The organism is Pectinatus frisingensis, from assembly GCF_015732285.1.
Classification (GTDB): domain Bacteria; phylum Bacillota; class Negativicutes; order Selenomonadales; family Selenomonadaceae; genus Pectinatus; species Pectinatus frisingensis.
Window position 1 is genome coordinate 57,672 of record NZ_WIQU01000022.1, and the last position, 230,686, is coordinate 288,357.

Consider the following 230,686-nt stretch of genomic DNA (forward strand, 5'->3'; position numbering starts at 1 on the left):
TGCCTGCAGCCCCCATCAATAATGCTGCGGCTAATCCCCGGCCATCGGCAAAGCCGCCGGCCATGATGACAGGAATATTTACGGCTGGTATGACCTGTTCCATCAAAGCCATAGTTGATAATACCCCGATATGACCGCCGGCTTCCATCCCTTCAGCAACCATGGCATCAGCACCTGCGTCTGCTACACGTTTTGCCAACTTAACATTGGGAATGACGGGAATTACTTTTATGCCGGCTGAATGCAGAGCTTTGAAATAAGGCACAGGATTACCCGCACCTAAAGTTACAAATGCCGGTTTTTCTTCGCAGAGTACTTTAAGAATTTCGTCTTTATTTGGCGCCATAAGCATCATGTTTACACCGAATGGTTTATCGGTTAATGTTTTGGTGAGCCTTATTTGATCACGGACGAAGTCGGTCGTTCTGCCGCCGCTGGAAATAATACCGGCCCCACCGGCATTTGATACGGCCGCTGTTAATTTTGCTTCAGATACCCAGGCCATGCCGCCTTGTACTATCGGATATTGCACACCAAGGACTTCCGTTATCATTTTTGGCATTAATAATGCCTCCTTTTTTATTATCTGATGAACTGCAATTAATTTCATGGTATCATTTTTTATCGTTTTTGTCATTACTATTAGCTAATAAAGTCATTTTTGCGGCATGTGTCAATTGTTTTATTTCATATTCTCGCTTCATAGCTTCCGATTTAGTGGCAAAAATTTCATAATAAGCAATTGTAACCGGCAGACGTGCCCGTGTATATTTACTGCCAGCCCCGCTGTTATGCGCTGCCAGACGCATAGTAAGGTTATTGGTCCAGCCGGTGTAAAGGCTGCCGTCACTGCAGCGAAGAATGTAAGTGTAAGCGGTCATTTGTTAATTTTCACTGATGGATATTTGCTCAATGATGACATCTTCACAAGGACGATCTTGAAAATCGGTTTTTACCCGACCAATATTTTTGACGATATCCATACCGTCGGTTACTTTGCCAAAAACAGTATGATGTCCATCAAGCCAAGGTGTAGCCGCTAAGGTAATAAAAAATTGAGAACCACCGGTATTCGGTCCGGCATTGGCCATCGATAAAATTCCTTCTGTGTCATGTTTCAAATTATCATCGAACTCATCAGGAATTGTATAACCGGGGCCGCCTGTGCCGTTACCGTCGGGATCACCGCCTTGAATCATAAATCCGTCGATTACCCGATGAAAAATTAAACCGTTATAAAACTTTTTATTGATAAGGTCTAAAAAATTTTTTGTCGTTTTAGGTACTTTATCTTCAAATAGTTCTATTGCAAAATCACCTAATGTAGTTTTAAATTGTATTGTATGATTTATCATTTTATCGCGCTCCAGTTTAGTTTTTTTATATAAAATGCGTCAGTCGGTTTCGGTTATTGTCGTGTTTTGTCCCGGTTGAGCTGGTGACCATATATTTATCGGTCTGTTGTTCCCGGCAAAATTATTTGGAAGCGGCCAGGGACTGCGGCCAGCGTTATGCATAGCAATCAGATTTTTTACATCGGTATTGCGGCAGAATTCTTTGACACCCCAGTCACAGCAGTCTTCAAGCCGGGTATCAATTGGGAAAAAGGTAATATCCGTTTGTAAACCGATCAATTTTTTCATTTGTTTAGCAAATCCGTTTCTGGCGAAAGCATTGTTTTGGGCGGTATCGGCTTTCCAGTGCCACCAGTTAAAATCACCGGCATGAAATATTTTCCAACCGTTTGTTTCAACGAAAAAAGATATTCCGGCATCGGTTGAGCTGTAAGAAATCACTTTGATTTGATTATCGGTGTAATTGTCATATTCATTTAATACCACAGTTTTGTCAATTGGCAGTGTTTTTCTGTCGTGAATATCATAGCTGATAAAGTATTTTGTAACTTTTGCAGAAAATTCTCCTATATCCGGATTCCAGTGATCAAAGTGACTGTGCGAAACAAAAAAATAAATTTTTTGATATTTTGCCAAAATACTTGGCAAACAATTTTTTTTGTCTATATAGTAATCAAAAATCAGCGCACAATCTTTCAATTCAACGATAAAGCCGCTATTATATAAATATGTTATTTTAGCTGTTCTGACCATAATTGTAATGCCTCTTTTCATATCCTGATATAGTAATATTTTATTAATAATGATATGCTGATGTCAACTATAATATTATATATTTATTTTGTTTATTGACGTTTCACATTATGTTACTATAAGATAATATAGAGAATTTAACAGGTTGCTATTGCGGTAATATTATCCGTGAACAACCAGATTTTAGATATAGAATTGTTGGTTTTGCCAATTAATTTTCGCTAAATTATAGGATATACAAGGATTTTTATTATAAAAATAGAATAAATTTATTATACCTTTTTACTAAGGAGAATTCTAATGTTACTAGAAATAAAAGGATTATTATCAACTATCGACATACTTGATATCTGCGATATCATTATTGTCGCCGTCATTTTATATAAATTATATGAACTGCTTAACAATACCAGGGCTATCACATTGGTCAAGGGTATTATGGTATTGCTTGTATTGACTATGGTGAGTGATTGGCTCGGACTGCATGTTATATATTGGCTGCTGCAAAAAACGGTTACACTTTTATTTGTAGCGTTGCCGATAGTATTTCAGCCTGAGCTGCGTCGTGCGCTTGAACATATTGGGCAGGGGCGGTTGTTTGTACGGACATCATTGCTTAATATCCAGGAAGCCCGCAGTTTGGTGAGCGAAATTGAATCAGCGGTTACCCGTATGTCACAAAAAAAGATTGGCGCATTAATTGTTATTGAACGTGAAATGGGATTGGATGATATATCTTCTAATGGTATTTTTATTGACGGCATTGTTTCATCCGAACTGTTAATGAATATTTTTATACCCAATACACCACTGCACGATGGGGCTACAATAATCCGTGGCAAAAAGATTATTGCTTCAGCCTGCCTTCTTCCTTTAACAGATGATCGTACGCTGAGTACTGAGCTTGGTACACGTCATCGTGCTGCCATTGGCTTGTCAGAGCAATGCGACGCCGTTGTTGTGGTGGTCAGCGAGGAAACGGGTACTATATCTGTAGCTGAACATGGTCGCATATACCGCCATCTTGACTCGGAGCAGCTTAAGCAGTATTTAATTCCGTTATTTGCGCAAAAATCATCGGCAGTCAGAGATTTTATCAGGAACTGGAGGCAGGGAACAAAATGATGAAAATGCTTAGGCAGAATTTGATTTTAAAATGTCTTTGTCTGTTGCTTGCCCTGGGGTTATGGTTATATGTGATGAATGAACAAAATCCCTCAATAACTAATACTGTGACGGTATCATTGAGTGTTATAAATGCTCCGGACGGATATCAGATTCATCATGATGAGGATACTGTTAAATTGAAGGTTAAGGCACCAAGGACTTTGTTTGCATCTATTGATAATTCGGATTTTAAAGCTTATGTCGATTTGAAGAATGTTGAAGAAGGTACACAGACATTGCCGGTTCATATTCAGATGCCGTCAGGGTTTGAACTTTTGTCTACTACACCGGAAAAAATAAATTTTACTATTGACAAAATCATTCAAAAGCAGATTCCTGTTGATTTATTGCTATCGGGTAAACCGGCTGATGATATGGTTGTATCAAATGTAAAGCAGTCAGCTGATACAATAGTTGTAAGGGGGCCGCGTTCTCAGGTTGATACCGTTCGCCGCGCTGTTGGTTATATTGGGCTGGATGGCAATAAGGAAGACTTTACCGTAATTGTTCCTTTGCGTGCTGTAAATGATAATAATAAGGAAGTGGCCGATGTGACACTTCTAAGTCCCACGGTGAACGCCAATATTGCTTTAGCACGCGGTTTAACTAAAAAAGTGGTTTCAATAAAGCCAATTACTGATTCTGATCTGCCTGCCGATTATGTACTTGACTCAGTGAAAACAACTCCTGATAAGATACTGATAACAGGTGATCCGCAGGTTATCAGTACAGTTAATTTCCTTGACACGGAAAAAATAGCTTTAGCTAAAATGACTTCTTCAGGGCAAAAGACGGTTAAATTAGTTATTCCTGATGGAATTACAGTCTCGAAGGATACAGTTGATGTTACTATTACTGTTTCTGCTAAAAAACTTGATAAAAATTGAGAGGTTTGTGTAATTGATTTGCCTGACAAATTTAAATGTAGCCATTGGTGACGTTTTATCGCTGGAAAGTGCAGCGGCTAAGCGGTTGAAAATTTCTTCCGACAGCATAAAGAAAATTAGTATTGCCAGAAAAACATTGGATGCCCGGCGTTATAAAAATGCACCGATTCGTTATGTATATACGTTAAATATCACTTTGGAAAACAGCCTGGAAAAAAAATTATTGCATCGTTTTTTTAAAGATAAGAATGTCAATCAGGTTGTTGAAGTTCCCATGAAAGTATCACGGCCTATTGTCGATAAGGCAGCAGTTCAACCATTAGTGGTCGGTTTTGGACCGGCGGGAATGTTTTGTGCACTTACCTTGTGCCGTTTTGGTTACAGACCAATTATTTTAGAGCGTGGCCGTGATGTCGACCAGCGGCATCGTGATATTGAAAAATTTTGGAAATCAGGTATACTTGACACAGTCTCAAATGTTCAATTTGGCGAGGGTGGTGCAGGAACTTTTTCTGATGGTAAATTAACGACCAGGATTCATGATACAAAAATAAACCAGGTACTGGAAGATTTTATCAGCGCCGGTGCTCCTGCTGAAATACGTTATTTGCATAAACCGCATATAGGTACGGATATTTTGCGTGTTGTCGTGAAAAATATCCGCAAAAAAATTATCAGCATGGGAGGGACGGTTAAGTTTTCCCATCAATTGACAAATTTAGAGGTTATTGATAAAAGGGTGCAGTCTGTTATCGTCAATGGTAAGGATCGTGTGCTGTGCAGTGCATTATTTTTAGGTATAGGTCACAGTGCCCGGGATACATACGAAATGTTGTATAAAAATGGCATAAGTATGGCAGTAAAGTCCTTTGCAATAGGTGTGCGTATTGAACATCCGCAGACGTTGATCGATATGGCACAATATGGGGAGGATGCTGGAAATCCTCAGTTGCCTGTGGCAGATTATGTACTTACGTTTCATGATAAAGCCAGACAATTAACTTGTTATTCATTTTGTATGTGTCCGGGTGGCAGTGTAATTGCCGCGGCTTCGGAAGAAAATCGCCTGACAACTAATGGCATGAGTAATTATGCCAGAAATTCCGGCATTGCCAATAGTGCATTATTGACACCGGTGACACCGGCAGATTTTGGTAATGATGTTTTGTCCGGCATCGAATTTCAACGCCATTATGAAAATCTGGCATTTATGGTTGGTGGTGGAAATTATTCAGCACCGGTTCAAACGGTAGGAGATTTTTTGGAACATAATAGTGGTGACGATAAATTTTTGACTGTTCCAACATATAAGCCGGGAGTTTGCCCAGCAGATCTGCATAATTGTCTACCAGGCAAAGTGGCGGCAGCATTGGAAGCGGCATTGCCGTATTTTGATAAAAAAATACATGGCTTTGCCAACAGGAGAGTTGTAATGACCGGATTAGAAATGCGTTCATCAGCTCCCTGCAAGATTAACCGGTTTAAGGATTCATATCTTTCACTTAATACTAAAGGGTTATATCCGATCGGTGAGGGGGCCGGTTATGCCGGTGGTATAATGAGCGCCGCTGTTGACGGTATTAACGCAGCTCTCAGCTATATAACGGTTGATAAAAATATGACTCAATCTGCTAAAATATAAATTTCAAGGAGAGATTTTTTTAATGACTAGACTTTTTGGAACAGATGGTGTCCGTGGTGAGGCTAATAAGGGATTAACTGCTGAATTGGCTTATAAATTGGGTCGGGCAGCGGCAATTTATTTTGGTAAAAAGGCTGACACTTTTAGGATCCTTATTGGCCGGGATACACGAATATCGGGAGCCATGTTTGAATCGGCGCTGGCAGCAGGTATCTGTTCGGCCGGTGGGGACGTTATAATAACTGGGATTATTCCAACACCGGCAGTAGCTTACCTGAGTAAAAAGTATCAGGCTAAAGCCGGGATAGTTATTTCGGCCTCGCATAATCCGTTTCATGATAATGGTATAAAATTTTTTGGCGGTGACGGCTATAAGTTACCGGATGAAGTGGAAGACGAACTGGAAGATATCGTCCGCAAAATTACTGAGCAGGATACTTATACCAGAGCAGTCGGGGCTGATATTGGAACGATAGCTTATCGTCATGATTTGATACATGACTATATTGATTATGTGACGGCAACGTGCAAGGTAAGGTTAGACGGATTGAAAATAGTGCTTGATTGTGCTAACGGTGCCGCCTATGAGGCGATGCCTGCTGTTTTGCGAAATCTTGGTGCTGAGCTGATTGTCATAAATGATAGCCCGGATGGTGTAAATATAAATGCTGATTGTGGTTCTACGCATTTGGCTGATTTACAACAGGAGGTTTTGTCACATAATGCTGCCATTGGCATAGCTCATGATGGTGATGCGGACCGCTGCCTTTGTGTTGATGAAAAAGGGCGGATTATTGATGGTGATCATATAATTGTAGCTTGTGCTCTGGCAATGCAAAAAGCAGGAACATTAAAAAATGATACTGTTGTTTCTACGGTTATGGCTAATATTGGTTTTCATAAAGCATTGGAAGGACATGGCTGTAAAGTTGAAATAACAGCTGTCGGTGATCGGTATGTGTTGGAAAATATGTTGAAAAATGGCTACAATCTTGGTGGTGAACAATCAGGACATGTTATATTCAGTAATTTTGCCACTACAGGTGATGGTTTGATAACAGCTCTGCAGGTACTATCTTATATAGTTGATAATAAATTTAAGGCGTCGTCTATTGTGGATGGGATGATAAGTTATCCGCAACTTTTGGTTAATGTAAGAGTTGCAAGTAAGGATGGCTGGCAGGATAATGCGGCTATAAAGGCTGCCATTGATAAAGGTGAATGGCAGCTTGGCTGCGATGGGCGTATATTGGTGCGGCCATCGGGAACTGAACCGCTTATTCGTGTGATGGCTGAAGGGCCTGATCAAAATCAGCTTGAGATAATTTGTCAGGCGATTGCTGCAGTAATAAAAGAACAACAAGGATAAAAAATAAAAAGATAAAAAAATAAAAAAAGTATCAAAGCTAAAATGCCTTGATACTTTTTTTATTACTGTTAATTCCTGCCACGAGCTGGTTCTACGTTTATTTTATAGCCTTTTAAAGTATTCCTATGCATTACTGATATAACTCTTTCAGCAACACTGCCGGGAACTTCAACGAAGGTAAATTTATCATATATGTTTATGACACCGATTATATTACCGGGGATATCAGCTTCTGTGGCAATGAAACGAACAATGTCTTCTGGTCTGATTTTTTGATTCCGGCCAATATTTACAAAAAGCCTGACCATACCGGGAGCACCGCCGCTGTTGCTGAACTTTTCTTGAGTACTATTGTCATTGTTAGATTGCTCATGTTCTTTTAAGCCTTCTACCGACAATTTAACAGCAGCCGCTGCAATATCTAATGAATCATATTTGTCTGCAACCAGATCAGCGACAATCATATGATAATCGGAATAATTGTTGGCTTGTAATACTTTTATCAATTTTTTCTTTATAGATTCTTTTTGCAGTTCCAGTACATCAGCTGAAGTGGGAAGTTGTCCGCGAATCATACGGTGTTTTATGAGTTTTTCAATAAGTCGGAGCTGGCTGTATTCCCGTGGTTCTATAAAGGTTATGGCAATGCCGCTTCTGCCGGCACGACCAGTTCTGCCGATACGGTGTACATAAGATTCAGGATCCTGCGGTATATCATAGTTTATGACATGTGTTATATCATCGATATCAATACCTCTGGCAGCTACATCAGTGGCAATAAGAATATCAAGTTTGCCGTCACGGAATTTTTTCATTACACGCTGCCGCTGAGCCTGATTCATATCGCCATGTAAGCCACCGGCCATGTATCCTCTTGCTTCTAATGAAGCGATAAGATCATCTACGCCACGTTTGGTTCGGCAAAAAATAATGAATTTGCCTGTGCCTTCTACATCCAGAATACGGCTAAGTCCGTCAAATTTATCACGGGTTTCGTAATATATTTGATCAATAAGCGGTACAGTAAGATGTCCTTTGCTGATCAATACTTTTTTGGGGCTGTTCATATATCCCTGAGCCAGTTTTTCAATTGGTGCAGGCATTGTAGCTGAAAATAGCAGAGTTTGCCTGTTTTCTTTAGGGATATGTGACATAATTGATTGAATATCATCAATAAATCCCATGTCGAGCATTTCATCAGCTTCATCAAGTATAAGGGTTTTGATGTGGTCCAGTTTAATTGTTTTGCGATTGATATGATCAAGAAGCCGCCCTGGTGTGCCCACAATTATCTTTATACCATTTTTTAAAGCGCGGATTTGTCGTTCAATCATCTGTCCGCCGTAAATTGGCAGAGTCTTTATACGTTTGTATTTGCCTATCTTGTTTAATTCTTCTGCGACTTGTATTGCTAATTCCCGTGTGGGAGCTATGACCAATGCCTGAATATGGCGGTTGGTTTCATCTATTTTTTCCACTGTCGGAATACCAAAGGCGGCGGTTTTACCAGTACCTGTCTGTGCCTGGCCCAGCACATCGTCACCTTCCATAACTAGTGGAATAGTTTTACTTTGAATGGGAGACGGTTCTTCAAAGCCCATATCGTTTAAAGCATCAATAACTTTTTTGCTTAAGGTGATATCACCAAAGGTCATTGTTTCATTTTTCAAAAATATATCCTCCTGCTTTCTAATTTTCACTTTAAAAAAATAAATCGAGTTATAATAGTTTATCTGACAGATTTATTTTCTAAGTATAATCGTACCATATTTAATGCTTTTTGCGTAGCACGATATTTGATTTCATTTCTTTTACCGGACAGTAAATTTTTGGTGGTGAAAGTGCCCCTTTTTCCTGTGACACTGATATACACAAGTCCGACCGGCTTCTTGTCGGTGCCGCCGCCGGGACCGGCTATTCCGGTAATGCCCACACCAATATCAGCAGATAAAACTTTAGCAGCACCTTCTGCCATATATTGTGCCGTTTCTTCGCTGACAGCGCCCTTAGCGGCTAATACAGCAGAAGGTACGCCTAAATGGTTAATTTTAACGGCATTGGAATAAGAGACAATGCTTCCTAATAAATATTCAGAGCTGCCGGCAATATCAGTTAGACGACTTGTTAAAAGACCACCAGTGCATGATTCCGCACAACTGATAGTTTGATGACTTGTTTGCAGAAGCTTGCCGACCACATGTTCCATGTTGTCGTCATTTTCAGCATAAATATATTCACCGATGCGGGAATATATTGCCTGACGAAGTGGCGTAATCAAAGCCTCAGCATCTGATAAATTATCTGACTTGGCTGTAATGCGGATTATTACACCGCTTGGACGAACTAAAAGTGCTAATGTAGGATTTTTTTGTTTTAGAATTAAGTCCCGGATTTTTGTTTCTAAAAGTGATTCACCAATATCAAAGGTGTTTAAAACTAATGAATGGATTACATTTTTTAAGCCAAATTTTTCTTTTAGAAAAGGACGCAAAGAGCGATCAAACATATCCTTCATTTCACGAGGCGGGCCGGGCAAATTTATAATGTATTTTCCCTGATATACTTGCACTATTCCTGGTGCAATACCATTGTAATTAAGAAAGACGCGAGAGTTTTCCGGAACTAAAACCTGACGAAGATTATTTTGTGTCATTTTGATATTTTTGAGTGTAAAATGACTGTTCATCCGGTTTAGACTTTCTTCATCAGTGATCATAGGACTGCCGGTTATTTCTGCACAAACATATTTTGTTATATCGCCCTGGGTAGGACCCAGTCCGCCGGTTGTTATTATTATGTCGGCCCTTGTTAGAGCAGTTTCTATGACTGCCTTCATCCGGTCGTGATTATCACCTACGGTAGTTTGATAAAATACATCAAATCCTATATCGTTGAGATGGGCTGCCATATAAGCACTATTTGTATTTACTATCTGACCCAGTAAAAGCTCACTGCCGGTAGTAATAAGTTCAACACGCATTTGTATACCCCTTTTAGATTTTTTGACCTACTAAATCGTAGGCAAAACCCTGCATTATTTTGACCTTGATAATGTCACCAGGTTCACTGGTTTCATCGTTTTCTACATATATTTGTCCGTCTACTTCAGGGGCTTCACGATATGAACGACCGTAAACAACAGATCTTTGCTCTTCATCACGTCCCTCCACCAGAACGTCCATCACCCTGTTTTCTAAGTTTTTATTTAGCTCTTCTGAAATTTTACTTTGGACACTCATCAGATCATGATACCTTTCCTGCATTATATCTTCTGATATTTGATTGGGCAAATTGTAAGCCGGGGTGTCTTCTTCTCTGGAATAAGTGAATACTCCTACCTTATCAAACCGATATTTTTCTACAAAATTTCGCAAAGTTTGATATTGAGCATCTGTCTCACCGGGAAAACCAACAATAAATGTCGTGCGTAATGAAACATTGGGAATACGCTGCCGTATTTTTCCAATTATTTCTTCGATATATTCAGTAGTATCGCTGCGGCGCATATTTTTCAGAACAGCATTATGTGCATGTTGCAGGGGGATGTCAACATAGTTGCAAATTTTTTCTTCTGAAGCAATGGTTTCAATGAGTTCATCGGTAAAAGAGTGAGGATAAGTATACTGTATCCTAAGCCAATTTAAATCTTTTATTTTTACCAATTCATGTAATAGTCCTGCCAGGTTGGTACCCTTGGATAAATCAGCACCATAGTTAGTTGTATCCTGAGCGATGAGATTTATTTCCTTTACACCATTTTTTACCATTTGTAAGGCTTCTTGTTTTATATCATCGACACTGCGGCTTCGGTAATTGCCGCGAACTAACGGTATCGAACAAAATGCACAGCGATGATTGCAGCCATCGGCTATTTTTATATAGGTGCTGAAAGAAGGCGTTGTTATGATACGAGGCATATCTTTATTGTAAATTGTCTGCATATCATCGATAAATAAAACCCTTTTGCCGTTTAAAACGGCTGTAACAGCGTCCATTATGCGATTCCAGGCACCTGTCCCGATGACGGCATCAGCCTCCGGTATTTCATCAAGTAAAGTTTGTCCATATCGCTGTCCCAGACAGCCGGCGATAATCAGAGCCTTGCATTTGCCATTGTTTTTGTACTCAACCATATCTAATATGGTTGTTACAGATTCTTCCCGTGCCGATTCAATAAAACTGCAAGTATTAACAATCAATATATCTGCTTTTGTGGGATCGGATGTTATTTCAACATTATTTTTATTTAAAATACCCAGCATAATTTCTGTGTCAACACGATTCTTAGAACATCCAAGACTTACAAATCCGGCTTTTAGCATTTAATTCCTCCAAGTGATGTTAATTTTGATTTAATTCATGTTATTGCAAACGAATATTTTTTACCCATTCATCTAATAAAGATTTCTTTTGGGCATCTGTGAGCGTTGTTGCAAAAGTGTCAAATAATTTTATGTTTTTTCCGGCATATGTTTTATATGCTAAAGTAGAATAATTAGTCGGTATAAAAAAGAAGCCATTACGTTGTAAACATAGTTGAAGATCGTCACCTAAAAGCCATTGGATAAAATAATCGGCCTGCAGTTTATTAGGGGCATTTTTTAATAGAGCAGTTCCGGTAATTTCAGCATATGTACCATCTTCAGGATAAATTATTGTCAGCGGATAATTATTATTCAGGTATTTGAGGGCCTCACTTTGCACAGCTATTGATATATTAACTTCTCCCATTCCTGCCATTCTAACTGGAGTTGATAAGTATTTTGAGTATTGAAGTACTTTGGGATGTATTTTTTGCAAAAAAGAGAAAGTGTTTTCAGAGCCATAATGTTCAACGAGCGCGTAGAATAATCCAGATGAGACATCAGATGCCAAAAAATCTGTCAAACCTATGGTTAAATCTTTATCAGCAGTTAAATCTTCCCAAGTCCGGGGAATAAAAGCTGCCGACTGCAGATAATCTTTGTTGGCACAAAAAATAATCGGATCATACCATACTCCTACCCATAAATTGTTGGTGTCTTTGAATGATTTTGTTACAACATCTTCTTGTTCTGAAGTAGAAGCTGCCAATATACCAGCCGCAGCTGCCTGACGTAAGATGTCATCACTGGCCAGTATAATATCCCCTTGTCCGTTTAGAGGCATTGTTTTATTTTTTATTTTATCTAATAGTTCCTGTTTGGAAAGCGGAACAAAATTTACTTTTACTTTGTTGAGTTTTTCATAATCGGCAGCAATTGGCGCCGCCATTTGTGTTGGTAAAGTAGTGTAAATTGTTAATTTATTTTTGTTTCCAGTGTTTTGTGAGCCGGTTGACGTTTGATAAATCCAATATACGTTTATCGATAGTAAAATCAACAAAATACTGCACGCAATAAAAACTAACGGTATATAGCGCCGCATAAACAGACCCCTTAATAAATAGTCTTTTTAGGTATTTGCAATAATGTAATGATTAATTGATTGAACTTCATATTAGAAGTATAACATTTTATAAAAAATAAGCAACCGTTGGGATTTCAGCGGTTGCTTATTTTTATTTGCTGTTTTTTCTCATCCAAATAGGAATATCCGGTATCTCTTTATCCATTTTAAAATCACTTATTTTATGTGTGACTGTATTTACGTCCATTTTTTTACCATCAAGCTCCACTGTTACAGTGCTGTCATCAAAACCGGTAGCGATAACCGTAACACGCACACTGTCACCAATATTTTCATCTATTGCTGCCCCAAAAATAATGTTGGCATCTTCATGAGCTGCCTCTGAGATAATTGCTGATGCCTCATTGACCTGGAACAGACTCAAATCTGAGCCACCGGTTATATTAAGAAGGACACCTCGTGCACCTTGAATAGATGTTTCTAATAAAGGACTATTGACTGCTGCTCTTGCAGCATCGACAGCTGCATTTTCACCGGATGACTCACCGATTCCCATGAGGGCAGACCCGGCGTTGTTCATTACTGATTTTACATCGGCAAAATCTAAATTGATAAGTCCCGGAATGGCAATTAAATCCGATATTCCCTGAACACCTTGCCGCAAAACATCATCAGCAATGCGAAAAGCATCCATCATAGAAGTTTTTTTGTCCACTACATCAAGCAGCCGGTCATTAGGAATTGTGATTAAAGTATCAACATTTGTCTTTAAATTGACAATGCCTGATTCTGCTTGTTTAAAACGTTTGCGTCCTTCAAAAGTAAATGGCTTGGTTACGACACCTACGGTCAAAGCACCAATCTCCCGGGCACATTCGGCAACTATCGGAGCCGCTCCAGTACCAGTACCGCCGCCCATACCGGCAGTCACGAATATCATATCGGCACCACGCAGTGCCCCAAGTAATTCTTCGCGGCTCTCTTCTGCTGCTTTTTCGCCTATTTCGGGTTTAGCACCTGCCCCTAAGCCTCGTGTAAGCTTTTCACCTATTTGGATGCGATTTTGTGCTTTGGCGTTTAGTAATGCCTGTGCGTCAGTGTTAACAGCTATAAAGTCGACGCCCTTAAGTCCCGATTCAATCATACGATTTACAGCATTATTGCCGCCACCGCCAACACCGATAACTTTTATTTTGGCAAATTGATCAACGTCCATATCTAATTCAAACACTAGAAGCCCTCCATATATCCCGTATAGAATGTCCCTTAAGACATACAACTCGTCAAATTAATAGTTATATTATATAACATCTGCATTAAATAATCCATCTTAATTTTTATATCAGCATACTATTTTTTTATTAAACAGTGTCGCAGATAAGATAAGTTTTTAAAGATTCTGAGACCGAAAACAAACAGTGCTACATAGTATAAGTCAATGGATAAGTTATCACCGAGATAAACTAAAAGTGCTGCCAGTAATGTATTAGAAAAAAAACCGGTCAAAAAATTCAGGTTGTCAAATGTTTTGAGAAAAATGGCTTTTAGGGCACCGAATACAGCATCAAAACCAGCTAATAAAGCAACTGAAAATAATTTGCTGTATTCTACAGGAATAGTTATATTGCAAAAATAACCCACTAGTGCACCGATAACTAAACTGGCAATAGCATAAATCATTTTTCTTCGCCTTTCTCCACTGATTTTGCATATTTGAAATCATTGGCATGATTGTAAGCCGGAATTGTTAACTGTTCTTTGGTAGAAACATCAATTTTGATTCCCCATACACCCAGGGTTTCAATCACACCGCCGCGCATCTTTAATGAGTTTTCCAATGCCTTGGGGTCACCGATAGCTTTGATTTCAAACGGCGGTGCCGAACGTTCATTATTGACCGATACTGTCGGTCCGGCGCATCTTATTTCAGTGGTAGCTACTACCCGCTGACCATTTATAGAGATAGCCTCCGCACCGGCAGCACGTAGTTCATTGATGATGCGCAGCATATCCTCATCATGGACGACATATAAATTGACATTATCATCACCCATTGTTTTTTTACTGCTGTCAGCGACTGTCACTATTATGCCGGGGCCTTCCACAGCTGATATGCCCGCTTCAACAATTGCTGAGTCAGTCAGATTAGTTGTCTGAACAGCTGTGCCGTTTTTTATCTGTTCTTTTAATGCGTCACGTTCCCTCTCTGTTTGCAGCAGACGTTGTGACAACTCTTCGGTACGTTGATACTGAGTCAAATATTTTAAACTATTTTGTGTGGAGTGAAACTGAACGGCGATCATGAAACCTAGTATAAAACAAGCTAAAACAATGGATAGGCGGGTGTGTTTTAATGACAACATAATATTCTCCTAATATCAAGGCTTGAATTTTAACACAGGAGCTCCATAACTAAAATCGACATAGTCAACAGGTCTGTTCATTCCATTTAAATCATGCAGGAATACGGTTGTTTCTTTAATTTCCTGTTCCAGGAGAGACAAATCTCCCAATTTTATTTTTACACCACCGGAAGTGTAGGCTATGATGTTTTGCGGGTCTGCTATATTGAGTTCGGCTATCTGTGCTAAAGTATCATTATCCAAGCCTGATAAATAATGTACGGTTTTGGTGATGGTTTCATCAGTAACAATATCACCAATGTAAACATCGGGCAGGACTGTACCGGTCAGCAGCGGAATCTTTACAGTGTGTAGATTTTTATAAGCATGTATTATAATATCATTTTGGGCTATATCTACATAGCCATAACTGCATTGTAGTGTAGCCACCGGGTGACGTTCTCGAATTTCTATGGATAAGGCAATATTGGGGAAATTTCTTCGCACAGTGGCTTTTTCAATGCGTAGATCATTTTCCAGACGGTTTTGCAGATTATCCGTACTGATTGCAAATATGTTTACCGGATCTTTTATCCCGGCGATAGAGCAGATTTCGTCTTTATTCAAAGTTTCGTTGCCGCTGACGGATATATGTCCCACGGTTAACAATGGTGAACGAAGCAATATAATGATAACAGTAATGCATAAAAGTAATAAAATACTTTTTCCAATATAACGTTTAAAAATATTTTTCTTCATGCTCGACTTAAAGGCATCTGCCAGCTCCTTCCGCCCTAAATTAATGATTTATTCAATCATATCCAGCATCATTTCACATAAATCAGGAAATTCTATTCCGGCATGACGGGCTGTATCAGGGACAAGCGAAGTCTCCGTCAATCCCGGTACTGTGTTTATTTCTAATACATATGGTATGTTATCTTCGCTTAGAATCAAATCTACCCTGGCTACACCGCTGCAGTCGGTTATATTGCAGGCCTCAATGGAAATGTCGTTAATTTTTTCTGTCAGTTCTTTTGAAATAGGGGCCGGTATGATATGTTTTGAGCAGCCTTTGGTATATTTATTATGATAATCATAAATGCCATTTTGTGCAACTATTTCGATTATCGGCATGGCTTTTTTTTGTTTGTTGCCGTATACGGCTACAGTAAGTTCCCGTCCTCTTATGAATTCTTCAACGATTATTTCATGGCTGTATTTGAACGCTTCATTTAATCCTTTTGTCAGTTCATTTTTATCCTTTACAGTAAAAACACCAATACTGGATCCCTGATCCACGGCTTTTACTACCATAGGAAAATCAAATTCATCCATAATATGGGTTTTTATATCGATATCATCTGCGATGGCATCTTTAAAAAATAAAGTTCGCGGTGTATTTATTCCTGCTGATAAGAAGATTCTTTTACTGGCTGCCTTATTCATTGTCAAAGCGCTTGCTAAGACGCCTGAACCGGTGCAGGGCATGTCAATCATCTGCATGGCTGCATATAGCAGACCATCTTCACCGTACTTGCCATGTACGGCATTAAATACGACATCACAACCACTGGATTTTACATCATTTACCAAGGTATGCGGACATAATTCTAATGCAGTTACCTCATAACCTTTACTGCGCAAAGCTTCTGTAACAGCCTGGCCCGTAAGACGGGATATTTGTGCTTCTGAAGATGGGCCGCCCATGACAACGGCAATTTTATTATATTTCACTTTATATTCTCCTTGCATTCGGCATTATTGTAAATTACGGGCCAAAGTTTCACCGCATTTGAAGATATTTCCTGCACCCATGGTTATTATAAGGTCACCAGACTGCATTATGTTTTGTACATAGGGAGCTATTTTGTCCATATCCGGGATATAAACTGCTTTTTTTCCGGTCTTTTCTACTTCAGTGACTATTGTTTTACCACTGATGCCGGGTATTGGCGATTCACCCGCAGAGTAAATATCAGTAAAGATTAAAATGTCTGCAGGTGAAAAACAATGGCCAAATTCCGCTGCTAAAAGCTTAGTACGGCTGTAACGGTGTGGTTGAAATATACAGATAAGCCGTTTGGGCTGAGTCTGCCTGGCAGCTTCCAATGTAGTTTTTATTTCTGTCGGATGATGGGCGTAGTCATCAACAATCCAATAAGAAGCCGTTCTTTTTTTAGTTTGAAAACGACGCTTGGCACCGTGAAATAATTTGAAGCCATCGGCTATTTTTTCAACTGGTATGTCCAAAAATCTGCACACGGCTATCGCGGCCAAAGCATTTAATATATTGTGGCGTCCTGGAATATTAAGCTCAATATGGCCAATTAAATTTTCTTTGTAAGTTACATCAAATGAAGTTGTCGTTTTGGACATTTTTATATTGGCGGCTCTATAATCGGCGGGGGTATCTATGGCATACGAAATATATGGTTTTGTGGTATCACTAATTATTTTGCGGACATTTTTATGATCCAGGCAAAGAACGGCTGTGCCCTTTTCACTTATATTGCCAATAAATTGTTTGAAGGCATTTATAATGTTTTCCATGTTGCCATAATGGTCCATATGGTCATCTTCAATGTTTGTTACGACTGCAATATAGGGATCAAATTTGAGGAAAGAACCGTCGCTTTCATCGGCTTCGGCAATTACATAGTCACTTTTGCCAAGACGGGCGTTGCCATGAAAATAGTCTACCACACCACCAATTAAAACGGTAGGATCTATTCCAGCATTGTCCAGGATAACACTAAGCATTGATGAAGTGGTAGTTTTACCATGCGAACCGGCCACTGCAATACCTTTTGCTGAATTCAGCAAGGCTGCCAATACATCTGAGCGATGGTACACCGTTATATTTTTTTGCCGCGCCGCCAACAATTCCGGGTTGTCTTTTGCTATTGCCGACGATATAACCACAGCATCACAATCTTTTATATTATCGGCACAATGATTATGGTATATTTGTGCGCCCTTTTGTTTTAAATTAACTATTATATCAGAATTATTTAAATCGGAACCGGTTATTTTATAGCCTTTTTCAAGCAATATTTCTGCAATTGCACTCATTCCTACTCCACCGATACCGATAAAATGAAATTTTTTCATTTTTTTAAGCAACGAAATAGCCCCCTGAAATTCTCATTTTTTATTTTTTATAATTGAAAATATTATGTCCACAATAGTTTTAGCTGCTTCGGGATGTCCCATGGCCTTACTGTTCACCGACATTGCAGTAAGGTGTTTTGGTGATGCCAGAAGTTTTTGCAGTTCATTAAGCAGCCGTTTTCCGGTCAATTCAGAATTAAGTATCATTACGGCAGCATCATGCTTTACCAATGCCCGTGCATTAAATTCCTGATGATTTTCAGCTGCATAAGGATAGGGAATTAATATAGATGGAATGCCACAGGCTGTTATTTCTGACAAGCCGATTGCACCGGCGCGAGAAACTGCTATGTCGGCTGCAGCCAATGCTTTGGGCATATTATATAGATATGGTTTTATAAAAATATTATTTGCCGTTTTTATGTCAATATTATTTTTCTTTAAATTTTGGATGACTCTGTCATATTCAGTTTTACCAGTTATATGAAGAAATTGTACAGACGGATCATTAATAAAGTATTTGTACACAGATACCATGGCCTCGTTGATACGCCGGGCTCCTCTGCTGCCGCCTGTGACTAAAATGGTTTTTTTATTTTCGTCGAGTTGCAGAGCTTTTGCTGCTGCGCAGCGGGAATATTCAAGAACAGAGTGTCTGATAGGATTGCCGGTCAAAACGGTTTTAGCAGTGGGAAAATGCTGGCAGGCCGATTCATAACCACAAGCTATTTTGGTAACAAATTTGGCTAATATTTTGTTGGTAATACCAGGAATAGCATTTTGGTCCTGTACTAATGTAGGAATTTTAAGTAAAGCTGCAGTCAGTAAAATCGGACCGCTGACATAACCGCCGGTGCCAATAACGGCATCCGGGTTAAATTTTTTTATGATGCGGTAAGCTTTGCATAAACTCCATAATGCTTTGGCAGCAACTGCCAAATTTTTGATTGTGGCTCTGCGGGCAAAACCTTCTATGTTTATTGTAACAAAGGGAATGTCTTCTTTGGGAATAATATCTGCTTCCAGTCCATTTTTAGTGCCAACATATAGAATTTGGGCAGACGGATGCCGTTGCTTGATGTTGTCAATCAAAGTTATAGCCGGGTAAATATGTCCGCCGGTACCACCACCGGAAAAAATAAATCTCATAATTATACTACCTGCTTTTAATTATTACAGTGCTTTTACAATTTTTTTAAAATCTTTGCCGCGCGCCTCATAGCCGTCATACATATCAAAACTTGCGCAGGCCGGAGAGAACAATACTGTCTGGGGAATGCGGGCAAGGCTGTGGGCTGTTTTAACCGCCTCAGACATAGAATAACCAACCATTGAGATGTTTTCTGCAGCAAATCCATTGGCTATAGCCGCTGCTTTGAAACGATCGGCGGCATCTCCCAACAGTATTAACTTATCCACACGTTCTGCTACTAATTTCATAAAGTCAGTTAAATCAGTTTGCTTATCACGTCCGCCGGCAATCAATATTATGTGATTGGGAAAAGATTCCAAGGCTTTTACAGCAGCGTCTGTATTAGTCGCTTTGGAATCATTATAATAATGAATCCCATTAAGAATTCTAACAGGTTCGATACGATGCTCAACACCAGGAAAGGTTTTCAGCACTTGTGCAATTTGTTCAATGCCGACACCCGCCAAAAAAGCCATTGCAGTGGCGGCCAACGCATTTTCAATATTATGGCTGCCTTTTATTTTTATTTCATCAAGCTGACATACATCATACACTTTATTTTGCCATTTTACTACTAAGCTGCCATTTATAGCAACAGCTCCTTCGGATAAATTGGTTTTGCGACTGAAAAACATAACAGTGCTGTCAGCTCGTTCAGCCATGTCCCGGGTACGTAAATCATCAAAATTAAGTACGAGAAAATCATTTTTTGTCTGGTCTGCAAAAATTTTTTCCTTGGTTTTTTGATAGGTTTCCATGGAACCATGGCGAACTATGTGATCAGGTGTGACATTGAGGACAGCTGCTATATGTGGATGAAAAACACTTGTACTTTCCAGCTGATAGCTTGATATTTCAGCTATTGTGCAGCCATCGGCGCCAACACGTAATACTTCATCACATAGCGGTACGCCAATATTGCCGCCGACACCGACATTATGGCAATGTTTTTTCATCAGAAGCCCTAATAGAGTAGTTGTCGTGGTTTTACCATTTGTTCCCGTTATTGCATAAATTGGTGCTTTAGCCAAATGCCATGCAAATTCAATCTCACTCATTATTTTTATACCCATATCCATTGCCTGCTTAAATAAAGGTGTATATAACGGTACGGCTGGTGATAAAAGTACATAATCGGCTGATTTTAGCAGATCTATAGTCTGTTTCCCCAGCACGACACGGATATCGAGATTTTTTAGTTCAGATAAATCATATCTTATTTTATCAGCAGTGTTGGTGTCACTTATGATTACAAATGCACCTGACTTTTTTGCTATCTTAGCTGCGGCAATTCCGCTTATACCGGCGCCTATTATAACAATTTTTTTATCTTTTAAGTCCATATAATTATCTTCTTTCTCAACTTAGTAACAATATGATCAAACCTGAAAAACCACACAGTGCGCTGATCAGCCAAAAGTTTCTTACCACTTTGACTTCCGGCCAACCTTTTAATTCAAAGTGGTGATGCAATGGACTCATTAAAAAGACTCTTTTTCCATGACGGCAGTGGAAGGAAACAACCTGGATTATAACTGATAATGCCTCAATGACAAATAAACCGCCAATTAATATTAATAGGATTTCTGTATGTGTCAGGATAGCGACTGATGAGATAACTCCACCGAGGGCGAGTGAACCGGTATCACCCATAAAAATTTGGGCAGGGTGCTTATTAAATTTTAGAAATGCGACTAAGGCTCCGGTACAGGATAAACAAAGTATGGCTAAATCAAATTTTACAAAATATAGACAAATAAGTGCATAGACAAACGAGGTTATTGCTACTGAACCGGCAGCCAGACCATCCAAACCATCGGTCAAATTTACGGCATTAGTGGTTCCGACTAATACAAGCCATATTAGGATATAGTAGAAGAAACCCAGATTTATATTAATATTCAGTAATGGCAGCCATAGTTTCATATCCAGCACACCGTAATGGATGCCAAGATATGTTGCCAATAGAGCAATTATCAGTTGACCAAGAAATTTTTGCCGTGCCGTCAGGCCTAAATTTCGTTTTAATACGACTTTTATATAATCGTCAATAAAACCGATTATAAAATACCCTAAAGTTATCAATAAGGCTAATAAAATTTCCACAGTCAAGTGGGCAAAAGTCAATGTACCAACCAGTATGCCGAGGACAATTATAATTCCGCCCATAGTGGGTGTGCCTGATTTTATCTGATGGCTTTTAGGCCCTTCCTGCCGGATACTTTGACCAAATTTTAATTTATGCAGTTCAGGGATCAATTTTGGTCCGCATAAAAGAACTACTGCAGCTGATAATATTGCTGCCCAAACAGGATAAATCATTACCATCATTTATTACGTCTCCAATAAATTTATTATTTTTTCCATTTGCATGCTGTGTGAACCTTTAAATAAAACTACATCACCGGCAGTTAGTATAGCTTTCAATTTTGTTGCTGCATCGGCATGCGAACTGCAGTTATAGACCGCTTTAAGGCCATAGTGCGCAGCTGTTTCAGCAGTATAGCGGGCTAATGGACCCAAAGTTAATAGGATATTAACTTTCTTTTGGACACATAAAAGTCCGATTTGTTCATGGGCGGTACGTTCAATTTCACCAAGTTCCTTCATATCGCCAAAAACCACTATATGTCTTTGTGCAGTCATTGACATTAAACTATCTAAAGCGGCAGCCATCGATGCCGGACTGGCATTATACGCATCATTGACAACAGTATAACCATGCATGGCTATTATTTCGAAACGCATCCCTGATGGTCGAAATTTTTGCAGACCTGCCTTTATTTCCAGTGGTGTCATTCCCATGGCGCAGCCAGCCGCAATTGCGGCCAATGAATCATAGACATTATGTTCCCCAATAAGCGGTATTGTTAACTGGAGATTTTCATTAAGCAGCTTACAAGTGAAAGTCGTTTTATTATTGGAATGAACGGTTATATTTTCTGCCATAATATCAGCTGAATTTTTTATACCAAATGTTATTATATGCGCGGTTGTCATAGAGGTCATTGCTGCGGTGTATGTATTATCAACATTTAAAATTACGGTACCCTGTGGTTTTATTGCCTCGACTAATTCTCCCTTTGCCCGGGCAATATTTTCCTGTGAACCTAATAGTTCAAGATGGGTATTACCAACGTTAAGTATAATTCCTATATCCGGCTTGGCAGTTTTTGCCAAACGTCTTATTTGACCGAGACCACGCATGCCCATTTCAACCACTGCCATATCATAAGAAGGTGTAATGGAAAGCAGTGTCAAAGCTATGCCTACTTCAGAATTGAAATTTTTAAATGTTTTTAAGACAGAATATTTTTCGGATAAAACAGCCGCTGTCAAATCTTTAGTGGTTGTTTTGCCGTTCGAACCGGTTATGGCGATTACAGGTAGAGAGAACTGGTCGCGCCAGCCTCCGGCTATGTCTAAATAAGCGTCAAGTGTGTTATTAACAAGTAAAATAGTAGACTTTTTGGTAACATTGGCAGGCAATTTGGTTTTATCTGAAATGATAAGACCGATGGCTCCTTTTTCACAAGCCTGGGCAAGAAAATCATGACCGTCAAAATTTTCTCCCTTTAGTGCCAAAAACAGCATACCGGGAGTGATGCTGCGTGTATCAGTACTTATATCGGTAAATTCGGTGCAGGTTTGTTGCAAGATTTTACAGTCAGTGTATTTTTTTAGTTGTGCTAATGTAAATGCCGGCAATTATAATTCCCCCGCAAGCTTTGATTTTATGGCTGTTATGGCGATTTCTTTGTCATCGAAATGAATCGTTTTATCTTTTAAGATTTGGTAGTTTTCATGGCCTTTACCGGCTATCATAACGATGTCACCTGCTTTGGCAAGTTCTATAGCCCGATATATAGCTTTTTTACGATCAGTTATTTTTTCATGAAAATTACCGTGTAAAGCGGGTATAACGCCATTTTCAACTTCTGATAAAATGAATTCCGGATCTTCACTGCGCGGATTGTCGGATGTTGCAATTACAATGTCGGATTTTTCAGCGGCAATCTTTCCCATAATGGGTCTTTTAGTACGGTCACGATCACCACCGCAGCCAAATACTGTTATCAAACGTTTGGTGGTAATTTGTCGGGCTGTATTTAAAACATTTTCCAAACCATCCGGAGTATGTGCATAATCGACAATGACAGAGAAATCTTGTCCTGCCCTAATCAATTCAAACCGTCCCGGAACGCTGTGAAATTCTTCAAGAGCTGCAGTGATGAACCGCAGCTCAATATTTTCAGCTAAAGCGGCACCTATTGCACCCATTACATTGTATACATTGAACATACCGGTTATATTTGAGTGCAAAGTTATATCTGTCAGGCTGCCCCGCAGAGAAAATTCCATTCCATTAGCGTGGATATTAATATTACAAGCTTTTAATGAGGCGTCCTTATGTATGGCATAAGTGAATAAACGGCATTTGGTATGCTCACACATGATGTTGCTGGAGGGGTCATCAATATTTATTATGGCTGTTTTATTTTGTTTTATGTTGCTTTTTGCTGTCAAAGAAGAAAAAAGTTTAGCTTTTGCCAAGGCATAATTTTCAAATGTTTTATGAAAATCCAAGTGATCGCGTGTCAGATTAGTAAATACAGCCGTGTCATATTCGCAGCCAGCCACACGATTTAGAGCCAGCGCATGGGAGGAAACTTCCATAACTACATAATCCATGCCGGCTTTTTGCATGTGATATAAAACATGCTGCAGATCGATGATATCCGGTGTTGTATTGTGTATCGGCAATATTTCATCTTCAACCATTATTTTTATTGTACCGATAAGGCCTGTTTTGTAACCGGCTTTACGCAAAATAGAGCGTATTATATAAGTGATGGTTGTTTTTCCATTTGTTCCGGTCACACCAATCAGACGCATTTTTTTACTGGGATAATCATAAAAGTATGGTACTATTTCTTCCATGGACTTATGTGTGTCAGGAACGATGATTTTTACTATGCTGTCTGGTACAGCAACATCATGTTCAGCTATTATGGCTGATGCGCCGTTTTTTATGGCCTGTCCGACAAAGTCATGACCGTCTACGGTTGCCCCTTTTATACAGAAAAAAAGTGAATCTTTTTGTACCTTACGGGAGTCACATTCCAGTGAGCTTATATCTATGCCTGTTATGTCTGTGGTATTTATAGTTGTAGCGTTGCTGAGTTTTTTTATTAAGTCAGTTACAGCCTTATGCATGGTAATACCTCCTATTTTTACAAAACAAATATATTATAGCAGATTATCAAAGAACTAAAAAGGAGCTGTAAAAAAACAGCTCCACAAATTTATAAATCAGCGCTTTTTGTCGGCAAAATATACCTGCGGCGGCAGGATCATTCCTAACTTGCCAACAGCTATCGACCTTATTCGTTCCGGTGATTTTAAACTGGCAATATCTAAATGCAAACGGGCATTTTCTTTTTCCAATGTGGCAACGGATTGTTTTGCTTTGACAAGGTCATAGCCTTGCCGTGCAGCCAGACCGTTACGGAAAGTGATGAACATGCCCATGGCTGAAATCAAAATGACTAAAAACAAGCAGCGCGCCCGCCATTTTGTGTTCAGTTGAATTTTTTCTTTTTTGCGTCGGCGGCTGTGAAAGGCAGAATCTGTTGGTGAGGAATGTTTTGCCTCAGATGATTTTTCTGCCAAATTGCCGTAAGTATATTTTACCATTGTCCGTGCCCCCAAATAATTTATTGGACAGTGTGAAAGAACATTGTTAGGATGCTGAGTGCCTTATTGATGTTAGTTTTAAGTAATGTTTTATAATTTCTCTGCGATGCGTAGTTTTGCACTTTTGGAGCGTGGATTATCGATCAATTCCGTTTCGGAAGGTGTCAGGGCTTTACCGCATAAACGTATCTGCCTTTTATGTCCACAGATACAAATTGGTAAATCCGGTGGACAGATGCAGCCTGTTGCCATGAGTTTCAGGGTCTGTTTGGTAATGCGGTCTTCCAATGAATGGAAGGTAATTACAGTTAACCGGCCATGCTGAGTTAAATGTTCAACGGCACATTCAAACGATTTTTTCAGTATACCAAGCTCATTATTGACTTCAATGCGAATGGCCTGGAATATTCTTTTTGCCGGGTGACCGGGATTGTTTCTGCGGACTGCTGCCGGAATGGCCCGACAGATTATATCAACTAATTGGGCAGTCGTTTTTATAGGTGTTTCCTGCCGATATAGTATAATAAATTTGGCAATTCTTTTAGACCATCGTTCCTCACCATATTTTTTGAAAATATCAGTAAGATGCAGTTCACTGTAATTGTTTACTACATCGTATGCCGTGAGCGATTCATGCTGATCCATGCGCATATCGAGCGGAGCATCATGCATATAGGAAAATCCCCGTTCAGCATCATCAATTTGTGGAGAGGATACGCCCAGATCAAATAAAAAACCATCGACTCCGGTTATATTTTCCCGAGCTAATATGGCAGTCAGATTTTTGAAATTGTCATGTACTACTATTGTATGACAGATACAGCAGGCTAATTTTTCTTTAGCTGCCGCCACGGCTGTCTCATCTTGGTCAATTCCCAGTAAAGTTCCATTTTTGCCCAGAAGCGATGCAATGCGTGAAGCATGACCAGCACCGCCAAGTGTGCAATCTACGTAAATTCCGTCTGACTTTATATTCAATCCCCTAATGACTTCATCAGCCATGACACTTATATGATGAAATTCCACTAAGTGAATTCCTCCGTTCGTTTGTAATACAATAATGAAATTTGGTGCATCTTGATTTATATTCTATGACAGATAATAATAATCCTGTATGAATAAAAAAAATCCCATAAATAATTGTTTTTTTTATTTATATGACTATAAGATAGCAATACTCAGGATAAATCAGGCAAAATGAGATTATCTCTTATGCTGGATATATCCGGGGAAATATTCAAATTAACCGGAGATTTTAATATGCGGATGTTGTCAAGCTGCTTGTACTGGATATCGCGTGGTTGATTTAAAAATTCGGGCGACTGAAGCAGTTGCACAGATGCGGTTATAGTTTCACTTTGTGCTGCTAAATATGATCTGGTTTTTTCCAAAACATCATAACTGAGTTTATAATTTGTATCGGATAATTCCTGAGGTGGCAGTGCTGTTGCAAGCTTTTTTTGCAAACTGATGATATCAGCCTGATTTTTAATCAAGTTTTCTGTTAAAACCCTCAATGATACATCATCTTGGGAGAATCTGTTGAGGTTGTTGTTGTATCGGCTCCAAACACGGTCAATGTCATCAATATTCTGCTTATATGATTCATACCATGTCACAAAAAAAGGCTGTTCACTTAAAATCTGCATCTTTTGAGAATCGGTTACTTTGCTTTGCTGTGGATATCGGCTGCTGAACCAAATAATGGAAGATACACAAACTAATACAATAGCTGCAAATATACAAAATATGCGCTTTTGTGGTAAATAGCGGTAACCGGCATACAAAAGGACTATAATCAATAAGAAAGTCACTGCAAGTAAAAAAATGTAGTTCATCGATATATCTACCCCTGTTTTTACTGATGATAACACGTTGCAATAAGTTTATTTTTTTATTATACTTTTAACCATATTTTATTTCAAGCCATCGGAGGCTATACTGTGAAAATATATGATAAATATGGTATAAAAAAATCAGCCTGGATTTTTTATTTTTTGTTCAAAGATTATTGGCAGTCAAAGGAAAAATGGAAGGCTCGTGGTTTATTGAGTGCAGTAATCGTAATGAATCTGGTTTCAGTTTATATTTTATTACTGTTGACCAGCTGGTATAATGAATTTTATACTATATTACAAAATTATTCTTACCAAAACTTTTGGCAGTCTATAGGTAAATTTAGCTTTTTAGCATTCCTGTTCATATTATTGGCAGTATATGCACTTTATCTGCAGCAAATGCTTCAGATAAAATGGCGTACATGGATGACTGCGCATTATTTGGATGCGTGGCTGGAGAACCAGACCTATTATCGTTTGCAATCTGCAATAAAGGATACAGATAATCCAGACCAGCGTATACAAGAAGATATTAATCTTTTTGTCAATTTGACACTGAATTTGGGAATAGGATTGTTTAAACAATTAGTGACGTTAATTGCATTTATTGCAATGCTTTGGCAGTTGTCAGGATCATTTTCATTTTCTTTTAATGGACAAACGGTGCAGATATACGGCTTTATGGTATGGGTAACAATTATTTATTCAATAATTGGCACTTTATTGACTCATAAGGTGGGGCATCAATTGATTGGCTTGAATTTTAATCAGCAAAAATATGAAGCCGATTTTCGTTTTTCTTTGATGCGTATCAGGGAAAACAGCGAATGTGTTGCTTTTTATAAGGGGGAACAACCAGAAAAAGTTAATTTTAAAAATCGATTTATTTTTGTGATTAATAATTTTCGGCAGATAATGAATCGGCAAAAAATATTGACCGGTATGACGGTGAGTTATTCACAACTGGCTATTATTTTACCAATATTAATTGCCGCACCGCGCTATTTTGGTGAAATGATGCCAATCGGCTGGCTTATTCAGACGCTGACTGCTTTTGGTAAGGTTCAGGATGCATTGTCCTATTTAGTGAATTCTTATACTGATATTGCACAATGGTCTTCAGTTATTCGTCGGTTGGGTAGCTTTACTGAGCATATGTGTGAAATTAAAAAAATTGAATCACCCGTGGAAAAAAGCATAGCGGCCAATTTGGAGATAAGTGGGTTGACAGTTAATTTGCCGCAAGGGAAATCTCTTATTAGTGATTTGAATATAAGACTGCCGGCAGGAGAAAGCTTGATAATAACCGGAGCTTCCGGCTGCGGTAAGAGTACTTTGCTGCGCACTTTAGCCGGAATCTGGCCGTTTGCTGCCGGTAAGATAGGCCTGCCGCAGCAAAACAAGATATTGTTTTTACCGCAGAAACCTTATTTACCGCTTGGCACACTGCGGCAGGCTCTTTATTATCCGCAAACGCAGTCGGCTGCGTCAGCAGTTTATGAAGAGCATGTGCTAAGTTTGTGTGAACTTGAGAAATTTATCAGTCAGTTAGATAAGTCTGATGATTGGAGTTGTATTTTATCGCTGGGTGAACAGCAGCGCTTGGCTTTTGCCCGGATACTTTTGAAAAAACCGGAGTGGGTATTTTTAGATGAGGCAACATCAGCTTTGGATGAAATTACAGAAGCCCGTCTGTATAAAATGTTGAAAACTGAGTTGCCAAATATTACAATTATAAGTGTTGGGCATCATTCTACACTTTTGCAATATCACAGATACCAGCTTAAACTGACCGGTTCGGGCCGTTATGAATTATTTTGTTTATAAAATGAGGCATGATGATGATTTATAAAAAAATTACACAAAAAGATTTTGATGAAGCAGAAAAAGCATATAATGATTGTGATCGGGCAGAGCGGACGTGTAAAATCAAACAGGTCGGACCTGAGAGAAAACATTTTACCAAGGGACAGTCAACAGCTTCATTGCTGGCGATACTATTGCTTTTATATAGTATCTTATTTACTGATATCCCCGCTTTTTTCCTTAGTGCATCTTTTCTGGTCTGGATAATACAATATTTTATCTGTCCACTGGCAAAAAATAATGCTGAAACTATACGTTCAGCCCTTAAATCATTAAGTTTAACATTGTTTGTCGGTTCAATTATTCTCATATTTCTATAAGAAAGTTTTTAAACATCAGGCTAAAACGTTTTATATATTTACAATAAAGCGATTTAGCCTGATAAATTTTATACAAGGGTGAAGAAAATAATATGAAAAACGCCAAAAAGAATGAGGAAATAGAAATAAAACTGCAAATTCAAGATAAGTATGAAATTGATGAGCTCAATAAATTTACGGCAGGGCTTTACCGACCAGGGAAAATATTTAATTTTCATATGTCAGCGTATTATTATGATACTGATAACCTGATGCTAACCAGAAATAAGATTGTTTACCGAGTGAGAAAAGAAAATAATTTATGTGTTGCTACCATAAAAGGAACAGACACAGGTAGTGAAATGCTGCACCGCCGCTTTGAAATCAATCGGGTGGTGCAAACTATACAACCCAATCTAAATACATTTGCCGATACGGCAATATTTCACAATATTATTCCTGATATAAAAAATATTACACTTTCGCCTATTGTCACCAATAATTTTTTACGGCACCAATCAATTATATTTTATAATACATCAAAAATAGAATTGGTAATAGATCAGGGATTTATTTATGCCGGTGTAAAAAATACACCTATTTGTGAAATGGAATTGGAATTGAAATATGGTCGGGAATCAGATGCTGTTGAATTGGCTGAAAAATTTATTAATAAATTTCGTTTATCATCAAATGTGTCAAGTAAATTTTCCCGTGGGTTGAAATTGATTAAATTTCAATAAAAACATTTTTTATCAGGCAGGATTTATCAGCTTAATCCAGAATTGTATAAATATACTAACAGAAGTGATTGATATAATAATAATGAAGGGAAATGGTCGTTTCTGTTATTGTTGTGAACGGTGCCGATTGACTTATTATGTAATATGCAGCTATAAATATTATTTATGTAAATTTTTGGCTTAAATATTTACATAAATTTTACAATTATAATGTTTTTTCTCATAAATCACAATTACCATACTTAATTAAACAATGCAATTAAAAGAGAATTATTATCTACTGAGGAGGAATTATTATGAAAAGAGTCGAATGTCTAGCAATGATTTTGGCAGGTGGACAAGGCAGCCGTCTGGGAGAATTGACGAAAAAAATTGCCAAACCTGCCGTACCATTTGGTGGGAAATATCGTATTATTGACTTTCCGCTCAGTAACTGTTCCAACTCCGGTATAGAAACAGTGGGAGTATTGACACAATATAAACCACTCGAGCTGCATACATATCTGGGTACAGGCGAAGCTTGGAATTTAGATAGAAAAAATGGCGGAGTATATATATTACCACCGTACACAAGAGAAAAAGGGGCGGATTGGTACAAGGGCACGGCAGATGCCATCTATCAGAATATAAATTTTATTGAAACCTGCGATCCGCAATATGTATTGGTTTTGTCGGGTGATCACATTTATACAATGGATTACTCATGGATGCTGGAAGAACATAAGATGAATAAAGCTGATGCAACAATTGGTGTAATTAAAGTCCCGCTGAAGGAAGCTACGCGTTTTGGCATAATGAGTACGGACAAAACAGGACGAATAACAGCCTTTGAAGAAAAACCTAAAAAACCACAAAGTAATCTGGCATCAATGGGTATATACATTTTTAGCTGGAAAATATTAAAAGAGTACTTGGAAAAGGATTCTGCCGATAATTTGTCGGAGCATGATTTCGGTAAAAATATTATTCCAAAAATGTTGGCAGACAATGCCCGCTTATTCTCTTATGCCTTTGATGGATATTGGAAAGATGTGGGTACTATTGAAAGTTTGTGGCAAGCCAATATGGATCTTTTGAAAGAAAAACCATCTCTTGATTTGGGTGGAACATGGCGCATTTATTCGGCTAATCCGTCGCTGCCGCCGCATTTTGTTGCTCCCGGAGCTAAAATAAAAAATTCACTGATAAGCGGCGGAGCCTTTGTCGAAGGAAATGTTGAAAATTCGGTTATTTTTCCTGGAGTACATGTTGGCAAGGGAACTAAAATAATAAATTCGATAATAATGCCGTTTAGCAGTATAGGTGAAAATTCTGTGGTGGAAAAGGCTATCATCGCTCAGAATTGTGAAATAACCGATAATTGTCATATTTGTTCTGAGGATGGTTCTATTGTAGTTATTGCAGAAGGAAAGCTTGTCATGGCACCGGATGAAGAAAATAAACAAGTTGGTTGATTTACTGGAGGAATTATAAATGAATCATGTTACGGGGTTGATAAATTTGCATGAAGATAATGACCTCATAAAAGAAGTTACTAAAATACGTCCCATAGCCACGATACCTTTTGCCGGCAGGTACAGAATTATTGATTTCATTTTATCCAGTATGGTGAATTCAGGAATAGTATCGGTAGGGATAATTTTACCCAATAAATCAGCATCGGTTCTCGACCATTTACGCTCGGGAAAGGATTGGGACTTGGCTCGTCGACATGAAGGACTTTATTATATGACACCACTCGATACAAATAGCAGGACGCATCCATCTGAACTGCGTACACTTTATCAGAATTTGGATGCTATGCATCGTAATGTTTATGATTATGTACTATTATCAGGCAGCCGGAGTGTATTTAATATGGATTTTAATAATGCGCTGCGTTTTCATCAAAATACCAAGGCTGATATAACAATGCTTTATTATAAAAATTTACAGAAAAAATTTTCCCCATGTACTGTTTTGCAGACACAAGAAACAGGATTGGTGACTGATATAGCTAATCAACCAGTGGCCGATGATAATGCAAGTGTATTTATGGATATATATTTAATGTCACAAAAAATTTTTATGGATATAGTTAAATATACTTATGAACGCGGTGGTTCAGACTTTTTGCTTGATGGCATAATGCGGACTCAAAAAAAATATAATATTTACGGCTATTGTCATAATGGTTATGTGTCTATCGTTAATTCTACGCTCAATTATTATCACACTAGCATGGATTTACTTGATCCGCAGATTTGGCATGAATTATTTCTCAACAAATTTCCTATTTACACACGAATAAAAGATGATGTACCGGCCCGTTACAAGGCAGATGCACATGTGAGCAATTCTTTGATATCAAACGGGTGCGTGTTGAAAGGTCAAGTTGAAAACAGTATTCTTTTTCGTAATGTAAAAGTGGACGCGGGTGCCCGAATAAGGAATAGTATTATCATGCAGGGTTGCCGGATCAAAGAAAATGCGTTTATTGAAAATGTCATCTGTGATAAAAATGTTATGGTAGATGTGAAAAAAGTGCTTAAGGGGGCAGATGACTATCCATTCATAATAGAAAAAAACACAGTGATTTGATCTGGAAATTTATTCTTATACGTTGCAGTGCTGGCGGATAATAATAATAATCCTATACGAGAGGTGTTAATGATATGTTGCCAAATAAGGCATTAGAAGAAAAAAATCAATTTGAGCATTTGTTTTTACAAACGGCCACAATATTGTTCGGACGTGATATAAAAGAGCTGCCTAAGGTTAATTTATATCAGGCATTAGTAAATACTATCCGTCAGTATATAAGTGAAAATTGGATAAAAAGCAATAGATATTATACAGAACATCAGGAAAAACAAGTATACTATTTTTCTATTGAATTTCTTTTAGGACGTTTGCTGAATTGTAATATAATGAATCTTGACATCGGTGATATATGCTATTCAGCGATGAAGGACCTTGGGATTGATCTCAATGAATTGTTTGAAGAAGAACCGGACGCCGGATTAGGCAATGGTGGTCTCGGTCGTTTAGCGGCATGTTTTATTGACTCCATGGCATCTTTGGGAATAGCAGGTCACGGCTGCAGTATCCGTTATCAGTATGGTTTGTTTGAACAACGGATAATCAATAGAAATCAGGTTGAAATTCCTGATAATTGGCTAAAAAACGGTTTTGCCTGGGAATATCGTAAGGCGGAAAAAGAAATAGATATCCATTTTGGCGGCAATGCATATATGAAGAATATGCCGGACGGCAGTTTAAAGCTGGTTCATGAAAAATATACTGTAGTATCAGCAGTACCTTATGATGTTCCGATTGTCGGCTATCATAATGATGTTGTCAATGCGCTGCGTTTATGGAACGCGGAATTCAGTCAAAACTTTTCGGAAAGCGGTGCTCTTACACATGAACAGCTGCAGGAAAAATTAAAATTCCAGTATCAGCTTAAAGCAATAGCCAGCTGTCTGTATCCTGATGACAGTTCTAACGAAGGCAAATTGCTGCGGCTTACTCAAGAGTATTTTTTGGTTTCTGCGGGAGTGCAGAGCATTATTCGTTCCTATAAAAAATTACATTTGCCTATAACCATGTTCTCGCAGAAAGTTGCCATACATATAAATGATACTCATCCGGCTATGGCTATTGCTGAATTGATGCGTATACTGGTTGATGATGAAAATATACCATGGGAAAGTGCCTGGGATATAACGGTCAGGACAATGTCATATACAAATCACACAATTATGCCGGAAGCGTTGGAAACGTGGTCAATTGATATGTTCAGACCATTGCTGCCACGTATTTATATGATTATTGAAGAGATCAACCGACGGTTTTTGCAGGATGTCCGCCAGCGTTATCCTAATATAGATAACATGCTGTTTAAGTACTCTATTTTACAAGATGGATTGGTTCATATGGCCCGATTGGCAATAGTTGGCAGCCATAGTGTGAATGGCGTGGCCAAGATTCATTCTGATATATTAAAAAATTACAGTATGAAACAATTTAGCGATTATTATCCGCATAAATTTAATAATAAGACTAATGGCATTACACATCGCCGTTGGCTTATGGCAGCTAATCCGGAATTGACAGCGTTGATTGATGAATTAATAACACCGGAATGGAAGACTCATCCCAGCCAGTTGATTAAGTTACTCGAGTTTAAAAATGATATGGCAGCACTGGATAAATTACAGCAGATTAAACAGTTGCATAAAAGCAGGCTGGCTGCCTTCATAAAAAATAAGTATGACATTGCTATAGATCCTTTTTCTATATATGACATTCAAATAAAAAGGATTCATTCTTATAAACGGCAGATAATGAATATTTTTCATTTAATGTACATATATAATCAATTATGTGATAATCCGAAGATGGATGTATTTCCTCATACGTTCATTTTTGGCGGGAAGGCAGCTCCCGGTTACCATATAGCTAAGGAGACAATCAGACTTATTAATACCGTTGCTGAAATAGTCAATGCGGATGAACGAACTAACCAAAAGCTGAAAATAATTTTTTTGGAAAACTATGGCATATCTTTAGCTGAAAAATTATTTCCGGCAGCTGATGTAAGCGAACAAATTTCTACAGCCGGTAAGGAGGCATCTGGTACAAGCAATATGAAGTTTATGATGAATGGTGCAATTACCTTAGGAACACTTGATGGAGCTAATGTAGAGATACTCGATGCCGTTGGTGCTGATAATTGTGTTATTTTTGGCCTTAATGCGGATGAAATACTGTCTTATTATAAAAATGGCCGCTATTCGGCTTGGGAGGAATATAACCATACTCCGGCTATACGTACAGTAATTGATCAATTATTGGCGGGAAAATTTACTGATAATGGCAGTTTTCGTGACATTTATAATTATCTATTTAACAGTAATGATGAATATTTTGTGTTTAAGGATTTTCCGGCATATTGCAATGCCCATAAAACAATTGATGAAAAATACCGTGATACGAAAGGGTGGCTTGAGTCCAGTTTAATGAATATCGCCCATTCAGGTATTTTTTCCAGTGATAGAACAATAATGGAATATGCCAGGGACATTTGGGATGTACAGCCTATAAAGTTGCCTGCACAATAAATCTTATTAACAAGGAGGCAGGAATAGAATATGATAATTTCAGAATTAAAACCATATGACATTTATTTATATCATCAAGGGGCAAATTATTATTCATATGGATTATTTGGAGCTCATTTTACGCAGCAAAATAATATTCCCGGTGTCCGATTTGCGGTGTGGGCTCCGCATGCGGCAACAGTTAGTGTCATCGGTGATTTTAATAATTGGGATAAGTCAGCTAATCCCATGGAAAAATTAGAAGACGGTGAAATTTGGTATACGTTTATTCCTGACCTGCCGGATGATAGTATATATAAATATGCTATTGTGCCTGATACCGAAGCCGAAGTATTGTATAAAGCTGATCCCTATGCCTTTTATGCCGAAAAATCACCTCACACGGCTTCACGCTTATATGATATGGACAAATACCAATGGCAGGATGCAAAGTGGGAGAAAGATAAGCCGGTGAACCCTTCTTATGATGCTCCAATGCTTATTTATGAAGTACACCTGGGTTCATGGCGGCGGACGTTGGATGGCAATTACATTTCCTATCGTGATGCAGCGATTAGTTTGATTGATTACGTAAAAAACATGCATTACACACATATTGAATTTTTACCATTATATGAACATCCTTTTGATGGGTCATGGGGATATCAGGCAACTGGTTATTATGCGGCTACCAGCCGCTTCGGAACACCTGATGATCTGAGATTCCTAATAGATACGGCACATCAAAATGGCATTGGCATAATAATGGATTGGGCACCGGGTCATTTTTGCAATGATGCACATGGCCTTAAAAATTTTGATGGACGTAATCTATATGAATCTGATAATACACAGCGCAGTGAAAATCGTCAGTGGGGTACTACTAATTTCGATTATGGACGAACTGAAGTGCAGAGTTTTTTAATTTCTAATGCATTGTTTTGGTTTACTGAATATCATATTGACGGACTTAGGATAGACGCTGTCGCTAATATGCTGTATCTTGATTATGAGCGACAGGATGGGGAATGGTTCCCTAATAAATATGGCAGTAATGGTAACCTTGAGGCAATAGATTTTGTTAAAAAACTTAATCAAACAGTTTTTAAATATTATCCTGATGCTTTAATGATCGCTGAAGAATCTACTTCGTGGCCGCTGGTTAGTAAACCTGTCTATATGGGAGGAATGGGATTTAATTATAAGTGGAATATGGGGTGGATGAATGATATTCTCGCTTATGTCAGTCTCGACCCTTTATATCGAAAGTGGCATCATTCTAAAATTACATTTTCTTTGATGTACGCTTTTTCGGAAAATTTTGTTCTACCGTTGTCGCATGATGAGGTAGTGCATGGAAAATGTTCCTTGATAGAGAAAATGCCGGGAGATTATTGGCAGAAATTTGCCGGATTGCGTGTGTTTTTTGCTTATTGGATTGCCCATCCCGGGAAAAAATTGTTGTTCATGGGCGGTGAATTTGGTCAGTTCATTGAATGGAATTATAATGACAGTCTCGATTGGCATCTGACTGAAAAATATCCAATGCATAAAAAAATGTTGCATTATTCACAGAGTTTGAATAAACTTTACACACAATCACCGGCATTATGGCAGGTCGATTTTGATTGGAATGGTTTTTTATGGCTTAATTGTGATGACAGTAAAAACAGTATTGTTGCATTCATGCGGAAGTCACGGGATTGCAACGATTTTATATTTGTCATTTGTAATTTTACGCCAGAAGTCAGATATAATTATCGTGTCGGTGTGCCTGTCGCAGGAGTCTATGAAGAGATATTCAACAGTGATTGTGTTGATTTCGGCGGATCGGGAATAATGAACAGCCAGAAAATCGTGACTGATAATACAGCATGGAACGGTTTTGATAAATCACTTGTTTTGACAATTCCTCCTTTAGCAGCTGTTTATCTTCATTTGAATGAAATTGACTATGAAGAATTCATAAGCCGGAAAAATCTGACGATGAGATATGAGACAGGTGATAAACCGCAGCGGGAAAAAGTAAAAAAACCGCATGGCGTTCCTAAACGGAAAATAGCTAAATTAAAGGCTCGGTTATATAAAATGCACCAACCTAATATTAAAGGAGGCTCTTTATCATGCTGAAACTTCTTTATGTTGCATCGGAGGCAGCACCGTTTGTAAAAACAGGTGGATTGGGTGACGTGGCTGGTTCGCTTCCGAAAGAATTAAAAAAGCAGAACATTGATGTTCGTGTTATACTGCCTAAATATGATATAATTCCTGATCAATACAGCAGTAAGATGAAACATATATACGATGGCAGTATCAATGTTGCATGGCGGGAAAAATACCTTGGTATAGAAAAGCTAAAGCATAATGGTATTACTTTCTATTTTATTGATAATGAGTATTATTTTAAGCGCGGGCAGTGTTATGGTTATGATGATGATGCTGAACGGTTCACTTTTTTTTGCCGGGCTGTGTTGGCAGTATTGCCCGTTATTGATTTTTGGCCGGATGTAATACATTTGAATGACTGGCAGACAGGCCTCATCAGTGTATTTTTAAAATTAAATTATATAAATGATGAGCTATATAAAAATATAAGGACTGTTTTTACGATTCATAATTTGAAATATCAGGGGATTTTTCCGGCGTATATGCTAGAAGACGTCCTGGGATTAGACTACAAATATTTTTCCAATGGTGATTTGGAATTTTACGATGCTATTAATTTTATGAAGGGAGGATTGATTTATTCTGATGAGTTGACAACAGTGAGCAAATCATATGCAAAGGAGATACAAAATGCCTATTTCGGTGAACAAATGGACGGTATTTTGCGCAGCCGCAGCGATACGCTCACCGGTATTGTCAATGGAATAGATTACGAGGAATATAATCCGGTAACTGATGAATATATATATGCACCGTACAATATCAATAATGTGCTGGAAAGAAAGATGGCCAACAGAGTATTACTGCAAAAAAGGTTAGGTCTGCCGATAAACCGGCGGACACCGATTATCGCTTTTGTTTCCCGTTTGGTTGAGGCAAAGGGAATGGACCTACTAATGCGGATAATGGATGAGTTGCTGCAGTATGAAAATGTTCAGTTTATTTTATTGGGAACCGGTGATTATAAATATGAAGAGTGGTTTCATGGACTGCAATGGAGATTTCCCAAAAAGGTATCTATCACTACTACTTTTGATAATCAACTGGCGCATCAAATATATGCTGCTTCTTCGTTTTTTTTAATGCCGTCACGCTATGAACCCTGCGGCATTGGGCAGATGATTGCCTTGCGGTATGGCAGTATACCAATTGTACATTCAGTGGGGGGGCTGCGTGATACAGTTATCCCTTATAATAGCTATAAAAACACCGGTAATGGATTTGTCTTCAAAAATTATAATGCCCATGAACTTTTGTTTTCTATAAAACGGGCGCTGGAAAAATATGGTGATATCACTTTACGGCGCCGCATAATAGCTAACGGGATGACAGCCGATTTCAGTTGGGCAAATTCTGCTAAGCAGTATGTAAGAATATATCAGGCACTGTCAGTTGAAAATTCTTAACGGTTCCTGTCAGCTGATATAGTATGAAAATCAGTTCATTAAAATCGTTCCGCAACATTGTTGGTCAATAATGTATATAAGATGGTGATTACTTGTCAGAAAAAAATTTAGTATGGCATGATTCGCACAGCCCCTATTATCGCCTGCCTCTGGGAGCCTGTCCGACAGACAAGACTATTTATCTGGCGGTAGATGTTGTAACGGAAGAACCACCCGTCAGCGTTGTTTTAAGATTATGGCGGAATAAAGAGGGGGAACAGCTGATTCCTCTTAAGCAAACACCACGGGACAGTAATCATTATTTTGTGGAAATTACCGCGCCTGACAGGGGATGTCTCATCTGGTATTATTTTGTGATAACGACACAAGATAAAATACTGTATTATGGTAATAATCAAGAAAATATGGGCGGCATTGGGCAGCTTTACAGGCAACAGCCGCCTTCTTTTCAGGTAACTGTATATCAGTGTGATGCAGGAACACCGGCATGGTTTAGGCATTCGATAATTTATCAAATTTTTCCCGACAGATTTTATCGGCACGGCAATACACTTATTGCCAGAAAAAATGCAGTATATCATGCTGACTGGCATGATGTACCATGTTATTATAAAGACGCTGACAATGGGAAAATTATTTCCTATGATTTTTTTGGCGGGAACTTGAAGGGAATAATAGACAAACTCCCTTATTTGCAAAAATTGGGTATTTCAGTAATATATTTGAATCCTGTTTTTGAATCTTCCAGCAATCATCATTATGACACGGGTAATTACCATAAAATTGATCCTACATTGGGAACAAATGAGGATTTTAAGGTTTTATGTGCAGCGGCACAGGATAATAATATAAAAATAATACTTGATGGAGTATTCAGCCATACGGGCAGCGATAGTATTTACTTTAATCGTGAGGGTAATTATCATTCACTTGGTGCTTTTCAATCAAAATACTCACCTTATTATGGGTGGTATAGATTTACTGATTATCCAGATAAATATGATAGTTGGTGGGGTTTTGAAACACTTCCAAATGTCACGGAAACCACACCGTCATATATGGATTTTATATTGAATGAAAAAAACGGCGTAATAAGACATTGGATGGAAAATGGAGCCAGTGGCTGGCGTCTTGATGTAATTGATGAGCTGCCGCAGCAGTTTTCCCGTAGTTTATATGCTACAGTAAAAAAAATTGATGCAGATGCCGTAGTTATTGGCGAGGTCTGGGAAGATGCTTCCAATAAAATCAGTTATGACGTATCCAGAGAATATCTTTGCGGTTATGATATGGATGCAGCAATGAATTATCCATTTCGTACGATTGTTATTGAATTTTTGCTCAACCGTATTTCAGTGCAAAAGACAGAAACACTTTTAAACAGTCAAAAAGAAAATTATCCCATACAAAATTATTATGCTATGATGAATTTGCTTGGCAGCCATGATGTAGAACGTATTATAACTATTTTGGGGGAAGCACCATCAGCAGATAATATGACTGCTATGGCGCAGGCACATTATAGATTGGATGCCGAACATTATAAACTGGGACAGCAAAGAAGTATGCTGGCTGCTTTGTGGCAATTTACTTTTCCTGGTGTACCGTCAATTTATTACGGTGATGAAATAGGCATGCAGGGATTTCGTGATCCGCATAACCGGGCTCCGTATGATTGGGATAACCCGGATCGTATTATGCAAAAATGGTTGGAACAATTGATTAAATTACGCAATAATTACCCTGCGCTGCAGGCCGGTGAACTGCTGTTTTTACATGTTTCAGAGGATATATTGGCCTATGCTCGCCGTATTCGAGATAAGCAGGATGTTTTTGGGCAGCCATGTGCTGATGATATTTTTGTTATTATAATAAACCGCAGTAATGAAATTGTTCCTATACAATTGGATTTAAATGGACTGTGTTACGATAGACTGGAAAATATGCTGGAACCCGAAAATAAAGTTGTGCTGAATAATAATGTTCTTTCAATGGATGTGGGAAAATTGTCAGGAAATGTATTGCGGCAAATACATATCACTGATAAATACCGGCATTCCTGTGGTATCTTATTACATCCTACTTCACTGTACACACCCTATGGTATAGGTGATTTTGGACAGTCGGCATATGAGTTTGTTGACTGGTTGCAGTCTGCCGGGCAAGAATATTGGCAGATTCTGCCGCTTAACCCGACTGGGTATGGTGAATCACCATACCAAACATCTTCTGTTTTTGCCGGCAATCCACTGTTGATCTCACTTGATAAATTGGTTGTTGAGGGGTTATTGACTAATTTTGATATCAATGCGGTATTTACTGTAGAAAACAGGGATATCAGTATCACTAAAATGGCGAAAGAAAAGTTATTGCGGCAGGCTTTTAAAAACTTTTCACCAACTCCTGCATATGAGCAATTTTGTGATGAACAAAAATATTGGCTGGATGATTATGCATTATACAGTGCTTTAAAAAAATATTATAAAAATACCGCATGGATAAAGTGGCCGGATGATATAAAGCAATATAATACAATTGCCGTACAGCAAGCATTTGAAGTACATATCAGTGAGATAAATTACATTAAATTTATTCAATATTTATTTTTTAAGCAATGGCTTCAATTAAAACATTATGCTAATGTACGGGGCATAAAAATAATTGGTGACCTGCCGATATTTCCTTCACATGATTGCGCAGATGTCTGGGCACATCAGGATTTGTTTAATCTTAATATTGATGGAACGGCGGCAACAATTGCTGGTGTACCTCCGGATTACTTCAGCATAAATGGGCAGTTATGGGGTAATCCGCATTATCGTTGGGATATAATGGCAGATGACGGTTATGCATGGTGGGGACAGCGTTTTTATACATTAGAACAACTAGTCGATGCCGTGAGAATAGATCACTTTCGCGGGTTTGCAGCTTATTGGGCAATTGATGGTAAAGCTGTTACAGCAAAGACCGGTAAATGGATAAAGGGGCCTGGCAGGTCGTTTTTTGAGGCGATAAAAAAGCGATTAGGTAATATCCCGATTATTGCCGAAGATCTTGGTATTATAACTACTGATGTAGAAAAATTAAAAAATGAATGTGGCTTTCCTGGCATGAAAGTGCTGCAATTTGAGTTATGTCCTGATGGTCGGAAAAATATAGGCTTTAGCTGCAGTGAAAATACAGTTATCTATACAGGTACGCATGATAATGATACGACACTGGGCTGGCTGAAAAACACTCTTTCACCAGAGCAAAAAGCGGTTTTAGCGGAATATTTAAAACTTTATCGACCAGATGATAAAAAAATATGCTGCAAATTAATGGAATATGCCTATGCAAGTGCGGCCCGGCTTGCTATATTACCACTTCAAGATGTACTTGGTCTTGATTCGTCGGCCAGAATGAATACACCAGGTACATTGAATAAAAATTGGGCATGGCAGCTGGAAAAAAATCAGCTTACAGTTGAAAGAGCTTCATTTTTAGCACAGCTTTGTCATAAATATGATCGCTGAATATGGGAATGTAAAGACAGAGCTGGCAAATATAGTTGCAGCATTGACAAATTTATGTAATGATATATAATATTCATTGATAATTGTTTTCCACATTTATTAAAATTTTATGACAGGAGAGATTTAAATGGAATTAAAAGGATCACAAACAGAAAAAAATTTACTGGCTGCATTTGCAGGTGAATCACAGGCTCGCAATAAATATACTTTCTATGCTTCTAAAGCCCAAAAAGATGGATATCATCAAATATCTCAGATTTTTACAGAAACAGCTGACAATGAAAAAGCACATGCTAAAATCTGGTTCAAACTTGTCCATGGTATTGGTGATACGGCAGAAAATCTGAAGGATGCGGCTGCCGGAGAAAATTATGAATGGACAAGCATGTATCCTGGATTTGCTAAGACAGCCCATGAAGAAGGATTTGAAAAGATTGCCAAATTATTCGAATTCGTTGCCAGTATCGAAAAGACACATGATGAAAGATATCAACTTCTTTTAAGTAATGTAAAGGAAGATAAGGTTTTCAAAAAGAATGAAAAAGTAATTTGGATGTGTGCAAATTGTGGTTATATTTGTGAAGCAAAAAACGCTCCGCAGGTTTGTCCTGTATGTGATCATCCACAGTCTTTTTTTCAGGTTCGTGCTAATAATTATAAATAATTTTCGGACAATCAAAACAAGCCGGTTATACTGAGTCAGCTCAGTATAACCGGCTTGTTTTGATTAGTGCACCGGGCAAGGATACAGCCTAATTTTAAAATCTGAAACTACCAGTATTGAATAAAGACAAAACATGGAAATAAATCAATACAAGATCGAAATATTGGCATATTGACAGATAAATATCTTTAATCTTGTTAGTCATGCAAATACAGCCAGGAAATATGAGACCTTTTATTCATGTTAAATTATTAAACCACCGTATACCCAATGGCACATATGGTGGTTTAATAATTTAAGTTTTATTTTGATATTTGTCCGGCAATAATAGTGTTGTCAACGGTGCTTTTTGCGTCTTTTTTAGCAAAATAATCGGCTAATAAAGTGCCTGATATTGAATGCCATACACAAGCTACAGCGGCGACTAATGCGGCTTCGGGGATAGCAGCAAAATGTGCCATAGCCAGACCGGTGGCAAGACCGGCATTTTGCATTCCCACTTCCAATGTGATTGTACGTTTTTTGGCGGTGTTCATATGTACGGCATGTCCAACAATATATCCCAAGGCATAGCCACCGCAGTTGTGAAGTATAACGGCACCAAGAATTATAAGTCCGGATACGAAAAAATTTGAACCTTGTAGTGCGACTACACCACCTACAATAAATGCAAAACCAATAACAGAAATACCAGGCATCATTTTTTGCACAGCATGAAATTTAGAATTGTGCTGATAAAAATAATTAATTATCAGGCCTAATATAACGGGGAAAATGACGGTTTCAATAATTGTAATGAACATTGCTTGAGCAGGGATATTTACAATGGCTCCGGCCAAATATAGTACAAGTATAGGTGTCAAAAACGGAGAAAATAAGGTGGAAATTGTTGTCGTACCTACAGCAAATGGTACATCACCATGACAAAGAAAGGCCATTATGTCTGAAGCCAGTCCGCTGGGACAGCAGCCAACAAGAATCAATCCTAATGCAATGGGGTCAGGTAAATGAAAAATTTTAGTCACAGAAAATGCCAGCAGCGGCATGATTGTATAGTGAGCAACAGCTCCTATGCATACATCAGTTGGATTTTTGGCCAGTTTTTTAAATTCTTGGATAGTCATTGTCAATCCCATAGTAAACATTATCATGAATAGAATGAATAATTGCGTATTTCCTCTGACCCATTTAAATGTGCTGGGGAAAAAGAAAGTGAAAATAGCAATACATATAATTATAATTGAAGTATTACCTGAGAGAAATAAACTGATTTTTTTACATTTTTCCATAAGAATGCCTCCTAAATATAATAAAAAAAACTCCATCCCTACAAAGGGACGGAGTTTTCCGCGATACCACCCAAAATTATTTATCATTACTGGTAAATACACTCACAACGTACTAACATACGCGTTTCTTATAACGCAGAACTAACGTCTTCACTTACTTAATTCGGTGTCGCTTCTCAGAGATGATTTTCTGTATACCATTATTTACCGAATTTCAGCCCTGCTTCGGTTCTCTGTAAAATAATTCAATACATACTCTTTCTCGTCATCAAATGTATTAACATATATTATATTATAATCGTCTAAAAATTTATTTTAAATCAGCTGATAGTGTTTGTCAAGTTGTAAATAATAAATAGTTTAATTAGAAGTAATAAAAGGAGGAGGAGAAGATTTGGTCAAATTTTTTGCTGCATACATTCTTTTATCAGCTGAACGAAGTATTTCCTCAGCAGTAAGTGATGAATGTGATGTTGTTTGTATGCCATAAGAAATAGCAACGTGATTATTTTGTACAGGAATGTTTAATTCCAGAATATTTTTGCGAATTTTCTCAGCAGTTTGCCGGGCTTTTTTATTATCGGTATTGGTAAGACAAATAACAAATTCATCACCACCATAACGGGCAACCCAATCCAAATCTTCACGAATAGATTTTTTCATTATATCGGCCACACTCTTTAAGGTCATATCTCCTGCTAAATGGCCATATGTATCGTTTATAAGTTTCATATTGTTTATGTCGATAAAAATAATTGATATAAGCTGATGCTGTGCAGCAGCTTTGACAATGTCGACAGGTAAGCGATCATCAACAAAACGACGGTTATATACTTTAGTTAAGTGGTCCATTATTATCATATTTGTCAGATTATGAACAATTAGTCCCATTTTTTGTCCGATATTATAATCGCCATGCCCCAGCAGCATACTGTCAGTGGCATTTTTTAATAGTTCTAAAATTATCGGTCCATCTTCACTGTCAATAGGCAAGGCCGTAACCAACATTATTATACTGGTGCTTTGTTCAAGTTTTATATAGGTGCGGTTTTCATGAAAAGCCCTAACAGAAATGCAGTTATCACAGATTTTTCCATTTTGCCAATAGGCATAACAAATCTTGTTGCTCTCGTTTACTTTGTGACCGCTGTATTCAAGGACGCGTTTTTTTACTGGATCGACCAGGCGTACGATATCATACATTTTATGAAAAAATGGTAAATTCTTTTCCAAAGTATCAAAATTTATTGGCTTAGGCATATTATTCACCTCAAATTGACTGTAAACATAAAGGGTTGAATCATTTTATTAAAAAAAATGCCGAAATTAAAGTTATTTATTAGTTTTATCCAAATGTTTATTTCTGAGCTGACCACAGGCGGCATCAATGTCTGTGCCCATTTCTTTACGTAAAGTAACATTTATATGATGATTTTGCAAAAAGTCAGTAAAAGTCTTAATGCGCTTTGAGGATGGACGTCTAAAGCCGCGTTCCACAACGGAATTTAATGGTATAAGGTTAACGTTAGCCAGCTTATGTGATAATAAATTGACCAATTGTTTGGCTTGTAATAAGTTGTCATTAATATGATCGATCAATATGTATTCATAAGTAATCCGTCGTTTTGTTTTTTCAGCATAAAAATCAGCGGCCTGTATGACTGACTGTAGTGGATATTGATTGTTTATTGGCATTAAGTGCGAACGCAGGACATCATCCGGAGCGTGCAAGGATATTGATAATGTCAGCGGTAAATTTTCTTCAGCTAATTTTTTTATCATGGGAACTATACCTGATGTGGATATAGTAATATTGCGGTAACCGATATTCATGCAATATTTTTCATGTACCAGATGAATGAACTGGATAACATTATTATAGTTAAGAAGTGGTTCACCGCTGCCCATAATTACAATATTATTTATATGCTGCCCTTCTTTGGTAACAATGGCCTGGCTTTTCATAGCTTGTGCCAGCATTTCACCGCTTGTTAAATCACGCTGAAAACCATGCAGCGTCGAGGCGCAAAAACCACAGCCTAATTTACAGCCGGCCTGTGAAGAAATGCAAATGCTATTACCGTAGCTTTGCCGCATTAATACAGTTTCCACTGCTGTTTTATCGGCGAATTCAACTAAAAATTTGCTGGTTTGTTTATCAATAGAATTCTTTTGAATAATTATTTTACCACAATCAATAGAGAATATTTTTGGTAATTCTTCTCGCAGCTTTAATGACAGATTAGTCATCAAAGAAAAATCGTAGATATTTTTCTGATACAGCCATTCTAAGATTTGTCCGGCACGAAAGGCCGGCATACCAAGTTGTTTTACTTCGTCCTGCAAACTTGTTAAATCAAGGCCAAAGATATTTTTTGTCAATTTTATCCTGCTTTCTTTTTATTGTGCAGCTTATCAATAAATAATAAGTAATTATTTTATTCGTTTTAATCTGGCGATAAAAAAGCCATCAGTATCGTCGTATGGTGGAAGTAGCTGTAGCATATTACCGCGTCCGCGCAGCTGCTGTGGTAAAAACGCATCTATTGGATCAATGCTGAAATCATCATGGGCAGTTAAAAAGCGTTCGATAACAGCTGTATTTTCCCGTTTCAGTATGGTACAAGTACTGTATATAAGTATGCCGCCGTGTTTAACTGCCTTAGCGGCACTTTCTAATATTTCATACTGCAATTGCGGTAGTTTTTCTATATCGGCGGCTGTTTTATTCCAACGGGCATCAGCTTTACGGCGCAATACGCCCAGTCCTGAGCAGGGAACATCCGCCAGCACTTTGTCAGCTGTATATTTGTAATCATTGCCCAGCAGCCGGGCGTCGGCAATATTGGTTTTGATATTGTGCAGATTAAGCCGTGAGGCATTGTCTGTAATTAACTTTATTTTGTGTTCATATATATCATTTGCCAGAACTGTGCCGGTATTTTCTAATAATGTTGCTATATGAGTGGTTTTTCCACCCGGTGCACTGCACATATCAATGATAAAATCATCTTTCTGTGGATCGAGAACATGTGCCACCAGCATGGAACTTACATCTTGTATTATAGCCTGGCCTGTTTGAAGTTCCATTAAATTTACCAAAGAAGGATGTTTTGTGCAGATAATCCCTTCCTGACATAACGCAGACTGATGACAAGTAAAACCTTTCTGCGTAAGCTGTTCCAGCAATTCAGCCGGATTATTTTTTAAAGTATTGCATCTGAAAGAAAGCGGTGGATCGGTATTATTAAATTGACAAAAGTTTTCAGTTTGTTCTATACCAAATTCATTTATGAGAAGTTTTACCAGCCAGCGCGGGTGCCAGTATTTTAAAGCCAGATAGGAGATTTTGTCATTGGATACTTTATTAAAATCACATTTATCGCTGTTGCGTGTGATAGCACGTAAAATAGCATTTACAAATTTAACTGTTCCTGGGTGGCCATATTTTTTTGCCAGTTTTACCGATTCATTACAGGCGGCCGATGCAGGAATTTTATCCATGAAAACAAGCTGATAAATTCCCATGCGTAATATTGACCTGATAATTGGATGTATTTTTTTGATGGGTATTTTACTGTATTGCTGCAGTATCCATAAAAGTGTGTCACCAGCCTTGATTGTTCCATATACCAATTCGGTGATAAATCGTCTGTCGGTTTCTTTTAGTTCGTGCCGGACAAGATATTTATTTAGAGCAATATTGGCATATGCACCATCATCATATACGGCACATAAAATTTGCAAGGCTGTTTGTCTGGCATTCATTGTGTGGTATCCTCATTTTTTATTATAAATTTTTTAATCATTGTACGTACTTGTGTAAGATCAACAGTAGTGTTGAAACAAGGTCCGTTAGGTCGTATGTTTAAAACTCCCACTGCCGGCAGCGGATATACATCTTGTATGCCGCTTGTCAGATCTCGCTCACAGGCAATTGCCAAAACAAGCTTGGGATGCATTTCTCTAACTAATTTTCTTGCTAAAGTACCACCAGTCACAACTTCAAAATTAAATCCGATTTCGCGTGCCATTTTCAACATAGCACCTATTGTGCAGCGTCCGCATTGATGACAATTATTGATATCATAGGTTATCTTGTATTGACATGCTGCCAGTTGGAGGCAATGGGGTGATATGACAAGTAGTTCATTAGGATGTACACGTAAGGAACGATATTTCATCAAAGTATTATTGAGGGTTATAAAAGATTTTTCTATATTGCGTCGTGAAATTTTTAAAATACGTCCCCATAAAAGTATAAAAGGAAATAATAAGTTAATAGACTGATAAATATACTTATGTCCAAAACTAAATTTGGCTAAGGGAGATACAATTAAAATAAGATCCAGCAATATGATTATTAATATGGTGAAAATTATTATGCAGATGCCTAAAAAGAATGTCGGCAGTCCGACAGATAGTTCACGTAAACCTAAATAACTTATTTTTCCGATGCCTGCTATGATGATAATCAGGGATAATATACTCAGAAACATCAATAGAGGTAATAAAAAATTTGTATTTTTTTTCATGATGTGCTCCAAGCTGAATAATATTTGTCTAAATGAATTCTACCATATTATAGTCATATAACACAAATTATTATCGGTAAGCAGATAATACAGGTTTATTTCATTTCGTGAAGATTCTTATGAAACTGCATACGATAATATCGTGCATATAGTCCGTTGCGATTCATCAAATCGTTGTGATTACCGCGCTCTGAAATCTGATGATCACGAATGACAAGAATCTCATCGGCGTTTTGAATTGTGCTTAAACGGTGAGCAACAACAATTGTAGTACGGTTTTTGGCTAAAAGATCTAATGATTTTTGAATATAGCGCTCGCTTTCATTATCAAGAGCACTGGTTGCTTCGTCTAATACCAAAATTTGCGGATTCTTTAAAAAGACTCTTGCGATTGATAAGCGTTGTTTTTGTCCACCAGATAATCGTGTACCACGTTCACCGACTAAGCTGTTATAGTTATCCGGCAGACCCATGATGAAATCATGTATATTAGCACGTTTTGCCGCTTCGACTATTTCATCATCGGAAGCCTCGGGTTTTCCGTAAGCAATATTGGTTTTTATTGTGCCATTAAACATATAGACATCTTGCTGGACAATACCAATATTATTGCGCAGAGATGTTAATGATACATCGCGTATGTCATATCCGTCAATATAAATGGCTCCACCTGTTACATCATAAAAGCGAGGCAGAAGTGAGCATATTGTCGTTTTCCCGCCACCGGACGGACCGACAAGAGCAATTGTTTTACCAGCAGTTACCTTAAAATTAATATGCTCTAAAATTTTTTGTTTTTTTTCGTAATAAAACGATACATCATCGTAAACAATATCACCTTTAACACGGCTTAAATCCTTGGCATCAAGTTTATCTTTTATGGTAATCGGGGCATCCATTATTTCAATGAAACGACAAAAACCAGTGTATCCTTTTTGAAATTGTTCTGTAAAATTAATCAGCATGTTTATAGGGGTGAGAAAGATACCGATATACAGGGCAAAAACAGCTAAATCGGCCGGCTGTAAGGATCCAACGGCAATTAAATAACCACCTACAGTGAGAACTGCCATATAACTTAATCCAACAAAAATTCCGCCGCCGGCAACAAAGCGCCCCATTGCCATATAACTGGCTGTTTTAGAGCGTAGAAATTCATTATTGCTATGTTGGAATTTGTCATGTTCAATTTTTTCGTTGCCAAATGATTTTACTACCCGGATTCCAGCTAAACTGTCTTGTAGAGCTGAGTTGACATCAGCAATTTTTTTTCGGTTATCCAAAAAGATAGTTTTCATTTTACGATTTTGTTTTATGCCAAAAAATAGCATCAATATCATTATAATAAATAAGATTCCGGCAAGCTGGAAATTTATTATAGCCATAAGTATAAATGCTCCAGTTATTTCTAATAATGCTAAAAATATATTTTCCGGACCATGATGAGCCAGTTCTGATATATCAAATAGATCGGAAACTAATTTGCTCATCATAACTCCTGTATTATTTTTATCATAGTACGAAAATGATAATTCCTGGTATTTTTTAAATAATAAGCGGCGCATCTCACTTTCCATCCGGGCTCCCATTATATGTCCCCAGGTAGTAATATAATGCTGGCAAAAATATCTGATTATATATAAAATAAGCATTGTAACAGCTATTAATAGACAGCTTTCCAGTATTCTACCCTGATTGTTCACAAATAAAACATGTGTTGATAAATAGAGCAGCTGTGGAAATGATAAATCCACAGCTGCAACTAAAGTGGCACAAATCAAATCATAAAAAAATAACCGCTTATGCGGTTTGTAAAACTCGATAAAGCGTTGAAAAATCTCCATAATTACCTCTGATATAAATTTATTCTACTTTTAAACCTTTGAGCTTATCACCAAATAAATCACCCAATGAGTAGGTCATTGGCTGACTGGGTTGTAGTACATCGAGGACAGGCTTCATAATCTGTTTGAATTTAGTTTCATTGCGTGATAATACAAAGATTCGTGCTGTGTTTTCTGCATCCCATAATGCGTCATGCATTCGCCCAACGAATGCTTCTCCCATGGCACCAACGGCAGCATGCAATGTTATCATGCGTTGTAGTCCAAGCATTGAGCAATATTCTTTTTGCAAGTCATACCATGAACACTGCAGGACAGAATACTTTTCCTTAGGTAATTGTTTGAGCTGCATTTCCTGATCAAGCTGCCGGCGGTCATTTTCACTCCATGCATATACAGCTATGGGTTCGGCCAAGTTACAGCAATTTTCCTGCCAATGGCAGAAATTCTGCATGGCTTCTTTAAAAGCTGGAGCATTTTGAACTAATTTATTAGTTACACCCGTCAGTTCCTCATATCGCCGGCCGATAGCATTATATTCAGGTTTTACGTACTGCTGGTATCGGGCTACTTTATTATATTTTTCATCAATGAGAACAGCGCCTATTTCAACGATTTCATTTTTGCAGATACGACGTTCTTTTTTAAACTTGTTTATTATTGGATTCATTTCTAAATCTATGACAATGTATTTCATAACATGACCCTTTCGGTACATTTGATGTTAGAATAATGAGTTTGTCTGATGCAAATGATTACTTTATATTTTACATCATCTTGTAAAATATGTATATAAATATATGTTTTGCTTGGTTAATTACAGTCATATATGAAAAATAAAAAGCTTCGGTTTGGCTGTATATATATATTATTTGACAGCCGAATCGAAGCTTAGAATAGATATTTTTTATAATTTAATGACCTAATAATGCCAGCATGATACCACCAGAAATGGCTGTACCGAATACACCGGCAAGATTTGGCCCCATCGCATGCATAATCAGGAAATTATTTCTGTTTTCTTCTTGACCAACTTTATGTGATACTCGTGCAGCAATAGGTACGGATGCTATTCCAGCCGAACCTATTAATGGATTTATCTTTCCCCCGCTGATTTTATTCATGATGCGGGCGCAGATGACACCGGAAGCCGTACCAAAGACAAAGGCTACCAACCCTAATACTATTATAATTAATGTTTGGGCTGTAAGAAAGTTGTCAGCCTTCATTGTGGAGCCTATTGCTATGGTTAAAGTTAAGGTTATGACGTTAAGCAAAGAGTTGGATACTGTTTCCGCCATACGATCCAATAATAAACATTCACGTATTAAATTCCCCAGCATTAACATGGTGATAAGCGGTGCAACCGGTGGCAAGAATAAATTAACAATGATAATGATTACTACAGGGAACACTATTTTTTCTAAACGGGAAACATAACGCGGTTGTTTCATGATTATACGGCGTTCTGATTTTGTAGTTAAAAGGCGCATGACTGGTGGTTGAATGAGTGGCATTAAGGCCATATATGAATAAGCCGCCACTGATATCTGCGGCAATAAATGGGGCGCCAGTTGTACGGTGGTATAAATAGCCATTGGCCCATCAGCTCCACCGATTATACCGATAGAACAAGCTTCGGCCAGTGAAAAACCTAATATTTTAGCACCAATTAATGCAACAAAGATACCAAGATGAGCGGCCGCACCCAAGATGACTAGTGATGGATTGGCAATCATCGGACCAAAATCGGTCATTGCACCAATACCCAAGAAAATCAATGGCGGCAGAATTAATAATTCTACACCTTTATAAGCGTAATAAAACAACCCGCCGGGCTCAGCTAATCCCGAACCAGGTATATTTGTTACTATGCAGGCCAGACCGATTCCCACCAGTAAAAACGGTTCATATTTTTTGCCAATGCCAAGATATAGCATAACGGCACCAATGAGTATCATTACTATATTCCCCAGTGATATCGATATCAGTCCTGTCTGGGACAGCAGGGCGTTCATAAGCGCACCAAAATCAATCATAAAATCACTTCCTCATATAAGTCAGTACTTGTTTTCTTTTACTTCACCTAATTTATTTATGTATGGGAACAAGTACAATATCCCACCTATTCCGGCAATGAATACAAAACTTAATATAAAATCTATTATGCTTAGTGATAATGCTCCTGTTATATCATCAGACAACATCATATTAATCACCCCTGTTTAGATTCTTCTATGCGTTGATTTGCCAGAAAACGAGTCCGGCGATCTGCATGGTCATATAAATGTTGTTTACTTACGATGCTTCTTTTATGGGTTCCGTAGCCAATTTCTCCTTGTTCATCCCATACATCTATATGAAGATCAATTTCATGGCCTTCAATAGCCACTATACTGGCTTTGACAGTTACTGTCATACCAAGACTGGTAGCGGCTGTATGAGTAAACTTTATATCGAATCCGATGCTGATAAAATTATCCGGCAGATATTTATCGATCGTCTCCATTGATGCCCGGATTGCCATATCAATTACTGCCGTCGTTGACAAAAATCTGTTAAGATCTTTTGAATAACTGGCAGCTGTGTCGGAACGTTGGACTACTTTTCTCATTATCGAATTTTGTCCAACGGTCAGTAAAGTTTTAGCATCAAACATTTTACTTCCTCCCCTGAAAATACAGTAACATTCCTCTTATACCATGGTTTGTGAGGTTTATTCAGTGCACTTGTTTGGATAATTACCTTTAACTGTAGGTTTATAATAGCATCACTGTCCGATACTGTCGAATACCATAATGTTATGTTGGATATTACTTTTACGCATGACAAAAGCCTGATTTTAAAAGTGTATACAGAACACGTAGATTAATTATTCCTATTATTCTTAAAAATACAATTAATCATAGCAGCTATAACAATTAATCATAATGAATATTTTATATTAGCAGAATGAAAATGCTGCAGTTTTGTAATATAACGAAAACTACAGCATTATGACAGTGAAATATTTGACCAGGTTTACATTTTATGCAGTAATTGTCTTATTGGCAGTACGCGAATAATTAGCAGGCATATGATCAACTCTGGTAATAAATATGAAGCATTAAAAATCAGTGAATACCAGTATGGTGACATACCGGCCGGAGCATAGCTGCCAAAAAAGGCAACTCCAGATATAAAATGACATAAGAAACGGGCAGTGATACCAATCAACACACCTAAGTATATCCTATTTTTAAAATAACCCGCCAGACCAAGTGCCATATAAGGAAGTGGGTAATCAAACAATACTTGTACTGGTTGTAAGATGAAAGGATCTTGTAATAGATTGATCATGCCATAGGCAAAGCCGGCTAAATATCCTCCTCCCGGTCCATAGCGAAATGCTATCAGTAAAAGCGGTATCATACCACCCAAAGTTACACTGCCGCCTTGCGGCATGTGATAAAGACGCAATAGATGTAATATAAAGGCCAAGGCAAGCATTAGTGCAATATTAATCAGCATTTTTAAATCTATTTTAAGTTTTTTGATATACAAGAATGCCAAGATTAACAGCAATAATCCCAATAAGGAGAAGACACTGGATGGTGAGGCTGCAATAACTGTCAATTTTCCCGATATTTCCATCATATAAAAATCTCCATTCATAAAATAAAGCAGCGCTTCCTATTCATGGAAAACGCTGCTTGGATACGCTTCCCTCCGCTGGTATTATCCAGATCAGGTAAAGGGTTGCAATATTGCTCTCAGCCGCTGGGCACCCCTAGCATTACATTTATTTTTTAAGACTATTTTACTGCAAAAAGGAAACTTTTTCCAGTGCCGGATTATTGAGATGATTATATTGAAAATTTATTTATAGTTTCACTTAATGATACGGCCATCTGTGCCAGTGAGTTAGATGCAGTTTTTATTTCCTGCATAGAGTTTGCCTGGGAGGTTCCGGAAGCTGCCAGGCTTTCCAAATTTTTCATATTATCTTCAAAGAAATGTCCCAGTTCCTGTATAGAATCATTGACCTTTTTGCTGCTGTTTTTTTGTTCTTCCGATATAGTCAGTATTTTTTGTAATTGAGTGTTTAATTCTTCAATTACTTCATATATCTTTTTAAATACAGTTACTGTTTTTTGCACTGATTCTACACCGGTCTGGACTGTATGGCGGTTTTTCTCCATGGTGCTGACAGCATTGGCTGTATCGGATTTTACTTCACTGACAATACCGGCTATTTCTTTTGCTGCTTCTTCTGATTGTGAGGCTAATTTAGAAACTTCTTCGGCTACCACGGAAAAACCTCTGCCGTGTTCACCGGCTCTGGCGGCTTCTATGGCAGCATTTAATGCCAGGAGATTGGTTTGTCCTGCAATTCCGGTTATTGTGTCAACAATTTGTTCAATTTGTTGTGATTTTTCACCTAACACGGTTATTACCTCGGTAGTTTTGTCCACATCTGCCTGTATGTCGGTAATTTTTCGCACAACATCATCTGACTGTTTGGAGCCGGTATCAATGATGGTTTTACTATTTTCTACTGATTTAGCTATAGTATCGGCAAATTGAGCTGTTTTTTCAACATTTTCTACCATATTGGTTACCATGTTGATGGAGTTTTTTGACACAGCCATCTTATCTTTTGTACTGTTGACAGTATTATCCACAGTATTTCTGATATTATTGGTTAAAGTTCCCACGGAATCTATTGAAGATGATAATTCTTCTGATGCGGCGGAAACGGTTTCACTGGCAGTAGCCGTTTCGGTGATAACTTGTTTCAGACTGGACAACATTGTATTAAAATGATGGCCTAATTCTTTTATTTCTGAAGTTCCTTCGATCTGTATCTGCTGTCGTAAATCTCCCTGAGCAGTCTTTTGTGCTGCGGTCATCAATTTTTTTAATGGTTTGATGATACTGTCGGCTATTTTGAAAGCTATAATTATACTTATGGCTGTAAAAATCAGAATTAAGATTATCGTAATTATTATATTGTAAAAAAGTGTGTGATAAAAGTCGGATACAGGTTGATAAGTAATGACTCCCCAGTTGTAACCTTTTACAGGAGCATAGGTGATCAGACTGTTTTGCTGATCGGAGGATAAGGCAGTGGTGCTGCCGGAATTTCCTTTGAGTAAATCAGCTACATATGATATTTTAGATAAATTTATTTTTTGTTCTATGGCACTTTTATCAGGATGAGCCAGTATGTTGCCTGTTTCATCAACAATATCTACATATCCGGAGGTACCAAAATGAATATTGTCTGCAATGTCCCATAAAGCTTTCAGGGAAATATCCGATGATACCACGCCTACAATATCGCCGGCTGTATTTTTTATCGGTGTGGAAATAGTTACACAAAGTGATTTTGTTGTTGCTGAGGTGTAGACCGGGGTTATAAAAGTTTTTCCCAACATTGCATTTTTAAAATAGTCACGGTCGGCTCTATTGCCAACTTTGCCGCTGGAACGGGCAATTTGTTGTCCGCTGGTATCTAAAACGGCAATTAATTCTATCTGTGGGTGTTTTTTATTAATATCTATTAAAGCTTGCTGCATATTTGCCGGGTTCATGGACTGCAGCGCTGGTATTACGGCGAAACTTTCGTTAATACCCTTATTTACATCAAGAATACGTTGTATTTCGGAAGCCACTTCGGTATTTAACTGTGTATCTGACAGCAGTGCATTCTTTTTCATGGTATTTATTGCGGTAATGTTGTTTATTATAGATAATACTATTAAAGGTATACACGCAAATAAGGCCATTAAAACAATCAATTTTTTCTTCAAACTACTTTCCATGAAAATGTCTCCCTTATAATTTTTTATCAGATTAAATTTTTAAATTTATCTAATCAACATAAACGATAACAATTAATGAATATATACTGTATACATCATTGATGTTAGATAAATAATTAATATTAATAGTAACGGATTCATTGATTATCATTTTACTACGCAAACCCCTTCTTTACCAGTATGTAAGAGCAATAATAGATGACAATGAAATGTTTGCTCTGCAATAATACATAGTCATTGATATAAATGTATTTTATATTAGAAAATTTATTAAATACTTATGAATTTACGATATATTAAATCTCTTAAGATAAAATTGAATATATTTATGACTTTTAAGAAAAGAAAAGTAATATGAATATATTTTTGTGATATTTTTAATATTTGCAGCCAATTCTTGTTTTATTTAGAATGTTTTCCTAAAAATTGTTGACAAGTCCATTTAAAGTATATATAATAATATACGTTCCAGCGGCGACATAGCCAAGTGGTAAGGCAGAGGTCTGCAAAACCTTTATTCCCCAGTTCAAGTCTGGGTGTCGCCTCCATAAAGAATTCGGAGAGAGAAGTTTTACTTCTCTCTTTTTTTTGAAATATTTTTAGCAGTATGGACAGAAAGTGGTTGTTAATTATGATGTTTATTGCAGATACTGATAAAATTTTTACTGATGAAACATTTAAGCAAAAAATATTAACTGTAAAATTTTTTTATAATGCTTTTTCTATATTAAAAATATTAATTTATTAATATTTTTAATATAGATTAACATGTTGACAAAATTTATTTAATGCTTTATACTTAACTCATTCATAAGCAATGGCGCTGTGACCTTTTGTCGGTCTGGGCGCTTTTTTTATACTTAAAAAGGAGGCGGTAGAATATGATACACCTAAGTGGTGTAAATAAGTACTTTGGTGATAATCATGTGCTCAAGGATATAAATCTGCACGTAAATGCCGGCGAAAAAGTTGTAATTATCGGACCCAGCGGGTCCGGAAAAAGCACGATGATTCGCTGTATAAATCAATTGGAAAAACCGGATAGCGGTGAAGTGGTCGTTGACGGTATCAATTTGACAAAATCTAAAGGACAGCTGAAAAAAATCCGGCAGGAAGCTGCTATGGTTTTTCAACAGTTTAATTTATATCCTCATAAAACTGTCTTGGAAAATTTAACGATAGCTCCCATTCTGGTGCAGGGTAAAAAAAGAACTGAAGCAGAAAAAACCGGATTGGAATTTTTAGAAAGAGTGGGTTTAAAGGATAAGGCTTATGCATATCCGACACAGCTTTCCGGTGGTCAGCAGCAGCGTGTGGCGATAGCCAGGGCGCTGAATATGCATCCTAAAATAATGTTATTTGATGAGCCTACATCGGCATTAGATCCTGAGATGATTAAAGAAGTACTTGATGTAATGGTGGATTTAGCGCACAGTGGCATTACTATGGTATGTGTTACACATGAAATGGGATTCGCCCGTGAAGTGGCCGATCATGTTATTTTTATGGCTGACGGACAGATATTGGAAACGGGAACGCCGAAGGCTTTTTTTGAAAATCCTCAGAATGAACGGACTCAGCAATTTTTGAGCAAAATTCTTTAATTTAATTAGTTTATAATATAAATCAGGAGGTTACAGCTATGTTATTATCAAAGAAAAAATTAACTGTATTGGCATTAACTGCAATGACTACATTCTCCTTATTAGCCGCTGGATGCGGCGGAGAAAGCGCGTCTAATTCGAGTTCTTCTTCCTCAGCTTCAGGCGATATAATGCAGACGATTAAGGATCGCGGTTACATTAAAATTGGGACTAAAGTTGATGTGCCGTTGTTTGGTTATAAAAATCCTGATACTGGTGAATTGGAAGGATTTGAAGTTGACCTGGCTCATGCCGTAGCCAAAAAGATTTTTAACGATCCGTCAAAAGTTGAGTTTACTCCCGTAGTTGCCAAAACCCGTGGCCCATTGCTTGACAGCGGTGAATTGGATGCGGTTATCGCAACATATACGATTAATGATGAACGGAAGAAACAGTATAATTTCAGTGATCCATATTATACTGATCCTGTGGGTTTGTTAGTTAAGCAATCTGACAATATAAATTCTTTAAAGGATTTAAATGGCAAGACTATTGCAGTTCCACAGGGGGCTACAACAAGGAAGGCTGTTGAAGATGCAGCAAAGGCTGCCGGTATTGAAGTGAAATTTGCTGAATTTCCCACTTATCCTGAATGCAAGGCTGCTTTAATGTCGGGCCGGGCAGCAGCATATGCTATGGATACGTCTAATTTGGCAGGTTATGTTGATGATCAAACGAAAATTCTGCCGGATAAGTTTGCTCCGCAGGAATATGGTGCGGCGACTAAAAAAGGTAATGAAGCCTTAGCTAAGATAATAAATGACACTTTTCAAGAAATGAAAGACTCCGGCGAAATGGATAAACTTTTGGCGAAATGGAAGCTTAACAAGTAATGGATGTCAATAATCCGTTTGCAATTTATAAATGGCAGGCGTTGTTTGACGCACGTGATATATTTATTGACGGATTGACTACTACATTGGAAGTAGTAATTGGTGCGCTTATTCTATCAATTATATTAGGAATAATTTTTGGTGTTGCCGGTGTCTTTCCTAATAAGATAGTCAAAGTAATAAATCGCGTATACGTTGAATTTTTTCAAAATACACCACTAGTAATACAAGTAATATTTATTTATAACGCATTGCCGCATATTCATGTGATGATGCCGGTTTTACTTATTGGCATCATCGGTGTGGGACTTTATACCGGTGCCTACATGGCCGAAGCTGTGCGCGGGGCGATCTTGTCGGTTCCCAGAGGGCAGGTTGAGGCAGCTGTGTCACAGGGATTTAATTACTGGCAGGCTATGTGGTATATAGTGTTACCGCAATCAAAAAAAATAATGCTTCCCGCTATGGCGAACCAGGCAATAAATCTTGTAAAAAATACATCTGTACTGGCAATGATCGCTGGTGGAGATTTGATGTATCAGGCTGACTCGTGGTCCGGCAGCAATATGTATTATGGTCCGGCATACGTTGTAACAGGTGCCTGTTATTGGATAATCTGTTTCGCTCTCAGCAAATATATAGGTAAACTTGAAAAGGAAGCTGAGGTGTAACGAATGGCAGATTTATTCGAAATGAACAACTTTCTATTTTTAATGGGCGGATTCAAGGTTACCTTGGAAATAGGTTTTTTCTCAATAATATTCAGTGTTGTTCTGGGAACTCTGATTGGCATAGTACGTTATCTAAAACTGCCATTGCTGGCACAATTAGGCGGCTTGTATGTGGATATAGTGCGTAATATACCGTGTCTGCTGTGCGTATTGATAGCACGGTTTATGACACCTCTGCCGCCAACTATGTCGGGGATACTGGCAATGTCTGTTTTTACCGGAGCTATCATGGCTGAGATTGTTCGTGGCGGAATTAACTCTGTTCCTAAGGGGCAATTTGAAGCTGCACTTTCTCAGGGGATGAATAAGTGGCAAATCGTATACCATATAATTTTGCCGCAGGCATATCGTAATATTATTCCACCTATGGTATCACAATTCACTACTGTAATAAAAGATTCTTCTTTTGTTTGGGCAGTGGGTACTGAAGAACTTACAGGCCGCAGTATGATCTTGATCGGGCGTTATAGTGATACCAGTCATTTGTTTGTTATAATGGGATGTGTGGCTTTGATATATTTCATGTTAAACTATAGCTTATCACTTATCGCCAGATGGGAACACCGCCGGTTGATTGCTAAAAGTTATTAAAAAAGTAATATATTTTTGTTGTATATAAAAATAAGGTTGTTGCATTATGTCACCACCCCCTTATAGGATACTGAAATATAACAGGCCTATAAGGGGGTATTTCTATATCTGAAAAAAGCAGTGTAAATATTCAATAGAAAAATAAATTATCAATATACAAAACCCCAATTTTATACCTGTTAGATTATCATATGAATAAATATATGCCCACTGCATCAACAATGGACTAATGAAATAATTTTTGAAAATTTTGAAGCATGAAATATATCATAACAATCACATTCTACTACTAGAAATAATTTAATGGATATTATAGCTGATTATATAAATTACTACAATAATCGACATCTGCAATGCAGGTCAAATATAATAACACCAATGGTACACCATGATCATTATAGATTGGCATCATAAAAAATATCGCCAACCGATGTCAGGCTGGCGATAGAAAAAATCATTGTTTTTAATTGTTCTCTTAATGGGGAGCATGTCAAAAATTGTAATAATTCTATTTTACATAATATGTCATTAGATGTTAATATTTTTGTCTTTCTCTCAAAGCCCGGTCAATTTCACGTTTAGCTGTTTTTTCGGCAATTACCCGGCGTTTGTCATAGTTCTTTTTACCAGATGCCAGTGCTATTTCTACTTTGGCGCGGCCTTTGGTAAAATATATTTTTAAGGGTACTAAAGTTAATCCTTTTTCTTGTGTTTTGCTGAACAATCTGGTTATTTCAGTTTTGTGCAATAAAAGTTTCCTGGCTCGCAGGGGATCATGATTAAAAATATTACCATGTTCGTAAGGACTGATATGAACATTTTCCAAAATTGCCTCGCCGTTTTTTATTATGACAAAACTATCCTTTAAATTAGCTTTCCCTTCACGCAGTGATTTTACTTCTGTACCGACAAGAGCAATTCCTGCTTCATATTTTTCCAGGATAAAATAATCATGCCATGCTTTTCTATTTTCGCAGACTATTTTCAACTTGCCATTTTTTGTTCCCATTATTCAGTGTCCTCCATTATGTCATTTGCCTGAGACTTTGTCAGATATTTTATTGTATGCAGCCTCAATTGCCAGAAAGAACTGAAATTAATGTTTGCCAACCTGTTTTTTGGCAACGGCCGGATTTTTTCGTTTATCTTTTTTCCGCCTGTTCCTTTTGGCGTGCTGTAACGGTGTATTGTGTGAATGTTTTGATGATGGATTTGCAATCGTTGGCTGCTGTTTTTTATTTTTAGTGGTATTTTTCTTTGGATTTTTTTGATGGTTTTTCTGTTTGATATTAAGTTGATTGTATATGCCGTTATCTTTTAAAATAAAATCTATTATGCGTTCTTTTATATCAGCCCGCATTAGTATTACCGTAACCTGATCACCAATGCGGTAGACTTTGTTAGTGCGCTGTCCAATCAAGGCGTATTGGTTTTCCGCGTATTCATAATAATCATTGGCCATGCTTGATACATGAACGAGTCCTTCTACGCCATTATCGAGCTCGACGAATAAACCGAAAGCAGTGACACCGCTTATGACGCCGGTAAATTCAGCATTAACGAATTGAGCCATATATTCAATTTTTTTCATGTCTACTGTGTCTCGTTCCGCATCAGCAGCGACACGTTCCCGTGTCGATGCGTTTAAGGCAATTTCTGGCAATACCTTTTTTAATTGTTCGGTTCGTGCAGTGCTTATTTTTCCTGTTGGTAAGAGTTCAGATAACAGACGATGCACGATAAGATCAGGATAGCGACGAATCGGTGACGTGAAATGAGTATAGAATTTTGCGGCTAAGCCAAAATGACCGGCATTATCAGCCGAATAGCGGGCTTGCTGCATTGTTCTCAGTGCTATTGCTGAGATTATCCGTTCTTCTGGTTTACCGGCAACTTCATTTAGGACATGCTGGATCGACTTGGGTTCAATCAGTCCCGTTTTGCTGTTTTTGTTTATATAAAGGTTAAAGGTGCTGAGTAACTCATTTAAGGTCTTTATCTTTTCACTATCTGGCTGTTCGTGGATACGGTAAATAAAGGGAGTTTTTTTCATTGTCATGTGTTCGGCAACAGTTTCATTGGCGACAAGCATGCATTCTTCAATTATTGACTCCCCTAATGAGCCGCTGCGTTTTAATAAGGAGATTGGAAGGCCTTTTTTGTTAAGGACTACTTTTATTTCAGGAATATTAAAATCAATTGATCCGCGTTTGACGCGTCGCTGGCGTAAAATACCGCGCAATTCCCGCAAAGTATGCAGCAAAGGCAGAATGTCGCCATTGTCGGCAATGAAATGGTCATCTTTATCGACAAGGATTTTGTTGACAATATTATATGTCAGACGTCTGGCTACATGGATTACAGTGGGAAAAATTTCATATGAGATTACTGTGCCCTCGGTGTTTATTTCCATTTCGGCGGCCATCGATAAGCGATCTTCGCCGGCATTAAGACTGCATATACCATTAGATAGACGTGTCGGCAGCATCGGAATAACACGGTCAACAAGGTAAACACTGGTGCCGCGTCTACGTGCTTCCAGATCCAGCGGAGAATTTTCTTGTACATAATGACTTACATCGGCAATATATACACCCAACAAAAAATTACCGTTTGTTTTTTTTGTTGCATATACGCCGTCATCCAAGTCTTTGGCATCGTCACCATCAATGGTGACGATTGGGAAATTACGACGATCGCGACGGTTTTTGCAGTCACTTTCTTTGATCGTCAGTGGAATTTTTGCCGAAGCTGTTTTGACAGTTTCAGGAAAATCGAGCGGCAGGTCATATTGATAAATCACTGACAATATATCTATGCCGGGATCATCTGTTTTACCTAATACTTTTATTATTTTACCTTCGGGATTATGGCCTTTGTGAGCCCATTTAGTTATTTCCACTATAACTTTTGTACCCACTGCGGCACCATTAAAATTACGTCTGTGGACAAATATGTCTTGTTTTAATTTACTGTCATCAGGAGTGACGAAACCAAATGAAACACTTTTTTCAAAAGTTCCGACGATTTGTCTGTTGGCATGCTCGAGAATGCGGACAATTTCACCTTCACGGGAACGTCCGTCGGCAGCCGTATCGTTTAACCGGGCGATGACCCGGTCGTTATTCATAGCTGAATTTAGTTGTGGTGCGGGAACAAATACATCACCTTGTTCTTGTTCAGCGGCGTCACTTGGGATGATAAAGCCAAATCCCTTGCTGTTCATTGCCAAACGACCAATTACTAAATTCATGAGTCTGGGCAGCCCATATAAATCATTGCGATTGCGCACAATGCAGCCTTCCTGTTCCAATTCATCCAGAATAGTAAATAGCTGGATTAGGTCTTCATTATTAAGCTGTAATCCTTCAGCAATATCTTCTTCACTTACCGGTCGGGAAGCCTTGTTTTCCATATAATCTAAAATGCGTTTGCGTAGTTCCATGTTTACCCCTCATCTTCAGCAATGCTAAAGATTTATTAAATTTATTTTGCCAGAAATTGTTTTATCCGTTCAAAAACAATTTTTCTTTCCGTATCCAATATAACCAAGTGCCCTGATTTGCTTAATTGCAAAAATTGTTTATCCTGACTTTCTATTTTGTTATATATATATCGACCGCTTTTGTTGTCAACAGTGTGATCATTACTGCTTTGAACTACTAAAACGGGTATCTTCACGCGTTTTAGGTTTTTTTTCAGATATTGGATGCAATCAAGCAGTTCGTGTACGCATATCAGCGGCATTTTTTTGTAGCCGACGTTACATATAGCCGGTATATTGTTTGGCAGATGCCGTATCTTGGGGATATAAATATCATTGGATAAATGTCGTGGCGGCAGCATATCAAGACCACGTTGTGCGGCGATGAAAATAGGAGTGCTCAAAGATGCTGCTTTCTTTACAGGAAAATCAATGCTTAAAAGAAGTGACAACGCTCCTCCCATAGATAAACCTATAATATAAATATCTTTACAGTAGTTTTTAAGTAAATGATAACCATCACAGACAGAAGCATACCAATCGCGCCATTTCATGCGAGCCATATCCTCAGGGTTTGTACCGTGTCCGCAAAGTCGGACAGCCATTACAGTGTAACCAATGTAATTGAGATATTTTCCCAATAAAAGCATTTCTGAAGGTGAACCTGTAAAACCGTGCACTAAAAGGATTCCTTTTTTGCTGCCGGCTAAAAAAAACGGCTCCGCTCCATGCAGGATCATTGTCGACACCTCTTCAAAAATATGATAGTTGAATTTGATTACAGCAAATTTTGCTATTTATTATTGATAGTGCATTGCTTAAATGGTAAAAAACTTATCAGGCAGTGATACTATCATATTAAAAAAATATTCTCTATCATATGATAGAGAATATTTTCAGGCAGTCATTTTTGCTATCACTAAAGTAATGACTCCAAATAAAATGGCGAAGAAGACAGTTGCCTTTGCTAATAAGGCATCAAGACCGCGGGCTTTTCTGCTGAATACTGTATCTGTTTCACCGGAAAGTCCACCAAGACCGGCACTTTTGCCTTCCTGCATCAAAACTGAAGCGATCAGACAGACAGCAATAATGGCATCTATTATCATTAAAATAGCTAATTTCAAGCAATAACCCTCCTAATGAACAATATTTAATCTATCATATATATGCTATATTTTAGCATGACACAGCTTATTTGTCTATGAAATGTGCTAAGAATATCTGTTGTTCCGCACACATGAATTTAAATATGTGCTAAAATAAATATCATACTATCGATAATGTGGGGAGAGTTTATGAAAAGGAAATCACAAGCTACAATTGTGTTGATAATTATGGCGATCGGTGCATTGGTTACGATGAATGAAAGCAGTTTTATCCTTAGTCTGCTGCATAACGGTTTTTTAGCGGCAACAATCGGTGGTCTTGCCGATTGGTTTGCAGTCACGGCTATTTTTAAAAAGCCTTTGGGTATTTCATGGCGTACAGCTATTTTACCACGCAACAGGCAGCGGATAATGGATGAAATAATCAGTTTTATCGGGTTGGATCTTTTAAGCATAGATAATATAATGAAGGATATTGTACGCTATAATATGGCAAAAATGGTTATAGAATATTTTGATAAATTAGGCGGTAAAAAACGCTTGGAAGATACAATAAATGCTTTGGTTAATGAGATTATCCAAAATACCGGTTATGATGTATGGACTGATAAGTTTGCCTGTATTTTATCCAAATATAAGAATACTCAATTATTTAAACCGGCGCTTGTGGAATTAATAAAAATTTCCGCCAATGATGGACAAATAAATAGATTTATTGCTGTACTGGATATATTTGCCAGAAAATTGACAAGCGACACGGAAGTTAAAAGTATTTTGCAGCCGATATTGCATGATATTATTGAAAATTATAAACAAGGATCGACATTACGTGAAATGGCCATTGCCATGTTTGATATAAATGATGTTACATTAATGCAAAATATTGATAGAAAATTTCTTTCGAACTGTGCCGAATTGAAAAATGAAAAAAGTCCGCAGCGGCAAAAATTACAGCAGTGGCTGAAAATCACACTGCCTCAAAATATATCATCCGGTAAATATGATAAAATTTTATCTGAAATGGAAAAAAAATTAGTGCAAAAATCGGCTGTAGAAGTTATTTTAAAAAAATTGCAGCATTATTGTCGCCAAAGTGGAAATGTCGGCAAGGACGTTGCCAGGGAAATTACTGAGTATGCTGATGCTGTACTGACGGGTTTTAGTGCAGATTATAAGGCACAAAAACATTTTGATACTTGGCTGAAGGAAAGATTAAGCAATTTTATCAAAGCCCATTCATCTGTTATTTTACAAATGATAAAAGACAAGCTTAATAGTTATTCAACAGAAAGTTTTATTATATTGGTGGAAAACCATGTTGGCAATGACTTGCAGATGATTCGCATAAATGGATCGTTGGTTGGTGGTATTGCCGGGATGGTTTTATATATGGCGGCTTATTTGGCAGAAAGGATTTACAGTTAATGAAGAAATTTAATCGTGCCGATAAGACTTTAATTACAGTTGCCGGTATGTTTATTATTGTCTTAGTGATAAAGACCCATTATGAAAATGTATTTACACGTGGATTGCTTTTTTGCCTGGAAGCGGCTTTAGTCGGTGGCATTGCTGACTGGTTTGCGGTTACGGCACTTTTCAGAAAACCGCTTGGTATTCCCTGGCATACGGCTATATTGCCGAGACGGCGGGAGGCTTTTACCAAGGCAACCATTCAGTTAGCGCAGGAACAGTTTTTTTCCCGCAAAAATATTTTTAATCATTTGAAACAATTTAATGCCTCAGAGCAGCTGATCTTATTTATGAATGATGAACGTTGTAATATGGCGGCTGTGAGGGGAGCAGACTGGTTACAACAAAAATTACTGTTGCTTGATGCAAATCAAACGGCAGAAAAGCTGACTGTTTTTATTCATAAAAATAAGGATTTTGTTAAAATAATAGATATTGACAGTCTGGGTAGAAAATATCTGAGACAGGATATGTGGAAAAATATATTGTTGGAAAAACTTTCCGCATTGGTTTATGATAAGTTGTCCGGAGAGGATGGGCTGGTTTATTTGGAAGCCCAACTGAAAAAACTTGCCGATAAAAAATTTAAATCTGGGATGTCATCGTTTTTGTTTTCGCTGGGAGGCGTATTGGATGTTATTAATAATAGAGAATGCGCTGCTTTAATACAAAACAAAATATTGCCGCTTATTGGGCAGATTCCAGATAACGGCAGCAGCATTCACAAAAGACTGTTGTCAATCATGAATGCTACAGTAGATGACGTTTTAGTGCAGAACATTTGGTCGGATGCAGCTGCCGAAGTGAAAGCAGCTGCATTGTCTCCAATGGTTTTGAATTCTTTAATCACAGCCGGCATAAAAAACATTCAAGGACAGTTCAGTCAGATGGACAGCCCGCTAAAAAAAGACGTAGTAGAGTTGTTGTCACAGGCAGTCAATTTGTTTTTGCGTGACCTGCATGATAATTTTCTGGTAAAAAAACTCATTAATAATTTTATTAATGACATTGTTGGTCGTTCTGCACTTCAGGCTCAAGGAATGATCGGTAATATCGTTCGCCGCGCAATTGCCAATATGAGTGATGCACAGCTCAATGAGTTGGTATATGCCAAAACAAAGACAGACCTTATCTGGATTCGCATGAATGGTTCAATTGTTGGTGGGGGAATAGGATTACTGCTGTTTATTGGGATAACAGTATTTAACAAATAATATAATATCTGTGTGGTAATGTAAATATTATCAGCACATACATACAAGCAAAGTTTTTTTTGTTATACTATATAGCATATGACGAAGTAATAAGAAAAAGGAGGTCCTTTTCGTGGGAAAAGCAATGATTATCGGTTGTGGCGGAGTAGCCAATGTAGCCATTCATAAATGTTGTCAAAATAGTGCTGCTTTTGATGAAATTATGATTGCCAGTCGGACAAAAAGTAAATGTGATGCGTTGCAGCAAAAACTTTCCGGTGGAAAGACTAAGATTTTAACCGCGCAGGTGAATGCTGATTCGACTGAGCAGTTAATAAATTTAATAACTGAATATAAACCTGATGTGGTTTTGAATCTGGCACTTCCATATCAGGATTTAACGATAATGGATGCATGTTTGGCGACAAAGACACATTATGTTGATACGGCAAACTATGAACCGCTGGAAACGGCTAAGTTTGAATATAAATGGCAATGGGCATATCGTGATAAATTTAAAAATGCTGGAATAACGGCTTTACTGGGCAGTGGTTTCGACCCTGGAGTTACCGGCGTATTCAGCGCTTATGCGCTGAAACATCAATTTGATGAAATAAATTATATTGATATATTGGATTGCAATGGTGGTGACCACGGGTATCCGTTTGCGACCAATTTTAATCCGGAAATAAACATCCGTGAAGTAACAGCCAATGGCAGTTATTGGGAAGATGGTAAATGGATTGAAACAAAACCGATGCAGATAAAAAAAGTATATAATTTTACTGAAATCGGTGATAAGGATATGTACTTGCTGCATCATGAAGAACTGGAATCATTAGGACAAAATATTAAGGGAATAAAGCGAATACGTTTTTTTATGACCTTTGGAAAAAGTTATTTGACACACTTGCAATGTTTGCAGGATGTAGGCATGACTTCGATTGAACCCATTGATTTTGAAGGCAGACAGATTGTGCCATTACAATTTTTAAAAGCAGTATTACCTGATCCGGCAAGTCTCGGTCCACGTACAGTGGGAAAAACTAACATAGGTTGTATTTTTACTGGTAAAAAAGCCGGCAAAGAAAAGCATTATTATTTATATAATATTTGTGATCATCAGGAATGTTATAGAGAGGTCGGATCACAGGCAGTATCATATACAACGGGTGTGCCAGCGATGATAGGCACTATGCTGGTAATGAATGGTACTTGGCAGCGTCCCGGTGTCTATAATGTTGAGGAATTTGATCCGGATCCCTTTATGGCGGCACTTAACAAATGGGGACTGCCGTGGAGGGAAGATTTTAATCCGGTTCTTGTAGATTAAGTATATAGTCAGATATGTGATGGTATCGCTGTCGCAGATTTGACAGTGGTACACCTTACAGTTTATAAAATAATTAAAGAATACAATAATGGGTGATTATTTTGAATGAACAAGTATTGGCAAAAATTCAACAGCTGCCTTCACCCTGCTATGTAGTTTGCGAAGATTTATTGGAAAAAAATTTGAAATTACTGGCAAAATTACAACAGAAGGCCGATTGTAAGATTCTTTTAGCACAAAAGGCATTTTCCATGTTCTATTGTTATCCACTTATTGATAGATATTTGGCGGGTTCTACTTCCAGCGGCCTTTATGAAGCTAAGCTGGCACATGAATATCTAACAGGGGAAAACCATATTTTTTCTCCTGCATATAATGAAAAAGATTTTCCTGAAATAGCAGCCATCTGCGGTCATATTGTTTTTAATTCTTTTTCTCAGTGGGATAAATTTAAGCAGATTGCTTTGGCAGCTGGTTGTGAGTGTGGTTTGCGCATTAATCCCGAATATTCAACACAGAAACATGCCATCTATGATCCTTGTGCTGAAGGTTCACGATTGGGGATAACACTGGATAATTTTGCAGCCGATGACATCGATGGTATCAGTGGATTACACTTTCATACGTTATGCGAACAAGGCTCAGAAGATTTAGCTGCAACCTTATCAGTGGTAGAAGAAAAATTCGGTGCTTATTTACACAAGATGAAATGGCTTAATTTAGGCGGCGGACAATTACTTACCCGCAGGGGGTATGATATGGATTTGTTGGTAAAATTGATTCGTCATTTGCAGCAAAAATATAATTTGTCAATTTATCTCGAACCGGGCGAGGCTGTGGCATTGAATACCGGTTTTCTGACTGCCGAAGTGTTGGAACTAATCCATAATAAACGTGATATTGCCATCCTTGATGCATCAGCAGCCTGCCATATGCCGGATGTAATTGAAATGCCATATCGGCCGGATGTAGTTGGTGCGGCATTGCCGAATAAAAAAGCTTATACTTACACATTAGGAGGAGCTACCTGTCTTGCCGGGGATATTATCGGTTCATATTCCTTCGATAAACCATTATCGGTCGGAGATAAAGTTGTCTTTTGTGACATGGCTATTTATTCAATGGTAAAAAATAATACTTTTAATGGCATTCCCTTACCGACGATAGCTGTGCTAAAAAAGGATGGACAAATAAAAATTGTGAAGCGTTTTGGCTATGATGATTTTAAAAACCGTCTTTCGTGAAAAAAATATAGTTGGTTTTGTGGAAAAAATAATTTGGTATGGGAGTGTTTTATTGGTCGGCGCCATATTATCAAATAGTGCTCAGGCAGAAGTGCGCTTGCCTGAAATGAATCCACCCGATATTCAGATTCCACAGCCTCCTGCCGTTCCGGCACCACAGCTGCCGGAAATAAAGGGTATTGATACAGATAAAATATCAGCTGAAATTAATGATCATGCAAGATCAGCAAAAGACAATGACAAAAAATCCGCTGATAATGCGGCATCGGCAGATAAGAATAATTCTTCAGATGATAAAACTGGTTCTGACAAAATAAAAAATAATAAATATATTAAACATGATGATACTGACAAACAGACGGATAATGACGCAACGGCAGAAGCAGAAGAAACTGGAAAGGACCAGGCTTCTGATCAGGCAAATAAAAATATTGATGCGAAGACACTTTTGTCCACTGATTTTATCGGAACGATGTTTTATATTTTTGAAAAAACAGCGTTTATCGCTGTTGTAATGTGGCTGTTGCTTTTATTTATCTTTAGAAATTTGCCAATATGGAGTGAACTTTTTCTTTTTACAGCACTCAATATTATCGCCGGTGCCATATATTTTCCTTTAGTAGAAGGTTTGGATAATGGACAGTTGAATTTTTATGGGAAGATTATAACCGATAAAGATTTTTTCATTATTATAGGAACATTTGCAGCCTGCAGTCTGCTGATAACCGCTGTAATTGGACTTCTTATTGTAATGTGGGAAAAATTTTTGAAAAGGGATGATTGAAATGACAAAAATACCTAAGGGGTTATCAGACACTGATATGCTTAGAGATTGTAAAGAGCATAAGTCAACCAGATCATTATTTGATTTAGCTGATGAATTTGATGATAATAATATTCAAAAAAGAAAACGAGTGACAGAAACTAAAGCTACTTATATTGATGACGAGCTTACAACTGCGTTGAATAAAGAACTTTTAAAACTAAAAATTGATTTTTACAAAAAGGGAATTATTGAATATCAAATTAAATTGAAACGTGATGGTGATAATATAATACTTTATCCACAGCAGAAAAAACATAAAAATTAGTAGATCAGGCTGATTTTATCTTATACCAGTCCACATGTATCTTTGTATCTTTTATGTAGGGTTTGATGCAGGCAGCAATTGCTGCATAGCGTGCCAATACCCGTAAATCTTTTGCTTTGATGATACGGCTGTAACCTAGATGTTTCATTACAAAATCCTCCTCGTTATATTGACGTTTAGTTTTGTTAAATAAAATGTTCGGAAATCTTTATAGACAATAATACAATATAAGGTAAATTTTGGCAAGTCTTTTTTCATCTTTATGAATTTTTTATTGCTGTTTATTGTTGATTTTTCCGAACATATTAAGTATACTAAATAAAAACTGGAGGTTTAAACTATGACTGATTTTTCCGAAAAACTGCATGAGTATATGATTGCTGCAGGAATAAACCAAACTAAATTATCACGTGTTACAGGGATAAACAAATCTTCAATATGTGAATACTTGTCAGGCAGTTATGAACCTAAACAAAAAAATGTCTTAAAAATCGCTGCTGCTTTGAATATTCCACCGGAACATTTTTGGGGAATGCAGTTATCATCACAGGTTAAGAATGCTGATAATGACTCAGTGAGAAAAATTCCGTTGATAGGGCGTATAGCTGCCGGGAGGCCTATTTTAGCGGTGCAGGACTTTGATGAATATATTCCGTGCTGTGATAATATAAAGGCTGATTTTTGTCTGCGTATTTCAGGTGACAGTATGATAAACGCCAGAATATATGATGGAGATATTGTTTTTATTCGCGAACAGGCAGAAGTGAATGACGGAGAGATTGCTGCCGTACTGATAGATGACAGCACTACTTTGAAGCGGGTGTATAAATATGGCAGCATGATTCAACTACGTTCAGAGAATCCTAAGTATAAGCCAATGGAGTTTAACAGAAATAATTGCAGCGATATACGTATTCTTGGCAAGGCTGTTGCTTTGCTGGGAAGTGTAATATAAGTAATATAATATGGAGATAGCAATAACTATTAAAAATTTATTTGCAGTAAAAATAAAAGGGCAACTGTTTTGTTAAACTGGTTATACAATTTAGTATGCCGGAGGACGAAGTGGCAATAAGGTTAGCTGCCGGGATTTTATAAGAGGTATTAGTTAGATGGATAAATCATTAATAAAAGATCAAGTTAAATTATTTAGGAAATTTACTAATTCATGTGTCTGCAATGTCAAAGCTGCCATGAATATATACGGAATTAAAAATGAACCGGCTGATTCTTTGGTTTTAGCATATATTTGTCAGGCGCATGCTTGCGCAAAGCAGATTCAATTGATGGCGGCAATATTGGACACTAAAGAATATGATGTATTCTATAATGCGTTTATTGTGTTTAATACGACTTTTATGCGAGTGGCGGTAACTGGACAAGACGCAGATAAAATAGATAACAAATATAATCTTTTTTTGGAAGCTTTTAGTAAGTTGACGTTCATTGATGATTGACGGCGAATATTTGATATAAAGTGCATTATTAAAGAGAGTATTTATCTGGTGAGAATAAATGAGGAATAAAAATGCAGGAAAAATTGACTAAACGGGAAAGCAAAAAAATTCAATCTAAAAAGACCATAATTGAGTCAGCAACGCGATTATTTGCTGAAAATGGACTGGCTGAAACATCTATTGCAGATATAATGAAAGAAGCCAAACTTGGGTTGGGGACTTTTTATAATTATTTTGACTCCAAGGAAAGCTTGCTGAAAGATTTATTAAACCAGTTGGCAGAAGATATTCGCAGTTCATTTTCTTCGATTTCCCGCACACAAAAAACCTATGCCGGTATTCTTGAGACTGTTGTCACGGAAACGGCAGCATTGCTTGATAAAAATCGTTTTGTTCTGCCATTATTTATGAAAGCGGCCGATAAAAGTGCACTGCCGCGTGATTTTGAACACGAAAGCGGTGCAGCGCCATTGTTTAAATACATATTTGACGGTATTATAAAAAAGGGACAGGAAACCGGTGAATTCCGCAGGGATATTCCGGCTGAAGTAATTACGGAAATGTTTCATTCTATATTCCAGGCAGCATCGTTTAGCAGTCTGCCAGTTCCATTTTGTGAGAATGTCCATTATAAAGTACTGATAATACTTGATGGTTTAAAAATAAAGCAGGAGAAATGAGTAATTCTCATTTCTCCTGCTTTATTTTTAAATTGAGTGCGCCCAGCATAGGCGCATTAATGGGTGAAAGTTCCGAGTGCAGGTTAATAGTGCTAAGCATATAACTGTCTATTGCAAGGCGGAATTTAAAATAAACCAAGGGCAAATCTCCGGTCCGATAAACAAAGCCTACATATAAGGCAGGAAGAATAGGGCAGGTTGTCCATCAAACCAAATTGATATTGCATAGTACCTAGACCCGGTAAATATTGATTTATTGAAAAAAAAGTATAATAAACATTTATTTTTTGCTGTCTGAATTGTGATAAGTTCAGTTTTTAAGAGGTTTTTTTAATGCGGCTAAAATTGCCATTCCAACTATAGAACCAATTAATATAGATAAAATATACATTAGTGGATTACCGATAGTGGGTACTACGAAGATTCCTCCATGCGGTGCGCGCAGAGTGCAGGAAAAAGCCATTGATAAAGCGCCGGCTGTTGCTGAACCGATTATACAAGATGGCAGTACGCGCAGCGGATCACTGGCGGCAAAAGGAATAGCTCCTTCGGTGATAAAGGACAGGCCCATTACATAATTACTGACAGCGGATTTACGTTCGTTTTCCGTAAAACGATTTTTAAAGAATGTGCTGCACAGAGCAATGGCTAAGGGCGGTACCATTCCACCGGCCATGACTGAAGCCATTATACCGTATTCACCGCTGGCCAGCATGCCGGTGCCGATAACATAAGCGGCTTTATTGACAGGACCTCCCATATCAACAGACATCATGCCGCCTAATATGGCACCAATCAATATGCGACTGCTCATGTCCATGTTTTTTAATGTGTCGATGAGCCAGGCATTTAAAGCACTTACAGGTGGATTAATAATAAATTGAATGAGAATGCCCATTAATAATACACCGAATAATGGATAAATAAGAATAGTTTTTATACCTTCTAATGAATCAGGTAATACCGTGCAAATTCTTTTTAGGCCGATAATGATATATCCGGCAGCAAAACCAGCCAATAAAGCACCTAGAAAACCTGAACCGCCTGAGTTGGCCATCGCTCCACCAACAAATCCGGCAACAAGCCCGGGTCTGTCGGCAATGCTCATAGCAATAAATCCAGATAAAACCGGCAGCATAAAACCGAAAGATACGCCGCCAATTCCTTTGAAAAAGGCTGCTAGTGGAGTGTTCGAGCCAAAATTAGCCGGATTGGCCGGATCAAAAGGATCAACTAAAAATGCCAAAGCAATCAAAATACCACCGCCTACGACAAATGGCAGCATGTGTGAAACACCATTCATCAAATGCTTATATATCTGGCGGCCGACTGATTCTGATTCGGAAGAAGGTGCTTCATAGGTGTCTTCGTCATGGCGATAAATTGGTACTTTACCGCTTAATGCTGTATCCAAAAGTTCATCAGCTTTGTTAATTCCATCAGATACTTTGGTTATTAGTACGGGACGACCATTGAATCTCGCCATAGGGACATTTTTATCAGCAGCTATAATGATACATTTAGCTGTCTTTATTTCAGCAGGGCTTAATGTGTCTTTTGTACCGCCAGAGCCTTCTGTTTCCACTTTTATTTTTATATTACGTTTTTGGGCATGTTGTTCGAGGCTTTCTGCTGCCATATAAGTATGGGCAATTCCAGTAGGACATGCCGTTACTGCCAGCACATCGTATGATCCCTTACTGGGTACTGCCAGTTTTACAGCAGTTTTTTGCGATTCTTTTTCATCAATTAGTCTGAGAAATTCATCTGCTGTTTCTGCATGGATCAAAGCTTCTTTAAAATCATTGTCCATAAGCATGGCAGCAAGCATACTGAGCATTTTCAAGTGTTCATCATCAGCTGATTTTGGTGCGGCGATAAGGAAAAAAAGCCGTGCCGGGCGATTATCCAATGAAGCAAAATCAACACCGCCTTTTACGACCATTGCAGTCAGTCCGGCTGTTTTTACTGCATTACTCTTAGCATGTGGTGTTGCAATCCCGTCACCAAGACCGGTGGTGCCGGAAGCTTCTCTGTCTAATACGGCTTTTTTATAAGCAGCTTTGTCTGTTAATATACCTGTTTTGTCCATGAGTTCGACCAAGATGTCTATTGCTTCATTTTTATTAGATGGTTGGGCATTAAGCAGGATGCCGTCTTTTTTTAATAGATCTGTGATTCTCATTGATGTACCCCCTAAAAATTAAATAATTATATTTTGCATTAAAGCGTTTACTTCAGCTTTTGTAGCTAGATTGTCAGAAAAAGCAGATGCTGAACCAGCAGCTATTCCCATGCGAAAAGCTGTTTTGTAATCACCGGAGTAAATATAACCGGCAAGAAATCCAGCGACCATCGAATCACCGGCACCAACAGAATTGACAAGTTTGCCGATTGGAGCCGGTGCTGTCAGACAATCCCCGTCCTGTGTTAATAAAATTGCTCCCTTGCTGCCGCGGGAGATGAGTATATTACGGGCACCGCGTTGCTGCAGTATAGATGCATGTTTAATTAGTTCATCGGTGGAAGTTAATTCTTTATTAAATATACCGCTCAATTCATGGTTATTAGGCTTAATTAAAAACGGTTTATATTCGAGGACATTGAGCAGTAATTTCCCTTCGGCATCTACAACAAAATTTATTTGCTTATCTGTCAGACGCTGTAGAATTTTTTCGTAAATATTATTAGGTAAAAAGCTGGGGATGCTGCCGGCAAGAACAAGATAATCATTAGACTGTAGGGAATCCAATTTATCAAATAATGCATCGATAGCCTGTGGTGGAATATTTGGACCTTGTCCGTTTATTTCTGTTTCCATATCAGCTTTTATTTTTACGTTTATACGAGAATTACCATGAGTTAAATTTATAAAATCGCAAGTGCAGTGAAAATCGTTTTTTAATTGTCGTTCAATTTCTCTACCGGTAAAACCGGCGGTGAAACCGGAAGTTATACTGGCAACTCCCAGATTTTTTAAAACGATGGATACATTTATTCCCTTACCGCCGCAAAGTATTTTTTCGTATTTTAAACGATTTATTCGACCGGTATTGAAAGAATCAAGGCGGACTATATAGTCAAGGGAAGGATTAAAAGTAACAGTATATATCATGATGACTCCTTTCGATTGGGGAAGCGTAACTGTGGTTACGGGGAATTCGGACAATAATTATCCGGCAACAACAATGTCATAATGCGCATATGTTTCATCAGGTTGTTTATTAGTGATTACCGTGACTTTATCCAGTGAAGAAAAACTAAAAGGAGTAATTTTACCGAATTTGGAATTATCAGCTAATATATAAGCTTTTTTGCAATGGTTTATTGCGGTTTCCTTCATCATAGCTTCTTCGTCAGTAGGAGTGGTGAGACCGGCTTTGATACTTACGCCGTTCGTACCGAAGAAACCGATAGTAAAGTTATAACGGCGGAGATTTTCTACGGCGGAGGCGCCAACTGTCGCATAAGTCACAAGTTTCATAGTGCCACCGATTATTGTAGTGGTAAAACCATGACTGATCAGTTGTACGGCATGTGAAGCATCATTAGTTATGTAAACGGCATCTTTTTCCTGAAGATATTTCAATAATAGTTCCGTGGTAGTTCCTGCATCAATGTAAACGATATCTTTTGCTTTTATAAGTTTGGCAGCGGTAATGGCAATTAATTCTTTTTCACTGACATGGACAGTTTTCCTAATTTCAACTTTATCTTCAGTGGTAGTGTAATCTTCGGCAGACATTGCTCCACCGTATACTTTTATCAGTGAACCTTTGGTATGCAAAACGTTTATATCACGTCGTACAGTTGCCTCTGATGCCTGTAAAAGTTTAGATAATTCTGCAACGCTTACTGACTGCTTATGATTTAATAATTGAATGATTTTGGCGTACCGTTGTGCTGCTAACATTTTTATCCCTCATTTCAAGTAAATTATACAATCAAAGTAACTCATAGTCAATCAAAATAAATCAAATAGTGAAATGATTTATTTTATTAAACTAATTTTTACAATTTACAGCTGTACAATTTTTTAGAAATACTATATAATAAATAATGTAATTTGTTTAGTTATGGCGATTAATATTTCATTTAAAGATAATTGTCATGCTAAAAACCGTGGGACACACGGAGTTAGCTCGTTTCGGCTGACGGCATTAGCTGTATCGAACGAGAAGCCCTGCTTTAATGAACAGTGAGAAGCAGGAGCATGTCACCAGCCTATACCTGCATAACATTAATGGGGTGATTTGATGGCGATAAGGCAAGTTGTAGTAGACCGAAGAGATAGTACAATCTATCGTAATACTTTGAAAAGGGGAGGGTTTATTTCGGCTAGTTATCTATCAATCAATGGATTTGATGCCATGCGGCTAAAGAAATTAGCACTGCAGGGAAAACTTGATGCCATACGATGCGCCATTGGTAAATCGGTGCGGTGGTATTATCAGGAGAATCAGGCTGAATTGGCTCACTTAAAAGGAGAAGTATAAGAGGTTTCATTCTTATTGTATTTATAGATCGGTGTATACCGGTCTTTTTTTTGTTTGTTTCACCATCTGCACAATTATGATATAATAAATGTACCTTTAATCATAAGAGGAGATATTTAAAATTGTCGAATAAAAATCAGCAATTATCCAATGAACAATGGCAGGAAATGCTTAATTGGATGAAAAATTACATGAAATCATTTTACAGTGCTGATCAAAGTATACAAGAGGGAATATTAATTAAAGAAAAGCATACTATGCAGGTAGTAAAGATAGCTGAGCAACTGGCAGACCATTTAAAACTTAACCAACATGATACACTTTTGGCTAAAATTATTGCATTATTTCATGATGTAGGCCGATTTCATCAGTTCGCAGTGTATAGGACTTTTAATGATGCTGCGTCGGAAAATCACGCACTGCTGGGAATTCAGGTCATGCAGAATCTTGCTTGTATTCAGGCGTTGAGTGAGCAGGAGCGCCGGTTGATAAAATTTGCTGTAAAAAATCATAATGCCAAACAGATCGAGATAACTGATGATAAAAAAGCGCTGTATTTTGCTAAATTTATTCGTGATGCTGACAAGCTTGATATTTTTCGTGTTTTGCGTCCATATTTGACCCAAAATGATCTGGAACCGTGCAGTGATGAGTTTATCAGACAATTTCAAACAGGCGGGCAATGTGATTACCGTAAAATGCGTACGCAAAATGATCGTAAGCTGGTTCGGTTATTATGGTTATATGATATAAACTTCACTTGGACGCTGCAAAAAATAGTCAATCATGGATATGTTGATGAAATTATCAATAGTCTGCCGCAGACTGATGATATGCAAAAGGGATTTACCGTTTTACATAATTATATAGAAACAAAGCTAATGCAAAGCGATAGTTCACTTGCAGATTATTGCGTTTTTGCGGTTCATGATAATCAATACAATAGCCAGCTCATTTAATGCGGCAATTGCCGTGCCTTAATGTTCTGCTGAGGAAGATAATGAGAAAAAGTACAATGTAGTATGACAGTTATTGCTTTAAATAAATTTGTAATGAGGGATATTTAATGCCGGAAAATGTAAATTTTTTGCCAAATTTTATTCATAATATTATTGATGAAGATTTAAAGGATGGTAAATATGCTGATGGGATACACACAAGGTTTCCACCGGAACCGAACGGATATCTGCATATTGGTCATGCTAAATCGATCTGTATAAATTTTGGAACAGCGCAAAAATATAAGGGACTGTGTAATCTGCGGTTTGATGATACTAATCCGACTAAAGAAGATATTGAGTATGTGGATTCTATACAGGAAGATGTAAAGTGGCTCGGATTTTCCTGGGATGACAGGATGTTTTATGCTTCAAATTATTTTGACAAATTATATGATTTTGCTGTTGAGTTGATAAAGCGCGGCAAGGCTTATGTCTGTGATTTGAACGCTGAGCAAATCAAAGAATATCGCGGTACATTAACTGAACCTGGTATAAAAAGTCCTTACCGTGATCGCAGTGTCGAAGAGAATATTGATTTATTCGGGCGAATGAAGAATGGTGAATTTGCTGATGGGGCGAAAGTGCTGCGCGCTAAAATCAATATGGCTTCTCCCAATATTACTATGAGAGATCCAATCATTTATCGGATATCACATACACCTCATCATCGTACAGGCGAAAAATGGTGTATTTATCCAATGTATGATTTTGCGCATCCACTTTCTGATGCTATTGAGGGGATAACCCATTCTATATGCACTTTAGAATTTGAAGAACATCGTCCGTTATACAATTGGTTATTGGAAAGCTTGGGGTTTGACATCAACTCCAGGCCGAAACAGATTGAATTTGCCCGTTTAAATTTAACCAATACTGTTATGAGTAAGCGTAAGCTGCGTCAGTTAGTGGAGGGAAATTATGTTTCGGGATGGGATGATCCACGCATGCCGACAATTTCAGGATTTAGGCGCAGAGGCTATACAGCAGCATCCATACGTGATTTTTGTGAGCAGATTGGTGTGGCTAAAAGCAACAGTTTGGTTGATATTGCCATGCTGGAACATTGTGTACGGGAAGACTTGAATAAGAAAGCAAATCGGGTGATGGCAGTGCTTCATCCGTTAAAAGTAGTAATAACAAATTTTCCTGCGGATAAACGAGAGGATTTATTGGCGGAAAATAGACCGGATAGTGATGGAACGCGTTATGTTCCATTCACCAGGGAAATTTATATTGAACAAGCTGATTTTATGGAAAATGCACCCAAAAAGTTTTTCCGTTTAAAACCGGAAGGTGAGGTTCGGTTGAAATATGCTTATATTATAAAATGTAATGAAGTTATAAAAGACACTGATGGCAATGTCGTTGAGCTGCATTGCACCTATGATCCTGAATCAAAACGCGGCGGAGCAACTGCCAGCAGAAAAATAAAGGGGACGCTGCACTGGGTGTCGGTGAAAGAATCGCTGCCGGTGGAGGTTCGCTTGTATGATTATTTATTGAAAGCGGATGCTGATAATCAAAAGGATTTTATTACGGCATTAAACCCGAATTCCTTGACAGTTTTGTCGGAGTGTCGTATTGAACCTTCAGTGGCCTGGGTATCGCAGGGGACTAAATATCAATTTTTGCGAGAAGGTTATTTTTGCGTAGACAAAGATTCACGAAAAGAGCATCTTGTTTTTAATCGGGTGGTCGGATTGCGTGACAGCTGGGCAAAGGCTAAAAGAAAATAGAAATTTTATGAAAAAACGGGGCAAGTTTTATTAAAACTTGCCCCGTTTTTGCAATGATATTTTTTTATCAAACAAATAAAGCTATTTGATCGGTTTCATTCATACCAGTTAAACAGCCGTGCTCACGCAAAATGTCAATGGAAGGTGTCGGCACTCCGGCTCGTTTTTTTAAATCATCAATCGAAGAAAATTCGCCATTCTTCCTGGCTTCTACAATATTATGCGCCGCTGTGTTTCCAACACCGGGGAGAGCCGATAGTGGTGGCAACAGAGATTTTTCATGCATGACAAATTTATCAGCTAAAGACTCATATAGGTTTACTTTTTCTACACTGAAGCCGCGCAGGTACATTTCCCATGCTAATTCTAACACGACCTGCAGACCTTTTTCCTTGACTGATAATTTTTTCATTTTTTCTTCTTGGGCTAATTCATCGAGTCGGGCTTTAATAGCGGTTTTACCCTGTGCTATTAAATGTGCGTCAAATTCATCAGCGCGGATAGAGAAATACGCAGCATAAAATGCCAGTGGGTAATGTACTTTGCAGAAGGCAATACGATAAGCCATCATGACATAAGCAGTGGCATGGGCCCGTGGGAAAAGATACTTTATTTTTTGACAAGAAGTAATAAACCAGTCAGGAATGCCGCCTGATTTCAATTCAGCAACGACATCATCTTTTATACCGCGTCCCTTGCGGACGTTTTCCATTGTTTTGAAAGCCAGTAATGGTTTGATGCCTTTATGCATAAGATACATCATAATATCATCACGTGCCGAAATGGCATCTGAAAGTGTGCATATGCCGTTTTTTATTAAATCCTGAGCATTATTGAGCCAAACATCAGTACCATGGGAAAAACCGCTTATTCGTACAAGGTCACTGAATTTTGTTGGATGGGTGTCATCAATCATCTGTCGTGTGAAAGGAGTGCGAAATTCGGGGATGCCAAAAGTTCCCGAGGTAGCACCCAGTTCTTCTGGTGTTACACCCAGAGCCTCAGTAGAAGAAAACAGGCTCATAGTTGCCGGATCATCGAAGGGAATTGTTTTAGGATCACGATGGGTGACATTTTCCAGCATTTTTATGACAGTCGGATCATCATGACCTAAAATGTCAAGCTTTACCAAACGACTGCTTATCGAATGATAATCAAAATGAGTGGTTATTGTCGCGGTATCCTTATCATCGGCCGGATGTTGGATCGGTGTGAAATGGTGGACATCCATATTGCGTGGTATTACCATGATCCCACCGGGATGCTGTCCGGTGGTGCGTTTTACTCCTGTACATCCGGCAACCAGACTGTTTATATATGCGTCGCGCTTTTTTAGTCCCTTATCATTAAAGTAACCACGTACGTATCCATATGCAGTTTTATCTGCTACAGTTGCTATTGTTCCTGCCCGGTAGACATTATCCTTGCCAAATAATTCTTCTGTATATTTATGGGCAATTGGTTGGTAATCACCGGAAAAATTTAAATCTATATCCGGTACCTTGTCACCATCAAAGCCCATAAATACGGCAAATGGTATATCGTGTCCGTCTTTGATCATTGCGGTACCGCAATATGGGCAGGTTTTGTCAGGCAGGTCAAAACCACAGCCATAGGAACCGTCAGTTATAAATTCACTGCTGCGGCATTTAGGACAACGCCAATGTGGTGGCAGCGGATTGACTTCGGTAATGTCGGTCATTGTGGCTACAAATGATGAACCGACAGATCCTCTTGAACCTACCAAGTAACCATCATCTAAGGATTTTTTAACGAGTTTATGTGCGATTAGATATAATACAGCGAAACCGTGCCCAATAATTGATTTTAGTTCAAGTTTCAAACGTTCGGCAACTATTGGCGGTAAATTTTCACCATAAAGCATTTTGGCGCGGGCATAGCTCATGTCATGTATTTGTTCGTCAGCCCCTGGAATCATTGGTGAATAAAGATCGTCAGGAATTGGTTTTATAACATCAATCATTGCAGCAATTTTACGAGGATTTTCCACAACTGCCCTATAGGCAAGTTCTTTACCAAGATAGTCAAATTCATGCAGCATTTCTTCTGTTGTCCGTAAAAATAGCGGTGGCTGGAGGTCAGCGTCTTTGAAACCTTTTCCGCTCATTAATATTGCCCGGTAGATACTGTCCTGTGGATTGAGAAAATGAACATCGCAGGTTGCAACCAGCATTTTGTTCAGGCGTTTGGCCAATTCGGCAACCTTTAAATTTATTTTTTGCAGATCAGAGTCGGTCTTGATATCAGGAAAATTTTCGCTGCGTACTAAAAATTCATTATTGCCGATTGGTTGTATTTCCAGATAATCATAATAAGAGGCTATTTGCAGTAATTCATCATCGCTTTGTCCGGCAACGATGGCTCGGATCAATTCGCCGGCTTCACAGGCCGAACCGACAATAACACCCTCACGGTATTCTGTTAAGATTTTTTTAGGGATGCGGGGACGTTTTTGCAGGTATTTAAGATGTGATAGCGATACAAGACGATATATATTGCGTAGTCCAATGGCATTTTGAGCTAGAAGGATGATATGGTTTGCTCGTTTTTGCTGTTCATCGTAGATCAAGTATCCTTCCAGACCGTAGATTATTTTTATATTAAGTTTTTTATCAGCAATGGTTTTGGCGGCTTCAGGAAAAGCCTGTACAACACCATGATCGGTAATAGCAATCGCCGGCCAGCCCCATTTGGCTGCCGTACAGATTAAATCCTTGGCGGAGACAACGGCATCCATATTGCTCATATGGGTATGGGCGTGTAATTCCACACGTTTTTGCGCAGCGCTATCCATACGGTTTTTCATTTCTCCCTGGTAAATGCTGTTAGGCATCATAACAAAGTCATTATTAAAACTGTCAAAACGAATACTGCCTGAAAGTTTTATAATTAATCCGTTTGATAATGCTGTATTGACTCGTTCAAATTCAGCTTTATCCTTGAAAAAAATTTTACAGTCAATACCATTACTTTTATCTGCCAATTCAAAAGTGAGCAGATTATTGCCGGTTTTAAATTCACGATTATTTATGTTGTTTATTTTACCCAGAAGTACAACATTTTTCATTTCCCCATCAATATCGTCGATTGGAATGGCTTCTGCAGTGATTCGTTTGCCAAAAATCCAGCCACGGTCAGTGTTGTTGGTAGGTAAGCCCTGTTTTTTATTGTAATGGCTTCCATAGGAAGCAGCAGTATGCGATTTTTCAGATGTTGATTTATCAATACTTTGATTGATTATTGGTGGCGTATAATCGACCATAACATAATCATTTTCTAATGTTGGCAGGGTATCGTTGTCATCGATGGCGTTAAAAGATATCCGACATTCCAAGTCGAGTATGTCATGAATGCTGTCCTTCAATCGTTTACCGATACTGTGAGCATGTAATATTTCACCGGCCAGTTCACCGTGCAGTTCCAAGGTAAGTATATTTCCGTCGATACTGTAGCGGGCCATGCGCAGCAGCGTTTTTATAGTAGGATTATCACCGGCAGCAGCCATGATTATTTTAGACCAATTTTTATCTATTTGAGCGGCAAAGTCAATAATATCTTGATAAAAGACAACTTGTGATACGCTGCAGTTATCGGCAATATAATCAGCTGCCTGTGCGAGCATATCTTCCGGCAGATATCGATATGTGTTTAGTAAAATTTCCCAGGTATTATTCCTGATATCTATTTCGACATGTTTAATTGTGCTGGCTTTTAAAAGAACCATAAATTCATCGGCCAGCGGAATGGAGTCAATCAGCTGGCGAAATTTATCACCTGATTGTGGAACTATACGATATTTACGCATAAATTACCTAATACCTCTTTCAAATTACACTTATATCCGATTACTGACTGTACCATAAATATTATTAATTAATATGTATACGGGTCCATTACATTAAATGAGATGTATTATTTATCGTATGAATGTAGAACTTTTTATATTCATCGTCATATGACAAGATATTATAAGCGGTGTTGCTTTGTCCTACAGACCATATATATTCGAAAGGAATATGTGTCACACAGGAAAGGATTGCTCTGTTTATTGCACCGTGGGCAACGATGGCAACATTGCGGCCTGAATTTTCCTGGATTATTTTACGCAGGACGCGCATGCCACGATTTTGCACCTGCTGAAAGTTTTCTCCATCAGGGATTTTTATTGAGTCAGGATTGTCAAAAAAATGTTTGATAGCACCGGGCCAACGTTCGTTTATTTTATTAAATAAAATCCCTTCCCATTGACCAAAGTTCATTTCCCGTAAGTCTTCAGTCAATTGTAATGACAAGTTAAATTTATCAGCAATCAGCTCAGCGGTGCATTTGGCGCGCTGCAAATCACTGCTGTAAAGAGCATCTAAATTATTTAATGGAAATTTTTCTGCCAGAAGCTTTGCTTGTGCCACTCCTTCTGTTAAAAGTTTTGTGTCAGACTGGCCTTGAAAACGACCTTCGATATTCCAAGCTGTTCGTCCATGACGAATAAGCACGATTTTAGTAACCATAAATTTACTCCCTTTAGTATAATTGATTATTGTAAATATCGCTATATTATTGCAAACGTAATCAACACCAATAATTCGACCAATTCTGTAACTGCACCGTAAACATCACCGGTCAGTCCGCCGATTTTACTGGTAACATGTCGGCAAAAAGCGACTGAAAAAATAATTGTAAGTAACAAGGCCCATAAACTTTGGTATAAATTATAATAATTTATTATGAGAACAATGATGAATATAAAACTAGCTGTCAGAAGTGATCTCTTGCTGGAATGAGCTGAAAAAGCTTTTCCTAAACCTTCCTTACGGGCATAAGGGAACATTGTTATACCTATGACCATAGCCAAACGTCCCAGTGCCGGCATTAAAAATAAAGCACTGTATAGCAAATATAATGCGTTTGTATTTTGCAGACTTAATGGATATAGGCAAAGCAATGCGGAATATTTACCCAGCAACAATAAAAACAATGCCGTTACACCGTGGGCACCGACATGACTGTCCTTCATTATTATGAGCATTCTATTTTTGTCACGACCGGATAAAAGGCCATCCATCGTATCAGTATAACCATCGCAATGCAGTGCTCCAGTCAATATGATACTTATGAGTAACAGAAAAAATGCTCCCAGGTACCCAGGTATATAGATATGCAGCAGGGGCAGTAAGACAATAAAAAAATAAGCGGCAGCAACATTTACTGCGCCTAAGACAGCACCAATGAGAGTAAAATATTTTACACTGTCACCGCAGGCTTTTGGAGTCCAATCAGCATTATAATGAACAGGAATACGTGTTAAAAAAAGCAGGCCGGTAAAAAAAGAATTCAAAGATCATCCACACATCCTTTAATAAAATCATTTTAATTGTACGGGTATTCCCGCTACAGCCAAATATACTTCATCAGCCTGTCTGGCCGTGTATTGGTTGCACATGCCGGCGGCATCGCGATATTGTCGGGCTAATTCATTTTCCGGTACAATGCCCGAACCGACTTCATTGGTAACAAAGACCGTAGTTTGTTCATGTTTTTTTGCTGCTTTGATTAATTTATGCAAGGCAGTAAAAATTTCTTGTTCGCGATTTTGATTGCTGGCTTTTTCTAAATGAGGCTGGCAAATAATATTACTGAGATAGACTGTAAGACAATCAAATAAAATAGTGTCATAGTCATGGCACGCATCGATGGCTTTTTCTGCAGCAAATGGTGCTTCAATAGTATGCCAGCTGGCTGGACGGCGTTCCCTATGCTTGTTTATTCGCTGGCGCATTTCGTCGTCGAGAGCCTGCGCTGTGGCAATATAAGCAATTTTCTTGCCGCAGCGGGCTACGTATTTTTCCGCAAAACTGCTTTTTCCGGAACGTGCCCCACCGGTAATCAGAATGATTTTTCCCATGAATACCTCCAATACTTACTGTTTACCTTTTATTAAATTTATGATACAGTAAATACGATTTAATATGATTCTGTTTGGTTAGGAGAACACAACTATGCTGGTCTATTCACATATCGTTGATTTGACATCAAAATTTCAAAATAATGTTGTAGTTTTAGGAACTTTTGATGGAGTGCATATCGGTCATCAAAAAATTATTCGGAGAGCTGTGGAACTTGCTCATAAAATTCATGGGAAAAGTATTGTATTTACCTTTTCCAACCATCCTTTAGAGATAGTTGCACCGCAGCGGGTGCCGCAGCGTATAAGTACTAATGAGCGCAAGGGGAATGAATTGAGTAAATTAGGCATTGATATATTAATGAATATTCCGTTTACGCATGAATTCGCTAACATAACGGCAGATGGTTTTTTAAGACTGCTGAAAAATAATTTGGCACCCAGATATGTTGTAGTCGGGCCAAATTGCACTTTTGGCTATAAGGGCGAAGGTACACCGCAGATATTGCGTGATAAAGCGGTTCAGTTTGGGTATAATGTGGAAATTCCGGCGGCGGCCTATTTTGGTAATAAAATTGTCAGTAGTTCGCGTGTGCGTCATGCTTTGCGCGATGGTGAACTGCATTTAGCCAATGAATTGCTGGGACATCCCTTCACAATAGAAGGTAAAATTGAACACGGTGAAAATCGTGGTCATTTATTGGGTGTACCAACAGCAAATATTTATATATCGGATAAATATATATTACCACCTGATGGTGTATATGTGGCAGCAATAGAATTAAAAGGTGATAAATATCATGGTATTGCCAATGTGGGAACTAATCCGACGTTTAATGTGAAACGACGGGTTGAGGTCAATATATTCGACTTCAATCAAGATATTTATGGCAGTTGGATAAAAATATCATTTTTGGAAAAATTGCGCTCTGAAAAAAAATTTTCCTCCGTGGAAGAATTGCTGGCAAAAATCAATAATGATATCACAGAGGCTAAAGACTATTTTAAACGAAAAAGTTCAATTAGTAAAATTTGATAAATAGTGATCTTTATTTATCTGAAGTCAAATAATACCAGTTTTAAAAGTAGACTTCACCAATCGGCGAATGTACAACTGTTGTTTTTTAGTTACCAGGAACGTTTGTAATTGAATCCTAATTTTATATTATGGGCTGTTTTGTCAGCAGCGGTTATGGCACTGGTGTCGATATTGCTTTCTTTGGGGTCAGTACCGGGTTCATCGGAATATGAGTCAGCATCTTCATCATCAAGCGGCAGACTGGTGATACGTATGCCAATCAGATAATCTTCCATTGGGTCAAGTTGCAGTAAAAGACGTTTTCTTTCATTGGCAATGTCGGTATATATATAATATTGATTACCATTTAACAGGCTTTTTTTATTCTTTCCAAAAACAGATTGTATTTTATATGGTGTTGCTCCTATTTTGACATCTTGTGATAAGCTGTATTTTCTGTCGGCAATGATAATATCGACAATTTTTCCTGATCTATGGTCAATTCCTATACATGTTTTGTCACGATACATATAGTAATCAACGGCTATGCCATAAGTAAACCGATTATCGCTATACCATGGTTTTCCAAGAATTTTTTCCATTGCAGTGTAATCATCGCCGATTTTTAAACCGCTGCACGAAAAATCCGCCTGTGTTGGAACAGCTTTCATGCCCATGGTGATGATGGCAGCTCCAATTAGCATTATAATAAACATTAAACGTATTTTCATGATGATCTCCTTGTAGTATAACATTATGGATGAATTCAGTATAATGAAATTTCTCTATATGGTCAATATTGATTGCAATAATGAAAAGGAATGATAATATGGCTGATTCACTAAAAGTGTCTGTAATAACGGCAATGCATAATGCCGATGAATATATAATCCGCGCTGTCGACAGTATTTTGGCACAAAGTCTTGAGGACATAGAAATTATTATAATTGATGATTATTCCACAGACGGTTGCGCTGAAAAAGTAGCCAAGTATTATCAAGGTATTACTAATATACATTTATTCAGCAATACTGGTATCAGTGGGCCAGGATTCTGCCGCAATATCGGACTATCCCATGCCCACGGAGAATATATTGCATTTGTTGATAGTGACGATTTTATTGACAGGGATTTTTTAAAAAAACTTTATGAAATGGCAAATTATCATGCGGCTGATATTGCTGTATGCGGTTATGACAAAATAACTGAAAAATCGCTTATACGTTCTTATCAACCGTCGTGCGGATTGCATAAGGGCGGCATTGGGCTGGCAGATGATTTGTCGAAGATAGAATTTGTCATCTGGAATAAATTATATCGCCGTTCACTCATTGAAAATAATGCAATCAGATTTCAACTGTCTTGCTATGGAGAAGATTGGTTGTTTTGTTTTAAGGCAATGTTTGCAGCTGATTATTATGTTTGCAATGATGAATCTTTATATTTTTATTATCAACACTATGATTCAGTAAGCCATAAAAAAATCAATCAGGATGCTTTCCGGCAATTTTATGATTTTTTTATTTATCTGGATGAGTACCTGCAGGAACAACCTGATATGCCGGTAAATTTACAGCAGCAGATAGAGCAGACGTTCTTTTTTGCTGTTATTTCCTGCTATATTGTACCATTTTATCGCAGCAGTACAGCTGCTGACCGTTCGTCCATGAAAATAATGCTTTTTCAGCAGTTTGGGCAGGGTGGGCTGCATTTTCAGATAGTGCTGGATGCATTTTTATATTTATATGATTATGTTGTAAAAAATGAAAGAAGTGAAAATTGGCAAAAACACAACTGATGGTATTTATGGTACAATGTCTACATGTACTGTCATAGTGTAAACATTTTGGGAGGCGTGGACATGCAATTCAGTTTAAATGGTTTTTTGTTGTCGATATCTTTTGCCTTGGACTGTATTGAAAGGGATATTCTGGGTGTAAAGTTAAATCACGGTAAACGTGTGGCTTATAACGCATTATTGATTGGGCAGCAGATGGGGATGACTCAGGACGATCTGGTTGACATGGTAGCATTTTCCATTTTACACGATAACGGAATCAGCGGCTGCTTAACAGAACACAAATTAATGGATAGAAAAAAAGTATTTTTATTTGAAAATATAAAAAAACATTGCACCATCGGTGAAAAGAATATCGAAGATTATCCATTGTTGAAGAAAGAGCGAAATATTATTTTATATCATCATGAAAGATTAGATGGCAGTGGTTATTTTCATATGAAGGGTGATGCAATTCCTCTAAAGGCACAAATACTGGGACTGGCTGATTATGTGGATACGCATTTTAAAGTTAATATGATGTATGGTGACTATGAAGAGCGGGTAATTGATCATATAAAAAAACTGCGTAATGTCAAATTTTCGGAAAAAATTTGTGATAGTTTTTTTAAAGTTATTGAACCGGTTTATTATCGGTTAGATCAGGAAGATGCAAATATTGAAGCAGCATTGGATAAACGTGCACCATATAAATTTTTGGATCTTGATTATTTTCAGATTCACGAAATAACCGCAGTTTTTTCCCGTATAATTGACACAAAATCAAAATTTACATGGCGTCATTCAAAGGGACTATCAGAAAAAGCAGGTATTATGGCAGAATTTTATGACTATAGTGCTGAAGAGACTGTCAAACTGCGTATTGCTGCTGATTTACATGATATTGGCAAATTATTGATATCTAATGATATTTTAGAAGCGGAAAGACGGCTTACGGCCGAAGAATTTGCTAAAATCCAATGCCATACCTATTATACACGCAAAGCTTTGAATAAAATCAGCGGATTCGAAGACATAACACAATGGGCTGCCAATCATCATGAAAAATTGAATGGCAAGGGGTATCCTTATTGTAAAACGGCTAAAGAACTGGATTTTAATTCACGGTTATTAGGCTGCCTCGATATTTATCAGGCTCTTACAGAAGACCGGCCTTATCGTGCCGGTATGGAACATAGTCATGTAGTGCATATTATGCGTGACATGGCAGATGGGGGATTTGTTGACCGAACGATTGTAGATGATATTACACAGGTGTTTGGTTGATATCAATAAAGTTTATAGGGTATAATGATGGCTGATATGGAAGAAATAATAAATTTAAATGGCAAGCAGTTGTCAGTGGTAAAGGATCTCGTGGATAATATTTTACTTAGTGCTTCGGCTGGTACCGGTAAGACCAATACACTTATTTACCGTATAGCAGAAATTGTAAAAACTCAAAGGGCGCAGCCTGATGAGATACTTTGCCTGACATTTACTAATAAAGCCTGCAATGAAATAAAAGAACGTATTAGTAAACTTATGGGGAAAACCGGCAGACAGGTAAATATTGCTACATTTCATAGCTTTTGTTATTACATAATAAAAGCGGAAGCAAAAAAAAATACAGATGTGTTTGTCGATTTTATTGTATTTGATGAGGATGATTGCAAAGATATTGTGAAACAGCTTAATAAACAGGGTTTTTTTACTAAATCATTACAGAATTTTATCAATTTGGTGAAGATAAATCGAGCGGTATATGATATTTATTCAAATGATATAGTGAAGGATTATAGCAGCGTTGTTGAACAATTATTTGCAAAAGACCAGGACAAAATAAATGCGGTCTGTGTTAATATTCATTATGGAACAGATGATAAATTAAAAAGATTTCTGCGCGCTAACGGAGCCGGTTTAGTGGCAGAATATGATAAACAGCTTAAAATGATGCATGGCCTGGACTTTACTGATTTAATAACTATGGTCTATGTATTTTTTAAAGATGTACAGATAAGAACATTTTGGCAAAAAAGGTATAAGTATATAAATATTGATGAAATGCAGGATACCAGTGAGTTAGAATATAAAATAGTGTCACAGTTATTCGTAAAAAACCATATTTTATTATGTGGCGATTATTTTCAGACTATTTATGAATGGCGCGGTTCAAAACCAAACTCAGTCTTAGCATGCTACAAACGGGATTATAGGCCTAAAATTATAGTTTTTGATGAAAATTATCGTGCTACCAGGGTATTGCTGAATGCTTCTTATGACTGTTTGAATAAGCTGTTCGGTAGTAAAGTTCAGGAAATATACCAAAACAAAATAAAAGCGGCGAGCAGTGACGAGGGTGAGCAGATAACTGTAAAAAGGGCTGCTGATGCGGTAGAAGAAGCGGCATGGATATTTGCTCAAATACAAAATCTATCTACAGCTGTCGTTGCCAATATAGGTATACTTACAAGAAGTAATAAATATAATCAGCGGTTGAGCCGACAGTTTGAATTATATAATAAAAAATTGCCGGATGAGGAGAAAATAAAATTTATCCTGGTGGATGAATTTAAATTTTTCCGTCGAAGGGAAATAAAAGACGTACTGGCATTTTTGAAATTACTGATAAATCATTACGATTTAAATAGTTTAAAGCGTATTTTAAAGAAATTTGCTGTCGGAATAGGGGAGAGAACGATTGCAGCGGTGACAGCAAATGAATTTAAAAAGTATGGGATTAGTCTGTCCGATTTTATTGATAAAAAAACGTATGAATTTGCCGGAGAGCCTTTTGAGTTATTGAAGCAGGCAGCAGTCAATGAAAATATTGTGATTTTTGATGTCGAAAGCACAGGTATAGATATCAGCAGCGATGAAATAGTGCAGATAGCGGCAGTAAGGCTGGATAAAGACGGCAAAATAAAAAATAAATTTATGAGAATGTTAAAACCTGACAGACGGGTTGGTGATTCGTATCATGTGCATGGTTTTTCTGACGAGTTTTTACAACAAAACGGTGAGAATCCAGTAACGGTATTAACTGATTTTATAAAATTTTCGGCAGATGCAGTGATTGTTGGGCATAATGTGGAATATGATTTGAGTATTTTATACAGCCAGATAAGGCGTTTAGGTCTTAAAATCCAACATTTTTCTGCCTATTACGATACATTGGAAATTTTCAGAAGATTTTATCCCGGTTTGAGTAATTATAAGTTAGGATTTTTAAGTGATTATTTCGCGATAAAGGCAAAACCTACTCATGATGCTTTTGATGATGTCATGGCCACAGCAGGCTTGTTGAATTATGCTATAGAAAAAAATATACGTCCGACATCAGCAGAACGAAAATTATTGGTAAGTAAATATCTTGACCAATTTCGGTGGTTTTCTGTGCAGATGAATGAATTGATCGATAATAGCTATATATTGCGGCCCTATGAAATTATCGCCAAAGTAATGAGTGTAACCCGACTAAAAGCTTTTTATGAAAAACAGCCGGAATGTATCAACCGCATCAGAGAGCTATATTTAATTGCTAGACAGATGGATGATGGACATGCTGATCCGAGGGATGCATTGACAGAGTTATTAAAAGTCAGTGCGCTGTCTAATAGTGATTTAGACAGAATATTGCTGCAGCTGCCGCGGATTCCGATAATTACTATCCACCAGGCTAAAGGAACAGAATTTGATGATGTTTTTTTGGCAGGTATGCAGGAAGGGTGTTTTCCTGCGTACCTGGCGCTTAAAGAAGGTCGCATTGAAGAGGAAAAAAGATTGTTTTATGTGGCGGTTACCAGGGCTAAGAAACGTTTATACCTGAGTTGGAGCCAGATGAGTGATCATGGGCGGGAAAATACTGTTAGCAGATTTATCGCAGCTATTCCGGATAAGTTTATTAGTAATAATTAACAATTGCATAAAATTACTTTATATAGCATAATAGATAAATCAAGTATTTTGATAATTGTGTTTTTGGGGAGGTCTATTTTGAAAAAAATTATTTTAGCTTTTGCGATGTTTTTAGCAATGGGAAATGCCGGTGTAATGGCTGCACCAGTTAATACATTGGCAAATAATGAAACAGCTGTTGGTATAGGTTCTAAAGAAAGTTATATTGAACATAAATTTACACCTAAATTGACTGTTGGATATCAATATGCCGATCGTGATGAATATGATCATCAAAATGATTTATATGCACAATATGATTTAATTGGATCCAATTTTAAGGCTGTGGCAGGTTTTCGCAATCATCTGCCAAATGATAAATCCAATGGATATGGCGGAGTAGCTGTAGTGTCACCGAGCTTTTTGGGTTCTCAGCTTTATGCCTCGTATGTTAAGGGGAATGATTTTGGTGAAACACAAGTCGGACTTAATGTAAATGTTGTAGCTAATGTGGACTTGAATATAAATTATCATAATTTTGATCCGGACTCTGGACACCATGAAAATGGTGTAGGTGTGGGCGCGACGATAAAGTTTTAACAAATGATTGTTGTTCTACATTATGAAGCGGTGTCCATCCGGGCACCGCTTCATAACGTAATGAATAAAGCAATTCTTGCTAAAAGAAAGAGCATGCAGTATTATATTAGACAAAGCTGGTAAAAAATAACAACTAATAAGTTGAAATTATGCTAGTAAAGTAAACTTTATGTATCAACGCGGAGGGATAATGTTGAAGGTCCTGTCGAACATGAAAAATTATGGTAAGAAGACCTTTATGTATATAAAAAATAATGAAATATATGGCCTCCCGCTGCGTTACGTGGCAGGAATAGTATTGTTGTTTTTGGCAGCAGTAATCATTGGATTTTGTTCTACGAAGGATGAATCGGCCCAAGGATTTGTGACTATTGAGGTAAAACCGGGCATGCAGACAGTACAGATAGCGGATCTGTTAAAAGATAAAGATGTTATAAACCATGAGGTATATTTCCGTGTTATTGCTAAATTACGTGGACTTGATAAGCAGTTGAAGATAGGACAGTATACTTTTCGTAAAAACATGAATGACAATGAGGTATTGGAAGAACTTATGGATGGACCCCGAACAGAAATTATAAAGGTAACTGTCCCAGAGGGGTATACCGTAGAGCAGATAGCTGATCTTTTATCAAAAAACGGCATAGTGGATAAGGCCATTTTTTTGCAGACAGTCAAGACTTATATACCATATGATTACATGAAAAGTGATAATCCAGCAGTCAAGTACAAATTAGAAGGCTATCTTTTTCCTGATACATATGAATTCAGAATCAATACGCCGGCTAAAATGGTAATAGATACTATGACCGGGCAATTTGACAAAAAAGTCGACAGTAAAATGAGGGAGCGGGCCCAAAATATGAATTTATCAATGCATGAATTGGTGGTTTTAGCCTCCCTGGTTGAAGCTGAGGCTAAATTTGATGCGGATAGACCAATTATCGCCCAAGTATTTTTTAACAGGCTGAAAATAAATATGCCATTGCAGTCAGATACGACAATCCAATATGCCATGCTTGAACGTAAGGAAAATATTTCGATAAAGGATACTAAAATAGACTCACCGTACAATACTTATAAAAACTATGGATTGCCACCGGGAGCCGTTGATAATCCGGGTATTTCGTCTATAAAAGCTGTGCTTTATCCACAGCAAAATGATTATTTATATTTTGTTGCAGACAGTCAGGGCCATAATCATTATAGTAAAACATATGGAGAACACCTTCAGGAAGTTAATAATGCAGAATAGTCAGCAGGGAAAGAACAATCAAATAAAAGAATTATTGGCTGAAATGGAAGAATATGCTTATTTTAACCATGTACCGATAATAAAAAAACCGGCAGCTATGATTTTAAGTGATATTACCTTGTCGCTTCAGCCGCAAAATGTATTGGAAATTGGAACAGCAATAGGTTATTCAACGCTGTTACTAGCATCAAACAGTAAACCTGATACCAGGATTATTACTTTGGAAATAGATGAAGAACGTGCACGGACAGCAGATATATTTATCAGCAAATCACCCTATCGGGATAATATCAAAATAATAACGGGAGATGCAGCGTCTATATTGGATAAAGTTGGAAAAAATTTTGACTTGGTTTTTATTGATGCGGCAAAAGGGCAATATGTAAAATATTTGAAATTAGTGCAGCCATTGCTCAACAGCAGGGGAATAATTGCGGCCGACAATGTATTATTTCGTGGTTATGTAGAAAGTGCAGAAAAGCCGCCGCGCCGCTACAAAACAATAGTCAGGCGCTTGCGGGAATATATCAGGCTGATAAATGATGAGACACAATTTGTTAGTAAAATTTATTATGAAGGGGATGGATTGGCTGTTTCACAAAAACAGATATAATGATGAAAACTAAAACGGAATTATTAGCACCGGCCGGAAATCTGGAAAAATTGAAAATAGCTATTTTATATGGGGCCGATGCTGTTTATCTGGGGGGCAAACGATTTGGACTGCGTTCCTATGGCGGTAATTTTTCTTTTAAGGATATGCAGACGGGTGTTGAATTTGCCCATGCACGTGGGAGAAAAGTATATGTGACAGTTAATATATTTGCCCATAATGATGATTTGATTGGATTGCCGGAATATTTGCGGCAATTGGATAATTTAAAGGTGGATGGAATATTAGTGTCCGACTTGGGAGTATTTTCAGTGGTCAGACAGACAGTACCAAATATACCGGTGCATATCAGTACACAGGCTAATACGACAAATTGGGCGGCAGTAAGGGCTTGGACAGACATAGGAGCTGCACGGGTGGTTCTGGCAAGAGAACTGTCCAGGCATGAGATCAAAAAAATTCGCGATAATTGTTCAGTGGAATTAGAAATGTTTGTCCATGGAGCTATGTGCATTTCTTATTCAGGACGTTGTGTTATGAGTAATTACATGACAGGACGTGATTCTAACCGTGGTGCCTGTGCACAAGCCTGTCGCTGGAAATATTCGCTTATGGAGGAGAAGCGTCCAGGTGAATATTTTCCTATCAAGGAAGATGCGCAGGGAACTTATATTTTTAATTCTAAGGATCTGTGTTTGCTGCCATATATAGGTGAAATCATAGAAAACGGTGTAAATAGTTTGAAGATCGAAGGAAGAATGAAGAGCATCTATTATGTTGCCGGGGTGATAAAGGTTTATCGGGAAGCTATTGATGCTTATTACAATGGAGTTGATAATTGGGCAGAATTATTGGTAAAGTGGCAGATTGATCTGGCGAAGATATCACATCGCCAATATACCAGTGGCTTTTTCCTTGGGAAACCGGATGAGGAAGGACAGGTTTACAATAGTTCGAAATGTACACAAACTGCAGATTTTGTTGGGTTGGTACGGGAATATGATGCCGCAACCGGATATGCGGTCATTGAACAGCGTAACAATATAAAAGTCGGGCAGAAAGTGGAGATATTTCAGCCTACTAAAGCGTCATATTATCAAGTTATAGAAGATATGCAAGATGAGTGCGGCAACAAGATCACTGCAGCACCGCATCCGCAACAGCTTATAAAAATGAAACTTGAAAATCCGGTGGAACGATATGCGATGCTGCGGCGGGATGTAAGATAGATTTATTTAGGCTATGCAATTGAAAGAAGGGATTTTTATGAAACGCTATTTTGGTCAAGCTTATGGACGGGTCCAGGGTGTGGGGTTTCGTTATTTTGTACAGTCTGCGGCAAAAAAACTGGGTCTGACCGGATGGGTGAAAAATATGGATGATGGTAGTGTGACAATGCAAGTGCAGGGTGAGGAAAAAAACATAAATGGGCTTTTTATTAAAATAAAACAGGGTAATATGTTTATAAAAGCCAGTAAATTTACCACTAAAGAAATAAATTGCATAGATGCGGAACAAGATTTTGATATAAAATATTGATGGATGGTAAAATAAAAATGGATAGTGAGAATATTGAAAAAAATTTTAGTTTTGCATGGGCCAAATTTGAATTTGCTGGGAACGCGTGAGCCGGAAATATATGGATCAACTACTTTACAGGACATAAATATGATTTTACGGCAGCAGGCCGAAGCAGCAAATGTCATCATTAATTTTAAACAAAGTAATTTTGAGGGAGAAATTGTCGAGGCTATTCAACATGCTGCTGATTATGATTATGTTATATTAAATGCAGCGGCATTTACTCATTATAGTATAGCTATTCGTGATGCTATTGCGGCCGTGAGAACACCGGTCATTGAAGTGCATTTGTCCAACGTGGATAAACGGGAAGAGTTTCGCCATAAATCAGTGATCGCACCGGTAGTCGTTGGACGGATATGTGGTTTCGGTGTGGATAGCTACAAAGCAGCATTGTATTGTGCAATAAATAAATTATCCGGAGTTGACAGTGATGCAGATTGACAGATTGGGAAAATTAAGGAAATTTTTGACTAATAAAAATGCTGAGGCTGTAATAATCAATAAGAATGAAAATGTCCATTATTTCAGTGGCTTCTATGGTGATGATTCGGCATTGGTAATAACTATGGATAAAGAATATTTGCTGACAGATTCCCGGTATATGGAACAGGCCAGTCAGCAAAGTGATTTTACACTGATTGAACAAAAAAAAGGGTTACTCAGTAAGATAGCTGAAGTGGTTTGCAATAATAATATAGTTAAGCTGGCTTTTGAAGAAAATGCACTTTTGTATGCTTCTTATGCAGCTTTGCAAAAAATGCTGCCACAAGCTGTTTTATCTGTTCCGTTGAATCTGGATTGTCTGCGCGCAAAAAAAGATGAAACTGAGCTGGATTTAGTAAAAAAAGCTGTAGCAATAAGTGATGCAGCTTTTTCACATATTATTAAATTTATAAAACCAGGTATATCAGAAATTGCAGTAGCTGCGGAACTGGAGAACCGCATGCGGCAATTAGGCAGTGAACGGCCGGCATTTACTACAATTGTGGCCTCTGGCAAGCGGGGCAGTCTGCCGCATGGTATTGCCACAGAAAAGTTGATTGTTGACGGAGAATTTGTTACAATGGATTTTGGCGCAGTTTATAAGGGGTATCATTCTGATATTACACGTACGGTTTGTGTCGGTAAGGCATCGAAACGGCAAAGGGATTTATATGAAACAGTGGTTAAAGCGCATTTGATGGGTATTGATAGCGTAAGGCCGGATACTGACGGAAAGACCATTGATGCACCATCACGGCAGTTTATAAAAAGTATGGGATATGGTGATTATGGGCACGGACTGGGACACGGTGTGGGATTGGAAATACATGAACTGCCGCGCCTTTCACCGATGGCAGATAATGTGATACTTCGTACTAACATGCTTGTAACGATAGAACCGGGAATATATGTTCCCGGCTTTGGCGGAGTGAGAATAGAAGATACGGTATTAGTTGGCCAAAGCGGCGCAATTCCTTTAACTAAAAGCCGTAAAGATTTACTTGAATTATAACGTTTTGTAACTAAAGCAGTTATCCAAGAGAATATAATTGTTATTGGATAAGATAAATGTAAATTTATTAATTGGGGGTTTATTTTTAATGATTTCAAGCAGCGATTTTCGCACAGGCCTTACTCTGGAGATTGATAACGGCGTATGGCAGATAATTGATTTCCAGCATGTAAAACCGGGTAAAGGTGCAGCTTTTGTACGCACGAAGATAAAAAATATACAAACAGGTGCTGTTGTTGAACGTACATTCAATCCTAATGAAAAATTACCGGCTGCACACCTTGAAACCAGTCAGAAACAATATTTATATGAAAGTGACGGAATGTACACTTTTATGGACAATGAAACGTATGAACAAGTTGAACTCAGCAAGGAACAGCTTGGTGATGCACTTAACTTTTTGAAGGAAAATATGGATATCAGCATACAAACCTTCAAGGGAAAAATAATCGGAATATCACTTCCTAATTCTGTGGTGCTGGCTGTCGTTGAATGTGAACCGAGTGTTAAAGGTGACACGGCTACAGGGGCAACGAAAATGGCAAAAGTTGAAACGGGTTACGAAGTGCGTGTGCCTTTGTTTGTGAATGAAGGCGATAAACTTCGTATTGATACACGTACTGGAAATTATATCGAACGTGCTTAAGTACGATAAAAAGACACTATGCTTTTTTGGCAATAGTGTCTTTTTATTAAAACATGGATATATAGGAGATATTATATATAATGCTGATTTATCAAAAGAACTGCAACAAAAATTAAAAAGAGTCTACATATGAAATATATTGATAGTAAATGTAATGTTGTAATTTTTTTCTTGCGTTTGAAATTTGAGAGGTGTATAATGTATTCATTCCACAATGATAGGAGATAATTATATATGAGTACTGTTAAATTTGTAAAGGCTGCAAAACTCAAGGAAAAGCCTGACGTAGCTAAAATTGGCTTTGGTACGCATTTTACAGACTACATGTTTGAAATGACTTATACGGAGGGAAAAGGCTGGCATAATGCACAAATTATTCCGTATGATAATATATCTGTAAGCCCGGCAAATGCTACCATTCATTATGGACAGGCTATTTTTGAAGGAATGAAGGCTTTCCGCCAGGGAAACAAAGTGGTCATTTTTCGACCTATGGATCATATCAAGCGCCTGAACAATTCAGCACGGATTTTAGACATTCCGCAGGTTGATACAGCTTTTGTCCATGATGCGTTAAAGCAGCTTATAACAATTGAAAAAGATTGGGTACCAGCGCAGCGGGGTCAAAGCCTTTACATCAGGCCGTTTATTTTTGCTGATGATGGTTTTCTCGGTGTAAGTGTTGGTAAAACTTATAAAATGTACATAATATTGTCACCGGTGGCGGCTTATTATGCGCACGGTTTTGCTCCTGTCAAAATAATGGTGGAAGATACATATGTAAGAGCTACTAAAGGAGGATTAGGTGAGGCTAAAACTCCGGCTAACTATGCAGCAAGTCTGCATGCAGGGCTTGTAGCTCATCAAAAGGGTTACGATCAAACATTGTGGCTTGACGGTGTAGAACGTAAGTACATTGAGGAAGTTGGCTCAATGAACATATTATTTAAAATTGATGGTGAAATAGTAACACCGGAACTTGATGGCAGCATTTTAAGCGGGATAACACGCCGTACAGTTTTACAGGTTGCCAAAGAATGGGGATATCCGGTGGCAGAACGTCGCATATCAATTGACGAAATCAAAGATGCTTATAAGAAGGGGCATTTGGAAGAAGTGTTTGGCTCGGGTACAGCAGCTGTAATATCACCGGTTGGTGTTTTGGGATATAAGGGTGAAGATATGATTATAAATAATGGTCAAATAGGTCCGTTTGCTCAAAAAATGTTTAATTATGTAACCGGTGTACAATGTGGTGCAGAAAAAGATATCCATGGGTTTACTGAAATTGTAGCAGAAGTTTGAATAAGGTATAATAATATTATAGGTTTCATAATAGAGTAAATTGCATTGTTATGGGGCAATAAAAAAGATGGGGAATTTTTCTTCCCCATCTTTTTTATTTATTCAGCGGCATATACGCTGATTTGTCTTTTATAACGTCCGTTGCGTTCAAAGGCAACTTTACCGTTGACCTTAGCAAACAAAGTATCATCTTTACCGATGCCAACATTTTGACCGGGATGGAAATGAGTACCTCTTTGACGGACTAAGATGCTGCCAGCACTGACAAGAGTACCAGCTTGTTCTTTGACACCGAGGCGCTTAGCTTCACTATCACGGCCATTACGAGTACTGCTGACACCTTTTTTATGAGCAAAAAGCTGTAAATCAAAATTAAACATTCAGTTCACCCCCTGGTGGTTGAAATAGCGACGTTGTCAGGATTCTTTTGGGATATCTCCATAAAACCTAACACAGCTACCGAAAATATCGCTTCAGTAAGCTCAGTAGGTGCATCTTGTAAATTTACCCGCAGATATCCCGCTCTAACATCATAGTTGATTTTAAAATGTAAATGTTTCGTCAAGCTTAAAATGACCGATTGCGCCAGTGCCGATACAGCGGCACAAACTATATCCATCCCATATTCACCAGCATTGGCATGGCCTTTTATTAACAGTCCGTTAATTTTGCTGCCAGAGTAATGGATAGTTATGTCAATCATTATGCTTCAATGTTTTCAATGGTAATTTTTGTATATGGCTGACGATGCCCCTGACGACGACGATAATTAGATTTAGCCTTATACTTGAAAATCAGGATCTTTTTGGCCTTATCCTGTTTGTCGACTTTAGCGGTAATCTTTGCACCATTAACAACAGGAGTGCCGATTTTTACATCATCATCGTTAACTACTGTTAAAATTTCATCAAATGTAACGGTAGTACCTTCTGCTGCATCAAGTTTTTCAACAGTAATAGTATCTCCCTCAGAAACACGATACTGTTTGCCGCCTGTTTTAAAAATAGCGTACATTATACTTACACCTGCCTCTTAATATACTCGCCAGTTTATGGTTAGCATGAAGCTATTGAACCTCACTGAGCGGTTGATAAGAATGTTTGCAACAAACTTATACTTAAGCAGTTTAGCATAAATTTGTCATATCTGTCAATCCTTATCTTCATCTTCATCATAATAATTCTGCTTTGCCAGTTCAGCAGGATTAATATTTTTAATGGTAAAACCACGTCCGGCAACTTCTGAAGCATCTGATATTATCATGAAGGCCGTCGGATCCAGAGCGTATACGATAGACTTTATTTTACTGATTTGAGTTAAACTGGCTACTACCAGCATTATATTTTTTTGTTGACGGGTAAATGCACCTTCACCATGGAAGAATGTAACGCCGCGGTTCAGGTACTGCATGATCAAGGGAGCAATTTGCTCGGCCTTAGGTGATACGATCATTATGGATTTTTTTCTATTAAAACCGGCTACTACCTTGTTAGTCATTTCTGCTGATATATACATGCCGATTAATGTGTAAAGACCGGTATTGACATTAAAAATAAAAATACCAATGACTATTATTACAAGATTAAGTACAAAAATTGCTGTTCCTACATCGAAGGAGTAAAATTTTTTAATTACTGCACCGACCACATCAAGACCGCCTGTATTTGAATCGGCCCGAAAAATTATTCCAAAACCGATACCAGATAAGACACCGCCAAAAATGGAATTCAACATTCGATTATCAATAGCATTATAGCTGGCAAGAAAGCTGGTAGTATCGATACAAACAGAAAATAATGTCATACCAATGATGGTATCGACAGCATATAATTTGCCGAATACACGATAGGACAGATAAACTATAGGCAAATTGTAAATTATTAGCTGTATACCTATAGGTAAATTGAACAAATAGTATAGAATAATTGCAATACCACTGATACCTCCGGACAGAAGCTGTGCCGGAACCAAGAATATATTCATGGCAGCGCCACTGATCAGGCAGCCGATAAATATTTGAGTGTAACGTCTAAGATGAAACGCAAACATGCTTATTCCTCCGTAAATTTTCTTGTATGTATAAGAATATAACACATTTAAATGACTTTTACATTAATTACCAAGGAATATAATAAATTATGCTGAAAAAGTTGTTGCCGCAAAATGGGTTGTGTTTAGCATGGGTTAATATGAAAAAATTAAACGACTGCTTTGTACAGCCGGCGGCGTATTGTCAGTATTATGCCAAGTGTGCAGATCACAGCTATAACAATACAGGCTGACTTCATTCCAAATAAAAAAGCAATGTTGTGTCCATTAGTAAAAGTTGTTATATGGTGCCCAAGAATAATGCTCATACCAGTGTACAGCAGTGTATTGGCAACGGCAATACCGGCAGCATTGCCAATATAGCGTATCAAGGCATTGACACTACCGGCAATACCTATTTTATTTGATGGGACAGACGACATAACAATGTAATTATTAGGTGGCTGAAAAGCACCGTTACCGATTCCCATCAGGGCAATTAATAAAGCAATGCTTGATAATGATGTATTAACCGTGACAAAACCGACCAGGAAAAGTCCGCACGCCGTTAATGACAAGCCAATTATGGTGAGACGTTCAGCCCCCCCAATATGATCAGACAAAGCTCCGCACAACGGTGAAACAACGATAAGCAGCAGCGGATATAAAGACATATACAGACCGGCTGATGCTGAATCCAATTGACGAATGTATTCTAAGTAAAAAGGCATAATGAAAGAAAAAGCTGAAATAGCCATATACGATGTAAAGGCGCAAAAAATACTTATTGAAAACAAATTATTTTCAAAAATATGTAAATCGAGTACCGGATATGTAATTTGTCGTTCTAATTTAATAAATAATAAAAAACTAATGACGGATATGCAGCTGCATATTAAAATAAATGGGGTAAAAAAACCATGTATTTGGCTTTCCTGCAAAATATAAAACAAGTTGGACATTGATAAAGCAAATAATAAGGCACCCTTGAAGTCAAGCGGGATATGTTGTTGCCTTTCATGAGGAAAAATTAATAAACCGCCAATAAAAACCAATAGGCCGAATGGGATGTTGATCAAAAACATGCAGGGCCAGCCAGCAAGGGCAATTATAAATCCACCAAGTGATGGTCCGGTAACGAAACCCAGGGCAACAAATGCACCATTTATTCCCAATGCTTTGCCCCTGCCGGCACCGGGAAAAGCACGAACTATAATGGCTTGGCTATTAGCCATGGTTGCACCGCCACCAATTGCCTGGATAATTCGTGCGGCTATCAAAAGCGGTAATGTTGGGGCAAGACTGCATAATAAAGAACCAATTGTAAAAATTAATATACCAAGTTGGAAAATTTTTGCTTGTCCATATATATCTCCCAGTTTCCCAAAGAGAATTATATCGGCTATCAATGTTATAAAGTAAGCATTTGCTACCCAGGCAACTGCTGCGGAGCTGACATGCAGGGCATTAGCCATAACAGGTAATGCTATGTTGGTCACACTGGTGTCAATTGTTGCCATAAAAGGAGCCAGTACGGTGATAAAAAGAATCAACCGGTTATTGCCGCGTAATTTACTAAACAAAAATATACATCTCCAATTATCAGATTAACTCAAAATTGCCAGGATAATCAGCTTCTATAATGCTCATCGGCAATTCGGACGCTGCCCCAGTTGCTTTGTTGTAAAACTTGGAATGCTTTTTCAACTGTATTCGGTAAATCAATATGTACTAAAAAATTTTTACCCTTGGGACCATAGCCGTTTTTATCATCTCGCAAACGTGAAATTTCTCCCATGAGAAGAGTGATATAATATTTTATATCCCATAGGCCCCAATATATTTGCCGAAAAACCGGTTTCCCGGCATGAACGGTAATTTCGGGAAGATAAGGTGCATAATTGATAAGTGTTACCGTTTCTGGCGGCAGTACTTTTTTAAAAGTTGCATCCATACGCTTTTGCATAGATGCATCCTGCATGATTAGTATTGTTTTAGGTTTATGGCAGCTGTATTCACGAAGTTTTGCTAATGCATAGGTTACATTATTTCCGCAATTTGTCGATTTGTTTTCGATCAGGCAGTCATGAATCCCATAATTATGTGACAGATAATCAGCCATAATATCAGCTTCGGCACGTCCTTTTGTCATCATAGCAGGAAATCGTGCGGCAAATGTCTGTTGCAGAAGATGTGTTGTATGGCCGATACCACCAACTAGTAAAAGCTTTTTGACCAGGCTTTTTTGGTATGCCTGTGCTGCAACATCACAGCCAAAGGGGATGCTTCCACCAAATAAAATTAATACATCCACAGCAGCAATACCATATTTAATCTGCAAGGCTGTTGACGTAAGCACAGGAATATCCCGTACGGCAAGGTAAGATGTCAATGTATTTGCTGCAGTTGTTGTTTCTAAAATATTCATAATTAACCTTTCTGTCGAGCAGTATCATCAAAATATTTTTTATAAACAAAATATCTCCTTATTTTAGAAAGAAAAATGGATTTTGTACGTTTGAAAATATATCCTATTCATAGGATATATTTTTTTACAAATTAAGTCAATATTGCCGGCAATATAGGAAAGCAGAGTGTCAGCACGGTGTGATATATTAGATTTTCAAATTATAAATTTTTGTATTTTTATAGTTTAATGCATATTGGTCTGTTGCATTTATTTTTATTGACATATTATTGATAAATGTTCATTTGGTGAAAAAAACAACAATATTTAGTTAAAAAAATAAATAAGGTACTTGACAAAAAAATGTATAAAATATATAATCAATGACATCATATATAAAGGCAACGCAGCCTGTATAGCAGATTATCTGCTGACAGGCTGCGTTTTTTTATGATGAAGATAAATGCATGTAGGCGCAGTGATGTCATTGTGAAACATAGATATCATAATTACAAATTTTAATATGTACACTGGTGCTGCATGTATAAAAAAGGAAGGAAAGATTTATATGAAAAAACTCTGGTCTGTGTTTTTATCAACATTTATGTTGATGGTGGTAACTACTCCGATAGCTTTTGCCGCGACTGATGCACCAAAGATCGACAGTGGTGACACTGCGTGGGTACTTGTAAGTGCCGCACTGGTTTTTATTATGACACCGGGACTTGGTTTCTTTTATGGCGGCATGGTCAGAAGTAAAAATGTATTGACAACCATTATGCATAGCTTTTTTATTGTAGGCATGATATCGGTAGAATGGTTTATCTTAGGTTATACGATGGCATTTGGTGATGACGCGACTGGAGTTATTCCTGGTATTATAGGTTCTCTGGATAAAATTGGCTTAGCTGGAACAGCCGGCCAGATCTGGACGGGAACATCAATTCCGGAACTCGCTTTTGTAGCTTTTCAATGTATGTTTGCAGTGATTACACCGGCACTTATAACAGGGGCCTTTGCTGAACGTGTCAGATTTAAAGCATACGCATTATTTGTACTATTATGGGCTATTTTCATTTATAATCCGATGGCTCATATGGTATGGGGCGGCGGTAAGTTATTTGAATTAGGTGCATTGGATTTTGCCGGAGGACTAGTAATACATATTCTTTCCGGGGTGTCAGGTTTGGTGATTTGTATTTTGGTAGGTAAAAGAAAAGGTTATGGGAAACTGCCAATATTACCGCATCATTTACCAATGACTGTCTTGGGAGCAACTCTTTTATGGTTTGGTTGGTTTGGATTTAATGCCGGCAGCGCATTGGGAGCTAATGAATTGGCTGCCAATGCACTTATTACAACGCAAGCTGCGGCGGCTATGGCAACAGTCTCCTGGGTTGTGTGTGAATGGCTGCATAATGGAAAACCAACTATTTTGGGAGCTGCTTCGGGCTGTATTGCCGGATTGGTAGCTATAACACCTGCCGCTGGATTTGTTGCACCGATGCCGGCCGTTATAATTGGTATTATAGGTGGGGCAGTATGTTATTTTGCCGTAGCAATTATGAAAGCAAAGCTTGGTTATGATGATGCATTGGATGCTTTTGGTGTACATGGTATAGGTGGAACATGGGGCGCTATAGCTACTGGTTTATGGGCTTCTACTGCTGTAAATTCAGCCGGAGCCAATGGTTTGTTTTATGGTGACAGTACACTTTTAGTTGCTCAGATAATATCGATTATTGTGGCGTATCTCTTGGGAGGAATAGGTTCATTTGTTCTTTTCAAAGTGGTAAATGCAATTACACCATTTAGAGCAGATGAAGCAGAAGAAATTTCCGGCCTTGATATAGTTGAACATGGTGAACGTGGGTATTCTCAATCAATAATGACGGGTGAATCTCTTGGTATTCAAGAAGATATTACAAAAATAAATTAAGATACGATTTTTGTGAAAAAATTCTAAATTTGTTTTATAATAATAAGCAAATAAGAAGTTATAATTTGGGAGGGAAACCATATGGCCAAAATGACAAAGATAGAAATTATTACCCGCACTAATAAGCTGGAGGAATTGAAAACGGCCCTCAACAGCATTGGCGTTGAGGGAATGACTGTCAGCCAGGTATACGGTTGTGGCTTGCAAAAAGGACATAAGGAAGTATATCGTGGACGTGAATATTCAATAAATCTTGTGCCTAAGATAAAATTGGAAACAGTGGTTTGTGATGTACCTGTTGAACAGCTTCTGTCGGTAGCGCAGAAAGTCTTATGCACCGGACAGGTCGGCGATGGAAAGATTTTTGTTTATGATGTAGAAAATGCAATGCGCATACGTACGGGAACACAAGGAACAAAAGCTATAACAGATGATGAGGCTTAATCTTAATATTTAAAATAAGGAACTTTCCAGGGAAATTTCTGGAGAGTTCCTTATTATTTTACATAAATTAGAGAAAATATTAACACTTAGTTAAGAAAATTCAGAGGAATTTTTAAATGAATATAGAATCTTATTAACATTCTATATTGTGATTATTTCAAGGAGGGAATAAAAATGTTTTTTTCAAAAAAAAGTAAATTGGAAGTACCTGTTGGAAATTATGAGGTTACTGATACCGTGATCAAAGAACTTTTGACAATGAGCAATACTAATATAGGGTATTTAAAAGGGCTGGAAGGAGTAATTAAAGATAATTTAGATGAAATAACTGAAAAGTTTTATTTGAAAATAACATCAGTAAATGATATGAAAAAGTTTATCGAACAGATATCTTCGTTAGATGCATTGAAAAAAACATTTAAAGTATTTTTAAGTTTATTATATGAAACCAATGTGAATTCCCAATGCATGGACAGAATTTATAAAATTGGCAAAATACATCATAAAATAAAATTACCACTGGAATGGTTTCTAATGTCTGTTGCAGCGTTAGAAGAAAGTATTTATCCATACATATTTCAAAAATATAAAAATAATACAGAAGATTTATGTAATGTATGTGCAGCTCTTTCCTGGCACATTCAGTTTATTCAAACAATAGTAATACATACTTTTACCGAGGAGTCTGTTTTAGAGTTAAAAAATAAGGCAGAAGAAGAGGCAGAAAAATTAAAGCATGATGCTGAATTATTAGGAATAATAAAAGAATCGGCAGAATCTTTGGCTGCCTTATCGGAAGAAATGTCAGCATCATCAGAAAGCATGGCAGATAATGTAATGAAAATCCAAAAATCGGCGGATACTGTGAAAGTGCAGTCGACTTCGACTAATGATCTGGCGGAAACAGGTAAACAACAGATAGGAGGAGTCATTGATAAAATAAATAATTTGACAGGACAAGTCAAACAAATGAAGAATAATTTGGCAGAGCTGAATCAAAGCACAGCATCGGTAAATAATATAACGCAAACGATTACTGAAATTTCTTCGCAGACAAATTTGTTGGCACTTAATGCTGCAATAGAAGCTGCACGAGCTGGTGCAGCTGGTAAAGGGTTTGCTGTAGTGGCTGATGAGGTCCGTAAACTAGCTGAACAAAGTAGTCAGGCTGCCAATAAAATACATGAATTGATTAGTCATAATGCTGTATCGACTAATAATGTCGTAGCTAATATGGAAGAACAAAATGAATTGTTGTTTAAAGTAGTAAATAATGTAAAAGAAAGTGTTGAAGTCATAGAGAAAATAGCCGCAGCTACAAATGAAAATCATACTCAGGTGGAATCTATTGATGTATCCTTGAATACATTGACCACAACGTCCCAAGATATAAAACAAGTTTCACATGATGTTGCCAATTCAGCTACATTATTATTCAACAGGATTGAAGAAAATAAAATTTAAATTGTATGAATATAGTTATGTAACTTTTTATCAGGCAAAAAGTTTTTATAGTTCGGCATGTAATGGTCACATGTCGAACAAGGCGGCAGCAAAATCTTTAGCAATAAAAGGTTGTAAATCATCTTCACCTTCACCGACACCAATTAATTTTACAGGCATTGATAATTGGGCTTTTATGCCGATGACCACACCGCCTTTGGCAGTACCATCCAGCTTAGTCAGTACGACACCTGAAATAGGGGCTGCCTTAGTAAATAATTCTGCCTGGTGGATGGCATTTTGTCCGGTAGTAGCATCTAATACTAATAATGTTTCATGTGGTGCGGCGGGAATTTCTCGTTTTATTACACGATAGATTTTATTAAGTTCATCCATCAAATTCGATTTCGTATGTAACCGGCCGGCCGTGTCAATGAGCAATATGTCGGTATTACGTGCTATGGCAGCTTTTACAGCGTCAAAGACAACTGCTGCCGGGTCGGAACCTTCTTCGTGGGCGATAACATCTACGGCAGCACGTTTGCCCCATATTTGCAGCTGATCAATAGCAGCTGCACGGAAGGTATCGGCAGCTGCTAATAATACAGATTTCCCATTGGCTCTATAATATTTTGCCAACTTACCGATAGTAGTAGTTTTACCGACACCATTTACACCGATTACTAAAAATACAGTTGGACCGGATGGAGCGATAGTGATGTGATCTTCACCACTTTCTAATATTTGGCTGATTTTCTTTATTAAGAAGGGTTGTAAATCTTGTGGTGAATTTATTTCTTTTTGACGGATACCCAAACGAACATCATCCATTAATTTCATGGTAGTGGACACGCCTACATCTGCTGAAATAAGGATTTCCTCTAATTCGTCAAGACATGATTCGTTTATGTTGGCATAACCAATTATGAGACGTTCAATTTTTTCGGTAAATGAATTCCTTGTTTTGTTTAAGCCGTTCTTTAGTTTGCTGAAAAATTCCATTATTATTCCTCCGCTTCAGTCATTTTTACAGATATTATTTTTGAAATTCCCGCATCAGCCATGGTAATACCATACATTACATCAGCAGCTTCCATGGTTCCTTTACGGTGAGTGACAATTATGAATTGTGTTTTTTGGGCGTAGTCTTTTAGAAAAATACTAAAACGTTTTATGTTTGCTTCATCAAGTGGGGCATCAATTTCGTCGAGAACAGAAAAAGGAGCCGGACGGTATTGTAAAAAAGCGAATAACAACGCAATAACTGTCAAGGTTCTTTCTCCACCTGACAGTAAAGTCATATTTTGGTTTTTTTTACCAGGTGCCTGTACTATTATTTCGACACCGGAAGATAAGATGTTTTCTTGATCTGTTAATATTAACCTAGCCTTGCCGCCGCCAAATAAATGTTTAAATATTTCATTAAAATAATTTTCGATACCACTGAAAGCCTCTTTAAACTGCTTGGTCATAGATAAATTTATTTGTTCGATGATTTGCTGCAAATTATCTTTGGCAGTCAGTAAATCTTGTATTTGCGTTTTTAAAAATTGGCAGCGTTTATTTAAAGTGTCATATTCTATGACAGCATTTGGGTTTACAGAACCAATCGCAGTAAGTTCGGCACGTATCCTTTTTATGTTTTCTAACAAGTTGTCTTCATTAAGGTCTTCTTTATAATTGAGAGCGGCTTGCGGTGAAAGATTATATTGTTCCTGTAGATTTTTTTCGTGTTGTGCTATATCAAAGGAAATTTTTGTGGCTTTTATATTGATTTGATGCAGATCTTCTTGAAGCTCGCTGATATTTTCGGTGAGTTTTTTACGGTCAGCTGCATAGTTTTTGCTTTTGATACGTTTATCCATCAAGGAGCTATGAGCTGTATCATAATCGCGCCGGCCATTAGTATAGAGCTGCTGCAAATTTTGGCTGGAGGACTGCAGATCCTTCAATTCACTTATACTATCATTTATTGAGGTTTGAGCACGGGCTTGTTGATTTTGATTATTGCTGAGGAAAGATTCACAGCGCTCATATTCTGTTTGGATTAAGGTTATTTTTTCGTTTATGCCTGTAATATTTTGCGTTATACCGGCAAAAGCGGAAGATTGCTGTAATAATTGCTGTTGTAATGATTTTTGTTCAGTTTTATAATGAGTAATAGATTTTTCTATATCGCTGTGCTGAGTTACATTACTGGTGTTCGTTGATTTAGTCAGCTGTATTTGCCGGGTATATTTTATCTGTGCTGCTTTTAACGCGCTAAGTTCAGTGTTTATGGCAGTCACGGCATTAAAATCTGCTGATATATCGTTTTTGCGCTTACTGTTTTCTTCTGTTAAATGGATATGCCGGGCATTTTTTTCCGTATAAGAAATGGAATAACGCTGACACGTTGATTCGTTGCTGCTTATAGCTGCCTCCAATTCAGAAATATCGGATAGTAATTGTCCCTGTTGGGTTTTTGCGGCAAGAAGACGGCCAATAGTTTGTTGATTTTTTGCTGAGATTTGTTTTATTTCATTTTCGCGATTAAGAAAATTAAGATTATGTTTCAGGCTGCCCCCAGATACGGCTCCGCCCGGATATAGTATTTCACCGCTTAAGGTTACAATACGTAGTGAATAATTGGCCTTTTTAGCAAGATGCAAAGCATTGTCTATGGTATCAATGACGATGGTACGTCCCAAAAGTGCTTCGATGATTGCTTGATATTTGGCGTCACTGCTAACTAATTTATCGGCGTAATTAATAAACCCGTGCCAGGTGCTGTCAAATGGCTGATTTATTGATTTTGGTTTGACAGCAGTAAGTGGCAGGAATGTAACGCGTCCTAAATTTTTCTCTTTTAAAAATTCAATGGCCTGTTTGGCTGTGTCGGTATCAGCAGTGATGATATTTTGCAGGCTGCTGCCCAGAGCAACTTCTATTGCTGTAAGATATTGTTTTGGTACATTTATGATTTCTGCCACAGAACCGCAGATGTTCTGGTGCCAAAAATATTGTGAAGCGGTAAGAACTTTTTTCACTCCATTACCAAAACCTTCGTATGATTTTTGCATATTAGTCAAAATAGTTATTCGTTCTTTTGCCCTGTTGGTTTCCAAAGATAATGAATTACAGGTGTTTTCTATTTCATAGAGCTTTCTTTTTAGTGTGGCTTTTTTTTCCCGAAGATTGATTGTTTCTGTTTGCAAAAGTTTGTTATCAGAAACAATGGTTTGTAGTTCAGCAGCAATCTTGGCAATGTCAGCAGTAATCTTGTCATATTCTCGTTGCCGGATCAGCCGATTGTTTTCTTTTTCCTTGAGTAATCGTTCTTTTTCGATAATATCATGCTGTAAAAGTAAAATTTGGCGTTGTTTAATTTCTTCGGTCCGGCGGTGTTGTTCCGTTTCAGCATTTAATTGCTGCAGAAGAGTTTCCTGAACAATAATTTTTTTTTCGTTGGTTTTAATAGCGGTTTTTGTACTTGAAAGATTATCTGCCAAGGTATTTTTTTCTTTTTCAGTATTAAGAATCGTCTGCTGTAATGAAGCCAGATTTTCTTCAGCAGTTTTCTTTTGTGCCAAGGTTGAGGTATGGGCAGTTTTTAAATTATTAATTGTGTGACTGTTTTGTTTGATGCGTTCTTCTAAGACTGTACAATTACTGCGGATACGATTTATTTCTTCTATGATTTTTCGATTGTTTTCGTCTCTGTCGCTTAGATCTTTTTCTGATACAGCTATGCTTTCCTCTGTTGCTGCAATGAGGTTGTCAATAGTGGTCAGAGCAATATTTTGATTAGTGGATTTTTGTTCCAGCTGATTAATTTGATCGGTGTATTTTTTTTGTTCTGCAGAAAGTTTTTCATAATCACATAATATATAAGACAGATTGTACTTATCATATTTATTTTTTAATTCGTTATAGCGGCTGGTTTTTTCAGCTTCTTGCGATAAAGGTAAAAGCTGTTTTTCTATTTCAGCAATGATATCATTAATGCGTAAGATATTTTGTTTGGTGTTTTCCAGTTTTTTTTCGGCTTCTTTTTTTCGATCACGATATTTAGTAATACCGGCACATTCTTCAAATAAAAGACGACGATCTTCCGGCTTTGCGTTGAGAACCTCATCAACTTTATTTTGACTGATGACGCTCATTGAATTTTTACCTAGTCCGGTGTCGGCAAACAATTCATAAATATCTTTTAATCGACAATGTGTTTTGTTAATATAACATTCACTTTCACCAGAGCGGAAAAGACGTCGTGTTATAGTGACTTCCTGATACTCTATAGGCAGCTGCCCATCGGTATTATCAAAAGTCAATGAAACTTCAGCTATACCAAATTGTTTTCTGGTCGAACTGCCGGTAAATATTATATCTTCTGCTTTATTGCCTCGCAGACTGCGAATGTTTTGTTCACCCAATACCCAGCGTATAGCATCTGTTATATTGCTTTTGCCACTGCCGTTGGGACCGACAATTGCAGTAATGCCTTTATTAAATTCTACCTCTATTCTGTCGGCAAAAGATTTAAAACCATATGCTTCCAGTCGTTTTAATAGCAACTAATTCACCTGCTGTCATTATTAATTGGAAAATCATAAATCAAATAACTATTTTCCAATCGATATTTTGGCTGTGGCAATCATATTGGGTTTTATACCGTTCATTTTGTCAGATGGAATGAAAATTTTAACAGTATAATTTTTCTCGTCTGATGCCGGATCAATTATTTGTACAACGGTACCGCCGATAATTTTGCCATTTACCTTGCATTCCGCATAGGCACCTTCTTTTAATTTTACGGCTTGTTCTTCAGGTGCCTTGGCTTCTAGCCAGATATAGTTTGATGTGGCGATATCAAGAATATTTTGACCGGCAGAAAGGTTATCACCCTCTTTTACGCCAGTGTAATAAACAGTTCCGTCAGTAGAAGCATAAAGTTCGGTCGTATCAGTATTTTTTTGTGCATCTTCTAAAGCCAGTTTAGTTTGGTTGAGCCTTGTAAGTGCCGTTTGTATATCTTCTTGGGTGACACCGCTGGGGACAGCAACGACACTGGTTGTTGCTGAAGGTGTACCTGAACTTGAACTGGGATTCAAAGTGGCCTTGGCCGATTCTACGGCAGCTGCGGCTTGTTCATATTCAGAGCGGCTGACAGCACCAATATCATACAATTGTTTCATTTTACTTTCTTGGGCTAAGGCATTTTGGTACTGACTGTCATCAACTGCGGCGGGCGCTGACGCCTGTGGTGTTGATATTGTTTTTGTGGAGGTTTGTTTGCTTAAAGATACCATATTATCATATTGCTGCTGAGCCTGGTCAACCGCTTGCTGCAAATTATCTATATCTTTTTGGGTAATATTGGGATGTATTTGTGCCAAAGGCTGGCCGGCGGTGACAGACTGGCCGTCTGCTACCAGTAATTTTTCCAAAGTTCCATCTGTCAATGTTTTGGTTTGTAAAAAAGAGCCAGTAACTCGTACATCGTAAAACGTGATATAGGCATGATATTGTCCATAAAGCCAAATACAAATGTTTAGAATGACAGCAATCAGGACTATAATGGGCAGCGTAAATTTTATAATAGGAATAACTTTATGACTAATATCGACTTCCAAAATGAGACCTCCTGGTATGACTTATTTTAAGTGTAGTTAAAAAAAACATGAATTTCCGATAAATTCTCGTAAAATGGAATTATTAGGGATAATATCTTCATTATTTATTGTTTCAAAGTAATTTAGGAAATCCAGTAATTGTCGGGATATACTGTATTCTGGAACTTCATTGCTTATTTTTTCCAATAGTGGATAAGCATATTTTTTTAATACAGCCAGTTCATAAATAAGTGCGGAATTGAACATGATATCGGCATGTTCCTGATAGGGGAAAATATTATTTTCCTCACCGGTACGAACATCGGGCCATTGTTTTATTGTTTTTAGTGCAGAAGAACCGCGAAACTGGTAATCGCGGACTATGCGCCGGATAAGTCGGGCGACAGTGGTCGGAATATTATTGTGTTTATCAATGCCAAGCTGGGTCAAAGCGCTTATATAGATTTTATATATTCTATCCTTAGGCAGTGATTTAGTCAAATTTGGATTAAGTCCGTGTATACCTTCGACAATTATCGGATGATTGGCTGGAAGGTGTATTTTATTGCCGGTCCATTCTTTTTGTCCGGAGAAAAAGTTATAAGTAGGAATTTCAACTTCTTCTCCAGATAAAAGTGATAAAATTTGATCGATCAAAAGTGTTTTATCAATGGCAGTGAAAGATTCAAAATCATATTCACCTTTTTCATTGAGCGGTGTCTGATCACGATCGAGAAAATAATTATCCATTGATAGGGAAACGGGCTGCATGCCGTTTACTAAAAGCTGCACACGAAGACGTTGAGCAAAGGTTGTTTTACCGGAAGATGATGGCCCTGCTATAAAGATAACTCGTGGATGATTTGGACTGTTGACAATAGTATCGGCAATCTGAGCAATTTTCTTTTCATGCAGTGCCTCGGATATTCTGATAAGGTCGCCGGATTTTCCCGTAGTAATATATTGATTTAAGTTGCTGACATAGTCACAGCGGAGAATATTAGCCCAATCATCGGCTTCAGATAAAAGTGAAGCCAGTTTGTTCTGGTTTTCCTGCGGTGGAACAGCAAGTGGATTTGATAGTGACGGTGTACGTATTATTATCCCAGGTGGATAATGGTCAATTGCAAACAGTCCAAGAGATTTGGTTTCCGGCAGCATCGGTCCGTAAAGATAATCATAGTATTCATCACAAAAATAAATGCTTACGATATCTTGTTTTAATGATTCTATTAAGGCAACTTTAGCATATTGCCCATTTTTTTTAAAAAGATTAATAACGTCTTTTTTACACCAGAATTTTTTAATTATAGGAATATTTTCTTTAATAAGTGATTGCATTTGCAAAGTTATTTTTTTTATGTTTTCCGGCGTGACTAATTTTACTGGCAAGATCTTACAATACATACCATTATTGACGGAATGTTCAACAATGACACTGGCATCAGGAAAAAGCTTTTTTACAGAGGTCATCAGAAGAAAAAGTACGCTGCGCCGATATATTTTAACACCATCTGAACTATTCATGTCAATTAATTCCAGTTTTGGATCTCCATCAAAAGGTGTTTGGAGATCTTTTAAATTATTGTTTATTTTTACTGCGGTTATAGGAGCTGTATGACGATCTTTTTCCAAATTAATCAGGTCAACTAATTTAGCGTTAATATTTGCAGTTGTCATTGTTGTCAAATCCTCCTTAATAATAAATAAAAGCCTAAATCAGCCAAAGGCTGTTTTTTTAGACTTTTACGATGAAACTATGCTGATTTAAAAAAATAATTTTAAAAATTTATAAATAATTGCTGCGGCCAGAGCCGTCGATGGAATTGTGAGGATCCAGGCAATCATCATCTGTTCAGCTACTCCCCAATGAACTGCCCGCACACGTTTTGCAGTACCAACTCCCATTATTGAACCGGATACTACATGGGTGGTACTTACCGGCAGCGATAATAAGGTTGCCGAAAAAATAATAAGCGATGAATTTAAATCGGATGCAAAACCACTTATTGGTTCAAGTTTAAAAATCTTGCCGCCGACAGTACGAATTATACGCCAGCCACCGATACCAGTACCGCAGGCCATAGCAATAGCAGCCATGATCTTTACAAAGGTAGGAACTTCAAATACCTGTATGTACCCTGCACTGAGCAATGCCAAAGTAATTATTCCCATAGATTTTTGGGCATCGTTGGAGCCGTGGGAAAAAGCCATCATTGCTGCTGATAAAATCTGCATTTTTTTGAATTTATTATTAATGGAAGACGGATTGAATCGGCCAAAGGTTATAAACAGCAAAGTCATAATTATGCAGCCTGTGATTCCTGCAATAACTGGTGAAAGAATTAAGGAAAGGATGATTTTGCCGATACCATAAAAGTTAAGACCAATCGCTCCGGTAGATACTAGTACGGAACCAATTATACCGCCAACTAATGCATGTGAGGAACTACTTGGCAAAGCCAGCCACCAAGTTAATACATTCCAAAAAATGGCACTGGCCAGTGCTGCGACAATTATCAGTTCATTGACATGACCAGCTGATTTTACAATATCACCGCCGATAGTGTGAGCTACGCCGGTGCTGTACATAGCACCGCAAAAATTTAATACGGCAGCCATTACTATCGCTGCCCGGGGACTTATTGCCCGAGTTGATACAGAAGTGGCAATCGCATTTGCTGTGTCATGAAAACCATTTATAAAATCAAATACCAGTGCAAGTGCTATTATTAAAATAATTAATATTTGGAATTCATGCATATTTCATTACCACGCCTCTTATCATGTCAGCTATAGATTCGCAGTGGTCCAATGTATTTTCCAGATACTCAAGAATGTCTTTCCATTTTATGATTTCAATAGGATCTTTAACCGTCGTGAATAATTGTGCTACTTCCTCACGATATAATTTGTCACCGGCACTTTCTATTTTGCAGATACGTGCAGTGTAATTTAATATTTTTTTCTCATTTTGATGTAATTTATGTAAGAGTTTAAAAATTTCAGTGATGTCAGCAGTAGCCTCAATCAATAATTGTGACATCTCTAATGCAGTGGGACGAATTTCACTGATGTGATACATTATAGCACGTTGTAAAGTACCTTGTAAAAAGTCGACACCGTCATCAAGACCGTTTGCAATAGCATAAATATCTTCCCGGTCTATTGGTGTGATAAAAGTGTGATTGAGTTTGTCAATTATTTTATCATTGATGTTATCGGCAGCATGTTCTAAATCAGTAATTGCTTTCATTTTTTCTTCAGCACCGCGATAATCACTCATCACTTCATTGATTACTAAAGCGCCTTTGTGAAAATAATTGGCACTTTGTGCAAACAGATCATAAAAGTCCGTATTCTTTTTTACAAGAAACATAAGCTTCCTCCCAAATTATATCTGTGAATATATTTATTCCCCATAAAATGATTTTAATTTATAATTATTTTACAAGGTGCTAATAATTATTTTACAATATATAAATAGAAATATACAATATATTAATCAGGATATCCTTTAAATTTTTAAATAATTTTTTATTTCTGCTGACATTTTTTCAGTTTTGCAGATATTTTTATGCAGTATTGGAGCAGTCTTCAGGGAGGTCAGACCGATCGGAATGGGAGCTGTATTATATTTTTTTAACACATCAAGCAGTTGAAAATCATTGTTTGATGTGTTTTTTACATTCAAAGCAGAAAGTACACTGTCATTGAACTTATACGGGCTAGCTGTTGATAATATCAGCATTGGTGTAGTATCAGCAGTTTTTTCCCGGTAGTTTTGGGCAGTTTGCCAAGCCACGGCTGTATGGGGATCGGCAACATAATGACAGGTGGTATATAGATTTTTTATGGCAGATGCTGTAGCCGTTTCATCAATCCAATCAGCAGCAAATGATTGCTGCAGCTTGGTGAGGAGAAATTTATCAATTTGATAATGGCCGGATAGGTTGAGTTCATTCATCCAGTTGGTTATTTTGGCGGCATTTTTTGTTACATGATACAATAGTCGTTCCAAATTACTGGAAATAAGAATGTCCATTGAAGGGGAAATAGTTTTTATGAAAGGACGATTTTTGTCATAAATTCCCGTTTGGAAAAATTCAGTCAATACATTATTGGAATTTGATGCACAAATTAATTTATTAATAGGCAGTCCCATTCTTTTTGCATAATAACCGGCAAGGATATCACCAAAATTTCCTGTCGGTACGGTGCAGTTAATCTTGTCACCGCAAACTATAGCTTTATTATTCACCATGTCGCAGTAAGCGCTGAAATAATATACTATTTGCGGCAGCAGCCTACCCCAGTTTATTGAATTGGCCGATGATAATTCATAACCATTGTTATTTAAGGTAGTATTAAAATTTTTATCATTAAAAATATTTTTTACACCTGATTGCGCATCATCAAAGTTGCCATCAATGGCGATTACGTCTACATTGGATCCTTTTTGTGTAATCATTTGCCGACGTTGGATGGCACTGACGCCGCTGCCGGGGTAAAAGACAATTATTTTTGTATGGGGAATATCACGAAAACCTTCCAGAGCAGCTTTACCGGTATCTCCGGAAGTAGCAACCAAAATGACGATATCTTTTTTTTCGCTGCTTTTTTTTCGAGCTGTTATTAATAACCGAGGTAAAAGCTGCAAGGCCATATCCTTGAAAGCACTAGTCGGGCCGTGCCATAATTCAAGTAAATATTGACTGTCGCTAATTTTTACAATGGGAGCGATTGCATTGTGGTCGAATTGTTTACCGTAAGCGTTACTTACACAGTTTTTGATTTCTTCGGGAGAGTAGTCGGTAAGATACAAGGAAAGAATCTTACAGGCACGTTCCTGATAGGAAAGCGGCTGCAATCCGCATAAAAAAGCATCATTGATTTGAGGAATATTTTTTGGAACGAACAATCCTCCGTCATCGGCAATCCCCTTTATTATTGTCTGGGCAGCAGTCAAATTTATTTTGTCATTTCTGGTGCTGATATATTGCATAATTTCAATTCCTTTTACATAATTTGACGAAATATTAAGATAAGTGCTTTAGACTGACTAATAGTCTATAAAGCACTTATCCGGGATAGAGCATGGATAAAATTAATTTTGTGGAAAGAATTCATCATGTATTATGTTGACAGCTTCTTTTAATTCGGAACTTTTTATCAAGCAGGAAATACTTATTTCCGATGTACTTATGACATCAATATTTACACCGCCGGTCGCTAATGCTTTAAACATTCTGGCGGCGATTCCCGGATTGCCAAGCATGCCGACACCAACAATAGAGACTTTTGCAACATCTTTTTCAATTAATACACCGATGGCGTTAAGATCACTAGCGGTTTTATCAACGACTTTTTTTGCAATTGATAAATCACCAAGCGCTACTGTGAAAACCATGTCTGTGACATTTTTTTCAACGTTGCGTATACTTTGTACTATCATGTCGACATCAATATTTTTTTCAGCTAAAGCTGAAAAAATAGAATAGGCGATACCGGGATTGTTGGGAACGCCAAGAACCGCAATTTTGGCTACTTTATCATCGTGACTGACGCCTCTTATAACAAAATTTTTATCTTCCATTGTATATTCCTCTCTGATTATTGTACCGGGTTTATTAGTAAAAGTAGATCTGACGTGAATGGGTATATGCAGTGCCTGTCCCACTTCCACGGAGCGCGGCTGCATAACACCGGAGCCTAAGCGCGCCATTTCCAACATTTCACAATAGGTTATTTCCTTCATCTTATGTGCATTTTTGACAATACGCGGATCAGCAGAATATATGCCATCAACATCAGTATATATTTCACAGGTATCAGCATGCAGGGCACCGGCTAGAGCAACGGCCGATGTATCAGAGCCGCCGCGCCCCAGCGTTACGGGATCCCCTAATTGATCGGAACCTTGAAAACCCGCGACGATGACAATGTTTCCGTTTTCCAATTCATTTAACACGCGTTGGGGGTTAATGTCTAATATCTTTCCCTTTGTATGTATGCCATTGGTTTTTATACCGGCCAGGTAACCGGTCAGGGAGACCGCTTTTTGACCCAGGGTTTTAAATGCCATAGTTAAAAGTGAAATGGAAATTTGTTCGCCGGTTGACAACAACATATCCATTTCACGGGTGTACTTATAGGGATCCTTATCTATCTGAGTTGCCAGATTTATCAATTCATCGGTTGTATCTCCCATAGCTGATACGACAACCACAATTTTGTCGTTGTTTTTTCTTTCTTCTATAATGCGTTTAGCAACATTTATAATTCTTTCAGGATTGCTGACGGAACTTCCGCCAAATTTTTTTACAATCAAGGCCATTTTTATCCCCCTAAACTTATCTGGTAAGAGATATTTCTTTATGTATTTTTATTGCTTGGTGCAATAGCTGTTACATTATACAACAAAATGATATATTGTGTACAGCCGTTATAACAAAAAATATTACTATTTGCCCAATTGATGTGGATTGTTTAATAAGGCGAAAAAATATCTTATTGTTATTTTAACATAATATCGTTCATAATTAAAAAAAAAAGTAAAAATATTGGTAAGGTATTATATTGTATTGAAGTTTGTTATGCATTTTGCTATTATTGAGAGGTACAAATATTAATTTTATATTAATTTAGGAGGAGATTTCATGAAAGTGGCTGTTGTAATGGGCAGCGATTCAGATTTACCGGTATTAAAACCGGCGATTGGATTATTACATGATTTTGGTGTTGAAACAGAAGTTATAGTTGCTTCGGCACATCGTACCCCGCTGAGAGTACGGGAAATCGTATCCTCGGCGCAGGAGCGCGGCATTGGTGCTTTTATTTCAGCAGCAGGTGCGGCAGCTCATTTAGGGGGAGTTATTGCTTCTTATACTACACTTCCTGTAATAGGCGTACCCATCAATGCAACTGCATTAAACGGAATGGATGCTCTTTTAAGTACAGTACAAATGCCTTCGGGTATTCCCGTAGCCACCATGGCTATAAACGGCGCAAAGAACGCTGCAATTTTTGCAGTGGAAATTTTTGCGGTCAGCGATCCGACATTACAAAAAAAATTGTGTGAATATCGTGCGAAAATGGTCAAAGAAGTGGAAGCTAAAGCTGCAAAAGTAGCTGAAGAACTGAAATAAAATGTTTGTTTACAGGAGGAGTTATTATTATGAGTAAAGAAAAGTTGTATGAAGGCAAGGCTAAAATTATTTATGCGACAGAAAATCCCGAAGAACTTTTGGTTTATTACAAAGATGATGCTACTGCCGGCAATGGTGCTAAAAAAGGTACTATAATGGGAAAAGGCATTTTTAATAACAAAATTTCAGCGTTCTTTTTTAATATGCTGGCGAAAAATGGAATTGAACATCATTATGTAAATATGCCTAGTGATAGGGAAATGATCGTAAAAAAACTTGATATGATTCCTTTGGAAGTTGTTTTGCGCAATGTAGCAGCAGGAAGTTTAGCTAAACGTCTTGGTGTTGAAGAAGGTACAAAATTGTCTTCTCCTGTTCTTGAATATTATTATAAGAGTGATGAATTAGGCGATCCAATGATCAATCAGTTCCATATAAGGGCAATGAAATGGGCTACAGATGAAGAACTGATGCAGATCGAAAAAATGGGATTTAAAATAAATTCAATAATGACAGAATATCTTAAGACTAAAAATATCGATTTGATTGATTTTAAACTAGAATTTGGTCGTTTTAAGGGCAACGTGTTATTGGGCGACGAAATTTCTCCTGATAATTGTCGTTTCTGGGATAGTACTACGCACGAAAAACTTGATAAAGACAGATTCCGCAGAGATTTGGGACATGTAGAAGATGCCTACAAGGAAATTTTGCATCGTTTGACAGGTGAACAAGCATAATAATAGGAGAGAAAATAATAGATGGCTGATATTTCCACATCAAGTGAATGGCATGAAGAATGCGGCGTATTCGGCGCTTATTCTCATACTGAAGATGTTTCTTTAATGACTTATCTGGGCCTTTATGCATTGCAGCATCGCGGTCAGGAAAGTGCCGGTATAGCTGTGACTGATGGTGCGTGGATGGACGTTTCCCGGGGGATGGGATTGGTGAATGAAGTATTTCGTCATCAAATCCCCCATATGGATAATCAATATATTGCTATCGGGCATGTGCGCTATTCAACTACCGGTTCAAGTCTGTTGGCTAATACTCAGCCGCTGATAGTGAATTATGCCGGCGGTAAAATAAGCTTGGCACACAATGGCAATCTTACCAATGCTGCTCAGATACGTCACGAAATGGAACAGGAAGGGAATGTGTTTCAAACATCTATCGATACGGAAGTCTTTGTTAATCTTATTGCTAAATCCAAAAAGACTTCTATTGAAGATAAAATAATGGAAAGCCTGAAAAAGATTAAGGGTGCCTATTGTTTGACAATCATGACCGAAGATAAATTGATTGGTGTGCGCGATCCGCATGGCTTTAGGCCATTATGTATTGGAAAGTCCAATGATGCATGGGTCTTATCGTCAGAATCATGCGCACTGCCCGTTGCCGGAGTAAAATATATGCGTGATGTTGAACCGGGTGAACTGGTAGTAATTGATAAAAATGGACTCAAATCATATAAGTTTGCTAAGGTAGAAAAAAAAGCCGCCTGCGTTTTTGAGTATATTTATTTTGCTAGACCTGATAGTGTTATTGACGGACAAAGTGTTCATGATGCCCGGTTTATGATGGGACGTATTTTGGCCAAAGAATCGGGGTTTAAGGGTGATGTGGTCATTTCTGTGCCGGATTCAGGTACTACTGCGGCAACCGGATTTGCCTATGAATCAGGTATTCCTTTTGTTGAAGGATTAATCAAAAATCGTTATATTGGCCGTACTTTTATACAACCGACACAAAAAAAACGTGATACTGCTGTCAAGCTAAAACTTAATCCGATAGTTTCGGCTGTAAGGGGAAAAAATGTAATAATGGTCGATGACTCTATTGTGCGGGGTACTACCAGCGGCAAGATCGTTCATATGTTGCGCAAGGCTGGAGCCAAATCGATACACATGTGTGTCAGTTCACCGCCAATAGGGTATCCTTGTTATTACGGAATAGACACTTCAATACGTAAGGAACTTATTGCGGCAACTAAAACAGTAGATGAAATACGTAAATATATAGGTGCTGATTCATTGCATTTTCTTTCGTTGGAAGGATTGAAAAAAAGCATTAAGGATGCTGACAGCAATGATATGTGTTATGCTTGCTTCAATAATTATTATCCGGTGGAAGGACCTAAGGGTGATACTGTCGGCAATGATAAATATGTTTTTGAACATGCCAAAAATAGATGAGGTATAATATCTTATTTGATGGGAGATAAAATGTCTGACGTGAAAAGTACAGGATTGACATATCGCGATGCTGGTGTGGATATTGATGCCGGAAATTATTCAGTTTCGCTGATAAAAGATAGTGTAAGAGCAACCTATCGTCCGGAAGTATTGGGAGATTTAGGAGGATTTGGCGGTTTATTCGCATTAGGCGGTAAGTATAAAGAACCGGTATTGGTATCAGGAACTGACGGTGTCGGTACTAAGCTTAAATTGGCATTTATGTTTGATAAACATGACACGATTGGTCAGGATGCCGTTGCTATGTGTGTTAATGATGTCTTGGTCCAGGGGGCTGAGCCATTGTTTTTTCTTGATTATTTAGCAGTTGGCAAATTAGAACCTGCTAAAGTAGCGGCTATTGTAAAAGGGGTTGCAGCTGCCTGCAAGGAATCAGGCTGTGCACTTATCGGCGGAGAGACAGCAGAAATGGCGGGATTTTATTCTGATGGAGAATATGATATCGCCGGTTTTACTGTCGGTGCAGTGGAAAAATCGAAAATAATAACCGGTGACAAGGTGGCGAATGGAGATGTCCTGTTAGGATTGCCTTCAACAGGCATTCATTCCAATGGCTATTCTTTGGTGCGAAAAATTTGTTTTGAACATAAGAAATTTACCGGTAAGGAATATTTTAATGAACTGGGTACTACTTTAGCGGAAGAATTATTAAAACCGACAAGGCTTTATCCTAAGGTATGTCTGCCATTGATTGAAAAATTTGATATTCATGCATTGGTGCATATAACCGGCGGCGGTTTCTATGATAATATACCCCGCATTCTGCCATCAGGCTGTGATGCGCTGATAGATGCTGCCGCTTGGCAGATGCCGTCTATTTTTAGGCTGTTGCAAAAATGGGGAAATGTGGACTGGCACGAAATGTACAGGACTTTTAATATGGGGATCGGTATGATCATGGTTGCTGCTCCGGAAGATGTACAGGCGATCACTGAACAACTCCAGGTACAGCAAGAAAAAGTGCATATCATTGGTAAAATAGTTTCCGGCGCCAGGGGTGTAACTATTAAAGGCGGGATATTTGATGAATAAACCCGTTTTAGGAATTTTGGCATCAGGGCGCGGTACTAATCTGCAGTCAATTATAGATGCTGTTGATGAGGGGAAAATTTCAGCCGAGATTGGTTTGGTGATAACTGACAAACCGGCAGTAATGGCATTGCAGCGCGCTGAAAAAAATAATATACCAAATATATGCATAGACAGAAAAAAATATGCCATGCGTGAGGATTTTGAAGCAAAATTGCTGGAGAAACTGAGAGAATATGAGGTTGAACATATTATTTTGGCAGGATTTATGCGGATTTTAAGTGCTGCATTTATCAGAAATTATAAAAATCATATTTTAAACATTCATCCGGCGTTACTACCTTCCTTTGTGGGAGCACATGCTCATCGTGATGCTTTGGCCTATGGTGTTAAGGTATCGGGCTGTACAGTACATTTTGTTGATGAGGGTATGGATAGTGGTCCGATTATCGCTCAGGCGGCTGTGCCGGTGTTTGATACTGATACAGAAGAAACATTGGCTGCACGTGTGTTGGGACAGGAGCATATTATATATCCAAAAGCAATTGAATTGTATTTGACCGGTAAACTTCATATTGAAGGGCGCAAGGTATTGATAAAAAATAATACAAGTGGGGGATTATCTTGAAAATAAGGCGGGCGCTGCTTAGTGTTTCTGATAAATCGGGTATTGTTGAATTAGCACGTAAACTTCATGCGGCCGGGATAGAAATTGTATCTACCGGTGGAACGATGCGGGCAATAAAAGAAGCCGGTATACCTGTACTTTATGTAAGTGATGTTACAGGTTTTCCGGAAATTATGGATGGCAGGGTAAAAACACTTAATCCGTATATACATGGTGGAATTTTGGCAGTTCGTGACAATCCCAATCATTTGCAGGCTATGCATGATCATAAAATTACTGCTATTGATTTGGTTGTAGTCAATCTTTATCCGTTTCGTCAGACAATTGCCAAACCTAATGTAACCTTGGCTGAAGCTATTGAAAATATTGATATTGGCGGTCCGGCAATGATCAGGGCGGCTGCCAAGAATTTTAAATATGTAACGGTGATTGTAAATCCGTCAAACTATGGAAAAGTTGCTGATATGATTTTAAAAAATGGTGAGGTTTCTGCAGATTTTCGCATGCAGTTGGCACAGGAGGCGTTTAGACATACGGCACAGTATGATGAATGCATCCAAAAATATTTAGCCGGGCAGTTAAATAAATAGTTTATAAATTAAAGGGGCTGTCGCATGAACAGCATTGACTTCATAAAGATGCAATCCACTACCGCTATACGGTATCCCATCTTTTTCGGGGCGGATAAAAAGAGTGGAATATTGTATATTTATGAACGAAAATGGGCACGTGCGACAACCCCGTTTTAGGAGAGGAGAAAAATTTGGATATTTTAGTAATTGGTTCCGGCGGCCGCGAACACGCGTTAGTATGGAAATTGGCACAAGGATCGAATGTGGACAAAATATATGCTATACCGGGTAATCCGGGAATAAAAAATAACGCTGAATGTATTTCAGACATTGCTATAGATGATAATAAAAAAATTGTTGATTTTGCCAGACGGAAAAATATTGGATTGACGGTTATCGGTCCGGAAGTCCCTTTGATTAATGGATTGGTTGACGATTTACAGGCAGCTGATATAGCGGTGTTTGGTCCGACGAAAGCAGCTGCCCGGTTGGAAGGGTCGAAATCATTTTCAAAAGATATAATGCGAAAATATAAGATACCTACTGCAGCTTATGAGAGTTTTACTGATGCAGCAGCAGCTAAAGAATATATAAAAAAAATGGGTGCACCAATTGTTGTAAAGGCTGACGGACTGGCTGCCGGTAAGGGTGTAATAGTGGCACAAACCGTGGAACAGGCAAATGAAGCAGTCGATGAAATAATGTGTGATAAAGCGTTTGGCAGCGCTGGTGACAGTATTGTAATAGAGGAATGTTTGATTGGTGAAGAAGCCTCAGTATTGGCTTTTACTGATGGGGAAACGATCGTTCCGATGATTCCTTCGCAGGATCACAAATGTATTTTTGATGGAGATAAAGGACCAAATACCGGAGGAATGGGAACATATGCACCAGCTCCAATAGTTGATGGAAAAATGCTGGAGCAAATTCAAGCAGAAATATTGGAACCGATAATTGCTGCAATGAACAATGAAGGGAAAAAATATCGAGGCTGCTTATATGCCGGGCTCATGATAACCAGTGACGGACCTAAAGTAATTGAGTTTAATGCCCGTTTTGGTGATCCGGAAACACAGGTCATTTTGCCATTGCTTGAAAGTGATTTAATGGAAATAATGCTGTCATGTGTCAATGGTACTTTGAAGCAGATGTCAATTAAATGGTCTGATGATGCGGCAGTTTGTGTGGTATTGGCAGCAGGAGGTTATCCGCGTAAATATAATAAAGGGGATATCATTGATGGCCTTGCTGAGGCACAGCAGACCGGTGCACTTGTCTTTCATGCCGGAACAAGAGAAAATAATGGAAAGCTTGTTACGGATGGCGGCAGGGTGTTAGGTGTGACAGCTGTTGGAGCAGATATGAAAGCGGCAATAGATAAGGCGTATCAAGACGTAAATTTGATAAAATTCAATAATATGTATTTTCGCAAAGATATAGCGCAAAAAGCTTTTAGACATATAAAAACTAAATGATTTCAGATAAAAAAATTAGTGCAGTACGTTTTTTATTACGTTACTGCACTAATTTTTTACAGGGCTTATATCAATCCAAGAACATGTTGAACAACGAGAGAGACTGCAGCAACTGCAAACCAGCAACACAATCCAAGTAAAATAGGACGAAAGCCATTTTTGACCAATGAATGAAGATTTGTATTTAACCCGATTGCACTCATCGCTAAAATTATGCAAAATTTGCCTGCCGATCCAAGCAAATGAGTTATACTTTCCGGAATAATACCGATGGTATTAATAATTGAAGCAACGATAAACCATAAAATAAACCAGGGAAATATTTTATAAAAATTAAAATTACTGCTTTTTTTGTTACAGCGGGCGGTAAGAACAGCGAAAAACACACAGGCGGGAACAATCATCAATGCCCGGGTCAATTTTACAATAGTGGCATAACTACCAGCAGCAGTACTATAAGAATAACCGGCAGCTACAACAGAGGAAGTATCGTTGATAGCTGTACCGGCCCACATACCGAAACCGGTGTCTGACATACCTATTAAGTGCCCTAGAAAAGGAAAAAGAAATACGGCAATAACATTAAAAAGGAAAATTGTGGAAATCGAAAAAGCAATATCTTTGTCTTCGGCGTTAATGACCGGGGCTAAGGCGGCTATTGCCGAACCGCCGCAGATAGCAGTTCCTGCTCCGATCAATGTGGTGGTGCAGCGATCAAGTGCGAGCAATTTGCCAATTGACCAGGCAACGACGAAAGACGTAAGTAATGTAAAAATCATTACATAAAAAGAATGAGAACCTATTTTAAGGACATTAAATAAATTCATTTCAAAGCCAAGCAGTATTATGGAATATTGCAGTATTTTTTTCCCCGTGAACTTTATACCCGGTTCAAAAGTTGCAGGCCGTTTAAATCCGGCGGCTAGTATGCCTAATAATATTGCAAAGACAGGTCCGCCGATGATGGGAAATAAATTGCCTAAAAAATAAGCCGGAATGGCAAAAATGAATGTGTAAAGGATTCCTCTGATATTATTATGCATAAAAGTAATCACTCCTAAATTGTTATAGGCAATATTCTATCAGCTGAATATATAGATGTAAAATAGTATAATTATATAAAAACATAGTATTTTTACTATATATATTATTAATTTTTAAAATGCTTTTGCCATAATCAATAAATTATAATTATTATATACTAAAAAAAAATTATAAAAAATAAGAATTTGAGGAGGATATAGTTTATAACTGTCGAAAATAGTAAAATATAAGCTATCATGAAAGGATGTGTAATTATGGCTAAGCAGACTTTTATTAATGAAAAACCATTTTGTCTGAATTTACAAAAAAACGTGAATGTAGTGCGTTATTACCAAAAAAACAGCGCTCAGAAAATGGTTTGTTACAAACAAGAATGTGAACATCGTTTTGATTGCAAGGAATCCACTAATTGCAAGCATGCATTTCATTCTGTTGGATCCGAGTATCTGCAAGGGTAGTGCAGCACGAATTGGTGGATGAGAAGAAGTTTTGACTTAGGCACCGTTAAGTAGGGGGAATATGCCATCGATATTATGATTGGGATAAATTTATCGATGTTGAATAAAAGTTAGAGTAAGAATAAGAGGCAGCAGTAAAAATTTTAATTTTTACTGCTGCCTCTTATTCTTTAAAAAACGGTCATTAAAATCAAAGATGTCTTATAAATAAATTATTTTAATGTATCCTGACAAAATTCAATAAAAGATTGGGCTGCTTTTGATATGTAACGGTCTTTTTTCCATGCCAGGCCAACATCAACGAATATCGGGTTTTCAAATGGAAGGACTTTTATGTTTTTAGCATCTTTTACAACAAAATCCAGTAAAAATGCCATACCCACATTACTGGCCACTAATCCTTTTATTGTTTCTATTTGGTTTGATTCTAAAACAACATTGGCTTTTATATTTTCGCTGGACATTTTCTGCAGCAATAGATTACGCAGATAAGAACCGTCTTTAAGCATAATGATGTTTTGATTTTCAATATCACTTATAGCAATTGATTCTTTTTGAGCTAAGGGGTGGTTTAAAGGCAGACAGGCAACGGACTGGTTACGTGACATGGGTAAAAGCTCTAAACTGGACGAAGCACCGGATAAAATAACTATGCCGAAATCCAGTTCGTCACGGTCTATTTGTTCGCGGATGGTCATTGACCCTTCTTCGTATAAATAAATATCCAGGTTAGAATACTTTTTTTGAAAACTGGAAAAAATCTTAGGAAATAAAAATGCACCAATCATTGAAGGAATGCCAATTTTTATAGTACCTTTTTGCAATTGCTTATAATCATTTACTTCCAGCACTGCATCTTGGATATTACGCAATGCCAAAGATATCCTGTTAAGGAAAACTGCGCCTTCCGGGGTCAGTGATAATTGTTTTTGGCTTCGATCAAAAAGCTGTATACCCAGTTCTGCTTCTAATTTTTTTATGGCCACCGTAATATTGGGCTGAGATACGCGCAGCCGTTTAGCGGCCCGGGTAATGTTTTTTAATCTACTGGTCATTTGAAAATATTCCAGTTGTTTGAGTTCCATTTTGCTCCTCCTAAATCGGTCGCATGATATAAATTTCAAGGTGATTTCTAATTGTATCTAACTGTTATTTAGCGCAGACAGTCTGCTTGGTACTATAAAATAATCCCTTGTCATGGACGTGATAAATATGGTATAGTTTTATAAGTTAAGTATATTTATGTCATTTATTATAGCATAAGTAGATGTTTAAAAACTATAATTATTTTAAATATAGTGTAAATTAGTGAAAAAATTATGAAGGAATTTTATATTATTCGAATATAATTTGACAGTGCATCAGGTATATGATATACTACTATCGTTGTTTAAGCAGGAGCCACCGCTTCTCACCTGATGATGTATAGTCAGTCAGGTTGATATTGACGGATAGAAGGGTGGTTGTGTGCCGCCCTTTTTTTGGTATATATTTTTATAAAGAGGTGATTTGATATTAGTAAAGATAGCTTGAGGATAAATGAAGAAATCCGCGTACGCGAAGTACGTGTAACAGACGTTAGTGGTAATCAGCTGGGGATAATGCCTATAAGAGAGGCGTTAGCACGTGCAGAAGAAGCTCATCTGGATTTGGTAGAGGTGGCTCCTAAGGGAAAGCCACCGGTGTGCCGAATTATGGATTTTGGTAAATATCGTTATGAGCAGCAGAAACGTGAAAAAGAAGCACGTAAAAAACAGAAAATCATAACGATGAAAGAAGTAAAGCTGCGCCCTAACATTGAACAGCATGATTTTGATGTCAAGACGAAAAATGCTTTACGTTTTATAAATGATGGTAATAAGGTAAAAGTCACAATTATGTTTCGTGGCAGGGAACTTTCTCACCCGGAATTAGGCCGTGAACTCTTGCTTAAAGTTGCCGATGCATTGTCGGAGTCCGTTGTTGTTGAGCGTGCTCCTAAGCTGGAAGGCAAAAATATGATAATGATTTTGGTTCCAAAACAGATTAAGGGAGGAAATTAATAATGCCAAAAATGAAAACACGCCGTGCGGCAGCTAAACGTTTTACTGCTACCGGTACAGGTGAATACAAACGCAATAAATCTTTTAAAAGCCATATTTTGGAAAAGAAATCACCCAAACGTAAACGTAATTTGAGAAAAGCTACTATCATTACAGCTGCTGATCATAATCGCGTCCGCAGAATGCTTCCGTACGCTTAATATAAAATTTCAGGAGGAAAGATAAATGCCAAGAGTTAAAACAGGCGTTACTGCACATGCGCGCCATAAAAAAATATTAAAGCTAGCTAAAGGTTATAAAGGTTCTAAGAGTAAACAGTTTAAAAAAGCCAATGAAACAGTAATGAAGGCGTTGTATTATGCCCGCAGAGATCGCCGCGCTAAAAAAGGTGATTTTCGTAAATTATGGATTGCCCGCATTAATGCAGCAGCCCGTATCAATGGAATGTCTTATAGCCGTTTGATTTATGGATTGACCAAGGCAAATGTTGAAGTAAACCGCAAGATGCTGGCTGATTTGGCAATTAATGATGCTGTTGCTTTTACAAAATTAGTTGCAGTGGCAAAGGAAAATCAGTAAAATAATATTAGATGCAAAGAAGCTGTACATAATTTGGATTATGGACAGCTTTTTTTGCATATTGATAAATTTAAAATAAGGAAGTGCAGGCTGATGACAGTAGTTAATGAAAATTATTTGAAATTGCCGGGCAGTTATTTATTTGCCGAAATAGCTCGTCGTGTAAAAGCTTTTAAAGACAAGAATCCTTCAGCTGATATTATAAGTTTAGGTATCGGCGATGTTACACAACCGCTGGCACCCGTGGTAATTAAAGCCTTACATAAAGCAGTCGATGAAATGGCTGATGCCAGTACATTTCGTGGTTATGGACCGGAACAGGGATATGATTTTTTACGGGAAAAGATTGTTAAAACAGTATATCACGCTCACGGAGCTGATATAGCACCTGATGAAATTTTCGTTAGTGACGGGGCAAAAAGTGACTGCGGCAATATTCAGGAAATATTTGGCACTGATAATATTATTGCGATAACAGATCCGGTTTATCCGGTATATCTTGATACTAATGTTATGGCTGGACGTACGGGCGGCTATGATGAAACTAAAGGGATTTTTTCCAATGTGGTATATATGCCATGCACGGCGGATAATAATTTTGTTCCTAAAATACCGAAACAGCATGTTGATATGATATATATATGTTGCCCTAATAATCCTACAGGGACAACTTTGACCAGAGAACAGCTTGCAAAATGGATAGAATATGCCAGACAAAATGATGCTGTTATTTTATATGATGCTGCTTATGCCTATTATATAACAGAAGCTGATATTCCCAGGACTATTTATGAAATACCTGGAGCCAGAGATGTAGCTATAGAATTCAGATCATTTTCTAAGACCGCTGGTTTTACGGGAATGCGCTGTGGTTATACAGTTATACCGAAAACAGTTTTTGCCCGTACTAAAGCAGGGGAAAAGCAGGCTTTAAATCCATTGTGGAATCGTCGCCATACGACTAAATTCAATGGTACGGCGTATATTGTTCAGCGGGCTGCGGAAGCTGTTGTGACTGAACAAGGGCAAAAGGAAATAATGCAGACCATAAATTATTATATGGATAACGCCAGGATAATTAGAGAGGGATTAGACGGGGCCGGTATAGAATATTTTGGCGGGATCAATGCTCCGTATATCTGGCTTAAGACACCTAATGATATGAAGTCATGGGACTTCTTTGATAAATTATTGTCTGAGGCAAATATTGTCGGGACGCCAGGAGCCGGTTTTGGCCCTTCAGGGGAAGGTTATTTCCGGCTTACAGCATTCGGTGATAAGGAAAATACAAAAAGGGCTGTAAAACGTATTAAAACAAAGCTGACTTTATGAACGGAGTAATATAAATTAAACCGCTGTTGATTTTTGCAGCGGTTTTTGCCAGCCATAATAAAATACGTTAAATTTGTGTAAATAGTGAAAAATACATTGCATTTTATTATTCATAGTGCTAAGATAAGCCAGTGGAAAATTAATATAGTTTTGTTAGGTGAGGTTCCTGCAATAAACATAGGCTATTGCCCGGAAACATCGAGAGATGCCAAGGGGTAGGACAGGTGTTATCGAAATAAGGTATTACCCGAGATAGCTGAGTATTTACTCTACGTTATGCAGTGCTAAAGCTTGGACGATTGAAATCTGCAGCGGATGTTTTGGAACCTTCTCATGATTTTTGAGAGGGTTTTTGTATTTAGTTACAAAAATTTATTTTGATAAGGGTGGTGGTAAATATGGACGATGGCTCTGGTGGCGGTAAAAAAATATTTACAATTATCGTAGGAGGTACCTTATGGAAATATTTACCAAATCCCTGTCAAGAAGAAAATTTTCTTTAATGGATGTAGGGATACTTTGCATTATTTTTATTATTTTATATGCTATATTGAAATTAGGAATGGGGATGAATGCCCCTTTTTCTCAGGGAGAGCATCTTGAAATAAGTCTTTCACCGGCGATGCTGCCCTATTATGCCGGTAGATCTTTACTGCGAATGTTCATTGCTTTTATTTTTTCTTTGATTTTTACATTGGTTTATGGTTATATAGCTGCAAAAATTAAATCTGCAGGGGCAATAATGATACCAATTCTTGATATTTTGCAGTCAATACCTGTTTTGGGTTTTTTATCGGTTACGATAGCAGCGCTTATGGCAGGGGTTCCTCATAGTCTGTTCGGGGTGGAATGTGCATCTNGTTTTGGGTTTTTTATCGGTTACGATAGCAGCGCTTATGGCAGCGTTTCCTCATAGTCTGTTCGGTGTGGAATGTGCATCTATTTTAGCAATTTTTACAGGACAGGCATGGAATATGACTTTTAGTTTTTATCATTCGCTGATTACTATACCCAAGGATCTGACAGAAGCGTCGCAAATGTTGCATTTCAACGCTTGGCGGAGATTTATTAATCTTGAATTGCCTATTTCGGCAATAGGATTGATTTGGAATGGCATGATGTCTTTTGGCGGCGGCTGGTTTTTTTTGGCAGCCAGCGAGGCAATAAGTGTATTGGGTGAAGATATTCATCTGCCGGGAATAGGTTCATATTTGGCTGTCGCAGTTGATTCTGGTAATATTCAGGCCATGCTGTATGCGATGGTAACGATGCTGGTCATGATTTTATTAGTGGATCAGTTCTTTTGGCGGCCTTTGGTAGTGTGGGGGCAGCGTTTTAAGTTGGAATTATCTGAGTCTGATATTCAACCTACATCGTTCGTTTATAATATTTTGTATAAATCTTTTATTGTACAGTGGCTTTATCATAGATTATTCGTCCCATTGGGCCGGTCGGTTAATAAAATTGCCATGCGGTCGGTAGACAAAATAGATGATGTTTCTGAAATGTACAGAAAAACTCCCGAAGCATTAACCGGGCAAAGGATAGCCAAAGTAATTGTAATTATATTTTTTATTTGGTTATTATACAAGCCCGCGATGGAAGCAACTGCTATGCTGTATAATATAGGCATGTCTGAAATAAGCGGGGCTTTTATGCTGGGATTATGTACAGCAGGACGCGTTTTTACGGCTTTACTGCTTGGTGCGCTGTGGACAATTCCTGTAGGAGTTAAAATAGGGCTCAATCCTAAATTATCACAAAAAATGCAGCCAATAGTACAAATGGCCGCATCTTTTCCGGCAAACATGCTTTTTCCATTCATTACTATTCTATTTGTCCAGTACAATGTAGATTTTGAATATGGGTCAATTTTGCTGATGATGCTTGGCACTCAGTGGTATATATTATTTAATGTAATTGCCGGAGCAATGAGTATACCAAATGATTTATTGGAAGCAGCTGATGTTTTTGAATTAGCAGGCTGGAAAAAATGGCGCTCATTTATCCTTCCTAGTATATTTCCCAATCTGGTAACTGGTCTTATAACCGCGTCCGGTGGAGCATGGAACGCTAGTATTGTGTCAGAACTGGTCAGCTGGAAGGATATTACTCTGACGGCATCAGGAATCGGTGCTTATATAAACTCATCGACTTCATCGGGCAATTGGAATGAAATTTTGGTGGGACTCACTGTTATGTGTGTGATAGTAGTATTCATAAATCATTTTCTTTGGCATAAATTATATTATTTAGCACAGACCAAATATCATTTAGATTGAATAGGAGAAGTTAAGAATGGATAATTTACTGGAATTAAAAGGAATAAATAAAACGTTTAAAATAAAAGGCAGCGATGATTCTGTTGTTTTGGAAGATATAAATCTCCAAGTGAAAGAGGGAGAATTTTTAGCAGTGCTTGGTCCGTCAGGATCAGGCAAATCAACATTGCTGCGTATAATTGCAGGACTTATTCCCAGTACGAGCGGTACAGTGTCGTATCTTGGCAGGCAGATTCATGGGGTTAATCCCGGTGTGGCAATGGTTTTTCAGTCTTTTGCATTATTCCCCTGGCTTACTGTCGTAGAAAATGTAATGCTTGGCTTGGAACGAAAAAAAATGAGTACGGAAATGAAAAAGGAAAAGTCAATGCAGGTGCTTGACATAGTTGGGTTGGATGGTTTTGAAAATGCCTATCCTAAAGAACTTTCCGGCGGTATGCGGCAGCGTGTAGGTATTGGCCGGGCATTGGTCAGTGAACCGGATATATTGTTGATGGATGAAGCTTTTTCAGCACTTGATGTACTTACGGCAGAAAATCTGCGTCGTGATTTATTGGAATTGTGGCTGGAAAAAAAGATACCTACAAAATCTATTGTATTAATTACGCATGGAATTGAGGAAGCCGTGTATATGGCAGATAGAGCGGTAATTTTATCATCAGGACCGGCGACGATAATTAAAAATATAAATATTGATTTACCGCGTTGGCGGGATAGAAAGTCAGCAGAATTTCTTGCTTATGTGGATGAAATATATTCAATAATGACAAAAAAGAAGGATAGAACTACACCGCTTCAGGTATTGTCAAAAAAAGATATAATTCCTGCCGTTTCGGCTGGTGCTTTAACCGGTTTCCTGGAGTTGCTGGAAGATTTGAATGAAAAAACGGATCTGTATAAATTGGCAGATCGATTTGTAATGGATATGGAAGATTTTCTGCCTTTGATAGAAGCGTCAACCTTATTGCATTTTACTAAGGTTACGGAAGGTGATATTGAGCTGACTGATTATGGAACGGAATTTGCCCGAGCCAGTGTACTGGACAGAAAAAAACTTTTCCGCCGGCAGCTTTTGAAACATGTACCATTTGTAAAAAAAATGTTGACTATTTTGCAGTCTAAATCAAATAAGCAGATGAATATAGAGTTTTTTGAAGAGTTATTAACGCGTACATTTGGTGAAACCGTAGCCCATCAACAATTAGAATGGCTGATTGGTTGGGAACGATATGCTGAACTCATTGAATATGATGATAATCGAGAAATAATTTATTTGGAAGAAAATGTATAATATTATGAAATAAAATCTTGCCGGAAAAAATCATTCGGAACGGGCCCATGTTACAGCAATAGAAAATATTCAAACAAGAAGGTAATTATGGTGAAAAAAGTTATAGCTATTACGACGGGTGGTACCATTGCAATGAAATATGATAAAGCAGCCGGTGGATTAATTCCGGCGGTGAGCGGGGAAGATCTTTTGGAAGCAGTGCCGCCGCTTAAAGATATGGTACAAATTGAGGTGGTGGAATATTCAAATGTGCCTAGTGGACATATTACACCAAGGATGATGCTTGAGCTGGCAAAATTAATAGATATAAAAGCCAGTGACAGGGATGTTGCGGGAATTATTGTTACACATGGTACTGATACTATAGAAGAAACGGCTTATATGCTGGATTTGTCTGCACATACAAAAAAACCGATTTGTCTGACGGGAGCAATGAGGGGAGCATCGGATATGAGCTGGGATGGTCCGGGGAATATTTTGGCGGCAGTTAGGACGGTAATCAGCCCGGCTATGATTGGACAAGGGGTAACAGTGGTATTAAATAATCAAATACACGCGGCAAGTGAAGTTACAAAAACTCACTCAGTTAATACCGATACTTTTGCTTCACCATGGTGGGGACCGCTTGGTTACGTTTATGATGATTGTGTTGTAGTGAAACGACATCGGGCAAAACAGCAGAAAATTTATACGGATTCTCTGGAAGAAGATGTATATTTATTGAAGGTAACTGCCGGTATGGATGGTTTTTTGTTTGATTGCCTGGTCAAAAAAGGTGTAAAAGGAATAGTGGTAGAGGGGTTTGGCTGTGGTAATGTACCACCGGCAGTGAAAAGAGGAATTGAATTGGCACGTCGACATGATATTCCGGTGGTCATGGCAACCCGTGTAACTGCAGGACGAGTTGCACCGGTATACAGCTATGAGGGCAGTGCGGGGTCACTGATTCCTGCCGGTGTTATTCTGGCTGGTGAAAGCAGTGGGCAAAAAGCGCGCCTTAAATTAATGCTGGCTTTGAAAGCGGCTGAAAATGATACTGAACTGCGGGCTTATTTTGAAGAAAGATAAACAATATAGCCAGTTAATAACAATATTAAGAGAAAGAAGCTGACAAAAATAAGTGGCGACGTCAGGTTAATTGAAGAATTATTGCTTAATTCTGTTCCGGCATCAAAAACAGTGCTGTTGGATGGCTGGGTAATGCGATTGAACAATAATTATACTTATCGTGCTAATTGCGTTTGTCCTATTCGATATGCAAAAGAAGCAAAAATTGATGATAGGATAAAAATTTGTGAAAAACTTTTTGCTGATAATAAATTACCATCAGTTTTTAAGGTCACACCTGCGTTGCAAGAGGGTTTTGATGATATTTTATTATCACATGATTATCATAATGTAAAGACAGTGCAGGTCATGTATCGTAAGCTGGAATATGAAAAATCAAACAGCTGTGCAGGATTAAGCTGTATGCATCGACCTGATCGTGAATGGTTAAACGCATCGGTCAGACTTTCAGGTATAAATTTGCCAGAATTAATAACTGTTCATTGTCAAAATCTGAAAAATATTGCTATTGAATCTATTTTTGTAAAAGTAACTGTCAATGGGAAAATAATAGGCTGTGGTTATGGGACAGTTGAACGTGGGTATGTTGGTATATACGATTTGCATGTGGACAATGATTATCGTTGCAGGGGAATAGGCAGTGCTATTTGCAAAGCTGTTTTCAGCTATGGCATGACACAAAATGCCAAATCAGCTTATTTGATTGTTCATAGTAAAAATGAAAATGCAATTTCATTATATTCACATATGGGATTTGCTGCACTTTATGAATATAATTTTTATTGCAGGGATTGGTCAAATTATAAAATTATTGACTGAAAAATTCGGTTAAATACAAATGGACTCCTCATCGTCGTTGAATAGATGGGAGTCCATTGTTGTTAAAGTATAAAAAAATTATTTTACAACTATATTTACAAGTTTTTTAGGAATACAGATGGCTTTGATGATAGTTTTACCTTTAGTAAGTTCGTGAATTCGCGGCAGCTGAATAGCAAGCTCCTTGAGTTCATCTGCTCCGGCCTGCGCAGCAACAGTAATTTTGTCACGCACTTTGCCGTTTATCTGGATAACTATTTCCACCTTGTCAGCAAGTGTAGCTTTGATATCGCAGTTTGGCCAGGCAGCTTTATGGATACTGCCCGATTTGCCGATCCTGTGCCATAATTCTTCGGTAATATGCGGGGCAAAAGGTGCCAATAAAAGTAATAGTGAGGTGCCTGTTTCATTTATCAGCCCGGCCTGGACAGGTTTATCCTTTATGGCATAAAAAGCATTAACCAGTTCCATGATAGAGCTGATTGCCGTATTGAAATTGGATCGTTCAGCGATATCTTCAGTGACCTTTTGTATTGTAATATGAAGAATACGGCGCAGTTCTTTTTCATCGTTGTTAAGCGCTGGTATATCAATGAGTTTGTTTTCTTTGACTATATCAGCATAATGTAAGATAATACGCCAAACGCGGTTTAAGAAACGCCAGGCACCATCGACACCCTGATCGCTCCACTCCAGATCACGTTCCGGTGGTGCGGCAAACAATATAAATAGGCGGGCAGTATCAGCACCATATTTACCGATTATTTCTTCTGGGGAGACAACATTGCCAATCGATTTGCTCATTTTTGCACCATCTTTTATTACCATGCCCTGAGTAAGTAAATTGGTAAATGGTTCATCAAAATTTACCATTCCGGCATCTTTTAATACTTTGGTAAAAAAACGAGAATACAAAAGATGTAAGATAGCATGTTCAATGCCGCCGATATATTGATCGACAGGCAGCCATTTATTGACAAGTTCTTTAGAAAAAGGAGCTTGATTGTTCCTGGCATCGGCATAACGCATGTAATACCATGAAGAACAGATAAACGTATCCATGGTATCGGTTTCCCGTTTAGCTGGCCCACCGCAGTGTGGACAGATACAATTTACGAATTTTTCACTGTGGGCCAGTGGAGAGACTACTCCCGGAGCAAATTTTACATCTTCCGGTAATTTTACCGGAAGATCTTTTTCAGGAACAAGTACTGTGCCGCATTTTTTGCAGTAGATTACAGGAATTGGAGCGCCCCAATAACGCTGCCGTGATATCAGCCAATCACGCAGGCGATAATTTATCCGTCGTTTGCCGCAATGATTTTTTTCCAGCCAGTCAATCATGGCTGGGATGGCTTTGCGGTTATTCATTCCGGTAAATTCACCCGAATTTATCAATATACCGTCATCGGTATAGGCATCAGTCATATTGTCAATTGCTAAAGTATTGTCATTGTCAGTTATAACAATCTTTTTGCCAAGATTATATTTTCCGGCAAACATCCAGTCACGGCTGTCATGGGTAGGAACGCCCATGACAGCACCAGTCCCGTATTCAAATAGTACATAATTGGCAACCCAGATGGGTACTTTTTCACCATTGAATGGATTAATAGCATAAGCTCCGGTAAATATACCTTCTTTTTCTGATTTATCGGAAGTACGTTCAAGTTCACTTTGGTTGTGGACACGATCGATAAAATTGCGGATTTCAGCTTCATTTTTACGGCCTTTTATGAGTTTACCGACCAATGGGTGTTCTACAGCCAGCACCATATAACTTATGCCGAAAGCTGTATCAGGTCTTGTGGTATAGACCGTCACTTGTTCATCAAAGTCAGGAATAGCAAAATTTATTTCGGCACCTTCACTGCGGCCGATCCAATTATCCTGCATTGTTTTGACCCGATTAGGCCAGCCAGGCAGTTTTTTTAAATCTTTAAGCAGCGTATCGGCATAATCGGTTATTTTGAAAAACCATTGTTCCAGATCCTTTTTTATTACCGGAGAATCACAGCGCCAGCAGCGTCCGTCGATAACCTGTTCATTGGCAAGAACGGTTTTACAGGAATCACACCAGTTAGCAGTGGCTTTTTTCTTGTAGGCAAGGCCTTGTTTATAAAATACTTCGAATAAGTATTGTGTCCAGTGGTAATAGTCGGGAGAACAGGTTTGTACGAGCCGACTCCAATCATAAGAAAGTCCCATACGCTTTTGCTGACAAATCATATTGTCCATATTGGAGTATGTCCAATCAGCAGGTTTAACGCCATGTTTTATAGCGGCATTTTCGGCCGGCATACCGAATGCATCAAATCCCATGGGATGAAGGACATTAAATCCCTGCATTGTTTTAAAACGAGCGATAACATCACCAATTGAATAATTTCTCACATGTCCCATATGGAGATTGCCGGATGGATAAGGAAACATTTCCAATACATAATATTTTTCTTTGGTATTATTATCTTCTGTTTTATAGATGCCCCTTTTTTCCCATTGATCCTGCCATTTTTTTTCTATTTCCTGTGGGCAATATTTGTCCATTTGATTTCCTCCTTAAAATAAAAAAATCCCTGGCAAAAGCCAAGGACGACAATGTCGCGGTACCACCCTGATTGACAGTAAACTGTCCACTTTGTATATTAACGCTATCAACGCCGGTTTTCCGGAAGCCTCAGCAGTGAGTTCAAACTGGATAAATGCCGGTTTGCAGCGTCCAACGGCTCTCTGAAAGATATCGCAGCTTTACTATTCTGTGTCATAAGCAGATTTGTTTGTTAAGTTATAAACTTTTTTTATTATAAAGGCACTGATGCGGAAAGTCAACATAGCAGAAATCTTACCCGCCATTTCCTAAAAATTGGCTATATGATAAAATACTAAATATAAGCTCAGAAATAACAGCAGATAAAATCAGAGGTAAATAAATATATGCAGGAAATTAATAATCAAGAACAGTTTGTACATTTGCATGTGCATACTGAGTACAGCTTGCTTGACGGGGCAAGCCGGATAAAAAAATTAGCGGCGGCTGCCAAACGTATGGGGATGCCGGCTATTGCCATAACAGATCACGGCAATATGTATGGCGTTGTTGAGTTTTATAAAGCAGCCAAATCTGAAGGAATAAAGCCCATTATTGGCTGTGAAGTTTATGTAGCACCAAAAAAGCGTCAGGAAAATTTTGAAGTTAACGGAGTACGCTATTATCATCTTATACTGTTGGCTGAGAATGCAGTAGGTTACAAAAATCTGGTAAAATTGGTTTCTTTGGCTAATATTGAAGGCATGTATTATAAACCGCGTGTCGATAAGGAACTTTTGCGCAGATATCATGAAGGTATAATTGCATTAAGTGCCTGTATAGCCGGTGAAATTCCTCAGGCTATCCTGAATGGTGACAGCATACGGGTGAAAGATGTTTTGAAAGAATACGTAGATATTTTTGGCAGGGATAATTTTTTTCTGGAAGTACAAGACCATGGTCTGCCGGAAGAAGCCAAAGTTGACGCTGCTCTAGCCGAATTGGCGGAAGAATACGGACTGAATTTGGTCGCAACTAACGATATTCATTATTTAAATAAGTCTGACAGTGAGTTTCATGACGTGTTATTGTGTATCCAGACTGGTAAAACCTTAGCTGATACAGATAGAATGAGATTTTTTAGTGATGAATATTATTTAAAGTCGCCGCAGGAGATGCAGAAACTTTTTGCTGCTTATCCGTCAGCTATCAGTAATTCATTGAAAATAGCCGAGCGCTGTAATGTTGAATTTGAATTTGGACATTTGCATTTGCCACAGTTTCCCTTACCGGACGGGATGACGGACAAACAATATTTGCGCGATTTGTGTGAAAAAAATCTGCCGGGGTGTTATGCGAAAATAACAGATACTGTAAAAAAAAGGCTTGAGTATGAGCTGGGCATAATAAATCATATGGGTTATGACAGTTATTTTTTGATCGTCTGGGATTTTATCAATTTTGCTCGCAAAAATGGCATTGCTGTGGGCCCGGGCCGCGGCTCGGCCGCCGGCAGTATCGTAGCTTATTTATTGGGGATAACTGATATTGATCCATTAAAATATGATTTGTTGTTTGAAAGGTTTTTGAATCCGGAACGGGTGACAATGCCGGATATTGATATTGATTTTTGTTATATCAGGCGCGAAGAGGTTATTGAGTATGTTAAACAGCGTTATGGTGAAGATCATGTTGCTCAGATAATAACATTCGGAACGATGGCGGCTCGGGGTGCTATTCGCGATGTCGGCAGAGTTATGGATATTCCGTATAATGATGTTGATAAAGTGGCTAAAATGATTCCTGCTGAACTGGGAATGACACTTGATAAAGCACTAAAAGAATCGAAAGATTTGAATAGAATTTATGAGGAAAATACACAAATTCATCGCTTGATCGATTTTGCTAAAGATATTGAAGGAATGCCGCGCCATTCATCGACACATGCTGCCGGTATAGTGATCGCGCGTAATCCGCTTACGGATTATGTACCGGTTCAGATGTCGGAAGGAACGCTGGTAACGCAGTATGATAAAGATTATGTGGAAGAACTCGGACTTTTAAAAATGGACTTTTTGGGACTCAGGACACTTACGGTAATCGGCGATACCATAAAAAACATCAAAATTACTAAAAATATTGATATTGATTTGCACAATATCCCTTTGGATGATAAAAAAACTTCGGAAATGCTTTGCAGGGGCGATACATGCGGTGTGTTTCAAATGGAATCATCTGGTATGACGGCGCTGGTAAAGGATTTACAGCCGGAAGATTTTTCTGACCTGATACCTTTGGTAGCTTTGTATCGTCCAGGACCGCTGGGCAGTGGAATGGTAACAGATTTTATCAATGGGCGGCACGGCAAAAAAAAGGTGACGTATATGCATCCGTTGCTTGAACCTATACTGAAAGAAACATTCGGCGTGGTATTATATCAAGAACAGGTAATGCAAATAGTGCAGGTCCTGGCAGGTTTTACCCTGGGGCAGGCTGATATCCTGCGTCGGGCTATGGGTAAAAAAAAGCATGATGTGCTAATGGCACAAAAAGAAAATTTTTTGTCAGGAACTGCCAAAAAAAATATCAATAAAAATTTGGCGGAAAAAATTTTTGATTTATTGGTAAACTTTGCTGATTATGGATTCAATAAGTCGCACAGTGCCGCTTATGCATTGGTGGCATATCAAACGGCTTATTTGAAAGCACATTTTCCATATGAATTTATGGCGGCAATGTTGACTAGTTTTATGGCAAATGCTGATAAAATTAAGAATTATATTGAGCAATGTCAGCATATGGGGATAAAGATTTTGCCGCCAGATATAAATTTAAGCGGTGCGTCATTTACAGCTGATGTTGAAATAGGTGGTATCAGATTTGGTTTGGCAGCTATTAAGAATGTTGGTGAAACCGCAATGCATGACATAATTACCATTCGTGAGAAAGATGGCTTGTTTAAATCCGTAATGGATTTTTGCTGTCGTGTCGACAGCAGAGTCGTCAATAAACGTACTTTGGAATATTTAATACGATGCGGAGCTTTTGATTCCTTTGGAAATAAACGTTCACAGCTTTTGACAGTTCTTGATCAATTGGTTGATACGGCTTTAATAAAACGCAAAGACGCTGATAGCGGACAATTATCATTATTTGGAGAGACACCGATTGAACAGGAAAAGATAGAACTGCCGGATATGGATGAACTGCCATTGCTGGAAAGGCTGAATTGGGAAAAAGAAATAACGGGATTTTATATTACGGGCCATCCGCTCGACTTATATCGCTCTAAATTAAAGCATATAAAATCAGCAGCTCAGCTGATTGAAGAAAAAGTTTCGGAAAATGCTCATGTGCGTATTGCCGGTATTATAACCGGTATTAAAAAAATGACTACGCGTAAGGGTGATACTATGTGTATAATGCAGGTGGAAGATTTTTCTCAAACTGTTGAAATTGTGGTTTTTCCCAACGTATTTTACGATTCAGTCAATTCAATAATTCAAGAGGAACCTGTAATTGTATCGGGCCGGGTAAATTTATTGGATGAAGGGTTTAAAGTAATTGCCGCTAAAATTATGTCTTTGGAAAAATATGAAGAAACATTTTGGATACAAATAAATGCCATGCAGGAAAATCATGAATCATTACAGAAATTAAAAGATATATTAATGAATCATCATGGAAATCATGTGGTATGTTTTTATTTTTCTTCAAATAATAGGAAGATAAAGACACAGCAACAGTACTGGATTGATGGAAATATTGAAACTATCAGCACTATAGAAGAGCTGCTGGGAAAGGGAACGGTGCGAATAGGCTGAAAAAGTAAATCTTTAACAACATCTGATGATGTATGTTTATAATGCGTCGTCAGTTATATGGGGGAATATTGAATGAAATTACAGTTTCTTGGGGCGGCACATGTTGTCACAGGCTCGTGTTATTTGTTGGAGGTGGACGGGAAAAAAATCTTGATAGACTGTGGTATGTTTCAAGGCGGTCGGCAGCTGCGGGAACTTAATTATCGGCCCTTTCTTTTTTCACCGGCAGAAATTGATGCTGTACTGCTGACACATGCGCATATAGATCACTGCGGTCTTATTCCGAAACTTTGCCGGGATGGGTTCAAGGGAAATATATATGCAACTAAGGCCACTTGTGATCTGGCAGGAATAATGCTGCCGGATAGCGCACATATTCAGGAAAGTGATACGGAAATAATTAATCGTAAAGGCCTGCGGGTAGGACGGATACCGATAGCACCGCTTTATACGATTGAAGATGCCCAAAAATCATTATTGCAGTTTAAGCCTGTTGAATATCGGGAAAAATTTGCCTTAACTGATGGAATTACTGTAATATTTCGTGATGCCGGGCATATTCTCGGTTCGTCAATTGTTGAGGTATATATTGCGGGAAAAACAAAAAAACCGGTTAAATTAGTATTTTCGGGTGATTTAGGGCAGCCGGACCAGCCAATTATAAAAGATCCTGAACTGATAAGCGATGCTGATTATCTTATTGTCGAATCCACTTATGGTGACAGGCGGCACCAAGTATATGATAAGGAATCCGCTTTAGCAGAAATAATTAATGATACTATGGACCGCGGGGGTAATCTTATCATACCGGCTTTTGCGGTAGGACGTACTCAGACGCTTTTATATTATTTATATCGGCTGTGGAAGGAAAAACGTATCGATGAAATGCCGATTGTTGTTGACAGTCCGCTGGCAATTGTGGCTACTAAAGTTTTTGTAGACAATATGAAAGTATTTGATGAAAAAACTGCTGAGCTGCTACAAAAAAACGGTGAATTGCCTGAGATGCCTCAGGTGAAAATTTGTCGTACGGCTGAAGAATCAAAGGCTTTAAACAGCAGTGAAAGTTCTTCAATTATAATATCGGCCAGTGGTATGTGTGATGCCGGTCGAATCCTGCATCATCTGAAACATAATCTTTGGCGGCCGGAGTCGACAGTATTATTTGTGGGATATCAGGCTGAAGGTTCATTGGGCAGACGTCTTATCGACGGTATTAAACGAGTAAAAATATTGGGTGAGGAAGTAGCGGTACGGGCTCGTATTGCACAATTGGATGGTTTTTCTGCACATGGTGATTATCAGCAGATATTGGATTGGCTGGGACATATTAAGATGAATGCACCACAGCAAATATTTCTGGTACATGGGGAATCATTTTCGATACAATCACTGGCGGAAAAGATAAAAGATGAATATAAATATAATGTTTATGCTCCGTTTTATGCCGATACAGCTCAGATAGAGGGTGCTCAATGCAATATAGTTCCGGCAAATATTCCGGAAGTATCGGTTCAAAAGGAAATGGAAGAATTCTTACAGTTGCTTGATGCTGAGTATCGCAACTGGCGTAAAAAATTATTGCTGACCGTGGTGAAGAATCCGCAGATAATGGAAAGTACAATTCGACAGGCAGAAAAAGCCTGGCGCTATGTAAAAAGGATGTTTAAAGATTTCGGAGTAAATTAATAGGAGTGCGAAATGAACGATAAATATATAAATCCATTGGCAGGGCAAATTGATGATGATGTCGATGACAATATAATTGAAATGCTTGATGAGACAGGCAGAAAGCATTATTTTTATGAAGAAATGCAATTTTTTGCAGATGGGAATAGATATGCTTTACTGCGTTTCATAAAAACAGATGATGAATTTGAAATAGATGATGATGAAAATATCACTATTGCCAAGATAGTAGTAAATCCGGCAGGCGAGGATGAATATTTTTCACCAAGTGATGAGGAATTTGATATTGCGGTTAAAGCATATGAAGAAATAGCTGTTGAAGATGAGTGAATGGTATGGGTAATAATAAAAGACTGTGTTTCCTTGGCAGATTATTTGGAAATACAGTCTTTTTGTTAGGGAATATATATAGGCGAAGTGAAAAAATCACTGCCTGAGGGATGGATATGAGCATAGCTGAGTGCATGAATGTCACAGGATAATATATCATAGGCAAGCATTTTTTGCATAGGTGTCAGCTTAGAACGCTGCCAAAATTGTTTTTGTGAGATAGAATTAGTCGTTTTTAGAATAATTGGAATGGAAGAGGTGTTTTTTAGGTGTCGTAAAATTACGCGGCCGTTGTTGTTAAAAGCTAATATGCGTGCATAAGTCGGTCCGGTTTGGTCAAATTCATATAAATCATTTTTGGTAATATTAAGCAGTATGTGTAGCAACGTGCGCTGCAGACGGCTGCGATGAAAATTTTTGCTCTTTATATTATCAATAAGTGTATTCAGATTGTCGGAATGACTGGCGGCTTGTAATATTTTAAAGTCCAGACCATTATTTACACCACTGAATTGGCGAAGTTCATTTAATGATTCAGAACGAAGTTTACCGATGATGATACGTGACAATTTATCAGTAGAAGAAATACTGTCTGATTGATTGATATTTCTTAGATAATGATAACAGGCAGCCGGTATGGACTGTTTGATTTTACTGAAATGGTCTTTATCATTTTTTAGCAGTTTGCGTAAGGCGGAGGCACTTGAAAATTCACCGGCAAATACAGTATCATTATGATGTGTATGTGTTCTTTTAATTATGACCGTATTTAAATTAGCATTTAATTTTTTTATGGCTCGCAGATATTCTATTGTCAAAATCATGTTGGGTTCTTTTAATGAAAAGGTTTTCTGGGGTAATTGTTCAGTGAGTATCTCATCAACGGCAGCTGCATAATTGAGGCCTTTTTTTATTTTTTCCCGCAGTACGGATGTTGTTAATGTATTGTTTAAAATATTGGCGGCCGTTGTCAATATTTCGGTATCATTATTTTCACTGCCACAGCAGAGCATATCTGCACAACCAAGCTTATCAAACAAACTGATGGCTCCGTTAGCAAATCCTTCGGCACTGCGCAGAGCGAAAACTGCAGGCAATTCGATAATCAGGTCGACTCCGCCTAAGACAGCCAGTTTTGCCCGCTGCCACTTGTTAAAAATAGCAGTTTCACCGCGCTGCGTGAAACTGCCGCTCATTACTGCGACAAATACGGCGTCGGGGTAGAGCATTCTTACTTTATCCAGTAAATATTTATGACCATTATGAAATGGATTAAATTCAGCGACGACGGCAAATATTTTCATTTATACAGCTCCTTTTGAGTTTATAATTGATGGATGTGATTTTTTTATGTATATCTATTATAATATAGGCTTAAAGTTGTTAAAATACGCAGTATAAAATTTTTTTAAAAGCAATTTGACAAAATATATAGTGCCAGCTATAATGAGTTGAGGTTATTGTCTTATGATGAAAATAAAATTATCCGATGTAAACAATGCTAATGGGAAAAGATACAAATTTGCTTTTTCTGCAGCTGCTGACAAATTTGATTTTCCTATTGAAGATTATCGTATCAATGGCACATTAAAAGTGAGTGGTACAGTTGAAAACACTGGTATATCCTATTGCTTTAAAGGCACGATAGAATGTGACAAGCATTTTATCTGTGATCGTTGTTTAGAAGAGGTCACAGAAAAACAAGTCCATGCTTTTAAAGAGGTTTATAAGGAAAAGATGTCTGTAAATGAACCGGATGTGAATATTTTTTCGGGAGATTTTATTGACATTACAAAGTTGGTGCGTGATATTGTAGTTGCAGAGCAACCGATAAATAACCTTTGTAAACCGGATTGTAAAGGCTTGTGTCTCAAATGTGGAACGAATCTGAATAAGAGCGAGTGCAACTGTGATGATGCAGCTGCAGATACTCGTTTAACGGTATTGGGAAAACTATTGGAAAAGAAAATCCATTGATTTGGGATTTTTAAGGAGGTGTTTTTAATGGCAGTACCAAAGCGTAAAATGTCTAAAGCCCGCCGTGATAAGCGCCGTGCTAATTGGAAGTTAGAAGCTCCAACTTTAGTATCATGCCCGCAGTGCCATGAACCTAAAATGCCGCATCATGTTTGTACAGAATGCGGTTATTATGATGGCAAGGAAGTCATTTCTGCGGAATAATAATCTTCATGAGCAAGGTATAACTTTATATCTTGCTCATTATTTTATTTAAGGAATATTTTGTTGTCTTACAGATTTTAGCTTGTATACTCGATATCATACAGATGCTGTTTATTAAGTATATATTTATATACAATAAAAAACAGTAATACTGCATAAACTTATTATTATCACTGTCGTGCAGATTTTGCCCGAAGGCTTTGTCTATAAGGAATAAAGGGATATTATCAATCTTTTTATTAAGTTTCTACTTGCTATTTTATTTTAAAGCCAGTATAATAACAAAACGAATGAATAAGAATCATTTATATTATACTTTAGCAAGCCATAGGGAGGCTAAACATGAAAATAGCGCTGGACGCAATGGGCGGAGATTATGCCCCGGAACAAATAATCGCTGGCGCGATTGATGCTGCCCGGAGTTTTGATTGTGAAATAGTGCTTGTCGGAGATCAAAAACAAATATATGAACAATTAAATAAAGTTTCTGATTGGAATCAATTAAAAATTTCAGTACATCATGCTACTGAAGTAATAGAGATGGGTGAACATCCGGTCGCTGCCGTACGCAAAAAGAAAGATTCGTCTTTGGTGGTAACGGCACAATTGGTAAAAAGCGGTGAGTGTGATGCGGCAATTTCTGCCGGCAGTACAGGAGCTGCTGTTACGTCGGCACTTTTTGTATTGGGCCGCATAGTTGGAATTGACAGACCGACAATAGCTACACCAATTCCTACCGGGCACAGTGTGACACTGCTTATGGATTCTGGTGCCAATGTCGACTGCAAACCCAAGCATCTTGTACAGGGTGCAATCATGGGATCAATTTATTCTGAATGTGTTTTTGGGATAAAAAAACCGCGGGTTGGACTTTTAAATATTGGTGAAGAGTCGACTAAGGGAAATGAACAGGTTCAAGGCACATACCCATTGCTGCAGAATATGAAGACTATTAATTTTAGGGGTAATGCTGAGGGCCGTGATATTACTAATGGCCGATTTGATGTTGTAGTTTGTGACGGTTTTGTCGGTAATGTGGTTCTTAAGTTTGCTGAGGGATTGGCCAAGACATTATTGAGATTAATGCGTGAAACAATTATAAAGGGCGGAATTATGGCGAAAATAGGGGCATTATTGCTTTCACCAACGCTGAAAAAGTTCGCTCGTAAAATAGATTATGCCGAATACGGTGGGGCTCCTTTATTGGGAGTCGATGGATGTTATATAATAGCGCATGGCAGTTCCAATGCAAAGGCAATTAAAAGTGCGATTGGTGTGGCATGTGAATATGTTAAGCAGGATGTCGTAAACCGCATACGGGAAAACATACAAAAAGAGGAAATGCCGATTGATGATAAAGAAAAATAGAGCTGGTATATTCGGCACAGGATTTTATTTGCCAGATGAAAAGCTGACAAATTTTGATTTGGAAAAAATGGTCGACACAAGTGATGAATGGATAGTTGAAAGAACTGGGATACATGAACGGCGAATAGCTGGGAAAACGATGGCTACGTCCGATATGGCATTTAATGCAGCAAAGATGGCTCTGGAGGATGCCGGGATTACTCCGGATGAGCTTGATTTGATAATAGTAGCGACCATCTCATCAGATCGGATAATTCCTTCAACGGCTTGTATGCTGCAAAATATGCTTGGTGCTGCACATGCGGCAGCTTTTGATTTGACAGCGGCTTGTTCCGGATTTATTTATGCCTCATCTGTAGCTGCCCAATTTATTGAAAGCGGCGTATATAAGAAAATATTGGTAATAGGAGCGGAAACATTATCACGTTTCATAAATTGGCAGGACAGGAACACTTGTGTTATATTTGGTGACGGAGCTGGTGCTGCTGTCTATGGCGCTGTGGATGGAGAATACGGTATTTTAGGATTTGATCTCGGTGCAGACGGTGCCGGCGGTGATTATCTGGACATACCTGCCGGTGGCAGCCGCTGCCCGGCTTCTATTGAGACAGTTGAGAATAAACTTCATTATTTAAGAATGAACGGCAGGGAAGTATTCCGCTTTTCAGTAAAGATTTTCGGCGAAACTATTTTGAAGTCTTTGGAAAAGGCGGATTTGCAAAAAAAGGATATAGATTGGCTTGTTCCCCACCAGGCTAATATACGCATTATAAAAACCGGGGCTAAACGTCTGGCAGTACCAATGGAAAAAATCATTGTAAACATAGATAAATATGGCAATACTTCAGCGGCTTCTGTACCGATAGCATTAGCTGAGGCTGCGCATAGTAAACTATTAAAAAAAGGCGATGTATTGGCTTTGGTCGGGTTTGGCGCTGGTCTCACGTGGGCATCATGCATCATGAAATGGTCTAGGGAGGAATAGTATGTTTGAAAGTAACCGTTTGTGTAAATTGCTTAATATAAAGTATCCGATATTTCAAGGCGGCATGGCATGGATTGGTACAGCAGAGCTGGCTTCTGCTGTTTCTAATGCGGGAGGATTGGGCATAATCGGTGCAGGTCACATGCCGCCGGATCTGCTGAGAATTGAAATTCAGAAAACAAAAAAATGGACACAAAAACCGTTTGGTGTCAATATCATGCTGATGTCGCCCTTTGTCAAAGAAGTAATGCAGGTAGTATTGGACGAAAAAGTACCTGTTATCACGACAGGAGCGGGTAATCCTGGAGAATACATACCGGCGTTGAAAGAAATTGGCAGTAAGGTCATTCCGGTCGTGGCATCTGTGGCATTAGCCAAAAGGCTTGTCAGGACAGGCGTGGATGCTGTAGTGGCAGAGGGACTTGAAAGTGGCGGACATATCGGTGAGATAACTACAATGTCGCTGGTTCCGCAGATTGTTGATGCTGTTGACGTACCGGTAATTGCTGCCGGCGGTATAGGAGATGCACGCGGCATGATAGCTGCTTTTGCACTTGGTGCAGTTGGTGTACAGATGGGAACGCGTTTTGTGCTTTCTACTGAATGTATTGCCCATGAAAATTACAAAAAAATGGTTTTAAAGGCAAGAGATAGATCTACAGTAGTAACTGGCAGAAGTACGGGCCATCCGGTACGTGTCTTATCCAATAGGCTTACACGTAAATTCCAAGAATTGGAAAAAGGTGGCGCAAGTGTAGCCGAACTTGAAGAATTAGGTGCTGGTAAATTGAATCTGGCTACACATAAGGGCGATGTCGAAAATGGCTCCGTAATGATTGGACAAATCAGTGGTATGCTTACTGAGATAAAACCAGTAAAGCAGATACTTGAAGATATAGTTTCACAAGTGGATGCAACGGTAAATCATGTAAAGATAAATTATAAATAAGGATCTTATTATATTTTGAGTAAGATTTAAGTTTGGTAAGGGAGATAATTTGTTATGAGTAAACTTGCGTTTATTTTTCCTGGTCAGGGTTCTCAGACAGTTGGAATGGGAAAAGAATTTTTTGATAACTATGCTATTGCTAAAAAAATGTTTAAGGAAGCCGATGATGCATTAGGTTATTCGATCATGGATATGTGTTTTAATGGGCCGGCGGAAGATTTGAAACTGACGGCTAATACACAACCGGCGATACTCACTATCAGCGTTATTGCTGCAGCTATTTTAAAGGAACATGGTATTATACCGGAAATTACGGGCGGTCATAGTCTGGGAGAGTATTCAGCTTTAGTTGTCGCCGGTGCCATGAAATTTTCTGATGCCGTATATTTGGTAAACAGACGCGGAACTTATATGCAGGAAGCTGTCCCTGTCGGAGAGGGCGGTATGGCTGCGGTTATCGGGTTGGATCGGGATAAAATAATTGCTGTTTGTGATCAAGTTACTAAGAATACATCTTTGGTTCAGGCGGTCAATTTTAATTGCCCAGGGCAGGTGGTAATTGCAGGAACTACTGCAGGTGTTAACACAGCTGTTGAGACACTTAAGCAGACAGGTGCGAAAAAATGTGTAAACTTACCGGTAAGCGCGCCTTTTCATAGCAAGCTTATGGAACCGGCCGCCAAAAAATTAGCGGTGGAATTGGATAAAATAATGATAAAAGACGCTCAGATACCGGTAGTAACCAACGTCACAGGGAAAGCTTTGATAAAAGCGGACGATATAAAAGAAAGCCTTATTAAGCAGGCAGCCAGTCCGGTAAAATGGGAAGATTGTATCCAGACGATGCAAAAGGCCGGTATACAGACTTTTGTTGAAGCAGGTCCGGGAAAAGTTTTATGTGGTTTTAACCGCCGGATTGATAAAACTATAACATCACTTAATGTAGAAAATATGGACTCTCTGCAAAAAACGCTTGATTATTTACAGGAGGTTCGCTAAAATGCTCTTAGATGGCAAGGTGGCATTGATCACAGGCGCATCACGAGGTATTGGTCGTGCAATAGCTTTATCATTGTCGGCTGCAGGGGCAGCTGTAGCTGTTAATTATGCGGGAAATGCTGCGGCGGCAGAAGCCGTGCACTCTGAAATAATTAAAAATGGCGGCAGGGCGATTATAATTAAAGCTGATGTTTCAGATGCAGCTGCTGTAGATGCGATGATTAAAAAAGTAATTGCTGAGTATGGTACAATTGACATCTTGATAAATAATGCCGGTATTACTAAAGATACAATAGTGGCGCGTATGAAGCAGCAAGATTGGACAGCGGTTATAAATACTAATCTGTCAGGTGTGTTTAACTGCTGTAAACCGGCAGCTAAACTGATGATGAAAAAACGTGCCGGGAAGATTGTAAATATGGCTTCTGTCGTTGGTTTGACCGGCAATATTGGACAAGCTAATTATGCGGCAGCAAAGGCAGGTGTTATTGGTTTTACAAAGTCATTGGCACGTGAACTGGCTGCACGCGGTATTACAGTGAATGCAGTAGCACCCGGTTTTATTTCTACAGATATGACAGCGGTGCTTTCTGATAAGGCAAGAGAAAATATACTCAATGGAATTCCATTAAAGAAAATGGGTTCGCCTGAGGATGTTGCCGATGCTGTGCTGTTTCTGGTTTCCGGCAGGGCCGATTACATAACAGGACAGGTCATAAATGTTGATGGCGGAATGGTGATGTGAAACTGTGAAAAGGCATAAGTATTGATTTTATGGAGGGAGGTGAACAACACATGTCGACATTTGAAAAAGTTAAAGATATTGTCGTAGAACAATTAGGCGTTGAAGCAAATGATGTTAAAATCGACTCCACGTTCATTGACGATTTAGGCGCTGATTCACTTGATATTGTTGAATTAATCATGGCTTTTGAAGAAGAATTCGGTATCGAAATTCCTGATGAAGCTGCTGAAAAGATTAAAACCGTTCAAGATGTTGTAACCTATATAGATCAGGCTAAATAAGATCATCAGTATGAGTTTAGGAAGCTTTTTAAGCTTCCTAAACTTATATAGGCGAAAATTGATGGGAGGAGTTATTTTGAAGCTTCCGGAATTAAAGATTGGCGATAAGATCGCAAGAGTACCGGTTATTCAAGGCGGTATGGCAATAAGATTGTCTACTGCACGTCTTGCTGCTGCAGTAGCAAATGAAGGCGGTATTGGCTTAATCGCTGCGTCCGGTATGACAAATGACGAATTACGGTATGAAATTCGCTTGGCCCGTTCCTTAACATCGGGTATTATTGGTGTCAATATAATGGTTGCTGCTAAAAAGTTTAGTGAATTAATGAAGACTGCTATTAAGGAAGGTATTGATCTGGTTGTGGCCGGAGCAGGTTTTTCCCGTGATATGTTTGGGATAGGTAAGGAATCGGGCACGCCGATAGTTCCAATTGTATCTTCCGCTAAATTGGCGAAAATTTCTCAAAATCTTGGTGCATCTGCTATTGTGGTAGAAGGTAAAGAAGCCGGTGGGCATTTAGGGACGACAATTTCAATCAAGAAATTGATTCCAGAGATTCGCCAGGCAGTCAGTTTACCTATAGTTGCAGCCGGTGGAGTGCTTACAGGACAAGATATTGTTAATTTTATAAAGATGGGCGCAAATGGAGTCCAAATGGGGTCTCGGTTTGCTGCAAGTGAAGAGTCAAATGCAGCACCGGCTTTGAAAGAATTTTATTTAAAATCCGAGCCTGATGATATTGTAGTAATTCACAGCCCGGTTGGATTACCAGGCCGTGCTGTACGCAATCCCTTTTCTGAAAGAATAATGCAGGGACCTGTCCCGATAAGAACTTGTGATAATTGCCTAAAAAATTGCCGGCATAATTTTTGTATTATAAAGGCATTGGAAAGAGCTCAACAAGGAGATGTTGAGACAGGATTGGTTTTTGCAGGTGAATATATCCATAAAATACAGGAGATATTACCAGTAAGGGAAATATTTGCGCGGCTGAAACACGAGGCTGCTATGGTAAATTAAAGGTGAGGTGTACTATTATTTTGACGAACAGAGTAGTTGTTACCGGCTTAGGTGCAGTCACACCTATAGGTATCGGCAAAGATGAATTTTGGAAGGGACTTCTGGCCGGCAAATCGGGTATTGGTAAAATTACCCATTTTGATGCCAGTGATTTTAAAACACAGATTGCTGCAGAAATAGATGATTTTACAGCATCTGATTTTATCGATAAAAAAGAATCAAGACGTATGGATAGATATACACAATTTGCTATTACTGCCACTAAACTGGCGTTTGAAGATGCACAAGTCGATCTGACAAAAGAGGATCGGGAACGTATTGGCGTATTTATTGGAACCGGTATTGGCGGCATTGAAACTATGGATGAACAATACAGGGTCATTTTGGCTAAGGGACCAAACAGGGTAAGTCCTTTCTGCGTGCCAATGATGATTGCCAATATGGCTACAGGCCAGACGTCTATTAATTTTGGACTTAAAGGACCGAGTTCCTGTCCAATTACGGCTTGTGCTACGGGAACCAATGCAATTGGTGATGCAATGCGCACAATACAGCGTGGTGAAGCTGATGTGATGGTTGCCGGTGGCACAGAAGCGTGTATATCACCTTTACCTGTAGCCGGATTTGCCTCGATGAAGGCATTATGCACCGATATGAACGATAATCCTGCAAAAGCGTCACGGCCTTTTGACAAAAATCGCAGTGGTTTTGTAATGGGTGAAGGTGCGGGCGTTGTTATTTTGGAAAGTTTGGAACATGCAAAAAAACGCGGGGCGTCTATTTATGCTGAAATTGCCGGATACGCATCAACATCTGATGCATATCATATAACCAGTCCGGATCCTGATGCAGTACAACCGGCCAGATGTTTTTCTATGGCTGTAAAAGATGCCGGGCTTAATTTGGAAGATGTGGATTATATAAATGCACATGGTACATCGACACAGCTTAATGAAAAGACAGAAACAAAAGCAATTAAAAAAGCTTTTGGAAAACATGCCTATGAATTGTCTATAAGTTCAATAAAATCGATGATAGGACATCTTTTAGGCGCTGCTGGTGGCATAGAGTGCATTGCTACTGTTTTGACAGTTAAAAACGACATTATGCCGCCGACGATTAATTTAGATACACCCGATGAGGAATTGGATCTGGATTATGTGCCTAATGTGGCCAGAAAAAGAGTAATTAATGCTGCTATTTCAGATTCTTTAGGATTTGGCGGACATAATGCAGCGATTCTTGTAAAGAAATTTAAGTAAGTCAGGGTTTATAATGAATTTTTCCAAAGAACGTGAAGCTGAATTATTAAAATTGGCAAATGAACTGGGTGTTAAATTTACTGATTTAGGATTGCTTAATACCGCATTGACGCATACTTCCTATGCCAATGAAACCAGATCCGGTATTAAACATAACGAACGTCTGGAGTTTTTAGGAGATGCAGTACTTGAGCTGGCATCAAGCACATATCTATTTAAAAGATTTCCTCAAATGGCTGAAGGTGAAATGACCAAAGCCCGTGCTTCGGTTGTTTGTGAGGCTACCTTGTCAAATTTATCGGCACAATTGAATGTAGGTTCTTTTCTTTTATTGGGTAAGGGAGAACGTTTGACTGGCGGTGATAAGCGGCCATCGATTTTGGCTGATGCTTTTGAGTCAATAATCGGTGCCATATATTTGGATCAAGGCTGGCAGATTGCATATGATTATATTATTGATAAATTACACGATGATTTTATAGCTGTTGAACAAGGATATAATCTTAAGGATTATAAAACAATCTTACAAGAAGTTGTTCAAAGTAAGGGAAAGCATATTGAATATAGATTGGTTTCGGAAGATGGGCCGGATCATGCCAAACAATTTTGTTTTGTTGCCATCATAGATGGAAAACAAGAAGAAATTGGCAGAGGCAGCAGTAAAAAGGAAGCTGAACAGCATGCGGCACTGTCGACGTTGAAAAGATATGATTTACTTTAACACTTTAATAGAACAAGATGATCTCACATGATGAACTGCCACCCATAAGTTAATTGTAATTTAACTTATGGGTGGCAGTTTTTATGATAAAATGCAGCTGTAGATAATTGTTTTGCCGGCAGGTATCAAATTAAAAATATGTCGGACTTGATTAAATGTGATTTATTATTGATTTAAAAATTCTGTTAAATAAAAAAGGGGGTGTCACACATAGCCATTTTCATTCATAAATATGCAATATTTGTTCTTTTGGTCCGCCTTTAGGAGGGTAGGGGACCGCGTAGTGATAGTGGATTGCATCTTTATGAGGTCAATGCTGTTCATGCGACAGCCCCTCAATCAAATTGATATTTCGTATTTTTTATTAATTATATTGTAAAAAATCGGCTGTCGCAGAGGTTGAATCAATTTCTGCAACAGCCGATTGAAAATTATATTCTAAACAAAAATAGATTTGCTGGAAAAAAGTTATTTTCCTGCTAATTTTTTATATATTGCCAAGCGTTCCTTTGCGTCTTTTTCCGTTTTTTCAAATAACAAGTCAGCTGTTTCAGGGAAAGCACGTTTTAAGGAATTGTAACGAACTTCACCCATAAGAAAATCGCGGAAGTTGGCAGTAGGTTCCTTAGAATCTAAACTGAACGGATTTTTTTCAGTATCCCGCATGTTAGGATTGTAACGGTAATTAGCCCAGTAACCTGCTTCAGTTGCACGTTTGGCTTCAATCTGACTCTTACCCATGCCAATTTTGATACCATGGTTTATACATGGTGCATAGGCGATTATAAGAGATGGTCCTTTATAACTTTCAGCTTCAACAATAGCTTTTAGTGTTTGATTTTTGTCGGCGCCCATATTAATTTGAGCCACATAAACATAACCATAGGACATAGCCATCATGCCGAGATCTTTTTTCTTTGTCTTTTTCCCAGTTGCGGCAAATTCTGCAACTGCAGCTGTCGGTGTAGCCTTGGAAGATTGTCCGCCGGTGTTTGAGTATACTTCAGTATCCATGACCAGTACGTTGACATCTTCACCGGAAGCCAATACATGGTCAAGTCCGCCATAACCGATATCATAAGCCCAGCCGTCACCGCCAAAAATCCATTGTGAACGTTTGACCAGAAAATCTTTTTGATCAAAGATTTTATTCAAAAGAGCGTCATTGTCCTTTTCATTTTCCAATACACTGATAAGAGAGTCAGCACGATCTCTGCTGCCTTCACCTTCATCAAGTTTGTCAAGCCATGTTTCCATGACTGATTTTAATTCAGTGCTCACACCTTGTTCTATGGCAGACTTAACATCAGACGCTAAAGTGTTTCTTACAGCTTTGGCACCGAGGTACATGCCAAAACCATATTCAGCATTATCTTCAAATAAAGAATTAGCCCAAGCAGGACCGTGGCCTTTTTGATTGGTTGTGTATGGCATAGAAGGAGCAGCAGAACCCCAAATCGAGGAACAGCCAGTAGCATTGGCAATCATCATGCGATCACCATACAGCTGTGTAATGAGTTTTACATATGGTGTTTCACCGCAGCCAGCGCAGGCACCGGAGAACTCAAGTAATGGCTTTTCAAATTGGCTTCCTTTAAGAGTATTCTTATTCATTGGATTCTTTTTCGGTGCGACTTTTTTCGGATCGAATGCGTAATCGAAGATTGGTTGTTTAGGTGCCTGAGTATCGAAAGGTTTCATTTCCAAAGCCTTGGCTTTAGGTGCCGGACAAATCTGTGAACAATTACCACAGCCACTGCAATCATAAGGCGAAATAACAATGCTGAAATACATATCCTTAGCACCGATGGCTGGTTTGAACTGCATTCCTGTCGGAGCATTGTTTTTTTCTTCTTCAGTTAATAAGACAGGACGAATGACTGCATGCGGACAGACAAAAGAGCATTGATTACATTGAATACAGTTATCAGCAATCCATTCAGGAACATTTATGGCAATACCGCGTTTTTCGTAAGCAGCAGTTCCAACAGGGAAAGTACCATCCTGCATACCTTTAGTAAATGCGCTTACAGGGAGTTTATCACCTTCCTGACGATTCATAGGAACGAGTATATCCTTAATGAAAGCCGGTACTGATTTTTCTTCTTTGACTTCATCAGGAATATTAGCCCAATTAGCGGGAACATTTATTTTGACAACGGCTTCGATACCCTTATCGACGGCACCGTTGTTCATATCGACAATATTCTGGCCTTTCTTACCATATGATTTTACAATGGAATCTTTTAAATACCCTACGGCTTTTTCGATAGGAATAATGTTGGTAAGTTTAAAGAAAGCTGATTGCATTACCATATTGAAACGACCGCCTAACCCTAATTCCTGGGCAATTTTTACGGCATTGACAACATAAAAATTGATTTTATTTTTTGCTAAATAGCGTTTCATATAAGCCGGTAGATTTTTGGACAGTTCTTCTTCCGTCCAGTGAGTATTCAATAAGAACGTGCCACCTGGTTTTAAACCTGCAAGAAGGTCATACTTATGCACATAGGATTCTTGTGAGCAGGAAATAAAGTTGGCTTTATTGATTAAATAAGGAGAACGAATAGGCAGTTTGCCAAAGCGCAAATGGGACATCGTGACACCGCCGGATTTTTTGGAATCATAAGCAAAATAAGCCTGTGCATACATGTCGGTATTGTCACCGATAATTTTTACAGCACTTTTATTGGCACCGACAGTACCATCTGAGCCTAATCCCCAGAATTTACAAGCAGTAGTTCCTTCTGGTGTAAAGTCAAGATCCTGCGGATATTTTGTTAAGGATGTATGGGTTACATCATCATCAATACTTAAAGTAAATCCATTTTTCGGAGAATCTTTTTTCAGTTCTTCGTACACAGAAAGAATATGATCGGGTGTTACGTCTTTACCGCCGAGACCATAACGTCCGCCGACAATTAACGGAGAGATATCACTGTCATAAAGTGCTGTCTTGACATCAAGATATAATGGTTCACCATATGAACCAGGTTCTTTAGTACGATCAATTACAGCAATTTTCTTTACTGTTTTAGGAAGAGCCGACAGAAAATGCTTTATTGAGAAAGGACGATAAAGATGAACGGTAAGTACGCCGGTTTTTTCGCCCAGTGAATTCAAATAATCAACGGCTTCAGAAGCAGTTTCGCATACTGAACCCATAGCAATTATGATGCGTTCTGCATCGGGAGCACCATGATAATTGAATAAATGATAGTCCCGACCAGTTATTTTGGAGAGCTGCTGCATACTTTCTTCAACTAATTCAGGAATAGCTTCATAATATTTATTTACAGCTTCTCTTTCCTGGAAATATACATCAGGGTTTTGATTAGTGCCGCGAACTACGGGATGATCCGGATTTAAAGCATGATGACGAAATGCTGCTACTGCATCCCAATCAAGTAATTTCCCTAAATCATTATAATCTATTGTTTCAATTTTTTGAATTTCGTGAGAAGTGCGGAATCCGTCAAAGAAGTTTACGAAAGGTACATGTCCCTTTATAGCCACCAAATGGGCAACAGCACTCAAATCCATAACTTGCTGGACACTGCTTTCAGCGAGCATAGCACAACCCGTTTGGCGTACTGCCATAACGTCCTGATGATCGCCAAATATATTGAGAGATGAAGTGGCTAGTGAACGGGCACTCACATGAAAAACTCCAGGTAAAAGCTCACCGGCAATTTTGTACATATTAGGAATCATCAGCAAAAGCCCCTGTGATGCAGTATATGTTGTTGTTAAAGCCCCTGCCTGTAAGGAACCATGGACAGTTCCTGCAGCACCTGCTTCAGATTGCATTTCGATTACATTAACTTTTTGACCAAAAAGATTCTTAGCACCCTTAGCAGCCATGGCATCAACAGCTTCTGCCATTGGGGATGATGGTGTGATCGGATAGATTGCAGCAACATCAGTAAATGCATATGAGATATATGCAGCAGCTGTATTACCATCCATTGTCTTCATTTTTTTGTTCATTTCATTCTCTCCTTTACAATTGCGATTTTCATATTGTACTAATTATAATACGAATAATAATATACGCTTATAATACACCCTTTTATAATTATTATCAATTATAAGCAATAAATTTTTTTAAAGCCTGTCCGTTGAGATAGTTGTAATGCAAGCCTTGTTGTAAATTTTTATTTTCCATTTCGGCAATTATTTCATCACGAATTTTCCACCAACCGGTATGCCAATTTGAAAATAATGTATTTTCAGCCGGAGCTCGTCCAATTAAGCGTTGTAATACAATATCCGGAGACAGATATTCTAAAAAGGTGATAACACGTTGTTTATATTCACTGAGTGAAATAAGTTTTATTTCATTGTTAAGGTATTGTTCGGCCATTACTGTGTTTTTAATTATATAAAGTGCATGCAGCTTCACTTGATCAAGTCGTAAGGCTGACATTATTTTAGCGGTTTCTATTACGTCTGTCATGTCATCCCAGGGAAGATTCAATATAATATGAGCACAAGTCTGTATATTATATTGTTTTATCCGCAGTACGGCATCAATAAATTCTGCCAGTGTATGTCCACGGTTTATTTTGATCAGCGATTTGTAGTTGACTGTCTGCAATCCTAACTCTATACAAATATCGATATGGCGATGCTCTTTTAAATCATTGAGGCGGGCAAGGTAATATTCATTGATACAGTCAGGCCGTGTAGCAATATATAGTGCTACTATATTTTCATCGTGTGTCGCCTCTTCAGCATAACGAATCAAATCGTTTATAGGCAGATAAGTGTTGCTGAAATTTTGTAGATAGGCAATAAATTTTTTAGCCTTATATTTAGGAATGATGTGGGCTTTGTTGGCTGTAATTTGCTGAGTGACCGACATTGAAGATGGCAGGTTTTCATAGCCGGTACCGATAGAGCCGCAAAAAGTACAGCCATTTACCCCACATGTCCCATCTCTGTTGGGGCATGTGAGCGGTAAAGCGATAGGCAGCTTATAGACCTTTTCACCATACCGTTGTTTTAGATAATCAGAAAAAGTATAGTATACCATACTATAAGTCACCTGGATCTATAGAAATTTTTTTTACGGCAGGTCTGGTATAAAGAAACAATACGGGAGACGTTTTGCTCTTGATATCACCTGTCTGCTCAAATTGTAAAACGTCGACTGTAAAATATTCTACATGATATTTTGTTTTTATATCACGCCAATTAATGAATTTATAATCAGGAATATATTTTTTGACGGCAACAGAGTTTTTCCAGAAATTTTCCAACGTTTTGTGTAGTTTTTTTTCACTCCAAGGCAAAAATTCGGCCTTGAATCGTCCCCCGTCGGAACATAAAGCGTCAAAGCGCAATAATTCATTGACTGTTTTTCGTTGAACCGGCTGCCAGATATTGACAAAATCAGCCAGATAGTCATACAGCAATTTAGGTGAGTGCGGTGTCTTATCCAATTGCCGTTTGTGCCAAAATCGTGTTAGTGCGGTGAAGAATATAAATGCATCATTTTGTGTAAATTTGCAAAGATACCTTACTGTATATCTAAAACGTCCGGAATTATAAAAAAGATCAAATACCTCAACAAATGTACGTAGAAATCGCATTTCATCAGCAGACAGATAATTGTTTGATAATACCTGATAAGGCGCTGTGGGCATAAATTCATAGTTATGTTCAGTGATCAGGGATTCCATGGCAGAGCCTTTAAGCAACTTTAAGAAACCTACCTGGAGCATATCAGGCTGCAGAGCATAGGCTTCATTAAATGAATTATGCAGTGAGACCATGTTTTCATATGGCAGCCCGATTATCAGATCTGTATGGATGTGTATATTTTTTTGGGAAAGGATAGTGTGAATGTTAGCTGTTATTTTACTCCAATTATTAACGCGGCTGACTTGTTTTAAAGTGTTGGTATTAGTCGATTGAATACCAGCTTCCAATTGTATGCGGCCGGTTGGCATTTGTTTCAGTAAAGCTAATGCATCTTCATCCAGATGATCAATAGCTACTTCAAAATGAAAATTGGTGCGGCAGTTTTGTTTAGATAAAAACTCCCAGATTGGCATAAAATGCTTTTTATCGGCATTAAAAGTCCTGTCAACAAATTTAACCTGTTTTACGTCGTGGGCAATGAAAAAGGAAAGTTCAGCCAATACTTTATCGATTGCGCGGTAGCGTACACCTTTGGTAGCACAGGATAAACAATATTTGCAGGAATATGGACAGCCGCGTGAGCTTTCATAATAGATTATACGTTCACCAAGTTCAGCAATGTCCTTTTCACAGTAGGGAAAAGGCAATTTGTTAAGGTCAGGAAAGACAACAGGAAAACCAATTTTTTCATCAGTTTGGCTGCAGCGATAGGCAAGTCCCGGAATAGTATCGGGAAGCTTATCTTCCAACAGGCTGGACAGTAATGAATGCAATGGCTGTTCACCTTCACCGCGGATAACAAAATCGACCATTGGAAAATTACGCATAAAACTTTTAGTATCATAAGACACTTCCGGACCACCGCAAATTATTTTGGTATCAGGTAAAAGTTTATTGAGTAATAAAAGCAATTTTTTTATCAGCTCAATATTCCAAATATAGCAATCAAAACCGATTATATCAGGCTTTTTGTCAAAAATCTGGTCAGCTATTTCCAATAAGTGATTATTTATTGTAAATTCACTGATTTCAATACTGCAGGGAAGATCACGGCAATAGTTTCTTAAATAACGTACAGCTAAAGACGAATGGATATATTTGGCATTTACAGCGATAAGCAGCAGTTTCACATAAATCCTCCTGATGATGTCGCCATGAAATAATAAAATCGACATCTCGCTTGCATTATACATAATTGAATTTATATGTCAAGTCAGCATATTATTATTTAATAGGTAAATACCGTGTTAAATATAGGAAATAACGTTATTATTATTTTTATGTTGTATCATGGATATATTTATTTTTATGACATTTTATGATATTCTAATACATTAGAGAATTTAACGTTGAGGTGGATTTTTTGAATATATTTTTGTCAGTGTTGAATCGGTTGGATTGGAAGAAGATACTGGCAGCCATTATGATTGGCTTTTTTTCGGCTAACATACAGGCAGCCACTGTGTCAGCAAAAAAACCAAAGGAGAAAGTCATACTATACGTACCGCATGATAATCGTCCTATTTCTGATAAACAAACAGTGGAGGTAGCCCAAAAGGCTAATGTCATTATTAAAGTACCGCCTGAACAATTGCTGGGAAATCGTACTGAACCGGGAGATCCTGATGGCCTGTTTAAATGGGTAATGGATAATGCTGAAGATGCAGATGCTGCAGTTGTCTCATCTGATTCATTCCTCTATGGCAGCCTGGTGGCATCGCGTAAGCATGACTTTGCCAAAAATACAATTTTACAAAGGACCAATAATTTTATTGAAATACATAAGAAATATCCTAAACTGCCACTATATGTATTTTCTTCAATAATGCGTACTCCTAAAAATGCCGCGGCATCAGGAACTGAAGAACCGGAATATTATCAAACTTATGGGGCGGATATTTTTCAGTATACAGCATTGCTGGATAAAGATATTTCAACAGGACTTTCCGGTGATGAATTAAATAAAATGATGGACCTGCGGCAGCGCATTCCAAGCAGTGTTATTGGTGATTGGCTTGACCGACGGCAAAAAAACTTTCAGGCTAATAGGGTATTGATCGAGCTGGCCCGCAACGATATAGTTTCCTATCTGGCACTAGGGTGTGATGATAACGCACCATATTCCCAAACACATAATGAAAGAGTAATGCTGGAAAAATCTGCCCAGGGTTTGTCAACAGATAGATTTAGCATCGTGGAAGGTGTTGATGAATTAGGGTTATTATTGATTACAAGGGCAATAAATAAGTTTAATAATTATCAGCCGTTGATAGCTATAAGCTATGCCAATGGGTATGGTGGGGCTACAATACCTTCTTATTCTGATGAACCTATTGATAATTCGGTTCGTTCCGAAATATGTCTGGTAGGAGGAATACCAACTGCTTCGATAGAAAAAGCAGCAATGATAGTATTGGTAAATACAAATGTCAGCGGTTGGACTTACGAAGCCGGAGAAGCAGCAAATTCACCGTATCCGCGTGCCAATACAGAATCATTTGTGGATAAGATAGATCAGTATATAAATATGGATATCCCTGTGGCAGTCGGCGATATAGCATATGCCAATGGAGCTGACAACGCTCTTATGCGCTTGTTGGCTAAACGGCATCTGTTGTTTAAATTAAATTCATATGCTGGTTGGAATACAGCAACCAATAGTACTGGCTGGTCCATCGGTCAGGGAATTTTATCATTGCACATGAAACCGGAGGATAAAAATAAACTGTTGCTGATGCGTTATGTCGATGATTGGTTATATCAGGCTAATGTACGTCAGACAGTAGCCAGAGCACTTAATATTTTCCCTGGTCAGGGAACAAAATTACTATTGGGAGATAAAATAGAACCGGCACAAATAGATGCCCAGCAGATGGCACAAGAGTTTTTTAATGAACAACTGCCATTTTTACAAATACGGGCCGTAAAGGTGGATTTCCCTTGGGATCGCTTGTTTGAGGCCAATATTCAAATATCGCGCAACCCCGATGAATATGAAAAAAGATTTTTTAATAGTTACAAAAAATGAATGTGCAAAGGGGTTGTCACATGCAACCATTTTCATTCATAAATATGCAATATCCCGCATGCTTTATCTCGCTTTTAAAAGAGCGGGGAACCGTGCAGAGGTTGTAGTTGCATTCTTATGAGGTCAATGATGTTTATGTGACAGCCCCTTTGTTTTTTATAAAGAGTCATTAGCTTAAAGAGTCATTAGCAAGTCACCCTTAAGTTCATCATAGTGCCAGGTGATAAGACTGAATTTACCGGCAGTATGTCTGTTGATGCGGTTAATCCATTCGATTTCATTTTCGGCTTTTGCCGTAAGCATAGGATTGGATGTATTTAAACCTTGCAGGGATTTATTAATGATCCACCATTTTGTCGGAATTCCAGCCCGGTTTAAGTCATCTTCCAGCCGCAGTGCCTCATAGACAGGGGTTACTTCAGGCAGTGTTACGATAAGAACTGCCGTTTCACTTGATTTAAGCCGCGGTAACAGTTGCTTTATTGACTCAGAGGTTTCACCTTTTGTACGTTTGATTTCGTGATCATAATTTTGCGTCGATTGTAATAAAAGTAATGTATGACCACTGGGCGCTGTATCAATGACTATGATTTCGTCGTCGGCTTTTGCTACAATTTCGGCAAAAGCGCGGAACACTGCAATTTCTTGTGTGCAGGGTGATTGTAAATCTTCTTTAATATAAGCCATATCAGCATCGCTTATCCCTGCGGTGTGGGCTTTGTCGATGACTTCGGATTGATATTTTTGTAATTCTCTGATTTCGTCAATATGACTCATGGTAATACCACAAGTCTCATTTAGGACAAATTTTAAATGTGCGGCTGGATCAGTGGTTGTAAGGTGAACTTTTTTACCACGGTTGGCAAGGTTTAAGGCGACAGCGGCGGCAATTGTGGTTTTTCCTACACCACCCTTTCCCATTGTGAAAATAACACGTTTATCAGTTGCGGATAATTCATTAACTATATCATTTAAATTGGGAATTTGTGATATAGTTAATTTTTCTGTGCATTTTGTTATATGGTCACTGTGCAGCATTGCGCGCACATTTTCAATACCAGTGACATTATAAGCTCGTAATGGTACTTCGTAGCAAGGTAAAATTTGTAATTCTTTCGGCATAGAGTTAAGTGCTGTTTGCTGTTTTCTATATAAACTGGCAGAAAGTTTATCGTGGTGTTCAGGTAAAATACCGTTAATAACTAGAAGCTGATTACTGATGCCCAGAGAAAAAAGATCAGCATGAGCTCGTGCTGCTTCTGCAAGTGGAGTTATTTCCGGACGTGTGACAAGAATGATAGTGGTCATTTCCCTATTGGATAAGGTTGTAACAGCCTGCCGATATATTGTTTTTTTATTTTCCAGACCAGAAAGCTGACCGAGACAGGAAGCACCGTGGGTGCTTTCACTAATGAAACTGGTCCATGCAGATGGAAGCTGCAGCATCCGTAAGGTATGACCGGTAGGGGCAGTATCAAAAATAATATAGTCATATGTTTTTTGTATCGTATCATCCGTAAGAAAATTGGAAAATTTATTAAAAGCTGCAATTTCTATAGTACACGAACCGGAAAGTTGTTCTTCCATGTTTACCAAAGCTGCCTGGGGCAGTTTACCGCGGTAAGGGGCGATGACGTTTTCCCGATACTCTGCGGCAGCCTGTACAGGGTCAAGATTTGCTATAAATAAATTTGGAATAGTCGGGACAGATGATACTTCATTTGTAAGTGGTATTGAAAAAACATCCTGTAAGTTTGAAGCAGGATCAGTACTGATCAGTAATACCCGCTTTCCGCTGTCAGCAAGGGATACAGCAGTCGCACAAGCAATGCTGGTTTTTCCTACACCACCCTTGCCGGTATAAAAAAGATATTTTGTAAGCTTAACGTGGTGAGGATCAAAAATGTTCATTTTAACAGCAGCCTCCTGTACAACAATCATTGTTTTGCGGTTTTTCGGTGATTTTATTTAGTAGATCAGCAGGAAGATCCAGCCATTTTATAAATTCTGCATTGGCAGGATATCTGCCGGTAAGAATTATTTTGTCATCCAGTAGGACGACTGGCAGACTATCAGGACCCTTATCAAAGAGAAATTTACTAATTATTTTATTGTTTATAAATGCCATTGGTGTACTGGCAAGGTTATAACGTTCAACTGATATGGTATGTTTTTTTAATATATCAAGTACGGTTGAAATACGAAGCAGTTCAGGATCAACTGTGGCACCACATAATCCGGTAGAACAACACATGGCAGGTTCAAATATTTGCATAGTTTTCATAAATGTTACCTCTTTTTATTGAATAAATTTTTAATTTAAACACTCTGGGAGTGCAAAGATTTTTCAGAGTGTAGAGTGTTTATTGGAAATTTTTGTGTGACAAATGCATTCGGCTGAAGAAGAAAATATCTCACCAAGATTTTTATAAAAAATTTGTAGATTTTTTTTGTTAAGTGAATAGTTTGTCCATTTCCCTTCCTGTCGGGCATTCACTATACCGGCATCTATTAATACTTTCATATCATGGGAAAGTGTCGGCTGGGTGATCTCAAACTCTTCCAATAATTTGCAGGCACAATACTCGCCGCATGAGAGAATGTCAATGATGCGCAGTCGTTTTGGGTCGGCAAGGGCTTTAATAATTTTTGTGTTTTCAATATACTTTTGTTCCATTACAAACCTCACAGTAATTAATTATATATAGAAAAAATTCTATATATAGAATATACTTCATATAGAAAAAAGTCAATATGTTTTAATTTATTTTTATAACACTAACTACAAAACAGCTGGTATACTTGCAAATAAATACAGTTACAATTATAATATAAAATATAGATTTATAGACAATTATGCAAATTTTAATGAGAGTTTGGATGATTTTATAGAAAAATTTAATAATATGATATGAAGGCTGTCGTTGTTATTAAAACGGCAGCCGTCTTTTTAACAGAGGATTGATTGCTGTGCTTTGGCAGTACTTTGGATGGGAGAGCGTTTGATTTGCGGTTATATATTGCGGAAAAACCTAGTATGGGAAATGAAATAGCAAAATGTCTCAACGGTCCAATAAAAAGACATGATGGTTATTTACAGACAACGGACGGAGTGGTTACGTGGGCTTTTGGGCATATACTCCGTCAGGCAGAGCCCAATGAATACGATATTAAATATAAAGTATGGCGGGCGCAGGCCCTGCCAATAATACCTGATAAGTGGAAGATGCTTATTGAGGATTCATGTAAAAAACAATTTAATATAATTGAATCATTGATTGCAAAGGCTGATGAAATAGTTAATGCCGGTGATCCGGATCGTGAGGGCCAGTTATTAATTGATGAAATTTTAGATTATGTTAAAAACACGAAACCAGTCAAGAGAATTTTATTAAATGCTTTGGATGAAAAAAGTATAAAAAAAGCTAATTCTGTTTTACAGGACAATAAAAATTTTTTGCCGTTGAAATTGTCGGCTTTAGCTCGTGCACGGGCAGATTGGTTAATTGGAATGAATCTTTCAAGAGCGTATACTCTGGCGGCCAGAAGAGCCGGACATAATAAATTAGTATTGCCGGTAGGCAGGGTAAAAACACCGACATTAGCACTTGTTGTACGGCGTGAAAGAGAATTGAAGGATTTTAAACCGGTAGATTATTATATAATAAAAGCGGATTTTAAAACCGTGGACAGTACTTTCGGAACCACTTGGAAAGCGCATTCTGCACAATCCGGGCTTGATTCCGAAGGCAGGCTTGTCGATAAATCAATTGCAGATGAATTACTGGCAAAATTTGCGGCAGAAAAAAATCAGGCGACGGTATTAAATTATAGTAAAACGGGAAAGAAAGAATCGCAGTGTCTGCCATTTTCTCTATCCTCATTGCAGGTTTTGGCGGGGCGGCATTTCGGTTATGAACCGCAGCAAGTGCTGGATACGGCTCAACATTTATACGAAAGGAAACTCACGACTTATCCGCGGTCTGATTGTGAATATTTACCTGTCAATCAATTGGGAGATGCAAGGGGAATTTTAAATAATTTACAGGCATGCGGCGAAACTGATTTGCAAAGATGGGCAGCGGATGCAGACAGCAAAATAAAAAGCCGGGCTTGGAATGATAAAAAAATCTCGGCCCATCATGCAATTATTCCCACTTCAGTACGGATAAAAACAGCTTCACTTAATGCTGTGGAAAGAAATATTTATTTTCTTATTGCCAGGAGTTATATTGCTCAATTTTATCCGCTGCATATTTTTGATCAAATTAAATTGTCATTAAAATTTGCCGGAGAAAATTTTCAGGCAACAGGACGGACAGAAAGGCAGCTAGGTTGGAAATCACTGTATATGTCGGAAAAACATCCGTCGGAAAATGAAGAAGATGATACTAAAAACGCAATTCTTCCGGTAATTAACAAGGGTGATTTACTCGAATTCGCTGCAGCAGCTGCCGACAAGCGGGCTACCAAGCCGCCGTCACGTTTTACGCCGGCGACTTTACTGGCGGGTATGAAGGAAATACATAAATATGTGAAGGATGAAGCGACTAAAAAGAAACTGAGGGCCATATATGGAATTGGCACGGAAGCTACCAGAGCTTCGATTATTGATGATTTGCTGCGACGTAAGCTGCTAAAGACGGAAGGACGGAAAAAAAGTCTTGTGCCGACGCAAACCGCTTATATGCTGGTTGATGCTTTGCCGGATGAACTGCTTTATCCAGATGTCACAGCTGTATGGGAAGATTATCTAAATGAATTAGCAAAAGGGACAGGAACTGTAGAAGACTTTTTGGCAGAACAAATACAATTTACTAAATTACTTTGTAAAAAAGCTTTTGACAGTGCCATGCCCGTATTGGGCGAACATATTTGTCCTCTCTGCAAAAAAGGCATAATGGTAAGGCGGACTGGGAAAAAAGGCGTATTTTGGGGTTGTTCCAATTATCCGCGATGTCATATGACGTGCAATGATAAAAATGGTGAACCGGATATGGAAATGGCACTGTCACGTGTGGTGATGAAAAAGGAACAGCCAATTGGTGCAGCTTTTTCGGTGGGAATGGTATCAGCTTTGGACATGGTCAGACAGGCAAGAGAAAAAGATTCTGTACAGCAAAAAGTGAAGCCGGCAGATAAAAAATATTTGTGTCCGCATTGTAAAGAAGGTCTGCTGAAACGGCAAAAGGGGAAAAATGGTTATTTTTGGGCATGCTCCAATTATCCGCATTGTACGGCAAATTTTGATGATGATAATAGTAAACCGGAATTGTAACTATTTGGTAAAATGTTGCTATGGGAATATAATCTACTTTATCGGGAAGGAATTTTTTATCTGATTTTGAATTATAATATACAATGATATAATATATAAAGACGCGATAAATTTTGGAGGTGAATACCTGCTTGCGCAGGTAATTATTGGATATTTTTTCTGTTCTGCTCAAATTTTTGCTGGTTTTGTTCCTGGTATTCATGAATGGTTTTTTTGTTGCAGCCGAATTTGCTGTTGTAAAAATTAGGACAACACGATTGGATATATTGATTGAACAAGGCAATAAAAGGGCTAAGTATGCTAAAATGCTTACAGAGCACATGGATGCATCACTTTCTGTTACACAGCTTGGTATAACGCTGGCTTCTTTGGGTTTAGGCTGGGTCGGTGAACCGGCGGTCTCTGAAGTTATTGAGCCAATTTTAAAAATATTGCAGGTGGATCCGTCGCTAAGCTATTCTATATCTTTGGTGATGGGGTTTTGTATAATTACAGCACTACATATTGTATTGGGGGAACTGGCACCTAAATCGATGGCTATCCAAAAAGTAGAACCGGTGGCATTGGGAATTGCTCTGCCGATGATTATTTTTCATCGCATTATGTATCCGGCGGTGTGGTTTTTGAATCATGTTGCCAATTGGGTAGTAAATAAATTGGGGTTTCGTCCTGCCGGTGAGGAGGAAGCGGCACACACCGAAGATGAGATCCGCATTTTAATGGAAGAAAGTCACAGACATGGCTATATTGATAAGACGGAACTGACCTTTGTCGACAATGTATTTGATTTTTCAGATCGTAACGTCCGTGAAATAATGATACCGCGCACTGATATGGTATGTTTATATTTGGAGGATTCTCCTGATGAAAATATCAAGACGGCCTTGGAAAAACATTTGACCCGTTACCCCATTTGTCGGGAAGATAAGGATAATATCGTGGGCTTTTTGCATATCAAAGATTTACTGCGTTCTTTATACATTGGCAAGAGACCTGATCTGCTGTCATTTATCCGACCAGTACCGTTTGTACCTGAAACAATGCCAATAAGTAATTTACTGCGTACTATGCAGCAGCACCGTGTACAGTTAGCTATAGTGGTAGATGAATATGGCGGTACAGCCGGTATGGTGACTATTGAAGATATCATTGAAGAGATAGTCGGTGAAATACAGGACGAATTTGATGAAGAACGGCCTCTTATTGAAAAGAGGGGCAGGCAGTTGTATTCAGTGGATGGACGAATGCTGCTTAATGAACTGGATGATATACTGCATATTGAAATTTCGGCAGAAAATGTTGATACTGTCGGTGGCTGGCTGGCAACAAAAGTTGATACACCACCGCGTATAGGGCAAATGACGGTATATGACACAAATAAATTTTTTGTTGAAGAGGTGGAAAATATTCGTATAAAACGAATATTGATCAGGCTGGGCACAGGATTGAGCGAAGAACCCGATGAGATAAAATTTCAGGAGAAAAAATATAAATAAAGGTGATCTTTGGGGGCCTTTTTATAAAAAGACTTTACTTTTAGACTGTAATTATCTAAAATAAAAATAATTATAGTTCATTAGGATTATATAAAGCCTGATTTAGAACTTAGTGAAAACAGGGGAGAGTGGCAAAATGTTAAAATCCATTGCAGTGTTGACTAGCGGCGGTGATAGCCCAGGAATGAATGCAGCTACACGCGCAGTTGTTCGTACCGCAATTTTTGAGGGAGTCAAGGTCTGGGGCATTTATAACGGTTACCAGGGAATGATTGAAGACGATATACATGAGTTGACTTCCCGCAGTGTAAGTGACATTATTCAACGTGGCGGCACTTTTCTGGGAACAGCGCGCAGTGAAGAATTCAAGACGGAAGCAGGTCGTAAAAAAGCACTGGCCAATCTAAAAAAACATGAAATAGAAGGGCTGGTCATTATTGGCGGTGATGGAAGTCTTACCGGTGGGTCACTTCTAAGTAAACTCGGTAACGGTATGCCGATAGTAGGCCTACCAGGAACTATTGACAATGACGTATGGGGAACAGATTATACTATCGGTGCCGATACAGCTGTCAATACAATTTTGGATGCGATAAACAAACTGCGCGATACGGCATCATCACACCGGCGGATAATTGTCATTGAAGTAATGGGAAGAAAATCAGGCTGGCTTGCCATGATGTCGGGCATCGCTGGTGGTGCTGAATATATTTTAGTACCGGAGGCAAAATTTGATTTAGACCAAATATGTCGGGAATTGAAGGATTCTTACACCAGTGGGCGGCGCTATAGTATTATAGTCGTTGCTGAAGGAGCTGGCAGCGGCATTGAAATCAGCAAACAAATAGGGGCAAAAACCGGTATTGATACGAGAGTATCAGTTTTAGGACATATACAAAGAGGCGGCTCTCCTAGTGTGGAAGATCGTTTGAAAGCAAGTATATTGGGAGAACGGGCAGCTTTGGCTGTCATTTCAGGTGTTTCCAATGTGGTTTTTGGGTTTAATGCCGGTAAAGTCGTAAGTATCGATTTATTTGATTCAGTTAACAATACAAAGACGCTTGATCCAGAATTAGTGCGTCTGGCACGCGTTTTAACCTGATTGATATTTTTTGTTTACCTGCGGACACATTATAATTATTGGAAAAGCCGATATGACTTTGTCGTATCGGCTTTTCCAATAATTACTTTATTTTTCATTAGCAATGTGTTATATTTGAATAAGTCTGTTATTTTGCTATTGTAGTGGGTTGGCGGCAATCAATGCGGAATTGTTGAAATAATATGGTGGGAGGCATAGCGATGGTCACAATGATAAATTATCGTGTCCATTTTTTTGATACTGATGCAATGGCTGTTGTGCATCATGCTAATTATATAAGATGGTTCGAAATAGCGCGGGTAGATTTTTTGCGTAAAGCGGGTATAATACTCACGGAAATGATGGATGATGGTTATGTATTCCCGATAACTGATGTAAGGGTAAAATACCTGTCGTCAGGATATTATGATGATATTCTGACAATAAAAACCATACCCACCGCATTGACACGCGCAAAAATGGAATTTTCCTATGAAGTATATCGGGAAAAGGATAATACACTTTTGGTGAAAGGTTTTACGCAAAATGTGTTTACTAATAAAAATACGGGTAAAATTGTACGTCTGCCGGCCAAATATTATGATAAAATGCGGCAGGCCTTAAAATAAAATCATACGCTGATTAGGAGAGAATGCAGATGCAGGCTTGTGCACCAATTGGAGTTTTTGATTCTGGATCGGGAGGGCTTACTGTTGCTTATCAATTACATAAAATTTTACCATCGGAAAATATAATCTATGTCGGTGATTTGCAAAGAATGCCTTATGGACCACGTAATCCGGGGGAAATAATAAAATTTATGCAGCAGTTTTTGAATTTTTTTAAGCTAAAAAAAGTAAAAATGGCTGTTTTTGCTTGTAATACAATGACCTCATGGGGATTCGATGCGGCTGCCGGCAGAGAACCGTATTATCTTGTACCAATGAATACGGCTGTAGCGGAAGCTGTTGCAGTTTCGCCACATAAAAAAATAGGGGTAATTGCCACTGAGGCAACGGTAAGAAAAAATTTCCATAGTGATGTAGCTGCGGAGCTTGATAAGGATATTCAAGTTATAGCGCGGGCTTGTCCTGAATTTGTGCCGCTTATTGAGGGCGGGCATATCGATGATATGGCGATTGAAACGGTGGTCAGGCGCTATATGGCAATGTTTTCTGCTGATAAAATCGAAGCGCTCATTTTGGGATGTACACATTATCCAATAATTAAAGATTTGTTGAAAAAATATCTGCCGTCTTATGTTACATTGGTAGATCCGGCATTATCCACAGCTGAAGCGGCAAGGAATATTTTAGAGCAAAACAAACTTATAAATGATGACAGGCAAAAAGGCAGTCTGGAATTCTTTTTTTCGGCAATGCCTGAACATGCCGGAGAAATGGTGAAGATTGTGATGGGAATTGATAATCCGGTTATCAGCGGTATAGATCTGAGTAAGTTTAATTGATTTAGGGGGTAAATCAATGGAAGTATTGATTATAATAGTCATAGGGATAATATATCTGATTTGGCACAATATCGGTGATGCTGATATTAATTTTAAAATAAAGGAACATACGCCTTTTGTACTTGATGAATTAAAAGAAGATAAGGCCGTTTTTTCTACTGAGATTGAAATTAGTAATGATGGAAAGCAATGTGCGACAATAATGGATTGCTTCATACGTTCCCAGCTGCCTTATGAACAATTTGCCGGTGTGAAAGTATATGGTAAAGCTGAACTAAAAAATGTACCGCGTGAAGATGACTATTTTGAAGCGGTACTGATTCAAAAACATGAAAAAATAAATATTGTAATAAAAATAACATTACTTGACCGCAATAAACAAAGCATTAAGGAAATATTACGGCATGTTGTCGATATACCAGTAGATGTGGTTTATCAGCATACTGCGCGCCATAAGGCGGCATTGGACAAGAAGCGGCTTGTGCTGCCGGCGGCAGAAATTGCAGCTTTACTCAATATAGAGCTTGTAGATTGATATTTTGGGGGTAGAATGTTGATGAATGATGTCGAAATAGTTTCAGTGCCGACTAGAATAATTACAGAAAAAGATAATATTGTAGACATTATAGAACGGTATACTAAAGACAAGGTCACTGAAAATGATATCATATCGGTGGCTGAAAGCGTGGTTGCAATAACACAAGGGAGATTTGTGCGGCCGGAAGACTTAAAAATATCCAAAACAGCACTTTTTTGTTGCCGTTTTATTCCGGACTATGGCAGTCTGGCCAGCCCGCACGGTATGCAGTCATTAATGGATGTGGAAGGCAAATGGCGGGTTGCGGCGGCCTTGTTTTTAGGATTTGCAGCTAAATTAATTGGTAAAAACGGATATTTTTATAAATGGGGCGGCGAGCAGGCAGCACTTATTGATGATGTGACCGGGACAATGCCGCCTTTTGATAAGTGCATTGTTTATGGACCTGATAAACCAAATGAAGTCGTAAAACAAATAAAAGATCGTTTGGGTTGCTTTGGTGCAGTCATTGCAGATGTAAATGATTTGAAACGGTCTCGTATTGTTGGAGTGACTGATGCGGTGGATGGGAATAAGGTTGCTAAACTTTTATTGGATAATCCTTTTGGCAATGCATCGCAAAAAACACCAATTGTTATAATAAAGAATTTTAAGCAGTATCAAGAAGAAAATTAAAAAATGATGCCGGCAGATTCATTCTGCCCGGCATATTTTTTACTTCATATCAGTCAAGTGTCATATAGGTTATTTAAATGTTTGGGTGGGATAAGTTATGTTCGGTATTTTTATAACATCGGTAGCTTTGACCTTTGTGGTATTCTCATTATTATTTGCTTATGCACTGCATGATACCTTTCCCCGCATCGACAGCAAATATATTTACTTGAAAGTGCTTTTATGTAATGCAGCACTATTGGCATGTCTGTATATTAGTAAGATAATACCGACTTTTGTGCCTTTAATATGGCTTTTACAGCAAGTAATAATAGCAGTATTTGTTGGGGAAATTTTTGCAGCATTATTGAAGGCAGTTTGTTGGGCAGCAGTGAAACTATACGGAAAAGTGATTGGCAGTACAAAATCTGTCGCTGTTAACAAATCACGGCGGATGTTTTTGTATAAGGCAGCTCTTTTACCATTGAGCGGAGCTGTTTTATATGGCAGTTTTATAGAAAAAAATAATATTATTTTAAATCAATATGATATCCCGGTAAAAAATTTCGATGTACTACGCGGTTTTAAAATAGCCCATTTGACAGATGCTCACATGGGCAGCTTTTTCTCTTTAGAAAAGTTGCGATATATACTTGATCGTCTGGTAAAATTATCACCAGATATTTTAGCTGTGACCGGTGATATTTTTGACGATGACCGTATTAACAAAGCGGCTGTGGCATTACTTGGCAGCTATTGCTATCAGTTTAAGTATGGTATATATTTTTGTTGGGGTAATCACGAATATATGCGTGACATGCAGTTAATAAAGGACAGTATAAAAAATACACCAATTAAAGTTTTAACAAATGAAAACGATACATTAAAAATCGCCGATAAAAAATTATCAATAATTGGTGTTGATTATCCGCATAATCGCAGTCATTTTGCTGAATTAAGCGATGAATATATGAAGCAGGCAATGTGTGGCATACCAATCGATTCTTGCAAAGTATTACTGGCGCATCATTCGGATTTTATTGATAATGGTTTTTCCAATGGTATTGATTTGACTCTGACCGGACACACACATGGCGGACAGTTGGGAGTGTTTGGACATCCGCTGTTTCCGGGATTCAAATATACACGTGGTATGTATATGCTTGGCAGCATGTATGGCTATGTCAGTACCGGAGCCGGCAGCTGGTTTCCTTTTCGGCTGGGTTGTCCGCCGGAAATAACGTTATTTACATTGGTATGATTAAAATTGTTTTATTATAAAGTTATGGGGGATTTTATGATTAGAAAAGATGGGCGCAGTGATACACAGCTGCGCCAGATCAAAATAACCCGGCATTATTTAAAGAATCCGGCCGGGTCGGTTTTGATTGAGCTTGGTGATACAAAAGTAATTTGTACGGCTACTATTCAATCAACAGTTCCAAAATTTTTACGCGGAACAGGAACAGGCTGGTTGTCGGCCGAATATTCATTATTACCGGGATCCACGCAGACCAGGGTGACAAGAGATGCCGTACGTGGCAGAATCAATGGACGCACACAGGAGATACAGCGTCTCATTGGCAGAAGTCTGCGTAGTGTAATGGATTTAAAAGCCTTGGGGGAACGTAATATAATTATCGATTGTGATGTCATCCAAGCTGATGGAGGAACGAGAACGGCCTCGATAACTGGTTCTTTTGTGGCTCTTATTGATGCAATGGAAACAATTTATGATCCGCAGAAAGTTTTTCCTGTAAAAGATTTTCTGGCGGCAATTAGTGTTGGCGTAATAAATGAAAAAGACGTAGTATTGGATTTAAATTATGAAGAAGATAGCGCAGCAGTGGTCGATATGAACGTTGTGATGGCTGGAATTGGTGATTTTGTGGAAATTCAGGGAACGGGAGAAGGTCATCCCTTTTCTCATCGGCAGCTTAATGATTTGCTGGAAAAAGCTGAAGCGGGAATAAATAAAATAATTTCATATCAAAAAGATATTTTGGGAAATTATCTCGGCTGGCGAATAGGAAGGGAGCCTTGAAATGATGAGAACAGTTGTTATAGCTACAAAAAATAAGGGAAAGATAAAAGAATTGCTGGAAGAATTTACAGGACTGCCAATTAAGGTCAGATCATTAGACGAATTTTCCGATTTACCAACGGCAAAAGAAAATGGAGATAGTTTTGCAGAAAATGCCCTGATAAAAGCAAAATTTTATTCTCAACAGACAGGGATGGCCTGTATTGCGGATGACTCCGGACTGGAAATCGATGCTTTAAATAAGCGCCCGGGAATATATTCGGCGCGTTTTGCGGGAGAACCAAGTGATGATCAGGCCAATAATCATAAAATGATTGATGAATTAAACAACGTACATTGTGTTGAATCAAGTGCCCGATATAAATGCGCCCTGGTGTTTTATGATGTTAATGGTAAAATTTTTCAGACTGAAGGCATATGCGAGGGCACGATAAAAATAGTTCCCAGTGGTGTCAATGGATTTGGTTATGATCCGTATTTTTATTTATCCGATAAAAAAAGTATGGCTCAGTTGTCTATAAGAGAAAAACAAATAATAAGCCATAGGGGTGAAGCCGTATATAAAATGAAAAAACTATTGACAGGTTATTTATTATGAAAATAGGAATTATTAGTGACAGTCATGGAAATACACAGACTGTCGATAAGGCAGTTAAAAAAGCTGCTGATGTACAAATGTGGCTGCATGCCGGTGATTATATCCAAGATGCCGAATATTTATCTGAAATTGTGGCTGTACCAGTAGTAAAAGTGGCCGGCAATGGGGATTGGAATAATATTGATGTCCCTGAAGATGAGTTTATAAATATAGGAAATAAAAAAATCTGGCTTACACACGGACATAAATATCAGATTAAATGGGGAATCGATTGTTTGAGACAAGAAGCAGAAAAAAATAACGCCGATGTAATTATTTTTGGACATAATCATGTTTATTCCAAGCAGTACATTGATAACCGATTATTTATTAATCCAGGAAGTATAGCACTGCCGCGCGATGGAGAAAAAGGTAGTTTTGCAGTTATGAATTTTTTAGAAAACAAAACTGCAATTGACGTCCAAAGGTATACAATATAATATTATTTGACATTTTATTATGATCAAAAATATTCATATAGATTATAAAATAAAAATGAATCGATTTCACCTTTTTTAATCTGAAAATACTTGTTATTAAAGGCTTGAAAGCCTTTTAAAAATGTGATAACATTTATTGCATTGGGATGATTATATTCTTAGGAGGGTTTATATGCGTACTATACAGGTAGAAAAAATAACAGACGCAGTTGCACAGATGTGTAAAGAAGCGGCGTATTACTTGCCTGAAGATGTTTATCAAGCATTGAAAAAAGGGAAAGAAACTGAAGAATCTCCAGTCGGCCGTGATGTTCTTGACCAGATAATAAAGAATGCTGAAATAGCCAAGGCGGAAGACAGACCAATTTGTCAGGATACCGGTATGACAATTATTTTTCTTGAAGTAGGTCAGGATCTTCACATTGAAGGCGGTAGTTTAAATGATGCGGTCAACGCCGGCGTGGCAAAAGGCTATACGGAAGGTTATTTAAGAAAATCAGTGGTTGCTGAACCACTGTTTGATAGAAAAAATACACAAAACAATACTCCCGCTATTATTTATACGGAAATGGTGCCCGGTAATAAGTTAAAAATTGAACTTGAACCAAAAGGTTTTGGCAGTGAAAATAAATCAGGCATAAGAATGCTGGTGCCGGCTGATGGTGTTGAAGGAGTAAAGAAGGCTGTAATGGAAATAATTTTACATGCCAGCTGCAATCCATGTCCGCCTATGGTCGTCGGTGTTGGCATTGGCGGAACTATGGATAAGGCAGCGTATTATTCCAAACGCGCGTTGCTGCGCCCTTTGACCGAACGTAATGCTCATCCGAAGTATGCAAAACTGGAAGGTGAACTTTTAGAATTGATAAATAAGACTGGTATCGGGCCTCAGCTCGGCGGCACAACGTCGGCACTGGCAGTGAATATTGAATGGGGTCCGACACATATTGCCGGTCTGCCTGTTGCAGTGACTATTTGTTGTCATGCTACGCGTCATAGTAAACGTGTATTATAATTTTGAGGAGGAATGTTGATAATGGCTGAAAAAATTCGAATTACGACGCCTTTGACTGAAGAACAATCCCGCAAACTTAGAGCAGGTGACAGTGTTTTGATAAGTGGGGTGATTTATAGTGCCCGTGATGCTGCTCATAAGGTGATGACAGAAGCTTTGGCAAGAGGTGAAAAGCTTCCTATTGACTGGCACAACCAGATTGTCTATTATCTGGGACCTACACCGGCAAAACCAGGTGATCCGATTGGTTCATGCGGACCGACTACTGCCGGACGCATGGATGCATATACCCCGACGATGCTGGAACAAGGCATTAAGGGCATGATCGGCAAAGGATCGCGCTCACCGGAAGTAATTGAATCAATGAAAAAAAATGGTGTCACATACTTTGCTGCTGTAGGTGGCGCGGCTGCTTTTATAGCTAAATCAGTGAAAAAATATGAAGTGATTGCTTATCCTGAATTAGGACCTGAAGCACTTGCTGCACTTACCGTCGAAGATTTCCCTGCTATTGTTGTAATCGACTCGAAGGGAAATAATTTTTATGAAATAGGACAAAAACCCTATCGTAAACTTTAATTTTTAGAAATTCGGAAGGCTCAGACAATTGAGGTATCCTTATTTTAAATTTTCCCAAAGGGGATTAATAATAGGAGGTTCATAATGTTCCATGTAACATTTTACATTCGTCGTCTGCATTCTATTTGCGGGATTGTGCCAATGGGATTATTCCTGTTAGAACATGTATTGACTAACGCAGAGGCTATGGGCGGACCGGCAGCTTTTAATGAAGCTATTGCAAGAATTGCATTAATACCGCATAATATCATGCTTGTGATTGAAATTTTTGGCCTTGCTATTCCGTTTTTGTTTCATATGATTTACGGGCTTTATATTGCCCTGCAGGCAAATAATAATCCTGCTCAATATGGTTATACCCGTAATTGGCAGTTTGCTTTACAGAGATGGACGGCTATATTCCTGTTTGTCTTTTTGATTATCCATGTAGTTGATCTGCGTATTTTCACCAAGGGCGGCGGAACACCTATTTCTTATGCTTTATTGGATGAAATGTTCAATAATATGGGTTGGTTTGTTCTTTATCTTTTGGGGATGCTTGCTGCTATCTTCCATTTCTGCAATGGTATGACTACATTATGCATGACTTGGGGCATTGCTAAGGGACCTCGTGCCCAGTCAGTGGTCGGCAAGTTGATGATGCTTGTCTGTGCAGTGTTGTGTATTGTTACTATTGCATTTATGGCATCATATAAAATGCATTGATTAGTTTTTTATTAAGAATAAGGAGAGAAGCTACGTGAGTAAAAAGAATATAATTGTTGTCGGCGGCGGTTTATCCGGTCTTATGGCAACTATTAAAATTTGCGAAGCAGGCGGCGAAGTAAAATTATTCTCGTATTGCCCTGTAAAACGTTCACACTCGTTGTGCGCACAAGGCGGTATCAATGCGTGCATGAACACCAAAGGACAAAATGATACAACTTGGGAACATTTTGATGATACTGTATACGGCGGTGACTTTTTAGCAGATCAGACGGCTGTCAAAGGGATGTGCGAAGCTGCACCAAAGTTGATAAAAATGTTTGATAGAATGGGAGTTCCTTTTACACGTACGGCAGAAGGTGTATTGGATCTTCGTAATTTTGGCGGACAGAAAAATAAACGTACCGTATTTGCAGGTTCTACAACAGGGCAGCAGCTTTTATATGCTCTCGATGAACAAGTGCGCAAATGGGAAGTAAAGGGCAATGTCAAAAAATATGAATTCTGGGAATTTATTAGGATAATAAAAAATGATAACGGTATTTGCCGCGGCATTGTGGCCCAGAATATGAACTCTATGGAGATTGAAGCATTTCGTGCTGATGCTGTTATTTTGGCTACGGGTGGCCCAGGTGTTATTTTTGGTCGCTGCACGGCATCGACTATTTGCAATGGTTCTGCTGTATCGGCAGTTTACCAGCAAGGTGCTGAAATCGGCAACAGTGAATTTATTCAGATTCATCCGACGGCTATTCCGGGTTCCGATAAAAACCGTCTTATGTCAGAAGCCTGCCGCGGTGAAGGCGGGCGTGTATGGACTTATAAAGATGGTAAACCATGGTATTTTCTGGAAGAAATGTATCCGGCTTATGGGAATCTTGTGCCGCGTGACATTGCTTCCCGGGCAATTTATGATGTCTGCGTAAACCAAAAACTTGGTATAAATGGTGAAAACCGTGTATATTTGGATTTATCACATATCCCGGCTGAGTATTTGGAACGCAAACTCGGCGGTATATTGGAAATGTATTCAGAATTTGTCGGTGATGATCCGCGTAAAGTTCCAATGCAGATTTATCCTTCTGTACATTATTCCATGGGTGGTATCTGGGTAGATACTAAACATAACACTAATATTCCAGCATTGCTGGCTTCCGGTGAATGTGATTACCAGTATCATGGGGCAAATCGTTTAGGTGCAAATTCATTGCTTTCGGCAGCTTATTCAGGAACTATTTCGGGTCCTGAAGCTATCCGGTGGTCTGAAAGTGATGATATCGGAGAAGAACTGACTGATGAACAATTAGCTGCGGCTAAACAAACCTGTGTGGATGAATTTGAAAATATTATTAATATGAATGGCAAGGAAAATGCACATGAACTTCATCACGAACTGGGTGATTTGATGAACAGATATTGTACAATAGTTCGTGTCAATAAAGAACTTGACCTTTGTATGGATGAATTGAAAAAAATCCTCGTTCGGTGGAATGATATCGGTGTAAACGATAAGGGACATTGGGCAAATCAGGAAGCAATGTTTGTTCGTCAGCTGCATAACATGATCATTTATGCTATGGTTATTTGCAAAGCCGCCCGTATGCGTGATGAAAGCCGCGGTGCTCATTATAAACCAGAGTTCCCTAATCGTGATGATGAACATTTTCTTAAAACAACTATTGCTTCATATAATGCTGAAACACATGAACCAAATATTACCTATAGAGAATATGATCACTCCTTGATTAAACCACGTCCACGTCGTTACGATGTTGCTAAGGGAGGTAAATAATAACAATGTCAGAACAAAAAACAGTACATTTTATTATAGAACGTCAGGATGGGCCTGACAGCAAACCGTATACAGAAGAGTTTTTGGTTCCGTACCGCCCGGCACTTAACGTTGTCGCTGCTTTGATGGAAATACAAAAAAAACCTGTTACAAAAGATGGTAAAAAGACAACTCCGGTCGTATGGGAATGTAATTGTTTGGAAAAAGTCTGTGGTGCTTGCATGATGGTAATCAATGGGAAGGCACGTCAGGCTTGTGCTACACTTGTTGACCAAATACCACAGCCGATACGTCTTGCTCCGGCGCGTACTTTTCCTGTGATCCGCGATTTACAGATTGATCGTTCAGTGATGTTTGAAAGTCTTAAGCGCATTCGTGGATGGATTGATGTTGATGGCAGCTGGGAAGTAAACACTGCTCCTATCCAAAACCCGTACACAGCTGCTACTGCCTATGAAATAGCACATTGCATGACTTGCGGCTGCTGTCTGGAAGCGTGCCCTAATGTCGGGCCGCAATCTGATTTTATAGGACCGGCACCTACTGTTCAGGCTTATCTGTTTAACCTTAATCCACTTGGCAGCTTTAATAAGGATAAACGGCTTAATGCATTGATGGAAAAGGGCGGTATCACAAGCTGCGGCAACAGTCAAAACTGTGTGCAGGTATGTCCGAAAAATATTAAGTTAACAACTTATTTGGCTCAATTGAATCGTGATGTCAATAAACAAGCATTGAAAAATATTTTCAATAAGTAAGTTTAAAGCGATGCCCGCCTTTGTAAATGAAGGCGGGCATTTTTGCGGTTAAGTTTCTTTGTTTTATCATAATATAAGTTCTTGCTTTTACTGATAAATTCTTTTATAATAGAGCTTACAGTAATAATTAGTATAAAGTCCAGTGTGAGCAGAAATTGTTGACTGCTTTATAAATAAGGCAACACAACGGACAGGGCAACTGCCCTTTTTATTGATTCTGCTATTGCATCATTATAGCAGATAAAACTAGGATTTCAATATCACAGTTTGAAATCGGGGTTCATTTTATAAGAATATTTTGCGTATTGGCGCGTTGCTTGTGAAATGGTCAATAAGAGTATTAAAAGTAATTTTCTGCTATATAGACTCTGGCTCATATAAAGGTATCAGCGACGATATCTTCATAACTCAGGTAAACGGCAGTATGTGCAGTTTTATCTGAGTTTTATTTTGCGGAAAAGAGGTCATTGTATGAATGAAAAATTGAAATTATATGGCTTTAATAATCTTACTAAGGCATTGAGTTTTAATATCTATGATGTTTGTTATGCCAAGACACCGAGGGAACAAAAAGATTATATAAAATATATTGGCGAGGAATATAATTCAGAACGATTGACCAAAATACTAACACATGTGACGGAGATGATCGGAGCAAAAGTGCTGCACATCGCTAAACAGGATTATGATCCGCAGGGAGCCAGCGTAGCGATGCTGATAGGCAATAAAAATATGTCCAGGTCGGCTTATGCTGATGTGGAAGATGAAACTGTGTCGGGCAATACAATTCTTGCCCATTTGGATAAAAGCCATGTAACTGTGCATACTTATCCCGAATATCATCCTGATAATTGTATAGCTACTTTTCGTGTTGATATTGATGTATCAACTTGCGGAGAGATAACGCCGCTGAATACGCTTAATTATTTGATAGGCAATTTTGATTCCGACATAATAACCATGGACTATCGTGTGCGTGGTTTCACAAGAGATGTCAGCGGCAAAAAGTTATTTATGGATCATCGCATAGCTTCAATTCAGGATTTTATTGATCCTAAAACTTTAGAAGAATATGATGCTATTGATATAAATATGTATCAGGCTAATCTTTTTCATACGAAAATGCTGATAAAGGAATGTGATCTGAGCAATTACCTGTTTAAAACTGATATTTATGAAATACCACCCAAAACACGTTTATCAATAATGAATGGTCTGCGTCGGGAAATGATCGAAATTTTTAGTGGTACAAATATCTTTTAAAAAAGGGGAATTGAGTTTAAAGGTGAAAAAACTTACACAGGAAAATGCACCGATATTGGAAGCTTTGGAAAAAATGAAACAAAGACGTATTGTACCATTTGATGTACCGGGACATAAACGGGGCCGCGGTAATAAAGTCCTGACTGATTTTTTAGGGGAAAAATGTATGGCAGTCGATGTGAATTCAATGAAACCTCTGGATAATTTGTGTCATCCTGTTTCCGTTATAAAAGATGCCGAACATTTGGCGGCCGCGGCTTTTGGTGCGGCTCATGCTTTTTTCATGGTGGGAGGAACTACTTCGTCAGTACAGGCTATGATACTCACTGTGTGTAAGCGGGGAGATAAGATAATTTTACCGCGCAACGTACACAGAAGTGTCATTAATGCGATGATTTTATGTGGGGCAGTACCAATATACATAAATCCGCAAATGGATAAAACACTAGGGATTTCTCTTGGAATGAGCATTGCTGATGTTACCGCCGCAATTGAAAATAACCCTGATGCCAAAGCGGTGCTGGTCAATAATCCTACGTATTATGGTATTTGTTCTGATATAAAAACGATAGTTCGGACAGCTCATGCCAATAATATGTTTGTTCTGGCTGATGAAGCACATGGTACCCATTTCTATTTTAGTGACCGGCTGCCGCTTGCTGCAATGCATGCAGGTGCCGATATGGCAGCGGTGAGTCTTCATAAATCAGGAGGCTCTTTGACCCAAAGCTCGATGCTGTTTATAAACGATAAAATTTCCGAGGGTTATGTTCGGCAGATAATCAATCTTACACAAACGACCAGTGGCTCTTATCTTTTAATGTCAAGCCTTGATATTTCCCGGCGGAATTTGGCTCTCTGTGGAAAACAAATTATTGATTCGGTGATAGACTTAGTAGAGTATGCCCGTAGTGAAATAAATAATATTGGCGATTATTATGCTTATTCCCAGGAAAAAATAGACGGTGATGCAATTTATGATTTTGACATAACGAAACTGTCTATATATACGAGGTCTATTGGATTAGCCGGCATTGAAGTGTATGACATACTGCGTGATGAATATGATATTCAAACGGAGTTTGGTGATTTGGCAAATTTATTGGCTTACGTATCCATTGGTGATCGTCCGCGCGACATGGAGCGGCTGGTAAGTGCACTATCAGAAATACGACGCATTTATAAAAAAGATTCTACAGGAATGCTGGAAGCGGAGTATATAAATCCGCAGGTGATTTTACCACCCCAGGATGCTTTTTACACTGATAATGAAAAATCATTGCCTTTGGATGAAGCAGTGGGAAAAGTTTGTACGGAATTTGTTATGTGTTATCCGCCAGGAATACCAATATTGGCGCCGGGGGAATTGGTCACCGGACAGGTATTGGAATACATTCATTATGCTAAAGAAAAAGGCTGTCAGATGACTGGCCCTGAAGATATGGAATTAAAACATTTAAATGTAATGGGGTGATGTATTATGGAATTATGGTTCACTGAAAAACATACACCATATGTACGGTTTTCTATAAAAGTAGATAAACAGCTTTATTCGGGGAAAAGTGAATTTCAGCGTATTGATGTTTTTGAATCAAAAGAATTCGGCCGCATTTTAACATTAGATGGTTATTTGATGTTGACAGAAAAAGATGAATTTATTTACCATGAAATGATTACGCACGTACCGATGTCAGTCATGCCGCAGGCACAGAAAATTCTTATCATCGGCGGTGGTGACGGAGGAACTGCCAGGGAAATACTGCGTTATAAAACAGTTAAAAGAATTGACCTCGTCGATATTGATGCAACCGTGGCTGATGTTTGCCGAAAATATATACCTCAGACGGGTGCCAGTCTTGATGATCCGCGTGTACATTGCCACTTTGAAGACGGATTGAAATATATTCGTCATTATGAGAACGATTATGATATTATTATAGTTGATTCCACCGATCCGTTTGGTCCGGGAGAAGGGCTGTTTACAAAAGAATTTTATGGAAATTGCTATAAAGCATTGAAAGACGATGGAATAATGGTTAATCAGCATGAAAGCCCGTTTTATACTGAGGATGCCTATGCTATGCAACGAGCCCATAAAAGGATTTTTGCGTCTTTTCCTATCAGCCGGATATACCAGGCACATATTCCAACATATCCTTCAGGTCATTGGTTGTTTGGTTTTGCCTCTAAAAAATATCATCCTATTGAAGATGCTGATTGGGACAAATGGGAGAAGTTGGGAATAAAGACACGGTATTATAATCCTAAATTACACGCAGGTGCATTTGCCCTGCCCAATTATGTGGAGGAAATAGTTCGTGAGGTTGAATAAAAATATTGAAACAATTATTGGTTGCGAAAAGGAATATGATGCAGCCAATGTAGTTATATTCGGGGCCCCGTTTGATTCGACTGCTTCTTATCGTCCCGGAGCCCGTTTTGCGTCAAAAACGATGCGAACAGAATCATATAATATGGAAACATACAGCCCGTATCTTGACCTTGATTTGGAAAGTGACACCAAGATATTTGATGGAGGAGAACTGTCGGTCTCACTCGGAGATACACAAAAGACACTTGACATCATTTATGAATTCAGTAAGAACTTATTGATGGACCATAAATTACCATTTATGATCGGTGGAGAGCATTTGGTAACTTTAGGCGCATTCAGGGCTGTCGCTGAAAAATATCCTGACGTTCATATTATTCATTTTGATGCTCATGCTGATTTGCGTGATGAATTTCTGGAAACGCCATTTTCTCATGCCACTGTCTTACGGCGCTGTTATGATAAAATCGGTGATGGCCGTATCTTTCAGTTTGGAATCAGAAGTGGAGAAAAAACAGAAATGCTCTGGGGCAAAAAACATGTTCAGATGCATTTATTTGACTTTGCAGGATTAGACAAAGTTCTTGATAAATTACATGACAAACCAATTTATTTTACTGTTGATCTTGACGTACTGGATCCGGCTGTTTTTCCAGGGACAGGGACGCCTGAAGCCGGTGGTGTCACTTTTGATGAATTACGCCTCGCCATGCAGGCAGTTGCGAAACTGAATATTGTTGGTACTGATATGGTGGAACTGAGTCCGCCATGCGACTTAAGCGGAGTATCAACTACCGTGGCATTAAAATTATTAAGGGAGTTTTTGCTGGCTTTAGTGGGCAATGATCATTTAAATAAATAATAAAGGCAGTTATGATGAATTATAAGTGAAAGAGCTGTCGTATGTGAAATTTTCATTCATAATATGCAAATTTTGTTTCCTTTGTCTATTTCAGGAGGGAAAAATTGCACTTTATGAGGTCAATGATATTCATACGACAGCTCTTTTGTTATTACAAGTATGATTTTAATTATTTTCAACAAGATTGGCAGCCAGTAAATAAATACCATGGAAACAAAGACGGCGAAAACTGATGGTATTAAAAATGACATGAGCTTCTTTCATTGCTGTCTTTTGTTTTTTGCTCAGATGAGTAAACGGATAAATACCAAAAACATAAATAAAGAATTCTGAGCGGAAAGTTTTTTTTGCTTTTTCAGGTGTGGCAGAAAAAAATTTGTCTATCCCCTGTGAAAGTATATCAAATACTACGGCAGAATTTTTTTTAAAAGCAGACAGTTTTTCTGTACGGCAATTATTTTCTATGGCGGTGAGATGAATAGATAGGAGCCTTAGCATTTTTTCTCGTCTGACTAAAGAGTCAGTGAGAAAATGACAAAATTCTTCTTTGCCCATAGTATTGCAGACATGAAATTTTGCTGCAACATCGGCATACCAATCCATATATTCTCTTTGCATGAGATCAAGGAAGATTTCTTCTTTTGTTTTGTAATAATTATAAATAGAAGGCCGAGTGAAAGAAGTAAGTTCGGATATGGCTTTTATTGTAACACTGTTGAAGCTAGAATTGCCATAAAGTGTATCGCAAGCATCGATGATTTCCTTTTGACGACGGGTAATTTGTTCTTCAGTGCGGGCTCTTTGAAAATTCATGTCATTCTCCTTAACATATAAATCTATATTATATTATACCGTACTATTAGTTTTTTTTCTAATTTCTGCTGTGATAATAGTTGACGCATTGTCAATTATTTGTTATATTATAAATAAATAACACAGTGTCAGCAATATAAGGAGGAGATTTAATGGATAAAGTTATTGATGGGAAATATGGTCTGTGGATTGGCGGTAAATGGACAACTGCCGAAGCTGATAAAACATATGAAACAATATGTCCGGCCACTGGTGAAGTATTGGCCAGCTGTGCCGAAGCCTCTAAAAAAGATGTGGACACAGCTGTTCAGGCTGCATGGCAGGCTTTTAATGAATGGAAGAAGACTAGTGTGGGACAGCGTTCAGCGATATTATTGAAAATTGCTGATGTTATTGATACTAATAAAGAGAATTTGGCTAAAATTGAAAGTATGGATAATGGCAAGCCGATTCGTGAAACATTAAATATAGATATACCGGCAGCCAGTGATCATTTTCGTTATTTTGCCGGCGTTTTACGGGCTGAAGAAGGAACAGCATCTTTTATTGATGACAATACGTTAAGTATCGTAACCGATGAACCGATTGGCGTTGTCGGGCAGATAGTTCCCTGGAACTTTCCGTTTTTGATGGCAGCATGGAAACTGGCACCTGCATTGGCAGCAGGAAATTGCATAGTATTTAAACCATCTAGTGAAACATCATTAAGTGTGCTGACTTTAGCTAAACTTATCGATGCAGCTGATATTTTACCGGCCGGGGTGCTTAATGTAGTGACTGGTAAAGGGTCAACAACAGGAAATTATATTCTGGAACATCCCAATATCAAAAAGCTGGCATTTACCGGTTCTACAGAAGTCGGGTATGACGTAGCTAAAGCTGCCGCTGCCAAATTAATTCCGGCGACCTTGGAATTGGGTGGTAAATCAGCCAACATATTCTTTGATGATATGCCTTGGGATAAAGCGGTTGAAGGTGTCTGCCTGGGAATATTGTTTAACCAAGGACAGGTTTGCTGCGCCGGTTCGCGCGTTTTTGTGCAGGATACAGTTTATGATAAATTTTTAGCTGCTGTTAAGGAAAAATTTGAAGCGGTTAAAATCGGTTTACCACTGGATAAAGCTACAATGCTGGGGAGTCAGATAAGCCAGCGACAGTTAAAGAAAATTTTATCATATATAGATATAGGACAAAAAGAAGGCGCTGTTGTCGTGACCGGCGGTAAAAAGGCTGTTTTATCGGGTTTGGAAAACGGTGCCTATATGCAGCCGACAATATTGGGAAATGTTACTAATGACATGCGTGTGGCTCGTGAAGAAATTTTTGGACCGGTAGTATGCTTCATTAAATTTCACACTGAAGAAGAAGCGGTGCGCATGGCTAATGATAGTGAATATGGTCTTGGCGGAGCAGTCTGGACAAAAGATATCAACAGGGCTTTTCGTGTAGCACGTGCCGTAGAAACAGGACGGATGTGGGTGAATGATTATAATAATTTACCGGCACATGCACCATTTGGCGGTTATAAAAAATCTGGTATTGGCAGAGAAACGCATAAAATGATTTTGAAAAATTATACTCAGACAAAAAATATTTTCATCAGTTTGAAGGAAGCCCCTGCTGGTTTATATTGACTTAGCAGGTGAGCATGGAATTAAAGATATAAAAACAGCACGCCGGCTGGGTTAACTGCCCAGCCGGCGTGCTGTTTTAGCTTATTATTGCATTTTTACCACTTGTTTTAGCCTGGTACAAATTTTTGTCAGCCAGTCGTATGGCAGCCTTCAAAATATCGTAAGCACTGTCAGTTGCTGCAGGAGAAATAATTTTCAACCCAAAACTGCTGGTAATATTGAAGATATGATTGTCAGAAGTTTCAATATGGAGCTCTTCTATACCTGCGCGTATCTGCTCAGCAGTCATTTTTAATTCCCGCAAAGAGGTATTGGGCAGACAGATTATGAATTCATCACCGCCGTATCGTCCGACAAAATCGTATTTACGACAATTCCTGGTAATTGTGTCAGCTAGATTTTTTAAAACAATATCACCGACGATATGTCCGTATTTATCATTTATTCCCTTGAAATTATCCACATCGGATAAGATGATGCCGATGTATGTACCTTGAATTTGTGCTTTTTGAAATTCTTCGGCAAAGCGAGTAAAAAAAATCTGTCGGTTATATACTTGAGTAAGATTATCATAATAAGCTAAAGCCTCAAGATCTTTCCTATGTGTTTCTGCTTCGATAAGTCTTCGTACACGATGCCGGAGAATAGTTTTGTTTACCGGTTTAGTTATAAAATCATCAGCACCGGCTAAAAATACATCATCAATATGTTTATCACCATCCAAAGCCGTTATCATTATTATAGGGGTATACTCTGAACGATGTGAATGACGCAATTCACGGCAGGTAGTAATACCGTCCTTTATCGGCATGACTACATCCAATAAGATCAAATCGGGCAGTACCAAGGGGAAAAGGTCTGTTACCTGTTTTCCGTTGGGAACATCAATAACATTGTAATGCTCATTTATTAAGAAATCAGTTATTATTTTTCGCACCAGTTTATCATCATCAGCAATCATTATTATTGGTTTATGTTCAATATAATCTGATACTTTATTGACCGTTTTGGACATGTTCCAGATCTCCGCTCTAAGTTTTAAGATAAATAACCACAATTAATAATATAACAGTTGTAAGGTAAATAGTAAATGATAAAATGATTGAATTTTTTTAAAGATAGATATAATATTTCTTGATAACAAGTGAAATTGCGGTTTATTGGTTAAAATGTTATAATTAACATATTGCTGATGGTTTGGCAGTCAGATTATTTTACCAGGTGAGGGGAAGAAGAAAAATGGCTAATCCTGTTATTCGGATAATGGAAAAAGAAAATGAAACTGCGGCAGTAAACTTTGGTCAGACGGCAACGTTAGCTGGTTCTATACGAAAAAGTATTGGATTAGTGTTATTGACAATAGTAGCAGCGGTTGTTGCAGCCCACTATTTAGCTGATACCGGACTCGCTGCAGCGGGAATTGGGGCAGGTTTCATTGGAGGTTTTATTTTAGCAATGATAACGTGCTTTAAACCGGGAATCGCTGAATATACTGCACCGGGGTATGCTGTCTTTGAGGGAATGGCTTTAGGTGTTATCTCGATGCAGTTTGAACAGATGTATTATGGTGTGTCGGCTATAGCTGTTGGAATTACTTTTGCTATTATGATTTCAATGCTGCTGCTTTGGAAAACGGGGATAATAGCTGTTACGGATAAGACTCGTTCAACTATAATAAGCATGACCGTCGCTGTAGCGTTATTTTATTTTGTCGGATTGGTAGCCTCTTTTTTGGGTGTTGATTTTATGCCGCATTCAGGTATTATGGGAATTGCTGTTTCAGTTATTATTTCAGCAATAGCAGCATTCAATTTATTACTTGACTTTGACAATATAGAAAAATCAGTAGCAAATGGTATGCCCCGATATATGGAATATTTTACGGCATTTGGATTATTGTTGACCTTAGTATGGATATATGTGGAAATTTTGCGTTTGGTTACAATGGTAATGTCATTATTTGAGGATAACTGATAGTATTAATAAAGCATTTTATCAGCGGTAATATATTGCAAATGTCGTGATAAATAAAACCGCCCATCATAGTTTTTGTTTGATGGGCGGTTTTATTTATTGAAGTTTAGCAGGTAGGTGCAGTTTATGCCCGTTAATATAAGCGGCGGCCGTCATACGTTTTTTGTTGGGAGCCTGCAGTTCAAGAATTTTAATACTGCCATTTCCGGTTGCAATTATAAAGCCGTCATGGGTGATTTTTATTATTTCACCAGGTGATGAATCTTTGATGCCAGTTGAAGATAAGGCTGTACGCCAAATTTTTATTTTCTGTCCGTTAAAAAATGTAAATGCCACTGGCCAGGAATTAAGACCACGAACAAGATTATGAATTTCCTGGGCAGATTTTTGCCAGTCAATTTTACAATTCGCATCATTGAGCATCGGTGAATATGAAGATAAAGAATCATTTTGTTTTTTTCGCGGCACATTATCTTGTTCAACCAACTTTATGGTTTTGGCAAGTAAATCAGCGCCTATTGCCATAAGTTTGTCATGCAGCTGATTTGTTGTCATTTCGCTTGATATCCCGATAGATTGTTTTAATATTATATCACCAGTATCAAGACCGGCATCCATATACATCGTGGTGACACCGGTGAGCGTTTCACCGCGGATAATTGACCAATGTATCGGTGCTGCCCCGCGATAAGCCGGCAGAAGGGAAGCATGGACATTTATGCAGCCTTTGGGCGGTATATCGAGTATTGCCTGAGAGAGAAGTTGGCCAAAAGCCACGACGATAATTATATCGGGATTTAATTCTCTTAGTTTTTCAACAAAATTTGTGTCTTTGACCTTAGCCGGCTGCAAGACAGGAAGGCTGTGTTCTAAAGCAAATGTTTTTACCGGCGAGGGTGTAAATTTTTGTCCACGGCCGCGTTTTTTGTCAGGTTGGGTTATAACAGCGATGATAGTACTTAGCTTATTTAATTCAGCAAGACAGGGAACGGCAAAATCCGGAGTGCCCATGAAAATTGCACGCAGTTTAGTCATCATTATCCTCCTGCTTAGTTATACTTTTGGCCTTGTCGATAAATAGGATACCTTCTAAATGGTCGAATTCATGCTGGATACAGCGGGACAATAAATCACCTTTTGCCGTTATACGCTGTTGTTTACCGCGGCGGTTGAGAAATTTCACTGATACATTGGCGAAACGTTCTACTTCACCGCTCATGCCGGGAATGCTCAGGCATCCTTCAAATCCGAGCATATTGCCTTCGGTACGTACTATTTCAGGATTTATTAATTCAATTAATCCATCACCAACATCAATTACAATAATACGCTGCGAAACACCGACTTGTGGGGCTGCAAGTCCTACACCTTCAGCATTGTACAAGGTTTCAGCCATGTCATCAAGTAGCCTTCTCGTGCTGCTGTCGATTTTTTCTACGACAGCAGCTTTCTTTTTTAATATAGGGTCACCAATTGTTTTAATATTCAATAGAGACATAAGTATATCAACTCCAGTGCATTTTAGTGTAATATATATTTAATAATTCAGCTTGTATTCTTTTAATAATTTTAGCATTGTCTGTAATAAAATTCAAATTACATGGTATTCAGCGGGTTTATATCAATTTTTACTTCACTGTCAGTGGACAGATTATTTTGTTGTAAAAAGGTATGCATGATAGTTAGATCAACGGTTTTTATCAACAGATTGAAGCGGTAAACACCGCGAAAATTAGCGATTATTGAAGGCGCCGGGCCGATGATCTGATGATTGGCTGAATTGGAAAAAGTTTTACGAAAAGCAGTACGTAGTTGTAAAGCCTTGTCCATTGCATGATCTTTATTCTCATTTTGTATGGTGAGTTTGATGAGTTTGGCATAAGGCGGATAAAATAATTCCCGGCGCTGAATTAGTTCCTGATCGTAAAACTCGCGGTAGTTTTGTCGGATACCGGATAAGACGGCATAATGCTCCGGATTATATGTCTGGATGATTACCTGTCCCTTGACATTGCCACGGCCAGCTCGCCCGGCCGTTTGTGTGATCAGATCAAAACACCGTTCAGCAGCACGGAAATCAGGCATGTTTAAACTGGCGTCAGCGCTTATTATTCCAACGGCAGTCACATTGGGAATATCGTGGCCTTTAGCAACCATCTGTGTTCCAAGCAGAATATCGTAATTACCGGCGCGAAATTGTTGCAAAATATTTTGGTGAGCCATTTTTTTACCGGTAGTGTCACGATCCAAACGGATAGTCCGCGCTGTTGGAAAAGTTTCATGCAGTTCTTGTTCAAGTTTTTCGGTACCGGAACCAAAAAATTTTATATAACGGCTGTTGCAGGCCGGGCAGACTGTGGGAACCGGTTCTTTTATATCGCAATGGTGACACTGCAGGTAATTTTGCCGATGGTAGACAAGCGGTAAACCGCATTGCGGACATTTTATCACCAGACCGCAGGAGCGACACATAACAAAAGTAGAGTAGCCGCGGCGGTTCAGCATGATAATTATTTGTTGTTTTTTTTGTAAAGTATCATTTATAAGTTTAACCAGCTGACGTGACATAATATGCCTGTTGCCTAAATGTAACTCTTCACGCATATCTACACAATTTATTTGTGGCAAGGGTTTATTGTCGATGCGATGCGGCATAGTCAGTAATTTATATGTACCGTTGCAGGCTGAAAAATAGCTTTCCATTGATGGAGTGGCACTTCCTAAAATAAGAACGGCATTATATAATTGTGACATTTTACGGGCAATATCGCGCGTGTGATAACGTGGTGATTCATCCTGTTTATATGAAGCGTCATGTTCCTCATCCATGACGATAAGTCCCAGATCGAGAAATGGTGCAAATATAGCTGAACGGGCACCAATTATAATTTTTGCACTATTAGTGCGTATTCGCACAAATGCATCGTTACGTTCATTTACTGTAAGCCGGCTGTGGATTACAACGACAGAGGAAGAAAAATATTTTTTAAGGGAAATAACTAATTGACCTGTTAGTACGATTTCAGGTACAAGAATTAAGGCCTGTCTATTTTGCAGCAAAACTTTTCGGGCAGTTTCAATGTAGATTTGTGTTTTACCGCTGCCGGTAACTCCATGCAGCAAGAAAGTATGCGGTTGATTTTTATCTATATATGGTATTATTTCTGCCATTGCAGCGTTTTGCCCGGCTGTCAGATGTACAAAAGGATTGTTGGCAGGATTGACATGGTCATAGCTGTCACGAAAAGTACGCTGTTTGGTAATGGTAATATAGTTATTGTCGCTCAGAGTCTTTATAATACTGCGTGAGAAACCCTGCTTGTTAAGTTCATTGATACTGTAAAGATGATCATCAGATAAAAATTCTAACAATTTTTTTTGAGATTTTTTTCGTGTCATATTGTCCAATAAAGTTTGGTTGACTATATTTTTATTTATTCGGACATAAGAGGTATAAATTTTATTTGAGCGGTTTTTGTAAATATAATTTTTGAATATGATTTTATTATCCAATAGTTCTTTTAATAGTGCGATGCTGTCGAATTTACAAAAATCCTGGATCTGTTTTAAGCTGCAGTTTGGATTTTTCAATATAAAATTATAAATAGATTGCCCACTTGCCGATAAAGAGGCTGTTGTGGGTATTGCCTGATAACTACTGTTGATTTTTATACTATTTTTCCCAGGAATAAAAAGACGGAGTGCTTCCCCTAATGAACAAAGATAAAAGTCAGCGATAAAATGGGCCGTTGACATGATTTTATCAGTAAAATATGGTTCAATATCAATAGAATCGATTATTTCTTTTAAAGTGTGGTCAGTTTGGTCAACAGTTGTTATACGGACAATGAATCCTTCCATTTTTCTCGCACCAAATGGTACTATGACACGGCATCCGGTTTTTAGAAAATTTAAGTTTTCCGGAATGATATAAGTATAACTGGTAGCGATGGTTTTTACTGGTATATTTATAAATACATCTGCTAATAATTTCATAAAATCACCACTTTAATTATATCATATAAGCAAAAGAAATTTTACTTCTCAATAAAATATGGAGCTGCCGCGCGAATTACATTGACATTACAAAAATATATTCCGCTGCCGCTGCGCAATCAACCATCTTTTTGAGGACGGATAAGACGGCACGTTGTATATTTATGAATGAAAATATTTACGTGTGACAACCCCATGAATAGAATTTACAATGATTTTAAATAATAAAAAAATCGGATTTATATACCGGCTTCTTGCTTTAAAAGAGCTGCTTTATCGATGTGTTCCCAAGGTAAATCGATATCAGTGCGGCCAAAATGACCATATGCTGCGGTTTGGGCATAGATTGGGCGGCATAGATCAAGCATTTTTATTATGCCGGCAGGCCGCAAGTCAAAATGTTTTTTGATCAATTGAATGATTTTTTCTTCATCGATCTTACCCGTTCCAAAGGTGTCGACCATTATTGATACCGGGTGGGCAACACCGATAGCATAAGCTAGTTGTATTTCGCATTTGTCAGCAAGACCGGCAGCCACAATATTCTTGGCTACATAACGGGCTGCATAGGATGCGGAACGATCAACTTTTGTTGGATCTTTACCTGAAAATGCACCGCCGCCGTGTCGTGCCATACCACCATAAGTGTCAACAATAATTTTCCGGCCGGTTAGTCCGCAGTCTCCCTGCGGCCCGCCGATGACAAATTTTCCGGTGGGATTTATATAATATTTGGTGTTTTCATCGACCATATCAGCAGGAATAATGGGAGTAATAACTTTTTCCCTGATATCTTTCTCGATAGTTGACAGTGAGACATTGGCATCATGCTGAGTAGATACTACAATAGCTTCTATATGAACTGGTTTACCGTTTTCATAGGCCACAGTTACTTGAGTCTTTCCGTCAGGCCGTAAATAAGGTATTTCATTATTTTTGCGTACTTCGGTCAGACGACGAGACAAACGATGCGCCATAGCAATAGGAAACGGCATATATTCCGGTGTTTCATTACTGGCATAACCAAACATCATACCTTGGTCACCGGCACCGATGGCATCTTCTTCGGACATATCACCATTTTTGGCTTCAAGTGCTTTGTCAACACCTAAAGCAATATCGGGAGATTGTTCATCAATGGACACAGAAATACCGCAGGTAGAAGCATCAAAACCGAACTTAGCTCTGGTATAACCGATACTTTTGATTTTTTCGCGAACGATTTTAGGAATATCGACATAACAATTAGTGGATATTTCACCGGCTACATGAACCTGACCGGTCGTTATTAATGTTTCGCAGGCTACGCGGCCATGTGGATCCTGGGCTAAAATAGCATCCAGAATACTATCGGAAATTTGGTCGGCAATTTTATCCGGGTGGCCTTCGGTGACCGATTCTGAAGTAAAAAGTACACGTTTTTGAGCCATATTTTTCCTCCACATATTAAAAATTAGCAAATAAAAAAGCTCTCAATCGTGAGAGCTGAAAATACATACTCTCATCTCATAGGTAAAACCTAAAGGAATTAGCACCGTTTGATAAAATCAATGGTTGCCGCAGCTTCACAGGGCCAGTCCCTCCACTGCTCTCGATGAGTTCGATATTTATTTGTTAAACTAATAATACATTACCTGATAATAAATGTCAACTGAATTTATTTCCTTAAATTCCGGATCTTGTCGATGATTATTGCGGCCAATGCTTTTTTTGACATAAGTGGAATATCTTCGACAGCAGCATTACGAGTTATTATTTTTACCATATTAGTATCATAATTAAATCCGACATTTTTTTGACTTACATCATTCGCAATAATCATGTCAAGATTTTTACGCTGTAATTTTTCTTTGGCAAAAGTCAGCAGGTTTTGTGTTTCGGCAGCAAAACCCACTAAAATCTGTTCGGTGGATTTTCTTTTGCCCAGCGCGGATAAAATATCAGGATTTTTTACCAGATCAAGAGTAAACGCTTCCGTGGTCTTTTTTATTTTTTGGCCGGCAATTTTTTTTACACGGTAATCAGACACAGCTGCAGCCATGATTACAACGTCACTGGCCGCAAAAATGGTATCGACATATTCTTGCATTTGACATGCTGTTTCTACTTTTATAAACTTGATTCCCGCAGGCGCGTTAAGAGATGTCGGACCACTGACAAGTGTAACTGACGCACCGCGTCTGGCTGCTTCTTCAGCCAGCGCGTAACCCATTTTTCCGCTGGAACGATTGCCAATATAACGCACGGGATCAATTGCTTCCCTGGTTCCGCCGGCAGTAATTAAGATACGTTTTCCTTTTAGATCCTGTACCTGTGCAGTATAATTTGTAATTTCTTCAACGAGTACAGCAGGATCGGGTAATCGCCCAATGCCATTGGTACCGCAGGCCAGATGACCAGTATCCGGAGTTATTATATGATAACCGCTTAACTGCTGCAGTGTCTGCAGATTACGCTGCAAAATGGGATTAATATACATGTTGCTGTTCATTGCCGGAGCTATGAATACCGGTGCCGTTGTTGCCATAATTGTCGTAGAAAGCATATCATCAGCAATGCCGGATGCCAGTTTGCCGATAATGTCAGCCGTTGCCGGAGCGAGCAATACGACATCAGCTTTTTTGGCTAAAGCAATATGTTCTACATTCCAATTATGCACTTTTTCCCACATATCACTGCTGACAGGATTACCGGTTATTTCTTGAAAAGTCAGCGGTGTGATGAATTTTGTTGCTGCCTGTGTCATGATAACATCAACATTTGCATCGAGTTTACGCAGCCGGCTTGCGATTTCTACTGCCTTATAGGCTGCTATTCCGCCGCAAACACCCAACAAAATATTTTTATTTGCCAACATCATTTTATTCCGTTTTTCGTTCGCTGAAAGGTAATCTTGTTTTCAGCGACTTCTTCAAGTGCATTAGTTACATTTTTGGTTGAAACCTTGGCAGCTCTTACTTTGGAACCATCCAATATTTGACGGGCCCGTTTTGACGCCAGCACAACAAGCGTATATTTGCTGTCGACTTTAGGCATCAATTCATCAAGTGACGGATTTACTATATCCATTATTATATCTCCCTGTTTTTAATTTTATTAATGATTTCCAGATTACGTCCAGTACGGCATCGTTCGGCAACGACTATGGCGTTGAGTTGATTGACAGCCCGACTGAGGTTTCTGTTAACAATAACATAATTATAGTGGGTACCCAAAGCTATTTCTTGTGCAGCGGCATCAAGTCGTCTTTTTATTACCGCTTCAGTTTCAGTGCCGCGCCGACGGATTCGTTTTTCCAATTCATCAAGTGACGGTGGTAATAAAAAGATATATATGCCGTCGGCGACCTGTTTCATGACGTTGAGTGCCCCCTGTGTATCTATTTCCAGCAACACATCTTTTCCTTGTAAGCGCAGCTCGTCAATTTTTTCAGACGGAGTTCCATAATAATTACCATATACATTAGCCCATTCCAGAAGTTCATTTTCTTCTATCATTTTTTCAAAATCAACTTTTGATAAAAACCAGTATTCCCGTCCGTTGATCTCGTGTGGACGTGGCCTGCGGGTCGTTGCCGATACAGAATAAAATATATTTTTGTTCATCGTTAAAAGTTTTTTACAGACAGTGCCCTTTCCCGTACCGGACGGTCCCGATATAACTATTAAATTTCCTCTGTTGGGCATCTTATTTATCTTTATCCTTTGCTATTTCATCATTATCATCAATTATGCGATTGGCGACTGTTTCCGGTTGAATAGCCGATAAAATAACATGGTCACTATCAACTATTATAACAGCCCGTGTACGCCGTCCATATGTAGCATCAATTAACTGACCATTTTCCCGTGCTTCTTGGATAATGCGCTTGATTGGAGCTGATTCGGGACTGACAATGGCAATGACTCGATTAGCGGATACAATATTGCCGAACCCGATATTAATTAATTTAATATTCATATAAAACGCAGCCTTTCTGTAAAATAAGCTGTTGTGCAACGATGCCGGCTTATTCTATATTCTGTATTTGTTCGCGGATTTTTTCGATTTCACCTTTTACGTCTACGACAAGTTGTCCCGCTTGAGCGGAATTGGCTTTTGATGCTATTGTATTTATTTCCCGATTCATTTCCTGGACGATGAAGTCCAGTTTTCTGCCGATGCTGCCGCCAGTGCTTAATGTTTGCTCAAACTGCTGCAAATGGCTTTGTAATCTGGTTGTCTCTTCGGTGTAATTTGTTTTTTCAGCATAAATAGCGGTTTCCTGAATAATACGTGTCTGATCGATATCGTTGGCGTTTAAATATTCACCTAAAGTTGTGACCAGATTTTGCCGGTACTTTTCAATTATTGAAGGAGCCAAATCACACAGCAGTGTAACTTTATCGCGGATGATGGCAAGTCGGTACAATATATCACTGCAAAGGTTTTTTCCTTCGGTAGTTTTCATTTCGATGAATAAAGTCAATGCTTTGCCAAGTGTATTGATAAAGTCATCTTTAATTTCAGCAACAGTCGGTAATATATCCTCCTTTGTTAAAATACCGGGATAAACTGACAATGCAATAAGATCATTAGAAGAAAAATTGTACTGCGTCGGTTGACACAATGTACGGGCAATTTCATCAAGGGCTTTTTTGTAAGCAAGCAGTAAGTTTTTGTCTACTTTTATTATGCTGTTAGTGCCGCTGGTATCGGTGAAATTAACATATACATCAATTTTACCCCGCAGTGAATATTTATTCAGATAATCGTTGATAATTACTTCTAAAGCCCGCAGGCCGGGGGGCAAATGAGCGGCAACATCCTTATATCGATTATTAACAGATTTTATTTCTACACTTATCGTGTAATTATTTTTATTGCACACAGCTGTACCAAAGCCGGTCATACTTCGTACCGCTGAATTTTTGGCTGTTAGTTTATCCACTGTAATATATACCTTCAAATACTTTTTTTGTCGGACCGGTCATATAGATATTATTATCATCTTTATTCCACTCGATGGAAAGCAGACCGCCATCGAGTTTAATAGCGGCTTTTCTGTCAGTCAGATCGTTTAATACCGCTGCTGTCAGACTGGCACAGGCGCCGGTGCCACACGCTAAAGTGATGGCAGCGCCGCGTTCCCAAACGCGCATGCGCATGTGTGACCGATCAATGACCTGAACAAATTCTACATTGGTCTTATTGGGAAAAATTTTATACTTTTCCAGTATCGGTCCCCATTTGCTTATGTTTATCGAACTCATGTCATTGACAAAGATAACACAATGAGGATTGCCCATGGATACACAGGTCATTTTGAACTGATGGTCTTGTATCTTTAATGGCTGCGCGATAACGGCAAAGCCGTCGAAACCATGCACAGGAATTTTTTCACCTTCTAAAACTGGCTGTCCCATATTGACACAGACAGAGTTTTCGTTTTTTTCATCAATGACCAGGCGTGGTTTTATTGTACCGGCTTTAGTTTCTACGGTAAATTCCTCTTTATTGGTAAGGCCTGTTTCGTAAACGTAACGGGCAAAACATCTGATACCGTTACCGCACATTTCAGCTTCCGAACCGTCAGAATTAAAAATACGCATACAAAAATCACATTTATCGGAAGGAAGAATAAAAATGACACCGTCTGCACCAATGCCAAAATTTCTGTCACAGATTGCAATAGCGGCAGAACGAATAGTCTGCCAGTCTTCTGTAAAACCATTGACAAGAACAAAGTCATTACCGCAGCCGTGCCATTTAGAAAATTTAAATTGCATAGTAGATCCTCCTACACCTATAGCTATATAAATTAATTGTAATATTTATTTTGACTTAATGCAACCTATACGGAATAAAAGAAAATATAATATGAGTTATTTTAGTCTTATGGCTACGGATTCCTTATGGGCAGCAAGTCCCTCGGTTTCTGCAAGGTTCATGCAAGCTTCTGCAAGATTTTCACAGCCTTGGTGTGTTATATGCTGGTAGAAGGAAGTTTTTATAAAAGTCCCAACGTAGACGCCATTTGAATAACGGGCTGTCCCCATAGTAGGCAGGGTATGATTAGTTCCGGAACAATAATCACCAAAGGCTACCGGTGTATATTCACCAATAAACAGTGAGCCGTAGTTTTTAAGTCGTTCACTGATTTTCAGGCTGTCTCTGGTCTGTACTTCAAGATGTTCCGGGGCAGCCTTATTTGCAGCCGTGACCATTTCCATTTCATCAGTGGCTAATAAAATAGTTCCATTATCCTGCCATGCTTTATAAGCCAGACTGCCTGTAGGTAATTTTTGTGAAAAATCAAGTATTTTTTGAGATACAATAGCTGCGTAATTACGATCAGTGGTTATTAAAGCAGCCTTGGCCCGTGGGTCATGTTCACACTGTGCCAGAATATCCATTGCCGTATAATCCGGATTGGTTGTTCCATCGGAAATTATCAGCACTTCACTGGGCCCAGCTAAACTATCGATGCCGACGTCACCCAAAACCTGCCGTTTAGCCTCGGTGACGTATTGGTTACCAGGACCCACAATCATATCGACGGGGGGAATACTTTGCGTACCATAGGCTAATGCTGCTATGGCCTGGGCTCCGCCGGCACAATAAATTTCATCGACCCCGGCTATATCCATCGCAACTAATACGGCAGGATGAATTGTTCCGTATTTTTTTGCTGCCGGACTGACAGCGGCGATTCTTTTAACTCCTGCTGTTTTAGCGGGAATGGCTAGCATTAGTGCTGTGCTGGGCAGTGGATAACGGCCGCCCGGTACATATGTACCGCAGGATTCTACGGGTATAAGTCTGTGACCCAGGGTGACGCCTTCAATTTTGCTGGAAACCCTTAATTCCTGCATGCATGACAGTTGCTTTTCAGCATAAAAACGTATTTGTTCAGCTGCAAATTTCAGATACTTTACTGTAGAAGGTGAAACTTTATCATAGGCAGCTTTTATTTGACCGGGAACAATCTTAATGCTTTCTGGTTTTATTCCGTCAAATTTATAGCTCAAATCCTTAAGCGCCGCATCACCGGATAGTTTCACTGATTTTATTATGCTGCCGACATTATTGATAAGTTCTGCTGAGCGTTCATGTGTGTCTTGTTCGGCTGATTTTAATATTTCCATTTTTATCATTCCTCTTTTATATACTTACCTTAGTATTGTAACGTTGACAAGGGATTATTGCAATATCACCTGCAGTAATATAATATTCAATTGGATATGTTTGACCGTGGGACCGGTAGATGATATACTCAGTCTATTATTTTAGCGGTCATTGTTAGAAATGGGGTAATATGACATGGGACTTGATGGTTTTTCCCTTTATGCCGTAATAAATGAATTAAATAATATATTATCAGGAGGGCGTATTGACAAAATTTGCCAGCCGCGCAGATCCGATGTTTATATGACCGTACGTTTGCCTGGTACAACATATATACTGCATATTTCTATTGATCCGCGCCTGGCTTCAATGGCAATTTCGGTTAGGCAGCCAGAAAATCCTTTAGAACCGCCAACGTTCTGTATGCTGCTGCGCAAACAACTTGAGGGTGGCCGTATTGCTAAAATATATCAGCTGGGATTAGATCGCGTGGCAGTGATTGAAGTGGATATTTTAGGCGCAGGTGCACGATTGATAACTAAAAAACTTTATATAGAGCTGATGGGGAAATATAGCAATATAGTCTTAGTAGAGAATCAACGAATTATCGATTCATTGAAAAGAGTAGGCAGTAACAGCAGTCGGGTACGCACTGTCCTGCCGCAGCAGGAATATATGCCGCCGCCACCACAGGATAGTATTGATATATTGACAGCAGCGGATAATTTTATAAACAAATTAAAGCTGTCAGCGGGGCAAAGTGTGTATAAAGCGGTATTGAAAACAGGTGCGGGATTTGGTCCGGTGACAGCATCAGAAATATTATTTTTAGCAGGGCTGCCGGATGATATGGCAATAGAAAAACTCGATGTTGAGGATTTCATCTCTTTGCGGCAGGCCATCGACGAAATTATCACTGTTTATGATACAAAGATGTTTGTGCCGACATTAATAAAAGATGATAATAATAAAATAATGGCAATGGCGGCTTTTCCTCTGCATAAATTTACCGCATATAATACGGTGAATTTTACTTCGCTGAGCTGTCTGCTGGAAACGGCTCATCAACTGGCGGATGATTACGTTTCTCCAGAAAAAAGCCAATTGTTAAAAATAGTAACAAATGAATTAGAAAAACAAAAAAATAAAAATAGGAAACTTGCTGAACAGTTGCAGCAGGCTGAAAATGCTGAAATAGAAAAAATTAAGGCAGACAATATAATGACGTATCAGTACCAGTTTGCAGATCATAAAGACAGCGCGATAACTGTTCCCAATATATATGAGGCAGATAATGCCAAGCTTACAATAAGCATGGACAGGCGGCTTACTATAGTTCAGAATATGCAAAAGTATTATAACAAATATGACAAGCTGCGCCGTGGGCAAAAGATATTAGCAGAGCAGCTGCAAGAATGCAGGGAAAATACTGTCTATCTGGAAACAATTGAAATATCACTGGAATCTTCCGATACTTTATCTGAACTGGCTGATATAAAAGCCGAATTGGTAAAAAGCGGTTATCTGCATATTGAAAAACGCAAACGTACTGCAGTTCCCGAGTCAAAACCATTTAAATTTATCTCTTCGGATGGGATGCCAATATTAGTTGGTAAAAATAATGTACAAAATGACAAGCTGACATTTAAGATAGCCGATAATGACGATATTTGGCTTCATGTTAAAAATATACCGGGTTCGCATGTAATAATACGTACAGCGGGAAGTGTCCCGGCTGAAACGACAATAGAGCAGGCAGCGCTGTTGGCTGCTCATTATTCCAAGGGGAAAGATTCATCTAATGTTCCGGTCGATTATACTTTTTGCCGTTTTGTAAAAAAACCTTCCGGTGCGAAACCGGGTTTTGTTATTTTCACCAATAACAAAACATTATATGTGACACCTGATGAAACAAAACTGAAAACTTTATTTGCTAATTTTTCATAAAAGCATCATATTTTCTCTTTAATTGCTGACGACTGGGCACTGTCGGCCATAATTCACCGACAGCACTTTCCCGCATAGCTGCGGCCAGGTGTTCATAAAAAAGAGGATAGTGGGCAGTCAGCTTTTTAATCAGTTCTTTGGTATCCTGGCGCATTGTAGTTCCATCTATAGGACAAGGAGATGCCACGGGAGCAACACCGTGATATTTAACAGCAGTCCTGGTTTCAGTCTCGCGAAAATAAATTAACGGGCGGATAACCGTGAGTTTCATTCTATCAAGATAAGTAGACGGAGTGAAAGTCTTAAATTGTCCTGAGTACAGCAGATTCATAAAAAGGGTTTCAACGGCATCATCTTGATGATGGGCATAGGCAACTTTGTTGCAGCCTTTTTCCTTGGCAATACGGTTTATTGCTCCGCGGCGAAAATAAGCACAAGTAAAGCAGGGATTTTTGCCGCTTGATTTTATGGCATTGTTTATATCGACCCGATGGACAAAATAGTCGATCGATAATTCATGACAAAATTTTTTTACGGAATCTGTAGAGAAATTTTTAGTGAACAGCGGATCGATGGTAACAGCCTTTAAAGTAAATGATTTTTTCAAACGACTGCGTAAAACAGCCAGCATATAGGTTAAAAACAGGCTATCCTTTCCTCCTGATAACCCGATTAAAATACTGTCGCTATCTTGAATCAGGTCAAATTCGACAACGGCACGCATGAGTTTGCTAAAATATAACTGTGGTATATTTATATTCATTTTATTCCCTTCAAGATAAATTTTTGATTATTTGATGATTATAGCACACAAACGGGCTTAACGGCTGTTTGTGTAAATTTTATTGTATAAATCTTTTGCGAATGGGTTATTTGTTGTATAATATTACCCAATGGCATATCGTTTTGCGTGTTGCGAATACTGCATCGCAAATGGTATTATTTTATCATGATAGTATTTTTTGCTGGTATCTGGTATATTTAAAAATTAATTTGCCGCAGGCGGAAAAGTTTTTATCATGATTTAAAATATTTTGGAGGTTAAGATTTTATGCGTGAAAAAAAACCGATATATGTTATAGGTCATAGAAACCCGGACACTGATTCGATTTGTGCGGCTATCAGTTATGCAAATTTGAAAAAATCTTTAGGGGAAGAAGTAATTGCCGCTCGCGCTGGTAAAGTTAATAAAGAAACGCAGTTTGCTTTGAATTATTTTGGGACGGACAGTCCGCAGCTGTTGGTTGATGTTTACCCGCGGGTTAGTGATATAATGGAGCAATGTCACACTATGCTCGGTGAGCATGATAATCTGCGTAAATTGGGCAAAGTAATGCGTGAAACGGGATTGAAATCAATACCGGTAGTGAGGAATGAACGTGACTTAGCCGGTATTGTAACAGTAAGTGATTTGGCTAAACGTTATTTTGATGATTTAGGTATGCAGAGTTTTTCCAATACAAAAATAACAGTTCGCGATATTTTGTCTGTCATTGACGGAGATGTTATAGTTGACGGAGATGAGGACAAATTAGTCAATGGGGATGTTCGGATAGCAGCCGGCAGCCTGCGGATGATCGAATCGATTATTCAGAAAAATGATGTTGTATTAGTCGGCGATCGGGTTTCACCAACGTTGCGGGCCTGCCTGGAAAGAAAAATTGCCTGTCTTATTGTCACTGGTAATGGACATATACCCACGGAAATAATCGAGGAAGCACAAAATCATAAAACGATGATACTGGTAACGCCTTATGATACTTACACAGGAGCCAGGCTTATTAACCAATGTGTACCGGTATCACGTATTATGCAAAAAGATGTCGCTTCTTTTAAACCGACGGATATGCTGAGTGATATAAAAGGGATAATGGAAAAGAAAAAATTTCGCAGTTATCCGGTAGTAGAAAATAGCAAAGTTGTCGGCATGATAAGCAGCGATAAGCTGATGGTACCGGAAAGGACACGGCTCATTCTGGTTGATCATAATGAACGGACGCAGGCAGTGGAAGGAATAGAAGAGGCACGTATCCTGGAAATAATAGATCATCATCGTCTAGGTGGTCTGCAGACAGGTGAACCGATATTTACCCGTCAGGATCGGGTGGGATGCACTAATACGATTGTGGCTGATTTATACTTTCAGCATAATGTGGCAATTCCGCCCAAGATAGCGGGACTTATGCTGTCGGCAATAATATCGGATACAGTATTGTTCAAATCGCCTACCTGCACATCACATGATAGGGAGATTGCTGACAGCCTGGCCCGGATAGCCGGGGTAGAAATAAATACATATGGCATGGAACTGTTGAAAGCCGGATCTGATGTAGGCAATATGTCAGCCATGGAAATAGTAAAAAATGACATGAAGGAATTCCAAATTGGTGACCGTAAAGTTATTGTGAGTCAGACTTCTGTGATGGACAGCAGTGATGTATTGAAGAGAAAAGACGAGTTGCTGGAAAATATGAGGGAAGTATGCAGCAGGGAAAAATATGACATGTGTCTGGTAATGATCACAGATATTTTAGAAGAGGCAACATCACTTTTATTTGTTGGTGAGCCTAAAACACTTATTGGTGAAGCGTTTAAAAAAACAGCAGCTGATAACATCCTTTATCTGCCGGGTGTAATGTCACGTAAGAAACAGATAATACCGCAGCTCACGGAGGCGGCTAAAAAATATACGGCCAATTGATCCATTAAAGTAATAAAGCTGCTGTGTTATCGATAATACAGCAGCTTTTGCATACTAACTGAGTAAACAAAAACGGAGGACACTTTGGATATATTTGACAGACTTAATCCTGCCCAAAAAAAAGCGGTAGAACACGTTGACGGACCATTGCTCATAATGGCAGGAGCAGGTTCAGGCAAGACGCGGGTATTGACTTGTAAAATAGCGTATTTATTGCAGCAGGGAATTTCACCTTACAATATCCTGGCAATAACCTTTACTAACAAAGCCGCTACGGAAATGCGTGACCGCGCTGATAACATGATAGGAACAGCTGCTAAAAATGTCTGGCTGAGTACATTTCATTCTTTTTGCGCGCGGCTGTTGCGCTATGAAATTGATAACATTAGCAGATACAAAAAAAATTTTACGATATACGACACTGCTGATTCTCATACGTTAATAAAAAATTGTCTCAAAGACTTGAATCTCGATGAAAAGCAATATCCACCATATAATATTCAGTCGGCGATATCCAATGCCAAGAATATAATGCTGACACCAGATGCATTTGCCAAACAGGCAGGGGATTTTTTTGAACAAAAAACGGCTGAAATATATACGGCATATCAGAAGCATTTAGTTGATAATAATGCTTTGGATTTTGATGATTTATTGATGATTTCAGTGGAACTTTTGTCGCAAAGTAAATCTGTCCGGGAAAAGTATCAGGATCGGTTTCATTATATACTGGTCGACGAATATCAAGATACGAATGGCGCTCAATACCAACTGACTAAACTGTTGGCCGCAAAGCACCACAATATCTGTGTGGTCGGTGATGCCGACCAATCCATATATGGCTGGCGTGGTGCCGATATAAGAAATATAATGGATTTTGAAAAAGATTATCCGGAAGCATCAGTGATTAAATTAGAGCAAAATTATCGTTCTACCCAAAATATTTTGGCGGCAGCAAATGCCGTAATTGAAAATAATTTGAACCGTAAGCCAAAGAAACTTTGGACAGAAAATCCGCAAGGCGATAAAATATCATTATATGAAGCGTTTAATGAACGCGATGAAGCTCGTTATATTGCAGATAATATTGTTAAACAGAATACTTTGTTTAATATTTCCTATAATGATATTGCAGTGCTTTACCGTACCAATGCCCAATCGCGTTCATTTGAAGAAGGACTCATGCGTGCAGGAATACCATATACTATGGTGGGTGGGTTGAAATTTTACGACAGAAAAGAAATTAAGGACATACTGGCTTATTTAAAGGTGATTTTTAATCCTGCTGATGCGGTAAGTCTGCTGCGCATCATCAATGTACCCAAAAGAGGTCTGGGAGCAACGACTATAAATAAACTGAGTGAGTTTGCTGCGGCAGGAAATATAAGCATATTTGATGCTGTTTCAAGCACTGATGAAATCCCAGGATTGACGGCTAAAGCGCGGGGAGCCTTATCAGAATTTGTACAATTTATTTTTAAGATGATGACGGCACAGACAGAGCAGTCTGTTCATGAATTTATTCAACGGGTTATGGATGAGTCGGGTTATATGATGGAGCTGGAAGCCGATAAAAAGGTAGAAAATGAAACACGGATTGAAAATCTAAAAGAACTACTTACAGTAGTAAAAAATTTTGAAAAAGAAAATGAAGATAATCCTACCCTGGAAAATTTCTTAAATTCAGTTTCATTGGTAGCTGATATCGACAATGCCGATTTTACTGATGATAAAGTTACATTAATGACATTGCATGCGGCAAAAGGATTGGAATTCCCTGTTGTATTTATGGCCGGTATGGAAGAAGGGCTGTTCCCGCATTCCCGTACATTGATGAATGAAGCTGAAATTGAAGAAGAACGGCGTACTTGTTACGTTGGAATAACCAGGGCACAGCGAAAGTTATATCTGACAAATGCAAAAAGCCGTACTATATATGGACGTACTGTGATGTATCCACCATCGCGGTTTTTACAGGAAATTCCATCAGAATATGTGGAAACTGAACATTCCAAAATAACTTTACATCCGTTCAGTGTACCGAAGATTAATAATGAACGAATAAGAAGCATTAAAGATTATGTAAGACACACAGATGCGCAAAATAAAGGGGCGGTAAAGACAGGCGTCCGTCCTGATATGGGAATAAAATGGCGGAGCGGAGATAAGGCTAAACATAGTAAGTGGGGAATTGGAACTGTTGTCGCGGTCAAAGGACACGGAGAAGAAACTGAATTGACAATTGCTTTTCCCAATATGGGAATAAAAAAATTAATGCAAAAATATGCCCCTTTAGAAAAAGTATAGATTATATCTATACCGTAATGTGGAGAGAGTAAAATGGCAGACAGTGCAAAACAGCAAATCGAAAAATTGCGCATAGAAATAAATTATCACAATAATTCATATTATAATGATGACGCCCCGGAGATAACTGATTACGAATATGATCAATTGATGTTAAAGTTAAAGGCATTGGAAAAGCAATATCCGGAATTAGTAACGCCGGATTCTCCAACGCAGAAGGTAGGCGGTACAGCTAAACGCATAGCTGGTGTGTTAATAAAGCACGATGTACCGATGCTAAGTCTGCAGGATGTTTTTTCGAAGACAGAGATAGATGCTTTTGTTGAATCAATGCAGTCAGAATTGACTGATTGCCGATTTACCGTTGAGGAGAAAATTGATGGATTATCGTTGGCACTGCGTTATTATGACGGTGTATTGAAAATGGCTGTCACGCGCGGTGACGGCATTGTAGAAGGAGAAGATGTCACTGCCAATGCACTTAATCTTACCGGAATAAAAAGGGAACTTGCCGATAAACTGCCGTATCTCGAAGTGCGTGGTGAGGTTTATATGCCGAGGAAAGCTTTTGATGCCGTTAATAAAGCACAGGCGGAACAGGGAAAGAAAATTTTTGCCAATCCGCGTAATTGTGCGGCGGGAACGTTGCGTCAATTGGATAGTCGCATCGTAAAAAGACGTCAATTAGCGATTTTTTTGTTTAATTTGCAAAAAATAGAAGGCCGCAAATTTCTAAGTCATGCAGCCAGTTTGGAGTATTTTAAACAGCAGGGACTACCAATTGTACATGATTATATAATCTGTACAACGAAAGAAGAAGTATGGCAGGCAATAACTGAAATTGGGGCCAGAAGAGGGAAACTGCCTTATGATATAGATGGCGCTGTAGTTAAGGTCGATGACTTGGAACAAAGACAAGCATTGGGAAATACAGCCAAAGTACCGCGCTGGGCTGTCGCTTATAAATATCCACCGGAAGAAAGAGAAACAAAATTGCTGGCAATAAATTTATCGGTGGGACGGACGGGGCGCATCACACCCACAGCGGTCTTTGAGCCAATTCAGTTGTGTGGTACGACAGTGGAACGGGCTACTTTGCATAACCAAGACTTTATTGATAGTCTTGACATACGTATTGGGGATATCATCAGGGTATACAAATCGGGAGAAATTATTCCTAAAATAAGGTGTGTTGAAAAAGAAAAACGTCAGGCAGATTTGCCCAAATTTGTAATAGGTGACAAATGTCCGGTTTGTGGCGCTTTAGCTATACGTGAGGAAAATACGGCCGATATAAAATGCACTAACATAAATTGTCCCGCCCAGTTAGACGGTCGAATAATTAATTTTGTTGGTCGCGGTGCAATGGATATTAAAGGATTCGGTGAAAAATATATTAAATCATTGATTGCGTCAAAATATATAGTTGACATAGCTGATATCTATTATTTAAAACAATATCGCAGGGAGCTTATTGAAAAGGGGATAATTGGTAAGGAAAAAAATACTGATAAATTGTTGGAAAGAATTGAGGCAAGTCGTATCAATGAACCATGGCGTCTGCTGTCCGGCATGGGAATCCCAAATATTGGCAAGGCTGCGGCACAATCTTTATTGGATTATTTTCATTCAATCGACAGATTGGCTGATGCTTCTGTCGAAGAAATTGAAACAGTGAAAGATATTGGCAATATAAGTGCTGAGACATTATACAGATTTTTCCGCAGTGCTAAGACAAGACAAATGCTCGATAAACTGCGATCTGCCGGTGTCAATATGACCGAACGGGAAAAAGGACAGGCGGCAAGCAGTATTACTGGTAAGACATTTGTATTAACGGGGACGTTGTCAATGAGCAGAACATCAGCTGCCGATAAAATAATTCAATTGGGTGGCAAAGTATCCGGTTCAGTATCTGGTAAAACCGATTATGTGGTAGCCGGCGAAAATGCCGGCAGTAAATTATTTAAGGCACAGCAGCTAAATGTCACTGTGTTGAATGAAACTGAGTTTACAGAACTCATCAATAAATAATAATGCGGGATTAGTATCTGCACGCATTATTCTATGCTATAATTAGCAGTATCTGCAAAATAAGAACAGGATGGTGAAAATAATGAAAATAACAAAACAGACTGTTGAAAATGTGGCAATGCTGTCTCGTTTAAATATTGCCGATAATAAGATGGATAAATATATTGAAGAATTTAGTAATTTTTTGGAATATGTAGATGTTTTACAACAGGTGAATACCGAGAATATAAAACCGACAGCACATGTACTGCCATTGCAGAATGTTTTTCGTGAAGATATAGTAAAATCGTCATTGAGTAGAGAGGCAGCATTAGCTAATGCTCCGGAACAAGAAGATGGCTATTTCAAAGTACCGCGGATCATTGAATGATTTATTACAGCATGAGGAGGATTTAAGTGGAATTATATAAACAGCCGGCACATACTCTGCATGATATGCTGGTAAAAAGGGAAATAACTTCAACAGAACTTACAAGGGCTTTTTTAAATCGTATTGAGCAAACTGATGCTGATATACATTCATACATAACTACAACTGCTGAGAAAGCTTTAAATATGGCTAAATCAGCCGACGAAAAAATATCATCTGGTGAATCAGTCAGCTTTTTGACAGGTTTACCAGGGGCGATAAAGGATAATATATGCACTTTGGGGGTGAAAACTACCTGTGCTTCGAAGATGCTGGAAAATTTCATTCCTCCGTATAATGCTGCTGTCATGGAAAAAATTAATCATATGGACGCGGTGATTTTGGGAAAGACCAATATGGATGAATTTGCTATGGGAGGATCAACAGAAAATTCAGCTTTTTTTCCTACACATAATCCATATGATACGGATTGCGTTCCCGGAGGATCCAGCGGAGGATCAGCTGCCGCAGTAGCCGGTGGTTTAGCCGCATGGGCAATTGGTTCAGATACGGGTGGTTCAATTCGTCAGCCGGCGTCTTTTTGCGGTATAGTAGGATTGAAGCCGACTTATGGCAGGGTATCACGTTACGGCCTTGTTGCCTATGCATCATCACTTGACCAAGTCGGTCCACTGACGCGTGATGTAACGGATTGTGCCAATATACTCAATGTTATTGCCGGTTATGATTCCATGGATTCGACTTCAATAAATGAACCCGTTCCGGATTATACTAAGGCGTTGATTAAAGATGTAAGAGGCTTAAAGATAGGCTTGCCCGCTGAATATTTTGTCGATGGGATGGATGAAGAAGTAATAAGAGCGATTCATGCTGCTGTTGCTGATTTTAAAGCAATGGGTGCCCAGGTTGTTGAGATTTCACTGCCATACACTAAATATGCCATTGCAGCTTATTATCTTGTGGCGTCAGCGGAAGCTGCAACTAATTTGTCTCGTTATGATGGTGTAAGTTATGGCAGCCGTGTGTCAGGAGAGGATATTGTGGCAATGATGACCAATACCCGTACGGAGAAATTTGGCAATGAAGTAAAACGCCGTATAATGATTGGTAATTATGCGCTGAGTGCCGGATATTACGATGCTTATTATTTAAAAGCATTGAAACTACGCACATTAGTCAAAGAAGATTATGACAAAGCTTTTGAAAAAGTTGATGTTATTTTGGCACCTACGGCACCGACACCTGCTTTTAAAATCGGTTCGATAATCAATGATCCGTTACAGATGTATTTGCAGGATGCCTGTACAGTTCCCCTGAATTTAGCAGGGCTGCCGGGAATATCACTGCCGTGTGGCTTTAGTAAAGCCGGCCTGCCGATCGGGATGCAGATAATTGGCAAACCGTTGGCGGAAGAAACAATAATAAAAACAGCTTTTACTTACGAGCAAAGCAAGGATTTTCATAAAATGTTTGCGGGAGTGATTGAATAATGTCATATGAAGCAGTGATCGGTCTGGAAATACATAGCGAACTTAAAACAAAAACCAAGATTTTCTGCGGCTGTGCTACTACTTTTGGCGCTGAACAAAATACGCACGTTTGTCCTGTATGTCTCGGTCTGCCCGGCGTGTTGCCGGTAGTTAACAAGAAAGTAGTTGAATTTGCCTTGAAAGCGGGGCTGGCACTCAATTGCACAATAAATAAATTCAGTAAATTCGACAGGAAAAATTATTATTATCCTGATTTGCCCAAAAATTTCCAGACATCACAATTTGATTTACCTATTGCGGAACATGGTTATGTTGATATTGAAGTGAATGATACTACGAAACGCATCAGAATAACACGTATTCATATGGAAGAGGATGCCGGTAAGCTCGTTCATGCCGGTGATACTATTAAAGATTCTGCCAGCTCTAATGTTGATTATAACCGTACTGGTGTACCCTTGATTGAAATCGTTTCCGAACCGGATATGCGCACAGCGGAAGAAGCCCGTGCATATATGGAAAAAGTAAAATCAATATTAGAGTATATTGATGTATCCAATTGCAAAATGGAAGAAGGAAATCTTCGTGCTGATGTAAATGTTTCCTTGCGGCCGACAGGCAGCGAAATGCTGGGAACAAAAGCTGAAATGAAGAATCTTAATTCTTTTAAAATGGTTGAAAATGCCCTCGAATATGAGATCGAACGCCAGGAAGAAATACTCGAAGACGGTGGTCATGTCATACAGGAAACACGGACCTGGGATGATAACAAGGGAATCACATTATCCATGCGCACTAAAGAAAAAGCCCAGGATTATCGTTATATGCCGGAACCGGATCTGGTACCAATAATTACAACGGATGAACAAATTGCTGCGGTAAAGAAGACATTACCGGAATTGCCGGATGCCCGCCGAGACCGCTTGATAGATGATTGCGGCCTTTCATCATATGATGCGGGAGTTATTACTAATTCACGGGAAATGGCAGAGTACTTTGATGCAGTTATCAAACAAAATGTGGATGCAAAGCTTGCTGCCAATTGGATTATGGGAGATTTGGCTAAAAATCTTAATGCTGCCGGTAAGACTATTGCGGAATCACCTGTGTCAGCTAAAAATCTGGCAAAAATGATTAAGCTTATTCAAAATAATACTATTTCATCTAAAATAGCAAAAAAAGTTTTTGATGAAATGTGGCAGTCCGATAATGATCCTGAATTAATAGTAAAAGAAAAAGGTCTTGTACAGATAACTGACACTGATGCCATTGAAAAAATAGTTGATGAAGTGTTACTGGGCAACCCTAAACCAGTGGCGGATTATAAGGGCGGAAATACAAAGTCAATTGGTTTTTTAGTGGGACAGGTAATGAAGGCCAGCCGGGGAAAAGCCAATCCGGCTATGGTGAATAAGCTCTTAAAAGAAAAATTGTCTCAATAATTTATTATATATATTAATGAAAGAAACCAGTAAAAAAATCAATTTTTAATCAGATTTTTCTGCTGGTTTTTCTTGTGGATGTAGGATTTTTAGCTTATTGAAAGCCAAATTGTTATTGACGGCAGGAAAAAACTTAACTATAATCATAAGAAGTTTATTTAATTTTCAAAGTTTACTATAGGTGGAACTATATGGAAAAATATTATTTGGCTGCATTACAAATGGTATCAGGTATGGGAATTACAAATATCAGACGATTGCTTGCCTGCTTCAGCTGTGCAAAAAATATCTGGGATGCATCTGAAGATGAAATAACAGCAAGTAAATGCTTGTCAGAAAAATTATCTAGGAGATTATTCAGGCACCGACAACAGTTTGATGTTGATACTGCAGCGTCTGACTGGGATAAAAGAGGAATAAGGTTGATAAGTATTCTGGAAGATGATTATCCAAAACTGCTGACTAATATTTATAATCCGCCGGCAGTACTGTTTTGCCGTGGAAATTCGATCACTGATAAATGTCTGGCCGTGGTGGGAGCACGAAAATTTTCAGTATATGGCAAAAGTATTGCCTATACCATTGCGGCCGATTTAGCAAAGCAAGGATATGCTGTTGTCAGTGGTGCGGCACATGGTATAGATACTTTTGCCCATTGCGGTGCCTTGACTAAAGGACAGACAATTGCTGTGCTCGGATGTGGTGTAGATATGGTATATCCGCGTGAGAATAAAAGGCTTTTGGATGAAATTGCTGAAAAAGGTACGATTATTTCTGAGTATGCACCGAAAACGCAACCCTTGGCAGCATTTTTTCCGGCACGTAACCGGATAATAAGCGGACTGTCAATTGGGACGGTTGTAATAGAAGCTGCAGAGCGCAGCGGATCGCTGATCACAGCTGAAATGGCGTTGAGTGAAGGTCGTGATGTTTTTGCCGTACCAGGTAGTATTTATTCTGAGCAAAGCCGTGGCTGCAATCATCTGATTCAGCAGGGGGCTAAATTGATTACTTGTGCACAAGATATTTATGAGGAATATGATGCAGTGAGGAATGTTGCTGTATCAAAAGAACAAACGCCTTCCATGACAGATGGTGAAGCTAAAATTTATAATCTTTTGTCATATGATCAGGCAATCAGCATCGATGAGATAATTTATAAGCTGCGTGCTAACGTTACTAATATAAGTTTTGTGTTATTGCAAATGAAACTTAAAAAAATTATTGATGAAGCGTCACCGGGAATGTATGTACGTTCAGCTAAGGGGAGAATTTAGTGGAAAAAAAGTTAGAAGGATCCAAAAAAACATTAAAAGCAAAACCTAAAAAAAAGAAAACTGCTTCCAAAAAAACGTTGGTGATAGTTGAATCACCTGCTAAGGCCAAGACTATAGAAAAATATCTGGGACATAGAAAATATGAAGTACTGGCCTCCATGGGGCATTTACGGGATTTGCCAAAAAGTCAGTTTGGAATTGACATAGAAAATGATTTTGCCCCCAAATATATAAATATAAGAGGTAAGGGCGATTTAATAAAATCTTTGAAAAAAGAAGCTAAAAACGCTGAAAAAATTTATCTTGCATCTGACCCGGACCGTGAAGGAGAGGCTATTGCATGGCATTTGGCATATTTATTGGGAATTGATGACAAGAAAAAATGCCGCATTGTATTTAATGAAATAACCAAACCGGCAATCAATGAAGCAGTGAAGGCACCGCGGACGATCAATCTTAACCTGGTAGATGCCCAGCAGGCCAGACGTATGCTGGATAGAATTGTCGGTTACAAACTTAGTCCGCTGCTCTGGCGCAAAATAAAAAAAGGATTGAGTGCCGGGCGTGTGCAATCTGTCACCGTTAAAATAATTTGCGATCGAGAGCGGGAAATCCGTGCTTTTATCCCTGAAGAATACTGGACTATTGATCTCAATTTTAAGTGTGAGGCAAGAAAGTGCACACTTGCTACGGAACTGGCAATGGTTGACGGCAAGAAAATTGCTGTGACATCGGAAGAAAGTGCCGCACGGATCAAAAAAGATTTACAGCACCAGCAGTTTGTAGTTGAAGAAGTGAAAAAAAGTGAACGTCGTCGAAAACCACCGGCTCCGTTTACCACTAGTTCCCTGCAACAGGATGCTGCAAGAAAATTGGGATTTACTTCGCGGCGTACAATGATGATTGCTCAGCAGTTATATGAAGGAGTAAATGTCGGGAAAAAAGGTCCGGTCGGTTTAATTACTTATATGCGTACCGACTCTACACGTATAGCTGAATTGGCGCAAAATGAAGCGAGAAACTATATAACGGAAAAATTTGGTCCTGCTTATATGCCTGGAAAACCACCTGTGTATACTGCCAAAAAAGATGCTCAAGATGCTCATGAAGCCGTGCGTCCGACTGATATAACGTTGACACCGCCGCTGATAGAAGGATTTTTATCGAAAGAACAATTTAAATTATATCGGCTTATTTGGCAGCGCTTTTTGGCCAGCCAAATGACAGCGGCTGTTTATGACACAATGGGAATTATAATCAAAGGTGGTATTTATACAGCTAAAACAGCCGGTTCTGTATTAAGATTTGCCGGATTCACTGCTGTATATGACGATGCAGATAAAAAGAAGGAAAAGGATATTATTTTACCGGAAGTATTTGTCGGTGACGTCATGAAACTGCAAAAAGTATTACCTGAACAACATTTTACTGAACCACCACCGCGTTATAATGATGCCTCAATAGTAAAAACTCTGGAGGAAAAGGGTATCGGACGGCCTAGTACCTACGCACCGATAATCGAAACGATTCTGGGGCGAGGTTATGTTGTCAGACGCGATAAAAAATTTGAACCTACTGAACTGGGTTTTATTGTTCTTGACATGCTCGAGCAGTATTTTAAAAATATTGTTGATGCCAAATTTACCGCTGAGTTAGAAAACAGCCTCGATAAAATTGCTGACGGTATGATGGATAAAAATAATTTATTAGCAGAATTTTATAGTCCCTTCGCAACCACTCTGGAAAAAGCGGAAGAAGAAATCGGACATGTTGATATACCGGAAGAAGTTTCTGATGTACGTTGTGAAAAATGCGGAAGACTTATGGTTGTCAAACAAGGTCGTTTCAGTAAATTTCTGGCTTGCCCAGGATTTCCGGAATGTCGTAATACAAAGCCAATTTTAAAGGATACTGGAGCCAAATGCCCTAAATGCGGTGGACGTGTCGTTGAGCGTCACACTAAGCGCGGCAGAATTTTTTACGGCTGCGAAAACTATCCGAAATGTGATTTTGTGAGCTGGGATGCACCGTTAGCTGATAAAGTCTGTGATGAATGTGGAACCAATATGTTTCAGCACCGTTATAAAAATGGCAAAGTAGTGCTGTACTGCGGCAATGAAAACTGCAAGACACGCAAAGATCATCCAATCAATGAAGAAATAAAAAAAATGAAGGTAAAATCGGCGGATAAGTCTGTAAAAAAGGCTTGAGATATGTATAATAATATATAAACGGAGCGATTCAGCTATGCAGCAAAAAAAGATAATTGTTATTGGAGCAGGATTAGCTGGCAGTGAAGCTGTATGGCAGATTGCCAAAAGAGGGTTAAAGGTAACTCTTTATGAGATGCGTCCGCAAAAATTTACACCGGCTCATAAAACTGCCGAATTTGCCGAATTGGTTTGCAGTAATTCACTGCGTGCTGCAGGACTTGAAAATGCGGTGGGGATATTGAAAGAAGAAATGCGGTGCATGGATTCACTGATAATGGCATCTGCCGACAGCAATTGTGTGCCGGCAGGGGGGGCACTGGCAGTTGACAGACATGGCTTTTCCCGCTATATAACGGAAAAAATAAAAGGACATCCTAATGTTGATATAATTAATACAGAAATTTCGACTATTCCCAGGGATGATGATACAATAGTAATTGTGGCTTCCGGTCCGCTGACGGCAGATGGATTGGCACAAGATACAGCCGGGTTGACAGGTGAAGATTATTTTTACTTTTATGATGCGGCGGCACCGTTGATAACCAGGGAATCAATCGATATGAAAAAAGCTTACCGGGCTTCACGTTATGGTAAGGGAACAGCTGATTATATTAATTGTCCAATGAACGAACAAGAATACAAAACTTTTTGGCAAGAATTGGTCAGTGCAGAAAAAACACCAATCAAAAAATTTGAAAAAGAGATTTTTTTTGAAGGATGTATGCCGGTCGAAGTGATGGCTGAGCGGGGAATCGATACTTTATTATTCGGACCTTTAAAACCGGTTGGACTGGAAAATCCTAAAACGGGGCAAAAACCTTATGCCGTTGTGCAGTTGCGGCAGGATAACAGTGCCGACAGTTTGTATAACATGGTGGGGTTTCAAACACATCTTAAATGGCCGGAGCAAAAAAAAGTATTTTCACTGATACCCGGCTTGCAAAATGCTGAATTTGCCAGATACGGCGTTATGCACAGAAATACTTTCATAAACTCACCGGTGGTATTGCAGGAAACTTTGCAGATGAAGAAGTGCGGCAATATTTTGTTTGCCGGACAGATGACCGGAGTTGAAGGTTATGTTGAGTCGGCTTCATCAGGATTGATCGCCGGAATAAATGCGGTTTTTTTAGCAACGAACCGCTCCCCTGTGATTTTTCCTGAAGAAACAGCTCACGGGGCACTTTGCAAATATATAACAACGGCACCGGCGAAACATTTTCAGCCGATGAATATTAATTTTGGCCTTATGCCGCATCTTTCTGAAAAAATTCGCGATAAAAAAGTAAAAAAACAAATGATAGCTCAGCGGGCATTAAGCAGCATGAATACGTTCAAACAGACTATTTGTGATAGGAGTGAAATAAATGTTTAAAGCTACAACTATTGTGGCAGTACGTAAAAATGGAACTGTAGCCATTGCCGGTGACGGACAGGTCACTTTTGGGCAAAATACGATAATGAAAGGAAATGCACGTAAAGTACGACGCATTTATCATGATAAAGTATTAGCCGGTTTTGCAGGGTCAGTGGCTGATGCGTTTACTCTATTTGAAAAATTTGAAGCCAAACTGGAAGAATATAATGGCAGTCTGACACGTGCTGCTGTAGAGTTAGCTAAGGAATGGCGCACCGATCGGGTGCTTAGAAAACTGGAAGCGTTATTATTGGTGGCTGACAAAGATACAATGCTGCTTTTATCGGGTAATGGTGAGGTTATTGAACCGGATGGCGCTGTTGCTGCTATTGGTTCAGGTGGATTTTATGCTTTGTCAGCAGCCCGGGCGATGCTGGAACACACGGAAATGCCGGCAGCGCAAATTGTCAGGGAAGCGTTATCTATAGCTGCAGATATTTGTGTATATACAAATCATAATATAATAGTTGAAGAATTAAAGTAGGGGGATTTTATCTTGAGTGAGCAAACACCTCGTCAGATAGTAGATGAACTGGATAAATATATAGTCGGACAAAATAATGCCAAACGTGCTGTAGCCGTTGCCCTGCGCAACAGATGGCGGGCACACCGCCTGCCGGCAGTGATGAAGGATGAAGTTATACCTAAGAATATTTTGATGATTGGGGCTACCGGTGTCGGTAAAACAGAGATAGCCCGCCGGCTGGCAAAATTGGTTAACGCACCTTTTATTAAAGTGGAAGCTACTAAGTTTACTGAAGTCGGCTATGTTGGCAGAGACGTTGAATCAATGGTACGTGACTTGGTTGAAGTGGCTGTCAGAATGGTTAAGCAAAGAGAAATGGCAGCAGTCGTTGATAAGGCTAAAAAGATGGCTGAGGAACGAATTTTGGATTTATTGGTACCCAATCAGCAGAAAGTTAATTCTGTTAACCCTATCGGGGCTATATTTACAGCCGATAATGAAAGTGAAGCAAGCCAGACAACAAAGGAAGAAAAACCTAAGTATGGAGCAGGCCGCGAATTTTGTCGCAAACGCTTGCTGGCCGGTGAACTGGAAAAAAATTTAGTCGAAATAGACACGGAAGATACCCGTACGCCGATGATTGGCATGCTGGCTGGTGCAGGGATGGAAGATATAACCAATAATCTGCAGGATATGCTGGGCAGCATGTTTCCGAAAAAACGCAAAAAAACTAAAGTGACCATTCAAACTGCACGTAAAATATTCGAGCAGGAAGAAGCACAAAAACTTGTTGATATGGAGGAAGTGGCTAAAGAAGGCGTGAAAAACGCTGAAAATGACGGTATAATATTCCTCGACGAAATAGATAAGATTGCTGTAAAGGGTGCGGCGGCCGGGCCTGATGTTTCACGCGAAGGGGTACAAAGAGACATTTTACCAATAGTGGAAGGTTCAACTGTGGTTACTAAATACGGTCCGGTAAAAACAGAACATGTTTTATTTATAGCTGCCGGCGCTTTTCATATGGCAAAACCGTCTGACCTGATTCCTGAGCTGCAGGGCAGGTTTCCTATAAGAGTAGAACTAACTTCTTTGACACACGAAGACTTTAAAAGAATATTGACCGAACCGGCCAATGCATTGATAAAACAATATGCAGCTTTGCTGAAAACTGAGGGTATTGATATTCATTTTACTGATGAGGCCATTGATCATTTAGCTAAAATTGCCTGTGATGTTAATGCTCAGACAGAAAATATCGGAGCACGCCGGCTGCATACAATTATGGAAAAGCTGTTGGAAGATCTTTCTTTTGACGCACCCGAAATGGTTGCTGGAACAGTGAATATAGATAAAGCTTATATTGATGACAAACTGGGTAATATAATTGCAAATCGTGATTTGAGCAGATTTATTTTGTGATTTACGATGGGAGAATTTAAATTTCAGATGAAATTTATATATTTTATCTGAAATTTAAATTATTTTTTCTGTATTATATTAAATTCACCTAAAGTTCCTAAAACCAGATGGATATTGAATGATGAATTATGTATAATTTAGTTGAAAAATATATTAATTTATAAAATTGAAAAAAAACTGTATTTTTATAGTCATATATGCTACAATAAAAAAGTAATACAATTACGAAAGAAAGGGATTTAATAATGCCAACACTATTAGAAAAAACAAGAAAAATCAATCGTTTATTGCAAAAATCAGATAATGTAGAATATGATGGTATTTCGTGCGTTTTAAGTAATGTCCTTAATGCAAACGTATATATAGTTTCTACAACTGGAAAAATTTATGGTTATGCTTTTATAGATGACTTTGAATGTGATATTATGCTTGATAAAGTAGTAAGTCAGGGTCAATTTCCTAAACACTATGTAAATTGGCTGTTAAAAATGGATGAAACATCAGCAAATATTAAGTCCAAAAGCGGCATGTGTGCATTCACGGAAAAAACAAAATGTCTGTTTGATGGGAAAAATACCACTATTGTTCCGATATACGGTATTGGAGAACGCAAAGGAACATTGATCATTGCAAAGTTTGACGATGAGTTTACTGACGATGACCTGTTATTGGCAGAATATGGTGCTACGGTGGTGGGAATGGAGATAATCCATGATCACACGGAAAAGATGGAAGAGGACATGAGAAAGCAGGCCACAGTAAAAATTGCCTTGTCAACATTGTCATTTTCCGAACAAGAGGCTGCTGTCAATATTTTAGGTGAGCTGAACGGCATGGAGGGACTGCTGGTAGCTTCGAAAATTGCCGATCGTGTGGGAATAACTCGCTCAGTGATAGTCAACGCGCTACGCAAATTTGAATCGGCTGGTTTGATCGAGTCGAAGTCACTGGGAATGAAGGGAACATACATACGGGTATTGAACGAACATTTGCTCGATGAGGTTCAGAAGCTGAAAAGATGAGCGTTTAGCGCTCTACACTAATTTTTATAAGTCTAAAGTTTCGGTATAATATATATTGAAATTTTAGACTTATTTTATATATAATATAAAGTAAAGTTAATTACATAAGTTTTCCGGATTGTATATACGGTTTACCGTAAAACAAACCAGGTATTATTGATGTAAAAATGAAATTGATTGTTAAAAAATAAAAGGATAATTTTTATATATAGAGAAATTATAATAATTGTATATAATTATATAAGACTTTGATTGGATTTTGATATTACAATTAAAAGAATTATTTTTATAAAAGAGGGACATTATAATGTTTGATAATGTAGTTAATACACCGGCAATCAATGTTTTAGAGATGGCAATGCAGGCGGCTGATATGCGGCAGCAGGTCATCAGTAACAATATAGCTAATGTAAACACGCCAAATTTTAAGAGAAAGGAACTTGTTTTTGAAAGTATACTGGCAAAGGAACTTTACCCGAAGCAGGACAGTGGTAATTTACAATTGGCTGTGACTAATCCCGGACATATATCGAATGATGACAGTACTGCAGGTTTTACCGGACCGGTCATAAGAAATGATACATCTACTACAATGCGTACTGACGGTAATAATGTTGATCCGGATATTGAAATGGCTGCTTTGGCAAAAAATACGCTGTATTATGATGCTTTGGCACGAGAAATGAATATGAATGTGACTAATCTTAATAATGTAATTAAGGGATAATAGGGAGGAATGGGCTTGAGTATGTTTGGCTCTATTGATACATCGGCGTCGGGAATGACGGCAGAACGTCTGCGTATGGATGTAATCAGCAATAATATTGCAAATGTAAATACGACAAGAACCGCAGAAGGAACGGCATATCGCCGTAAATATGTTGTTTTTGAGCCGCGCAGTGATGCCGGTCAAAATTCTTTTGATAATGTTTTTAGCAGTGAACTTGATGGAGACGCAGGAAATGGCGTACGCGCAGTGAAAATACAAGAAGACGATACTCCGTTTAAACTGAAGTACGATCCGGGTAATCCTGACGCTAACGCGCAAGGTTATGTACAGATGCCTAATGTCAATATCGTTGCAGAAATGACAGACATGATAACTGCTTCACGGGCCTATGAAGCCAATGTTACAGCGATTAATTCAGCTAAAAGCATGGCTATGAAAACACTGGATATTGGAAAATAAATGAGGTGATTCGTAATGGATGTTGGAATGCTGCAGATGACACCGGTGAAAGCTGTTGGTCAGATTGCCAATGTACAAGAAAAGACTTCTGATGAATTAAAAGCGCAAAAACCCTTTAGTGAATTTTTAGTTGATTCTTTAAAAGAAACTAATGAATTGCAGAAAAATGCGGAAAAGATGGATTTGGATTTGGCTGCCGGAAAAGTAAACGATATATCACAGGTAGTTATGGCCTCGGAAAAAGCTCAGATCGCGCTTAATTTAACAATGAGCATTCGCAATAAAGCTGTTGAAGCATATCAGGAAATAATGCGGATGCAGGTATGATGATTTACTACTAAATATCGTTTAAAATGATCAATTGGTGAAGGGATTGAGATAATGGCAGGCTGGAAGGAACGATATCTGCAATTTTGGCAAAAGATGACTAAACGGCAAAAATACATTCTGGCCGGTATCGGAGCGCTTCTGATTTTTGCTGTAATAGGCATCAGCGTCCTATATGCCAGTAAACCTGATATGCAGCCTTTGTTTACTAATATGGAGACGAAAGATGCCGGTGAAGTTGCAGCAAAACTCAAAGAATCAAAAGTAGACTACAAAGTAGAGGAAAATAAAAAGGGAACTACTATCTTGGTCCCGGCTAAAGACGTTCATAAGCTGCGCTTGGATTTAGCAGCACAGGGCTTGCCGCGTGGTACTAAAGGTTTTGAAATATTTGATGACAGTAAATTAGGTGTCACGGATTTTCAAAATAAGATTAATTATTTGCAGGCATTGCAGGGCGAACTGACCAGAACAATTGAGCAGATTGACGCCGTTGAAAGTGCCAGAGTACATATAGTTCTTCCTGAAGACAGCTTATATAAGAAAAACGAAAAACCCGCCACAGCTTCAATATTACTGAAACTGAAACCGGATAAAGAACTGAATAAAAAAGAGATAAAGGGAATCGTAAATTTAACAGCACACAGTGTACAGGGACTTCAGGCAGAAAACGTCACAATTATCGACAGTGACGGGAAAATTTTAAACGATCCCGACAGTCAGGACGATGACAATAAAAATAATCTTGGCAATGTGACACTCACTCAGATTAAAATGACACAAAAGGTCCGTCAGCAGATGCAGGCAGAAGTGCAAACGCTGCTGGATAATGCCTTAGGAGAAGGAAATGCGTTTGCCCGGCTCAATGTGGAATTAGATTTTGACCAAAAACAGACCGATAAACAGACTTTTTCACCGGTCGTCGATGATGCAGGAATATTACGCAGTTCACAAGAATCACAAGAATCATATAACGGGACCTCAACTACACCGGGTGGACCGGCTGGTATTACTTCAAATACGCCGGGATATGTGGCTGCGAACAACACCAATGCCCAGTATTCCAAACAGCAGGCAACTAAAAATTACGAGATCAATGAAGAAAACCAGAAAACTATTGCAGCTCCAGGTACGATAAAACGGCTTAATATAGCTGTTTTAGTAAGTGATAAAATGAGCCGTCAGCAACAAGATGCTATAGCGAGAGCTGTTGCATCAGCTGCAGGAGTGGACCCTGATCGGGGAGACACTGTTTCTGTTGAACCGGTTCCGTTCAGTACAGAAATTTCTGACCGGAAAGCCCGTGAGGAACAGGCAGCCCGTGATGCGGCAAACAGAATGCTTTTATTAGAGATTGCAGCTGTTGTCATACCGTTGCTTTTGCTGGGGTTGGCTTATTATTTATACAGACGGAAAAAACGTCTCGAAGAACAGGCGGCAGAGGAAGAAATGCAGCGTCAGGCAGATATGGAAGGGCAGCGTTTGGCGGCACAACAGACAGATGCGGTACCGGCTGAGAAAGAAGAAATTTCAGAAGAAGAACAGACTCATATGACTGAAAAGCAAACTGTCGAAAAACTGATAGATGATAATCCGGAACAAGTAGCAGAATTGATTAGGACATGGCTTGCTGAAGAGTAAAATACAATAGTAGGTGGAAAAAGATGTATGAACCCAGTGTACACGAATTGACAGGACAACAAAAAGCGGCCGTTTTGCTGATCGCATTAGGACCGGAATATTCGGCTAAGCTATTTAAACATCTCAATGATGATGATATTGAAAAACTGACATTAGAAATAGCCAGTCAGCAGCAAGTGACACAGGAACAAAAACAGGAAGTTATCAGTGAATTTTACCAGATAGCAATGGCAAAATCATACATTTCGCATGGCGGCCTTGACTATGCGCAGAAAATCCTGGAAAAAGCACTTGGCTCTGATAAGGCAGCAACTATCATTAATCGTTTAACAGCCAGCCTGCAGGTTCGGCCATTTGATTTTCTGCGCAAAACGGACCCGTCGCAATTGCTTAATTTTATACAAAATGAACATCCACAAACCATTGCAATGATTTTGGCTTATCTGAATCCCGATCAGGCAGCCAGTGTACTTTCGGCACTGCCGGCGGAAAGTCAGGCAGATGTTGCCCAGCGTGTCGCTGTCATGGACAGAACTTCACCTGATGTGCTGCGTGAGGTAGAACGTGTTCTGGAGAAAAAGCTTTCGTCAATGTCTTCCCAAGACTTTACAGCCGCCGGCGGTATTCATGTTGTCGTGGAAATGCTTAACCGTGTTGATCGTGGAACAGAACGGACGATACTGGATAATCTGGAAGTTGAAAATCCGGAACTCACTGAAGAAATTAAACGACTTATGTTTGTCTTTGAGGATATTGTCATGCTTGATGACAGATCATTGCAAATGGTGCTGCGTGAAGTCGATTCCAAGGACTTGTCATTAGCGATGAAGGGAACCTCTGATGAAGTGGCAGCCAAAATATATAAAAACATGTCCAAGCGTGCCGCTACTACCCTTAAGGAAGAACTTGAGTATATGGGTCCCGTACGTATACGTGATGTTGAAGAATCACAACAGAAAGTTGTTAATATAATCAGGAAGCTTGAAGAAAAGGGTGACATAGTTGTGTCACGCGGAAAGGGCGATGAAATGATTGTATAAGGTTATTAAATCTGCTGTAATGAAAACTGAACCGTATGTAGTCAAAACATCTGAATTGATTGCGGCGGCATCACCGGACAATAATGTCGTTGATGTAAATGACAAATCTGCCATCACTGAAAAACCTGATATTACAGATAATGTACAGACAGATATTGACAAATTGCGACAAAAGAAAATAACGCTGCAGACTGAATTAAAGCGGCTCACTGATGCTATAGCTGATAAGCAGACGAGTTTAGCTGATTTGCAAAAAAAAGCTGATTTAATAGTAAAAAACGCACAGGAAAAAAGTGATTCTATATTACAAAAAGCAGAAGCTGATTGTACTGAAAAATTGCAGGCTGCCGATAATGAAGTTGAAAAAATAAAACAAACGGCCCGACAATCAGGACATGATGAGGGATATCAAAAGGGGCTGGATGATTCTAAAGTGCAGGCGCAGCAGACGGTAAAAACGGCTGATGATAAAGCAATAAGGGTTGTAAGCAACGCTGAACAGCAGGTTCAGGAGTACTTTGGAACTGTAGAAAATGATTTGGTTGATTTGGTAATGGAAGTAGCCGGGAAGATTATTCCGCAGCAATTCACTGATATGCCACAGCTTATTTTGCCGATTGTGCAAAGTGCATTGGCTAAAGTGAAAAATCAAACAACAATAGAGATACGTGTATCGGCTAATTCTTATGAATTTGCATCAGCAGCGAAATCAGAGCTGCAAAATGTGCTCAGCGGCAACGTTCGGCTCAGTATCAAAACAGATGAAAGTTTGTCAGATGGGGACTGCTGGATAGAAACACCCGATGGGAGTATCGATGCCAGGCTTCTGTCACAGCTGAATGAAATCAAGAAATCTTTAAAGGAAGTTTTAGGCAAACATGAAACTGGCAATAGATGAATTTAGGAAGGCTATACATGATTGTGATCCGATAAAGATGACAGGGAAAGTCACGCAGGTAATAGGTCTTGTTATTGAATCCATCGGACCTAATGTCAGTATGGGAGAACTATGCTATGTGTGTTCAAGGTTTTCCCGGACAAAGCCAATTCCGGCTGAGGTAGTCGGTTTTCGCGGCGGACATATATTATTGATGCCTATAGGGGAAATGCAGGGAATTGGTCCTGGCTGCGAAGTGCTGGCCGCACAAAAGACTCTTAAGGCAAAGGTTGGCAATGAACTGCTGGGGCGCATATTGAACGGACTGGGGGTTCCTATTGATAATAAAGGACCACTGTCGCCGGATATGGAAGAATATCCGCTGCAGGCAGCCCCCCCGCCGCCTTTATCACGGCCGAGAATACATGATTCCCTATATGTTGGAGTACGGGCTATCGACGGATTGATTACGATTGGTTCCGGACAGCGTATCGGTATAATGGCCGGCAGCGGCGTCGGTAAATCAACACTGCTGAGTATGATTGCACGCAATACCGAAGCAGATATAAATGTCATAGCCCTGATCGGTGAACGAGGCAGAGAGGTTCGCGAATTCATTGAACGGGATCTTGGCGAGGACGGACTGAAAAAATCCATTGTAGTGGTGGCAACATCAGATCAACCGGCACTTGTGAGAATAAAAGGTGCAATGACTGCAACGGCAATTGCCGAATATTTTCGCAATCAGGGCAACAAAGTCGTTTTGATGATGGATTCTGTTACACGTTTTGCAATGGCACAGCGTGAAGTAGGGCTGACAGTCGGAGAACCACCGGCAACACGCGGTTATACACCATCGGTATTTGCACTTTTACCGCGGCTTTTAGAACGGGCCGGTACAAGCGCCGAAGGCAGCATTACCGGTATATACACCGTTTTAGTGGATGGAGATGATATGAATGAACCGATTGCTGACGCTGTCCGCAGTATTTTAGACGGACATATTGTATTATCCCGCAAAATTGCAGCGCAAAATCATTTTCCGGCCATTGATGTATTGGGCAGTGTCAGCCGTGTAATGATCGATGTAGTATCCAAGGAACATTTTAAAGCAGGCCAGCTGTTGCGTTCTTATCTTGCCACTTATAATGATGCAGCTGATCTTATACATATCGGAGCATATGTCAATGGCTCTGACCCTAATATAGATATGGCAATAGAAAAAATCGATGCGATAAATAAATTTCTTTGTCAGGATATTTTTGAGGTAACCGGCTATGATGAAACAGTTGCCCGCCTGATAAAAATAATAACTGCCAATAATCAGAAAAAGTGATGAGGAAGCTGCCGTGAAAAAATTTGTATTTCAGCTGGAGACTTTTTTAAAAATTTCTATTATCGAAAGAGAAAAAACTGAAGTAGCGCTTGC

Annotated in this window: 205 protein-coding genes, 1 tRNA gene, 1 pseudogene, 3 riboswitches and 2 other annotated features (2 of these 212 only partly in view); of the genes and pseudogenes, 122 read left to right on the forward strand and 85 right to left on the reverse strand. The window is 38.5% G+C overall.

Translation table 11 applies throughout. The annotated features are described in order from the left end of the window. The 4 genes in view from I6751_RS03265 to I6751_RS03280 are tightly spaced (at most 52 nt apart) and all read right to left on the reverse strand, a layout consistent with a single transcriptional unit that may run on beyond the window. A protein-coding gene (locus I6751_RS03265; protein WP_196591694.1) for a nitronate monooxygenase crosses the window boundary here: on the reverse strand, window positions 1-562 show its 5' portion. It extends 383 nt beyond the left edge of the window; the window shows 562 of its 945 coding nt (coding positions 1-562); the start codon lies at window positions 560-562; its stop codon lies beyond the left edge, outside the window. Between the two features lie 52 nt (window positions 563-614). Continuing rightward, window positions 615-881 carry a GIY-YIG nuclease family protein gene (locus I6751_RS03270; RefSeq protein ID WP_196591695.1) on the reverse strand — a complete coding sequence of 89 codons (267 nt, stop codon included), beginning with the start codon at window positions 879-881 and terminating at the stop codon, window positions 615-617. A gap of 3 nt (window positions 882-884) precedes the next feature. Continuing rightward, on the reverse strand, window positions 885-1,355 hold the full coding sequence (locus I6751_RS03275) for a peptidylprolyl isomerase (RefSeq protein ID WP_196591696.1): 471 nt from the start codon (window positions 1,353-1,355) through the stop codon (window positions 885-887). Window positions 1,356-1,394: 39 nt separating this feature from the next. After that, entirely contained in the window at window positions 1,395-2,108 is a 714-nt protein-coding gene (locus tag I6751_RS03280) for an MBL fold metallo-hydrolase (protein WP_182188273.1), read from the reverse strand. Between the two features lie 300 nt (window positions 2,109-2,408). Here I6751_RS03280 and cdaA point away from each other — a divergent pair, with 300 nt between their 5' ends. The 4 genes from cdaA to glmM are packed head-to-tail and all read left to right on the forward strand — an operon-like array spanning window position 2,409 to window position 7,173. After that, window positions 2,409-3,233 carry a diadenylate cyclase CdaA gene (cdaA, locus tag I6751_RS03285; RefSeq protein WP_182188274.1) on the forward strand — a complete coding sequence of 275 codons (825 nt, stop codon included), beginning with the start codon at window positions 2,409-2,411 and terminating at the stop codon, window positions 3,231-3,233. Continuing rightward, window positions 3,230-4,162, forward strand: coding sequence for a CdaR family protein (locus I6751_RS03290; RefSeq protein ID WP_182188275.1), 933 nt, complete (start codon window positions 3,230-3,232; stop codon window positions 4,160-4,162). The genes cdaA and I6751_RS03290 overlap by 4 nt, the downstream gene beginning before the upstream one ends. A 13-nt stretch (window positions 4,163-4,175) precedes the next feature. After that, window positions 4,176-5,804, forward strand: a complete 1,629-nt coding sequence (locus tag I6751_RS03295) for an NAD(P)/FAD-dependent oxidoreductase (RefSeq protein ID WP_196591697.1) — start codon at window positions 4,176-4,178, stop codon at window positions 5,802-5,804. 22 nt (window positions 5,805-5,826) lie between these two features. After that, a complete protein-coding gene (gene glmM, locus I6751_RS03300) occupies window positions 5,827-7,173 on the forward strand; it encodes a phosphoglucosamine mutase (RefSeq protein ID WP_196591698.1) in 1,347 nt (448 codons plus the stop codon). 68 nt (window positions 7,174-7,241) lie between these two features. Here the strand turns inward: glmM and I6751_RS03305 are convergent, their stop codons facing one another. From I6751_RS03305 to I6751_RS03390, 18 genes are all read right to left on the reverse strand, one after another. Next, window positions 7,242-8,828 carry a DEAD/DEAH box helicase gene (locus I6751_RS03305; RefSeq protein WP_182188644.1) on the reverse strand — a complete coding sequence of 529 codons (1,587 nt, stop codon included), beginning with the start codon at window positions 8,826-8,828 and terminating at the stop codon, window positions 7,242-7,244. Window positions 8,829-8,902: 74 nt separating this feature from the next. After that, the gene (locus I6751_RS03310; RefSeq protein ID WP_196591699.1) at window positions 8,903-10,153 is read right to left on the reverse strand and encodes a competence/damage-inducible protein A; all 1,251 of its coding nucleotides are present in this window, start codon (window positions 10,151-10,153) and stop codon (window positions 8,903-8,905) included. A 13-nt stretch (window positions 10,154-10,166) separates the two neighbouring features. Continuing rightward, complete coding sequence (gene rimO, locus I6751_RS03315) at window positions 10,167-11,495, reverse strand: 30S ribosomal protein S12 methylthiotransferase RimO (protein WP_196591700.1); 1,329 nt, start codon at window positions 11,493-11,495, stop codon at window positions 10,167-10,169. 40 nt (window positions 11,496-11,535) lie between these two features. Next, entirely contained in the window at window positions 11,536-12,579 is a 1,044-nt protein-coding gene (locus tag I6751_RS03320; protein ID WP_196591701.1) for an extracellular solute-binding protein, read from the reverse strand. Between the two features lie 133 nt (window positions 12,580-12,712). Further along, the gene (ftsZ, locus tag I6751_RS03325; RefSeq protein ID WP_182188281.1) at window positions 12,713-13,792 is read right to left on the reverse strand and encodes a cell division protein FtsZ; all 1,080 of its coding nucleotides are present in this window, start codon (window positions 13,790-13,792) and stop codon (window positions 12,713-12,715) included. A gap of 119 nt (window positions 13,793-13,911) precedes the next feature. Next, window positions 13,912-14,241 (reverse strand): small basic family protein, encoded by a 330-nt coding sequence (locus tag I6751_RS03330; protein ID WP_182188282.1) that lies wholly within the window; start codon window positions 14,239-14,241, stop codon window positions 13,912-13,914. After that, the gene (locus I6751_RS03335) at window positions 14,238-14,924 is read right to left on the reverse strand and encodes a DUF881 domain-containing protein (protein ID WP_182188283.1); all 687 of its coding nucleotides are present in this window, start codon (window positions 14,922-14,924) and stop codon (window positions 14,238-14,240) included. Before I6751_RS03335 ends, I6751_RS03330 begins: the two co-directional genes overlap by 4 nt. A 15-nt stretch (window positions 14,925-14,939) precedes the next feature. After that, window positions 14,940-15,662: a cell division protein FtsQ/DivIB gene (locus tag I6751_RS03340; RefSeq protein WP_196591702.1), complete on the reverse strand. Its 723-nt coding sequence runs from the start codon at window positions 15,660-15,662 to the stop codon at window positions 14,940-14,942. Window positions 15,663-15,710: 48 nt separating this feature from the next. Next, complete coding sequence (locus I6751_RS03345; RefSeq protein WP_196591703.1) at window positions 15,711-16,640, reverse strand: D-alanine--D-alanine ligase family protein; 930 nt, start codon at window positions 16,638-16,640, stop codon at window positions 15,711-15,713. 24 nt (window positions 16,641-16,664) lie between these two features. Next, complete coding sequence (gene murC / locus I6751_RS03350; protein WP_182188286.1) at window positions 16,665-18,029, reverse strand: UDP-N-acetylmuramate--L-alanine ligase; 1,365 nt, start codon at window positions 18,027-18,029, stop codon at window positions 16,665-16,667. Window positions 18,030-18,050: 21 nt separating this feature from the next. Then, a complete protein-coding gene (murG, locus tag I6751_RS03355) occupies window positions 18,051-19,166 on the reverse strand; it encodes an undecaprenyldiphospho-muramoylpentapeptide beta-N-acetylglucosaminyltransferase (RefSeq protein WP_196591704.1) in 1,116 nt (371 codons plus the stop codon). A 24-nt stretch (window positions 19,167-19,190) separates the two neighbouring features. Further along, window positions 19,191-20,552: a UDP-N-acetylmuramoyl-L-alanine--D-glutamate ligase gene (murD, locus tag I6751_RS03360; RefSeq protein ID WP_196591705.1), complete on the reverse strand. Its 1,362-nt coding sequence runs from the start codon at window positions 20,550-20,552 to the stop codon at window positions 19,191-19,193. 16 nt (window positions 20,553-20,568) lie between these two features. Further along, a complete protein-coding gene (mraY, locus tag I6751_RS03365) occupies window positions 20,569-21,540 on the reverse strand; it encodes a phospho-N-acetylmuramoyl-pentapeptide-transferase (protein WP_196591706.1) in 972 nt (323 codons plus the stop codon). A 3-nt stretch (window positions 21,541-21,543) separates the two neighbouring features. Beyond that, a complete protein-coding gene (locus I6751_RS03370) occupies window positions 21,544-22,917 on the reverse strand; it encodes a UDP-N-acetylmuramoyl-tripeptide--D-alanyl-D-alanine ligase (RefSeq protein ID WP_196591707.1) in 1,374 nt (457 codons plus the stop codon). After that, window positions 22,918-24,426 (reverse strand): UDP-N-acetylmuramoyl-L-alanyl-D-glutamate--2,6-diaminopimelate ligase, encoded by a 1,509-nt coding sequence (locus I6751_RS03375; protein ID WP_196591708.1) that lies wholly within the window; start codon window positions 24,424-24,426, stop codon window positions 22,918-22,920. A 96-nt stretch (window positions 24,427-24,522) separates the two neighbouring features. Further along, on the reverse strand, window positions 24,523-24,906 hold the full coding sequence (ftsL, locus tag I6751_RS03380) for a cell division protein FtsL (RefSeq protein ID WP_182188292.1): 384 nt from the start codon (window positions 24,904-24,906) through the stop codon (window positions 24,523-24,525). Window positions 24,907-24,996: 90 nt separating this feature from the next. After that, window positions 24,997-25,932 (reverse strand): 16S rRNA (cytosine(1402)-N(4))-methyltransferase RsmH, encoded by a 936-nt coding sequence (rsmH, locus tag I6751_RS03385; RefSeq protein ID WP_182188293.1) that lies wholly within the window; start codon window positions 25,930-25,932, stop codon window positions 24,997-24,999. A 152-nt stretch (window positions 25,933-26,084) separates the two neighbouring features. Continuing rightward, window positions 26,085-26,744: a hypothetical protein gene (locus I6751_RS03390; protein ID WP_182188294.1), complete on the reverse strand. Its 660-nt coding sequence runs from the start codon at window positions 26,742-26,744 to the stop codon at window positions 26,085-26,087. A 105-nt stretch (window positions 26,745-26,849) separates the two neighbouring features. Between I6751_RS03390 and I6751_RS03395 the strand changes: the two genes are divergently transcribed. From I6751_RS03395 to rbr, 10 genes are all read left to right on the forward strand, one after another. Continuing rightward, window positions 26,850-28,571 (forward strand): ABC transporter ATP-binding protein/permease, encoded by a 1,722-nt coding sequence (locus I6751_RS03395; protein ID WP_414153183.1) that lies wholly within the window; start codon window positions 26,850-26,852, stop codon window positions 28,569-28,571. A gap of 14 nt (window positions 28,572-28,585) precedes the next feature. Then, window positions 28,586-28,930: a hypothetical protein gene (locus I6751_RS03400; RefSeq protein WP_182188295.1), complete on the forward strand. Its 345-nt coding sequence runs from the start codon at window positions 28,586-28,588 to the stop codon at window positions 28,928-28,930. Between the two features lie 92 nt (window positions 28,931-29,022). Further along, window positions 29,023-29,652 carry a CYTH domain-containing protein gene (locus tag I6751_RS03405; RefSeq protein ID WP_196591710.1) on the forward strand — a complete coding sequence of 210 codons (630 nt, stop codon included), beginning with the start codon at window positions 29,023-29,025 and terminating at the stop codon, window positions 29,650-29,652. Between the two features lie 296 nt (window positions 29,653-29,948). Then, the gene (locus tag I6751_RS03410) at window positions 29,949-31,106 is read left to right on the forward strand and encodes a glucose-1-phosphate adenylyltransferase (RefSeq protein ID WP_196591711.1); all 1,158 of its coding nucleotides are present in this window, start codon (window positions 29,949-29,951) and stop codon (window positions 31,104-31,106) included. Window positions 31,107-31,125: 19 nt separating this feature from the next. Continuing rightward, entirely contained in the window at window positions 31,126-32,232 is a 1,107-nt protein-coding gene (gene glgD, locus I6751_RS03415) for a glucose-1-phosphate adenylyltransferase subunit GlgD (RefSeq protein ID WP_196591712.1), read from the forward strand. Between the two features lie 74 nt (window positions 32,233-32,306). Further along, complete coding sequence (locus I6751_RS03420) at window positions 32,307-34,757, forward strand: glycogen/starch/alpha-glucan phosphorylase (RefSeq protein WP_196598986.1); 2,451 nt, start codon at window positions 32,307-32,309, stop codon at window positions 34,755-34,757. A 30-nt stretch (window positions 34,758-34,787) separates the two neighbouring features. Next, window positions 34,788-36,866, forward strand: coding sequence for a 1,4-alpha-glucan branching protein GlgB (gene glgB, locus I6751_RS03425; RefSeq protein ID WP_196591714.1), 2,079 nt, complete (start codon window positions 34,788-34,790; stop codon window positions 36,864-36,866). After that, complete coding sequence (glgA, locus tag I6751_RS03430) at window positions 36,860-38,308, forward strand: glycogen synthase GlgA (protein ID WP_196598987.1); 1,449 nt, start codon at window positions 36,860-36,862, stop codon at window positions 38,306-38,308. Before glgB ends, glgA begins: the two co-directional genes overlap by 7 nt. Before the next feature lie 92 nt (window positions 38,309-38,400). After that, window positions 38,401-41,823, forward strand: coding sequence for a 4-alpha-glucanotransferase (gene malQ, locus I6751_RS03435; protein WP_196591716.1), 3,423 nt, complete (start codon window positions 38,401-38,403; stop codon window positions 41,821-41,823). A 127-nt stretch (window positions 41,824-41,950) separates the two neighbouring features. Continuing rightward, window positions 41,951-42,487 (forward strand): rubrerythrin, encoded by a 537-nt coding sequence (gene rbr, locus I6751_RS03440; RefSeq protein WP_196591717.1) that lies wholly within the window; start codon window positions 41,951-41,953, stop codon window positions 42,485-42,487. 302 nt (window positions 42,488-42,789) lie between these two features. Here rbr and I6751_RS03445 read toward each other — a convergent pair whose 3' ends face one another. From I6751_RS03445 to I6751_RS03500, 12 genes are all read right to left on the reverse strand, one after another. Next, on the reverse strand, window positions 42,790-43,776 hold the full coding sequence (locus tag I6751_RS03445; protein WP_196591718.1) for a bile acid:sodium symporter family protein: 987 nt from the start codon (window positions 43,774-43,776) through the stop codon (window positions 42,790-42,792). A gap of 41 nt (window positions 43,777-43,817) precedes the next feature. Next, window positions 43,818-44,054: a binding site (T-box leader), on the reverse strand. Window positions 44,055-44,136: 82 nt separating this feature from the next. Further along, a complete protein-coding gene (locus tag I6751_RS03450) occupies window positions 44,137-45,036 on the reverse strand; it encodes a GGDEF domain-containing protein (protein WP_182188305.1) in 900 nt (299 codons plus the stop codon). Between the two features lie 72 nt (window positions 45,037-45,108). Continuing rightward, window positions 45,109-46,158, reverse strand: coding sequence for a dual-specificity RNA methyltransferase RlmN (gene rlmN / locus I6751_RS03455; protein ID WP_196591719.1), 1,050 nt, complete (start codon window positions 46,156-46,158; stop codon window positions 45,109-45,111). 51 nt (window positions 46,159-46,209) lie between these two features. Beyond that, on the reverse strand, window positions 46,210-47,544 hold the full coding sequence (rsmB, locus tag I6751_RS03460) for a 16S rRNA (cytosine(967)-C(5))-methyltransferase RsmB (protein WP_196591720.1): 1,335 nt from the start codon (window positions 47,542-47,544) through the stop codon (window positions 46,210-46,212). Continuing rightward, on the reverse strand, window positions 47,541-48,311 hold the full coding sequence (locus I6751_RS03465) for a DUF116 domain-containing protein (protein ID WP_196591721.1): 771 nt from the start codon (window positions 48,309-48,311) through the stop codon (window positions 47,541-47,543). Before I6751_RS03465 ends, rsmB begins: the two co-directional genes overlap by 4 nt. 95 nt (window positions 48,312-48,406) lie before the next feature. Further along, window positions 48,407-50,155, reverse strand: a complete 1,749-nt coding sequence (locus I6751_RS03470; RefSeq protein ID WP_196591722.1) for an ABC transporter ATP-binding protein — start codon at window positions 50,153-50,155, stop codon at window positions 48,407-48,409. Between the two features lie 19 nt (window positions 50,156-50,174). Then, window positions 50,175-50,852 (reverse strand): 3'-5' exonuclease, encoded by a 678-nt coding sequence (locus I6751_RS03475; RefSeq protein WP_182188310.1) that lies wholly within the window; start codon window positions 50,850-50,852, stop codon window positions 50,175-50,177. Between the two features lie 217 nt (window positions 50,853-51,069). Further along, window positions 51,070-52,194: a sodium ion-translocating decarboxylase subunit beta gene (locus I6751_RS03480; RefSeq protein WP_231037951.1), complete on the reverse strand. Its 1,125-nt coding sequence runs from the start codon at window positions 52,192-52,194 to the stop codon at window positions 51,070-51,072. A gap of 21 nt (window positions 52,195-52,215) precedes the next feature. Continuing rightward, entirely contained in the window at window positions 52,216-52,365 is a 150-nt protein-coding gene (locus I6751_RS03485; protein WP_196591723.1) for a hypothetical protein, read from the reverse strand. 5 nt (window positions 52,366-52,370) lie between these two features. Next, a complete protein-coding gene (locus I6751_RS03490) occupies window positions 52,371-52,814 on the reverse strand; it encodes a thioesterase family protein (protein ID WP_182188313.1) in 444 nt (147 codons plus the stop codon). A 362-nt stretch (window positions 52,815-53,176) separates the two neighbouring features. Further along, window positions 53,177-53,791, reverse strand: a complete 615-nt coding sequence (thiT, locus tag I6751_RS03495; RefSeq protein ID WP_414153184.1) for an energy-coupled thiamine transporter ThiT — start codon at window positions 53,789-53,791, stop codon at window positions 53,177-53,179. Window positions 53,792-53,841: 50 nt separating this feature from the next. Next, a riboswitch (TPP riboswitch) is annotated at window positions 53,842-53,936 on the reverse strand. A 64-nt stretch (window positions 53,937-54,000) separates the two neighbouring features. Next, window positions 54,001-55,962, reverse strand: coding sequence for a methyl-accepting chemotaxis protein (locus I6751_RS03500; protein WP_196591724.1), 1,962 nt, complete (start codon window positions 55,960-55,962; stop codon window positions 54,001-54,003). A 473-nt stretch (window positions 55,963-56,435) separates the two neighbouring features. Between I6751_RS03500 and I6751_RS03505 the strand changes: the two genes are divergently transcribed. From I6751_RS03505 to I6751_RS14070, 6 genes and pseudogenes are all read left to right on the forward strand, one after another. After that, window positions 56,436-56,510, forward strand: a tRNA-Cys gene (locus I6751_RS03505). A gap of 333 nt (window positions 56,511-56,843) precedes the next feature. Further along, complete coding sequence (locus tag I6751_RS03510) at window positions 56,844-57,566, forward strand: amino acid ABC transporter ATP-binding protein (RefSeq protein WP_182188316.1); 723 nt, start codon at window positions 56,844-56,846, stop codon at window positions 57,564-57,566. A 38-nt stretch (window positions 57,567-57,604) separates the two neighbouring features. Then, on the forward strand, window positions 57,605-58,438 hold the full coding sequence (locus I6751_RS03515; RefSeq protein WP_182188317.1) for a transporter substrate-binding domain-containing protein: 834 nt from the start codon (window positions 57,605-57,607) through the stop codon (window positions 58,436-58,438). Continuing rightward, window positions 58,438-59,109 (forward strand): amino acid ABC transporter permease, encoded by a 672-nt coding sequence (locus tag I6751_RS03520; RefSeq protein ID WP_196591725.1) that lies wholly within the window; start codon window positions 58,438-58,440, stop codon window positions 59,107-59,109. The genes I6751_RS03515 and I6751_RS03520 overlap by 1 nt, the downstream gene beginning before the upstream one ends. A gap of 3 nt (window positions 59,110-59,112) precedes the next feature. Then, entirely contained in the window at window positions 59,113-59,760 is a 648-nt protein-coding gene (locus tag I6751_RS03525) for an amino acid ABC transporter permease (RefSeq protein ID WP_182188319.1), read from the forward strand. 291 nt (window positions 59,761-60,051) lie between these two features. Then, window positions 60,052-60,174 (forward strand): annotated as a pseudogene (locus I6751_RS14070) (hypothetical protein); the annotation flags it as partial. Window positions 60,175-60,295: 121 nt separating this feature from the next. On the opposite strand, the gene smpB reads toward I6751_RS14070, so the two are convergent. The 4 genes from smpB to secG form a co-directional block, all read right to left on the reverse strand. Further along, the gene (smpB, locus tag I6751_RS03530; protein WP_196591726.1) at window positions 60,296-60,769 is read right to left on the reverse strand and encodes an SsrA-binding protein SmpB; all 474 of its coding nucleotides are present in this window, start codon (window positions 60,767-60,769) and stop codon (window positions 60,296-60,298) included. Between the two features lie 87 nt (window positions 60,770-60,856). Next, the gene (gene rnr / locus I6751_RS03535) at window positions 60,857-63,205 is read right to left on the reverse strand and encodes a ribonuclease R (protein ID WP_196591727.1); all 2,349 of its coding nucleotides are present in this window, start codon (window positions 63,203-63,205) and stop codon (window positions 60,857-60,859) included. Between the two features lie 41 nt (window positions 63,206-63,246). Beyond that, window positions 63,247-63,984: an alpha/beta hydrolase gene (locus I6751_RS03540; protein ID WP_196591728.1), complete on the reverse strand. Its 738-nt coding sequence runs from the start codon at window positions 63,982-63,984 to the stop codon at window positions 63,247-63,249. Window positions 63,985-64,140: 156 nt separating this feature from the next. Beyond that, entirely contained in the window at window positions 64,141-64,353 is a 213-nt protein-coding gene (secG, locus tag I6751_RS03545; RefSeq protein WP_196591891.1) for a preprotein translocase subunit SecG, read from the reverse strand. 189 nt (window positions 64,354-64,542) lie between these two features. Here secG and I6751_RS03550 point away from each other — a divergent pair, with 189 nt between their 5' ends. From I6751_RS03550 to I6751_RS03575, 6 genes are all read left to right on the forward strand, one after another. Further along, the gene (locus tag I6751_RS03550; RefSeq protein ID WP_196591729.1) at window positions 64,543-65,778 is read left to right on the forward strand and encodes a DUF445 domain-containing protein; all 1,236 of its coding nucleotides are present in this window, start codon (window positions 64,543-64,545) and stop codon (window positions 65,776-65,778) included. Next, window positions 65,778-67,037 (forward strand): DUF445 family protein, encoded by a 1,260-nt coding sequence (locus tag I6751_RS03555; protein WP_196591730.1) that lies wholly within the window; start codon window positions 65,778-65,780, stop codon window positions 67,035-67,037. The genes I6751_RS03550 and I6751_RS03555 overlap by 1 nt, the downstream gene beginning before the upstream one ends. 112 nt (window positions 67,038-67,149) lie before the next feature. Beyond that, entirely contained in the window at window positions 67,150-68,349 is a 1,200-nt protein-coding gene (locus I6751_RS03560) for a saccharopine dehydrogenase family protein (RefSeq protein ID WP_196591731.1), read from the forward strand. A 101-nt stretch (window positions 68,350-68,450) separates the two neighbouring features. Then, window positions 68,451-69,593: a carboxynorspermidine decarboxylase gene (nspC, locus tag I6751_RS03565; RefSeq protein WP_231037952.1), complete on the forward strand. Its 1,143-nt coding sequence runs from the start codon at window positions 68,451-68,453 to the stop codon at window positions 69,591-69,593. Then, window positions 69,565-70,377 carry a hypothetical protein gene (locus I6751_RS03570; protein WP_196591732.1) on the forward strand — a complete coding sequence of 271 codons (813 nt, stop codon included), beginning with the start codon at window positions 69,565-69,567 and terminating at the stop codon, window positions 70,375-70,377. Before nspC ends, I6751_RS03570 begins: the two co-directional genes overlap by 29 nt. A gap of 1 nt (window position 70,378) precedes the next feature. Continuing rightward, on the forward strand, window positions 70,379-70,684 hold the full coding sequence (locus I6751_RS03575; protein WP_196591733.1) for a hypothetical protein: 306 nt from the start codon (window positions 70,379-70,381) through the stop codon (window positions 70,682-70,684). 4 nt (window positions 70,685-70,688) lie between these two features. On the opposite strand, the gene I6751_RS03580 is transcribed toward I6751_RS03575, so the two are convergent. Beyond that, window positions 70,689-70,832: a hypothetical protein gene (locus tag I6751_RS03580; protein WP_182188330.1), complete on the reverse strand. Its 144-nt coding sequence runs from the start codon at window positions 70,830-70,832 to the stop codon at window positions 70,689-70,691. 192 nt (window positions 70,833-71,024) lie between these two features. Between I6751_RS03580 and lexA the strand changes: the two genes are divergently transcribed. The 3 genes from lexA (at window position 71,025) to I6751_RS03595 (ending at window position 72,821) form a co-directional block, all read left to right on the forward strand. Beyond that, the gene (gene lexA, locus I6751_RS03585) at window positions 71,025-71,639 is read left to right on the forward strand and encodes a transcriptional repressor LexA (protein ID WP_182188331.1); all 615 of its coding nucleotides are present in this window, start codon (window positions 71,025-71,027) and stop codon (window positions 71,637-71,639) included. A gap of 157 nt (window positions 71,640-71,796) precedes the next feature. Continuing rightward, window positions 71,797-72,141, forward strand: a complete 345-nt coding sequence (locus I6751_RS03590; protein WP_182188332.1) for a hypothetical protein — start codon at window positions 71,797-71,799, stop codon at window positions 72,139-72,141. Window positions 72,142-72,212: 71 nt separating this feature from the next. Beyond that, window positions 72,213-72,821 carry a TetR/AcrR family transcriptional regulator gene (locus tag I6751_RS03595; RefSeq protein WP_182188333.1) on the forward strand — a complete coding sequence of 203 codons (609 nt, stop codon included), beginning with the start codon at window positions 72,213-72,215 and terminating at the stop codon, window positions 72,819-72,821. 310 nt (window positions 72,822-73,131) lie between these two features. On the opposite strand, the gene I6751_RS03600 is transcribed toward I6751_RS03595, so the two are convergent. The 3 genes from I6751_RS03600 to I6751_RS03610 are packed head-to-tail and all read right to left on the reverse strand — an operon-like array spanning window position 73,132 to window position 76,734. Then, entirely contained in the window at window positions 73,132-75,006 is a 1,875-nt protein-coding gene (locus tag I6751_RS03600) for a PTS fructose transporter subunit IIABC (protein ID WP_196591734.1), read from the reverse strand. 18 nt (window positions 75,007-75,024) lie between these two features. Beyond that, complete coding sequence (gene pfkB, locus I6751_RS03605; RefSeq protein ID WP_196591735.1) at window positions 75,025-75,936, reverse strand: 1-phosphofructokinase; 912 nt, start codon at window positions 75,934-75,936, stop codon at window positions 75,025-75,027. A 57-nt stretch (window positions 75,937-75,993) separates the two neighbouring features. Continuing rightward, a complete protein-coding gene (locus I6751_RS03610; RefSeq protein WP_196591736.1) occupies window positions 75,994-76,734 on the reverse strand; it encodes a DeoR/GlpR family DNA-binding transcription regulator in 741 nt (246 codons plus the stop codon). Between the two features lie 343 nt (window positions 76,735-77,077). Here I6751_RS03610 and I6751_RS03615 point away from each other — a divergent pair, with 343 nt between their 5' ends. From I6751_RS03615 to I6751_RS03625, 3 genes are all read left to right on the forward strand, one after another. Continuing rightward, on the forward strand, window positions 77,078-77,317 hold the full coding sequence (locus I6751_RS03615) for a hypothetical protein (protein WP_182188338.1): 240 nt from the start codon (window positions 77,078-77,080) through the stop codon (window positions 77,315-77,317). 122 nt (window positions 77,318-77,439) lie between these two features. After that, entirely contained in the window at window positions 77,440-78,276 is an 837-nt protein-coding gene (locus tag I6751_RS03620) for an HD domain-containing protein (RefSeq protein WP_231037953.1), read from the forward strand. Window positions 78,277-78,383: 107 nt separating this feature from the next. Further along, entirely contained in the window at window positions 78,384-80,054 is a 1,671-nt protein-coding gene (locus I6751_RS03625) for a glutamine--tRNA ligase/YqeY domain fusion protein (RefSeq protein ID WP_196591737.1), read from the forward strand. Between the two features lie 67 nt (window positions 80,055-80,121). Here the strand turns inward: I6751_RS03625 and I6751_RS03630 are convergent, their stop codons facing one another. The 4 genes from I6751_RS03630 to cobU all read right to left on the reverse strand — a co-directional run bounded on the left by I6751_RS03630 (window position 80,122) and on the right by cobU (window position 85,977). Beyond that, window positions 80,122-83,880, reverse strand: a complete 3,759-nt coding sequence (locus tag I6751_RS03630; protein WP_196591738.1) for a PolC-type DNA polymerase III — start codon at window positions 83,878-83,880, stop codon at window positions 80,122-80,124. Window positions 83,881-83,968: 88 nt separating this feature from the next. After that, window positions 83,969-84,583, reverse strand: a complete 615-nt coding sequence (locus I6751_RS03635) for a histidine phosphatase family protein (protein ID WP_196591739.1) — start codon at window positions 84,581-84,583, stop codon at window positions 83,969-83,971. Between the two features lie 41 nt (window positions 84,584-84,624). Further along, the gene (gene cobS, locus I6751_RS03640) at window positions 84,625-85,410 is read right to left on the reverse strand and encodes an adenosylcobinamide-GDP ribazoletransferase (RefSeq protein ID WP_196591740.1); all 786 of its coding nucleotides are present in this window, start codon (window positions 85,408-85,410) and stop codon (window positions 84,625-84,627) included. A gap of 27 nt (window positions 85,411-85,437) precedes the next feature. After that, window positions 85,438-85,977 carry a bifunctional adenosylcobinamide kinase/adenosylcobinamide-phosphate guanylyltransferase gene (gene cobU / locus I6751_RS03645; protein ID WP_182188343.1) on the reverse strand — a complete coding sequence of 180 codons (540 nt, stop codon included), beginning with the start codon at window positions 85,975-85,977 and terminating at the stop codon, window positions 85,438-85,440. A 94-nt stretch (window positions 85,978-86,071) separates the two neighbouring features. Here cobU and I6751_RS03650 point away from each other — a divergent pair, with 94 nt between their 5' ends. Beyond that, window positions 86,072-87,013: a bifunctional riboflavin kinase/FAD synthetase gene (locus I6751_RS03650; RefSeq protein ID WP_182188344.1), complete on the forward strand. Its 942-nt coding sequence runs from the start codon at window positions 86,072-86,074 to the stop codon at window positions 87,011-87,013. Between the two features lie 92 nt (window positions 87,014-87,105). On the opposite strand, the gene I6751_RS03655 is transcribed toward I6751_RS03650, so the two are convergent. Beyond that, window positions 87,106-87,726 carry a hypothetical protein gene (locus tag I6751_RS03655; RefSeq protein WP_196591741.1) on the reverse strand — a complete coding sequence of 207 codons (621 nt, stop codon included), beginning with the start codon at window positions 87,724-87,726 and terminating at the stop codon, window positions 87,106-87,108. A gap of 98 nt (window positions 87,727-87,824) precedes the next feature. On the opposite strand from I6751_RS03655, the gene I6751_RS03660 reads away from it, so the two are divergent. From I6751_RS03660 to I6751_RS03715, 12 genes are all read left to right on the forward strand, one after another. Next, window positions 87,825-88,793, forward strand: a complete 969-nt coding sequence (locus tag I6751_RS03660; protein WP_196591742.1) for a glycosyltransferase — start codon at window positions 87,825-87,827, stop codon at window positions 88,791-88,793. Between the two features lie 63 nt (window positions 88,794-88,856). Next, window positions 88,857-90,059, forward strand: a complete 1,203-nt coding sequence (locus I6751_RS03665) for an HD-GYP domain-containing protein (protein ID WP_182188347.1) — start codon at window positions 88,857-88,859, stop codon at window positions 90,057-90,059. Between the two features lie 36 nt (window positions 90,060-90,095). Next, complete coding sequence (locus I6751_RS03670; RefSeq protein WP_231037954.1) at window positions 90,096-92,690, forward strand: 3'-5' exonuclease; 2,595 nt, start codon at window positions 90,096-90,098, stop codon at window positions 92,688-92,690. Window positions 92,691-92,768: 78 nt separating this feature from the next. Continuing rightward, window positions 92,769-93,269 (forward strand): hypothetical protein, encoded by a 501-nt coding sequence (locus tag I6751_RS03675; RefSeq protein WP_182188348.1) that lies wholly within the window; start codon window positions 92,769-92,771, stop codon window positions 93,267-93,269. A 190-nt stretch (window positions 93,270-93,459) separates the two neighbouring features. Then, a complete protein-coding gene (gene mltG / locus I6751_RS03680; protein WP_196598988.1) occupies window positions 93,460-94,524 on the forward strand; it encodes an endolytic transglycosylase MltG in 1,065 nt (354 codons plus the stop codon). Continuing rightward, the gene (locus tag I6751_RS03685) at window positions 94,514-95,137 is read left to right on the forward strand and encodes an O-methyltransferase (protein WP_229711484.1); all 624 of its coding nucleotides are present in this window, start codon (window positions 94,514-94,516) and stop codon (window positions 95,135-95,137) included. Before mltG ends, I6751_RS03685 begins: the two co-directional genes overlap by 11 nt. Before the next feature lie 2 nt (window positions 95,138-95,139). Then, the gene (locus I6751_RS03690; RefSeq protein ID WP_196591896.1) at window positions 95,140-96,366 is read left to right on the forward strand and encodes a peptidase U32 family protein; all 1,227 of its coding nucleotides are present in this window, start codon (window positions 95,140-95,142) and stop codon (window positions 96,364-96,366) included. A 37-nt stretch (window positions 96,367-96,403) separates the two neighbouring features. After that, window positions 96,404-96,676, forward strand: coding sequence for an acylphosphatase (locus I6751_RS03695; RefSeq protein ID WP_229711486.1), 273 nt, complete (start codon window positions 96,404-96,406; stop codon window positions 96,674-96,676). A 33-nt stretch (window positions 96,677-96,709) separates the two neighbouring features. Next, on the forward strand, window positions 96,710-97,162 hold the full coding sequence (aroQ, locus tag I6751_RS03700; RefSeq protein ID WP_182188351.1) for a type II 3-dehydroquinate dehydratase: 453 nt from the start codon (window positions 96,710-96,712) through the stop codon (window positions 97,160-97,162). Then, window positions 97,152-98,216: a M24 family metallopeptidase gene (locus tag I6751_RS03705; RefSeq protein ID WP_196591744.1), complete on the forward strand. Its 1,065-nt coding sequence runs from the start codon at window positions 97,152-97,154 to the stop codon at window positions 98,214-98,216. The genes aroQ and I6751_RS03705 overlap by 11 nt, the downstream gene beginning before the upstream one ends. Before the next feature lie 88 nt (window positions 98,217-98,304). Further along, on the forward strand, window positions 98,305-98,862 hold the full coding sequence (gene efp / locus I6751_RS03710; RefSeq protein ID WP_182188353.1) for an elongation factor P: 558 nt from the start codon (window positions 98,305-98,307) through the stop codon (window positions 98,860-98,862). Window positions 98,863-99,096: 234 nt separating this feature from the next. Beyond that, window positions 99,097-100,167 (forward strand): branched-chain amino acid aminotransferase, encoded by a 1,071-nt coding sequence (locus I6751_RS03715; RefSeq protein WP_196598989.1) that lies wholly within the window; start codon window positions 99,097-99,099, stop codon window positions 100,165-100,167. Between the two features lie 98 nt (window positions 100,168-100,265). On the opposite strand, the gene rpmA is transcribed toward I6751_RS03715, so the two are convergent. The 6 genes from rpmA to I6751_RS03745 all read right to left on the reverse strand — a co-directional run bounded on the left by rpmA (window position 100,266) and on the right by I6751_RS03745 (window position 104,623). Further along, the gene (gene rpmA / locus I6751_RS03720; RefSeq protein WP_182188355.1) at window positions 100,266-100,547 is read right to left on the reverse strand and encodes a 50S ribosomal protein L27; all 282 of its coding nucleotides are present in this window, start codon (window positions 100,545-100,547) and stop codon (window positions 100,266-100,268) included. Between the two features lie 5 nt (window positions 100,548-100,552). Then, a complete protein-coding gene (locus tag I6751_RS03725; protein WP_196591746.1) occupies window positions 100,553-100,870 on the reverse strand; it encodes a ribosomal-processing cysteine protease Prp in 318 nt (105 codons plus the stop codon). Continuing rightward, window positions 100,870-101,181, reverse strand: a complete 312-nt coding sequence (gene rplU, locus I6751_RS03730) for a 50S ribosomal protein L21 (RefSeq protein ID WP_182188357.1) — start codon at window positions 101,179-101,181, stop codon at window positions 100,870-100,872. Before rplU ends, I6751_RS03725 begins: the two co-directional genes overlap by 1 nt. A 135-nt stretch (window positions 101,182-101,316) precedes the next feature. Then, the gene (locus tag I6751_RS03735; RefSeq protein WP_196591747.1) at window positions 101,317-102,216 is read right to left on the reverse strand and encodes a YitT family protein; all 900 of its coding nucleotides are present in this window, start codon (window positions 102,214-102,216) and stop codon (window positions 101,317-101,319) included. Between the two features lie 149 nt (window positions 102,217-102,365). Continuing rightward, the gene (locus I6751_RS03740) at window positions 102,366-103,778 is read right to left on the reverse strand and encodes an MFS transporter (RefSeq protein ID WP_196591748.1); all 1,413 of its coding nucleotides are present in this window, start codon (window positions 103,776-103,778) and stop codon (window positions 102,366-102,368) included. A gap of 47 nt (window positions 103,779-103,825) precedes the next feature. Beyond that, window positions 103,826-104,623: a YdcF family protein gene (locus I6751_RS03745; RefSeq protein WP_196591749.1), complete on the reverse strand. Its 798-nt coding sequence runs from the start codon at window positions 104,621-104,623 to the stop codon at window positions 103,826-103,828. A 547-nt stretch (window positions 104,624-105,170) separates the two neighbouring features. Here I6751_RS03745 and I6751_RS03750 point away from each other — a divergent pair. The 3 genes from I6751_RS03750 (at window position 105,171) to I6751_RS03760 (ending at window position 108,449) form a co-directional block, all read left to right on the forward strand. Next, the gene (locus I6751_RS03750; protein ID WP_196591750.1) at window positions 105,171-106,541 is read left to right on the forward strand and encodes an ammonium transporter; all 1,371 of its coding nucleotides are present in this window, start codon (window positions 105,171-105,173) and stop codon (window positions 106,539-106,541) included. Between the two features lie 81 nt (window positions 106,542-106,622). After that, window positions 106,623-106,985, forward strand: a complete 363-nt coding sequence (locus I6751_RS03755; RefSeq protein ID WP_182188362.1) for a P-II family nitrogen regulator — start codon at window positions 106,623-106,625, stop codon at window positions 106,983-106,985. 174 nt (window positions 106,986-107,159) lie between these two features. Further along, window positions 107,160-108,449 (forward strand): globin-coupled sensor protein, encoded by a 1,290-nt coding sequence (locus tag I6751_RS03760; protein ID WP_182188363.1) that lies wholly within the window; start codon window positions 107,160-107,162, stop codon window positions 108,447-108,449. Window positions 108,450-108,515: 66 nt separating this feature from the next. Here the strand turns inward: I6751_RS03760 and ftsY are convergent, their stop codons facing one another. The 8 genes from ftsY to I6751_RS03800 form a co-directional block, all read right to left on the reverse strand. After that, window positions 108,516-109,430 (reverse strand): signal recognition particle-docking protein FtsY, encoded by a 915-nt coding sequence (gene ftsY / locus I6751_RS03765; RefSeq protein ID WP_196591751.1) that lies wholly within the window; start codon window positions 109,428-109,430, stop codon window positions 108,516-108,518. A 2-nt stretch (window positions 109,431-109,432) separates the two neighbouring features. Then, the gene (gene smc / locus I6751_RS03770; protein WP_196591752.1) at window positions 109,433-112,984 is read right to left on the reverse strand and encodes a chromosome segregation protein SMC; all 3,552 of its coding nucleotides are present in this window, start codon (window positions 112,982-112,984) and stop codon (window positions 109,433-109,435) included. 48 nt (window positions 112,985-113,032) lie between these two features. Continuing rightward, window positions 113,033-114,043 carry an HlyD family secretion protein gene (locus I6751_RS03775; RefSeq protein WP_196591753.1) on the reverse strand — a complete coding sequence of 337 codons (1,011 nt, stop codon included), beginning with the start codon at window positions 114,041-114,043 and terminating at the stop codon, window positions 113,033-113,035. A 36-nt stretch (window positions 114,044-114,079) separates the two neighbouring features. After that, entirely contained in the window at window positions 114,080-115,702 is a 1,623-nt protein-coding gene (locus I6751_RS03780; RefSeq protein ID WP_196591754.1) for a nucleoside kinase, read from the reverse strand. Window positions 115,703-115,789: 87 nt separating this feature from the next. After that, window positions 115,790-116,785 carry an inorganic phosphate transporter gene (locus I6751_RS03785; protein ID WP_182188368.1) on the reverse strand — a complete coding sequence of 332 codons (996 nt, stop codon included), beginning with the start codon at window positions 116,783-116,785 and terminating at the stop codon, window positions 115,790-115,792. Beyond that, on the reverse strand, window positions 116,778-117,401 hold the full coding sequence (locus I6751_RS03790) for a DUF47 domain-containing protein (protein ID WP_196591755.1): 624 nt from the start codon (window positions 117,399-117,401) through the stop codon (window positions 116,778-116,780). The genes I6751_RS03785 and I6751_RS03790 overlap by 8 nt, the downstream gene beginning before the upstream one ends. A 138-nt stretch (window positions 117,402-117,539) precedes the next feature. Next, entirely contained in the window at window positions 117,540-119,027 is a 1,488-nt protein-coding gene (gene thrC / locus I6751_RS03795; RefSeq protein WP_196591756.1) for a threonine synthase, read from the reverse strand. A gap of 102 nt (window positions 119,028-119,129) precedes the next feature. Continuing rightward, window positions 119,130-120,359 (reverse strand): aspartate kinase, encoded by a 1,230-nt coding sequence (locus I6751_RS03800; RefSeq protein WP_196591757.1) that lies wholly within the window; start codon window positions 120,357-120,359, stop codon window positions 119,130-119,132. 322 nt (window positions 120,360-120,681) lie between these two features. On the opposite strand from I6751_RS03800, the gene purE reads away from it, so the two are divergent. From purE to purD, 7 genes are all read left to right on the forward strand, one after another. Continuing rightward, window positions 120,682-121,170 carry a 5-(carboxyamino)imidazole ribonucleotide mutase gene (purE, locus tag I6751_RS03805; RefSeq protein WP_196591758.1) on the forward strand — a complete coding sequence of 163 codons (489 nt, stop codon included), beginning with the start codon at window positions 120,682-120,684 and terminating at the stop codon, window positions 121,168-121,170. Window positions 121,171-121,199: 29 nt separating this feature from the next. Continuing rightward, entirely contained in the window at window positions 121,200-121,910 is a 711-nt protein-coding gene (gene purC / locus I6751_RS03810; RefSeq protein ID WP_231035404.1) for a phosphoribosylaminoimidazolesuccinocarboxamide synthase, read from the forward strand. Window positions 121,911-121,931: 21 nt separating this feature from the next. Then, window positions 121,932-123,368: an amidophosphoribosyltransferase gene (purF, locus tag I6751_RS03815; RefSeq protein ID WP_196591759.1), complete on the forward strand. Its 1,437-nt coding sequence runs from the start codon at window positions 121,932-121,934 to the stop codon at window positions 123,366-123,368. Between the two features lie 30 nt (window positions 123,369-123,398). After that, window positions 123,399-124,460: a phosphoribosylformylglycinamidine cyclo-ligase gene (gene purM / locus I6751_RS03820; RefSeq protein ID WP_196591760.1), complete on the forward strand. Its 1,062-nt coding sequence runs from the start codon at window positions 123,399-123,401 to the stop codon at window positions 124,458-124,460. Continuing rightward, entirely contained in the window at window positions 124,453-125,085 is a 633-nt protein-coding gene (gene purN / locus I6751_RS03825; RefSeq protein ID WP_196591761.1) for a phosphoribosylglycinamide formyltransferase, read from the forward strand. Before purM ends, purN begins: the two co-directional genes overlap by 8 nt. Beyond that, window positions 125,082-125,675, forward strand: coding sequence for an IMP cyclohydrolase (locus I6751_RS03830; RefSeq protein WP_196591762.1), 594 nt, complete (start codon window positions 125,082-125,084; stop codon window positions 125,673-125,675). The genes purN and I6751_RS03830 overlap by 4 nt, the downstream gene beginning before the upstream one ends. Window positions 125,676-125,848: 173 nt before the next feature. Next, window positions 125,849-127,132 (forward strand): phosphoribosylamine--glycine ligase, encoded by a 1,284-nt coding sequence (gene purD, locus I6751_RS03835; RefSeq protein ID WP_182188377.1) that lies wholly within the window; start codon window positions 125,849-125,851, stop codon window positions 127,130-127,132. Between the two features lie 65 nt (window positions 127,133-127,197). Here the strand turns inward: purD and I6751_RS03840 are convergent, their stop codons facing one another. Then, window positions 127,198-128,175, reverse strand: a complete 978-nt coding sequence (locus tag I6751_RS03840; protein ID WP_196591763.1) for a YeiH family protein — start codon at window positions 128,173-128,175, stop codon at window positions 127,198-127,200. A gap of 255 nt (window positions 128,176-128,430) precedes the next feature. On the opposite strand from I6751_RS03840, the gene I6751_RS03845 reads away from it, so the two are divergent. Then, window positions 128,431-128,634: a hypothetical protein gene (locus I6751_RS03845; RefSeq protein WP_182188379.1), complete on the forward strand. Its 204-nt coding sequence runs from the start codon at window positions 128,431-128,433 to the stop codon at window positions 128,632-128,634. 212 nt (window positions 128,635-128,846) lie between these two features. On the opposite strand, the gene I6751_RS03850 is transcribed toward I6751_RS03845, so the two are convergent. After that, on the reverse strand, window positions 128,847-129,719 hold the full coding sequence (locus I6751_RS03850) for a LysR family transcriptional regulator (RefSeq protein WP_196591764.1): 873 nt from the start codon (window positions 129,717-129,719) through the stop codon (window positions 128,847-128,849). Window positions 129,720-130,163: 444 nt separating this feature from the next. Between I6751_RS03850 and infC the strand changes: the two genes are divergently transcribed. The 8 genes from infC to I6751_RS03890 all read left to right on the forward strand — a co-directional run bounded on the left by infC (window position 130,164) and on the right by I6751_RS03890 (window position 138,047). Continuing rightward, the gene (infC, locus tag I6751_RS03855) at window positions 130,164-130,676 is read left to right on the forward strand and encodes a translation initiation factor IF-3 (RefSeq protein ID WP_182188381.1); all 513 of its coding nucleotides are present in this window, start codon (window positions 130,164-130,166) and stop codon (window positions 130,674-130,676) included. 2 nt (window positions 130,677-130,678) lie between these two features. Next, window positions 130,679-130,876, forward strand: a complete 198-nt coding sequence (rpmI, locus tag I6751_RS03860; protein WP_196591765.1) for a 50S ribosomal protein L35 — start codon at window positions 130,679-130,681, stop codon at window positions 130,874-130,876. A 25-nt stretch (window positions 130,877-130,901) separates the two neighbouring features. Next, entirely contained in the window at window positions 130,902-131,255 is a 354-nt protein-coding gene (rplT, locus tag I6751_RS03865; protein WP_182188383.1) for a 50S ribosomal protein L20, read from the forward strand. A gap of 93 nt (window positions 131,256-131,348) precedes the next feature. Beyond that, window positions 131,349-132,587: an LL-diaminopimelate aminotransferase gene (locus I6751_RS03870; RefSeq protein WP_196591766.1), complete on the forward strand. Its 1,239-nt coding sequence runs from the start codon at window positions 131,349-131,351 to the stop codon at window positions 132,585-132,587. A gap of 142 nt (window positions 132,588-132,729) precedes the next feature. After that, window positions 132,730-132,898, forward strand: a riboswitch (M-box (ykoK) riboswitch). Between the two features lie 585 nt (window positions 132,899-133,483). Continuing rightward, the gene (locus tag I6751_RS03875; RefSeq protein ID WP_231038025.1) at window positions 133,484-134,869 is read left to right on the forward strand and encodes an ABC transporter permease; all 1,386 of its coding nucleotides are present in this window, start codon (window positions 133,484-133,486) and stop codon (window positions 134,867-134,869) included. Window positions 134,870-134,885: 16 nt separating this feature from the next. After that, a complete protein-coding gene (locus I6751_RS03880) occupies window positions 134,886-136,160 on the forward strand; it encodes an ABC transporter ATP-binding protein (protein WP_182188386.1) in 1,275 nt (424 codons plus the stop codon). 87 nt (window positions 136,161-136,247) lie between these two features. Then, window positions 136,248-137,228 (forward strand): asparaginase, encoded by a 981-nt coding sequence (locus I6751_RS03885; RefSeq protein WP_196591768.1) that lies wholly within the window; start codon window positions 136,248-136,250, stop codon window positions 137,226-137,228. A 69-nt stretch (window positions 137,229-137,297) separates the two neighbouring features. Further along, entirely contained in the window at window positions 137,298-138,047 is a 750-nt protein-coding gene (locus I6751_RS03890; RefSeq protein ID WP_462139362.1) for a GNAT family N-acetyltransferase, read from the forward strand. 78 nt (window positions 138,048-138,125) lie between these two features. Here the strand turns inward: I6751_RS03890 and leuS are convergent, their stop codons facing one another. Continuing rightward, complete coding sequence (gene leuS, locus I6751_RS03895) at window positions 138,126-140,594, reverse strand: leucine--tRNA ligase (protein WP_196591770.1); 2,469 nt, start codon at window positions 140,592-140,594, stop codon at window positions 138,126-138,128. Between the two features lie 38 nt (window positions 140,595-140,632). Continuing rightward, window positions 140,633-140,822 (reverse strand) — a binding site (T-box leader). Window positions 140,823-140,981: 159 nt separating this feature from the next. Here leuS and I6751_RS03900 point away from each other — a divergent pair. The 3 genes from I6751_RS03900 to I6751_RS03910 all read left to right on the forward strand — a co-directional run bounded on the left by I6751_RS03900 (window position 140,982) and on the right by I6751_RS03910 (window position 146,417). Then, window positions 140,982-144,398, forward strand: a complete 3,417-nt coding sequence (locus I6751_RS03900; RefSeq protein ID WP_196591771.1) for a DNA polymerase III subunit alpha — start codon at window positions 140,982-140,984, stop codon at window positions 144,396-144,398. Window positions 144,399-144,470: 72 nt separating this feature from the next. Then, window positions 144,471-146,087, forward strand: a complete 1,617-nt coding sequence (locus I6751_RS03905) for an MBL fold metallo-hydrolase RNA specificity domain-containing protein (RefSeq protein WP_196591772.1) — start codon at window positions 144,471-144,473, stop codon at window positions 146,085-146,087. 12 nt (window positions 146,088-146,099) lie between these two features. Then, a complete protein-coding gene (locus I6751_RS03910) occupies window positions 146,100-146,417 on the forward strand; it encodes a DUF1292 domain-containing protein (protein WP_196591773.1) in 318 nt (105 codons plus the stop codon). Window positions 146,418-146,482: 65 nt separating this feature from the next. On the opposite strand, the gene I6751_RS03915 is transcribed toward I6751_RS03910, so the two are convergent. Then, window positions 146,483-147,721, reverse strand: coding sequence for a nucleotidyltransferase (locus I6751_RS03915; protein WP_196591774.1), 1,239 nt, complete (start codon window positions 147,719-147,721; stop codon window positions 146,483-146,485). 163 nt (window positions 147,722-147,884) lie between these two features. On the opposite strand from I6751_RS03915, the gene I6751_RS03920 reads away from it, so the two are divergent. The 11 genes from I6751_RS03920 (at window position 147,885) to rnc (ending at window position 156,929) form a co-directional block, all read left to right on the forward strand. Further along, window positions 147,885-148,394, forward strand: coding sequence for a YceD family protein (locus I6751_RS03920; RefSeq protein ID WP_196591775.1), 510 nt, complete (start codon window positions 147,885-147,887; stop codon window positions 148,392-148,394). Between the two features lie 27 nt (window positions 148,395-148,421). Continuing rightward, window positions 148,422-148,598, forward strand: a complete 177-nt coding sequence (gene rpmF / locus I6751_RS03925) for a 50S ribosomal protein L32 (protein ID WP_182188395.1) — start codon at window positions 148,422-148,424, stop codon at window positions 148,596-148,598. Between the two features lie 342 nt (window positions 148,599-148,940). After that, on the forward strand, window positions 148,941-149,966 hold the full coding sequence (gene plsX, locus I6751_RS03930; protein WP_196591776.1) for a phosphate acyltransferase PlsX: 1,026 nt from the start codon (window positions 148,941-148,943) through the stop codon (window positions 149,964-149,966). Further along, window positions 149,953-150,951, forward strand: a complete 999-nt coding sequence (locus tag I6751_RS03935; RefSeq protein WP_330998634.1) for a beta-ketoacyl-ACP synthase III — start codon at window positions 149,953-149,955, stop codon at window positions 150,949-150,951. The genes plsX and I6751_RS03935 overlap by 14 nt, the downstream gene beginning before the upstream one ends. Before the next feature lies 1 nt (window position 150,952). After that, window positions 150,953-151,900 carry an enoyl-[acyl-carrier-protein] reductase FabK gene (gene fabK / locus I6751_RS03940; RefSeq protein ID WP_196591777.1) on the forward strand — a complete coding sequence of 316 codons (948 nt, stop codon included), beginning with the start codon at window positions 150,953-150,955 and terminating at the stop codon, window positions 151,898-151,900. 54 nt (window positions 151,901-151,954) lie between these two features. Next, window positions 151,955-152,899, forward strand: a complete 945-nt coding sequence (gene fabD, locus I6751_RS03945) for an ACP S-malonyltransferase (RefSeq protein ID WP_196591778.1) — start codon at window positions 151,955-151,957, stop codon at window positions 152,897-152,899. A gap of 1 nt (window position 152,900) precedes the next feature. After that, window positions 152,901-153,644 carry a 3-oxoacyl-[acyl-carrier-protein] reductase gene (gene fabG, locus I6751_RS03950; RefSeq protein WP_196591779.1) on the forward strand — a complete coding sequence of 248 codons (744 nt, stop codon included), beginning with the start codon at window positions 152,901-152,903 and terminating at the stop codon, window positions 153,642-153,644. Window positions 153,645-153,694: 50 nt separating this feature from the next. Beyond that, window positions 153,695-153,925 carry an acyl carrier protein gene (locus I6751_RS03955; RefSeq protein WP_196591780.1) on the forward strand — a complete coding sequence of 77 codons (231 nt, stop codon included), beginning with the start codon at window positions 153,695-153,697 and terminating at the stop codon, window positions 153,923-153,925. A 76-nt stretch (window positions 153,926-154,001) separates the two neighbouring features. Next, the gene (locus I6751_RS03960; RefSeq protein ID WP_182188402.1) at window positions 154,002-154,946 is read left to right on the forward strand and encodes an NAD(P)H-dependent flavin oxidoreductase; all 945 of its coding nucleotides are present in this window, start codon (window positions 154,002-154,004) and stop codon (window positions 154,944-154,946) included. 20 nt (window positions 154,947-154,966) lie between these two features. Continuing rightward, complete coding sequence (gene fabF, locus I6751_RS03965) at window positions 154,967-156,208, forward strand: beta-ketoacyl-ACP synthase II (RefSeq protein ID WP_196591781.1); 1,242 nt, start codon at window positions 154,967-154,969, stop codon at window positions 156,206-156,208. A 13-nt stretch (window positions 156,209-156,221) separates the two neighbouring features. Further along, entirely contained in the window at window positions 156,222-156,929 is a 708-nt protein-coding gene (gene rnc / locus I6751_RS03970) for a ribonuclease III (RefSeq protein ID WP_196591782.1), read from the forward strand. 468 nt (window positions 156,930-157,397) lie between these two features. On the opposite strand, the gene nifJ is transcribed toward rnc, so the two are convergent. The 3 genes from nifJ to I6751_RS03985 form a co-directional block, all read right to left on the reverse strand. After that, window positions 157,398-160,922, reverse strand: coding sequence for a pyruvate:ferredoxin (flavodoxin) oxidoreductase (nifJ, locus tag I6751_RS03975; protein WP_196591783.1), 3,525 nt, complete (start codon window positions 160,920-160,922; stop codon window positions 157,398-157,400). A 94-nt stretch (window positions 160,923-161,016) separates the two neighbouring features. Next, window positions 161,017-161,970 (reverse strand): tRNA modification radical SAM protein MnmL/YtqA, encoded by a 954-nt coding sequence (gene mnmL / locus I6751_RS03980; RefSeq protein ID WP_196591784.1) that lies wholly within the window; start codon window positions 161,968-161,970, stop codon window positions 161,017-161,019. A gap of 1 nt (window position 161,971) precedes the next feature. Further along, window positions 161,972-163,711: a B12-binding domain-containing radical SAM protein gene (locus I6751_RS03985; protein WP_196591785.1), complete on the reverse strand. Its 1,740-nt coding sequence runs from the start codon at window positions 163,709-163,711 to the stop codon at window positions 161,972-161,974. A 233-nt stretch (window positions 163,712-163,944) separates the two neighbouring features. Between I6751_RS03985 and I6751_RS03990 the strand changes: the two genes are divergently transcribed. Then, window positions 163,945-165,609 (forward strand): DUF4127 family protein, encoded by a 1,665-nt coding sequence (locus I6751_RS03990; RefSeq protein WP_196591786.1) that lies wholly within the window; start codon window positions 163,945-163,947, stop codon window positions 165,607-165,609. A gap of 174 nt (window positions 165,610-165,783) precedes the next feature. Here I6751_RS03990 and arsA read toward each other — a convergent pair whose 3' ends face one another. The 3 genes from arsA to I6751_RS04005 form a co-directional block, all read right to left on the reverse strand. Then, entirely contained in the window at window positions 165,784-167,520 is a 1,737-nt protein-coding gene (gene arsA, locus I6751_RS03995) for an arsenical pump-driving ATPase (protein WP_196591787.1), read from the reverse strand. A 1-nt stretch (window position 167,521) separates the two neighbouring features. Beyond that, on the reverse strand, window positions 167,522-167,893 hold the full coding sequence (gene arsD / locus I6751_RS04000; protein WP_196591788.1) for an arsenite efflux transporter metallochaperone ArsD: 372 nt from the start codon (window positions 167,891-167,893) through the stop codon (window positions 167,522-167,524). Between the two features lie 63 nt (window positions 167,894-167,956). Then, window positions 167,957-168,286: an ArsR/SmtB family transcription factor gene (locus tag I6751_RS04005; protein ID WP_196591789.1), complete on the reverse strand. Its 330-nt coding sequence runs from the start codon at window positions 168,284-168,286 to the stop codon at window positions 167,957-167,959. Window positions 168,287-168,616: 330 nt separating this feature from the next. Between I6751_RS04005 and I6751_RS04010 the strand changes: the two genes are divergently transcribed. From I6751_RS04010 to speB, 20 genes are all read left to right on the forward strand, one after another. Next, window positions 168,617-170,887 (forward strand): DNA topoisomerase 3, encoded by a 2,271-nt coding sequence (locus tag I6751_RS04010; protein WP_196598990.1) that lies wholly within the window; start codon window positions 168,617-168,619, stop codon window positions 170,885-170,887. A gap of 146 nt (window positions 170,888-171,033) precedes the next feature. Beyond that, window positions 171,034-172,383, forward strand: coding sequence for a hemolysin family protein (locus tag I6751_RS04015; protein ID WP_182188413.1), 1,350 nt, complete (start codon window positions 171,034-171,036; stop codon window positions 172,381-172,383). Window positions 172,384-172,519: 136 nt separating this feature from the next. Continuing rightward, window positions 172,520-173,485, forward strand: a complete 966-nt coding sequence (gene pfkA / locus I6751_RS04020; RefSeq protein ID WP_196591790.1) for a 6-phosphofructokinase — start codon at window positions 172,520-172,522, stop codon at window positions 173,483-173,485. A gap of 200 nt (window positions 173,486-173,685) precedes the next feature. Further along, window positions 173,686-174,093, forward strand: a complete 408-nt coding sequence (locus I6751_RS04025; RefSeq protein WP_182188415.1) for an acyl-CoA thioesterase — start codon at window positions 173,686-173,688, stop codon at window positions 174,091-174,093. Window positions 174,094-174,122: 29 nt separating this feature from the next. Next, the gene (gene murI / locus I6751_RS04030) at window positions 174,123-174,932 is read left to right on the forward strand and encodes a glutamate racemase (protein ID WP_196591791.1); all 810 of its coding nucleotides are present in this window, start codon (window positions 174,123-174,125) and stop codon (window positions 174,930-174,932) included. 16 nt (window positions 174,933-174,948) lie between these two features. Next, window positions 174,949-175,467 (forward strand): hypothetical protein, encoded by a 519-nt coding sequence (locus tag I6751_RS04035; protein WP_196591792.1) that lies wholly within the window; start codon window positions 174,949-174,951, stop codon window positions 175,465-175,467. 21 nt (window positions 175,468-175,488) lie between these two features. Then, window positions 175,489-176,145, forward strand: a complete 657-nt coding sequence (locus I6751_RS04040; protein ID WP_196591793.1) for a coenzyme F420-0:L-glutamate ligase — start codon at window positions 175,489-175,491, stop codon at window positions 176,143-176,145. 97 nt (window positions 176,146-176,242) lie between these two features. Continuing rightward, entirely contained in the window at window positions 176,243-177,385 is a 1,143-nt protein-coding gene (locus tag I6751_RS04045; RefSeq protein WP_196591794.1) for a metallophosphoesterase, read from the forward strand. 36 nt (window positions 177,386-177,421) lie between these two features. Further along, on the forward strand, window positions 177,422-178,168 hold the full coding sequence (gene rph, locus I6751_RS04050) for a ribonuclease PH (protein WP_231035406.1): 747 nt from the start codon (window positions 177,422-177,424) through the stop codon (window positions 178,166-178,168). Window position 178,169: 1 nt separating this feature from the next. Continuing rightward, the gene (gene rdgB, locus I6751_RS04055; RefSeq protein WP_231037956.1) at window positions 178,170-178,766 is read left to right on the forward strand and encodes an RdgB/HAM1 family non-canonical purine NTP pyrophosphatase; all 597 of its coding nucleotides are present in this window, start codon (window positions 178,170-178,172) and stop codon (window positions 178,764-178,766) included. Continuing rightward, on the forward strand, window positions 178,763-179,245 hold the full coding sequence (locus tag I6751_RS04060; RefSeq protein WP_196591795.1) for a metallophosphoesterase family protein: 483 nt from the start codon (window positions 178,763-178,765) through the stop codon (window positions 179,243-179,245). Before rdgB ends, I6751_RS04060 begins: the two co-directional genes overlap by 4 nt. A 172-nt stretch (window positions 179,246-179,417) precedes the next feature. Further along, on the forward strand, window positions 179,418-180,260 hold the full coding sequence (locus tag I6751_RS04065) for a fumarate hydratase (RefSeq protein WP_196591796.1): 843 nt from the start codon (window positions 179,418-179,420) through the stop codon (window positions 180,258-180,260). Window positions 180,261-180,281: 21 nt separating this feature from the next. Then, the gene (locus tag I6751_RS04070) at window positions 180,282-180,839 is read left to right on the forward strand and encodes a Fe-S-containing hydro-lyase (RefSeq protein WP_182188422.1); all 558 of its coding nucleotides are present in this window, start codon (window positions 180,282-180,284) and stop codon (window positions 180,837-180,839) included. Window positions 180,840-180,923: 84 nt separating this feature from the next. Next, window positions 180,924-181,544 carry a succinate dehydrogenase/fumarate reductase transmembrane subunit gene (locus I6751_RS04075; RefSeq protein ID WP_182188423.1) on the forward strand — a complete coding sequence of 207 codons (621 nt, stop codon included), beginning with the start codon at window positions 180,924-180,926 and terminating at the stop codon, window positions 181,542-181,544. A gap of 34 nt (window positions 181,545-181,578) precedes the next feature. Further along, window positions 181,579-183,336 (forward strand): succinate dehydrogenase flavoprotein subunit, encoded by a 1,758-nt coding sequence (gene sdhA / locus I6751_RS04080; RefSeq protein WP_196591797.1) that lies wholly within the window; start codon window positions 181,579-181,581, stop codon window positions 183,334-183,336. 5 nt (window positions 183,337-183,341) lie between these two features. Further along, on the forward strand, window positions 183,342-184,094 hold the full coding sequence (gene sdhB, locus I6751_RS04085; protein ID WP_182188425.1) for a succinate dehydrogenase iron-sulfur subunit: 753 nt from the start codon (window positions 183,342-183,344) through the stop codon (window positions 184,092-184,094). A gap of 471 nt (window positions 184,095-184,565) precedes the next feature. Further along, window positions 184,566-185,357 carry an adenosylmethionine decarboxylase gene (gene speD, locus I6751_RS04090; RefSeq protein ID WP_196591798.1) on the forward strand — a complete coding sequence of 264 codons (792 nt, stop codon included), beginning with the start codon at window positions 184,566-184,568 and terminating at the stop codon, window positions 185,355-185,357. A 22-nt stretch (window positions 185,358-185,379) separates the two neighbouring features. Next, on the forward strand, window positions 185,380-186,831 hold the full coding sequence (locus I6751_RS04095) for an aminotransferase class I/II-fold pyridoxal phosphate-dependent enzyme (protein ID WP_196591799.1): 1,452 nt from the start codon (window positions 185,380-185,382) through the stop codon (window positions 186,829-186,831). A 6-nt stretch (window positions 186,832-186,837) separates the two neighbouring features. Continuing rightward, window positions 186,838-187,689, forward strand: a complete 852-nt coding sequence (speE, locus tag I6751_RS04100) for a polyamine aminopropyltransferase (protein WP_182188427.1) — start codon at window positions 186,838-186,840, stop codon at window positions 187,687-187,689. Continuing rightward, window positions 187,676-188,551 (forward strand): agmatinase, encoded by an 876-nt coding sequence (gene speB / locus I6751_RS04105; protein ID WP_330998142.1) that lies wholly within the window; start codon window positions 187,676-187,678, stop codon window positions 188,549-188,551. The genes speE and speB overlap by 14 nt, the downstream gene beginning before the upstream one ends. A 165-nt stretch (window positions 188,552-188,716) precedes the next feature. Here speB and I6751_RS04110 read toward each other — a convergent pair whose 3' ends face one another. Then, a complete protein-coding gene (locus I6751_RS04110) occupies window positions 188,717-189,364 on the reverse strand; it encodes a TetR family transcriptional regulator (RefSeq protein ID WP_182188428.1) in 648 nt (215 codons plus the stop codon). 152 nt (window positions 189,365-189,516) lie between these two features. Here I6751_RS04110 and I6751_RS04115 point away from each other — a divergent pair, with 152 nt between their 5' ends. Beyond that, window positions 189,517-190,998 carry an aldehyde dehydrogenase family protein gene (locus I6751_RS04115; RefSeq protein ID WP_196591800.1) on the forward strand — a complete coding sequence of 494 codons (1,482 nt, stop codon included), beginning with the start codon at window positions 189,517-189,519 and terminating at the stop codon, window positions 190,996-190,998. A 76-nt stretch (window positions 190,999-191,074) separates the two neighbouring features. Here the strand turns inward: I6751_RS04115 and I6751_RS04120 are convergent, their stop codons facing one another. After that, on the reverse strand, window positions 191,075-192,013 hold the full coding sequence (locus I6751_RS04120; protein WP_196591801.1) for a GGDEF domain-containing protein: 939 nt from the start codon (window positions 192,011-192,013) through the stop codon (window positions 191,075-191,077). Window positions 192,014-192,237: 224 nt separating this feature from the next. Between I6751_RS04120 and I6751_RS04125 the strand changes: the two genes are divergently transcribed. Continuing rightward, window positions 192,238-192,972 carry a Bax inhibitor-1/YccA family protein gene (locus tag I6751_RS04125; RefSeq protein ID WP_196591802.1) on the forward strand — a complete coding sequence of 245 codons (735 nt, stop codon included), beginning with the start codon at window positions 192,238-192,240 and terminating at the stop codon, window positions 192,970-192,972. Window positions 192,973-193,068: 96 nt separating this feature from the next. Here the strand turns inward: I6751_RS04125 and fmt are convergent, their stop codons facing one another. The 11 genes from fmt to hisD form a co-directional block, all read right to left on the reverse strand. Further along, complete coding sequence (gene fmt, locus I6751_RS04130) at window positions 193,069-194,007, reverse strand: methionyl-tRNA formyltransferase (protein WP_196591901.1); 939 nt, start codon at window positions 194,005-194,007, stop codon at window positions 193,069-193,071. Next, window positions 194,000-194,470 (reverse strand): peptide deformylase, encoded by a 471-nt coding sequence (gene def / locus I6751_RS04135; protein WP_196591803.1) that lies wholly within the window; start codon window positions 194,468-194,470, stop codon window positions 194,000-194,002. The genes fmt and def overlap by 8 nt, the downstream gene beginning before the upstream one ends. A gap of 98 nt (window positions 194,471-194,568) precedes the next feature. Next, window positions 194,569-196,968: a primosomal protein N' gene (gene priA / locus I6751_RS04140; RefSeq protein WP_196591804.1), complete on the reverse strand. Its 2,400-nt coding sequence runs from the start codon at window positions 196,966-196,968 to the stop codon at window positions 194,569-194,571. 239 nt (window positions 196,969-197,207) lie between these two features. After that, window positions 197,208-198,398: a methionine adenosyltransferase gene (gene metK, locus I6751_RS04145; RefSeq protein ID WP_196591805.1), complete on the reverse strand. Its 1,191-nt coding sequence runs from the start codon at window positions 198,396-198,398 to the stop codon at window positions 197,208-197,210. A gap of 68 nt (window positions 198,399-198,466) precedes the next feature. Next, window positions 198,467-198,569: riboswitch (SAM riboswitch) on the reverse strand. A 56-nt stretch (window positions 198,570-198,625) separates the two neighbouring features. Continuing rightward, complete coding sequence (gene coaBC / locus I6751_RS04150) at window positions 198,626-199,825, reverse strand: bifunctional phosphopantothenoylcysteine decarboxylase/phosphopantothenate--cysteine ligase CoaBC (protein ID WP_196591903.1); 1,200 nt, start codon at window positions 199,823-199,825, stop codon at window positions 198,626-198,628. Further along, the gene (gene rpoZ / locus I6751_RS04155; RefSeq protein WP_231035342.1) at window positions 199,825-200,037 is read right to left on the reverse strand and encodes a DNA-directed RNA polymerase subunit omega; all 213 of its coding nucleotides are present in this window, start codon (window positions 200,035-200,037) and stop codon (window positions 199,825-199,827) included. Before rpoZ ends, coaBC begins: the two co-directional genes overlap by 1 nt. A gap of 2 nt (window positions 200,038-200,039) precedes the next feature. Beyond that, window positions 200,040-200,654 carry a guanylate kinase gene (gmk, locus tag I6751_RS04160; RefSeq protein WP_196591806.1) on the reverse strand — a complete coding sequence of 205 codons (615 nt, stop codon included), beginning with the start codon at window positions 200,652-200,654 and terminating at the stop codon, window positions 200,040-200,042. A 1-nt stretch (window position 200,655) separates the two neighbouring features. Next, window positions 200,656-200,928, reverse strand: coding sequence for an extracellular matrix/biofilm regulator RemA (gene remA, locus I6751_RS04165; RefSeq protein ID WP_182188436.1), 273 nt, complete (start codon window positions 200,926-200,928; stop codon window positions 200,656-200,658). A 49-nt stretch (window positions 200,929-200,977) separates the two neighbouring features. After that, window positions 200,978-201,898, reverse strand: a complete 921-nt coding sequence (locus tag I6751_RS04170; protein ID WP_196591807.1) for a YicC/YloC family endoribonuclease — start codon at window positions 201,896-201,898, stop codon at window positions 200,978-200,980. Next, window positions 201,891-202,736: a diaminopimelate epimerase gene (dapF, locus tag I6751_RS04175; RefSeq protein WP_196591808.1), complete on the reverse strand. Its 846-nt coding sequence runs from the start codon at window positions 202,734-202,736 to the stop codon at window positions 201,891-201,893. The genes I6751_RS04170 and dapF overlap by 8 nt, the downstream gene beginning before the upstream one ends. Window positions 202,737-202,832: 96 nt before the next feature. Continuing rightward, window positions 202,833-204,095 carry a histidinol dehydrogenase gene (gene hisD, locus I6751_RS04180; protein WP_196591809.1) on the reverse strand — a complete coding sequence of 421 codons (1,263 nt, stop codon included), beginning with the start codon at window positions 204,093-204,095 and terminating at the stop codon, window positions 202,833-202,835. 175 nt (window positions 204,096-204,270) lie between these two features. Between hisD and I6751_RS04185 the strand changes: the two genes are divergently transcribed. Beyond that, window positions 204,271-206,022 carry an Rqc2 family fibronectin-binding protein gene (locus I6751_RS04185; RefSeq protein WP_196591810.1) on the forward strand — a complete coding sequence of 584 codons (1,752 nt, stop codon included), beginning with the start codon at window positions 204,271-204,273 and terminating at the stop codon, window positions 206,020-206,022. On the opposite strand, the gene I6751_RS04190 is transcribed toward I6751_RS04185, so the two are convergent. After that, entirely contained in the window at window positions 206,009-206,785 is a 777-nt protein-coding gene (locus I6751_RS04190) for a tRNA 2-thiocytidine biosynthesis TtcA family protein (protein WP_196591811.1), read from the reverse strand. The genes I6751_RS04185 and I6751_RS04190 overlap by 14 nt on opposite strands. A gap of 288 nt (window positions 206,786-207,073) precedes the next feature. On the opposite strand from I6751_RS04190, the gene I6751_RS04195 reads away from it, so the two are divergent. The 20 genes from I6751_RS04195 to I6751_RS04290 form a co-directional block, all read left to right on the forward strand. Continuing rightward, window positions 207,074-208,723, forward strand: a complete 1,650-nt coding sequence (locus tag I6751_RS04195) for a putative manganese-dependent inorganic diphosphatase (protein WP_196591812.1) — start codon at window positions 207,074-207,076, stop codon at window positions 208,721-208,723. An 84-nt stretch (window positions 208,724-208,807) separates the two neighbouring features. Next, a complete protein-coding gene (gene pcrA, locus I6751_RS04200; protein ID WP_196591813.1) occupies window positions 208,808-211,030 on the forward strand; it encodes a DNA helicase PcrA in 2,223 nt (740 codons plus the stop codon). Between the two features lie 33 nt (window positions 211,031-211,063). Next, on the forward strand, window positions 211,064-213,064 hold the full coding sequence (ligA, locus tag I6751_RS04205; RefSeq protein ID WP_196591814.1) for an NAD-dependent DNA ligase LigA: 2,001 nt from the start codon (window positions 211,064-211,066) through the stop codon (window positions 213,062-213,064). Window positions 213,065-213,146: 82 nt separating this feature from the next. Continuing rightward, the gene (gatC, locus tag I6751_RS04210; protein WP_182188445.1) at window positions 213,147-213,434 is read left to right on the forward strand and encodes an Asp-tRNA(Asn)/Glu-tRNA(Gln) amidotransferase subunit GatC; all 288 of its coding nucleotides are present in this window, start codon (window positions 213,147-213,149) and stop codon (window positions 213,432-213,434) included. Window positions 213,435-213,460: 26 nt separating this feature from the next. Continuing rightward, window positions 213,461-214,924, forward strand: coding sequence for an Asp-tRNA(Asn)/Glu-tRNA(Gln) amidotransferase subunit GatA (gene gatA / locus I6751_RS04215; RefSeq protein ID WP_196591815.1), 1,464 nt, complete (start codon window positions 213,461-213,463; stop codon window positions 214,922-214,924). Further along, entirely contained in the window at window positions 214,924-216,366 is a 1,443-nt protein-coding gene (gene gatB, locus I6751_RS04220; RefSeq protein WP_196591816.1) for an Asp-tRNA(Asn)/Glu-tRNA(Gln) amidotransferase subunit GatB, read from the forward strand. Before gatA ends, gatB begins: the two co-directional genes overlap by 1 nt. A gap of 191 nt (window positions 216,367-216,557) precedes the next feature. Continuing rightward, on the forward strand, window positions 216,558-217,643 hold the full coding sequence (gene dprA, locus I6751_RS04225; RefSeq protein ID WP_196591817.1) for a DNA-processing protein DprA: 1,086 nt from the start codon (window positions 216,558-216,560) through the stop codon (window positions 217,641-217,643). Then, window positions 217,643-219,853, forward strand: coding sequence for a type I DNA topoisomerase (gene topA, locus I6751_RS04230; protein ID WP_196591818.1), 2,211 nt, complete (start codon window positions 217,643-217,645; stop codon window positions 219,851-219,853). The genes dprA and topA overlap by 1 nt, the downstream gene beginning before the upstream one ends. A gap of 37 nt (window positions 219,854-219,890) precedes the next feature. After that, window positions 219,891-221,231 carry a methylenetetrahydrofolate--tRNA-(uracil(54)-C(5))-methyltransferase (FADH(2)-oxidizing) TrmFO gene (gene trmFO / locus I6751_RS04235; protein ID WP_196591819.1) on the forward strand — a complete coding sequence of 447 codons (1,341 nt, stop codon included), beginning with the start codon at window positions 219,891-219,893 and terminating at the stop codon, window positions 221,229-221,231. Then, window positions 221,224-221,757 carry an ATP-dependent protease subunit HslV gene (gene hslV, locus I6751_RS04240; RefSeq protein WP_182188451.1) on the forward strand — a complete coding sequence of 178 codons (534 nt, stop codon included), beginning with the start codon at window positions 221,224-221,226 and terminating at the stop codon, window positions 221,755-221,757. The genes trmFO and hslV overlap by 8 nt, the downstream gene beginning before the upstream one ends. Window positions 221,758-221,769: 12 nt before the next feature. Next, window positions 221,770-223,161, forward strand: a complete 1,392-nt coding sequence (gene hslU / locus I6751_RS04245; protein ID WP_196591820.1) for an ATP-dependent protease ATPase subunit HslU — start codon at window positions 221,770-221,772, stop codon at window positions 223,159-223,161. 245 nt (window positions 223,162-223,406) lie between these two features. Next, on the forward strand, window positions 223,407-224,183 hold the full coding sequence (codY, locus tag I6751_RS04250; RefSeq protein ID WP_182188453.1) for a GTP-sensing pleiotropic transcriptional regulator CodY: 777 nt from the start codon (window positions 223,407-223,409) through the stop codon (window positions 224,181-224,183). A 307-nt stretch (window positions 224,184-224,490) separates the two neighbouring features. Then, window positions 224,491-224,910: a flagellar basal body rod protein FlgB gene (gene flgB / locus I6751_RS04255; RefSeq protein WP_196591821.1), complete on the forward strand. Its 420-nt coding sequence runs from the start codon at window positions 224,491-224,493 to the stop codon at window positions 224,908-224,910. Between the two features lie 15 nt (window positions 224,911-224,925). Continuing rightward, a complete protein-coding gene (gene flgC, locus I6751_RS04260) occupies window positions 224,926-225,372 on the forward strand; it encodes a flagellar basal body rod protein FlgC (RefSeq protein ID WP_196591822.1) in 447 nt (148 codons plus the stop codon). 15 nt (window positions 225,373-225,387) lie between these two features. After that, window positions 225,388-225,699, forward strand: coding sequence for a flagellar hook-basal body complex protein FliE (fliE, locus tag I6751_RS04265; RefSeq protein WP_182188456.1), 312 nt, complete (start codon window positions 225,388-225,390; stop codon window positions 225,697-225,699). A 54-nt stretch (window positions 225,700-225,753) separates the two neighbouring features. Next, window positions 225,754-227,340, forward strand: a complete 1,587-nt coding sequence (gene fliF / locus I6751_RS04270; RefSeq protein ID WP_196591823.1) for a flagellar basal-body MS-ring/collar protein FliF — start codon at window positions 225,754-225,756, stop codon at window positions 227,338-227,340. Between the two features lie 23 nt (window positions 227,341-227,363). Beyond that, window positions 227,364-228,380 (forward strand): flagellar motor switch protein FliG, encoded by a 1,017-nt coding sequence (gene fliG, locus I6751_RS04275; protein WP_182188458.1) that lies wholly within the window; start codon window positions 227,364-227,366, stop codon window positions 228,378-228,380. Beyond that, complete coding sequence (locus tag I6751_RS04280) at window positions 228,373-229,278, forward strand: FliH/SctL family protein (RefSeq protein WP_196591824.1); 906 nt, start codon at window positions 228,373-228,375, stop codon at window positions 229,276-229,278. Before fliG ends, I6751_RS04280 begins: the two co-directional genes overlap by 8 nt. Next, window positions 229,259-230,593, forward strand: coding sequence for a flagellar protein export ATPase FliI (gene fliI / locus I6751_RS04285; protein WP_196591825.1), 1,335 nt, complete (start codon window positions 229,259-229,261; stop codon window positions 230,591-230,593). The genes I6751_RS04280 and fliI overlap by 20 nt, the downstream gene beginning before the upstream one ends. Window positions 230,594-230,606: 13 nt before the next feature. Further along, window positions 230,607-230,686, forward strand: the start of a protein-coding gene (locus I6751_RS04290) for a flagellar export protein FliJ (protein ID WP_196591826.1). It continues 367 nt past the right edge of the window; 80 of the gene's 447 nt are visible here — the first part of the coding sequence; its start codon is at window positions 230,607-230,609; its stop codon lies off the right edge, out of view.

Excerpts from the sequence above, each read along its gene's own strand:
- trmFO (WP_196591819.1), top strand. The coding sequence starts at position 219,891 with ATGCAGCAAAAAAAGATAATTGTTATTGGAGCAGGATTAGCTGGCAGT.
- nifJ (WP_196591783.1), bottom strand. The coding sequence starts at position 160,922 with ATGAACAAAAAAATGAAGACAATGGATGGTAATACAGCTGCTGCATAT.
- lexA (WP_182188331.1), top strand. The coding sequence starts at position 71,025 with ATGACTGATTTTTCCGAAAAACTGCATGAGTATATGATTGCTGCAGGA.
- I6751_RS03910 (WP_196591773.1), top strand. The coding sequence starts at position 146,100 with ATGAACGATAAATATATAAATCCATTGGCAGGGCAAATTGATGATGAT.
- I6751_RS03280 (WP_182188273.1), bottom strand. The coding sequence starts at position 2,108 with ATGGTCAGAACAGCTAAAATAACATATTTATATAATAGCGGCTTTATC.
- cdaA (WP_182188274.1), top strand. The coding sequence starts at position 2,409 with ATGTTACTAGAAATAAAAGGATTATTATCAACTATCGACATACTTGAT.
- I6751_RS03270 (WP_196591695.1), bottom strand. The coding sequence starts at position 881 with ATGACCGCTTACACTTACATTCTTCGCTGCAGTGACGGCAGCCTTTAC.
- plsX (WP_196591776.1), top strand. The coding sequence starts at position 148,941 with ATGAAAATAGCGCTGGACGCAATGGGCGGAGATTATGCCCCGGAACAA.
- fliI (WP_196591825.1), top strand. The coding sequence starts at position 229,259 with ATGAAACTGGCAATAGATGAATTTAGGAAGGCTATACATGATTGTGAT.
- arsA (WP_196591787.1), bottom strand. The coding sequence starts at position 167,520 with ATGAACATTTTTGATCCTCACCACGTTAAGCTTACAAAATATCTTTTT.
- I6751_RS04060 (WP_196591795.1), top strand. The coding sequence starts at position 178,763 with ATGAAAATAGGAATTATTAGTGACAGTCATGGAAATACACAGACTGTC.
- I6751_RS04045 (WP_196591794.1), top strand. The coding sequence starts at position 176,243 with ATGTTCGGTATTTTTATAACATCGGTAGCTTTGACCTTTGTGGTATTC.
- I6751_RS04035 (WP_196591792.1), top strand. The coding sequence starts at position 174,949 with ATGGAAGTATTGATTATAATAGTCATAGGGATAATATATCTGATTTGG.
- mnmL (WP_196591784.1), bottom strand. The coding sequence starts at position 161,970 with ATGGTATACTATACTTTTTCTGATTATCTAAAACAACGGTATGGTGAA.
- purC (WP_231035404.1), top strand. The coding sequence starts at position 121,200 with ATGAGTAAAGAAAAGTTGTATGAAGGCAAGGCTAAAATTATTTATGCG.
- secG (WP_196591891.1), bottom strand. The coding sequence starts at position 64,353 with ATGATAATAGATGCCATTATTGCTGTCTGTCTGATCGCTTCAGTTTTG.
- I6751_RS03275 (WP_196591696.1), bottom strand. The coding sequence starts at position 1,355 with ATGATAAATCATACAATACAATTTAAAACTACATTAGGTGATTTTGCA.
- I6751_RS03310 (WP_196591699.1), bottom strand. The coding sequence starts at position 10,153 with ATGCGTGTTGAACTTATTACTACCGGCAGTGAGCTTTTACTGGGTCAG.
- I6751_RS03400 (WP_182188295.1), top strand. The coding sequence starts at position 28,586 with ATGATTTATAAAAAAATTACACAAAAAGATTTTGATGAAGCAGAAAAA.
- fabK (WP_196591777.1), top strand. The coding sequence starts at position 150,953 with ATGTTTGAAAGTAACCGTTTGTGTAAATTGCTTAATATAAAGTATCCG.
- I6751_RS03665 (WP_182188347.1), top strand. The coding sequence starts at position 88,857 with ATGCAATTCAGTTTAAATGGTTTTTTGTTGTCGATATCTTTTGCCTTG.
- rph (WP_231035406.1), top strand. The coding sequence starts at position 177,422 with ATGATTAGAAAAGATGGGCGCAGTGATACACAGCTGCGCCAGATCAAA.
- I6751_RS03410 (WP_196591711.1), top strand. The coding sequence starts at position 29,949 with ATGAAAAGAGTCGAATGTCTAGCAATGATTTTGGCAGGTGGACAAGGC.
- I6751_RS03480 (WP_231037951.1), bottom strand. The coding sequence starts at position 52,194 with ATGATTGATTTTGGTGCGCTTATGAACGCCCTGCTGTCCCAGACAGGA.
- fliF (WP_196591823.1), top strand. The coding sequence starts at position 225,754 with ATGGCAGGCTGGAAGGAACGATATCTGCAATTTTGGCAAAAGATGACT.
- I6751_RS04025 (WP_182188415.1), top strand. The coding sequence starts at position 173,686 with ATGGTCACAATGATAAATTATCGTGTCCATTTTTTTGATACTGATGCA.
- I6751_RS03525 (WP_182188319.1), top strand. The coding sequence starts at position 59,113 with ATGGCAGATTTATTCGAAATGAACAACTTTCTATTTTTAATGGGCGGA.
- I6751_RS03670 (WP_231037954.1), top strand. The coding sequence starts at position 90,096 with ATGGAAGAAATAATAAATTTAAATGGCAAGCAGTTGTCAGTGGTAAAG.
- rsmB (WP_196591720.1), bottom strand. The coding sequence starts at position 47,544 with ATGAATGCCAGACAAACAGCCTTGCAAATTTTATGTGCCGTATATGAT.
- I6751_RS03785 (WP_182188368.1), bottom strand. The coding sequence starts at position 116,785 with ATGCATGAATTCCAAATATTAATTATTTTAATAATAGCACTTGCACTG.
- I6751_RS03635 (WP_196591739.1), bottom strand. The coding sequence starts at position 84,583 with ATGGTTACTAAAATCGTGCTTATTCGTCATGGACGAACAGCTTGGAAT.
- gatC (WP_182188445.1), top strand. The coding sequence starts at position 213,147 with ATGAAAATAACAAAACAGACTGTTGAAAATGTGGCAATGCTGTCTCGT.
- glgA (WP_196598987.1), top strand. The coding sequence starts at position 36,860 with ATGCTGAAACTTCTTTATGTTGCATCGGAGGCAGCACCGTTTGTAAAA.
- I6751_RS03685 (WP_229711484.1), top strand. The coding sequence starts at position 94,514 with ATGCAGAATAGTCAGCAGGGAAAGAACAATCAAATAAAAGAATTATTG.
- hisD (WP_196591809.1), bottom strand. The coding sequence starts at position 204,095 with ATGGAAATATTAAAATCAGCCGAACAAGACACACATGAACGCTCAGCA.
- I6751_RS04185 (WP_196591810.1), top strand. The coding sequence starts at position 204,271 with ATGGGACTTGATGGTTTTTCCCTTTATGCCGTAATAAATGAATTAAAT.
- I6751_RS03915 (WP_196591774.1), bottom strand. The coding sequence starts at position 147,721 with ATGAAAATATTTGCCGTCGTCGCTGAATTTAATCCATTTCATAATGGT.
- I6751_RS03475 (WP_182188310.1), bottom strand. The coding sequence starts at position 50,852 with ATGAAATACATTGTCATAGATTTAGAAATGAATCCAATAATAAACAAG.
- rimO (WP_196591700.1), bottom strand. The coding sequence starts at position 11,495 with ATGCTAAAAGCCGGATTTGTAAGTCTTGGATGTTCTAAGAATCGTGTT.
- I6751_RS03800 (WP_196591757.1), bottom strand. The coding sequence starts at position 120,359 with ATGGCCTTGATTGTAAAAAAATTTGGCGGAAGTTCCGTCAGCAATCCT.
- I6751_RS03575 (WP_196591733.1), top strand. The coding sequence starts at position 70,379 with ATGACAAAAATACCTAAGGGGTTATCAGACACTGATATGCTTAGAGAT.
- mraY (WP_196591706.1), bottom strand. The coding sequence starts at position 21,540 with ATGATGGTAATGATTTATCCTGTTTGGGCAGCAATATTATCAGCTGCA.
- glgB (WP_196591714.1), top strand. The coding sequence starts at position 34,788 with ATGATAATTTCAGAATTAAAACCATATGACATTTATTTATATCATCAA.
- gatB (WP_196591816.1), top strand. The coding sequence starts at position 214,924 with ATGTCATATGAAGCAGTGATCGGTCTGGAAATACATAGCGAACTTAAA.
- I6751_RS03840 (WP_196591763.1), bottom strand. The coding sequence starts at position 128,175 with ATGCATAATAATATCAGAGGAATCCTTTACACATTCATTTTTGCCATT.
- codY (WP_182188453.1), top strand. The coding sequence starts at position 223,407 with ATGCCAACACTATTAGAAAAAACAAGAAAAATCAATCGTTTATTGCAA.
- I6751_RS03610 (WP_196591736.1), bottom strand. The coding sequence starts at position 76,734 with ATGTTAGCAGCACAACGGTACGCCAAAATCATTCAATTATTAAATCAT.
- I6751_RS03630 (WP_196591738.1), bottom strand. The coding sequence starts at position 83,880 with ATGCGTAAATATCGTATAGTTCCACAATCAGGTGATAAATTTCGCCAG.
- I6751_RS03885 (WP_196591768.1), top strand. The coding sequence starts at position 136,248 with ATGGTGAAAAAAGTTATAGCTATTACGACGGGTGGTACCATTGCAATG.
- fliG (WP_182188458.1), top strand. The coding sequence starts at position 227,364 with ATGTATGAACCCAGTGTACACGAATTGACAGGACAACAAAAAGCGGCC.
- I6751_RS03850 (WP_196591764.1), bottom strand. The coding sequence starts at position 129,719 with ATGGAACTCAAACAACTGGAATATTTTCAAATGACCAGTAGATTAAAA.
- I6751_RS04190 (WP_196591811.1), bottom strand. The coding sequence starts at position 206,785 with ATGAATATAAATATACCACAGTTATATTTTAGCAAACTCATGCGTGCC.
- I6751_RS03725 (WP_196591746.1), bottom strand. The coding sequence starts at position 100,870 with ATGATTGACATAACTATCCATTACTCTGGCAGCAAAATTAACGGACTG.
- I6751_RS04070 (WP_182188422.1), top strand. The coding sequence starts at position 180,282 with ATGGCTGAAAAAATTCGAATTACGACGCCTTTGACTGAAGAACAATCC.
- I6751_RS03735 (WP_196591747.1), bottom strand. The coding sequence starts at position 102,216 with ATGTTTGCGTTTCATCTTAGACGTTACACTCAAATATTTATCGGCTGC.
- purE (WP_196591758.1), top strand. The coding sequence starts at position 120,682 with ATGAAAGTGGCTGTTGTAATGGGCAGCGATTCAGATTTACCGGTATTA.
- fliE (WP_182188456.1), top strand. The coding sequence starts at position 225,388 with ATGGATGTTGGAATGCTGCAGATGACACCGGTGAAAGCTGTTGGTCAG.
- I6751_RS03655 (WP_196591741.1), bottom strand. The coding sequence starts at position 87,726 with ATGAAAATACGTTTAATGTTTATTATAATGCTAATTGGAGCTGCCATC.
- I6751_RS03590 (WP_182188332.1), top strand. The coding sequence starts at position 71,797 with ATGGATAAATCATTAATAAAAGATCAAGTTAAATTATTTAGGAAATTT.
- I6751_RS03650 (WP_182188344.1), top strand. The coding sequence starts at position 86,072 with ATGCTGGTCTATTCACATATCGTTGATTTGACATCAAAATTTCAAAAT.
- purM (WP_196591760.1), top strand. The coding sequence starts at position 123,399 with ATGTCTGACGTGAAAAGTACAGGATTGACATATCGCGATGCTGGTGTG.
- rpmA (WP_182188355.1), bottom strand. The coding sequence starts at position 100,547 with ATGTTTAATTTTGATTTACAGCTTTTTGCTCATAAAAAAGGTGTCAGC.
- I6751_RS04125 (WP_196591802.1), top strand. The coding sequence starts at position 192,238 with ATGGCTAATCCTGTTATTCGGATAATGGAAAAAGAAAATGAAACTGCG.
- I6751_RS03340 (WP_196591702.1), bottom strand. The coding sequence starts at position 15,662 with ATGAAGAAAAATATTTTTAAACGTTATATTGGAAAAAGTATTTTATTA.
- cobU (WP_182188343.1), bottom strand. The coding sequence starts at position 85,977 with ATGGGAAAAATCATTCTGATTACCGGTGGGGCACGTTCCGGAAAAAGC.
- gmk (WP_196591806.1), bottom strand. The coding sequence starts at position 200,654 with ATGCCCAACAGAGGAAATTTAATAGTTATATCGGGACCGTCCGGTACG.
- I6751_RS03465 (WP_196591721.1), bottom strand. The coding sequence starts at position 48,311 with ATGAAAAAAAATACAAATTTTTTATTACCTCTATTGATGTTTCTGAGT.
- arsD (WP_196591788.1), bottom strand. The coding sequence starts at position 167,893 with ATGAAAACTATGCAAATATTTGAACCTGCCATGTGTTGTTCTACCGGA.
- I6751_RS03695 (WP_229711486.1), top strand. The coding sequence starts at position 96,404 with ATGAAACGCTATTTTGGTCAAGCTTATGGACGGGTCCAGGGTGTGGGG.
- rnc (WP_196591782.1), top strand. The coding sequence starts at position 156,222 with ATGAATTTTTCCAAAGAACGTGAAGCTGAATTATTAAAATTGGCAAAT.
- I6751_RS03485 (WP_196591723.1), bottom strand. The coding sequence starts at position 52,365 with ATGATGTTGTCTGATGATATAACAGGAGCATTATCACTAAGCATAATA.
- I6751_RS04110 (WP_182188428.1), bottom strand. The coding sequence starts at position 189,364 with ATGAATTTTCAAAGAGCCCGCACTGAAGAACAAATTACCCGTCGTCAA.
- I6751_RS03420 (WP_196598986.1), top strand. The coding sequence starts at position 32,307 with ATGTTGCCAAATAAGGCATTAGAAGAAAAAAATCAATTTGAGCATTTG.
- murD (WP_196591705.1), bottom strand. The coding sequence starts at position 20,552 with ATGGACTTAAAAGATAAAAAAATTGTTATAATAGGCGCCGGTATAAGC.
- I6751_RS03705 (WP_196591744.1), top strand. The coding sequence starts at position 97,152 with ATGCAGATTGACAGATTGGGAAAATTAAGGAAATTTTTGACTAATAAA.
- rdgB (WP_231037956.1), top strand. The coding sequence starts at position 178,170 with ATGATGAGAACAGTTGTTATAGCTACAAAAAATAAGGGAAAGATAAAA.
- I6751_RS03660 (WP_196591742.1), top strand. The coding sequence starts at position 87,825 with ATGGCTGATTCACTAAAAGTGTCTGTAATAACGGCAATGCATAATGCC.
- I6751_RS03555 (WP_196591730.1), top strand. The coding sequence starts at position 65,778 with ATGAAGAAATTTAATCGTGCCGATAAGACTTTAATTACAGTTGCCGGT.
- I6751_RS04115 (WP_196591800.1), top strand. The coding sequence starts at position 189,517 with ATGGATAAAGTTATTGATGGGAAATATGGTCTGTGGATTGGCGGTAAA.
- I6751_RS03715 (WP_196598989.1), top strand. The coding sequence starts at position 99,097 with ATGAGTACTGTTAAATTTGTAAAGGCTGCAAAACTCAAGGAAAAGCCT.
- speE (WP_182188427.1), top strand. The coding sequence starts at position 186,838 with ATGGAATTATGGTTCACTGAAAAACATACACCATATGTACGGTTTTCT.
- def (WP_196591803.1), bottom strand. The coding sequence starts at position 194,470 with ATGTCTCTATTGAATATTAAAACAATTGGTGACCCTATATTAAAAAAG.
- sdhB (WP_182188425.1), top strand. The coding sequence starts at position 183,342 with ATGTCAGAACAAAAAACAGTACATTTTATTATAGAACGTCAGGATGGG.
- glmM (WP_196591698.1), top strand. The coding sequence starts at position 5,827 with ATGACTAGACTTTTTGGAACAGATGGTGTCCGTGGTGAGGCTAATAAG.
- I6751_RS03405 (WP_196591710.1), top strand. The coding sequence starts at position 29,023 with ATGAAAAACGCCAAAAAGAATGAGGAAATAGAAATAAAACTGCAAATT.
- I6751_RS03780 (WP_196591754.1), bottom strand. The coding sequence starts at position 115,702 with ATGACAACTGCAAATATTAACGCTAAATTAGTTGACCTGATTAATTTG.
- mltG (WP_196598988.1), top strand. The coding sequence starts at position 93,460 with ATGTTGAAGGTCCTGTCGAACATGAAAAATTATGGTAAGAAGACCTTT.
- I6751_RS03445 (WP_196591718.1), bottom strand. The coding sequence starts at position 43,776 with ATGGAAAAATGTAAAAAAATCAGTTTATTTCTCTCAGGTAATACTTCA.
- rplU (WP_182188357.1), bottom strand. The coding sequence starts at position 101,181 with ATGTACGCTATTTTTAAAACAGGCGGCAAACAGTATCGTGTTTCTGAG.
- I6751_RS03905 (WP_196591772.1), top strand. The coding sequence starts at position 144,471 with ATGAAATTACAGTTTCTTGGGGCGGCACATGTTGTCACAGGCTCGTGT.
- leuS (WP_196591770.1), bottom strand. The coding sequence starts at position 140,594 with ATGGACAAATATTGCCCACAGGAAATAGAAAAAAAATGGCAGGATCAA.
- I6751_RS03450 (WP_182188305.1), bottom strand. The coding sequence starts at position 45,036 with ATGCCTAAGCCAATAAATTTTGATACTTTGGAAAAGAATTTACCATTT.
- dapF (WP_196591808.1), bottom strand. The coding sequence starts at position 202,736 with ATGCAATTTAAATTTTCTAAATGGCACGGCTGCGGTAATGACTTTGTT.
- I6751_RS03305 (WP_182188644.1), bottom strand. The coding sequence starts at position 8,828 with ATGACCTTTGGTGATATCACCTTAAGCAAAAAAGTTATTGATGCTTTA.
- I6751_RS03335 (WP_182188283.1), bottom strand. The coding sequence starts at position 14,924 with ATGTTGTCATTAAAACACACCCGCCTATCCATTGTTTTAGCTTGTTTT.
- I6751_RS03570 (WP_196591732.1), top strand. The coding sequence starts at position 69,565 with ATGATGATTTTAAAAACCGTCTTTCGTGAAAAAAATATAGTTGGTTTT.
- I6751_RS03845 (WP_182188379.1), top strand. The coding sequence starts at position 128,431 with ATGGCTAAGCAGACTTTTATTAATGAAAAACCATTTTGTCTGAATTTA.
- I6751_RS03320 (WP_196591701.1), bottom strand. The coding sequence starts at position 12,579 with ATGCGGCGCTATATACCGTTAGTTTTTATTGCGTGCAGTATTTTGTTG.
- I6751_RS03625 (WP_196591737.1), top strand. The coding sequence starts at position 78,384 with ATGCCGGAAAATGTAAATTTTTTGCCAAATTTTATTCATAATATTATT.
- I6751_RS03550 (WP_196591729.1), top strand. The coding sequence starts at position 64,543 with ATGAAAAGGAAATCACAAGCTACAATTGTGTTGATAATTATGGCGATC.
- rnr (WP_196591727.1), bottom strand. The coding sequence starts at position 63,205 with ATGGAACTACGCAAACGCATTTTAGATTATATGGAAAACAAGGCTTCC.
- I6751_RS03330 (WP_182188282.1), bottom strand. The coding sequence starts at position 14,241 with ATGATTTATGCTATTGCCAGTTTAGTTATCGGTGCACTAGTGGGTTAT.
- I6751_RS03875 (WP_231038025.1), top strand. The coding sequence starts at position 133,484 with ATGGCAGCGTTTCCTCATAGTCTGTTCGGTGTGGAATGTGCATCTATT.
- I6751_RS04120 (WP_196591801.1), bottom strand. The coding sequence starts at position 192,013 with ATGTCCAAAACGGTCAATAAAGTATCAGATTATATTGAACATAAACCA.
- glgD (WP_196591712.1), top strand. The coding sequence starts at position 31,126 with ATGAATCATGTTACGGGGTTGATAAATTTGCATGAAGATAATGACCTC.
- rbr (WP_196591717.1), top strand. The coding sequence starts at position 41,951 with ATGGAATTAAAAGGATCACAAACAGAAAAAAATTTACTGGCTGCATTT.
- I6751_RS03900 (WP_196591771.1), top strand. The coding sequence starts at position 140,982 with ATGCAGGAAATTAATAATCAAGAACAGTTTGTACATTTGCATGTGCAT.
- I6751_RS03920 (WP_196591775.1), top strand. The coding sequence starts at position 147,885 with ATGATGAAAATAAAATTATCCGATGTAAACAATGCTAATGGGAAAAGA.
- purF (WP_196591759.1), top strand. The coding sequence starts at position 121,932 with ATGGCTGATATTTCCACATCAAGTGAATGGCATGAAGAATGCGGCGTA.
- rplT (WP_182188383.1), top strand. The coding sequence starts at position 130,902 with ATGCCAAGAGTTAAAACAGGCGTTACTGCACATGCGCGCCATAAAAAA.
- rpoZ (WP_231035342.1), bottom strand. The coding sequence starts at position 200,037 with ATGGATATAGTAAATCCGTCACTTGATGAATTGATGCCTAAAGTCGAC.
- flgB (WP_196591821.1), top strand. The coding sequence starts at position 224,491 with ATGTTTGATAATGTAGTTAATACACCGGCAATCAATGTTTTAGAGATG.
- ftsY (WP_196591751.1), bottom strand. The coding sequence starts at position 109,430 with ATGGAATTTTTCAGCAAACTAAAGAACGGCTTAAACAAAACAAGGAAT.
- thiT (WP_414153184.1), bottom strand. The coding sequence starts at position 53,791 with ATGATGGAAATATCGGGAAAATTGACAGTTATTGCAGCCTCACCATCC.
- I6751_RS03615 (WP_182188338.1), top strand. The coding sequence starts at position 77,078 with ATGGCGATAAGGCAAGTTGTAGTAGACCGAAGAGATAGTACAATCTAT.
- purN (WP_196591761.1), top strand. The coding sequence starts at position 124,453 with ATGAATAAACCCGTTTTAGGAATTTTGGCATCAGGGCGCGGTACTAAT.
- I6751_RS03510 (WP_182188316.1), top strand. The coding sequence starts at position 56,844 with ATGATACACCTAAGTGGTGTAAATAAGTACTTTGGTGATAATCATGTG.
- I6751_RS03755 (WP_182188362.1), top strand. The coding sequence starts at position 106,623 with ATGGCCAAAATGACAAAGATAGAAATTATTACCCGCACTAATAAGCTG.
- fabG (WP_196591779.1), top strand. The coding sequence starts at position 152,901 with ATGCTCTTAGATGGCAAGGTGGCATTGATCACAGGCGCATCACGAGGT.
- fabD (WP_196591778.1), top strand. The coding sequence starts at position 151,955 with ATGAGTAAACTTGCGTTTATTTTTCCTGGTCAGGGTTCTCAGACAGTT.
- murI (WP_196591791.1), top strand. The coding sequence starts at position 174,123 with ATGCAGGCTTGTGCACCAATTGGAGTTTTTGATTCTGGATCGGGAGGG.
- speD (WP_196591798.1), top strand. The coding sequence starts at position 184,566 with ATGAATGAAAAATTGAAATTATATGGCTTTAATAATCTTACTAAGGCA.
- I6751_RS03880 (WP_182188386.1), top strand. The coding sequence starts at position 134,886 with ATGGATAATTTACTGGAATTAAAAGGAATAAATAAAACGTTTAAAATA.
- I6751_RS04065 (WP_196591796.1), top strand. The coding sequence starts at position 179,418 with ATGCGTACTATACAGGTAGAAAAAATAACAGACGCAGTTGCACAGATG.
- I6751_RS03745 (WP_196591749.1), bottom strand. The coding sequence starts at position 104,623 with ATGAATATTTTAGAAACAACAACTGCAGCAAATACATTGACATCTTAC.
- I6751_RS04040 (WP_196591793.1), top strand. The coding sequence starts at position 175,489 with ATGAATGATGTCGAAATAGTTTCAGTGCCGACTAGAATAATTACAGAA.
- fmt (WP_196591901.1), bottom strand. The coding sequence starts at position 194,007 with ATGACTAAACTGCGTGCAATTTTCATGGGCACTCCGGATTTTGCCGTT.
- I6751_RS03690 (WP_196591896.1), top strand. The coding sequence starts at position 95,140 with ATGAAAACTAAAACGGAATTATTAGCACCGGCCGGAAATCTGGAAAAA.
- I6751_RS03580 (WP_182188330.1), bottom strand. The coding sequence starts at position 70,832 with ATGAAACATCTAGGTTACAGCCGTATCATCAAAGCAAAAGATTTACGG.
- dprA (WP_196591817.1), top strand. The coding sequence starts at position 216,558 with ATGGAAAAATATTATTTGGCTGCATTACAAATGGTATCAGGTATGGGA.
- murG (WP_196591704.1), bottom strand. The coding sequence starts at position 19,166 with ATGAGATTTATTTTTTCCGGTGGTGGTACCGGCGGACATATTTACCCG.
- thrC (WP_196591756.1), bottom strand. The coding sequence starts at position 119,027 with ATGCAATATATCAGCACCAGAAATGACAAAATAAATTTGACTGCTGCC.
- I6751_RS03750 (WP_196591750.1), top strand. The coding sequence starts at position 105,171 with ATGAAAAAACTCTGGTCTGTGTTTTTATCAACATTTATGTTGATGGTG.
- remA (WP_182188436.1), bottom strand. The coding sequence starts at position 200,928 with ATGAATATTAAATTAATTAATATCGGGTTCGGCAATATTGTATCCGCT.
- I6751_RS03500 (WP_196591724.1), bottom strand. The coding sequence starts at position 55,962 with ATGGAAAGTAGTTTGAAGAAAAAATTGATTGTTTTAATGGCCTTATTT.
- ligA (WP_196591814.1), top strand. The coding sequence starts at position 211,064 with ATGGCAGACAGTGCAAAACAGCAAATCGAAAAATTGCGCATAGAAATA.
- I6751_RS03490 (WP_182188313.1), bottom strand. The coding sequence starts at position 52,814 with ATGTTTGATGCTAAAACTTTACTGACCGTTGGACAAAATTCGATAATG.
- I6751_RS03790 (WP_196591755.1), bottom strand. The coding sequence starts at position 117,401 with ATGTTTCTTGTAAAAAAGAATACGGACTTTTATGATCTGTTTGCACAA.
- I6751_RS03870 (WP_196591766.1), top strand. The coding sequence starts at position 131,349 with ATGACAGTAGTTAATGAAAATTATTTGAAATTGCCGGGCAGTTATTTA.
- I6751_RS03520 (WP_196591725.1), top strand. The coding sequence starts at position 58,438 with ATGGATGTCAATAATCCGTTTGCAATTTATAAATGGCAGGCGTTGTTT.
- I6751_RS04075 (WP_182188423.1), top strand. The coding sequence starts at position 180,924 with ATGTTCCATGTAACATTTTACATTCGTCGTCTGCATTCTATTTGCGGG.
- rpmI (WP_196591765.1), top strand. The coding sequence starts at position 130,679 with ATGCCAAAAATGAAAACACGCCGTGCGGCAGCTAAACGTTTTACTGCT.
- I6751_RS03290 (WP_182188275.1), top strand. The coding sequence starts at position 3,230 with ATGATGAAAATGCTTAGGCAGAATTTGATTTTAAAATGTCTTTGTCTG.
- I6751_RS03515 (WP_182188317.1), top strand. The coding sequence starts at position 57,605 with ATGTTATTATCAAAGAAAAAATTAACTGTATTGGCATTAACTGCAATG.
- priA (WP_196591804.1), bottom strand. The coding sequence starts at position 196,968 with ATGAAATTATTAGCAGATGTATTTATAAATATACCAGTAAAAACCATC.
- ftsL (WP_182188292.1), bottom strand. The coding sequence starts at position 24,906 with ATGGTAAAATATACTTACGGCAATTTGGCAGAAAAATCATCTGAGGCA.
- I6751_RS03595 (WP_182188333.1), top strand. The coding sequence starts at position 72,213 with ATGCAGGAAAAATTGACTAAACGGGAAAGCAAAAAAATTCAATCTAAA.
- I6751_RS03540 (WP_196591728.1), bottom strand. The coding sequence starts at position 63,984 with ATGATCCTGCATGGAGCGGAGCCGTTTTTTTTAGCCGGCAGCAAAAAA.
- I6751_RS03470 (WP_196591722.1), bottom strand. The coding sequence starts at position 50,155 with ATGGAGATTTTTCAACGCTTTATCGAGTTTTACAAACCGCATAAGCGG.
- I6751_RS03390 (WP_182188294.1), bottom strand. The coding sequence starts at position 26,744 with ATGAACTACATTTTTTTACTTGCAGTGACTTTCTTATTGATTATAGTC.
- efp (WP_182188353.1), top strand. The coding sequence starts at position 98,305 with ATGATTTCAAGCAGCGATTTTCGCACAGGCCTTACTCTGGAGATTGAT.
- I6751_RS03600 (WP_196591734.1), bottom strand. The coding sequence starts at position 75,006 with ATGAGAATCACAGATCTATTAAAAAAAGACGGCATCCTGCTTAATGCC.
- I6751_RS04195 (WP_196591812.1), top strand. The coding sequence starts at position 207,074 with ATGCGTGAAAAAAAACCGATATATGTTATAGGTCATAGAAACCCGGAC.
- pfkB (WP_196591735.1), bottom strand. The coding sequence starts at position 75,936 with ATGATATATACTGTTACTTTTAATCCTTCCCTTGACTATATAGTCCGC.
- smpB (WP_196591726.1), bottom strand. The coding sequence starts at position 60,769 with ATGGGAACAAAAAATGGCAAGTTGAAAATAGTCTGCGAAAATAGAAAA.
- I6751_RS03375 (WP_196591708.1), bottom strand. The coding sequence starts at position 24,426 with ATGCATAAGGCTGTAACTGACTTAATAAAAAAACTCAGCAACGCTACA.
- I6751_RS03955 (WP_196591780.1), top strand. The coding sequence starts at position 153,695 with ATGTCGACATTTGAAAAAGTTAAAGATATTGTCGTAGAACAATTAGGC.
- coaBC (WP_196591903.1), bottom strand. The coding sequence starts at position 199,825 with ATGTTGGCAAATAAAAATATTTTGTTGGGTGTTTGCGGCGGAATAGCA.
- pfkA (WP_196591790.1), top strand. The coding sequence starts at position 172,520 with ATGTTAAAATCCATTGCAGTGTTGACTAGCGGCGGTGATAGCCCAGGA.
- hslV (WP_182188451.1), top strand. The coding sequence starts at position 221,224 with ATGTTTAAAGCTACAACTATTGTGGCAGTACGTAAAAATGGAACTGTA.
- metK (WP_196591805.1), bottom strand. The coding sequence starts at position 198,398 with ATGGCTCAAAAACGTGTACTTTTTACTTCAGAATCGGTCACCGAAGGC.
- rpmF (WP_182188395.1), top strand. The coding sequence starts at position 148,422 with ATGGCAGTACCAAAGCGTAAAATGTCTAAAGCCCGCCGTGATAAGCGC.
- I6751_RS04005 (WP_196591789.1), bottom strand. The coding sequence starts at position 168,286 with ATGGAACAAAAGTATATTGAAAACACAAAAATTATTAAAGCCCTTGCC.
- I6751_RS03760 (WP_182188363.1), top strand. The coding sequence starts at position 107,160 with ATGTTTTTTTCAAAAAAAAGTAAATTGGAAGTACCTGTTGGAAATTAT.